Source organism: Actinopolyspora mzabensis, assembly GCF_900101095.1.
Taxonomy (GTDB): domain Bacteria; phylum Actinomycetota; class Actinomycetes; order Mycobacteriales; family Pseudonocardiaceae; genus Actinopolyspora; species Actinopolyspora mzabensis.
The window spans coordinates 115,344-346,029 of the sequence record NZ_FNFM01000005.1 but is presented as its reverse complement, the minus strand read 5'-3'; the positions used below and the strand labels follow the sequence as shown (position 1 = coordinate 346,029).

Genomic DNA, 230,686 nt, shown 5'->3' with positions numbered 1-230,686 from the left:
CCTGGATGGTCAGCCGAAGCTGCTGCTCGGTCTGGTCCATCGGCTCGTTGTACAGATCCGCGACCCGACTGTGCACTCGCAGCACGGTCTGGGCGACGCTGAGCTCGTACTCGCGAGGCTTGAGCTCGTAGTCGACGAACGTGCCGGGCAGCTCGGGTTCACCGGCGTGTCCGGAGGCCAGCGCGACCTCGGACTCACCGTCGGCGTTGTGCGCGCCCTGCGGAGCGTTCCGGACCTGCTCGAGGTGACTGCGCAGCGCATCGGAACGTTCCACCACCTCCTGGGCGGACCGGCGGGGAAGCGCCAGTACCGTGCACGGGGTCACGGCCTTGGCGGTGAACTGCCACGTGGCCTCGTCATCGGCCAGGAGCTGGCCACCGAAGTGTTCGCCACCGGCCAGCACTCCCAGCGTCGTCTGCTCCCCGTAGGGCCCGGTGCCGAGTTTGTTCACCTTGCCGTGCGCGACGAGTACGACCTCGTCGGTCGGGGTTCCCGCCTCGGCGATCACATCGCCCGGGGCGTACTCGCGCTGCTCGAACCGCTCGGCCAAGCCCTCCAGCACCGAGGTGTCGTCGAAGCCCCGCAGCGCGGGCAGCTCGCACAGCTCGCCAGGGATCACTCGCACCGTCGAACCGGTGTTGGAGAACGTCACCAGCCCGTCCCCGAGCTGGTAGGTCAGCCGCCGGTTCACCCGGTAGGAGCCACCCGTGGCCTGCACCCAGGGCAGCAGACGAAGCAACCACCGCGAGGTGATCGACTGCATCTGCGGCGGCGTCTTCGTCGTCGTGGACAGATTCCGCGCGGCCGCCGTGCCCAGGCTCAGCGGCGATTGTCCGTCCTCATTCTGCTGACCGGAGACCGGCTCCGTACCTGTCATCACACACCACCATTTCGACGCATGTCACATTCCTGTCCGCGTCGGATCAGTCAGTGCCCACGCACTGAAATCCCCCAGCGCGGTGTCGAGCGTGCCCTTGCTCAGCCGGTGGACGACCACAGCCGATCGCCCGATCAGGCGCACAACAGTCACCCGGACGAGGAAGCTAGTTGATCAAAGTGGCGCAACACAAGTCCTGTTCGGACAGCAGCTCGCACGAACGAGAACCCGACACGGTGAGCCACCTACGCCACGGTGAACAACTCGCTTCCCGCGCCCCACCGGGAAAAGATCGAAAACGTCTCAGGTGCGAGGAGAGGTGCGGATGACACCGACCGGCCGCGATCAGGTAATGGTGATCACAGCGAGCAGCAGGGCACGCGCCTGCCCGTCCGGGGGAAGGTCACGACCGGGCAAGGGAACGCTCTCCGGCGAGTCACGGCATGCCGAGCAGTGCCGCGGCGGCCGCACGGGCATGCCTGGCGGGCTCCGGGTCACCGCTGATGCCCGCCGTGACGATGGCTCCCTCGACCAGCAGGAAAACCTGTTCGGCCACCGGGGCCCCGGTGGCCCCCACCCACTCCGCGAGCTGCTCGCGGAACGCCCGCTTGTGCGACCGAACCTCGGCCAGCACCGCCTCGGACGAGGAACCGAGCTCACCGTGGGCATTGATCCAGGCGCAGCCCCGAAACCCGGGTTCGGCGAACCAGTCGGCGAGCCAGTCGAAAACCGCGAGCACACGCTCACGGGGATCCGGGACCAGCTCCACGAACGCGGCCAGGCTCTCCCGCCACCGCTGATCGCGACGCCTGAGCACCGCCACCACCAGGTCCTCCTTGCCCGGGAAGAACCGGTAGATCCGCTTCAACGGCAGCGCCGAGACCGCACGCACCTCGTCCATCCCCACCGCCTGGACACCTCGCTCGTAGAACAGCCGTTCCGCCGCGTCGAGCAGCGCAGCACGGTCCAGACGATTTCGTTCCTCGGTGAGCGGGGCCGGCATTTGTGACTCCTCGACGTCGAGAACGATCGTTACCTACTTTAAGTCATCATCATTGGAGAACGCACGTTCTCAACGCGTGAGGAGCCGAACCATGTCGGAAGACCGCCCGCCGTACCCGCCCTTCACACCGGAAACGGCCCTGCGGAAGGTTCAGGCGGCCGAAGACGCCTGGAACACCCGAGACCCCCACCGAGTGGCGACGGCCTACACACCGGACTCGATATGGCGCAACCGCGACGCCTTCCTGCGGGGCCGCGAGGAGATCATCACCTTCCTCACCCGGAAGTGGGAACGCGAACTCGACTACGCGCTACGCAAGAGCCTGTGGGGATTCCACCAGAACCGGATCGCCGTCCGCTTCCAGTACGAGTGCCACGACGCAGCGGGGCAGTGGTGGCGCAGCTACGGCAACGAAATGTGGGAATTCGACGAACACGGCCTCATGCGAAGCCGCGAGGCCAGCATCAACGACGTCACCATCACCGAAACCGAGCGACGCGTCCACGGCCCCCGCACCGAAGCCGAACGCGGAGTCGAGCTCCCCCTCCGGTGAACCCGGCATCACGCCGTCCGGCCCCGATGGGTCCCGCTGCTCCCGAGCGGCTCCGTCCCCGCGGCACGACGTTTCGAGTCGTACGCCGCGTTCACCGGGGCGGACGATCACCGTGAGCCACGAAGATCATCGCGATCGTCGACGAGAGGCAGCACGTCGGTAGCCTCGTGATCACCGGCCTCACGTTCCCTGGTGCGTTGCACCCGAAGCTGGGCCCGTGTGCTCGGCGACGGCACGGGCTCCGGTTGTCGAGAAACCCGGCGCTGCCTGCGCCACAGCACGCCGACGACGAGCGAGGCGGGTGCGACGAACACCAGGACCAGCAGACCGAGCAGGACCCAGGAAAGCATCAACCACCCCGAAAGCGGATGTCGTGGTATTCGGTCAGTACCCGGTGACCGCAGCTGTGTGAGGCGCATGAACAACCACGGCCATATTACGATCATGCCTGTCCCGACGAGCCGATGCGAGCCCCGGCGAGTGGTCATCTCGTCGCGTCGCACGAGCCGAGCACCGACCCAGCGGGTCGGCCACACCGTTTGTCACCACCACGCGCCGGGTAAACCCGATGTATGCGGGGAAAACTACGGAAATACCGGCGCAGGCGTGACTTCGGCAGCACCACCGAGCCGCACGGTGACACTCGCGGCGACGAGGGAAACTCCCGCCCCCGATTCGTCGTGCAGAAGCACGATGCCAGCACGCTGCACTACGACTTCCGCCTGGAAGCGGAGGGGGTGCTGAAGTCCTGGGCACTGCCGAAGGGACCCTCCATCGATCCGCGGGACAAGCGACTGGCCATCCGCACGGAGGACCACCCACTCGATTACGCGGACTTCGAGGGGGTCATTCCCGAAGGGGAGTACGGCGCGGGAACGGTCCTGGTGTGGGACAGCGGCTCGTACGGCCTGCGCACCGATCGGGACGAGAACGCCGCCCAGCTGCTGGATCGAGGACGGATCGACGTCTGGCTGGAGGGTCACAAGTTGCGCGGCGGCTACACCCTGTTGCGCATGAGCAAACGCACCGAGGACCAGTGGTTGTTGGTCAAGATGGCCGACGAGGGGGCCGATCGGCGGCGCAAGCCGCTCAAGAAACAACCCCGTTCCGTCCGAAGCGGTGCGGATCTGAACACGATAGCCGCACACGGAGGGCAGCAGGAGTGAACGAGCTCTTCGAGAGGTTGAGTGCCGAGTCCCGTGAAAGGCTCCGGGAACAGCCTTCCCCCGCATGGTCCGAACCCACCCTGGCGACCCTGGTGCACGAGCCGTTCAGCCATTCCGACTGGCTGTTCGAACCCAAGCTGGACGGCGAGCGCTGCCTGATCGTGCGCCACGGTGACCGGGTCGACGTCCTCTCGCGCAGTCGCAAGCCGCTGGACCGGACTTATCCGGAGATCGTGGCAGCGGTTCCCCGCCTGGTCGAACCGGATTGTGTGCTGGACGGCGAGGTGGTCGCGTTCGACGGTGAGCTGACCAGTTTCGCCCGGTTGCAGCAACGAATGCAGCTCGTCGACGAGGAGTCGACACCGTCGAACATCGCGATTCGGTGCTACCTGTTCGACGTGCTGCACCTGGCCGGTTACGACACCACCGGGCTGCCGTTGCGGGACCGCAAGAAACTGCTGAGCAGCGCGGTGGAGTTCGCGGACCCCCTGCGGTGGACCCCGTACGAGGACACCGACGGCGAGCAGTATCACCAACGGGCCTGCGCGCGGGGGTGGGAAGGAACACTGGCCAAGGACGCCACCGCCCCCTACGAGCACGGGCGCTCCCGCAGCTGGTTGAAGTTCAAGTGCGTCGCCAGCCAGGAACTGGTGATCGGCGGGTTCACCGAACCGACCGGGAGCCGTCCTGATCTCGGCGCGCTGCTGGTCGGCTACTACGAGGGTGACAACCTCGCCTACGCCGGGAAGGTGGGCACCGGATTCGACGAGGCCACCCTGGAGGACCTGCGCAAGCGACTCGACCGACTGGAGCGGGAGCACAACCCGTTCGCGGAGGAAGTGCGCGAGCACGGCGCGCACTGGGTGGCACCGGAGCTAGTCGCCCAGATCTCCTTCACCGAGTGGACCCGGGACGGCAAGCTCCGCCACCCCAGCTACCAGGGGCTGCGCCGGGACAAGCAGCCTTCCGAAGTCACCAGGGAGCATGGGAAATGAGTGAGCGAACCCTGCGCACGGCGGGACGGCCGGTAGAGGTGTCCAAGGCCGACAAGGTGCTGTTCCCCGCGGAGGGGTTCACCAAGGGCGACATCGCCGAGTACTACCGGGAGGTCGGCCACACTGTCGTGCGTTACACCAGGGAACGCCCGTTGGCGGCGGAACGCTACCCGGACGGGATAACGGGACAGCGTATTTTCCAGCAGAACGTCTCCGAGCACGCGCCCGACTGGATTCGCCGTTTCTCCGCCCCCAAGAAGGAGGGCGGTGTGACGGTGCACGTGGTGTGCGACGAGCCGGCCACTCTCGTGTATCTGAGCGATCAGGCCTGTCTGACACCGCACGTGTGGCTCTCCCGGGTGGACGCACTGGACTTCCCGGATCGGCTGATCTTCGATCTCGATCCGGAGGGCAACGACCTCGAAACCCTGCGCGAGGCCGCCCGCTCCACCCGTGACCTGCTGGACGAGCTCACCCTGCCCTCCTTCGTCATGACCACCGGCTCCCGGGGATTCCACGTGTTGGCTCCGTTGCGGCGGCACGAGAACTTCGACGAGGTTCGCGACTTCGCCGGACAAGTGGCCGCGGTCCTCGCGGAGCGCAAACCCGAGACGCTGACCGTGCAGCAGCGCAAGGAAAAGCGCGGGAACCGCGTGTTCGTGGACTACCTGCGCAACGCGTACGGACAGACCACTGTCGCACCGTACTCCGTACGTGCCAGGCCCGGCGCTCCCGTGGCGACCCCACTGGGATGGGATGAGCTTCCCGAGGTGACACCTTGGGATTTCACCGTGCGTGACATCCCGACGAGGCTGCGCGACCACGGTGATCCCTGGTCCGACCTCGGCAACCGCGCGCACTCCCTGAGTCGTGCCCGGAACCTGCTCGAGCACCTTCGCACGGCCTGACCAACGGGCTTCTTACACCCCGTTGCGTCGCCGTCGACCGGAGGCCGGTCCGGACCGGGACAACTCCGTTGGCAACCGCCCGACGACGTGCTCGCGCGAGTAAAGCTTCCCCGCTACGACGGCGTCTCACCCGCGGACCGGATCCGGGGAATCCGGGCATTACTCGTGGCGGTCCCACTCGATCGAGTAGCACCGTGACGGGTTCCGGACCGCCCTTCGACCTCCGCACGCGGGTTTGTGGTCGGATGTCGGGGTGGCAGTTTCGAAACACACCCCCACGGAACCATCGGTAGTTCCCGAAACCCCGGCTTCGAAGAACGGTCCACGGGAGCTGTTGCGCGCTCTGTTCACGCGGTATCCGCTCGCACTCGTCGCCGCTTCGATACCGCTGTTGGCCGTCTCGGTGTGGTTCGTGCTGCTGCCCGCTCTCTTTCGCGGGGAAGGCGGGGAGATTTACCTCCGAGGTGATTTCGAGGTCTACCGCTGGGCCGTGCACACCTGGTTGACAGGCGGCGACATCATCGAGGACTGGGCCCCGCTCCGAGGTGGCAATCTGCTGCCCTGGGTTTACCCCCCGTTCGCGCTGTTGCCGCTGAGCGTGTTCGCCCTACCGCCGGTCACGGTGGGAGCGATTCTGATGTGGGCCGCGAACCTGGCTGCCATCGGCATGACGCTCTACCTGATCGTGCGGCAGCAGTGGCCCGGTGTGGGGCCTCGCGGCGCGTTGGCCGTCGCGGCCCTCGTGCTCCCGTGGCCCCTGTGGCTGGAGCCGGTCTACGCGTGTTTCGCCCAGGGGCAGGTCAACATCGTGCTGATGGGACTGGTCGCGGCGGACTGCCTCGTGCGGAAGCCACGATGGCCGCGTGGTCTGTTGGTGGGCATCGCCGCCGCGGTCAAGCTCGTGCCCGCGGCCTTCCTGCTGTTCTTCCTGTTCCGCAGGGATTTCCGAGCAGCGGCTACCTGCGCGATCACCGCAGTGGTGTGCACGCTGCTCGGTTTCGCGATCGATTTCAAGGCCTCGACGGACTACTGGTTCCGCTATGGTCCGGCTTCCTCCGTCGCTGGTCATGCGGCCGATCCCAACCAGTCGATCATGGGGATGCTCGCCCGACTGCTATCGCACCAGGTGGTGGAGTACGGGATCTGGGCGGTGGTGTGCATCGCGCTGACCGTCGTGCTCGCCCGCACGATCGGGCGGGTCGACCCGCCGGTGGCGATGACGTTGACCGGGTTGTTCGCGCTGCTGGTGTCCCCCACGACCTGGTCGAGTCACTGGGTCTGGGTGATTCCCGGACTGCTGATTCTGCTCGGCTCCGCCGTGCGGACCCGTAGCATCAGCCGGTTCCTGCTCGCCGTGGCGATCGTCGTCGCGGGCAGGAAGGTGGCGTTCCACGCACTCGCGGCCGATGTCTCCCCGCTACTGTACGTGCCGCAGCAACTCGTCGGCAATGCCTACGTCGTCCTCGCGGCGGTGGCATTGCTGGTGACGGGCTGGCAGGCGAACCGCTACGGCGCGTACGAACCGGCCGCGAAGCCCTGACAGCTCCGGGCGCGCCCGTCGCTTCGAGCGCGCCCCCGTCAGGGGAGCGAACCCGACGAACAGCTCGAACAGACCAAGGCCGTCTACACCCGCACGAGCTACACCTACCTTGTACTCCGCGGTCGACAATCTCAGCCACACAGCGGGCGGGCTCCCGCCGCACACCTCCTTCGCCGGACCCGTGCCGCTCGACACGCTCCGATCCGACTGCGGGAACGAATACTCGCGGAATCGCCGCACGCCTACAATCCGCTCCCAGTTGGCGCCCCGGACGCGACCGGACACTACCTGCCGAAGTAGGCAACAGCGGACTCGCACTCCGTCGGAATTCGTCGACACCCGCGCCATGGGGGAACACGACCGAGAGGCGCGGCACGGCATCCCGCTCACCGAATGAGAACAGGTCGAAACAACTCACCAAAATAAAACGTTTTAAGCTTCTTCGGTCCCAACGGTCCTCCACACCCGACTCGGCCGCACCGGCGCACGTTCACCTGTCGCGCCTCAGCACACAACGAGTGAACCCGGAGAACCACCCCAGCCGGCCGAAAATCCTCCCCCACCGCGGAGCGCGGGAAGGAGCTCAACCGGTACCGCAGCGGGAGCAAGGCTGAAACCACCCGAAAACCGACCCAAACAAGGGAATCGACTCCGCAACGAAACGCCGTCACGGCGGTGCCTCCCCTTCGGGGAACTCTGGAAGCCGACACGGAGCCCCTCCTGCAGCCCGGCGTCACGGGCGATCCCACCACCACTCGCCACTCGCTTCGCACGTGCGTATCCGGTGCGCGACCGCGAGCCGGCTCGCGCACACGAATCTCGCGCACGGTCTTGTTCACAGCCGCGAGGGCCGCTATGGTTCGCATCACTTTGAAACGATTTACCTCTACTGCTTCCGCAGTCGAAGCGTGAGAGACCAGGTTCAACGGATGGGAGGACCAATGGGGGTCCGTTCCAGAAACAACCGCACGACGGGGTGGCGCGCGACGATCGCCGTGGCCATGTCGAACTACATCGAGGCCGGATCGATCATCGCGATCGCCACGAGCCTCAGCCTGTGGCAGGAACAATTCGGCCTGGACAACCTGGCTGTCGGCCTGCTCGCCTCACTCAGCGCCAACGCGTTCGGCGCCGCGGCGGGCGCGGCCATCGGCGGCCCGCTGTGCGACCGGTACGGCAGGAAGTTCATCTACACCTACGACCTGCTGCTGTACATGCTGGGCGTGCTGTTGGCCGTGTTCGCCACGTCCTACGGGATGCTGCTGACCGCCTTCATACTGACCGGCATCGCCGTCGGCGCCGGGGTGACCGCCTCGTGGACCTACATCGCCGAGGAAGCACCGGCGCACGAACGAGCGGCGCACGTGGGCACCGCCCAGCTGGCCTGGTCGATCGGTCCGATGATCGGCTACTTGCTGGCCGTCGTCGTGGCCCCGCTCGACCTGCTCGGCAGTCGACTGATCTTCGCGCACCTGTTCCTCGTCGCCGCCATCACCTGGTGGGTGCGACGCGGTCTGCCGGAATCCGGGATCTGGCGCGACAAGAAAAACGCCCAGAACGAGGGCCCCTCTTTCCTGGGCAGCCTGCGCGGCCTGTTCACCAAGAAGGCCAACCTCACCGCGATGCTGTTCCTGTTCGGCGTCTACGCCCTGTGGAACACCGTGGCCGGGCAGTCCGGGATCTTCCAGCCCCGCGTGTACGAGGCGGCGGGCGTTACGTCCGTGACCGAGCAGTACCTGCTGCAGGTGCTCATGTGGGGCTGCACCAGCGCGGCGACCTACCTCGGGTTCATGCGGCTCGCCGACCGGATGAGCCGCCGGTGGCTGTACTGCTCCAGCGCCCTGCTCGGCGTTCTCGCCTGGGCCGCGCTGATCTACGTCCCCCCGGGAATGTTCACCCTGCTCTTCTTCGCGATCGGTTGGGGCGTGTCCATGGGTGTCGGCGCGCAGGCCTTCTACGGCCTGTGGACCAGCGAGTTGTTCGCGACGCAGTACCGCGCCAGCGCGCAGGGCGTGCTGTTCCTGGCCGCCCGAGTGCTCGTCGGCGTGCTCAGCGTCTGGTTCCCGATGCTGCTGGCACAGATCGGGTTGCAGGGGCTCGGCCTGCTCATCCTCGGCCTGCTGGCCGCCGCCCTGCTCATCGGAACACTGTGGACACCCAACACCCAGGGCAAGGACCTGAAGCAGATCGAACGGGAGCGCTACGGAACCGCGACAGCCGAAGACCCGGTGACGACCTCATGACCCGCGTGTGCTTCCAGCTGTGGATCGACCCGAACCGCCTCGACGAGTACCGGAGCCGCCACGCGGCCGTGTGGCCCGAGATGCTGCGCGAGCTCGAGGCGTCGGGGCGACGCAACTACTCGCTGTTCCTGCGTCCGGACGGGCTGCTGATCGGCTACTACGAGACGGACTCCGTGTCCGCTTCGGACGCCCACCTCGCGGAATCGCGGGTAGCCGCGATCTGGGAGGAGTACATGGCCGATCTCTTCGTAGGCCGGAGCGGACGCGCCGACCAGACCGCGATCACCCTCGAAGAGGTCTTCCACCTCGAGGACCAGCTCGCCGATCTCGACGAGCACCACCAGCACGCGAGCACCACACCGGTACTCGACAACGCCGATCCGAACGAAGGGGAACGATGACCGTACCGCATCGCTTCGACGAGATCACCGAAACGCTCGCCCGCCAGTCCATCGAACTGCCCAGCTGGGCGTTCGGCAACTCCGGCACCCGCTTCAAGGTGTTCGGCACCCCCGGAACCCCGCGCGACACGCACGAGAAGATCGCCGACGCCGCCAAGGTTCACGAGATGACCGGGCTCGCGCCGAGCGTGGCGCTGCACATCCCGTGGGACGACGTCGAGGACTTCACCGAGCTCAAGGCCCACGCCGAGAATCTCGGGGTCGAGCTGGGCACGATCAACGCCAACACGTTCCAGGACGAGGACTACAAGTTCGGCAGCCTCACCCACTCCGACCCCGCGATTCGGCGCAAGGCCATCGATCACCACTTCCGGTGCATCGAGATCATGCACGCCACCGGATCGACCGATCTCAAGATCTGGCTGGCCGACGGGACGAACTACCCCGGTCAGGACTCGCTGCGGGCGCGTCAGGACCGGCTCGCCGCGTCGCTCGCCGAGATCTACGAGCGGCTCGACGCGCACCAACGGCTCGTGCTGGAGTACAAGTTCTTCGAACCGGCCTTCTACCACACCGATGTCCCCGACTGGGGGACCTCGTACGCGCAGGTCAGCGCGCTCGGTGACCGGGCGCTGACCTGTCTGGACACCGGCCACCACGCGCCGGGCACCAACATCGAGTTCATCGTCATGCAGCTGATGCGGCTGGGCAAGCTCGGCTCGTTCGACTTCAACTCGCGCTTCTACGCCGATGACGACCTGATCGTCGGTGCGGCCGACCCGTTCCAGCTGTTCCGCATCCTGTACGAGGTCATCGCGAACGGTGGGCTCGACGAGGATTCCCCGGTTCGCTTCATGCTCGACCAGTGCCACAACATCGAGGAGAAGATCCCCGGTCAGATCCGCTCGGTGCTCAACGTGCAGGAGATGACCGCCCGCGCGCTGCTGGTCGACCGGGCGGCCCTCGACAAGGCCCAGGCCGAGCACGACGTGCTCGGTGCGAACGAGGTGCTGATGGACGCCTTCCAGACCGACGTTCGACCGGCCCTGGCACAGTGGCGCGCCTCGCGCGGCCTGCCCGAGGAGCCGATGCGCGCCTACGCCGAGTCCGGCCACCAGCGGCACCTGGCCGAGCAACGCGTCGGCGGTGCGCAGGCAGGCTGGGGCTGAGGGGCACACCGGGCGAGCACACCCGGCAGGAGAGCGACCGCACGGACGGTCACCCCTCGGCGGGCGGGAAGGGAACCGTTCCCGCCCGCCGAGTGCTGTCGGTCGAGTCGTTGTCCCTCTTGTGGCTGGGCAACCGACCCGCGGTCTCCCCCACCGGGACGCATCACCCCTGGACGGGCGGGTCCGCTTTCTCGCCGAACCGCATCTCGAAGTCGTGCATCGCGAGGCTGAGGAAAGGCCCACGCCCCTGCAACCATCCCAGCGGACCGTGTGGCTCCGGGTGCCAGGACGCGGTGCGCACGGCAGCACGACCGCGCGCCCTCACCCGGTTCTCCACGATCGCCCCGCCCATCGACTGCGCGATCCGGTAGCCCAGCGGCCACTTCCCCGGCAGCGACACCCGGTCGGTCAGGGACGCCGACGCGATCCCGTGCGCCTCGATCCGCAACGGGTCCACCGAGTCGACCCCGAACGTTGCCCGCTCCTTGGGAATGCCCCACAACTCACGACCTCCCCGCAGGGAGGCAGCACTGTCCACCCAGATGTGGGTGATACACGCCCGGAGCCGGGCGCCACGCCGCACGAGCACGGCGGCGAGCAGCTCGTTGTACTCCAGCACGCTTCCGGTCCGGTAGAGAACCCAGGCGGTACCGACGAGGCCCGTGTCCCCCAGCAGCACCGGCGACAGTCCCTTGGGGACAGTGGGGAGCAGTCGCTTCGGCAGCCGCCAGAGCGACACGGACATCTCACCGGACAGCCACCATGGTGGTGGCGGATAGGTCATGTCCGTGCCGACTCCCGTGTTGGATTCGAATCGTGGTTCTCCGACGATCTCGTGTGCCCAGCAGCCTACCCACACCGAGCAAGCCCGAACAGCACGGAACGCGCCCCCGGTTCCGGACGCCCCGCCACGCTCTACCCGACAGCGACGTCGGGGGTGATCACACGCCCCCGGGCGAGCACGAGCCGCTGCCGGTGCAGCGCGGTCAGCTCGGCGAGCGGATCACCGTCGACCACGAGCAGGTCAGCGGTGTTACCGGGCGCGAGCAGGCCGACCCGGTCCAGGCCGAGCGCGCGGGCCGCCCCGCTGGTGGCCATGTCGATCACGCGCGCGGGGGACCAGCCGAGCGCGTCGGCGTAGTAACTCAGCGCGCCGACGTAGTTGTCGAACACCGAGGTGGGCAGGCCGGCGTCGGTGCCGGGCACGAACCGGACCCCGTGCTTGTCCATCCAGTGGAGCCGGTCGAGGGCGGCCTGCGAACGCTGTTCGCCGACCACGACCCGCTGGAAGGTCCTCCAGTCCGGCGGGTAGGCGTGGCACACGACGATCCCCCGCTCGGCGATCTCGCGGGCGACCTCGTCCCGCAGGTCCGGACCGGAGTCGTCCGCACCCTGCCACGAGCAGTGCTCGATGGTGTCCACACCGGCCTCGACCGCCGCCGCGATCGCCTCGGTGCCGTGCGCGTGCGCGGCCACGGGAAGTCCGGCCGCGTGGGCTTCCCGCACCACGAGGGCCAGCTCCTCGGCGGAGAACTGGCTCTGCCAGGTGGCCGGCGACTCGGGGGTCATCTCCCCGCCCGAGGCCATCACCTTGATGACGTCGGCACCGAGGGCGACGTTGCCCCGGATGCGATCGCGGATCTCCGCCGGACCGGAGACCTCGCCACCGAAGAACCAGCAGTGCCCCTTCGGCGGAGTCAACGGCGGCCCGGAGCCGAGCAGGCGCGGGCCCGCGAGGTCACCACGATCGATCGCGTCGCGTACCCGCAGCACCAGCCCGTCGCGGTCGCCGAGATCCCGCAGAGTCGTCACCCCCGCCCGCAACGCCTGCTGCGCACGACCGGCGATGCCGAGCAGCAGTTCCGCGTCGTCGGCCGCCAGGTAGCGTTCGAGCATGCCGAAGCCGGCATCCCACGTCAGGTGGACGTGGGCGTTGACGAGGCCGGGCAGCACGGTGCCGCCCACCGCGGTGTGCCGCCGCGCGTCGTCGGCGTGCGGTTCGACTTCGGCGCGGGGTCCGACGGCGGTGATCGTTTCCCCGTCGACGAGCACCGCGCCGTCGGCGATCCGCTGCCCGTCCGGGCCGGGCACTACCTGGTCGGCGGTGATGAGTTGTTGCATGGGCTCCACTTTCAGTCGTGCGGGTCGAGGGCTTGGGCGAGCCGGACCAACTGGCTCACCTCGGTGTCCACAGTGGCCGCGGTGGTGTCCGGAGCCGCCACCAGCAGGGGCGCCGACGAGGAGGGGGTGTGTCCGGCTGCGCGCAGCTCGAGTGCGCGGCGCACGGCGTCGGCCTGCTCGGCCGGATCCGCCTCGGGATCGCAGCCGACGTCCCGCAGCCATGGGCTGAGTTTGGAGAGGCCGTCGCGGCATTCGATCGCCCGGCGCCAGAACGCGCGGTGCACCTGTGCGGCGGAGAACCTGTCCCGCCAGAGCCGTCCCGGCGCCCGGCGGGTGTGGTCGAGTGCGTCCTCGGGGAAGGCTTGGTGCATTCGCTCCCACAGGGGCCGCAGGGCCCGGTACTGACGCCGGTGGTGCAGCCAGACCCGCAACGTGGCCCACCGAGCGGCGATCCCGACCGCGAGCAGTCCGCTGATCCACAGCACCGCGCCGACCTCGATGAGCGAGGTGGCGCCGGTGGCCAGCGCGTCCGGGGCCACCAGGCCGGCCCCGGCCAGAGCGACGTACATCCCGCGCCCGGCCGAGGCGATGCCGAACAGCACCATGCCCGCCGCTGCCAAGCGCAGCCCGAACCGCACGCGGGAACTGGACTCGCGCCCGTAGCGCACCGCCCAGACCGCGGCAGCGCTGCAGGAATACGTGAAGTAGACGAGAGCAACCGCGTAGAAGGCCACCACTTCGGGACGATCGAGGGCGGCATCCTGCAACCTGCCGCTGGCCGGGTAGGAAGCGGCCTGGAGCCGCGGCGGCGTGGCCGCCATCGACAAGGACAGCACCACGCACACCACCACAGCCGTGGCACCGTCCCACCACCCCCGCAGCGGCACTCGCGGCCGTTCCTCCGCGCGACCGGAGGCGTATCGCGTCCCGGACGCCGACAGCAGGAAGAACAGCATCACCGCGCAGAACCCGAGCACCAGCGCGCAGTTCTGGATGAGCTTGCCCATGCCCGCGGTTACCACGCCGCCAGTCAACGCCCGCAGAGCGGTGATCATGAACGCTTCACCGAGCAGCAACAACACCAGCGCCACCACGATGACCCACAACCCGCGATCGCGGGGGCTGCGGGCGAGGCGATAACCGAACCACCCGGTCATCACCAGTTCGAGCATCTCGATCGGCGTCACAGCCATTCGACCTTGTCTCCAAGCACACGCCGCAACCGGTGGTCACGGGCGTCGTTCGAGGGCAGGGTGACACCCTCCTGCGCGGCGGCACGGCCGAGCAGAACGGTCGCGATCGTCTCGGCCTCCCGCTCGACGCGGGAGTTGTACGAGGTACGGCGGAGCGTTCCCGTGCTACCACTCGGGTCGATCTCGGACAGATCGTTGACCGGCTCGAGGGGGTGACCGCCGAGAACGTGCCCGAGCTCGTGCGCCACGACGTGCTGCTGGTGCAACGGGGTCGCCACCCGCTGGTACAGGATGTAGATCGCCTCGTCCCGCGGTTCAGGTGCGTACCGGATGGTCAACCCGAACGGTCCGTGCGCGGGCAGATCGAATGGCGCTGCCACGATCGGCACCGGCCAGATCGCGCTGAGGCGCTCGCACACCTCGAGCATGTCGGTGGGCTCCGCGATGCCCGCCCGGCGCAGCGTCGAACGCAGCTGCCGCCGCAGCCGGGCCTCCTCCCGGTTCCGTCTCCAGACCTGCCGTAACGACACGTTGCTCCCTCGATCACCCGAGCCACCCTGCCGGCGCGTCCGGCCGCGGCCCCACCAATTACGGGAATCTCACTCGCCCGGACCGGTCCGCCTGCGCTTCTGGTGCAGGAACCGGATGAAGTCCGCGACTTCCGCCCGCCCGTTCTCGTCCAGCTCGCCCGCCCTGTTCAGCAGGACGGGCAGTTCGTCGTCCGCGTCGGCACGGCGTCCCGTGAACGAGTCCGTGGTCGTGCCGAACAGTTCGGCGAGCGCGCGCACCAGGTCCCAGGTGGGCACGTGCTTCTGGTTGGCCACACCGTGCAGGTGCTGCCGGGAGATGGGATGACCACGCTCCGTCAGCGCACGCGCCAGTGCCGGAATCGACCACGGACGCCCGTCGTCCCGGACCTGCTCGTTCATCAGTTCGTACAGCCGGCTCGCGAACGCCTCGCGCCCCTCGTCTGTCACGCCGAGCCTCCAATCGGTCCCCCAGCCACAGCCGAGTCAAACATCTACAACATCAATGTCGCCGATATTTGACAACTGCTGCCTCTGACCGTACGTTCCCAAGCAAGTCAAGAATATCTGACACGATGAGCTGCCCAAAGCCCACTTCGAGCGCTAGGAGGAAGGGGGACGGGCTTGGAAGCAAGGGCGTGCTGAACGAGATCCTTGACCGATCGCCCCGGCCGAGGCGTGCGGCCAAGCGCAACCGACCGCGAGAGCGCTCGTTCGAACCGGCCCACCGGCAGGACTCCCCACGGGCCCGCCGGGGCAAGCAGAGCACGCCCGGCTGTCTCCGACCCCACTCGCCCTCGCGGGAATCGCCCCCGGCGGAGCCACTGCGGCGAAGCCGCCGGGCCCACGGAGCACTCATCGTCCGAGTACGAGTCCACGAGGCCTCTTCACTGGGGGTAGAGGCCTCGTGCGCTGCTCGTCCCCGGTCGGCTGCGGTGTATCGCTCCGCCCGATGCGACCTCGGACACCCACCAGTACACGAACACCTCGGCGACACCACGAGATCACGCCCGCTGCCTGGCCGGCACGCTTCCGCAAAGCCCTGAACAGCTGCGTAGCGACGCATCACCGAGCCGACGTCATGCGCCGTTCAGGTACGACCTCACTGGGCCGCCTCACCCAACCCGCGAGGAAGAACAGCCGATTGGTTCCTCGAATGACTCATCGTAACCCTGAGGAAAGCGTTTTCCGGATCGGAGAGGGAGAAACTTTGTTGTCCCGTGCTTCTTCCCGCGCCAAGAAAGGCCTGTACTCGGCAGCGCTGAGCGCGCTGACCGTGCTGGGCATGGCTGTGGCTGCTCCCGTGGGGCACACCGAGCCCTCCCGCCCCGGAGGCACTTCCCATCCCCGAAGCACACGGCGAGCAGGCCGTCGACTCCACGATCACCGTCGAGGGCGAGTTGAACGGTGGGTTCACCCGCTACTACGGGGAGGGCGACCTGGGCGGAGGTAACCAGGACGAGGACCAACCGCCGATCTTCGAACTCGCCGACGGTGCGACGCTGAAGAACGTGATCATCGGCGCGCCCGCTTCCGACGGTATCCACTGTCTCGGCTCCTGCACCCTGCAGAACGTGTGGTGGGAGGACGTCGGTGAGGACGCCGCGACACTCGCGGCCGGAGACACGTGGGACCTGATGGTGATCAAGGGCGGTGGTGCGCAGGCCGCCAAGGACAAGGTGTTCCAGCACAACGGCCCGGGAACCATGGTGATCAGTGATTTCCGGGCCAGGGACTTCGGCACCTTCTACCTGTCCTGCGGTAACTGCACCGAGCAGTACGAACGTCACGCGTTCATCCACGACATCAGGACAACCGCCCCCAAGAACAAACTGACCGGGGTCAACGTCAATTACGGCGACACCGTCGCGCTCTCCGACATCACGGTCGCCGGTGACCCCGGAACGGACATCTGCGTCTCGTACCTGGGCAACGACGACGGAACCGAACCCGAGCGGATCGGCAGCGGCCCCAGCGAGAACTGCCTGTACGACGAATCGGACATCGACTTCGAATGACCCCTGGCTTCGTCGAGCACAGCCTCGACGCACGGGACGACGATGCGTTCCGTGGCGTCTGCCGGGGAATCGCGTCGCGGTTCGCCGAACCGCGCCCCCACCACGTGCCCCTGACGGGACCGGAGAGCGGTCGGCCTCCGGCCCCGCCAGGGGCGAAGTGGTCACAGCGTTCGGGCGAGCCTGTTGGCCAGCAGACTGGTGAACTGCGCGGGTTCGCGGAGCTCGCCGCCCTCGGCCAGCAGCGCCATGCCGTGGACGAGTTCGGCCGTCTCCTTCAACTCCTGGCTCTCGCCGTTCTTGTCGTAGGAGTCGCGCATCCCGCTCACGAGGGGATGGTCGGGATTGACCTCGAGGATGCGTTTCACCGGCGGCACCTCGTGGCCCATGGCCCGGTACATCTTCTCCAGGGTCGGCCCCATGTCGTCGTTGTCGCCGACCACGCAGGCCGGTGACGTGCTCAGGCGCGAGGAGAGCCGCACTTCCTTCACGTCCTCGGCGAGCTTGGTCGACATCCAGGACAGCACGTCGGCGAACTCCTGCTGCCGCTCGCTGTCCTTGCCGTCCTCGTCCTGCTCGTCGAGATCGACCTGGCCCTTGGCGATCGACTGGAACCGCTTGCCGTCGAACTCCGGGACCGACTCCACCCACATCTCGTCGACCGGGTCGGTCAGCAGCAGCACCTCCATGCCCTTGTCCCGGAAGGCCTCGATGTGCGGGGAGTTCTCGACCTTGGACCGCGAACTGCCGGTGATGTAGTAGATGCTGTCCTGGCCCTCCTTCATCCGCTCGATGTACTCACGCAGCGTCGTCTTGTTCTCCGCGTCGTGCGTGGACTCGAAGGAGGCGATCTCGAGGATCTGCTCGCGGTTGTCGACGTCGTTGAGCAGCCCCTCCTTGACTGCCTGACCGAACTGGTCCCAGAACTTCGCGTAGCTGTCCGGGTCCTGGCTCATCATGTCCTTGACCGTGGCCAGAACCTTCTTGACCAGACGCTTGCGCATCATCTGGATCTGGCGGTCCTGCTGCAGGATCTCCCGCGACACGTTGAGGGAGAGGTCCTGCGCGTCCACCACACCCTTGACGAAGCGCAGGTACTCCGGCAGGAGTTCCTCGCAGTCGTCCATGATGAACACGCGCTTGACGTAGAGCTGGACGCCGCGCTTGTGGTCCCGCGTGAAGAGGTCGAAGGGGGCGACCGAGGGGATGAACAGCAGCGCCTGGTACTCGATCGTGCCCTCGGCCCGCAGGTGGATCGTCTCGAGCGGATCGTTCCAGTCGTGGCTGATGTGCTTGTAGAACTCGCGGTACTCCTCCTCGGCGACCTCCTCCTTGGGGCGCGCCCAGAGGGCCTTCATCGAGTTGATCGTCTCGATCTGCCGCGTGGTCTCGCCCTCGGAGTCGGTGCGCTTGACCTCCATGCGGATGGGCCACGAGATGAAGTCGGAGTAGCGCTTGATTATGTTGGTGATCGTCGTGCTGTCGGTGTAGTCGAGCAGGCTGTCTTCCTGGTCCTCGGCCTTCAGGTGCAGCGTCACCGCAGTGCCCTGCGGGGCCTCCTCGACCGTCTCGAGGGTGTAGGTGCCCTCGCCGGTCGAGTCCCAGCGGGTGCCGGTGCTCTCACCCGCCCGACGGGTCAGCAGCGTCACCCGGTCGGCCACCATGAAGCTGGCGTAGAACCCGAGTCCGAACTGGCCGATCAGCTCCTGCGCGGCAGCGCCGTCCTGCGTGTCCTTCAGCTGCTGCAGCAGCTCCGCCGTGCCCGACTTGGCGATCGTGCCGATGAGGTCCTGGACCTCGTCCCGCGACATGCCGATGCCGTTGTCGCGCACCGTCAGCGTGCGGTGCTCCCTGTCGGCCTCGATCAGGATGTGCGGGTCGGAGGTGTCCACCTCCAGGTCCTTGTCGCGGAAGGACTCCAGCCGCACCTTGTCGAGCGCGTCCGAGGCGTTGGAAACGAGCTCGCGCAGGAACGTGTCCTTGTTCGAATATATGGCGTGAACCATCAACTGCAACAATTTGCGGGATTCCGCCTGGAATTCGAACGTTTCCGCCTGTGTACTCACTGATCCCCTTTCCCGAAATCATGACTCCCGCGCGTCGCTTCGGAGAACGACACCGGTACGGCCGAATTATAGGAGGTCGCGCGACCGCCACGGTCATCCCGCCCGGGGCCGGTTACGGCGGATTTCGACCGCGCGACGCGTTCGCGGCGACTTGGTCGGGACACTCCGGTAGCCACCCCGGAGCTACGCGGAGACCTCGCCGGTAAGGCCCCACCCGTCCACAACCACCCCACGGGACCGAGGACGAGCAGCGGCGCGACGGGACGCGCGAGAGCACGCGGTTCACGAGAACCACTCGCGACGACACTCCGTTATTTCCCGGATACGCACCGAGCAAAGAAGCCTTCGCTCCGGTATAACAATCGGCCATGGGTGACTACCAACACAGCGCCACCGTGCGCACTGACGCCGCGTCTCTGTTCGAATACCTCGCCGACGTGAACCGGTTGCCCGACTACTTCGAGGGAATGGTCTCCGTCGAGTCCACCGGGCAACACACCGTGCGCACGGTGGCTCAGGTCGAGGGGCAGCGCCGCGAGGGCGAGGCCTGGCTCGAGATCGACACCCAGGCTCGCTCGATGCGGTGGGGAACCGAGAGCGAGAATCAGTACCACGGCGAACTCGAGGTCGCCGATGCCGGAGACGGACAATCCACTGTGACGGTCTCGTTGCACACCGAACGGGCCGACGGTCCGGGTGTCCGCGCGGGTTTGGAGCAGACCCTGGCGAACATCAAACGCCAGATCGAGGGAAGAAGCACCAACCCCGCATGAGCCCGCCGGGAGAACTACCGCACGTAGGCCCCCGGCGAAGAACCCGAAAGCGCCTCGGTCTGCGCCGTCCCACGAGACACCGCCGGGCGGCAAGACCGTCGCGAGGGCACTCGGGTTGTCCGAACCGGCTCCCCGCCGCCCCCGTGTCGGGAGAACGCGCCGCAGTCCGGGGTGCGGTCTCACAGCGTGCGGCGCGGCCTGTCGGATACCGGCCACACGGCGGGAAGATCGGGCGGCACGTCGGGAAAACACTCCCCGTAGTACGCGGGATCCTTGCGCACCAGCGCCGATCGGTGGGCGCGGTGAAACACCGGATCACCGAGCCACGGTGGCAGCTCCCCCGCCTCGGCAAGCGATTCCTGCGTGCGCACGACCTCCAGGCCGAGACTGCTGGACAGGTCCGCTCGCAGCGACGAGGCGCAGGTGTCGGCTCGCCCGGTAGCGCACCAGACCCGGCAGATCTCGAGACCATAGCGGGTCAGTGCCTCCTCGTACCCGGCCCACATGTTCGCAGCGGGATGGTGGCGCCAGCCGTAGTGGGCCACGGTCAGGGCACGCAGCACCTGCAACGCCTCCACTCGCTGTTTGCCCAGCCGTCGGGAATCGAGAACTCGCGCGACCGACGCGAACTCCGACCAGGGAAGGAACGTCTGCACGGCAGTCCTTTCCGGAGAAGGATCCACGAGCGAGGTCCCACCGCACCACAAGCTTGCGCCCCCGCACGGCAGGAGAACCACGGCCGTCGCTCACGCCGCGGGGTGCGAACCTCGGCGGGGAGAGGACGGTGGAGTCATCCGCGTGAGGTCCCGGCGAGGGAGTGCGTGGTGCGAGAGGAGCGGACGACCACCCCGCGAGCGAGGCGGTCACGGAACCCACGGGGTTCCCGCTGACCTTCACGGAACGGTACGCGCTCACCGAGACGTCAGCAGAACCGGGAACCACCTGGCGTGCGGGCATGCGCCGGGCCGCAGGCCGATGCGTCCTCGACGTCTTGGGGGTTCCCCGGAACGGTGTCGAGGGTGTTCGTCCTCGAGCACGTCCAGGCCGCACCATCCCGACCCGGCCTTCTACGACCACTCCTTCGAACCCGGTGCTTACCCGCACCCACCCCACGGACCCACGTGAGTGGCACGGCCACGGACAGGATCATCAGGCATGGGCACGCACATCCGCGCAGGGGAGCTCGACATCTGGGCCGAACAGACCGGACAAGGACCGGATGTCCTGCTCATCGGTGGGCTGGGCGATACCGTCGAGTCCTGGCAGTTCCAGCTCGACGGACTCTCGGACCGCTATCACCTGATCGCCTTCGACAACCGGGGGGCGGGGAGGACAGCCATGCCCGCGGCGCCCCTCTCCGTGGAGACGATGGCCGACGACGCGGCGCACCTCCTGCGTGCGGTCGGGGTTCCTTCCGCCCACGTGGCGGGCTTCTCGGGCGGTAGCATCATCGCCCAGGAGCTGGCCCTGCGCCACCCCGAGCTCGTGCGCAGCCTGGTCCTGCAGAGCACGTGGCCGGCGATGGACCACTACCTCCGCTCGTGGGCGAGGTTCGTCCGCTGGCTGGTGGAGGTCGCTCCGAGCGAACGGGCGTTCCTCGAGGGATTCTTCCTCGACATCTACACGGCGCGAGCACACAACGACGGAACCGTCGACCAACTCATCGAGGAAGTGCTCGCCTTCCCCCACAAACAAGCGGCCGAGGACGTGCAGCGGTTTCTCGACTGCTTCATCGAGCACGACACGACCGAACACCTCCCATGGATCTCCGTACCCGCGCTCGTCCTCGCCGGTGGTCTCGACCCGACCGCGCGTCCGCGGCTGTGCCGCGCCGTGGCCGAGAAAATTCCCCACGCGCGGTTCGAAATCATGGAAAAAGAGGCCCATCAACCCTTCCAGGAAATACCGGATGAATGGAACTCCCGCGTCGATTCGTTCTGGCGGGCCGTCGAAGCGGGAAACTGAATTCGTCGAAAGCTGCCCCGAGCAGCGCCTCGGCTCGTCCTGCTCCGGAAGTTCCACGGCCGCGCACCGAGGGAACGTTTATACGCACTCCCTGAACGGTATATCGGGTGGGGAACTCGTCAACGCCGAGCGGGAGGTGCTGGGCGTGACTCACCGAGATGACCGCAACGGAGAACCAGCCGCACGCCGGCCACGCAGGCGCGGAGCCGTACTGGGCCTCGTGACGAGCCTGTCGGCGGCGGCCGCGATCACGGCTGCCGTACTCCTGCCTTCCACACCCGAAGAACCACCCCAAGCCCCCACCGGAGACACGGCAGCACCGGTGATCACGGCCGACCCAGGCACCGAGCGAGAAGAGATCATCACGGCAGCCCAAGCCGAACTCGGCACCGAAGAAACCGGCAAGAACTGCCACAAGTACTCCGACCAGTGCGTGCCCTGGTGCGCCCTGTTCGCCATGACGACCTGGGAAAGAGCGGGCGTGGACGTCGAACCCGAGGAGTTCTCCTTCACCGGCGACGTCTACACCACCGGGCAGACCGAGGGCACGGCCTACGACAGCACCCAACTGGACAGCGCCAAGCCGGGCGACGTGCTGCTGTTCGGCACCGGACCGGCGACCCCCGACTCCAGCCACCACATCGGTGTGGTCGAGAAGATCCAGGGCGAAAGGGTCACCCTGATCGAGGGCAACACCGGGGACAACCCCGACAGGGTCATGCGCAAGACGCACGAGCTCGGCGAGAACACCTTCTACGGCGGCGTGCGCCCCTGGTAACGAACCAAGTGGGCACCAGCTCAGCCGCGCTCGTGGCCCGCCCGTACTTCAGGGCCTCGTCTCGCTCAACGCCCCCGCCCGCTGTCCGAGCTCACCGCGCTGAGGAACTCCTCGGGTTGTAGCGCGCGAGCGGTGATCCGGGTGTCACCCAGCGAGCCGTGGAAGCCCTGGCCGTAGCGCCCCGCACTCTGCTTGTCCCCGAGCGCGAACGGCTCGCCGAGCGTGGTGATTCCCTTCGACCGGGCGGCGGCGTTGCGCGCGACCTTCGACCGGTCCACGTACACGGTGGTGTGCCGACCGTCGTTGACCACGGCCACGTGCACCCACTGCCCGAGGGGCAGCGCGAGGCTTCAACAGGTGGGCTCGTCGTCGCGGTTGTGCGGGTAACGCTACGTACCGCAGGAACCGCTCGTCGGACAGGGCTAGGCCACCCGGCGCGTCGTCGGTCGAGTAGCCCCCGTCCTTGCCCGCGTCCCCCGCGCGTCCCTCCCAGCCGAAGATGCCCGTCCAGGCGTGCGAACCCCGGAACGGCTCGGACAACTTGAGGAACGTCTCTATGGTGTACCCCTGGGTGAACCCTGCGCTGTTGATCGGCGCGCCCCGCTTCGCCCGCAACACCGCCCCGCTGTTGGGGCTCTGGCCACCGTCGAACCGCCAGGAGGCCACGGTGTCGTGGTGCGCCACTTCCGAGGCGGGGCGCTGCGGCGACGAAGCCGGTGGGGCGAATCCCGTGAACTGCTCCTCGAAGTCGATCTCGACACCGAACCGGTCCGCGTTCGCGGTGAGTTCCACGTTCGCGGCCTCCAACGGCGAGCACCGTGCGGCGTGCTGCTCGCGCAACCACGGCGAGAACGTCGCCACGTCGATCATGCCGCGCACCGGTTCGAACAAGTACAGCCGGATCATCCCGGCACCGCCGTAGTAGCGCTCCTGGTAGTTGGCGAGGTGCAGGTGCACGGCGTTGCCCGCGTCATTGGTCAGCGTGGCGCGGCCGCACGGCCAGTAGTGGCCACCGATCGCCAAAAATTTGGTCGTCGCCGCGGATGAGCCCGTCCCACAACCGTTGCCCGTGCTCGGCGAGGTGGGCGAGCCCTTCTTCGGCGGCCCGGATCAGCTCGTGGGTGGTCAGGATCGTCGGCAGCTCGGGGTGCTCGTTCAGGACACCCCGCGCCCACCGCACGCCGCGGTCGGAAACCCGCCAGTCCAACGCGAACAGCAACCAGCTCCGATCACCGCCCTCCTCGATCAGGTACTGCGTGTCGGGCATAACGGCCAGGGTGAAGCGGGTGTCGGTGGCGGAGTGAGCGTGCCACGAGTTCCGCGAATCGGCCGAAGCGCCGATCGGGGTGGCCGAGTCGCGGGTCAGTCCCGGAACAGGGCGCTGTAGGCGTTCAGGGCGGGTTGGCCGCCGAGGTGTGCGTAGAGCACGTTGCTGTCCGGTCCGATCTCACCGGAGGTGACGAGGTCGATGAGTCCCGCCATCGATTTGCCCTCGTAAACCGGGTCGAGGATGACGCCCTCGAGCCTGCCGGTCAGCCGGATCGCTTCCAGCGTCGACTCCACGGGGATCCCGTAGTGCTCACCCGCCCACCCCTCGAGCACGGTGATCTCCTCCTCGCGCAGTTCCCGGCCCAGCCCGATCTTCTCCGCCGTGTCTCGCGCGATCTTCGCGACCTGACCACGGGTGCTGTCGATCTTCGCGGAGGCATCGATACCGAGAACTCGGCGGGGCCGTTGCTGCTCGGCGAAACCGGCGATCATGCCGGCGTGCGTGGAACCGGTGACGCTGCAGACCACGATGGTGTCGAAGAAGACGCCGAGCTCGCGTTCCTGTTCGGCGACCTCGTGAGCCCAGTTGGCGAATCCGAGCCCGCCGAGCGGGTGGTCGGAGGCACCGGCCGGGATCGCGTACGGTGTGCCTCCTTCCGCGCGGATCTCCTCCAGCGCGTTCTGCCAGCTCTGCTTGAAGCCGATGCCGAACTCGGCATCGGTGAGCTGGACCTGTGCCCCCATGATGCGTGAGAGTTGGATGTTTCCGACCCGGTCGTTGACCGCATCGGGCCAGTCGACCCAACTTTCCTGCACCAGCCGCGCCCGCAACCCGAGCTTCGCGGCGACGGCCGCGACCTGCCGGGTGTGATTGGACTGCACACCACCGATCGACACCAGGTGGGTGGACTCGTTGGCCAGGACGTCCGGAACCAGGTACTCCAGCTTGCGGGTCTTGTTGCCACCGAAGGCGAGGCCGGAGTTGCAGTCCTCCCGCTTGGCCCACACCCGCGCCCCACCGAGATGGTCGCTCAGGCGCTGCAGCGGGTGAATCGGGCTGGGCCCGAACAGCAGGCGGTAACGTGGAAAGTCACTCAGGGCCATGCTTCTCCCGTCCGTTCGAAAGTTCGTGGGTCTCGCCTGTTCCGCCACCGGGATCCTGCGCTCTCCGTGCTGTCACGTCCACCCACGGCCGCCCGGCCAGCCGAGCACCAGCTCGCACCCAAACCGATCCCGGTAGCGCCCATGGGGGTCGTCGATCCCGCTGCCCGATAAGGGGGCGCTCTCCGCCGAGGACGTCAATTCGCCGGTGCATGCGCTGTCCCGAGCGCCGCCACGCAGCACAAGCCCAACCTCGGCTCGCACATCCGGCAGTCCCGCCGGGGGTGAGCGAGTGGGTAATGTCATGCGAAGGTCCAACACCGCGCTTCGAACGTGTAGCTTCTATTTTCGCCGCAGTGCACGGGAAGCCGGTGAGAGTCCGGCGTGGTCCTCGCCACTGTGACCGGGGAGCGTCCCGCACCACGAAGCCACTGGCCGAAACGCCGGGAAGGCAGCGCGGACGTGACGATCCGGAAGCCAGGAGACCGGCTGCGGCGCAGGTATCGCTCGACGATGGATTGAGGACCGATGCGCCACCCGGCGACACGTATCGCCGCCCGGCCCCGCGCCGGACGCGACCGACCACGACGCGCCGCCACGGTGCTGGCCGCGCTGACGCTGACCACACTGATCGCCGGATGTGGCGCCACCGGCGCGCGAACGAACGCCGGCGCCCGGGAAGAGTCCCCGGCCGGGTTCCCCGTCACGGTCACCAACTGCGGAGAGACCACGACCTACCAGCGCCCTCCGCGACGCGCGGTGACGATGAACCAGCACACCACCGAGATCATGCTCGCGCTCGGCCTGGACGACCGCATGGTCGGTACCGCCTACCTGGACGATCGGATCCTCGCGGAGTACCGCGACGAGTACCGGCGGATTCCGGTGCTGGCAGAGCGATACCCCTCCTACGAAGCGTTGTTGAAGCAGGCACCCGACTTCGTCTACGGCGGTTACGCCTCCGCCTTCGGAGAGCAGGACGGGCGCTCGCGTAAACGACTGCGCGAGGCGGGTATGAGGACTCACCTGAACATCGCCAACTGCACCGACGGACGGGTGGGCATCTCCGAGGTACACGAGGAGATCCGCACGATCGCGAAGATCTTCGACGTACCGGAACGGGCCCGGGAGCTCATCGACCGTATGAACGCGACGCTGTCGGAAACTCAGCGCGAGCTGGGCGAGGTGGAACCGGTGAGCGTGTTCGTCTACGACAGCGGCACGAAATCGGCCCTGACCGCGGGGGGTGACGGGATCGCCGACTCGATCGTCCGGATGTCCGGCGGCCGCAACGTCTTCGCCGACCAGCGGGACGGCTTCGTCGACGTCTCCTGGGAACAGGTGCTTCAGCGGCGTCCCGAACGAATCCTGATCCTGGACTACGGATCGACCACCGTCGAGCAGAAGAAACGCCTGCTGCTGAGCAAGCCGGCACTGGCGAACGTTCCGGCCATCAAGCACCGGAGGTTCGCGGTGCTGCCGCTTTCCACCGCCGTGGCGGGAGTACGCGTACCCCGCGCCGTGGCCGAGCTGAGCGAGCAACTGCATCCGGGGCGGTTCCGGTGAGCGGAGGCAACGTGCGGAGTCCCGCCCGAGCGGCGCAGGCGGAATCGAGCTCGTCAACCGAAGCGACACGCCCCGCCCCGGAGCGCGTTTCGCCCAGCGAGCGCCGGATCTCCTACCCATTGGTGCTGGTCCTGCTCGGCGCCGCTCTGGTGGTCGCCGTCGTCGTCGGTCTCGCCGTCGGGTCGGTCTCGCTACCTCCGAGTGACGTGACCGCCATCCTCGTGCACCGGGTTTTTCCGGGATGGATCGATCCCGGCTGGCCGGCCACCTACGACACGATCGTGCTGGACGTGCGGCTGCCCCGAGTGCTACTGGCCGGGATGGTCGGGGCCGGGCTCTCGGCCGTGGGGACCGCACTGCAGGCACTCGTCCGCAACCCGCTCGCCGACCCCTTCCTGCTCGGGATCTCGTCGGGAGCTTCCCTGGGCGCCGTGACGTTACTGGTCACCGGCGCCACGGTTCTCGGGACGCTCGCCACCCCGATGGTGGCCGCGTTCGCCGGTTCGACGGTCACCCTGGCGGCGGTCTACGCCCTCGCGAGCTCGGGTGGACGGATGACCACCACCCGCCTCGTCCTCGCCGGAGTGGCGTTGTCCTACGTGCTCTCCGCGCTGACCGACCTGTTGCTGAGCACCGCCTCCGATCCGCACCTGCTGTCCTCGATCCGGTTCTGGAGGTTGGGCAGCGTCGCCGGGGCGGAGTGGCAGACGCTGCCGATACCGGCGATCGTGGTGCTGGCCGGTCTGGCCGTGCTGCTGTGGCAGTCCGGGTCGCTGAACCTGCTGCTCGCGGGCGAGGAGTCAGCCGGAACCCTGGGGCTGGACGTGCACCGCTTCCGCACCGGAATGTTCGTGCTGGTGTCGCTGATGACCGGTGTGATGGTGGCGGTCAGCGGTGCCATCGGGTTCGTCGGCCTGATGGTGCCGCACGCGGTGCGCATGCTGGTCGGGGCGGACCACCGGCGCGTACTGCCGACCGCGGCCCTGCTGGGGGCGACGTTCCTGATCCTCGCCGACCTCGCCGCCCGAACCGTGGCCGCGCCGCAGGAGATCCAGCTCGGGGTGCTCACGGCGCTGTGCGGCGGCCCCTTCTTCGTGTGGCTGCTACGTCGCCAGGCGCGCCGGGAAAAGGCGGACCGATGAGTCACCACGAAGTGCGACCGGCCGAGCTGGACATCCGGGACGTCTCCTGCACCGCCGGGGGTCGCGAAGTCCTTTCGCGTGTCTCGCTGACGGCGGAGCCGGGCGAAGTGCTCGGTGTGGTCGGTCCCAACGGGGCCGGAAAATCGACGCTGCTGCGCACGGCATACCGGCAACTGCGGCCCGCCGAGGGGCGGGTGCTGCTCGACGGAGCGGACGTGTTCCGGATGCCACGCCGCTCGCTGGCACGTCGGCTGGCCGCCCTGCCGCAGGAGACCCCCGCCGAGTTCGAGTTGACCGCCCACGACGTGGCCGCGATGGGACGCGCGCCGCACCGACGGAGGATCGGTGGGGATCGCCTCGGCGACGAGCGGATCGTGACCGTGTCGCTGGAGATGGTCGAGATGGCCGAGCTGGCCCACCGGCAGTTCGCCCAGCTCTCCGGCGGGGAGAAGCAGCGGGTGCTCATCGCACGGGCACTGGTGCAGGAACCGGGGATGCTGGTGCTCGACGAGCCCACCAACCACTTGGACATGCGGCACCAGTTCGATGTGCTGGCACTCGTGCGCCGGCTGAACGTGACGACCCTCGCAGCGCTGCACGACCTGAACCTGGCCGCCCGTTTCTGCGACCGGATCTGCGTGCTGGCTGCGGGCGAAGCGGTGGCGATCGGCACCCCCGTCGAGGTGCTCACCGAATCGCTGTTGTCCGAGGTGTACGGCGTGCACACCGAGGTCGGTACTCATCCCCGTACGGGAGCTCCGACGGTCCTCTTCGGAGACTGATCCGCCCGTTGCCGTGCGGAGCGCGTTCCGCTGTCGTCCCCAGGAGAGACATGAGCACTCGAGCCAACCAACTGCTCGCCAGCACCCTCGACGGGATGAACCCCACCGAGCACGCTCGGCTGCTTCCCGACGAGAGCTGGGGGCAGCTACCCGCGTCCCTCATCGAGAATCCCGAGTGGATGGCCGAGCAGCTGCGGTTGCGCGGACGGATCTGGTACACCGACGACGCGCGCGTGCTGGCCACGCTGTGGTGGTTCTCGACGTCGAGCAAACTGATCGCGCCGTCGGTCGCCTCGTACGTCGTCACCGGTGAGGCGCTGTCGCCTCGGCTGGAGGACCTGCGGCTGCACTGGCAGCCGGACAGCAGGCTGTCCGGGGTCACCTCGGTGAACGTGCTCCCCGGCAGCGACCCGCTGGAATCACTGGCCCAAGCGCTGCGGCGGACCCTCGACCGGAGCATCGCCTCGGTGGCCGCCACCGCCGGGATACGGCAACGTCCTCTCTGGGCGATCGCGACCGACGCCATCGCCGGGTGCCTGCTCTGGGCAGGCCGTGCACGAGGTGCGCCGGGCCGGGCCACCGCGCTGGCCGAACCGCTGGTCGCGGCCATGGACGCCCCGATGCCCGCACCGCGCTACACCGAGGTCGAGTCGCGGGAGAACGCATCCCGGCTGTTCACCAAGCGGACCTCGTGCTGCCTGCTCTACCGGGCGCCCGGCGAGGACAAGTGCTCCTCCTGCCCCGGCCGCCCTCCCGAGCAACGACGCGCCCTGCTCCGCGAGAACACCCCGCACTGACAGAACTGAGCCGTACGAAGCAAGGCCCGATGATCCAACGCGACCCGGCCGAGATACTCACCATCACCAGCAAGAGCGTGATGCGTCAGAGCAACCGGGTCATCACATACGGCCGGCTGCGCCACAAGGAAGTCAACAACGAGCGGCGGGCCACCCGTATCAGCCTGACCTCGAAAGGGCAGGCCGAGCACCAACGAGCCACCTCAGCCACGCGGCAGGCGAACGAACGCCTGACGCACGATATGGGGAAGCCGAGATCACCATCTTCGCCTTCCTGCTCACTCGGGTTCTCACCAATCCCTACGGCCCCGCATCGTCGAAACCATTCCGCGAACCAGGTCGGGCGAGGCGCAGACAAACACAACATCGACGAGAACCTTCACGCACGGGCTGAGGGCAGGTTCGCAACCTGCCCTCGCCCCCTCGACTCCCTAGCTCCAACAGATCCTAGTGATCGCTTGTTTCACCTGTTCCGGGCTCGTCCAATCGAGCAGCCAAGTCCTCCCTGTGGTAATTGATGAACATCTTTCGCAATGTGGAAATCACACGAAGGTGCACCGTTTCATCAGTGGCTGCCAATAGCTTGTCGACGAGCTGACCCACGGATTCCGATCGCGTCGCAGTGCTCATGACCTCGCGGAGTTCGTGGAACTGCTGCGCGACGGCCACCACTTGCTCGGGTTTGTCCTGATTGTCGAGGAACCAGGATGCCGTGGCCCGAAGCGGGTCGAGGAGCACCGAGCACATCCGCTCCTCCTGGTTACTGCGTTGTTGGTTCTGCCACGACAACGCGACGTGCCGACGCGTCGCCTCTTCACGAGCGGCGACCGCCGCGACGAGCTCCGCGTCAGCATCGACCGAGGAGCACTGCCCGCGCACGTACACGTTCGTTCCACCCACCCGGCACCACACGACGAGGGCCGCGTTGAGCTCAACCCGCAATCGTTCGGTGGCGGTCAATGCGCATTGCCTGCTCACTTCCGCAGCTCGATGGATTAGCCCAGCCCAAGCGATGTCCGTCAGGGAGGAAGGAGCGGGTACATTCCCGCCCCAATATGCCTCCAGCGAGAGACTCACATCGAAATGCAGTGGCTCGTCCGCGCTGGGCAGTGCAAGGCCGTCAGTGCTGGAGCGGTCCGAACACGGCCCTTCGAAGGAATGCTCCCCGTTCGAGGCGGACACACCTTCCCGAGCTTCCCAGCGGTGCAACAGTAGCCGTTTCCATTGGGACACCGGCACGTTCACTCCCTCCTACCGCCAGACGGGGTCCACTTCGTCCAGACGTGTCCACAGCTGGTGCACCACCGAGGTCAACGAGTCGTCTCCGAGGGAACTCAGGTCGAGCGAGGCACGATCGATCCGGCTGGCGTGTTCCACTTGCGCGATCCTGATCGAGTCGCAGCCGGTGGCTTGGACGAGCGACTCCACCATGGAATCCCGTTGGGCTGGGGAGACTGCGGATGCCGCTCGGAGCCAGCTTTGGACGATGGTCCGGCTGTCCTCCGGAGGCATGGCGCCGAGGGCTCGCTGCCAGAAGGACGTCGCCAGCTGGGCCTCGACCTCCCCGTTCTGCTTCCTCAGCACCTCCGCGACGGCCTCCGACAGGAGGCGCAGGCGTGCCGACGAGGCCCCGTCGAACCACTCCGATAGGTACCGCAGGAACTGGGAACCACCGAGTTGGATGCCGATCTGTTGAACGGCCTCCCGCACTGATTCCCGAACCAAGTCGTTCTCCGCGTTCGCCAGGTGTTTGAGTCGGGTCAACGCCACTCGCGGGAACGAGTGCCCGATACCCGCGCACACCTCCGCTGTCATCAGCTGAAGATCGGCGCTCCCCTCCCTCGACCAGGACCAGAGCCTCTGCCGAACGCTCTTGCCCAGGGTCTGGTCCGTGGCCGTGGTGGTCAGCAGGCGCACCGCGATGGAGCGTCGAGAGCGGTCCGAGGCACTGTTGGACGTCTGGGTTCCACACGATTCCCTGCCTGCCTTGGTCGTCGACCACTCACGGGCCAACCTGAGCGGTAGCTCGGCCCCTCCCACACCGGCCAGATCAGCGACCCGGTCGACGAGCAGCTCCAGTTCGTGGCGTTCGAAATCGCGGATCTCGACGGGTAATTTCCCGATCCAGTCCAACATCGGCTTCCGGAGATCGGGGTGCTCCCACCAGAAGTGGCGGAGCACCTGAGCTCCGAATCCCGGAGGTCGGAACTCCCGACGCCCGGCGTCGAAGTTCTCGTCGTCGAGGCCGCGTAGCCTGGTGAACGGGCTCAAGCGCAGCAGCGGAACGGATTGTTCCACCTCGGCACGGTTGTACTCGAGCATCCGATCTGAGGCTGCCACGATGCGCTCGGTCGACGCGCTCTCCAGAGCGGACGCCGCGAGCAGGAGAGCGATCCACTCCGAGTTCCCCGCCACCTGCCACTGGTGAATCTTGGCCCGCAGCTCGTCAGTTCGACCGTGCAGCTCGTTGTCGAGCAGATCCCGGAAAACACGTTCCGGATCGTCGCCCTGTTTACTGCGATTCGATACGGCTTCCGCGAGTTCCGCGACCTTCGGCGGCCACAGGCTCTCCAGATCCGAATCCGATTCGGTTCGCTTGACTAGCGCACGAGGGTCCTCCCCCACCAAGTGGCATTCGAACACCTCGACGGAGGAAGGCTTACCCAGCATGTGCATGCGTTCGGGGAGCTGTTTCTCGAACCGGCTCGTGTGGTCGGGTGGTACGAGCAGGATCAGGTAACTCCGGTAGCGCTCGATCTGCTGGGTGAGCTCGACCAAATCGCGTTGGACTTCCAGGAGATCATCCTGGCTCGACCTGCGGATGTCGACGAGCACCACAGCGGGTTCCTGCTCGACAAACAACGCGTCGGCCCGCAACCGAAAATCCGGATCGCTCAGCTCCTCCCGAACGGTGAGTTCCGAATGCGTCTTCTGCAACTCGAAACCGAGACGTTGCGCAGCGGCGAACTGGCCGCAGTCGAACTTTTGAGCCCCGATCAGCAGGATCCGACGTCGACGAAGTGTCTCGAAGGCCGTTTCGCTCTCACCCTCGATCGGCACGTCGAGCAGCCCCGGCGGTGGCACGTAGGTCTCCGCCAGTCGTTGCAGAGCCTCGCGGTCCTGGAGACCACGCCCTCTGCGCTCCTGCACCCGCACCTGGGCGAACTGTTCCGCACCGTCCTTCAGCAAGATGATGGAGTCACGTATCTCGGTCTTGCCGTGGGACTGGTCGAGATCGCGACCGATGCCAACTGCTCCCCCTCCGGACGCCGAGGTACTAGTCCGGTAAGCAACCTCCTCTTTCACAACCGGCGCCCCGTCGGGACTCGGATCCGCCTGGGGGTGGGGCGAGTCGAGCACGGCGAAAGCATCGACGTCGTACTGGTCCACGGCACTCACCCTTCCCCCGACCCGTTCTCGCCGCGGCGACCACTCGCCGGCCCGAAATTCGAGTCGCCGCTCGTGTGGAACTGACCGGAGAACTCCTGCCGCTGCGTTGATTGGTCGAGATCGCGACCGATCGAGACCAAACCGTTGTCAGTGGCCGCGACACCACGGCTGACCTCGCGCACCGTAGTGTCGTGGATCCCACCGTGCACGTCGCGGGTCTGCACGGCCTTCCCCGCGTTACCGGTGAGCACGTTCGACACGTCGCCTCCGTCGACATCGGTCTCTCGTTCCTCGACGCTCGCGGAATCCAGCTCGGTGGGTTGCCCGTGCAGCAGGCCGGAGTTCAACAGCACACCGGAGGGCACCGGTGCGCGCAAGTACCCCGTTCCCGCGTAGTCCTTGGAATCGATCTCCAGCGGTGCCTCGACGAACTCGCTGTGTTGCCGCGTGGTTCGCCCAGCCCGCACGACGTGCTCCATAACGGCTTGGGAGAGTACGGAGGCGACGAGCGTGACGTTCGGATCCGAGTGATCGAGCAACGAGCGAACCGGAGCCGCGTCGACCATGCGCCCCGTGTCGACCATGACCTTGCCCGACGGGGAGTCAACCACGGAGGAATCGGCCACCAGCGCTTCGAACGACTGCGCGGGGCCGAGATGCAGACTCGTGCGCAGTCGGAGCTCGACCTCCGCCGCCCGGACCTCAGCGGCACGACGACGCAGCTCCGCCTGCAGGGAGTCGAAGAACCTGTCGACCACGGCGGCCACGAGGTCAGGTGAGAACCCGAGGAGGTAGCCGTCGCCGCGGAAGGCTCGGAACCAGTGTCCCCGCCAGAGTTCCGCGATACCGGCACGGCTCGCGGCCTGTCCGAGGACATCGGGCAACCACTGTTCCGCGATCATCTTCTGCTGGACGTCGTTGTGCCTGCTGAAGTGGCGAACGTCCACCGCGAGTATCCCGGTTTGCTCACCGATCGAGCGATTGTCGGTGGGGAGTTCTAGGTCCACCAGTGCTCCTTCTTCGCGTCTTCGCGTGCGACTGACGGAAGTGAGGCTGCCCTGTCACCTGGCGGTGTTCTGTCCAGAACTGGACACATCGACCTCGCTGAAAGCACGAAGCGACGTGATGTCGATCACGTGAAGCTTTCCCCGGGAGATCCGCACGAGCCCTGCCGCCTTCCACTCGGCGAGGACCGGCGTGACGGCCGACCGCGCCAGTCCCAGCCCTGAGGCCAGCTCTTCCTGCGACATCGCGATGGTGGCCGGACAAGGGTGATCAGGACCCGCGACATCGATGAGCGCCGCGAGGAAGTCCGCGAGCCGCGCCGAGGCGGTGCGGTGAGCCAGCTGCCAAGAATGCGCGGAGCTCTCACGCACCTTGCCCAGTATGTAAGCGTCCAACTTCGATTCCAGGCCGAATCGCTGGAGGAGCTCACCGAACCGCTCGTCGGGGAGCTTGTAGGTGATGCCGGGTTCGATGGCCTGCACCGTGGCCGACCTCGGACCTCCGTCTCGACCGGAGAACTCGCCTATCACGTCACCGGGACCGCGGACGGCGAGCGCGAGCTCGCGGCCGTCGGGTTCGGAGTACACGACCTTCAACCGGCCGGACAGGCACAGCAGTACCCACCCGCCTGCTTGCCCTTGGTGCAGCACGCGCTCCCGCGCGTGGTGCGTGCTGCGAACACCTTGCTGTACCAGTGCTGCCCAGGCATCGCTCGGTATGAGAGAGCGGAAACCACGTGGGCCGCGGAAGTCGTTGACGGCACTCACGACCAAGTATGTAGCTCCTGATCGCCGGGAGGTGGTCCGGGAAAGCCCAAGATCACTCGAACAGCCCTGCCCAGCCTGCCGCCAGCGCGGTGAAGAGCGATGCGCCGAAGGCCCAGATGGCCGGTGTGACGGCGCGGAACTTGCGTCGAGCGATCCGGCTGGTCGCCCACACCTGCTGAGTGAGCGACAGCTGCAGCTGTTCACCGTCCTCCAACAGATCCCGATATACGGACGCGAAACCATCCGATGCCGGAGAGCAACGAGCGATGTTGTCGAAGTGGAGAAGCGACCGTGAGTCCCCCGTGCTCAGCCGAGGTGTGAACACCCACAGCGCGAAGACGATGCTCAGAGACGCCAAACCGAGGCTGACGAACAGCAGAACCGCGTAGAGCCAACTGGCCGCCCAATCATTCGGCGCGGAGAGAGCTCGCACCAGTACACCGCCGAGCACACCATTCGCGGCCAGCACAGCTGCGGCCTTCGTATCCGCGACCTTGATGAGGTCGGTGGTCTGCTGGAGCGTTTTCCACACGTCTTCGGTGTTGACCATGGCTTCGAGTCTGCGCAGCATCGACCGCCGAGTGCTACCGGCATGAGGGTGAGAGGCGGCCGATCTCAACGTGTTGGAACGGCCTCACACACAGCCGTTTTCGATGTGGTGGGTACTTCGAGCATATGGCCGATAACTATCGACGACTCAGCCATTCCGGGAGCCTTCCCCGTCAGGGGAACGCAGCTCGGTCTCCCGGCAACACACCTGCCGGAGACCTCGAACCCAAGTCGAAGCAAGTTCGCCGCGTGGCGTCCCCACCACCGCACGTGTCACGAGCACACACACGAGGATTTCTTCCCGCCGCCGCAACGGCATTCCAATCGGGAGAAAACCACGTGACGTGACGCAGATCTCGCGGCAATGTTGCTTTCAACACAACGGCGTTGCAGTGATATCCATTTGTTACCCACTCACCCCTACACCAGGAAAAACCAAGGAAAACAAACCCAGCACACTGTTACGCACCGGAAAGCAACACCGTTCACCGAGCCCTACGGATGTTGACACACCCCGAGTCGCTACTTACGTTTCGTCCAATGCAACGTTGTTGTACAAAATCCAGCACGGATTCAACGGGAAACGGCCCTGCCGATACGCTGCTGCGCCGTCGGCTCGACCCGCACGGGGGTGGGTTACATGCCTTCCGTACCTGTTGATCCCACCGACTCGCCCCGACAGCCCGCGGCATCGACGATGCACAGGGTCGTGAGCGCGAGCTTCATCGGCAACCTGGTCGAGTGGTTCGACTACGCCGTCTACGGCTACCTCGCCACCACGATCGCCGGTGTCTTCTTCCCCACGAGCTCCCCCACTGCCGGGCTGCTGGCAACGTTCAGCGTTTTCGCGCTGTCGTTCGTCATCCGCCCCGTGGGTGGGCTCTTCTGGGGCCATTTCGGCGATCGGGTCGGCAGGCGCACCGCTCTGTCACTGTCCATTCTGATCATGTCCGCGGCGACCTTCGTGATCGCCCTGCTGCCCGGATACGCCTACGTCGGCATCGCAGCACCCCTGTTGCTGCTGGTCACCAGGCTCGTGCAGGGGTTCTCCGCGGCGGGCGAGTACGCGGGCGCTTCGGCGTTCCTCTACGAGTACGCTCCGAAGAAGCGCCGGGGCTTCTACACCGGTGTGGTGCCGGCGAGCACCGCCGCCGGACTCCTGCTCGGCTCGCTCGTGGTCACGTTACTGACCACAACCCTCTCGGACGAAGCGATGGCCTCCTGGGGATGGCGCGTTCCGTTCCTGCTCGCGGCACCGTTGGGGATCATCGGCCGCTACATCCGGCTGAAGCTCGAGGACACCCCCGAATACCGGGAACTGGAACACCAGCAGTCGGCCACGCAAGCCCCGCTGAAGGAGACCTTCACCCACAACAAGAGCAGGCTCCTGATCGCTTTCGGCGTGGCCAGTCTCAACGCTGTCGGGTTCTACATGCTTCTCAGCTACATGCCGACCTATCTGTCCAACGAGCTCGGCATGGGTGAGACCAGCTCGTTCGTGTCCACCAGCGTCACGCTCGTCGTCTACATCGCCGCGGTGCTCGCGATGGGTCTGCTGTCGGACCGGGCCGGCCGAGTGAGGATGCTCACCACCGCCGGAGTGCTCTTCGCCGTGCTGACGGTCCCGGTGTTCCTCCTCCTCGGGGTCAGCGGTCTGGTCGGTGTAGTACTGATCCACACGGCACTGGGACTCGTGCTCAGCACGAACGACGGCACCCTTCCCGCTTTCCTGGCCGAGCTGTTCCCGACCCGGGTCCGCTACAGCGGTTTCGCGTTCAGTTTCAACACGGCCAACGCGCTCTTCGGAGGGACGGCCCCCTTCGTGGCCACCTCCCTGATCCACGCGAGCGGAAGCCCGATCGCCCCCGCGTGGTACCTCGCGGCCGCCGGGCTCGCCGCGGCGCTGATCATGCTCGCCGCACGCCATGTTTCCCCCGGAGACGGGTCTCCGGAACCGGCTCAGGCCACCCAACACCCCGCAGCTCAGCAGGACGGATTCGCCCGATGAACACGAAACGACTCAAAACCATCCACAACGGAGAGCGCGTCGTCCCGACGTTCTCCGAGAGCGAGATGCAACGACGCGTGAGCGCGCTACGCGAGCGCATGACCGAATCCGGTGTGGACGCGGTGGTGTTCACCAGTTACCACAACGTCAACTACTACAGCGACTTCCTCTACACCGCGTTCGGGCGTAACTACGCGCTTGTGGTCACCCACGACAGCCATGTGACGGTCTCGGCCAACATCGACGCGGGCCAGCCGTGGCGACGCAGTTTCGGCGACAACATCGTCTACACCGACTGGCAACGCGACAACTACCAGCACGCCATCGCCACGGTGCTCTCCGACGCCGGAGTCACCCGCGGCCGCCTCGGTGTCGAGGACGACGACATCCCCCCGATGCTGCGCGCCCAACTCGCCACGGCTCTCCCCGGCTTCGAGCTCGTCGACGTCTCCGCGGCAACCATGGCGCAACGAATGATCAAGTCCGCCGAGGAGATCGCTCTGATCAAGCAGGGCGCGCGCATCGCCGACCTCGGCGGAACCGCCGTGGTCGATGCCATCACCGAGGGGATCCCCGAGTACGAGGTCGCGCTGGCGGGAATCCGGGCGATGGTCCGCGAGATCGCGCGCACCTTCCCCGAGGCCGAACTGCGCGACACCTGGGTGTGGTTCCAGTCCGGGGTAAACACCGACGGTGCCCACAACTGGCCCACCTCTCGGCAGGTCCGGCGCGGTGACCTCCTCAGTCTGAACTGCTTCCCCATGATCGCCGGGTACTACACCGCCCTGGAACGCACCCTCGTGTACGGCGAGCCCACCGAGGCGCAGCTGCGGCACTGGAGGGTCAACACCACCGTGCACGAGCGAGGTCTGGAACTCATCCGCCCGGGCGCGGTCTGCGCCGACATCGCCGCGGAGCTGAACGAAGTCTACGAGAGCGAGGGGCTGCTCGAGCACCGCACCTTCGGCTACGGCCACTCCTTCGGAGTGTTGTCGCACTACTACGGCCGGGAAGCGGGCTTGGAGCTGCGCGAGGACATCACCACCGTTCTCGAGCCGGGCATGGTGGTGTCGATGGAGCCGATGATCACCGTTCTGGAGGGACAGCCCGGCGCGGGCGGGTACCGCGAGCATGACATCCTCGTGGTCACCGAGAACGGTGCCGAGAACATCACAGGCTTCCCCTACGGACCCGACCACAACATCCTCCCCGCCTGACGGCGGCCCGAAGGCTGTTCCGGTCTCCGCTCCTCATCCGAGGGGTGGAGACCGGGGTCGTCGCGGCCCACGCGATGCGCGGTGGCACAGGAGCACAGCACGACCATGACCGACAACGACGAGCTCGCTCAGCAGGAACCGAGGAACGCGTCCTCGATGCTGCGCAACGGCATCCGCATTCTGCATGCCTTCTCCGTGGACGAGCCCGCCCTCGGGGTCACCGAGATCTCACGCAGGGTGGACCTGCACAAGAGCACGGTCTCCCGACTACTGCATCAGCTCGAACGGATGGACCTCGTCCTGCGAGACCAGGAAAGCGGACGCTTTCGGCTCGGTCTGGGCCTGATCGGTATCGCCGGTCCCCTGCTGGCCAATCTCGACGTGCGGCGCCAGGCCTACCCTTTCCTGGAGCGCCTCTCAGAACGCACCGGCGAGACCAGTGCCCTGCTCGTGTGGAGCGGGCACGAATCCGTCTCGGTCGAACAGGTCGCCAGCCCGAAGCAGGTCAAGCACACCAGTCCCATCGGAACCCGCTACACCACCTCGGCCAGCGCATCGGTTCAGGTGTTCCTGTCCGAACTCCCCGAAGGCCGAGTCCGAGAACTGCTGGAACGGGGACTGTTGAGCCCCGTCCACCACGACGAGTCCGACGTGAGCGCCTACCTCGAACGGCTCACGACCGTTCGCGAGTCCGGAGTGGCCGTCAACGCGGGAGAGACCCATGTGGAGGAAGTCGGTATCAGCGCACCCGTGCGCGATCACCGCGGACATCTCGCCGCCGCCCTGCTGCTCTCGGCTCCCAGCTTCCGCGTCTCCCCCGAACTACGTGTCCACTTGGCCGAGACCGTGCGTGCGACGGCCGCCGAGGTTTCCGCCCGACTCGGCGCGAACAAAGGCGGCGAGACGAACATGCCACCTCCCCTCCGACCTCATGAGCACGCCGAATGACCACTGGCCCATCGGTCGAACGCCTGTGCAGCCGGGCGGAGCCGAAAGGACAAGAGCGCACGCGCTTGGTCGCGCGGTCCGCACCGGAGTGCCATCGTGGACGTGGCCGGTGCGGCTTCGTGAGGACCTGGAGACGAGCATGGCGCGAACGCCTTCCGTAGTGGTTTTCGACGTCAACGAAACCCTGTCCGACATGACCCCGATAGCCGAACGGTTCACCGAAATCGGTGCCCCCGAACACCTGGCCAAAACGTGGTTCGCCGTGCTCGCGGACGGTGCACTGCGCACGCTGCTGAACGAGGTCCAGCTCGACCGCGACCTCGACGCCGCCGTGGAGCACGTCCTGTCCGGCTTCATGGACCTACCGGTCCACCCCGACGTACCGGACGGAGCGCGAGCACTGCGCGCGGCCGGGTTCCGCCTGGTGACGTTGAGCAACGGGTCGACGCGGGTCGCCGAGCGGTTGCTCACCCGCGCGGGCATCCGCCAGGCGTTCGAGGTGTTGTTGTCGGTCGAGGACGCCGGAAGCTGGAAACCCGCCCGGGACGCGTACGAGTACGCCGCCCGGACGTGCGGCACCGATCCGGCCGAGATGCTGCTCGTGGCCGTGCACCCATGGGACATCGACGGCGCGGCTCGTGCCGGGATGAGCACGGCGTGGCTCAACCGCGGTGGGACCCCGTACCCCGGTCACTTCACCCGTCCCGAGCACACCGCACCGACGCTGAACGAGCTTTCGGACGAGCTCGCCGGATGAGCCCGTAACTGGCTCCGGCCGTGGGGGGGCTCTTCCACTCGGCATCGAACACCCCGCTTCCCGGCCGCCGGCAGCTGTACCACTCACCCCCGAACGCATCGATGTCGTGCCGAACCGACCAGCGGCTGCTCAAGGACCGCGGAGAGCGGGTGAGGTCTCCGGCACAACGCCCGTGAGGAGGGACTTCGCGTTGCCGCACCGCGTTCGTTCCGGGAGGGTCGGCACGAGCTGGGTAGCACACGGCGACGATTCGAGGAGGACGCGATGCACGAACACACCGCCGTGGTCGAGGGCATCCCGATGCGTTGGCTCGAGCGCGGGCAGGGAACTCCCGTGGTACTCGTGCACGGCATCCCCACCTCACCGGAGCTGTGGCGACACGTCGCGCCGCTGGTCGACGGAGCACGGTGCCTGGCGTGGGAGATGCTCGGCTACGGTACGAGCATCCCGGCCGGGCACGGTCGGGACATCTCCGTAGCCCGGCAGGCCGAGTACCTCGTCAAGTGGCTGGATCACCTCGGTATCGAGCAAGCGGTGCTGGTGGGGCACGACCTCGGCGGCGGTGTGGTGCAGAACCTCGCCACGCAGCACCGCTCGCGGGTGGCCGGAGCCGTGTTCACCAACTCGATCTGCTACGACTCCTGGCCGATCCCGAGTGTGGAGGCGATGCAGCGGGGGAAAGCGTTCCTGCGCCGGATGCCCGAGACCGCCGTCTACCCGATGTTCGTGTCCCTGCTGCGACGCGGCCACGACAATGCCGTGCGCGCCGGTGAGTCGATCGGGCAGCACTGGCGGCACTACGTCACGCACGGCGCGGCAGGCGCCCTCGTCCAGCAGACCAGCGCCCTCGATGTGGTGGACACCAGGGCGATCGCCGACCGGTTGCCACAACTGAACATGCCGGCACGGGTGGTGTGGGGTGCCGCCGACCGTTTCCAGAAGCTGCACTACGGCAGGCGCCTGGCCCGCGACCTGGGCACCGAACTGCAGCGCATCGACGGCGGGCGCCACTTCACCCCCGAGGACCACCCCGAGCGAATCGCCGCCGCGATCACCGGCGTCATGCGGCAAGCCACGTGAAAAGTCCTCGTGCTCCGCGGGGACTCGCGGGGCAGGTGGCGGTACCGGCGGCGGATGGCGCACGTGCCCCTGGGGTTGTTAGCTGTTCCCGCTCCTGTGTAACTGTGTGCCAAACATCGCCACGGGAAGACCCCGCACCCACGGGTGCGGCCAAGGCCGCGTAGCAATACGACGGCTCAGAAAGCGCACGTTTCTACACACTTTCTGAACGGAATTCGTACCCCGTGGAGGCGCACGATCCGTACGTCTCTCCCGAGGAGCGCACGACAACCAGCTTCGCCTCCCCACCGAGCTCCGAAGCTCCGCCGGGCGCACGCCGCGTCGCGCGCCCGGCGGGCACACCTGCTACATCAGGCGGGCCTACATCAGCCGGGCCTGGCCGTACGGGACGAGGCGAACGGGACCGGCGAGGCCGTAACGGGAACGGTCGACCGCCCCGTACACATCCGGGCGGAAGACGCGCATCCGGTTGAGCAGTGTCGACGCCATCTCGATCTCGATCGTGTTGCGCCCCTCCCGCAGGAAACCGCCCACATCGACGACCGCGGTCTGCTGGTCGGCGGGCGGCAGCGCCTTTCCGTTCACCGAGACGCGGAACGTGTCTGAGACCTCCCCGAGATGCAGGTACGCGCCGTGTCCACCCGTCCAGGCGGGTCCGAGGTGGACCGTGGCCGAATACCGCCCCACCCCGGACACGTCCGCCAAGCCGGGCAGTTCCGTCCACGGCACCGGGGAGTCGAGTTCCCTCTCGTGGCCGCGAACGTCCGTCTCGGTGGGCGAGGCTCCGGGACGCCAGTCCTCGAGCGTCAACTTCCAGTCCGTGAGTGGGAGCTCGTCCGGCACCGAGTCGATCCGCGTCGAAACGGTCCGGGCGTTCGCCAACGTCGAGCGGTACGTCCCGCTCGACGCGGCGCGCACCACCACCCGTTCCTCGATCTCCTTCACCGCGTCCGCCTCGGTGGACCGCACGCCGCGTCCCGCCGCGACACCGTCACCGAGCCAGTTCGGTCGGGCCAGCACGATCACGGTGGCGGCTCCTGGGTCGAGACGAACCCGCAACCGGACGGCGCCGCGTTCGGCCTCGTGGACCACGGCCCGCTCGACGCCGCCGGTCCACAGATCGAGGCGATACGGGATCACCGGCCACACGGTGGTGGCGAAAGTGACGTCGTGATCGACCACCTCGTCGTCGGAGCCGTTGACGAAGTAGTAGTACTCGGCGTCGTCCTCGTGGCGTCGGGCGTGCAGCAGCGGTGACGACTCGGCGTAGCGCACGTCCGGCCGCAGGCCCAGCGCCGCCACCCCGTCCGCGATCCCCGCACGGCTGTCGACGCGGTGCACCGAGGGCTGGGCGAGCAACCGCGCCATGACCTCGGTGAGCTCCTCGTTCTCACCTGGTTCGGGAACACCCGGCACCGTGGGTGCGTCCCAACCACCGACCGCGAGGATCGGCAGGCCGTCACGGGCGAACTCGAGCAACCGCCGCGCCGTGGCCAGCGGCATCGTCTCCACCTTCCCGTTGAAGGCGTCGCCCTCGAACACGAGCATCTTGTAGCCGGGGCCGTCCGAGGCCAGCCTGCCGTCCGCCACTCGCGCCGACGGAAGTTCGAGCAGGCGCGGGCTGAGGAACTGGTGCGTCCAGCCCAGCGGGATGCCCTCGGGGGTGAACCACGCCGCGCCGAAGCCGGTGCCCGCATAGCCCTTCTGGCGGAGGAAGGCCACGTCGACCCGCGACGTCCCGGTCTGCAGCACGAACTGCGAACGTGCCATGAACCCCGCGATGTCGGGAGCGTGTCGCCAGATCGGGTGCCTCGGTCCCCACGACTCGCTGTAACCGACACCGCCGTCGTAGGGGGTGAACGCGGCGAATCCGGGCCAGCGGGCTCCCGGCGCGTTGGCGTAGGAGAACCCGTGCAGCACCGCCTGGTTGACGCCCGCGGCGTATTCGCGGGAGACCGTGCGCACGACGTGGTCCCACGTGGTGTTGTACGAGCCGCCGTACACGGCGGCGGCCTCGCTGGAGAGCCGCTCGTTGCCGCCCATGTCGCGGCCACCTGCCAGCGAGCGGAAGTCGTCGAGGTTGTTGAACCCCAGCGACTCGCCTTCGGGCGTGTCCACGACGGCGGAGCTCGCCAACGCGTCGGTCTCCAGACCGTACGGCTGGATGCGCAATCCGAGCCCGAGCCCGTGCAACCACTCCTGCAGCGGGCGCAGGTGGTGCTCGATGTAGAGCTCGGAGCGGACGTCGTTGAGATCGTCGGACACCCGACGGTCGGTCACGCCGTCGTAGGAGAACACGCCGTCCTCGTGCATCCGCAGCACGACCGGCAGGTACGGCAACAGGTCGTATCCCTTGCGCCGCCGGAACTCGTCGAACATCGCCGGTGTCCACAGCGTCGCTTCGGTTTCCAGCTCGATGGAGTCCTCGAACATCGCTCCGCCGGTGCGCCGGATCAGTTCCCGGAGCCGCGGGTTGAGGATCTCCCCTTCCCAGAAATCGATCACGGCCTGTGTGCCAGCCGCGCTGAAGTGGTCGACGACGTAGGAGGCCGGCTCGGTGTGCGGGCCGGCTTCCGGGCGCTGCCCCGAGCCGCGCAGCCAGGTGGCGATGATCAGCCAGGTACCGTCGTCCGGGGCGGTGAACCCGAGACGCCCGTCGCGCACGGAGTCCATGAGGTCGGTGACGCTCGCCGGGTCCAACCGGTACGGCTTTTCCAACGCGGCGCCGTCGGCGAGCCGGGCTGCCTGCACCGTGTGCAGCCTGCGTTCGGTGACACCGGAGGCGGGTTCGACCGCCGGGCCGGGAATCTCGCCGTCGTAGCTGCCGCCGTCGACCTTCACGAGCCCGTGCGCCAACTCGCTCACGGCTGCCGTGCTCTGCGGAGTCACGGTAGGCAGTGCCGCGGGCCACGACGGTCCGATCGTGATGTCGACGGTCACGCCGCGCTCGGCCGCCCTGCCCAGCGCCGCTTCCACCGCCGCGACCCACGGTCGGGTTCCCCAACCGTGCTCGGCCGGGTCCAACGGCTCCTCGACGCTGTGGTGCACGTCCGCGATCTCGACACCGCCGAATCCGGCGTCGGCGATCTGGTCGACCTCCCGCGCGATCTCCGTCGGGTCGACCAGGCCGTGCGGCCACCACCAGCGGAACCTGCCCTGCACTGAACGGGGCGGGATGGCGAACGCCTCGGCGAAGGAACCCGCGTGGGACCCCTGCGCCGCCGCCTTACCGCCTCCCGGAAGGCTCCACGGCAGGGCGGCCGCGACGCCCGCCCCGGCCGTCGCCGCGAGAATGGTTCTTCTGGATACCTCGTTCATCGGGGACCTCCACCCTGGTGCAGTTGTGAGCTGAAGCTGTAGTTACCCGGCCCGACCGAGTAGACGGCACAGCCGTCCGTATAGGACTCGAACTTCACTTCCTTCGAAGCGCGGACGTGACGACCGTTGAGCCACACCGCCTGCGGACGAATCGTGGGAACGTGGATCTCACCGACCGAGTTGGCCGGGATGGTGACGTCGAACTCGAAATCCCGACTACCCTGGCCTTTCAGGCGCCAGGAGCTGCTGATCCGGCCACGCGGACCGTCGTAGTAACCGTCGACGTGGGTGAGCGGATGCTCGTCGGTGCCGACGAGTCGAGGCTTGACCACCGCCTTCCCGTAGGCGACAGAGTCGGGGGCACGCTGGATACCGGCCAACCCCGTGCTGAACCACTCATCGATCTGCAGCAGGATCATGTGGTTCAGCGACGAACTGTTCTCCGGGGCGTGCCAGTGCTCCGGAACGGTGGTCATGCCGTGGGGGTTCATCTCGCTGGGCCGCAGGAAAGCCCCGTAGCTCGGCCTGGTGGTCTCGTGCAGCACGTCCCAGACGACGTCGGCGCGCCCGCCCTCGGTCAGCGCGCGGAAGGTGGGGCCGAGCGAGATCGTTCCACCGCTGAGGTGTGGCCCACCACCGGACGGGTGGTAGGCGTGGATCCGCCGCACCAGGTCGTCCAGGACGTGCTTTTCCTGCCCGTCCGGGACCAGCCCCGCGTCCAGCGCCAGCGCGTCGTCGGCCTGGGTGCCGACCGTGCCGTCGTTGCCCTCGTTGGTGTAAGCGCGGAGCTTTTCGTTGAAGAAGCGGGCGTTGAACTCGTCCCTGATGTCGGCGGCGAGGTCGCTGTAGCGCCGGGCGTCGGCGCTCCTGCCGAGCGCGTCGGCCATCCGCGCCAGCTTGTGGGTCATCCGGTAGTAGGCGTAGGTGCCGGTCAGCAGCTTCGGAGTGCGGTCGTCCGCGGCCACCCAGTCACCGAGTCCGCCACGGACCAGGTTCGTACCGCCGTCCGCACCGGCCTGCACCGTGCGGACGAAATCGTGGTAGCCGACCATGTCCGGGTAGTACTCGGCCATCGTGGCGGTGTCCCCGTGGTGCTGCCACAGCCACCACGGCAGGACGATCACCGAACTGCCCCAGTTGATGTCGTCGCGGTACCCACCGCCGAACACCGGGAATTCCGGGGCGTGTGCGGGAACCATCCCAGCGTCGGGCCCCGAGGCGAGCTGGGCTTCGCGCATCACCCGCTGCATGTGCGGCAGATAGGCCGACATCTCGAAGTTGCGGTGGATGGCCTGGATCGAGTGCAGCACGTCGGCCAGCCAGCCCAGTTTCTCCCGGTTGGGACAGTCGGTGAAGATCGACTGCGTGTTGCTGGCGATCGAGTGGGTGCTCATCCGGTGGATCCGGTTGACCATGTCGCTGGAGGTGGACACGTCGCCGGAGACGTCCATCGACGCGCGGATCGGCAGCGCGGTCAGCATCCCCTTCGTCGCCCGGTGGCCCGAGGGAAGTCCGGTGAGCTGGACGTACTGGAAGCCGTGGTACACGAACTGCGGGCGCCACCGCTCACCCCGCGCTGCACCGGCGGTGGTGTAGGTGTCGTAGATGTGCTCGTCACTGCCCATGCTGGACGCGTCGACGGTGCCGTCGCCGTGCAGCGACTCGGCGGGCTGCATCTTGAGCACGGTTCCCGCGGGCACCGAGGGGTCGACGCGGAGGTCGAACAGCGCGGAGAAGTTCTGTCCGAAGTCGAACACCCAGGTTCCGGGTTTCGGCTCGGTGACGGCCACCGGAGCGACGGTGTCGACGATCCTGACCGGATTGCCCTGCCGCCAGGCGAGGTCGGTCGCCAGGTTGGGCGGCGGGGCGATGCCCGCGTCGATCCAGCCGGTCGGTTCACCGTTCCCGCGCGTGGCCGCGGCCGACAGGTCGGCCCCCGGCCGGTCCCAACCGGGCTGTTCGCGGCGCGCGTCGTAGTCGGTGCCCGCGTACCAGTTGTCGGTGACCGACGGGCCGAGCGCGGTGCGCCACTGCCGGTCGGTGACGATCGTGTCGGTGGATCCGTCCGCGTAGCCGACTTCCAGGCGCGCCAGCAGTCGCGGGCTGATGGCGGTGCGGGCCTCGTTGGCGGTGCCGGAGTGGTTGACGGTGGCACCCTTGTCGTGCCCGTGGGCGAGGGGCTCGCTGAAGCCGATGCCGCTGCCGTCCGCACCGACGGTGCCCACCGCTGTGATGACGCGGCTTTCCAGCCGGGTGCCGCTGTCGCCGGTGTCGATGTCCACCGTGGCCCCGACGTCGAAACCGTCGACATCGGCCACCCTGATGCTCGTATCGCCAGTCCCGGTCGCCGCGGCCAGCGTCGTCGGCTGCACGATCTCACTGGTGAACTTGTCGTAGGCCTCGGTTCGCCCCACGGCCGGATTGGTGACCTCGACGGCGTTGAAGATGCCGTTGCCGAGCTGGACTCCGAGGACGTTCGGGCCGCTTTCCAGCAGCTCGGTGACGTCGTAGGTTCCCACCTCGACCGACTGCTGCGGGTTGGAGTCGCCGGGCAGGTGGACCGCGTCGGTGACTCGCCTGCCGTTCAGCGTGGCGTCATAGGCACCGAGGCCTGCCAGGTAGAGCCGTGCCCGGGTCACGGTCCTGCCGTCGTCGACCGTGAAACCACGGGCGAAGACCGGTAATGGAGCGGTGTTGTCGCGGTCGGGATGCTCGATCCACACGGCGGGCGACCAGTCGGACCGGTCCAGCAGTCCGAGCTCCCACCGCGACGGAGCGCTCCACTCCGAGACCGTGCCGTGGGCGTCGGTGACCCGCACCTGCCAGACGACCGGCTGCCGCGAGCCGAGGGGCTCACCGGCGTAGGGCACTCCGGTCGAGGTGCCGGATCGCACCCATCCGGTGTCCCACAAGTCCGGTGTGGCGAGCTTCTCCGCGCTGCTGGCAGCGCGAATCCGGTAAGCGTGCTGGGTTCCCCGCCCCAGACGCCAGCCAAGCAGCGGGGTGCGGTTGTCCACACCCAGCGGCTGGTCGAACCGTCCCGCGACCGACAAGCCGCCGAGCGTTTCCCCGCCTACGGCAGTGGCCGCCGCGGCTTCGGCCCCGAGAGCAACCGTCGTGCCGCTGCTGGCCAGGCCCGCGGCACTCGCGGCCGTGGCCTGGAGGAATTTCCTGCGGGACACACCGTCCGCCCCCGATGACATCTCAGCCATGAGCACGTTTTCCTTCTCGCTCGTCACGTCTTACCAATCGGGCCGGAAACCCGCCGCCGTCACGAATCCCGACCCGAGCAATCGAACTGAAACGTTCAAATACAACCCACATCGCCACCACCTCGAATAATCCGGAGGACCGCGGACACCGCGAAGGTCGCATGCAGAACAGCTGAGCAGGGTTTCCACGGAAAACAGAAACCAGCAGAATCACCCGAGCAGTGAGTTACCACTGAACCTCAAAGGCCGTTTCGACGGAAAGCTACGTCCTGCTCAAGCGCGCACACCCACACGACCTTCTACGCGACACAGGAATTAAAAGCAGAGCGTTCTGCCGCCGAGGGCACACCTGCGGATACGAGACCGCACACCCTTCCGTTCATCAGGTCATCGAATAATTGAAAAGACCTGAACCGATGCTTTTTCCGCATCCGTGCGGCCAACGGCGAATTGCCGAACAAGCGCCGAGCCGCTTCTCAGCACTGTCGACGCTCCGTGAAGGCGCTTCTCGGCAAACGAGCCGGGCTCGACGCGCGCCGAACCCGGGCACCACGACATCCCCTCCCGAAGCACCTGGAGACGCCACGGAGTTCGAGAGCCGCTTCGGCTACCACAGGTACTGCCATCGGTTCCTCCCTTTATGAAACGTTTCACGGACTATGGCAGCGATCACCCACCTAAGCAAGACATCAGTTCGACAAAATCTCGTAACGCCTGGCAAGCAGCCACTCTCGATCCACATCGGACCAGGATGAGCACTATCCAAGCGTTATGACGTTTCATTACTGAGCGTCCTGACGACCACGCGCACCGACAGCGGCAACGGCCGTTCGAGCAAGGTGTGATCCCCTTGACTTGAGCTCGTAACCCGTGCTCCCTGGCCACCCAGTCCTACTGCGCGCCGGTTCGGTGGAGCAGGCGATCCTTCGAGTGCTCGCCACGGAAAGTGCCGCGCCTGCTCACGCACGCGGTTCGATTACTCCCCCATCAAGTCCTCGACCAGGCATCTCGCCACAGTGACTGACCATGGTCCTCGTCGGCATGGTCGCCGGTCGGGAGGTGGAATCGGCCGGGCGTGCTCAGAACAGCCCAAACAGATGCCCGACCACGAAACCCGCGACCGACAGCACCACGACGGCGATGGCGACGAGAGTCACCACAGGCGCCCAACGAGTCGGTCCCTTTTCCTGGTGCGACAAACCCGAAAGCCCTCCCTCCGCCGGAGGTGTGTCTCCCGGAAGTACCCCGCCACCGGAGTCGAGGGCGGGAGTGGAGTCCGGGTCGGGACCGGGAGTCGAATCCGGCTCACGACCGCGATTCGGCTCGTCAGGCGTGGACGAGGTCATCGGTTCCTTCTTCCCGAGAATGCACCACCACACCACGGGCAGTTCCGCCGAACGTGATGCTCGTGCTCTTCGAGTTCCAGGATGAGGGCTCACCGAGCAGCGTGCATCCCTGGTTCGGGACAGGGTGAGCAAGAGAGAAGCAGCGACCACGTGGCCGACCTCGGACAACTCCGGAACTACCGGCTCGATCACGACGCATCGGTCCTGATCGAGCCGGTGACTCGATCTCCACGCTCGTCTCCACTGATCGCTCCTTCGGGAGCGCGGTCGGGGCTCGACCGTTTTCGCCCCTGTGCCGATGGCCGGCGAGCAGAGCGGCACTACGCGTGGTGAAGGGGCAGCAACTCGTCCCGGGGCGCGCAGGCCGACGCCCCACGACTGAAGTATAAAGATTATCATTTCCAATTACATCCAGCAGACGCCGGGAATCACCGTCGGGGTGCCTACTCCGCGACCGACCGGCCTCTCGGCCACCTTCGTTCGTAGAGCTGAGGAGGTGAACTCAGGCCTGCCCCCTTCTTCGGGCGAGGTCACGACAAGTGGTCTTCCGCATACCAGGGATTCCCGGCACCACTAAAGCGCGAACAGAGTTTCGCGTCTGCCCCCCGCATTACCTTTTGGTTGTCCCCGCAACGGGGCTCCCGGCCTGTGGGCTCGGCAGGACTTGTCCCCTGGCACGCATGGTCCGGGGGTGTCATCGGGCCCACGGACACCGCACGAGCACTGATACGGGTACGAACAGGACCAGGTCCTGTGTAACGTGGCTGCCGGGTTGAGCGGTGCCTTCGTGGTGCTGGATGTCGGCACGGGCGAACGTCTCAGCCGCGAACCTGACCCGGGCCGGCCGCCGAGGGCCTAGACGGCATCAGAACGGTAACACCGAGGTGCGGTGAGAAATCCGCAAGTCGAATCCCGTTCGTGAAATGTGGCAGAGCGCCCCCGATCCGTCGTCTTGCGGCTCGGCGTTGGCCCCGGCCTGTTGGCTCCGAGCTTTCCCGGGGCGGTACCCGCCGCCGGCACCAAGCAGCCGCGTTGCGGTACCCTCGGAACCTGCTTCGGCAGAGGGCTCTTCATCGCTCACGCCACCCGCTCATCACTGCGAAGAGCCCAAAGACCTGTCATGGGTCACGGGTGGGGTCGGTCACCGATTCGACGGAAGACGCGGATTTGACGCGAGCCAGCTCGATAGAGGTCCGCAATTCGGTACGGTCGGAAGTCTCCAGTATCGCGTATCCGAGTCGGTCGGCTGAGGATGTAGCAGCTTGGACCTGTGCACCGTCGTGCATTCTGATCCCGTTACGCACGACTCCGGGAACATCGGCCAGTTTTTCCAGGCATTCGGAGCGAAATCTGCCGGAGTGCTCAGCGACCAGGAAGAGGCTGGCGGCCTGTTTAACCGGACGGTAGGCGGTGCTGTCGGAAAAGTACGAGCATGACCGCAGGTCGGGCTCGTCGCCCAACGCGAGCTGGATGTGTGTCTTGAACAGATCGATACCGGCGGCTCGGGAGAATACCTCGGTAAGATGATCGCCCGGCATCCGAACCATGACCTCCATGATGACCAAGTCGGTCGAGGTACGCGCACGAAACTCCAGACAGCAGAGCCCTGTTCGCATCCCCAACACCGCCAGCACTTCCCGCCCCAACTGGTCGGCGGAGACCTGTAAAGCAGGGTTGACTTCCCCGTGAGCCACCTCGTGCAGCGTCTCCACGTAATACGGTGGACCCGTGGTCTCTTTTCTGGTGAGGTTGCTGAGTAACACTTCACCTTCCCGGACAAGCGCTTCCCAGCTGTATTCCGGTGCTTCGACACACTCCTCGACCAGTAGTTCCGCTTCGTTTCCCCTCCGTTGTACTGCCTCCTGCCAGCCCGTCCAATCGTCGATTCGCTCGACACCCGTACTGCCGTACATCGAAAGCGGCTTCACCACCACAGGAAGGTTGTCCGCCACCCAATCCGAAACCTCGTTCAAGGCGGTGGCATACCGGAACCGTGGTTGCCCCAGTCCTGCCCGATCGAATTCGAACCGCTGCAATGCCTTGTTCCGGGACACGACCGCCGCGTCCAGCCCGGGTCCCGGCAACCCGTTTCGGTGCTGAACCACAGCGGTGGCGAGGACGTGAGGCTCGGTGAAAGCGATCACACCGTCCGTGGCCATACGGCCGACCAGCCGATGGGTCGGCGCCATCCATGCTTCGTCCTGGGCGGCCAACACCGCGGGCACCGATTCGCCGTCAGCTACGCACGGATGTGACTCCCGTAGTACTTCCAAACGGGACTCCGTCTCCACCACACCGATCCGTAGACCGAGCTCATCGGCCGCGGCCAGATACGGCTCGGCCATCACACCGCACCCGACTACCACCATTTCCCGGGTCATTTTCCTGCCCTCCGTTTCGAGTCGACGTCGATTTCGACGTGGGCGGTCACGTATGGGGGACACTGTCACCAGGCCGACGGACGCCACGCCACCAGGCCCACGCCAACGGCGCGATCAATCCTGCGACAACGCAGGTAACCACCAGCAGAAGTCGTTGCACGTCGATTCGATCGCCGACCGCGGAAAGCACACCTCCCGAGATCGGAGTGGCCACCAAGATCGCCGCGATGAAAAACCCCAGGGTGGTGCCGACCTGTGTATCCGTGATCAGCTGCAATCGCCGAGTACGCATCCATATGGTGAAGACGGTGATCCCGGCCGACCAAATGCCGTACATGATTCCGAAACTGATCTCCGACGGCGCCCAGGCCATGCCCGGAGCGCTAAAAGCCAGTAGGGCAAAGGCAATCGCGACGATCCTGCCGATCTCCATTCGACGGGTCAGCGGATTGACGATCACCACTGTCGCCAAACTGGCTGTACTTCCGGCACCCGCCACCAGTCCTACCGCCGAGCTGTCCGTGCCGAAGTTGCCGACCATGATCATCGGAAGACCCGCCAAAGCCAACCCGCCGATCAAATTCACCAGTATGGTCAGCAGCATCAGCTGCATCAGCGGACGGTTTCGTACCGTCGCCACAGCTCCCGTCCTCAGTTGACCCAGCGGTCCGGCGGGCTGCTCGTCATCGACACGTCGATCGAGCACAATGCCTCGCGCGAGCACAGGCGTGATCGTCGCTCCGAGGACGAACACTGCCGCGACGACCACGACCCCGCCGGACAGTCCCGGTGTCGCCAGCAGAACTCCGCCGAGAGCCGGTCCGGTTGTCATCGCGAGTTGCTGGGCGCCCTGGAGTTTGCTCTGCGCATCAGAAAGAAGATCCGAGGCGACACGGTTCGCGAACACGCTCTCGGTTGTGATCTTGGCATGGCCATTGAGCAGAGTCAGCAAACCCGAGGTCGCCAACAGCACGCCGGGCTCGGGGAAAGCGGCCACTATCAGCAGAACCGCGGCACGGGTCGTGTCGGTCAGGACGAACTGGCGGAGGGCGGGAAAGCGCCCCACGAAAACCCCGAGCACCGGCATCGCGAGGACCCTTGGCAACCACTGCACAGTGAAAGCGATCCCTGACAACGTTACGTCACGGGTCAGAGTATACATCGCGACCGGTAGCATAAAGGTCGACATCTGATCGGCCAGCAGACCGAGGAACCGTGCACAGACGAGCAGCGAAATCGCGGTGCGCGTGGTAGTGGCCGCTCGCTTGCCCTGAGACGACGTCACCATCATGACTCCTGCACAATTCTTTTCGGGAGGACGGCACTGCACGGTGTCCGCAAGTCGAGCGCGAAACGTGTACAGCACGTTCCTTCTCCCGCTCGGCAACGCACTCCACCGGAGCACTCGCCACCTCTACCACGAATCGGTAACTCGTTCATTCTTCGACAGCCACCTCATCGGCCCGTGGAAATTTGAGAGGATCGACACCATTCGCAGAACGGAAATGGAGCCGGAAGACCACGCGACATGCGGGCGTCGAGCTCAGCGGCACGCCAAGACACCTTCGACCAGGAACGACGAACGGATTACTGCCCCTTTCCCGTGACATCCGAGCACAGCGACTAGAGTCTCCACGACCGGATGTCGTTCGAAAGGTCACCATGGCTGGCGCACAGCGAAATACTTTGACCGGATCCGCGGATCTGCACCTACCGGAGTTCGAGTCGCCGCCGGACTGCCCGGTCGCTCTGCTGCGATCGTGGTTGTCCACGGCTTCCGAGCAGGAGGTACGGGAACCCGCGGCGATGGTCCTGGCTACCACGGACACCGAGCGACAAGCGTGGACACGGGTGGTGCTGGCCAAGAACGTCGATGATCGAGGAATCATCTTCTCCACCTCCGGAAACAGCCGCAAAGGCGCTCATATCGCAGAGAATCCGCGTGCCGCGGCGACATTCTACTGGCGGGAGACTCTGCAACAGATCAATGTCGCCGGACGAATCGAACGGCTTACCGACGAGGACTCCGATGCACTGTTCGACGAACGCCCCGTAGCCGCTCAGGCGACCACTGCGGTATCACGACAGAGCGAAACGCTGGAGGACGCCGAGTCCCTGCGGGCGCAAGTCGCCCGACTCACCGATGCCGGCGAACCACTTGAACGTCCGAGCTGGTGGGGAGGTTTTCGGCTTGTGCCGGAAACGATCGAGTTCTGGCACGGCAGTCCGGATCGGTTGCACCGACGATTGCAGTACGAACGCGCCGGCGACGGCTGGCGGGCTCGCCGATTGCAACCCTGAGGCGCTGGAAGGCTTTCGCTGCCGCTTCCTCGTCGTACCCGACGCGAGGAAGCGGCGGGGTGGCCGGCTCGGCCCTGCCGAGCAACGGATTTACGGCGAAAGCAACTCCCGGCTTCGGCCGACGAAATCATCTCGCCCATGGCGGACAATCTTTTATCTCGCGCTCAGCACGCTCCAGATCGGCCACGGTGTCGATCTCCATCCAGTCGTCCTGTTTCACCCAGAGCGGTTCCAATCGACGCTGTTTGGCAACGGCTCGGACAGCGTGCATGTACCATCCTTCCGTTCCCTCACGGTCGATCACGTCGTCGGCGGCTCTCAGCAACGCGTGAATTCCTTCACCGGTCCAGTAGGACACCCCCACCACTTCACCACTGATCCGTTCGGGGGGTAGCTGCTTCTGCAGATGCCACACGCGACCGCCGCGGATCTCCACCGCCATGTCGATCATGGATCTATCCGTTCCCACATCCACGGCCAACGTGTCATCGACGCTGTACAGGATCCGCTCGACGAGATCGGTGGAGAGGATCAAGTCACCGTCGATGATGACGGTGGGGCCGGTGAGCAGATCGCGAACAGCGGTCAAGGACAGTATGTTGTTCGCGGAAGCATAGTCGACGTTGTACACGAAACGTACAGGTGGCCGCTCGGAAACCGCCGAGACCTTTTTTTCGAGCAGTTCGGCGTGGTACCCGGTCACGCACACGACTTCGTGCACGACGGGAAGAGCCAAACGGGCGAGCAAGCGCTCGATTATAGGTTCGCCGTCAACCGGCACCAGTGCTTTCGGCACATAATCGGTGTGCGGTCGCAATCGTGTTCCGAGCCCCGCGGAAAGCACGATGACACGAACGCTGTTCGATGCATCGACTGCGTCCCTGTTCACAGTGACTCCTCGTATATCCGACCGATCAGGTCACCGGTAACACCCGGGATCGGGTCGTTGTCGGTGTTTCCCGTCACGGACCCGACCAGAATCGGTAAATCGTCCTCGGAAACCCCTGCGGTCGTCAGCCGAGCACGGAGTCCTATTCGGTCGAGCATTTCTACGATCGCGTCGGGCCCCTCCCCGCCGCGTCCCAACAGCTCCGCGATGTTGTCCATGCGCCGCGACGCATGGGGGTAAGCGTGTCGCAACCAAGCGGGATACACCAGAGCCAGGCCACGTCCGTGGCTGACTGCCGCTTTTGGGATCGCCCCCATCGCCTGCTGCAACCTGTGGGGCAGGCAGGTGCTGGCGGTGGCGACGTTGAGTCCGCCGAACAGTGCCGCCAGCGCCATGGTCTCTCGCAGTTCAGCGTCGCGCTCTCCTCGGACCAGTCGAGGCAGACTGCCGGAGATGAGCTCCAAACAGCGTTCGGCCAGTAAGTCGCTGAGCGGATTGCTGCGACGTGCGAGATAGCTTTCGACAGCATGGGCGAAAGCATCGAAACCTGTCTCGACGAGCACCTGATGGGGAACGCTGCGCAACAGGTCCGGGTCGATCAGCGCCGCGGCGGGAAAGAGTGCCTCCCCGCGAATGCCCGTCTTCAGTCCACGGTCGGTATCGGTAATGATGGCACCTTTTGTGACCTCGGCTCCACTGCCTGCCGTGGTCGGTACGGCCACAACCGGGAGTAGGTCGTCTGTTGCAGCCACCGTGGTACCCAGCAACGCTCCCGCCGGCCCGTGCACGAAGCCCACGGCGGCCGCCTTGGCCGCATCGATCGCGCTTCCACCTCCCAGGCCGACCAGCACATCGCAACCTTCCCGATGAGCCACGGCCACGGCTTGGTCGACCTCGTCGGCACGCGGGTCGGGTGATACTTCGTCGAACACGGTGACCGCAAGACCCGCTTCACCGAGACTGGATCGGACGACGTGGAGCATTCCGTGCTGGCGTGCTGCACGACGACCGCACACGATCAGAGCTCTGCTTCCGTGCTCTCGGGTGAGTTGGCCGACTTCTCGTAGCCTGCCCGCACCGAAGACAACACGTGTGGGGGTGAAGTGATCAAGTTTCATCGGTCTGATTCCTCGTTGGGGTGGTCAGCAGTGCGTCGAACACCGCACAGGTTCCGGTAGCCAGGAATTGAAGGGCCGAACCACCACCGGTGGAGCTGGCCCGCTTCCACGGGAGGTCCTTGACGGTGTCACCACCGAGCAACATGGCCGAAACCGCTGGATCGGCGAAAGCCGTCAGTATCGTTTCGGTGGCCTCTCGGAAACCCTCCGCGTACAGGGCGGGCGGTCCTGCGATCACAGCCCGCCCTCCTGTCCGGCGTAGTTCTTCGAGTTCCTCGATCAGCCGGGGACGTGGAACGAAATCGACGATGGCGTGACCGGCAGGAACCCCGCGATCGACCGGGACAACACTCGGGGACCGCCACCCTTCTCCGTCGTGAGAGGACACAACCACGTGGGAAGGCATGTGCAGGTGCTGTGTCGACCCCGCCAAGACGCGTTGAGCGACCTCCTGTTCTTTCCAGCCTCCCACCCGGGATTCGGCCACATCGACACCGCCGGCAGCGAGTAACGTGTTGAGTACGATCCCTCCCGGAACCACGAGATCGTAGCTACCGCGGAGCTGATCGAGACCGATCGTGGTCTTCTCCTTCTTCACACCACCTACGACCGCTACCGACCTACGGTCGGACGTGGGACCGGCCCACGGTCGCAGTTCGGCGGCCTCGTCGACCAAGCCGTCCGTTGCCCACCCGGGGCGCAGACGTAACAATCCCACGTTGGAGGCGTGTGATCGGTGCGCCTTGGAAAACCCACCGACGGCGACGTAGTCCCCGAGACGGGCGAATCTTTCCGCCAGTTCGGGAGCATCGCACTGCTCACCTCCGTGAAACCTGGTGTTTCCGAATACGACGATCTCGCCATCGCTCATCTCGGCAGCTCGCCGCACAGCGCCGTCGGTGGCGTTCGTCGGAAAGTACTGCACGGGGCGCGCCAACCGATCGCCCAGGTAATCCGCCAGATGATCGAGATGCTGCGCACTGCCGTCATCGAACTCCCCCTGGTGGCTCAGGATGGCGACACGAGCTCCGGCATCCGCAAGTCTCCGCAGGTCGTCGAGCTCGCAATCGATCCGGGACGTATCGGACATCCTCTTGTCGACGTTGCACCCCGCCGAGTAGATCCAGCGTTGGCCGCGTTGCACGTTCGCATCCGCCAGTCGAGGGATCCGGTCGATGATCGCGCTCGACGTGTCGATCGTTGTCATCAAGCTCCGTAGTGCCGTAGTCCTTCGATCTCAGGCAGCTCGAACATGGTGTTCATGTTCTGGATCGCCGACCCCGCGGCGCCTTTCACCAGGTTGTCGGTAACGGCGATCACCTTCGCGATGCCGCGGGACTCGTCGTAATCAACACCGAGATGGCAGAAGTTCGAGCCACGGACCGCCGCGACGCTGGGATAGACGTCGTAATCCTTGGCATTGAGTTTGCCGCTCTTGGGAAAGTCGTTGAGCAACACGAAGTGTTCGCCGTCGTGCCCCGCGCCGTAGGCCTGTTCGTACAGATCCGACAGCACGCTCTGATCGACTTTATGCCGGGCAGAACTCAGCAACGGAACGCTCGCCTGCACATAGATACCGCGAGCGAAATCGCCGTGGGCCGTGTTGAGATCAACCGTGAGGCGACGCTCGGTCAACGCGCCGAGTACGTCTTCGAGTTCAGGTGCATGTCGATGACCCTCCATGTTGTAAGGCAGAATCGAGCCGAACACGTGTGGGTGCATCACGTCCCGCTTAGGGGTGCTGCTCGCCCCGGTGGTTCCGTTGATCGCCGAAACGTGCAACGGAGCGTCCAGACTGGCCATACCCGAGGTGAGCAACGGTGCGAGGCCGAGTACGGCCGTGATCACGTAACAACCTGGATTGGCCACGAGGCGCGCCGAACGGACTCGTTCCCTGTTCAATTCGCTGATGCCGTAAACTGCTTCGGTCAGCAGATGTGGTGCGGTGTGTTCCAGGCCGTGTGCAGCTCGGTAAGTATCCGGATCGCCGAATCGGAAGTCGGCGGAGAGGTCGATCACGCGGACCCCGTGATCGAGATACCGTTCGACGACGCTCATCGCTTCCCCGGTGGGGGTGCAGAAGAACACGACGTCGAGATCGCCCACGTCGGCCAACAACTGCTCGGGCGTTACGAACTCCAGCCCACAGCCCAGCAGATTTCGATGGTTGCGTTCGAAAGGCTGGTCCCCGCGGGAGGTGGGAAGGATCTTATCCACAGCGGGGTGAGCCAACAACAGGCGGCACAGTTCACCACCGGAATAGCCGGTCCCACCGACCACACCGACATTGAGTCCGCTCGCGTTCATGATGCGTCAATCCTCCAAACCAGCAGTGGAGTCGGGGGTTTCGAGCAGGATCTTGCCCACGTGCGGCGACGCGGTTTCCAACAGTTCGAAGGCTTCCGAAGCCGTACGCAGGGAAAAGCGATCGGTCACCATCGGAGCGGGATCGATTTGCCCGGAGGCCAGCCAAGCCAGCACCGTCCGGAAGTCCTCGGGGGTGGCCAGAGCCGAGAAGTCCAGCGTGACCTCCGCGGATACCCAGTCGTTGAGGTTCAACGCATGCGGATGGTCGAAGTAGCTGACGACGATCACCTGGCCACCCGGACGTGTAACGGCAAGGGCGTCGTCGAGTACCCCCTCGTAACCGGTGGCCACGATCGTGACATCGACTGGATGGTCGGCCAACCGTCGTTGACTCGGAGGTGGCCCCTCTCGTGTGTCGATGTAACCGTCGGATCCGAGCGCGTGCGCACGCTCGCCTTTGTCCGCACCGATGTCTGCGCACAGCACCTCGGTGGCGCCGAGTCGCCGAGCCGCTGTCAAACAGGTCAGCCCGATGTTTCCTGTTCCCAGCACCAACAGCCTCGGCATCTCGTGCCTTATCAGGCGAGCCGCGTGCAACCCGATGGCCAAGGGTTCCACCAATGCGCCGGAGGTGAATCCGATGGTGTCGTCGAGGCGAAACGTGCTGTTGGCCCGCAGCACGACATACTGCGCGAACGACCCCTGCCAACCGTCGTGTGAAAGGTTCGAACGAGCGCGACACAGGTGGACCGCTCCCCTCGCACACTCCTGACACGCCCCACAGGGCGAGTAGGCTGCCGAGCACACCCGGTCGCCGACAGCGAATCCGGTTACCTTCTCACCGACCGTTTCGACCACGCCCGACAACTCGTGACCGAGTACCACCGGGGGCCGTTTGTACGGGTGCAGGCCACGATAAGCGGCCACGTCGGAGCCACAGATTCCGGTTTCGACCACCCGGACGAGCAACTCGTCGGCGCGCGGCGCGGGGACGGCAACGGTACGAGTTCGCATGGTCTCGACCGCTGTCAAGACAGCAGCTGTCATAGATCCGGGTCCCGGTCCGCTACCGGGCGGTTGTGCTGCCTCAGTGGACACGGTTCTCCACCTGTTCACCACGCAGGTGTGCGGACACGGCGTCGGTCACCGCCTGGCCGATGCGCCGCTGCGTGTCCTCGGTCATCGCCCCGATGTGCGGGGTGAGCACGACGTTGTCGAGTTCGGCGAACCGACCGAGGCCGCTCTCGGTCGCCAGTACGTCCAGTCCGGCTCCGGCGATACGACCGTCGCGAAGCGCGGCGAACAATTCGTCATCGAGGACCACCCCGGCGCGCGAAACGTTGATCAGCACGGCAGAGCTTTTCATCGCGGCCAGCTCCGAGTAGCCGATCAAGCCGTGCGTCAGCTCGGTCAACGGCGTTTGCAAGCTCACCACGTCTGATGTTGCGAGGAGGTCGGGCAGGCTTAAGAGGTCGACACCGTGCTCGGCCCACTTCTCACGGCGTACCGGGTCGGGGCTGGACACGTTTCCGACGACCCGCATGCCGAAACCTCGTCCGATCTCGGCCAGGCGGGTGCCGATATTCCCCAGCCCCACCAGTCCCAGCGTTCTGCCGCGCAGTTCGGTGCCCTCGAAGTCGGATTTGTTCCAGACCCCCTGCCGCACCTGCCCGTCGCCACGCACGATCCCGCGCGTCACCGCCAGCAGCAGGCCGATGGCGAGTTCCGCCACGGCATTCGCCGAGGCGCCCGGAACATTGCACACGTGTACACCGGCCGAACGAGCCGCGTCCAAGTCGACGTTATCGGTGCCCACACCCGCGCGTACGATCAATTGGAGACGATTACCCGCGTCCAGCACCTCCTCGGTGATCAGCACACCGCTGCGCGCAACGAGCACGTCGATGTCCTCGATCAACGAACACAGCTCCGCGGTGGAAGGTTGCAGCCGCACCACGACCTCGTGTTCCGCGCGCAAACGGGCCAGCGCCTCGGCGTGCACCGGGTCCACGACGAGAATCCGCAGCGCACGGTCGCCCGGAGCTGTTCGTTCGCAAGGGGACGCCCGTGGAAAGGACAGCCGACCGTCAGCGGAGACGCCGTTGTCCTGTGAGTACACGTCGTTCGGACGTGATCGCTGCTCCATCTGGCTCATTGCTTTCTCGGATTGGCTATTCAAGCGGAAGGCACCATTTCGGCACTGGACGTGCTCGGACGAGCTGATTCTTTGCGAGCAACCTTCCCTATTAGGTGATCTGAGTGGACGAAAGGCTAACACGACCTTAATACGGAAAGACCATTCGAAATAGTGATATAAATCACAGTTGACCATACGACAGCTCGCGGATACTGTCGAAAAAAGCCATTTGGTGATCAACAAAAATATCGAAAATATTCGATTTCTGATATTGATGCGGCCCGCTCCAGCAAGTATGGAGCAGCACCGGTGCTTGCACTGCTTGCTTTTATTTGTTCCTGAACCACCACTATGTTCTGGAGACAGTATTGTCCATCTCCACCAGGACGGAATCTCCGGAGTCGGCACGACAGCCGGAAGCCGGCAGTGGCAGACCCGGGCGTTTCCGCCGGATGCTCGCGTCACCGGAGCTGAGCTTCGCCATGGAAGCCCATGACGGCCTGTCCGCCAGAATCGCGCAGGCCGAGGGATTCAGGGCTCTCTGGGCTTCGGGACTGTCCATTTCCACAGCCATGGGGCTACGGGACAACAACGAAGCCTCCTGGTCACAGTTCCTCCAGGTGGTCGAGCTAATGGCCGATGCCACATCTGTTCCGATCGTGGTCGACGGCGATTCCGGGCACGGAAACTTCAATTCCGCGCGCAGGTTCTTCCGCAAGGCCGAACAAGTCGGAGCAGCGGCAGTGAGCCTCGAGGACAAAATTTTTCCGAAAATGAACTCATTCGTCGGAACCGAACACGAGCTGGCTCCTGCCGAAGAGTTCTGCGCAAAAATCAGAGCCTGCAAGGACTCCCAGCAGGACCCGGAATTCTGTCTGATAGCGCGCACCGAGTCCCTGATCGCCGGAGTCGGAATGCGCGAAGCGATCGACCGGGCAGAACAATACCGACTGGCCGGAGCGGACGCAATTTTCATACATTCCAAGAAGCAGGTCTCCGACGAGATCGTAGAGTTCTCCCAAGAATGGGGAGAACGATTACCGCTGGTAATCGCCCCCACTACCTACGCGGCAACCACGCCCACCGACATCTTTCGCCGTTGTGGCATCTCCACCGTGATCTGGGCCAACCACAGCATGCGTGCTGCTTTCGCCGCGATCCGGCAGACCTGCCGCGAGATCCGCGATACCGAGTCCGTAAGCCACCTGGAGACACTCGCACCGTTGTCGAATGTCTTCGACCTACTCGACTACGACGAACTCGAACGCGCCGAATCGCGCTTCTTCACGGACCATCCGATGAACGGTTGACGACCACCCCTCCACAGTGAGGCGACAATTCCGATAGATCGCACCCGTGTGCCGACTTAACCTGCGGCCATGCAGAAAGGACGCGAACCTGTGACTGATACGGGATTACCGGAGGTCTCTTCAGTAAGAGCGATACCGAAGCCGGATCCCACCGTTTTACTCAACCCCGGTCCTGTAGTGGTTCACTCCGATGTACGCGCGGCGATGTCTTATCCCGATGTGTGCCATCGCGAGCAGGAAGCCGCCGATCTGATGAAAGCAGTGCGCGAGAAAATCGTCGCGATATGCGGTGGTGCGGTCACCGATCACGTCGGAGTGGTACTGGCAGGTTCGGGAACAGCGGCCCTGGAGGCAGTGCTCAGCTCGGTGGTGCCAGCCGACGGTAAGGTTCTGGTTCTCGACAACGGCAACTACGGCGAGCGCCTGTATCGAATCACGCTCTGCCATGGTATCGCTCACCGACGTCTGGAGTTCGGTTGGACCGAACCCATTGACATCGACTCGGTCGACGAGCTGCTCGCCGCGGACCAGGACGTCACGCACGTGGCGATGGTCCATCACGAGACCAGTACCGGAATGCTCAACCCACTGCGCCGAATCGGCGAGATCGTACACCGCCACAACAGATCACTCGTGGTCGACGCCATCAGCAGTCTCGGCTCCGAGGAACTCGACGTCAGCACCGATCACGTCGACTGGTGCGTGGGGAGCGCGAACAAGAACCTCGAAGGCCTGCCGGGTGTGAGCTTCGTGTGCGCTTCCCGAACGGGGCTGGAATCGCTCGAGGGAACGACTTCGAGAACCTTCTACCTCGACCTGTACAGCCATTATCGTTCCCAAGAGGACGACCAGGCCCCGCTGTTCACTCCCGCCGTGCAAGTTCTCTACGCCTTCGACCGCGCACTCGACCTGGCACTGTCCGAAGGCGTGCACCGACGCCGCGAGCGCTACGAGGCAAGAGCCGCCCGTATCAGAAACGGGATCACCGATCTCGGTTTGCGATTCCTGCTCCCACTTCACCATCGTGCCAACAGCGTGACGCACGTACGGGTTCCGGAGAGGACGACCTACCGGTACCTACACGATTCCCTCAAGGAGAAGGGCTTCATCGTCTACGCCTGCCAGGAGCGGCTCGGCGAGGTGTTTCGCATCGCGAACATGGGGCTGATATCCGACAGCGACATCGATCGTTTCCTCGCAGCGCTCGACGATGTACTACGAAAAGCCCGGGCGTCGACTTCGACATGACGACAGCCAACACTTGGTGCGGTGATTCCACCAGAAAGCATTGCTCGTCGGACGACCGGAGAGGAAACCGAGTATGCGCCCCCTACGACTCGCGATCGTAGGCGGTGGCCCCAGTGCGACCTATGTGCTGGAACGACTGGCCGCCACTGCCCGGAGGATGACCGAACACTCGGCGCTCGAAATTCACGTGTTCGACCGCTCCGGCCGTTTCGGAGACGGCCAGGTGCACAGTAGCGCGCAACCGGCCAGCAGTTTTCTCAACCGAATCGTGGGGCAGGTCGCCTTCGCCGCCGACGAGACCGTCGACGGGGCGGAACCGTTGTTGGAGGAACGTCTTCGGCCGACTCTGCACGAATGGTGTCGTCGCAAGTTCGCCGAGACCGGCGATCCGGTATTCGACCTGCGTCCCGAAGATTGGCCGAAACGCTATGTCCACGGCATGGCTCTCCAGGAGTGCTTCCACACCTACGTCGAGCTGCTGAACGACCATCCCACGACTACGGTACGACTGCGGCACGCCGAAGTCACCGACATCCACGAGGTGACCGAGGGCTTCACGATCGACACCGACGAAGAATCAGCGGCATTGCACGCCGACCACGTACTGTTCGTCACCGGACATTCCTCCAACGAGGCCAGAACCCAACCACGAACCAGCAGACTCGCCGAATTCGCCGATCGGACGGGTGCCACCTACGTGTCGTCCGTATACCCACTGGAGCGCCATCTCGGACCGCGGCAGGTGACCCCCGAAACCGTGGTCGGATGCGCGGGTATGGGCCTGACCGCGATCGACGTCGTGCTCTATCTCAGCGAAGGACGCGGCGGACGGTTCGAACGCCATGGAGACCACCTCGTTTATCACCCTTCGGGAAGCGAGCCGAACTCGGTAGTGGTTTTCGGTGAAGCGGGACTGTTCACGTTCGCTCGCCCCTACAACGCCAAGGAACGTGATCCGGAGAGACTGGAACACCGCGGCGTCTTCCTGGTCGAATCCGCGGTCGACGCGCTGCGCGAGAGCGTAGGAGAACCGATCGATGTGGGAAGCGCCGGTGTACGGCGCCAGCTCGATTTCGAACGGCACCTGCTACCGATCGTTCTGCTGGAAATGGGCAGCGTCTATTACCGAACACTGCTCGGGGCCGATTTCGCTCGCGAGTTGGACCGTCGGGCTCGGCCTGCTTACGAGAACTTCCTCCGCGGAGGTGATCCGCGTTCTTACGAGGGTGGAGCCGAAGTACTGCTGGAAACAGTGAACACCACGGTCCGCTACGCGGCCGACGTGATCGACTCCGTACTGACCGGCCGGAGAACACTCGCCGATGCGGCCGCCGACGCCACCTCGGACGGATGGGACCTGCGGAAGGCGTTGGAACGCTACTTGGAGGTGGTGTTCGGCCGAGAGGCCGCGTACCGGGCGTTGGAACGGCTCATGTCGGCATCGGCACCGGTCGACGTGATCACAGGGCTGCACTCTCCGTGGCGGCATGCCCGTATGCTGCGGGACAACCTGTTCGTGTGGCAAAGTACGATCCGACCGATCGATCACGACAGCTTTGGGAACGCGGCCGAGTACCGGGACGCAGTGCTCGACTTCATGGACCGTGACCACAGGTTCGCTGTCCAGGACAACACCGAGAACCCGTCTAAAGCAGCCGCCGACAACGTGTGGCGGGATCTGCGACCGGTACTGGCATACGCGGTGGACTTCGGCGGATTACGCGCCGAATCGCACCGCCGCTTTCTCGACACCTACATGCGCCACCACAATCGGCTGTGCAATGGCGCGGCCCTGGAAGTCATGGAAAAGATCGAGGCGCTGGTCCGATACGGGCTGGTGGACGTTTCGGCCGGTCCGGAGGCGAACCTGGAAGTCAACGAGCGGAGCGGACGATTCGAGGTCTCCGGCCCCCACACCGGAGCCCGTATCGACCTCGACTTGCTCGTGGATTCCCGGGTCCATCCGTTCAGTCCTGAGCACGACGTGTTGCCACTGTACTCGAACATGCTGCGGCGCGGTTTGGTTCGCAAGTGGCGCAATCCCGGGTCGGACGGACGGGACTTCGAACCGGGAGGACTCGATCTGAGCGCCGACTTCCACCCGGTCCGGGCCGACGGAAGCATCGATCATCGATTGACGTTCCTCGGTCCTCCCAGTGAGGGCGTGATGTTCTTTCAGCTCGGAGCGCTACGTCCGAATCAGAATCACCATGTCATGCAGGATGTCCTGAGATGGTTACGGGACTTCTGGGAGGACCTGGCCGAGCATCACCAGCAGCAGGAAACATCGAACGAGCAACACGTCGAACAGTTCGCACGGTGAGAGAGTCAAATGCAACAACCATCCCGCAACGACCGTGTTGTCGTGTTTGTCGAGTCACCGTTGACCGGTGCCGGTACAGACGCCGCTCGTCTGTTGGCCGCCGAAGGCGTTGAAACCGTGGTGCTGGTCGCGGCCCCTGAGCGACTGCCGGAATATCTCGTGCGGCAGTACGGGGAGGCCGGCGCGGAACTACGGCGCTGCGATACCGCCGACACGGCAGCTGTTCTGGCAGAGTGCCGTCGCATCGCGGCGACCGGAAAACTACTGGCGGTAACCTCACTTTACGAATATTACACAGTGCGAGGGGCCGAGGTGGCGGCCGAGCTGGGGCTGCCCGGCCCTGCGCCGGCTGCGGTGCGTAATTGTCGCTCGAAGTCGGCGATGCGTCACGCACTGGACGGGGTGGCGAACCTCAATCCCGCCTTCGGTATCTGTGAGACCGTCGGTGAGGCTGTCGCGACGGCTTCCGACATCGGTTTTCCTGTCGTGGTCAAACCCACCGGGTTGACCGGAAGTGTTTACGTGCGCCGTTGTGACACGCCCGAGGAAGTCCAACGGATCAGTCGAACGATTCTCGAATTGGACGAGTACCTTCGAATACCTGTCGATCCGCAGGTGGCCGTCGAGGAACACGTGGCTGGACCGGAATTCTCCGCGGAGGTCTTCGACGGCGAGGTCCTCGGGCTGACCGAGAAACGCTGCGGGCCTCCCCCCAACTTCATCGAGATGGGCCACTTGTTTCCCGCCGATGCCCCTGAACACGTTCGACGATTGGTCACCGAGACGGCAAGGCACGCCGTGAGCACCCTCGGACTCGATTGGGGCGCTGCTCATGTCGAGGTCCGCCTCACCAGTAGTGGCGACGACGCCCGAGTCATCGAAGTCAACAGCCGCCTCGCCGGGGACCGCATACCGGAACTGGTTCGGTTGGCGCGAGGGATCGACATGACCGGTCTGCAGGTCGACGCGCTGCTTGGGCGACCACGCCACGCTCGCCCGGACCGGGACCAGTACGCCGCTGTGGCCTTCCAACTCGCTCCGGAGTCGGGACGGCTCACGGCGGTGGAGGGGATCCGGCAGGTCGAGCAGTTACCCGGCGTCGTCGAGGTACACCACCGCATCGGTATCGGTCAGGTTCACCAGGCCAACGGCTCCAATCAGGACCGCGCGGCCTGGGTGATCGCAGTCGGTGACAGCGGACACCAGGCGATATCACGAGCAGAGGCCGCGGCTCGGGAACTGCGTCTCGCATGGGACCCCGCCGACACCGTAACCCAGTACGTCTGACAGGGCAGAAAAACATGCGAATCCTTGTGCTCAACCGCTTTCCCCTGAGCAGTGTCCGGTACCGGGAATGGATCGACGGACACGAGCTGTGGCTGATCACCAGCAGTTCCGCCGTCAGCGAGGAAGCCGAACGGCGCGCGGCCGAACTGGCAGGTTTCGAGGAGGTGGTGGAGATCGAAGCCTACTCCTCCTCCGCGCTGTTGGAGTCTCACGCGCATCGACTACACCGCGAGGTCGCTTTCGATTCCGTACTGGCGATGTCGGAGTTCGATCTGCTACGAGCAGCGCGGCTCAGGCAGGACTGGAATCTACCCGGCCAGCACCCCGACAGCGTCATACCGTACCGGGACAAACACGAGATGAAGCGGTGCTTGACAGAAAGGGGGATCCCGGTCGCCGAATTCGATGCTGTCGACGACGCCACCGGACTTCTGTCGTTCGTGCGGGACTCGGACCTGCCCGTGGTCGTCAAACCGCGGCGTGGAGCTTCCTCCGAGGGTGTGAACGTCCTCAGGGATTCCGACGAGCTGCACGAATTCCTCGCGGACGGTCCGCTGTACGGCGATCACCCGGCCCACCTGCTGGCGGAGAAATACATTCCCAACACGATGTACAACGTGGACGGCATCGTTGTCGACGGGGTGATCAGAGTCTGCTGGCCGTCCAGCACCACGTCCTGTCTGGGATTCGAGGACGGTGCCAATTTGGTGGCGGCTGCTCTCGAACCGGATGACCCATGGTGCTCCGAGCTGATCGGCTTGGTCGAGGCCGCCGTCGACGCATTGCCCACCCCAGCGACCAGTATCTTCCACGCCGAGGTCTTTCTGACCGAGGACGGGGAACTGATGCTGAACGAGATCGGGTGCCGTATCGGCGGCGCCAAAGTCCGCGATATCATCGAGCTGGCCTTCGGTGTGGATCTCGTCGAATGGTACGTACGGGCCCTTTTCTCATCCGGCGAGAGCCGATTCGCCCCGCCTCGTCGCCCCATGACTCAAAGCGGGTACGTACTTGTCCCACCTCGTCCGGGCACTGTCTCGGGAATACCCCCGAGCTGTCCGGTTCCGGGGGTAGCGGTTTACGAACCACGAGTCAGCAGCGGCGAACGCCTCGGCGAGCCCCGCTCCAGCATCGACTGCATGGTCGCGATCGCTGCTACCGGCAGCAGTCGACGCGAAGTACTCACGGTGCTGGAACAGGCAGCCGAATGGACCGAAAACGCTCTCGACGTTCGTTAGCGACTCGCTGCTGACCACCGGCTCGGTCCGGCAAGAAGAAAGGTGCTCCGTGACCTCGTCCACGACCACGTCTCGCCCCAGCATGCTGTCGTTTTTGCGCGATGGCGCCAATCTCTGCACATTCGCCGGACTCGCCTGCGGCATGCTCATGATGTACTTGGCCTTCTCCGGGCAGCTCGCGCTGGCAGCAGCGGCCGGCTTGTGGTCAGGTGTTTTCGACAGCTTGGACGGTGTGATCGCCCGCAGGAGCCCGCGTCGTTCCGAGGCTCTGCGGGAGTTCGGTGGCCAGCTCGACTCACTGGTGGACGCAGTATGCGGTGGCGTGGCTGTAGCGGTACTGGTGCTGGCCGCAGGCGATTTTCATCCCGCATTTCTGCCCGTGGCTTTGGTGACGATCGGGGCTCCGGTACTGCGATTGGCTTATTTCAACGTCTACGGTATGCAAGCCGACTACTTCATCGGCGCCCCCATAATCTACAACCTACTGGTCGCGGCGACCGTGACACTGTTCTCGCCGCTACTGAGTGACCAAGGGTTCGCCGTCACACTCGCCATCGCGGCCATCCTGGTGGCAACGGCCAATGTTCTCCCGTTCCGAGTCCCGAAATTCAAGGGTGCTGGTTTGCGAGCTTTGGTTTTTGTACTGGTGATCCTGTCAACGGTGCTGATCGGAATCTCCCTGAACGAATAGAACACTGGACCCGTCCCCTCTCGACGCCGCAAGGTGTTGCAACGTAATGCCCTGATCCGGATCGCTGGAGTGGACCAGCTCTTCCACGGACGGATCCATCCCCCTGTAGGCATCGATTCCCTCGGCGGGCGATTGAAGCTGCGGGGCGCGCTCGGGAACTACTTCGACCACCTCGCCACCACGGAGTTCCTGGCTTATGAAGCTTCCGTCGGGCCACGGATGCGGCCGACCCGTGCGCCGGTGGTTGTGAGACGGTTCGTCGCCGGGCCCTTCGACCTGTCCCGACGTGCGACCGAGCCGGGAGAACTCACCCTGACGATTCGCTGGCGGCGCGGTGTGCGGGCTTCTTCCCGGACCGCAGGAGCGACGAGCGGGTGGTGGCTCCGGGCATGCTCCGAGCCGTGCCCGCGGGCGGGTTCGGTCCGGCCGATGCCGACGAGCTCTCCGCCGCCGAGGACCTCGACCCGCGGCGGATGGTGTCGCGCGAGTGGGCCTAGGAGTTCCGCGGCCTCGATGCATGTTACGGGCGCGGCCTGCCGCGGCCGGAATGCCGTGGGCAGTGGCCGCACCGGGAATTGAATGCGACCCGCTCGACCGGACAGGTGCGCCGGTGGGTGCTGGGAATCGGAGTGGATCCGCTTACCTGGAAGGCGGACATCGTCACCGCGTGCGTCATCGACGAAACTGTGTTCGACGATTTTTTCGCGCGGGTCGACGTCGGGGTGTTGTTCGCCGTACGGAGGTCCGATCAAGGTTTCGGGACGGCGGGCTCCTCGCAGCGCGGAACTGCGCCTGACTGGTGGACAGGAGCACCGAGCCCCGGACAGAATCCGTTCTACTCCTCATGGGCCTTTATCGCAGGCCTGTGTCGCTGGCGAGAAGGCGAGAGGCCAGGGCGTCGGCAAGGACGAGGCCGGCGGAAGAACAGGGGAGGAATTGAACGTTTGCGAGTACCGCTGCTGGTAGCCGCTTCGAGGGCGAGCACGTGACCGGCACCTGAAGCCGGTTGAGCCGGCCGCCCGACCAGAGGAACGTCCGATTCTCCCTGTCCTTCCGCGAGACCCGTTACTGGCGGGACTGCCCGCCCTGGGACTGGTCACCACGCTGATCGGGTCCGTGCTGCCCGGGGCTTTGCTGACCCCCCTGCTCGCCCTGTGACTGCGAGCCCTGCTTGTCGACGAAGTTCCGGACCTGCTCGGTTCCCTTGCTGATCTTGTCGTGGTACTTGCCGCCGGTCTTCTGGTCGGCGAAGGTCGACGCCTTGTCGATCCCCTGCTTGACCTTGTCCGGGCTCTTACCGACGAGTCCCTTCAGCTTGTCCATCATGCTCATGTCGGCCTCTCCTTCGCCGAGTCGGTACACGGGCCGTTCCACGGCCCTCGGACGTGCCACCGCCTTACCCTGATCAAGGGGCGGTCAAACTCGCCGCCCCTCCTCGCACCTGAGCGGCCGCGCTTACGCCTCGTGGTGTCAACGATCCTCGGCGGCACGGTGTTCCCATCGGGTGGCCCGGAGGCGTAACACACTGCCAGCAGCAGAGCTACGCCACCCGCTTGGCAACCTCATCACCCGCGCACCCCCGGCCGAACGCATCCGGTCCTGGTCACGCTGGGTCCGCCGGCGATCGGCACCCGAAACGGTGCCGGTGCGGCTCAGCCGGGGTGGGTTTCCCCGCCGACGGGCGAGAGCACTTCGCCGGTGTAATAGCTGGAGAGCCGATCGGAGGCGAAGAAAACGTAGGACGGCGCGATCTCGTCGGGGTCGGCTTTTCGCCCCATCGGTGTCTGTTCCCCGAACCCCTCGACCTTCTCCGCTGGAATCGTCGCGGGGATCAAGGGCGTCCACACCGGCCCCGGAGCCACACAGTTCACTCGGATTCCGCTGCTGGTCAACGATTGGGCCAACGATTTGGTCAGGATGTGCACGGCACCCTTGCTCGCCGAGTAGTCCATGAGAGCTTTGTTGCCGCGCAGTCCGTTGACCGAGCCCGTGTTGATCACGGCCCCACCGTTCGGGAGGTGTGCGAGCGCCGCCCGGATCAGCCAGAAGGGAGCGTAGACGTTGACCTTGAAAGTCCGGTCGAACTGTGCGGTGTCGATGGTGGTGAAGTCCTCCCGATACGACTGGACCCCGGCATGGTTGACCAGCACGTCCAACCCGCCGAGATCATCCACCGTTCGCCCCGGCAACTCCGCGCAGTAGGCTTCCTCGGCGATATCGCCCTTGTACAGGACGCACCGGCGCTGTTGCGCACGCACCAGACCTGCCGTGTGCTCGGCATCGTCGTCCTCGAGATCGGCGAGGTAGGCGATCGCGACATCGGCGCCTTCCTTGGCGAATGCCACCGACACCGCACGACCGATCCCCGAATCTCCGCCGACGATCAGGGCCCGCTTACCGTCGAGCAGCCCATTACCCCGGTAATGTCGCATCTCGTCACGAGGTGTCGGGCGCATCTCATCAGTGCGTCCCGGCGGTTGCTGCTGTTGTGCGGGAACACTCTCCGGCTGCTCCACCGCTACCTCCCGGCACTGTTGAACCGTGTCGCGAACAGGTATTTCCCGCTGTCGGAACCGCGAAACCACGAGGGAAAGACGGTTTCGCCACCGCTCCACCTCGCAGCGGCCCGGACGCCGTGTTTCGGCGCGAGTGCTCGATCAGGGCCGAGTGTCCTCCCGGAAAGCGTTTCGCGAGTACGGACGAACCACATCGCGCCGCAACTGAATCCCTGCCCCGTGGCAGCCGACCGTTGGCCGTTGTGGCGATCACCGGGCACTTCGAGCGCGTGGAACCGTCGAGCGAACCGTGGGCACGACTTCGCCCGCGGGATGCCACGTGCTCTCTCCGGCGGACGTGGGAAGGCGCGGTTCACCGCCGGACCCACAGCACCCTGTGGGCCCAGGCATTGTTCATATAGCCCTTGGGGTTCCAGAGCTGGATGGGAGTTTCCGGCTGCACGGTGGCGCTGGTGTCCCAGGCACGGGCATTGATCGGTATCCGTCCGGGTGGTAGATCGAGCGTCAGATGCCAGTGGCGCCATGCCCAGTGGGCAGCCTGTTTCTCCATTGTCACCTGAGTCCAGTTTCGGCCTTCGTCTGTGGAGACGTCCACCCTGGTGATCCCGTGGGCTTCTCCCGCCAGGGCGTAGCCGCGGATCGTTTTCGGGCCCGCGCGGAGCATCTCGTCCTCGGGCGGGACGAGGACATCGGAATTGACCGCGAGCGGCCCCAGCGAAAAACCCATCTCGTGGCCGGGAATGCCCGGATCCGCTTCGGCGGGCAGTAGTCGGTAGGCGGTGGTGTGGAAGAAATTGTCCGACGGACGCGGGCTCACGGTGATGCGATCCACCCACTTGACGCTGCGGGCACCGATGTAACCAGGCACCACCACCCGAAGCGGAGCGCCGTGCACGGCGGGCAACGGCTCTCCGTTCATCTCCCAGGCCAGCAACACTTCATCCCCCTGCGCCTTGACCATCGGCACCGATCCCCCGAAACGCTGCGGTGGCGACGCGATGCGCGAAACGTCGCGGGCCTCGAACTCGACGTGTTCGGCGTGGGCCGTCGGCGCGGCGGCGGCCAGCACGTCCCGGAGTCGTACGCCCGTCCACGTGGCGGTGGAGACCGCGCCGGCTCCCCACGGGAGTTCGCCCGGGATGTCGCGCACCCGCATCAGCCCATCGCGTCGGTTACCCGCGCATTGGATGGTGGCCACCATCTCACGCACGGGAAAACGCGAACGAAGCTCGGGCAACGAGAGTTCCAGCGAGTGCTCCACCTCGCCCTGCACCCGCAAACGCCATTCCCGTGGCTCGACTTCCGGGACCGGACCGTGATTGCGCACGAAGAACGTGCCGGTGTCGGTAACGATGCTCGCCGCGAGCGCCGCACGCGGTGGTTCTACGTTGAGCGGTTCCACCGCGTGTACGATCATGTCTTCACGTTTCCCCCAGAGCATTCACGATCACCTCTTCCCGTGTGCACCGCGAGCCGCCGAGCGCGGCGCGCCGGGTGTGAGAAGCCGAGGAGCTCGTCGCCGTATTCTCCACCCCGATACCCGTCGTAGGCCTGTTTCCGCGTCCACGCTGGGATTCCGGTACAACGTGTACCGCCAACTCGGCGGAGCGACCCCCGCAGGAGGCCCCGCCCACCGGAGCGAACGTGGGCCAGGCCGGTCGAGGACGATGTCGCTCGACCGGGCGGGGCCGAGCCGACCGGGGTGAGTGCCGTGCCGCCGGGTGGGAAACGTGGTGCGTGCGGAAGGAAATCGTGCGCAGGCGCCGGGAAGAACGAGAGCGGGCCTGCCCGCACTTCGGGAACAGAAGGCACGACGGAGACGAACACGCGCACCACCGGGTGTGGCACGGGCGAGCGACTCCCCTGGTCGCCACGGCCGCGTTCCGGCTGAGTCCGCTGTTTCGCTCCGGGGAACCGTCAACGCCCGGCGGCTCGCAGGGCGGGCAGCAACTCTTCCCTGGCGAATGCGAAGAAGCCCGCCGGATCGCTGTCCACCCCGATCTGCACCAGTGCCACATCGGTGAACCCCGCCTGCCGAAAGGACGAGACCGCCTCCACGATCGGCCCCACTTCCGGGCCGCACGGGATCGCCGAGGCCACGTCCTCGGGACGGACGTACTTGGTCGCCGCGGCGAAAGAGTCCGGCACGGGCAGCTCGGAATTGACCTTCCAACCACCGGCGAACCAGCTGAACTGCTCGTGCGCGCGTTCCACCGCCGCGTCGCGGTCGGGGTCCCAGCAGATCGGCAACTGCCCGATCTTGCGGTCGCCGGTCGTGTTCGAGGCACGATCCCAGTCCTCGCACAGTCTCGACTCGGGCGTGACGGCGATCATGGCATCGGAGGCCGCGGCGAATCGTCGGATCGATTGCGCCCCCGAAACGGCCGTTCCGATGGGCACTCTCCGCTTGGGCAGGTCCCAGAGCTTCGCCGAGTCCACCCGGTAGTGCCTCCCGACGTAGTCGACGCTGCCGCCCTCGAACAGCGCGGAAATGATCTCGACGGCCTCGGAGAGCATCTCGTGCCGGACGTTCACCGGCGGCCAGCCGCGGCCGATGACGTGCTCGTTGAGATTCTCGCCCGCACCGAGTCCGAGCAGGAAGCGCTCCCGGGACAGCAGACCGAGCGTCGCCGCCTTCTGCGCCACCACGGCAGGGTGATAGCGCATGATCGGAGCCGTCACATAGGTCATCAACTCGATGTCACTGGTCACCTGGGCCACCGCACCCAGCACGCTCCACGCGTACGGGGCGTGACCTTGCGGACGTAACCAGGGGAAGTAGTGGTCGCTCATCACCGCGAAGTCGAATCCGGTACGTTCGGCCGAGGCCGCGTGCTCGACGAGGGAACGTGGTCCGGACTGCTCGGTCAGGAGCGTGTAACCGATACCCGTCATTTCGTCACCCCCGAGCCGGACGCGCGGTGCCGGGACGGAGTGCGCGTCCCGGTTTCGGAGCTCCCCGAGATCGATATCGCGCGGCGGCCCGATGCAGGGCTCCTTCACTGGCGGGTAGTGCACGGTTTTCGACAACCGTGTCGCGTTCTTCGGGAACCGACGGAGTCGGCTCGTCCAATCTCTCCCGGCCGAACGTCACGCGGTGTTCGGTTCTCGGCCCCGCCTCGGGTACCTCTGCCGCGTAACGAGGCTCTCGCCGCCACATAACCTCGGCATCCCCGCTCATCACAACCTCCGTGTGCCGAATCGATCCCCTGCGCGAAACACCGATCCGTTCCTCTCGGGAAAGCACTTCCTGCTCAGTGCGGTACCCGGAAATCGGAGAAACGACACACCGGCACACCCCCGTCCCCTCTCATCCGGAGGAACGAAACCGTTCGGAACAATCTTCGTTTCCGGCTCCGAGAACCGAGGGCCACCGCGAGCTGTCGTACCTCGCGGGGCTCGACACTCATTACGGACGATTACCGCGGGGGGAATGCTCCGTCCGCCACCGGAACGATCGTCGGACAGCTCCGAGGGACGACGGCGTTTACGTTCCTGCCGAACGGGGGATGTAAAGCGGCAACGCCATCGACCCACACGGGGGTGCCCAGTGTTGCGGATCGCGCGGCCGACCACGTCCGAGGGAACCTCGAGCGGGTGGGGCGACGTCTTCGCGGCGCTGCGCGGGGCGCTGGAGGCCGGGGAGCTGGAGATTCCGCTGCCCGGCGGCGGCGACACGGCCCGCCGCTGGGCCGCGCTGTGCCGCTACGGGCGGGCCGACCTGGCGCTGGGACGTCTGGTGGAAGGCCACACCGACGCCGTGGCGATCCTGCACGAGTCCGGTGCCAAGCCGGAGCCGGGGGCGTTGTACGGGGTTTGGGCGTCTCGCGCTTCCGGCAAGGGCGCCGTGCTGACCGACAGGCCGGACAGTGGGCCGGTGCTCACCGGCACGATCCCGTTCTGCTCCGGAGCGGGGCAGCTGGACAGGGCGCTGGTCGTGGCACGGCCGGACGGCTCCGCCGGCGCGGCGGACGACGTCGTCATCAAGATCGCGCTGCCGGATGCGCGGATTCGGCCGCTGCCGGACACCTGGCACGCAGCGGGGATGGCCGACTCGCGTTCCTGGGACGTGGAGCTGCACGAAGTTCCCGTGCGGGAGGAGGACCGCGTGGGCCCGCCCGGCTTCTACACCGGGCGACCGGGCTTCCGGCTCGGAGCGATGGGGGTGGCGGCGGTGTGGCTCGGCGGCACGGCGGGTGTCGTGGACCGGGTCGCGGAGCACCTGGCCGCACGTGCTCCCGACGAGCACCAGCTCGCGCATCTGGCGGCGATGCACGTGGCGGTGGAGGCGGTGGACAGCACGCTGGCGACCGCGGCCGAGGCCGTGGACACCTCCGGAACCGGGACGGACCGGGCGATCACCGCTGGAACATGCCGCTCGGCGGCGGAACGCGCCGCGTGCGAAGTGCTGGCACGGGCGCCCCGAGTGACCGGGCCCGGACCGTTGAGCCGCGATGCCGCATTCACCCGGCGGCTGGCCGATCTGGAGGTCTACGTGCGACAGCACCACGCCGAGCGCGAACTGGCCGATCTCGGTAGAAGCCTCCTGTTGGCACGGGCGGGTGAGCGTGCGACGTGAGTACCTACGACCCGCACCCGACGACCTCGGAATCCGAGTGGATGCGCACCGTATCGGGCCTGCCGCCCGGCGTGCCGGAGCTGGGTGGCCGAGTCGTCGTGGTGGCCGCGCACCCCGACGACGAGTGCCTCGCCCTGGGCGGAGTGCTCCAGGAGCTGCGGAGACTGCCCGGCGAGCTCCGGATCGTCGTGGCCACCGACGGCGAGGCCGCTTACCCGGAGTTGAACAAGGCCGACCGCGCGGAGCTGGCACGCACCCGGCGACGCGAACTGCACGCGGCGCTGCGCGTTCACGGGCTGCCCGCCGTGCCGGTGACCTGGCTCGGCCTGCCGGATTCGGAACTGGTCTCGCACGAAGCAGCGCTGGCTGACCGTCTCCGAGCGTTGCTCACCGGCGCCACGGCCACCGTCGCGCCGTGGCCGCGGGACCCGCACCCGGACCACCAGGTGGCGGGGCGTGCCGCGGCGAGGACGAGGCCGCCGCGGAGCCGGATGTGGTCGTATCCGATCTGGATGTGGCACTGGATGCGCCCGAACGAGGAGGTGATCCCGTGGCGACGTGCCGTGCTGCACCGGCTCTCCCCCGCACAGCAGGCCCGCAAGAACGCCGCGCTGGAAGAGTTCGTCTCCCAGCGCGTCCCGCCGCCCGGCGTCGGCGGCGCCGTGCTTCCACCGGAAGTGCTGGCCCACTTCGGACGCGGCGTCGAGGTGCTGTTTCAGGAGCATCCGTGAGCACGCCGTCCAGTCGCTTCGAACAGCTCTACCAGGGCGACCCGGACCCGTGGCGGACGGCGAGCTCCTGGTACGAGTGGCGCAAACGCGCCGTGGCGCTGGCGTGCCTGCCCAAACCGCGCTACACCTCGGCGATCGAGCCGGCCTGCGGCACGGGCGAACTCACCGCCGCGCTCGCCGGGCGCTGCGATCGGCTCGCCGCCTCCGACGCCTCGAGGACCGCCACCGCGCGCGCCCGCCACCGGGTCGCGGACCAGGACCACGTCGAGGTGCGCCGCAGGCGGCTGCCCGACCAGTTCCCGTCCGAGTGCGACTCGGCGGAACTGGTCGTGCTCAGCGAGATCCTCTACTACCTTGCCGAGGACGATGCCGCCGCCGTCCTCGCCGCCTCGGTGCGAGCGCTGCGCCCAGCCGGAGATCTCCTGGCGGTGCACTGGCGGCCACAGGCTCCCGACGCGCCGTCCAACGGCGACAGCGCTCATCAGCGGCTGCGGGAACACCCCGACCTCGACGTCCTCGTTCGTCACACCGAACCGGATTTCCTCGTCGACGTGCTGAGGCGAGCGTGACCCGGCGCATCGAGGCGGTCACCATCGTGGTTCCCGCCCACGACGAACAGGCACTGCTGCCGGAATGCCTGCACAGCCTCGCGGCTGCGCTGCGGTGTCTCAGGACGGAGGTCGGTGCCGTGCGCACCTGCGTGTGCGTGGTGGCCGACCGGTGCGGCGACGCCACCGCGCGGCTGGCGCTGTCCCTCGCGGACCGTTTCGACCGCTTCGAGGTGCTGCCCAACTCGGTACCCTGCGGGCTCGGCGAGCTGCGCAACCGAGGTACCGCGCACGCCCTCCAGTCCCTGCGATCACCGGCTCCGGAGCGGACCTGGATCCTGCACACCGACGCCGATACGGTCGTCCCGACCAGGTGGGCGGTCCAGCACGTCCGCTACGCCCGGAGCGGGGTGCACGCGGTGGCAGGCCGGGCGGTCGTGCGCTGGTGGAGCGGCCCGGTCGTACGGGCACGGCCGAGTTACGAGGCGCTGGTCGCGGAAAAGATCACGGCCGATCACCACCGCCACGTTTACGGCGCCAACCTCGGCGTGCGCGCCGACGCGTTCGTCGACGCCGACGGGTTTCCGCCCCTGTACACCGGCGAGGACCACGGGTTGTGGGCACGGTTGCTGCGGGCAGGCCGGCTCACGCGGCAACCCAACGAGTGCCCGGTGCTGACCAGCGGTCGCACCAGGGGGCGCGCACCCGGTGGCCTGGCGACACTGCTGCACGAGCTGTCGCTGCGCTCCGGCGCGACCGTCGAGTTTGGTCGCCCTTGGTACAGGTAATCCCGCGGTCATGCGCTCACTCTCAGCCATCGACCGGATCGCCGAATGGACGTGGCTGGACAAACCGGCCGGCATGCTGCGTGACGCTGTCTCGCGGACCCTCCGGGGTCGGCGGCTGAAGGACGCGTTGCACGGCGTGTGGCTCGGTCACCCGGTGCACCCCGCCGTGGCGCAAGCCCCGATGGGCGCGTTCGCGTGTGCCGGTGTCGTCGACGCGCTGCCCGGGCGAGGCGTGGGCGAACGGCGGGTGAGCCAGCTTTTGATCAAGCTCGGTCTACTGGCAGGTGTGCCCGCGGCCGTGGCCGGGGCGGCGGATTTCGCCCAGGGCCACGAGGAACAACAACGCACCGGTCTGGTGCACGCGCTCGCCAACACCGCCGCCCTGACCAGCTACCTGCTGTCGCTGCGCTGGCGGGCGACGGGGCGCGAACCCGCGGGGATCGCGGCGGGGTGGACCGGGCTGGGCCTGACCGTGGCAGGCGGCATACTCGGCGGGCACCTGTCGTTCCACCAGGCCACCGGTGTCAATCACGCCGATGCGGTCCCGCACATCGCACCTGACGAGTGGACCGATCTCGGCGAGGTCGCCGACCTGCCCGAGGGCTCTCCGACCCGGCGCATGGCCGGTGAGGTGCCGGTGTTCGTGCTGCGCGACCGCGGTGAACTGTATGTGCTCGCCGACCGCTGCGCCCACGCCTCCGGCCCCCTCAACCAGGGTTCGCTGGCGTGGCCCGACGGGTCACCGTGCGTGGAGTGTCCGTGGCACGGCAGTGTGTTCCGGGTGGCCGACGGTGAGGTCGTGCACGGCCCGGCCACGGCGCCGCAACCCACCTTCCACACCCGCGTCGTGGCCGGTCGTCTGCAGGCGCTCGTCCGCCGAATCCCCGGCGTCCCGGCAGGCGGTTGAGGTCTCAGGGCCCGACGATTCCCATCGGGAGCACACGGCCGGGCAGCTGGGCGAGTCGAACCGCCCCGGCCGGACGAGGAAAAACGAGCCGTTTCCGAAAGTGCGTACTACCGGCAGCCGGGCGAGACTGGTGGAACTGGGGCCGATGGAACTGGGGAGCAAGGGCCGGCGGACCGACAAGACCACGGCGAAACAGCCACCGAGCAACGACATCCTCGCCCTCGTCGCTCTGGTGCACCGGCTGCGAGGCCCTCACCGGACGTATACCGGTACTTCCCAACCACCCAGTCGGCTGTTGCCCAACGGAGGAGAGACTCGATGTTTCGTCATACCCAGCGGATGCAGTTCGAGGCCAAACCCGAACAACCGGACGCGCTGTACGCCAAGAAGCTGCAGGAACTCATCGGGGGAGCCTGGGGCGAGATGACAGTGACCATGCAGTACCTGTTTCAGGGCTGGAACTGCCGGGCACCGGGCAAGTACAAGGACATGATCCTCGACATCGGCACCGAGGAGATGGGCCATGTCGAGATGCTGGCCACGATGGTCGCACGACTGTTGGAAGGCGCCCCGGCCGAGACTACCGCCGGCATGGTCGACCAGGATCCGGTGCTGGCCGCGGTCGTAGGCGGCATGGACCCCGAACACGCCATCGTCGGCGGCGGGGGGCCGCTGCCCGCCGACAGCGTCGGCACACCGTGGAACGGCAAATACATCGTCTCCAGCGGCAATCTGCTGGCGGATTTCCGGGTCAACGTGGCCGCCGAGTCCCAGGGCAGGCTGCAGACCGCGCGGCTGTACAACATGACCGACGACCCCGGCATCAAAGAGATGCTGAAGTTCAACCTGGCCCGCGACACCATGCACCAGCTGCAGTGGCTGGCCGCCATCGAACAGCTCCAGGAAGACGGGCTGGCGGGCACCATCGCCCCCGAGGCTCTGCTGGACGAAGAGAATCAACAGCACAGCCAGACCCTATGGGGCCTCTCGGACGGCACCACCGCCGACCAGGGCAAGTGGGCCTCCGGCACCGCCCCGGACAACCAGCACCAATTCCACTATCTCGACCAGCCCGAACCCCTCGGCGATCTGGCCTCAGCACCACCCCCGGACCCCCAGCTCTACGCCACCAACACCGAAGACCGAGGCATCGCGGGCAAGGCCAAGGACAAGATCAAGGACACTTTCAAAGAATGAAGTCGGACCCGTTACATTGACGCGCTCCGGACCGCACGCCTCACACGGGGGGAAGAAGCACTGATCTGGTGTGCTGAGTCCCTGGCTTGTCGCATGTTCGTGTGATGGGGCGTCGAGGACCGCGCCTGCCTGATCGGGGCCCACCGATACCGCACGGCGGACGTTGAAGGGGTGTGCGTATCGGCGCTCCAGGCGCAGCTGATCGCACCGCGGGCACGGCTCGTGGCGGCCTGCGCTGATGGCGCCTCTGAATGTCTCGGAGACATTGGTGACTTCGAGGCGGGAGTCCTTGGTGCGGCCGCGCGGTGGACGGCCTCGGATGGGAAGACCTGCCGCTGATCAGCGGCTATCCCGCCCCCACCCGCGGCCGCACGAGGGCCGCGTCGGTTCCATTAGAGCAAGCTGCACCCCGACGAAGCTCCTTCGAGCGGAGGTTCCGCCGAGCGAGCACCCCACGATCCGAGCTGAGACTTCGATCAGCTCGCAGGACCGTAACGAGGGAGACGGGGCGGGCGAGGTCCTGTCGGGCGGTGGCTCGGATCAGCGGCGGCGTGCCGGGATTCGGTCCCGGCGCGCCGCCGTGCCGGCTTACTTCATCGCCTGCAGCAGTTGTTCGCAGGCCCGCTCGCAACGGCGGCAGGCCTCGGCGCACAACCGGCAGTGTTCGTGCATCTCGGCATGGCTTTCGCATTCTTTGGCGCAGGTGGCGCAGGACTCGCGGCACGCCTCCAGTTGGCCTTTCGACGTCGGCGCGTCGTAGGCGGTCTGTCGGGACAGGACACGGGTGGTCACCGCGCAGATGTCCGCGCAGTCCAGATCGAGACGCACGCACCGGCGCAGATTCTGCAGGTCGTCTTCGGACAGGCACGCGTCGGCACACGCGGTGCAGGCTTGGGTGCACTCCACGCACGCCTCGATACAGGCACTGAGGACCTCACGATCCACATGACCCGCCCAGGGGTGGGTCTCCAGCAGTTGTTTCGAGTACGGCATACCCTCCTCCTTCCGCGATCAGCCACCGATCGTGGCGATGGCCCCTGCCCGGCCCGGGGCAACTCGAGAACACCCACTCCCTGCCCACCACGAGCGGTGGTCTCGCACGCGGATCCGTGAAGGCCACGCGGGTCCGGGAAGGCGCAACCTCGAACCCCACGAGGAACCACCGAACACGGAGCCAGCCGAGGTGTGGGCGGGTGTGGCCGGAAAACGTCGCCGAGCCACCCACGTGCCGCCGCGGTCCCGGGCCCCCAGCCTCTGTTCGGCGGCGAACTCAGCATGCTCGCGGAGCGGGCGTGACGCAACCGGTGGCTGGACCGGCAGGCGGTGGCGCCGACGGCTCGGGGCCGTCTACGACAACGCACTGCGTCGGTGGCTACGGCGACGAAGAATCACCACGGATCACCCGCATCGGCATCGAACGCAGCCTGGCCCGGCTATCCGGCTATCGACGCCCGACCCGACGCTACGAACGCACAGCCAACCACTTCGCCACCTTTCTCACTCTCATCCGCCACAAGAACGCACCACGTGAGACAAGCTCTTAGTCATGGAACGGCGCTAGCCGTCACATAGCCACGACAGCGGTCTTGCCACCGTCCACGATCAGCGTTCACGCCGTTGATGTAGGACGCCTTGGGCGAGACGAGGAACCGGACTGCGTTCGCGACGTCTTCAGGGGCTCGCCACGTCCGGCAGGCAGCGAGGCGAGATAGGACCCACCCGTACATGTCACGGATGCCCTCGTTCACCGGAGTGAGGATGAAGCCGGGATCGACGGAGTTGACCCCCACCCCTCGGGGACCGTATTCCGCCGTCCACGATTTGGTCATCATGGACAACGCTGCCTTCGAGGCCTGAAAGGCGCACGTGCCCGCAACGGCCATCGAGGTGCTCAAGCTGCCCACGTTGACGATGACCCCTCGGCCCCGGTCCGCCATCGCAGGGGCGAAGGAGCCCGTCAGGATGAACGGCGCCTTCGCGTGTACGTTGCAGGCCGCGTGGTGCACCTCCTCCGGGGTGGATTCTGTCGGCGCGAAGTTGCCGCCGCCGGCGTTGTGCACCAGGACGTCGAGCGGACCCTCGATGGCCTCGTGTATCTGTGCCACCAGACCGCGCGCCGCTGCGGAATCACCGAGGTCAGCAACCAGATCGATCGCACGGCCACCCGCGGCCTCGATGGATCGACGCGTCTCGGCCGCCCGGCCTCGATCGCGTCCCGTGACCATGACCGAGTGCCCATCCTGAGCCGGTCCGAGGGCCGTCGCGTGGCCGATCCCGCTTGTCGAACCAGTCACCAGTGCCCACGAAGAATCCGGTGCGGAGGTCTCCGAGTGGCTGTACTCGCTCAGTACCGCGTCCTCTCACATTCGGGAAGATCATCCGGCGGGCGATCATGTTCGTATCGCTCTGCGCATATTCCGGGCCCCGGAGCGCTTGCGGTTCGGATGCGCAGGGGCTGACATGAGGGGATTCAGCGCAGAGCAAGATTCTTGTCCGGGGCCGTGTGTGCCTCTGCGACCTGACGCAGGGGTCTTCCACCCCGCAGACGCCCGGATTCGGCACACGGACGTGCTCGACGGACTATCGAACGGGGTCACCAACCCGCCGTCGTACACAGTCGCCTTGTTCATACCGATGTCCTGGCACAGGCCTTCGCCCATCTCCGCTCCCGCGCTGTGCAGGCGGGAGGCAGAACCCTCGAGCAAATCGTCTCGAACGGGACGGCTCGACGACACGAACACCTGCCGCTTCAGCCGTGTGATCCGTTGGTGCTTCGTGATGGACGGACGCAACCTCGACTCCCAGAAGGCGAGTCCGACCTCGATGCCGCCCAGCTTCCCCCACAACGCCCTGCCAAGCTCGGCGCCACCGCGGAGGGCGACCGTGGCTCCCCTTCCAGAGCAGAGGTTCGGACATCAAGCCGCGTCGCACAATCGGGCGAGCCTCTGCTGCTCCATCGGGGCAACTTCACCTGGTGCACCGAGTCGAGCGGAGACCGCTGCACGAAGTCCGGGGCGTAGCGGACCGCGGAGTCTTCCCCCCTCGGAGAGGGCGGTACGCAGGCGCGGGTTCGTGGATCCGGTGAGCTGCCTTTGGGTGTCTTCGCTCCGGTAGGTCAGCGGGGTGGTGGGGCCGGTCGGTGAACCCGAGGTCGATGCCCGCCTGCCTTCCTGCCCTGCGTCATCAGGCCGACGAAGTAACCACCCTTTTGGCGCTGCGGGCCCGCTCGACGATCGCCGGTGTCCAGCGGGCCTACCGCAGCCCGAGCGCCATGGACGTGTCCGCTTCCCAACCCGAGGACCAATTCGCGCTTCTGCACGATGCCGTTCCCCTGACTCCTCGAATCGGTCCGATCAGTCCGGAAGGTTCCGTCGGCGCACGAGCGATGATCCCGGCAGCTCGGCGCTCGTCCGCGTTTTCGGGACCGATCCCGCACCACTACCGCTCATCCGACTCCGCCGGCTGCGCAGCAGCGCAGCACCCGCCGGCAGAACCGTGCACGGTACTGATGACCCACCACTTCCGCGTCCTCGATGCTCCGATGAGGAGCAGAAGGACATCATTACGCCTGCAGTACTGGCTGTCAGGATGTGATCCCGTCGAACAGCTTCTCCAGCAGCGTGTCCATGGCCAGCCCCATCCGCTCGGGGGCGGGCTCTCCGAACTGCTTCAACAGTGCGGGTTCCATGGCGGCGCGGCAGAGCCCCGTCCTGTTCTTAGCTGACGAGATTGCCGGGCAACAACGTGCCGATGTGGGAATCATCGCTCCTGGCCGCTCATGTCGCGATCACAGAGCGGTAGGCTGATGTGCTCCGGTGGGTGGCCCGGGGCGTGCAGCATCTCGAGGCCAACATCGCCGATCTCGACGACCTGCCCGGTACGGAGAACCTGGTAGGAATAGCCGAACTCGCCGGCGAATTATCCCCACACCCGGGAACCGGTACGTCCGGTGAGCTCGGTCGGTCCGGAGAAGTAATCGTCGTGGCTGTGCGTATCGGTCACGTGGGAGATGCACATGCCGTGCTGCCGAGCCGCTTCGGTGCAGCCGCTCACGTCCCGGCGCGGGTCGAATACCAGTGCCTGCCGGTCTTCCCGTCACCGATCAGATACGAGGCGTGCCCCAGCGACTGCAGGTAGAACTGCTGAAACAGCACGGCTCACACCACCCTTCCCGGCTGCTCGCCATCAGGGGTGCGCACCGGCAGGCCCTGCTCGGCCCAAGCCTGGATCCCCCCGTCGAGATTGTCGGCGCGATAGCCGTGCCCACCCAGGAACTCGGCCATCTCACCGCTGCGACTGCCGCTGCGACAAACCGTGACCACCGGCTGCTGCTGATCGATCTCGTTAAGCCGATCCGGCAACTCACCCATCGGAATCCACCGCGACCCGGGAATGCGCCCGGCCTGCCACTCCTGCGGCTCCCGCACGTCAATCAACTGCAGCCGCTCCCCCTGCCCAGACACCTCCATCGGCTCCATGGCTCCGCCTCCTTCCGCAGCACTCACGAGACCGTCCGGGACGCAGGAACGCGCCGGTCCGACTCTTCCCGACTCGGCTACCCGATAGCCACTCTCCCTATGCAGAGAGGAACTGTCGCTCGAGCGGTGTTTCCGGCCCGACACGCCGGGCTTGGTTCCGGCGGGATGGGCACGACCTCTGATGCTGTGAGCACACCAGAGCAGGTCGAACCGTCGGGGCGGCAGTTGTCGCCGGAGCGGGCCGCTGCGGCGGCGATGGTGGAGCAGGCTCGGCAGCAGGCCGGTGTGTTCGACAGCCTGCCTCAGGTACTGCTGGTCGAACCAAACGCGGCCGAGGCCGTCGACTGCTCACGGACTCCTCCCCCGTCCGCACCAAAAAATGGGGCTCCGGACAAGAGCATGCCCGGTGGAGCGAGGAGAAACGGACCGAACGCCGCCTGATCACCAATGGCGCAGGCATTCCCGTTACGACGATCCTCAGCAGTGCCAACCGCAACGACATTGCCCGAATTCTGCCGCTGATCGAGACGGCCTCGTCCGTGCACGGGCTACGCGGTCATCCCCGATCGAACCCGAAGCTCTCGTGATCGACCACAACTACGATCACGACTACCGTGCCTACCTACGCCCACAGGGCATCCACTCGTTCATCGGTCGCCGCGAACCCCGCGAGAGCAACCAGGCCGCTCGCCGGTTCGTCGAGCATGCCCCGCGCTACCGCACCGGTTCCGACGGTCGGCCGAAGGCTGGGAACGCCGCGCCGACCTCCATCGCAACTTCCTCACCCTCGCCACCCTCGCCTGCTACAAAGAACTCACCAAATGAGACACTGCCTTAGGTCACCCCACGGGGTGAATCTCACTGCCCCGAATGTGCACCGTGACCTGCTCAGTCACAAGTTCGTGATTGCTCCATGCGGAGGATCCGAGTACGTACACCTGGCTGAGGTACGATCTGCTTTCGCAAGATCACACAGGATAATCCATCCAATGGAGCTGCGAGGAGCGGCGGACATGGTCGGTGGCACCGGGTGTGGATACGTGGAACAGGCTGAGCTGGAGATGCCCCGTTCGTCGATTCAAGTATGAGGCCATGCCACCCGTCCGTTGTACATCGCCGCGTTGAGGACCTTGATGTCTGCACTATTAACCACTACTGGCTGTCTTGAGGACGATGGTCCCGAGGGCTCTTCGGATCAAGCTGCCACGGAGCTGCGGGACCGCATCCTGTGGCTTGCTCTACTGCCGGTGGTGCCCTTACTCGTCGTGCTGGGTGCTGTCACGGCTATGCTCGTGGCCGTCGATCGTTCGCTCCTTGGAGTAGCGCTCGTCCTCTGTGCTTCGGCGATCGCGTCGGCCCTGTTGATCGGTTTCCTCGCCGTCAGGCGGACCAGGAACGGTGTCCGACAACTCCGGCGAAAGCACGAGACGGTCGGAACCGACATGGCCGTCACCTCTGCTGACACGGCCTCTGCTGCCACAATCTCTGCCGCCACGGCCTCTGCTGCCGATGGCCCCTCCTCACCCTCCCACGGCAACGACGCGCTCCAGGCCGCGTTCGCCAAGTTGGCGCGGGGGCTGGAGGCCATGGCCGACCGCGCGATCACCGAAATCGACGAAGCCGAACACCAGGTGGAAGACCCCGATCTTCTCGCGCGCCTGTTCCGCGTGGACCACCTCGTCAACCTGTCTCGCCGCCAGGCGGAAAGTCTGGCCATACTCGGCGGTAAAGCGCCGCAGCGGCAAACACAGGACGACGTGAGCCTCCAGACGGTGTTGCGCTCCGCCGTGGCTGAGATCGAGCACTACTCCCGAGTGAAGATGACCGCGGTGGACGGAATGCTGAAAGGCCCCGCCACCGCCGAGGTGATTCACATGTTGGCGGAGCTGCTGGAAAACGCCACCCAATTCTCCAGCAACAACACTCCCGTGGTGGTGCGGACCGAAACCGTCACTGCCGGCGTGGCCATCGAGATCCAGGACCGTGGTCTTGGTATGACCAGCGATGAGATCCACCGGTACAACCGCCTGCTCGAGGAAGCCGACCGAGTCGAGCTCGACGAGCTTCTCGCGGACGGACGTATCGGGCTGTCGGTGGTCCGAGTCCTCGCGCAGCGCTACAACATCAGGGTCCGCCTGCAGAGCAGCATCTACGGAGGTATGGAAGCGGTCGTCCTGCTGCCGGAGAGCTTGCTCACCACCACGCCCCCGGAACCCGCCCAGCCCGGGCCCGCTGCCCAAGAGCTGACCCCCACGCCGCCACCTGCCAGCGGACCGCCCCCGCAGGTTTCCCGCGCCCCCTCTCCCAGCCGGATGCAATGGACCGGCGAGGTAGCAGATCCGGCTGCCGCCCCCTTGCCCCAAAGACGCGTACCGGCACCACCCGCTCATGAACCGGCGGCGACGCCACCCCCTGCGCGGATCGCTCCCCCTTCGGCGGAGCCGACGAGCTCACCCGAGGGCGGTCAGCGCCATCGGGGTGACGCGTCACAGCTTCCGCAACGCAGGCCCGGCACGGACAACCTTCCGGAGCAGTTGCGGACACGGCGGGAGAACGTCACCCCGATTCCCGGCCACAACACGGGGTTGTTGAGCGCCTTCAGCCACTCCGAGACCGATCAGTCAGCTTCGTCAGAAGATCGGCGAGACCCCTCGACATCCACCTGAAACGCCCCAAGGAGTCGACCGTGACCCAGCCACAGGATCTGACCTGGCTACTCGCGAACCTGGTCAACCAGGTTCCGCACACCAGAAGCGCCCTCTTGCTGTCCACCGACGCGATCCCGCGGTTCTACTACGGTCTGGAGCGCGATGACGCGGACCGGCTGGCTTCCCTGGCCAGTCCGTTGTGCTCGCTGGTTCAGGAAGTGGGCAAATGCTTCGGGGGTGGAGACGGGATGCGCCAAGCCAATGCCGAACTCGGTGACGGCAGTATCCTGGCGATCACGGCCGCCAGCTCAGGCAGCATTCTCGCGGTCCTGGCCGACAGCACGGTCAACGCCGGGGTTCTCAGCTACGAGATGCAGCAGCTCGGCAGGAAGGTGCCCAGCAGTCTGGCCACACCGTCACGCCGCTCCGCTGCGGAGGAGAGTCGGCCGGTATGAACGCGTTCGACGGTCAATCGCCCCGGGAACAGGGGATACGTCCCTACCTGGTCACCAACGGGCGCACCCACCCCAGCGCGGCACTGGACCTGCTGTCCATGGTGCGCAGCACGGGGCAGGTGCCGCACGACGTGCTGGGACCCGAGCACTCCCAGACGTTGCGGCTGTGCCGTTCCCCGACCACGGTCGCCGAGGTAGCAGGACACTTGCGGCAACCCGCGGTGGTCGTCAAAATTCTGCTTTCCGATCTCATCGGCACCGGTGCGGTAACCACTCACGATCCCACCGCGACCGCTGACGTCACCCCGGACCTGATCGAGAAGGTACTCCATGGGCTTAGAAGCCGACTCTGACGCATTCCCCTGGCAGCTCAAAATTCTCATCGCGGGCGGATTCGGTGCCGGGAAAACCACCTTCGTCGGCGCGTCCAGCGAGATCGAGCCGTTGAACACCGAGGAAACCCTCACCACGGCCAGTCTCGCCACGGACAGCGTGGCCGGTGTGGAACGCAAGTCCACCACCACGGTGGCCATGGATTTCGGCCGCATCACCTTCCCCGACGACAACGTCGTGCTGTATCTGTTCGGCACTCCGGGCCAGGATCGCTTCTGGTTCATGTGGGACGAGCTGTCCCGCGGCACAGTCGGTGCGATAGTGCTCGCCGACACGCGTCGACTGCAGGACTGTTTCGGAGCGATCGAGTTTTTCGAGCAACGAGGGATCTACTTCCTCGTTGCCGTCAACGAATTCGACAACGCGATGTACTACACCCCCGACGAGGTGCGGAACGCTCTCGCGCTGCCGCTGAGCGTTCCGCTGGTGATGTGCGATGCCCGCGACTCCCACGCCGCGACGCGAACGCTCATCACGCTGCTCGAACACGTATCGACGACGTCGTCACCGCACCCCATCGGCTGATCTCAGGGAGGACATGATGTCCGACAGCAATATGCGCCTCGTAGGCACACCACCGGATCCGAACGTTCAGCACCGGATGGAACGGTTGCGGGAACTCGGCATCCGGGAAGAACCCGACCCGCAGTTCGATGCCCTGGCGCGCCGGCTCGCCGACACCGCGGGCGCCCCCTACGCGATGGTGAACATCATCAGCGGCCAGCGGCAGTACTTCACCGGGCTGTACACGCGAGCCGAGTCCCAGACCAGTGCCGCGATGGAAGCGGCACAAACGGCCGTGTCACCGGGAAGGGAGATGCCGAAAGACCACGGGTTCTGCCCGCACGTAGTGGCCCGCGGCCTGCCACTCGTCCTCGGCGACGTCTGCTCCTACCCACGGTTCACCAGCAATCCCGTGGTGGATCAGATCGGGATCCGGTCCTACATGGGGGCGCCGCTGATCGACCACACCGGCCTCACACTGGGCACGGTCTGCACCGTCGCACCGGAGACCCAATCATGGGGTCGTCGCGAACTGGAGACGATCAAAGGCTTCGCGACCGAGGTGATGGAGCTGATACACGGCCGCGAACGCCAGTGACGGCCGAGGAGCGCTTCACGTAGCGCTCGTGCGGGAGGGGAAGATCCCGCTCCGGCAGACCCCGGTCGACACCTCGCCCGTCGCGGGCCCGTGTCCGGCGCGGTAGGCGCATACTCGCGGGCACGGGCCCCGACACCGCGGCGGGATCAGCTCGAACGTGGAAAGACACCGAGCTGGGAGGCCAGTCGCTCCGACCACGGGGTACGCGAGTCCCCCAGGGCCGTTTCGGCCAGCCGCAACCGTTGGATGTCGGAGGTGCCGGCGGGAGCGAAGATGTGGTGCGCGTCGCGGAGGTAACGCTCCACCGGGCTGTCGGTACCGAGCCCGTACGCGGCGTGCACCTCCATCGCGGTCCGTGCCGAGTCGAGCGCGTACTCCACGTTGACGAGTTTGGCGTTGATTAACTCCGCGTCACACGGCATGGCGTTGTCCAGCGAGTGCGCGGCGTGATAGGCCGCCAGCCGGGCCGTCATCAGCTGGGACTGCATCTGCCCCAGTTTCTGCTGCACCGTCGGCAGCTGGGACAACGGTTGTCCGTAGCGGTGATGCCGAGCCGCGAAGTCGACGGTCTCCTCCACCAGGGCCCGGTGGATCCCCAGCGCGACAGCGGTCAGGTTGGGCCGCCCGTAGAGGATGCTGGAGCTGTAGGCCACCGCGAGGCCCTGCCCTTCGTCGCCGAGTCGGTTCTCGGCCGGGACGCGGCACTCGTCGAAGACGAGTTCGCCGTAGCTGAATCCGTGCAGCCCCATCGAGGCCTGGTGCTCCCCGAGGGAGAAACCGGGTCGGTCCGATTCCACCAGAAACGCCGACAACCCCCGGGATCCCTCCCCGGTGCGAACCACCACACCGTGCACGTCGCCCACGTGGCTGTTGCCGACGAAGACCTTGCGCCCGTTGAGCACGTAGTCATCACCGTCGCGGCGTGCGCTCGCCGTCATGCCGAGTACGTGGCCGCCGGAGTCGGGCTCGGTGACGGCGATGGTGGGTAAGCAGCGTCCCGCGCTGATCTCCGGAAGCCACCGGTGCTGCTGCTCCGCGTTTCCGAAGTGCAGGAGCTTCGCCACGCCGAGCTGGGATGCCTGCACCATGGCGCCCATCGCTCCGCTGACCCGCGAGAGCTCCTCGATGATGATGGACTTCGCCAGGTGCCCCAGGCCCATGCCACCGTGCTCGGGCCCGATAGTCACTCCGATCCAGCCCTGTTCGGCGATCAGACGGGAGAGCTTGTACTGGACCGACCGAGACTGCTCCATGTCAGGAATCTGCGGACGCACTTCGGTCTCGGCGAAGTGACGCACCTCGTCACGAAGGCGATCGTGGCTCGCAGTGGTGAACAGGCCGTCCATCGAGACTGCAACGCTCATACTTCTCCAATACCCGATCCGGTCTCCGTCGCTGCCCGCCATCCGGGGTGCACGGATGATCAACAGGCTCGCACGGGTGCTCCAGATGAAGTACCACCTTCATGGGGATTGACCCGAGAACTGGCACCACGCGAGGTGTGATATACGCGACTCCCTCCCTCCGGTTTGGACCGACGTGTGACCTCGTCAAGGGGCTGGCCGGGGAGGATGTGATCGCGGTGGGGAGGGTCGGTGGTCCTCGGTGGAGACGATGCGGGCTTCGGAGATGGTGGCGAACGCGTTCGAAGTGGGGCTTCCGAGGGACGTCCACGTGCGACGTCCGCTACCCCGATCGGGGGCAATGACCGGATCGCCGAGTGCGGGCACTTCGACGCGGCTCGTTCGGTGGGGCAGGGCCCTCGTGCTCTGCCCTCGTACTTGTCGTGGCCGAGGTGCTCGCTTCTCTCGGCCTCGTGGCCGGCTTCCATGATCTGCTTGCGCAACCGCTGCAACAGGCCATCAGGTCCGGCCAGATCGACACCATCATCGACGTCTCGCGGGCCAGCCGGTTACTGATGGCCGCGAGCAGGTGGGAGATGAGAAGGTCCCGGCGCACCTGGGCGCGGGCCACGCCGAACTGCTCGGCGACGGCGGCTTCCTCCTGCGGATCGAGCATGGTCAGAGGGCTACACAAAGACGAGCGAGGCTGGCTTGGCGGCGCTGTCCGACTGCCAGTTCATCCAGCAGTCGAGGCCCGCAACGGTCCAACAGATCGTGGGCAGCGGCGCGGGCCTAGTAGGACAGACCACCCAGCTCGGTCCGGGCCGCGAGACCGAGCACCGTCTGTTCGACCGTGGTGACCCCCTGGCCGAGCTCACTGGTGTGGCGTTGCACGTCCAGGGCGGCTACGCGGCGACGAACGAAGAGCACACTGGCCTCACGGTCGGCTACCCGCGACGTCGGCCGGTGCCGAGCGGCAGCCACGACCGCGACCGCCAGCGCGCGGAAACCGCGCATCAGACGCGAACCATCTCGCGGCGGTACAGAATCAGGGTGTTGAGCCGTTTTGCGACCAACCCGTGGTGTGTTTCTCCACTCCGTGCCTAGCGGAACACGCAGGGACTGACGCGATGGTCACTTCAGCAGACATCCCCGACTCCAGGGTGATCATGGTTCACTCTTCGATCACTGCTTACCTTCGGCCGACGCCGATACGGGGGCACGCTCGACACCGGGGCGCGTTGAATGGTCGGGCACGACTCGGTCGATGAGCCAGATCCCCAGCGCGGCGCCGGCGAAGCAGGCACCGGCAACCGAAGCAGCCGTCCACCCCATGCTCTCGTAGAGACTCGACGCTGTGACGGCACCCAGGGCTGATCCCAGTGAGTAGCAGATCATGTAGGCGCCGATGATCCTGCTGCTCGAGTCCGGATCCCGGGCGACGATGAGGTTCTGATTGGTGACGTGCACGGCTTGGACGGCGAAGTCGAGCAGCACCGCGCCGAGAACCACGAGCCACAACGACCATTCGGCCTGTCCGGTGAACCACCAGGAAGCGATCAACACGATCAACGACACCACTGTGACCACACCTGAATACCCGCGATCGGCCCACCGACCGGCCCGTGCCGCACCGAGAGTCCCGGCCAGCCCGGCGAATCCGAACAGACCGATCTGGGCCGGGGAAAGGTGCCAGGGAGCGTTGGCCAGGGGCAGAGCCAGCCCGCTCCAGAGCACACCGAAGGAGGCGAACAGGAAGAACGTGATGAGCGAGCGAGTCCGGAACACCCGGTCGGTCGCTCCGAGAACGAGGATCGAGGCCACCGCGGCCCCGTACGAGCGTGGTGCCCGACTTGATTGATCGTCGGGCAGAACCGTCCAGATCAAGATGGCCATGATCACGGCCATGACGGCCGCGGCCGCGTAGACGGCGCGCCAATTGGCGACGTCGGCGATGAACCCGGCGACGGTGCGGGCCAGGATGATCCCGACCACCACTCCGGAGGTGACGATCCCGATATTCCGGCCACGATGCTCGGGAGGGACTTCGCCGCGGTGTAGGCGACCGCGGTCTGCACGACCACGGCGAAGAGACCGGCGATCGCCACTCCGGCATAGAGGACCGCCGCAGTCGTCGAGAGCGCCGCCACCGTGGTTCCCACCGCGATCAGCAGCAGATGCGCCGGAATGAGCATCCGGCGGTTCAGCCAGTCCCCCAACGGGACGAGCGCGGCGAGGCCGACCAGGTAACCGGCCTGTCCGAGGGCCACCACCCAGCCCACCCGTCCGGTCGAGATCGACAGGTCGGAACCCATGCGCTCAAGCAGGGGCTGTGCGTAGTAGACGTTGGCCACCGACACCCCGCACAACACGGCCAGCAACAGCAGGCGTGGCCGGGTAAGGAGCACAGTGGACGCGGTAGGAGCCGAGGACGGCACCCTCACTCCAATCGGTAGTATTATGAAACCAATCGAAATGTAGCCATAAAGGTAGCAATATGCAACCGAACTACTTGAGGGGTACGTCGTGACCACACCACCCGCTGGGTCAGGACAACCAGCCACGCCCTCCGATGGGTGGTCCGACCCTCCCTGCGCTCTCGCGCGCGCCGTGGACCTCGTCGGAGACAGGTGGAGCCTGCTGATCCTCCGCGACGCCTTCGACGGGACCCGGGCGTTCACCGACTTCCAACGCAACCTCGGCGTCGCCAAGAACATCCTGAGCGACAGGCTCCGCCGGCTCGTCGCCCACGGCGTCCTCGACCGACAGACCGCCGCATCGGGCAAACGACAGGAATACGTCCTCACCCACTCCGGTGAACAACTGTTCACCGCCATGGTGGCCCTACGGCAATGGGGCGAGGCACACGCTTTCGACACCGGCGAGCCTCACTCGGTACTGGTCGACGACGACACCGACACACCGGTACCGACACTGCACCTGCAACGCCCGGACGGCACCACCCTCACCGCCGGGAACACACACGTCCAAAAGCTCAGCTGACGACCGATCTCCCATCGCAGGAGCGTTCAGGTGAAGCCACCTAAGAAATCAGGGCCAAGCTGCCCGTGCCACCGGGACTCACTGGCTGGACGCCGCACCAAGCCCTATCTCGACGGAGAGGATGGTGATCTCCGAGACCGACCACAGCACGATCGAGACAAGTCCGAACACCACGACGACACCCCACCGGCCACCGGGCTCCGGGCGGACTCACCACGCCCCACACCGGGCACCACCGCGGACACGACCGACTCAGCCACGCCGACCACCACCCCGGCGGCCACAGCACGGCCCACGCACAGCCAACGCGTCACGACATGAGAAAAAGCGGCACCCACGGTGCCGCGACAACAGACCTTCGAACCTCGCACATCGGGGAAATTTCCCCTGACAGTGTGGCGAAGGGGCAAGATACACACTATCCACCCGCGCCCGATTGCCGCAAGCTGGACGACAACTTGCTGCACGCTCTCGATCGACCCCTCCCGGTGTCTCGAGGCAGCCGGCATCCCAACATGAGCACTATTGACAACACCGCAGCTCAGGGACTGAACAATAATCGAACACCCCAACGAGCATGACCCCGTACTCGCCCTCGGCGGCACTACTCCTGGTCACGGCGAGATCTTGGGTTTGGCGAGTGTCCGTTGCTCCTCAGGCACCTCGAGCGGGCTGTATTCCTCAACGTCTTCCACGGGAAGATGCGGCCCGCGTAAAGGGCCACGATGGTGGCAAAAGCGCCCGCACCTTGCTCTCGCACAGCATGACCGTCTCACCGCGGTACGATCACCTGTCGTTCATCATCCCGCCTGCGGTGGAGAACGCACTCGACCGCCTCATGGCACCTCGCGCCTCCTGCCACTTCGGCATGCCCGGACTGCGGATGGTCGCTGGCCCACCCAGTACAACCAGCCCTCACCGATGGGGAGGTAGGTGAAGTCACCTGCCCGAGGTTGCTCCAGCCCGCCGGGAGCGGAAACCCTGCTGACCAGGTCAGGTGCTGGTTCGGCAAGCGTCCCGGAAAGTCGTGGTGCGTAACCACCCGCGCGGAACCCGGTCGAGCGCCCGTGCCCCGCATCGACCGTTCCACCCGCTCACGGATGATCACCCGGTCCCGACGTCCTCGGGCTTCTGGCCGGGGCGGGTTGGTAATCCCCGAGGAGGTGCGAGCGTGCTGCGAGGTGATGACTCGCAGCACGCTCGCACATTGTTTCGGCGTGGTGCCCGTGTTGTGCGGGGGCCTGTCCGTCAGGGGTAGGAGATGACGGTGGAGGGCACGGTGTCCGAGCCGGAGGTGGCGGCCCCGGTGTCGTTGATGACGTGGTCGTATTGCCCCTTGCCGCCGAGCGAGACGACGAGCAGGTCGTGGAAGACCACGCCCGGCGTGTTCGGTGCGGTGAAACCGCGCCCCTGGCGGATGGTCGGATCCGTGGTGTAGTTGCAGTAGCTGCCCATGCCCCAACCCTCGTGGGTCGTCACGGAGTCGCCGACCTTGTAGGCGGCGTAGCCGCGGATCCCGTCGTGGTTGATCGCTGCCTGGTCGGGGGCGTCGTAGGCCTTCTCGTTCTGGAAGAACACTGTCCGGCCGTGCTCTCCGTACCACTGCACGTCGTACTTGTTGAAGTGCTCGGCGAACAGGCCGGTGGCCAGCACGTTGTCACCGTTGACGACCAGGCCGTAGTCGGCGCGGTTGGTTTCCCAGCCGACGCCGCTGCCGTGGTCGGCGCGCCAGAGCCAGGTGTGGTCGATGAGCGTGTCGTGGGCGTTGACCACCACGCTGGTGGTGGCCTTACCGGCCCCTGCCCCGCCGATGCGGACGAACAGGTCCTGCAGCGAGATCGGATTGGCCGCGTGGTCCGCGGCGGATCCTTCCGGACCGACCTCCACCAGGGTCTCCGAGTTGACGGTTCCGGCGTCGACGAGGAGCCCGGCGATCCGCACCCCGTCCACGTCGGCTATCTGCAGGGCCGTGACCCCGTTGTCCGGGATGAGCGTGGCATAGCCGAGCCCGAGGACCACGGTGTTGGCCCGGTTGACCCGGATCGGCTGGTCGAGGTGGTAGATGCCGGGAGTGACCAGCAGGTGCTTGCCCTGATCGAGGGCTGCGTTGATCGTGGCCGCGGTTTCCCCGGGCCTGACGATGTGGAACCGCGACAGCGACAGCGACTCCCCCGCGGGCGCACCGCCCTCCCACGTGGTGCCGCTGGCTCCGGTGCGCAGCGCGGGCAGGAAGACCCTGAACTCGCTGCCGTCGAGGTACATGAACGGCTTCTCCCGCGAGATCGGGGTGGTCGCCAGCGTCGTGTACGGCGGTTCGGGGAAGCTCTGCGCCGGAGCACCCGCGACACCGGAGAAGACCATGTTCCACACGCCGTTGCTCCAACCGCCCACAGCACTGTCGCGGGTGTACCACTGCTGCTGCGAGTACGGAGACACCGTGCCGTCGATACGGCTGTCGGCGATGTAGCCACCGCTGGCCCAGCCGTACCCGCTCGGTGCCAGATTGAGCCCGCCCTTGACGTGCATCCGCCGGAACGGCGCGGCCTGGGCGACCGCCCAACGATCCGTTCCACTCACCGGCCGCAGCGCGAGATTCTCCGCGGAACGCCAGAAGTTCTGCGTCGCGTTGCCGTCGAACCAACCGGCGTCGACGGTGACATCGCCGTTGATCGTCGTGTCGTCGGGAGACAGCCCCAGACCCGCGATCGTGGTGTAGAAGCCCAACTGGGCGTTGAGCCCATTGTACGTGCCGGGCTTGAAGAACAGCTGGTAGCGGCCCGTGCCGAACTGGGACGACTCCTGCTCGGCGAAGATCTGGTCCAGTCGCGCCTGGATGTCGGGAGTGCTGGGGTCGAAAACCAGCACGTTCGGTCCGAGATCGACGTCGGCACTCGATGAGGAGGTCGTCGTGGCGGCCCGCGCGGAGCGCTGCGACGAACCGGCCAGCACGGCCGGAGTCGCCACGGCGGCGGCCATCGCTCCGAGGGCGCTTCGGCGGGAGAACGCGGTTCCGCCGGATTCCTGATTCTCGGATGAAGAGGTGGACACGAAAATTCCTCCAAACAGGAAGGTGATCGGTCACAGTGTTCGGGAGTTCCCATTCGCGAAAAACGGAAAAACCGCGAAAACACGATTTATCTCGCCGCTCTCGGGGTTCGAGCGGGACGAGACGATCCCCGAAAAAGCGGGGTTCATCAGGGTTCGACGTTCCTCAGGGGTCGACGCGACCCCGGTCGACCAGGTAGCCGGCATCGCCCGACTTCCCTCGCGCGCTCGCGCCTTCGGGGAGTTCGAGCCGAACCGAGTAGGTGCCGTGGGTGAGCTCCGCCTTCCCCTGGCTCTGCGACCGCCCGGAGACGAAACCGCAGGTGTTGCGGCCCGGGGGTTGAAAACCCGGTCTGTAACGCGGATGAATGGCCAGGACGCCGTTCCGGGAACCAGCGGCGTCCTGGTCGATGTAGCACGTCTCCGGAGAATCGACCCAATCCTGCTGCTCGGAGTTGACCGGCCCGAAGTTCTCCCCGGTGACCACGACCATCCACTTCGATCGATCGATCGTCGAACCGGAGAACTCGTCGAAGGAACTCTGCTGCTCGGCCACGGCTATCGGAGCTGCCGACGACGGCGGCAGGGCTGTCGCCACCACGATCGCGACACGGTTTCGCGCGGACATGGAACTCCTCATTCCTGGAGGGGCGGACCGCTCCGGCCCACCGGGCTCCCGAAGGAGAGCGCTCTCAATGCATAAAGAGGGAAACGTCTAGACCACCAGCCGGTAAAGGGCCCATGTTTTCTGAATCGATCCATTGGCTCGCAGATTGGCTCCCACGGAGTCGCGTTCGTACTCCCCCCGACGGAACCGCTTGGTCCTCGTCACCGCGATCGACCACCGAAGCGGGAAGGAATCGCGGTGCGAAGCCGCTAACGAGGACTGCGCCCCAGCCCCCTGCTCGCACGCCAGCATGGAACTCCTCGCCGACATCGGCTCCGTCATCACGTGGCGCAGCCCCCTCGGGGTCAAGGTACGGAAGAAAGCTACGCCGCCGAAGAAGAGGACCTCGTCGGCCAGCCGGTCACTGATGGCCGCGAGCAGGTGGGAGATGAGATGGTCCCGGCGCACCTGGGCGCGGGCCACGCCGAACTGCTCGGCGACGGCGGCTTCCTCCTGCGGATCGAGCATGGTCAGGCGGCTTCGAGTAGACGGGCGAGGCTGGCTTGGCGGCGCTGTCCGACTGCCAGTTCATCCAGCAGTCGACGATCACAACGGTCCAACAGATCGTGGGCGGCGGCACGGGCCTGCTCGGGCAGACCCCCCAGTTCGGGGAGGGTGACCAGATCGAGCACCGTCTGTTCGACCGTGGTGACCCACCCCTGGCCCAGCTCACTGGTGTGACGTTGCACGTCCGGTGTCGGTTCGCTGTTGGGTAGCCATTTGTCCAGCACCTTCTTGCCGTTCGGGGTGATAGAGCGGACGTGATGCTCGTCCTTGCCGACATCCAGCCCCACGAAGGCGCCGATCTCGTCTGGCTCGGCCACGCTACTCCTGTCCGTTACAGGTCCTCCCGGCCTGCCAGGCGGCACCGCTCCATCCGGCATCCACATGACACAGAACCTATTCGCTCTGATCAGAGCAGTGTTCGTACCTCTATCAGCGGTCATGCGGTGCCTGAGAACTCGGTGACACCACCCCCGGATCATGAACAACAGGGGGTACAAGTCCTGCCAAGCTCACAGGCCGAGATCCCCGTTCCGGGGACAACCAAAAAGTAATGGGGGGGGAGCACGAAGACCCCGAAACCGCCGCAGACCGGATCGAGCGGCTGGCCAACGAGCGAAAGCGGAGCACGCGTTCTTGAGTTGCGCCAGAAAAACCTGGAACAAGTGCCGGTTCCAGATCCGTGCTCGATCCCCACCAACAACGGTTCGGCTCCGAGATCGACTTCGACTGCCCATCTCGGGGGCCTTCCTTGGTCAGCTCGGCACAGGTGATGCCGGCCTCGTCGCTCAGGTAGCGCATGACATGATGCACCGCTTCGCGGTCCGCGACGCACACCGCGATGCACCCCCTGGGGTCCTGCTCGACGCCGTGCTCGCTGGTCGCCAGCTCTGCGAGCCAGGTTCGCAGCGTGGCGGCCAGAGCAGCGATTTCCTCGTTCCACGAGTCATAATCGGTCACCGTGGGGGCAGGCCCGTGCAGCACGGAACGGTATCCGGCCAGGGTGTCGCTGCCGTCGTCGAGATCATCGAAGTGCTCGCCGGAGACGACGGACAAGGCGCGGGAGAGGATCTCCCGAGTTGTGCGGTAGCTCAACGGCTCCGACCGGTCCGGGCGGCAACGAACCGTGAACAACGCTCATGGGATGTTCGTTCCACACCAGTGGAAACACCCGCTCTGATCACCGCGTCACGTGCTCCAGGAACTCCTGAGTCTCGGGGTCAGGGGAATACACGCAAACTCCGCTCATTCCGCGGGTGAGAAGCACCTTGTAGGTGTTGCGGATAAGCCCGGCGAAGTGGGTTTCGTCAGCTTTGCGTACGGCGGGGTCGAAGGAGTGGTCGCTGCGCGCGACCCATTGTCCGTCGCGACGAACGAGGTCGGGGCCGATGATAACCCCGGCCCAGTCGTATTCGAACCCCTGCGCGGTGTAGATGCATCCGACCTGTCCGAATCCACGTTCGTCGGAGGCCCAGAAGTAGGATTCGGGCGCGTCGGGAACGCGTTTCTCGGGTTTCGCGTTCCAGGGTCGTTTCCAGTCACCGATGACGACGTCGTCGACGAGACGTTTGCCGTGTTCTGTATTTGTCGGGTCGCTCCACGGCCAGCAGTAGCCGGCTGCGATGCGCGCGGTACCGCCGTGTTCGGACTGCCGGGTCCGCAGCCATGATTCCATCTCCTGCGGGGAGGAGACGCTGGCAACGACGAAGTCGTCGTCGACTGAGGAGGCGAGCTGACTCCACGTCGTCGGAGCGGCCCGTTCGAGCCCGAGAAGCCGCGAGACCCACGTGTCGAACACGGCAGAGCCGCCGCAGCGGAACTGGCCTTCCAGGGACACGACTTTAACGTCGCAGCCCTGAGCTTTCGCTGCTGTGGTGATCTCCTCCAGCGATCCCATTTCTCCCGGACGAACGGTCTGATCCTCGTCGAGGAGAAACACGGGGACTGAGGCGACGTCGATCAGTTCGTTGATCTGACGTCCGGCATGTGCGCGCATGGCAAGAACTAAACGAAATGACATTGGTTGACAAGTGAGATGCTATACTTATCGAGTGACTGTGCTTGTCGAGCTTCGTGAATGGGAAATCCTGCAGAACTGGAAGCGGGATGCGGGTTCGTTCGTGGTGGTTCGGTTGAAGGCTGAAGCGATCATGCTCGCTTCCGAGGACGTCCCGATCGCGGTGATCGGTCGTTTCGTAGATCGTTCCGTGTCGACGGTGCTGAGCTGGTTTCGTGATTGGCACAATTCTCGTCTCGCGTCGGTGGTCACTGGCCACGCGGGTAGTGAGAATGCCGCGAAACTGACCTCCGCACAGAAAGAGGAAGCGCGGGAAGCGCTGGCGTGCCCGCCGTCCGAGTCGGGTGTCCCCGCGGAGTTCTGGGATGTTCCGACGCTGGAAAAGCTGGTGTCGTTGCGGTTCGACGTGGAATACGAGTCGGATTCGTCGTTGCATCTGCTGATGAAGTTCTGCGGGATGTCGTTCAAGTACCCGGACGCGTTCGACGGACGCCGAGACGAGCAGAACATCGCCACGCGTATGGCGGAGGTTCGTGACCAGGTCACCGGGCTCATGGAGGCCGGATACGAGGTCTTCGCCGCCGACGAGGTCCGCCTCGACCACGAGGCCGAGACGCGCCGGACGTGGTTGCCGATCGGGGTGCGTACGAACATGCACGTGGACCGGGAGAAAGCGGCGCAGTCCTATTTCGGCGCTCTGAACCTGGCCAGCGGAAACGTTCATCTGGAACGGATCGAGGGCAGGCAAAACGCCGAACAGATGACGCACGTGCTCGCCCGTTTCCAACGTGCACACCCGAATTCCAAGATCGCGATCGTGTGGGACAACGCGTCCTGGCACCACGCGAAAGAACTCAAGAGACTGTTCGAACCAGGGCAGATATTCGACACCATCACCCTCATCCCACTGCCGCCCTACGCGCCTGACCACAACCCGATCGAGCACGTCTGGAATCACAGCAAAGCCGCCATCGCCAACATCCAACACGAAACACCATCACACACCTTCAGCGCCTTCGAGAACTACATCCGAGGCCGCAACTTCCACTACAGCTTCGAAAACCTCCCCGTCACCGAACACTCATCCGATCTTGTTCAATTCCCGCCATACTCCGTCCTCAAAGGTCCAGCCACCGCCAATCAGCGCTCCCTGGACATGCTGCCCCAAGCACAGCTCACCAACCTTCGGGAAAGAAAATTTGGGATTACGCCTACCCGGGTATGTGGCACGCGGAGATCCCACAGCGAGACCCCGGCCGGGGTTCCCACTATCCCCACTACGCGGACCATTCTGCAACGAATTTTCAACCCGATCGAATTTTAATCCCGCGGATCCCGCGGACCGCCGATGAGTCGAATCCGTTCCAGGAGCGCCGCGACTTCCTGGGTGAGCTCATCATCCTGCCCCTGCAGCAGGAATAGATCATCGTACAGGGTCTGCAGCGTTCGACGCGCGTCTGTCACGTTGTTTTCCGCGAGATGAAGCTTGCCGATATCGAGGCGTACCTGCCGCGCCATCTCGGACGCGTCGCCCTCTGTCGCGCGGATCCGGTCGAGCACTCCGTGGAACTGCTGCAGCGCCTGGGGTGCCTGGCCGAGCTCCGCTCGGCAGTAGGCGCCCTGAAGCAGACACTGAACCGCGTTATCGCTCGTCGGCCCGGCAGTGCGGGAAAAAGCCGCTTCGAGAGCGTCGAACTCGGGCAATGCCTCGCGATAGCTACCACCGATCACCATGGCCGCCGCGCGGCGCAACCGAAGTTCCAATACGTTCGGGTTCTCCGCACCGAGCACCTCCCCGGCCGGGTGGATCGCAGCCTCCAGGACATCGGCGGCCTGGGCATAGCGCTCCTCCTCCAGCAACGCCGTGGACCGCTCGAATGCTTCGCGGATCGCCTCTCGCAGACCGGTGCTTGGCGCACGCACGGCCGCGACCGACGATTCCTCCGCGGCGGAGCGCTCCAGGGTCGGTCGGGATTCCGGAGGACGCCGCGGTGCGTTGGGACGTCGAAACACGAGCGTGGGATCGGGCATCGCGTCGGTGACCGCACCCGCGGTCTCCGGCTGTTCTCCCGGCGACGGCAGGAACGGCAGCAACCCTTCGTAGACCTCGTAGGCATCGGTGGGCCGCTGATCGGATGCCTTGGCCAGCAGATCGAGAACCAGTCGTTCGAGCTCGACCGGGACCTCGGGCTGTACTTCCCGGAGCGGGGTCGGCTCCGTGCTGACGTGATGATACATCCGCGCGAAGTCGTTGTCCCCGCCGAACACGGGATGCCCGATTACGAGCTCATAAAGGATGCACCCGAGCGCGTAGAGGTCGCTGTGCGGCGTGATGCGCGCACCCTGCACCTGTTCCGGCGACATGTATCGACTGGTGCCCATGGGCATGCCGGTCGCGGTCAGCCGGGTGACGTCGGACCGCAGGACGGCGGCGATGCCGAAGTCGAGTACCTTGACCGCACCGTCGTCGGTGACCAGCACGTTGGCCGGTTTCAGGTCCCGGTGCACGACCGGCAAGGCGTGCGCGTGGGACAGCACGGTGCAGATCTGCGCGGCGAACGCCGCCGCCCAGCTCATGGGCAGCGACTCGTCCGGGTCGATGAACGCGTGCAGCGGCGTGCCGCGCACCAGTTCCATCACCAGGTACAGTTCGTCGGCCGCGCGGTCCAGCCCCGCGTCGTAGACCTGGGGCACACCGTGGTGTTGGATGCGCGCGGTGACGCGCGCTTCGCGTTGGAACCGATCGGCGAGCACGTCGCTCGCGGTGCCGGAGGCGATCGACGCGGGACTGATCCGCTTGACGGCGACTTCTCGGTCGAGCACGACGTCGAAGGCCCGCCAGACGGTTCCCATCCCGCCGGAGCCGATTTCGTCCCGGAGTTCATAGCGATCGCCGACCGCCTCCGTCCGCACGCGTCCTCCTCGCCCATACCGTCACAGCCGGTGTTTCATGATCCAGTCGTGTGATCAGTGCGTCCACCGCTTGATCCGAGAGCGATTCACTCGTGATCATGGCTTTATCTCACGTCGTCGGTGATGCCCTCCTGCTTGCGGATCAATCGCCACGCCGCGCTGCGGGCGCTGCGGTTGAGTGAGTCCTTGAAGGACTTCTCGGGGCCGAAGTACTGCCGTCCGAGATCGGCGATGGAATCAATGTGATCCATCATCTTGTCTTCGAAGACGTCGTCGAAGACGATGCCGAAGTTGTTCTCGTCGTTGTTGGCCACCGCGGCCATCCGGACCTTGGGGTCGTCGACGGTCTCCTGGAACGGCTGGGCCACGTCGGCTTCGGTGAACTCGGTACCGTGCTTGTCGTTGAACCTTTCGATGAGCTCGGACAGCAGTGACTTGTCCTGCTCCTTACCTGTCCCCGAGCCGTCGCCGAAGCCCTGCATCATCGCGGACCCTTCGGGTTTCAGGCTGAGGTTGTACTCCCCGGTCTGCTCGACGCGCAGGTGGCTCAGGTCCACTTCACCGATGTCGACGCCGCCGTCGCCGAGGCTCGGCAGCCGGTTGAGCAGGTGCCGTCCGAACAGGTACAGCTGCTCCAGCTCGTCGTCGGAGTACGGCACGATCTGTGCCATGAAGCTATACTTGCGGGTGAAGTCGCCCAGATCGGTGCGGAACTGCTCGGCCACCTCACGCTCCTCGGGATCTTCGAGTAGCGTGGTGAACCGTTCCACGGCCGGTTCGGTGTGGCGGTAGAGCTCGGCGTGCAGCCGCGCCCACTTCGCGGGACTGTCGGCTGCTTCTTCCTCGGCTGCCAACAGCGCTTCGGCGAAAGTGCGCATCTCGGCTTCGACAAGGACAGGTGGTGCCATCACCTTGCTCTGGGCAGTGTAGAGCAGGTTCGGGTCCGACGGTAAAGTCACGGCCTGCTCGAAGTACGGCCGGAACGCTTCCTGGATCTCGTCGGCATCGTTGACGAAGTCCAGCACCGCCAGGTCGTTCTGGGTCTTGCGGTCCGAGGTCCGGTTGAGCCGGGACAGCGTCTGCACCGCGCCGATGCCGCCGAGCTTCTTGTTGATGTACATCGTGGTCAGCAACGGCTGGTCGAACCCGGTCTGGTACTTCTCGGCCACCACCAGGATCCGGTATTCGTCCTGCCCGGCCCCGCCGTGCTTGGTGGACTTGTCGTCGGCGCGGGTGTAGGCGAATGCCTTCGGCAGTGCGCTTTCCGGGATACCGTTCTCCCCGGCCTCGGTGACCTCCTTGCTCTCGTATTTCACGGTTCCGGAGAAGGCCACCAGCACGCCGGGATCCTCCCGGAGCCGTCCTTCCTCCCGCAGGCGCGCGATGCATTCCTTGATGCCTCGCGCCATCTGCACCGCGCTGAGCCGGGAGGCGGTGACCACCATCGCCTTGGCCCGTCCACCGAGTCGTCCGAGGGTGTGGGTGCGGAAGTGCTCGACGATGACCTGCGCGTGCTGCGACACCGTCGAGGGATGGGTGACCGCGGCCCGCGCCAGTTCCGGATTGGCCTTGGCCGGGTCGACCTCCCGCTCGTCGGGGTTGTTGTTGACCAGTTTCCAGTAGGTGGCGTAAGTGACGTAGTTGCGCAGCGGGTCGAGGATGAAGCCTTCCTCGATGGCCTGCCGCATCGAGTAGGTGTGGAACGGGACGTGGGTCGGTTTGCCCTCGTGCTCGACGAGCGTGCCGAAGGTTTCCAGGGTCTTGGCTTTCGGGGTGGCGGTGAACGCGAAGTAGGACAGGTTCGGGCTCTGGCCCCGGTCGGCGGCCTTCTGCTTCAGCTTCGCCTCGGTCGAGGCCGCGCCTTTCTCGCCGGTGTCGTCGTCGGCGTCGAGCCCGAGGTCGCGCAGTACCTTGCGCACGTCGCTGGAGGCGTCTCCGGACTGCGAGGAGTGGGCCTCGTCGACGACGATCGCGAACCGGGAGCCCTTGATCTCGGTCGGGTTCTGCTTGAGGTAGTCCAGCAGGGCCGGGAAGGTGTGCAGGGTGACGGTGACGATCTTGCCGGTTTCCTGCGACAACGCCCGCGCGAGCTGCGCGGACTTGGCCCCGTGCTTCTCGTCGATCTTGAATACCAGTCCCGCGGTCTGCTCGAAGCTGCCGACGGTGTCGCGCAGCTGGGCGTCGAGGTTTCGACGATCGGTGATGATGACGATCTTGTCGAAGACAGCCGTGCCGGGCTTGAGTCCGTTGGCCGCCGCGTTCTGGTCGAGCTCGTCCGGGTCGCTCGGTGTGTGCAGGGAGGAGAGTCGGTGAGAGAGCCAGGCGATGGTGTTGGACTTGCCGGAGCCGGCCGAGGCCATCACGAGGTAGTTTTGCCCGGTGCCGTGCCGGGCGGCGTGGGCGGAGAGCTTCCTGACCGCGTCCCACTGGTGGAAGCGCGGGAAGATGATCTTCTTCCTCGCCCTCCCGCTGGCGTCCTTCTCCTTGTGCAGATGCACGAACCGTTCCAGCAGGTCCAGCCAGTTGTCAGGCTGCCATACCTGTTCCCACAGGTACGAGGTGGCGTACTTGCCGAACTCGACTGCGGGCGGGTTGCCCGCTCCGCCCGGCTTGCCGGGACCTTCGGAGCCGGTGTTGAACGGCAGGAACCGGGTCTTCGCACCGCGCAGCTCGGTGGCCACGAACACCAGGTCCGGGTCGACCGCGAAGTTGGCCACCACCCGGCGCGTGAAGATCAGCTCGGTGGGGTCTCGTTCGAGGCGGTACTGCTCCTTGGCGTGCTCTACACCCTGACCTGTCAGCGGGTTCTTCAGCTCCGCGGTCGCCACCGGAATGCCGTTGACGAACAGCACGAGGTCGAGCTGGTTGTCCTTGTCGGCCTGCTTGGTGGCGTACTTAAGTTCGCGCACGACGGTGAGCCGGTTGGCCCGGTAATCGTCGAGCACCGCGTCGTCCAGCACCAGCGACGGCTTGAAGTAGGCCAGCTGGAACCGCACGCTCCGGTCCTTCACGCCCTTGCGCAGGACTTCGAGCACACCTTCGTCGTCAATGGCCTTTGCCACGCGCTTGGCGAACCCGCGCTGGGCCGCGTCCGCGTCACCGCCGTAATAACCGAGCAGCTCGTCCCACTTGCGGGACTGCGTGGCGCCGATGAAGGTGAAGAGCTGACCGGTGTCCAGCCCCAGCTCGGGAACATACTCGTCGGAAGTGCCGAGTTCCCAGCCGTTCTCCCGCATCGCGTCGATGATCGCGGTGCCGAACACGTTCTCGTGATGAACCGGGCTCATAGCTGACTACTCCTCGATCCCTCGGCCACTCGCGGTGGAAACGTCGATCTGACCGGTGACGGCAGCGGTGATCAGGGCTTGGCGGCGTTCCTTCATCAACTCGACCTGACGTCGAACCTTGTCGACCATCGAGTCGATCTGACGGTTCTGTCGCCTAATCCGATCGACCAATTTCTGTTGCTCCTCCACCGATGGCAGCGGAATCCGCAGCATCTGCAAGTCAGGGACGTAAATCGTCAGATGCGTCGAACCCGTCGCGAGACGTCCCAGCAAGTCTGGCCGCATCGCGCGCAGACACCACAAGAGGTAGTACGGGTTCAGACGAGGACCACAGGTCCAAGTCACAAAGTCCTGACTTGTGGCCATGTCCGTGCCCATTACACCCGAGTATCCAGCGGAAGCCGTACGACATAGAAATACGGTGCCTTTGGGGTGCAGCTCGGCTGCCGAGTTCGCCATCCCCAACTCACTGATCTTCTCGCGCGTGTCGACAAGGTCTTCGAGACGATCCTCGCGAAGCTGACGGACCTCCCCCGTCGTCACCCACGGGATCGTGCAGTCCACCCACCACTCCGGTTTACTACGGCTTGGAGTGTGTCCACTGCCCATGTGCGCCACAAGCCCGAGTCGAGGCTCCTCCCAATGCGTAGGTATGGTTGTCACCCACGGCAATGTCGACCGGCGACGTTCGGACGCATCTCCGTTGACGACGTGATAAGCAACGCCCGTGCTGCGACGCTCCACCAGGAGACCTAGCTTCCGGTCCAACGCCGAAACCAGATTGTCGATGCGGGTGGTCTCGGCGTCGAGGAAGTCGGCGATACGAAGCTGCTCCTGCAGAGTCGGCACCGAAATGTCGAGCATACGAACACGCTCTGCACTGATATGGTATATGTTCGCTCCAGTGGCAATCGCAGCGAACAGGCCGGATTCAAAAGCCGAACGAGTCCACCAGCCCAAAAACCTTCCGTCGATATCAGCACGTGGACGCACGCGCAACAAAGTGTTCTGGAAGCAAACAGTTCCCTCGAGCTCAGATCGATAGACAGCGGACGCCCCAACGGAACCGAGGGAACCGCTCCCCTCAGTAACCAGCACATCTCCGTACCGCAACGAGTAAAGCGGCTGTTCCTTTGGGCTGAAGTTCATCGACAGTACATCGTTGAGCTTTAAGGACCCGTCCATAACGTTGGCAGCCCGCAGGTATGGCACCATATTTGGACCGTTTGCGTGCTCGGGGGATCTTTGTCGGCCGAGGTCGATCTCGGCGACGTTGCGGAGCGTGGTATGCTGCCAGCTCACTCCGTTACCTCCCCCAGCAGATCCTGGATCTCGGACAGCGGCCTCGGTGGTTCGTAGACGTAGAAGTACCGGGTGAACGGGATCTCGTAGCCGGTCTTGGTGTAGTCGATCCACGCGTCGGGCACGTGCGGGAGGACCTCGCGGGCGAGGTGCTCGTTGAGGGGCACGTTCCCGTAATCCCGGGGTTCCGTATCTGCTTCGGGTGCACCCTTGACGGTCTGCACATCGCCGTCCGGGTCACGCACGCCGACCACCTCGCACACGGCCTCGTGATCTGCTCGGCTCATGGCTGACTACTCCTCGATCCCTCGTCCACTCGCGGTGGAGACGTCGATCTCGCCGGTCACGGCAGCGGTGATTAGGGCTTGGCGGCGTTCGGTGAGAAGCAGGCGCTGCCGCTCAAGCTTGCGTTCCAATGCGTCCAATTCCGTCACGTCTTGTTGGAGTTTACGAACCCGCTCGGCGCTGTCGGTTCCGTCTGTCATAGGGATCGGAACCCCACGCAATCGGTCGGCTTTGATGCCGAGAGCTGTAGAGCCGGTTGCTCGCAGTGCGAGCTCAAACTGCCCACGCGGAGATCGCAGCCACCAGTAGATCCATTCTGGAGAACAGTATCGACGATCGGCACGCAAAAGGATGACCCGTTGCGCAAGAGCCACTTTGGTGTCCTCCACCAGAGCGACTTCTCCCAAAGGGGCTTCTGTCGTCAAGAGAACGTCGCCGTGCGACAGCAAGCCTCGTCGCATCCAAACATTGTAGTCTTCTTCAGCGACGTATTCACGACTCGCGTCGAGATCTATGGATCCACTCTTAATGTTCTTCGCCGTCACCAAAGGTATACCACTCACAGTCTTCTCCGGAGTGGCGCCGCGATAATCAATCCACCGTTCCACAACCCGCCTCAACGGAAGCGTGTCTAGAAATTCTCCGATCCCGGCCTGGAAACACATGTCCATGAACGCAGCTTTCCGCGCTGCAAGCAGATAGCTAATCCGGATGGATCGCATGCTAATCTGATCTAGCTTGGCAGTTTCTGAGTCTAGGAAGTCGGCGATGTGGCGCTGCTCCTTCAGCGGAGGCCATGCCCATTCGTTATCGAAAAAAGCACGTGTATCAAGGTTTTGAATGCCGGTGGCCTGCTTAATCGAACTTTCTGTCAGTCCCATTTTATACGTCGACGTGAATACATAATTCAAGAAACGAGAGTCAATGTTACACGCAGGCGTAATACGAGCACAGAAGTTGGAACATATGGCGCGCTCTCCGCCTTCGAATAGCACCGCCATGCCGACCGGTTGCTTGTCCCCTCCACCTGACTTTTCCAGTACAAGGTCACCCGGTGCGAGTTCGTATCGCCGAAGCGATGAAGCTTCCACTTGTCGAAGCGGAGCGGTGTCAAGTCGCGCTCGTCGATGCTCTCGATCGAAGTCGGCGGCACGTATGCAACGGACGTCGTCTTGGTCGCCGGAAGGATCCGTACCCCATGTCCCGTTTGCATTTCGCGCGACCATATCCTTCAAACGGCCGCGCCTCCATGTCGGATGGATAGAAGAGGTCCAAGCTGTCGGTGAAAAACTCATTCCGTCACCTCCCCGAGCAGCTCCTGGATCTCGGACTCCAGCTGTTTCAGCTCGCTGTCGATCTCCGACAGTGGCCGTGGCGGTTCGTACACGTAAAAGTGCCGGGTGAACGGGATTTCATAGCCGACCTTGGTCTTGGTGTGGTCGATCCACGCATCGGGGACGTGCGGGAGTACCTCGCGGGCGAGGTACTCGTCGACGTCCTCGTCGAGGGGGACGTTCTCGTAGTCGCGGAGTTCCGTGTCGGGTTCGGGCGCGCCCTTCACGGTCTGCACCTCACCTTCCGGATCGCGCACGCCGACGGCCTCGCGCAGGGCCTTGGCGAACGGGGCGCCGGTCGGCCAGGTCCCGCCGGAGTCGACCACCGCGTCCTTGATCGCCAGCACGGCTTCGTCCTTGGTCCACCACGTCTTGCCGATCAGCGGGCGCAGCGCGGCCACGAACCCCTCAGGATCGTCGAGCTTGCGCACCGGCTTGGCCTGACCGAGCGCCGCGAGGGCCTCCTCGGTGAGCTCGAAGCGCAGCTTCAGCGGCCGCTCCACGGTGATGCGGTGGTAGCCGAAGTCGTGGTTGTCGAAGATCTTGACCTTGCCGTGCAACGGGTGGTTCTCGTCCTCGGTGACCTCCAACGCCTCGCTCCACAGCCGCGTGATCTCGGCGATCTGATCGGGGCGGCCTTCTCTGCCATCACCGATGGACTTCCGCTTGTCGCCCAGCGACTTGCGCATCTTGTGCCAGTAGTCGCGGGCGTCGAGCAGCACCACCTTGCCCTGGTGCTCTGGCCGTTTGCGGTTGCTCAGGATCCAGAAGTAGGTGGAGATGCCGGTGTTGTAGAACAGCTGGTCCGGCAGTGCGGCGATGCCCTCCAGCCAGTCGTTCTCCAGGATGTGCTGCCGGATCTGTGACTCGCCCGAGCCTGCCGCGCCGGTGAACAGCGGCGAGCCGTTGAACACGATCGCGACTCGACTGCCGCCCTTGTCGGCCGGTTTCATCTTCGAGATCATGTGCTGCAGGAACAGCAGCGAGCCGTCGTTGATGCGCGGCAGCGCGGGCCAGAACCGGCTGTTCTCTCCCAGCTGCTCCAGCTCGCCCTCGACCTCGTCCTTGACCTTCTTCCATTCCACGCCGAACGGCGGGTTGGCCAGCAGGTAGTCGAAGGTCTGGCGGTAGTGTCCGTCGTCGCTGAAGGAGTTTCCGAACGCGATTTTCTCCGGATCCTGCCCCTTGATCATCAGGTCGGACCGGCAGATCGCCCACGACTCCGGGTTCATCTCCTGGCCGTAGACCTCGACGCTGGCGTCCGGATTCATCGCGGTGATGTGTTCGTGAGCGGCGCTGAGCATCCCGCCCGTGCCGCACGCCGGGTCCAACACCTTGCGCCCAACGCCGGGTACGCTCAACGCGTCGTCGTCCGGGCCGATGAGCAGGTTAACCATCAGCTCGATGACCTCGCGCGGGGTGAAGTGCTCACCCGCGGTCTCGTTGGACTGCTCGGAGAACCGCCGGATCAGCTCCTCGAAGATGTAGCCCATCTGGTGGTTCGACACCACCTCCGGCCGCACGTCCAGGTCGGCGAACTTGCCCACGACCTGATAAAGCAGGTCCGAACTGTCCAGCCGCTCGATCTGTCTCACGAACTCGAAGTGCTCGAAGACCTTGGCAGCGTTCGGGGAGAACCCCCCGATGTACTGCTTGAGGTTGCGCTGAGCGTGCTTGGAGTCGTTCGCGATCGACCGAAGGGTGTAGGCCGTGGTGTTGTAGAAGCTGTGCCCTGAGGCTCGGCGCAGGAACTTCTCCGGGTCCATGTCCTGGTCCCGGAACTTCCGCGCCGTTTCCAGTACCTCGTCGCGGGTTGGTTCCAGTACGCATTCGAGTCTGCGCAGCACCGTGAACGGCAGGATCACCTTGCCGTAGTCGGACTGTTTGTAGTCACCACGCAGCAGGTCGGCGACCGACCACGCGTGGTTGGCCAGCTCCGTGTGTTTGTCGGTGTTCAACGCTTTCCTTTGGTTCTTGGTTGTCGAAAGAGAAAATGATGGGTATGGACCGGGACATCGAGCCGTCGCCGGAAGCGCGACGGTCAGCTGTCCGCTTCGGGCGGCAACAGCGCCCCACTGGTCAACCCGGTCGCCCACTGTCTCGCGGTCTCCTCGGCGAGCGTGCTTGCGAGTGCGGCCGACTGCCGGAGCCGGAACAAGTGCTGAAAGGCCCTCCCGTAATCCCGCTGGCTCCGCGGTGGCACGAGCGGTACCCGCAGCCGTTTGACGTCCAGCCGCACGATCGACGTGCCCGTTGTCGCTCGGTGCGTGTTCTCCTCGGCCGACAGGAATCCGGCCAGAAACCACGGGTCCAGCCGCTCGGGATCAGGCCGAAGCAGGAACAGGTGCGGGCCCAGCAACTTGCCGGAGTCCTCCGCATCGGCCACGCGGGCAGGAACGATGCGGAGGCCGTGCAGTGTCTCGGGCATGATGACGTCCCCGTCTTCGATCCGGACGTGCTCGGCAGGCTTGTCCCGCGGCGAACCCGAGGTGGGGGTTTCTCCGCGAAGATCGCTCAAGGTCAACACTGGCATATCGTCGATGGCCGCGTCCGTGTTTCGCGAAGACGCGCCCCGACGAACCGAGGTCGCTCGGTGCAGGGTGAGCGCCCCACCGCGCAACAGGTCGGCCACGGTCGCCGTCCGCCACGTCTCCGGCTCCGCATCCGCCACGGCCCACGCGTGCGAGCTCGCGTCGAACGTGTCACCGCCGATGCGTGCCGCATCCGTCAACTCGGCCAGGTTTGCGCAGGCACGAGCCAGCTGTTCACGCAGGTGCTCGGCGCGCTCGGCCTGCTCGGTCGGCGTGGCCACCACCCCGGCGTGAACGCGGCGAGCCGGCGTGACATCGACCGTGGCGTCGAGCAGATCGACGATCGACGCCCGCTGCGCCACCCCCTCCACCGGTTCGAAGCGCTCCTCGGCCTCGTCGAAGTCCCGCCACAACTCCACGATCCGCTCGTGGGAGAGGTTCTCGGTCGCCGCATCGATGAACAGCACCGATTCGCCCGTGTCCAGAGTTTCGTCCGGTTGGGTCAGAACCCACAGGTGCAGGCCGAGGTGCAGCGGTGGCGCGGCTCCCGGCGGGAGCGCGATGACAGCGCGCAACGCACCACGGCGGATCAGCTCGGCGCGGACCCTGCGGCCCGAGGCCCGTTCGGCCGCGCCCGGGGGCATCAGCACCACCACGCCACCACCCGGTTCCACGTGCGCCAGGCAGTGCTGCACCCACGCCAGTTCGGATTCCGCCCTCGGAGGGAGCCCGTAAACCCAGCGCGGATCGTAGGCGAGATCGTCATGACCCCAGTCGCGGATCCCGAACGGCGGATTGCACAACGCCGTGTCGGCCTGCAGGTCCGGAAACGCGTCCTGCCGGAGGCTGTCGGCGGCGACCGTTTCGACGAGCTCCGCCTTCGGGGCCTCGACACGAAGCCGAACCTCGGACAACACGGCCTGGGTCGGTGCGATGTCTTGCCCGAACAACTGAGTGGCGCCCTGTCGCGCCGCCGCTGACAGCAGACCACCTCCCCCGCACGCCGGATCGAATACGGTCCCCGGCTCCAGCAGGAGGCCGACCATCAGGTCCACGACCGGTTTCGGAGTCGTGTGCACCGAGTCCGCACCCAGCACATCCTGGAACACCACGAGCGCGACCTCGGCGCCCTCCTCAGACACGCAGCGCAGCAGCGCACGCACCGTCTCCGGAGCGGCCTCCGTCGGAGGAGACACGTCCAGGCACCGAGAAGTCTCCGCCACGAGCTCCTCGTCATGCAGCTCACGCAACCAGTCAAACCGGCTGGTCTCCAACCATACGAGCGGCGGGATGAACGGCAGCAGCGCAGCCGCCTCCCTCGGAGCCTGAAGCAGCGTCGTGCGCAGCTCCTCCAACGGGGACAACTCCGGCAGTTGACCACGCGCCGCCAACCAGTCCCGCACCTCCACCAGATCGTAAGCCGGGCTGGTGTCAGTGCCGCCGGTCGGATCCGGGAAGTCCGGATGTCTCCGTCGCCAGTTGCTCACCGTGGCCCGGGTGACCCCGGCCATCCGCGAGATGTCGGCTGAAGTGACCTCGACTCGCGTCACGGTGCACACTCCACGGTTCGTCGCATGCCTGAACCATACACCACCAATTCAAGCTGTATACATATTTGACACCGCTTTCATCGGTATGCTCATCTATGATTGCTTTCAATGACGGCACTGCATCGCCACACCGAGAGCGACCGGCGCCCCGGTCCGCCCGGATGCATCGCATCCCGGACCGCCCATCACCTCTCGATCACCTACCCGACATCAGGAGTTCTCCGATGAATCAGCCCTACAGCCCGTATCCCGGTCAGCAGCCGCCGCGGCAGCCCACCAAGCGCAAGAAGTGGCCGTGGGTCCTCGGCGGATTCGTGGCGCTGGTCGTGCTGGGCAGCGCGATCGGCACCGCGGGCGGAGGCGGTGGAAACCAGCCTTCCGCCGGCGGCAGCAGCACCGAGTCAACCCAGCAGGCTCCCGACAAGCCTGCCCAGGTCGTCTACGAAGTGACCGGCAGCGGCACGGCCGGCAACATCAGCTACGGCGCCAGCGGCGGAGTCTCGCAGAAGACCGGAGCCACCCTGCCGTGGAAGCACACCGGGCCCTATGACGGCGGGTACGACTTCTTCACGCTCAGCGCGCAGAACGGCAACAACGGCGGTGAGATCACCTGCCGCATCACCGTCGACGGCGAGGTCATCAAGGAGAACACCAGCTCCGAGCCGTACGCGGTCGTGTCCTGCTCCGGCAACACCGGATTCTGAGGAGGGATGTCGTGAACCAGCCGATGCCCCAGCCCGACCGCCACCCCCTGCGCGGCCAACCCGCTCCGGTCCCGCCGGTGCTACCCGCACAACGCCGCACCAACCACGTGCTGCACCTGCTGCTCACGCTGGTCACCTTCGGCTTCTGGATCTTCGTGTGGCCCTGCGTGGCCGCGTGGAACCACTACCAAGGCCGGCACGAGCAGAAGCAGTACCAGCGCGACCTCGCGCTCTACCACCAGGTCCGCAACGACTGGGAACGAGCGAACAGATGAAACGACTGGCAACGATCGGCGCGCTCGTCCTCGCGGTGGCGGGCTGCTCCGGCGGCCCCGCGCCCAACGGTCCCGACCACGGCGGCACCAGCACCCCGATGGTCACGCCGTCACCGACCACCACCGAGCAGGCGCTGAAACCGCTCCCTGCGGCCGACGACCTGAAGCTGTCGATGCGAGTGCTGAGCAAGAAGTGCTACGGCTCCGCCGGGGGTCTCGTCGAGTACCAGGTCGACGTCGCCTACACCGACGTGACACCGATCTCCGAGCTGCGACCGGCCACAGTGACCTACCGGGCCACCGGCGGTGAGGCGGAACAGATCGACTCGACGCGTCTGCGCGACGGCAAGTACGGCGTCAACCGCTCATCCGTACAGACCCCGTCGTCCAGCACCACTCTGAAGATCGAGGTCGTCGACGTGTTCTGACCTCGACGCCGACTCCGGCGCGGGTCCGGCTCCCGCCTCTCGCCACGATCACCACTCCACGCCCCCCGGAAGCCAGGAGGAACTCCTCATGATGGATAGCGACCGCAACACCGAACTCACCAACACCGTGCTGGACCGTGCCGAGCAAGACCCCACGCTGAACGACCAGGCGAAGATGCTCGTCCTCGCCGCGCTGGACAGCGACGAAGCCCTCGCCGAGGCCGCGGGAAACGCCGAAACGCCACCGCGTCCGCCGAGCGAGCGCATCCCGTCCGGATCTCCTTCCGAGCCGGTCGGAGCCTTCCTCGAGGCGATCGAGGTCTCCGGTTTCCGCGGCATCGGCGCGACCACGACGCTCGACCTGACCCCGACTCCGGGGCTGACCGTCGTCGCAGGACGCAACGGGTGCGGCAAGTCCAGCTTCACCGAGGCGCTGGAGCTCGCGCTCATCGGGGACAGCTACCGGTGGAAGAAGAACTCGACGATGTGGCAGGAGCACTGGCGCAACGTCCACGACGGAACGCGACCCGCCATCCGGGTCCGGCTGGCCGAAGAGGGCGTCGGCACGACAACGGTCGGCGTGGACTGGGCGAACGACGCCGCTCTGACCAACCGCGCGGAGTGGGCCCAGCGTACCGGGAAACGGCAGGAAAGTGTCGCTACGCTGGGCTGGAAGGAACCGTTGGCGCTGTACCGGCCGATCCTGTCCTACGACGAACTCGGAGGCCTGCTCGAAGCCGGTCCCAGCGAACTGCACGACGCGTTGGCCAAGCTGCTCGGCCTGGAGCAACTCGCCGACGCGACTCGACGGCTGCGGGCACTGGTCACGCGCTTGGAGGAGCCCGAGAAGACGGCCAAGGCCATGCGCAGCACCCTTAAGGCCGAGCTCGACAACAGCACCGACGAACGCGCCGCTCACGTACTCGAGGCGCTTCGCAGGCGTTCGCCCGATCTCGACCTCATCCAGAGCTACGCGACCGACGTCCGCCAACCTGATGCGCAGCTTTCCCAACTCCGGACGTTGAGCAACGTCGATTTCCCGTCGGAACAAGCCGTCAACGACGCCGTAACCGCCCTCCGCACAGCGCTGGACGACGCCGGCACTGCGCTCGACGATTCGTTGCTCGGCGTGGACCACCGCACCGCCCTGCTGCGGCAGGCCCTGCACTTCCACCACCAGCACGGCGACAGGGCATGCCCAGTATGCGGTGTGGGCACCCTCGACGCGGAGTGGAGCACTCGCGTCACCGCACAACTCGCCGAAGACGATCAGCGGCAGGCCGCGGCGCAGCAAGCACGCGCGAACATGCGCGACCGCGCCGCCGCCCTGCGGCGTTTGGTCACCACCACACCCCCGTTGGTCGAGCCCGACGGCGTCGAACTCGCCGCGTTCGATCGAGCGCGAGCTGCCATCGATCGCTGGACCAACATGCCCGAAACCGACGCGGCCCTGGCCGACCACGTGACACGGACGTACCCCGAACTCGCCGAGGCAATGTCCGAACTGACAGCTGAGGCACGAGACCTGATCACCGAGCGGGAGGACGCCTGGGCCCCGCTGGCCGCACGCATCATCGAATGGGTCCGTCGTGCTCGCGAAGCACGCGCCCAATCCGAAGCCCTCACCGACGGCAAGAACGCCAGCACGTGGCTCAAGGACAACACCCACCTGTTGCGCAACGAGCGTCTCCAACCGCTCGCCATCGAAGCTCGCACGATCTGGTCCGAACTGCGTCAGGAGAGCAACGTCGACCTGGAGTCAATCTCGCTGACCGGCAACGGCAACCGTCGCAGGGTCGCCCTGAACGCCGAGGTCGACGGCGAGAACGCGGGCGCGCTGGGAGTGATGAGCCAAGGTGAACTGCACGCTCTGGCGCTGGCCCTGTTCCTGCCCCGGGCCACCATGCCCGAAAGCCCGTTCCGGTTCATCGTGCTCGACGACCCGATCCAGGCCATGGACCCGGCCAAGGTCGACGGCTTCGTCCAGGTTCTGGCACGCCTGGCCCAGGACCGACAGGTCGTTGTGCTCTCCCACGACGACCGCCTCCCCGAATCGGCACGACGCACCGGTGTCGACGCCCGCATCCTGCACGTCACACGGGGATCCGGCTCCACGGTCGACATCACCGAGTCCCACCACCCCGCCCAGCGCCACGTCGCCGACGCGCGGACGATCGCCCACGACGAACAGCTCGACAACGACGTGAAAGCCGACGTTCTCCCCGGCCTGTGCCGCATGGCCGTAGAAGCAGCCGCACGTGACATCTTCCTGGCACGACGCTTCTCGCGAGGAGCGGACAGGGCAACCACCGAGGACGAGTGGAACCGCACCCACAAGACCCGGCAATGCGTGGCCCTGGCCCTGTACGACGCTCGGGAAGCCGACCTCACCAGCTGGCAATACAGCAAGTCCTGGCGCAACAGAACCCTCACGATCTGCGGCGCCGGCACCCACGAAGGACTGCGCAAGGATCCGAAGCTGGCAGTCCAGGACCTCTCCGACACCGTGAACGACCTGCTCCGGGAGTCATGATGACCGCGAACACGTCAGATGCGGACCGCTTGATCACCAGCGCTCACGCCGTCCTCGATCGCACCATCGCGGTGCCGCCGCACCAGGTATCCCGAGTGGCCGCCTTCCTCGCACGCCGCGCTCTCGAAGCCATCACGCGCGATCTGTGCGAACGGGTCGGCGTCCGCTCGGACATCGCAACCATGCGAGCACGACTCGTCGTCCTGCGACACCACACGAACGCAACGACCGCCGAGCTTCTCGCAAGATCCTGGCTCGGGCTCAGCCGCGCATGCCACCACCACGCTTTCGAATTCGCGCCGAACGAGAACGAGGTCCGCAGGCTACTCGAGCATGTGAAGTCGACACGTCCTCGAGACGAGCACCTCTAACAGCTCTGTGGCATGTCCCGCGTGCGTAAGACACACACGGTTCGGTTCCGAGAGGAAAAGTGTCTCGCCCAGATCGAACAAGCCCGTGGTCAAGCACAGCGTGGTGTCGCCGAAAGGGATCATCATTTGGTGTCGGTGCTCGGGGTTACCGTGCGAACGAACCGCGTCGACGCCCGCAGCCGACTGTCCACACACCGATGCAACTATCCGTCCAGATCGACTCGCGTACCAGGAGAGAGCGCTGACATGACCGTCAAGACCACCGAGCAGTGGTGGCACGAATTCCGTGCCAGCTCCGCCGCCGACGTGACCATGTCGTTGCTGCGCTCCCGGGACGCCCTGTTCCATCTGGCTGTCATGGCCGCCCATCTCGGCGACGGACAGATCGTCGATGGACAGACACTCGCCGCTGAGATGAACGCTGATCTGCCCGAGCTGTTGCACAGCTCCCCGCACGCCGACACCGATGACGCCGCAACACCGGCTGTCACCGACGCGGACGATCTCCTCACGCACTGGACCAAGAAGGGCTGGGTACATCGCAGCGTCGACCCCACCAGCCGCACCGAGCAGTATCAGCTCACCTCGGGTGCGACCCAGGCGGTACGGCAGATGCGCAACCTGCAACGGCACACCTCGATCGCCACCGAATCCACCCTCGTCATCGTGATGTCCGAACTGCGACAGATCGCTGCCGAAGCCAATCCCGATCCGAGCGCCCGTCGGGCATCGATCAACGAGCAGATCGCGACTCTTATCGCTCAGCGAGACGCACTCGATAACGGCGAGACGCCGCGGGTCAACCACACCGAACTCGTCGACAAGATCAACACGCTGACCCAGCTCATCGAACGCATCCCGAGTGACATCGCACGATACGGCGAACGCATGCACGCCAACACCGCAACACTGCTCCGACAGGGACTCAGCGGGGACCCGAACGAGTTCGCCGAGTCACTGCAGCGCATGTTCGACGGCCACGACGTCATCGCCGACAGTCCAGAAGGGCAGGCATTCCGATCGTTCTCCACGATGATCGGAAACCCCTCACATCGTGCTCAGCTGGAAACCGACATTGCCGAGATCACCGAGCACCTCCCCGACCTGCCCACACATCTGGCCGATAGCTTGAACGGGTTCATCGATGTCATGTGGAACCGCGTTCAGGAAGTCGAAAAGACACGAGGAGCCGCGTTTCGCAGGATCAGCAATTTCGTCCGTGGCGGTGACTTCTCACACTACCGCAGCATGCGCATCCGGATCAACGAGGTCCAAGCCTCGGCGGCCGAAGCCTTTGCGCGCACTCACGGCGGCCGCGACATCGGGTTTGTCGTCCCCATGAGCGGAGTCGATGCCCGCTCCGTAGGACGGTTGCGCCTCGACGAGGGAATCACGACGCTGCCCGAACCCCTCAACGCGTCCGACAACGACTTCGACATCGATCCTGCGGCACTGACTGGTCAGGAAGCCATCGATTGGCAAGCTCTGCAGGTCGCCGTGCACTCCGCCATGGACGCCCGAAACGGCTTCGCCACGCTGCCCGAGGTGCTCGAGCAGCTCCCCGAGCCACGCACCGGCGATGTCATCGGCCTGTGGTCGCTGGCCACTCGTCACGGCGACGTCGACGACACCTCCGGCATCACGGTCCAGACGCACACGAGCCGCGGCTCGCGCGAGATCACCGTTCCATACCTGGTGTTCGATCAACAACTTCCCGACCCCCAGCTCGGACTCGACAACCGCACTCCCCTACGGGTGCGAACGTCTGTCACGGAAGGCATCCTCGATGGTTAACTCCCTCGAACCGAACTTCGCGAACGTGTTCGACGGCCTGTTCCCGGAAGAAGCCTACGAGGACGCCGATCCCGTTCCCTTGGACCCCGAACAGGTGTTTTCCGGTGCGGCGGAACCGGTGCGAACCCACCTTGGCCAGGACACCATACAACCGCGGTTCGACGGCGACACCAGTCAACTGCCCCACGACGTGTGCTGGACCCTCCAGGAGCTAGTGGCGGCCCCGCACGTCAGCGAAAAGGCACGCAAGTACTGGGCGGTCGTGGTCGAGCACGAGGATGTTCTGCGCAGTCGCCTGTCGGAGCTCGGGTTGCTACTCGAAGTCAACCACGAGTACCGCTACGCTTTCACGCGCCAGGCCGACGATCCCAGCCCGCACAGTCGCGCGATCCTGCGCACGAAGACACTCAGCCTCGCGGCGAGCACGCTGGCTCTGCACCTGTATCACCAGTACCTGCTGTCTCCGGACAATCCGGTCGTGGAAACAGCCGACATGATCGACCACATGATGGCCTACAAACCGGCCACCGACACCGACGACGCCGCATACCAGAAAAAGATCAGAACTGCCATTCGTGCGCTCGACGACGCCGCCATCATCAAGCCGATCAAGGGCACGGATCGTTACGTCATCTACGGAGTCATCACGTCGATCCTCACGACGGACCAGGTCGATGTACTCGGCCAGCGATACAAGGCGATCGCGTCCGGCGAAACGGCCCGTTCCAGCGACAGCGACAGCGACAGCGACAGCGACAGCGACAGCGGAGAGAACGATGACTGAAGACATGCTCGACCGCAGTCACCAAGACCAGTTCCGCCTTACCCGTCTGCAGGTCGTAAACTGGGGAACCTTTTGCGGCTACAAGGACTTCGCCATCGACAAGCGCGGAGTGCTGTTCACCGGGCCGTCCGGCTCAGGTAAGTCGTCACTGATGGACGCGCACTCCATGGTGCTGCTTCCCACCAACGATCAACGCTTCAACGCCTCGGCGGATCTGACGGCGCGTGGGTCCAAGCAAAGCACCCGCAGCGTCGTCGACTACGTACGCGGTGCCTGGTCGGAGACCAACGACGAACACGAGCAGTCCCAGACCCAATACTTGCGAAGCGGCAGACCAACCTGGTCGGCAATCGCGGCTACTTACGACAACGGACACGGTGTGATCACTACCGCAGTCGTTGTCAAGTGGTTCACCGGGGTGGACAACGATCCCAAGTCCATGAAGACGCTGCGCCAACTGCACGACGGCAGCTTCGAACTGACCGCTCTGGAGGAGTGGGCCGACCGGGGGTTCGACACGACATGGCTGAAACACGCGGTTCCCGCCTTCTACCCGCCCTCTCAAGAAAGCTACATGCGCGAACTGGCCCAGCGCATCGGTCTGGGTACTTCCAAGACCGCGCTATCCCTGCTCGGCAAGGCCAAGGCGATGAAGAACGTCGGAGCGCTGGACCTGTTCATCCGGGAGAACATGCTCGACAGACCGGAAACGTTCGCTGCCTGCACCAAGATGCTGGAGGCGTTCACCCCTCTCAACGAGGCCTACCAGATCGCACAGCGAGCTCATAACCAGGAGCTGATCCTGCGCGATGTACCGTCGTCCTGGATCACGTACTGCGAGTCCGGCCGAACGCACAACCTCGCCGAAGCCCTCCTGGGAACACCGATGGAACGCTACCTGCGGGGTGTTCATCTGCGGAGCATCGATCAGGAACGCAACAGCCTCGACGAAGCCATCGACGCGTTGGACACGAAGCTGGCCGAGGAACAGCAACACGAAGAACGGGCGAGGGACGCCTACCTGTCCCTTGAACAGCAGCTTCGCAGCGAAAATGAACCACTCCGCCACCTACAGGTGGAGCTGGACGCGGCCAACACCGAAGTCCGTAGCCGACAGCACGCCTACCAGCTCTACAGCGGGCAGGTCGCTCGACTGAGCGTGACGTGCCCCCAGGACGAACAGGCCTTCACCGCCCTGCGCGATCAACTGCCCGCGATAGGCCAGCAAGCCCATGACGAGCAGGCCGCCCTGCAGGCACAGCGTCACTCGGTCTACGCAGCGCTGGCACAAGCCGAAGAACGATACGACGAGCGTTCCGCCGAACTGGAGGCACTGCGGTCAGCCGCGAGTCTCATCCCCCAGCGGGCCGTTCGCCGCCGCGAGTTCATCGCACAACACACCGGCGTCCCCCTCGCACAACTCCCGTACGCCGCCGAGCTCATCGACGTCGCCGACGACCAGGAACGGTGGCGGCCTGCCGCGGAGCGGGTCCTGCGCACCTTCGGGCTGCGGTTGCTCGTTCCCGAGCAGCACAAGGACACCATCAGCCAGTTCATCGACACCAACAACATGCGCGGTCTGATCGAGTACAGCATTGTTACCGCCACGTCAGCTCACCAGCCCCGCCCCGACCGAGGATTCCTGGCCGGCAAGCTCATCGTGGACACCGATCACCCGTGCGGGCCATGGCTACTCGGACAGCTCGTCAAAAAGTTCGATCACGTATGCGTCGACAACCCACGCGAGCTCGACCACCATACAATCGCGGTGACGATCAACGGTACGGTGAAGAGTCCTGGTAATCACTACCGCAAGGACGACCGCAGCGAAGCAGCCGACCCATCGTCCTACATCCTCGGTGCCAACACGCGTACCAAGCGCGCGGCGCTGGAAGCCGCCGTCGCCGAACTCGACGAATCCCGGCAGAAGGCGAAAGCAGACGCCGACGAGATCGACTCAACATTCCAGAACCTGAGCACCACCCTGAGCGCCGTTGAACAGCTCCGCACCTACAGCAGCTGGTCTCAGCTGAATTTCTGGAATTCCCAAGGCCACGTTCGCCAGCTCGAAGAGCGCATCGAGCAAATCAGGGCCGACAACGTGAACCTGAACCAACTGGAAAAAGCTCGCGACGAAGCAAAACGAAAGTGGAATTCCGCCACCGAAACGCGCACCAACACCAAGAACAAGATTGCCGAACACAGTGCGCGGCAAACCCACCTAACCGAGCGGTACGAACAGGAACAACGCAAGCCACACTCCGTCGACGACGAGGAACACCGAACCTACCTCGACGAGGTGTACGCCGAACTCGACGTACCTGTCACCACCGACTCCATGCCTCAGGTCCAGTCCGCCTTCCGGAAAGAGCTCGAAAAGCACAAGAGCTCAGCCGAGTCACAGCGCAAGCTGGCCCACACGACACTCAAGAACGCGCTCGACCACTTCATCTCCCGGTGGCCGGACACGGCACCGGATACCAGCGGGGACGTCGACCACAGCGGCGGCGACTTCGCCGCGTTGCACGAGGAGATCACGCAACGACGTCTCCCTGGGGCCATGAACCGGTTCCAACGAATGATCAGTGAGGACATGGTTCCCTCGGTCAGTGTCCTGCAGCGCACCATCGAAAAGGCGACCAGCGAGATCAAGCAGCGGATCGACATGGTCAACGCCGGACTGCGGCAAGTGGAGTTCAACGCGGGAACACACCTGCAGATCGCCTACAAGGCAAACCCGTCCGACGATGTCAAAGAGTTCCGTCGCCGCGTCGACCTGCTGCTGCGCAACGTCACGGCCGCCCAGAAGGACCCTCATGAGTCGGTGGCACAGTTCCAGCGCGTGCGCGAGCTGATGGGATGGTTCACCAGCGAGGATTCCGTCTCTCAACGGTGGTCCACCAATGTCCTGGACGTTCGTGAAAGTTACACCTTCTACGGACTCGAACAGGACAGTGACGGCCGTACGGTTCACACGTATCGTAACACCGCCTCGAACTCCGGCGGCGAGCAGGAGAAGCTTGTCGCTTTCTGTCTCGCGGCCGCGCTCAGCTACAATCTCGCCCGCTCCGACTGCGACGGCACACCTCACTTCGCACCACTGATGCTCGACGAAGCATTCAGCAAGTCCGACGAGAATTTTTCCGCCCAGGCACTGGCGGCGTTCGAGCAGTTCGGTTTCCAGTTGCTCATAGCCGCACCGATCCGCATGTCCGGCATTCTCGAACCGTTCATCGGACAGGCTATTCTGGTTGAAAAGCGGACAATCGACAACGAGGCCCGTTCCGATGCTGCGTCCGCGACGTTCGGGGAACTCACCAACCGCCGTATCGCCGAGTCCGACGGAGTTGTCCATGCGCCTGCCTGAGCAGGTTGCTGAGTACCTGCGTCGCAGGTTCGACAGTGACTACCCGAAATGGGCTCGCAATGAAGGCACCTGGCCCATGCGCGTCCCACTGCGTCCACCGAGCCCCGCACAACGCTCGGAAGACCCGGTCGCATGCCACGCCTGGGCCGAACAGTGGAACGGTTTCACTGGCCCCGGGAGGGTGGACTACTCGGACACACGGTTTCCGACCGGAACCCACGCCATGCCCAAGACGCTCGTGTTGCAAAGTCCCCATGACGTGGCCGACGTCCATCCTGACACCCGCGAGACATGGCGTCGTTGCGGCCACCGCCTGACGACCCTGCAACGCGAATTCCCCGATGCGACGTTCACGGGCATCATTCGCCGCATCACCGAGCTGGACGAACACACCTACCAGCGCCTACGGACAGCAGTCACCTGGCTGCGCGCCAACCCCACCTCCGGGATGCTGTTGCGTCAACTCCCGATCGAAGGTATCGACACGAAGTGGCTGTCACAGCACGCGCGCCTCGTACTGGCCCTACTCGGCAAGCCAGACGCTCCGGACACGAACACCGCCGAGACACGCTCCCAACGTCGTCACCTGCACGAACGACTCGGACTTCGGCGGCCACCGGATCTTGTCCAGGTAACCGTACTGGATCCCGGCATAAGATCCCAATTCGCCGGGATGCGCCACTTCGCGGCCAGTGTCGACGATCTCAACCAATGGCCGCAGGAGCCGGACACGGTCGTCATCCTCGAGAACAAGGAGACTGGTTACGCGATCCCCGACGACCATGCAGATGTGGTTGTGCTCCATGGACACGGGTTCCATGTCTCACACCTCGCCCGCATCAACTGGGTGCGTCATTCCCGGAAGATCGTCTATTGGGGTGATATCGATGCTCCTGGTCTTCAGTTCGTCAACGACCTACGCATCCACGGGTTGTCCGTTAACACGGTCTTGATGGATATCACCACCCTCGAGCGGTTTCGACACCTCTCAGTGAACGGCTCCCTCCCCCAACGCACCACCCTCCCCCAGCTGACCGTGATCGAGAGGAAACTGCACGAACATCTTGCGGAACACGCTGCCAGGCACGGAACCGGGTTGCTCCTCGAACAGGAGCGCATCCCATGGGACTACGCGTACCCCGAACTCCTCGCATCGGTGTCTCTGCAGCGTCCTTGACGGTTTATCGAGACCGGGCGGCCTGACTTGGCCCTGTCCGTTGGTTTCATGGCCGTTCTCGGCGTTGGCGGGCCAATCGGACGATCCGGTCGGCCGCGACTTCAACGGTTTCGTGTTCCCACACCCGGATGACCATCCAACCGGCTGCCGAGAGTTCCGCGTCAGAGTCCCGATCGCGCCGCAGTGCTCCGTCAAACTTGCGACGCCACCACTGCCGATTGCTCTTCGGCAAGTGCGCGTGCCCCGGGCAGCAGTGCCAGAAGCAGCCGTCGACGAAGACAGCGATGTGCGCACCACGCAGCAGCACGTCGGCACGACGTCGGCAGTTGGTGCCGGGCGGGATCGCGTCGGTGAGGAAGCGTAGGCTGCGGCGGTGCAATGCCCGTCGCAGAGCAAGTTCGGCAATGGTGTCGCGGCGCCCGGTTCTGCGCATGACCTTCGCCGCTACCGGTGAGCTCGCTGGAGGCGTCGGCCCGGGATTGAGGTACTGGCACGTGGTGGCCTCCTGTGATTGCCGGTGGGCGCAGTTGGATGCTGCGAGCCCCGAGCCGATCTTGCCCACCTCAACATGAACCACCCACAGTTTCGAACGTGTCCGCAATGCGCTCCGCGTTCCGCGGATACGCGGCGACTCGCCTCTCCGAATTGAACTTCCAGCGGGATGCCGTGCGCCGTTGTTGCTGTCCACAAGCGGGCCAACAGTGCAATGTGATTATGGCACCGGCTGATCGTGCTGAGCTGTTGTCCTGCGAAGCAGGCCTCTGGGGGCACCTTGCGACATTGGAGCAGGAGTGCATCCGGTACAGATGGTGTGCTCCAAGCGGCGTCTACTGCGCGCAACGATCGCGAACCAACGTGACCTATCCTGCGGATTCTTCATTTTCGCAGGTCAATGCTCTGCCAGAATTGGACTGGGGTCAGGAATTGGCGGGTTCAAATCCGGCCATCCCGACCAGCGGCAGAGCCCGCTGACCGACTGCGAAAAGCGCAGGTTATCGGGCTTTTCGTACTCGGGTGTGGATCTTGACCGGGGCACTGACGCGTGCTCAACAGGGTGGCCTGGAGCGAATCAGGAGCATCGGGCTCCAGTCTTTGATTCAAGCCCGGGATGGGGTCATGTTGATCTTCGCTCCAGGACGGGCATGGCTGAACGTGGTTGGACGGCCCGTCAACGGACACCAACAACATCGCACCACGAAGCGTTTGAGGCCGATTGCGCCGTGGTGATGACTGTTGGCGCCGGTCGAGCTACACCGAGGAGTGTTGACCTCGTTGACATCATTGGTTGAATCTCCGGACTTCTCACATTATCTTTGTTTCTTAGATCACTGAGTGAATCGAGCTCGGATATACACGATCTAGATGATCGGCTCGCAACAGTGGTGTGGAACGAGCGGGCGAAGACCATCGAGGGGCGGAGACTTCTGCATCCGCTGCCGTTGCCGGTTCGGAGTCTGCGACCCAGCACAGCTAGAGGAGGGGACACAGCATCTGTATACACCGTGTACAGAGGTTTGGGCTCGGCCCTGCCGGATCCGGAAAAAGCGCGGCAGTGATTCTTCTTCGGGATGCGCTACGCTTTCGCGATCAAACCTCTGTGGAGACTTGGGAACGAGTACTTGTTCCGGTGATGTTCACGTTACACAGCTGGGATCCCACGATCGCTGCCACTGACTGGCTGCCCGACAAACTCGTCGAAAGCTACCCTATATTCCACAACTGCGAGCATGCCACTGAGATGTTGCCCGCTGGCCGGGTGACCGTGTTTCTCGACGGGCTCGACAAAATTCCAGAACACAAGTTCCAGCGCACTCACGGCCTCGGCCGGCGTCCCGTTTCGATTGGTCATTACCAGTCGTATTGACGAAGCACTGCCACCGCCGAAACAACGATCCTTGCCGGATCAACACCAAAAGATTCAACCTAGACACCCCTCGTGCACCTACTGCACTGGCTCCACGAAGCCCGCAACCACGATATTCGACAACAGCGCAACGACCACATCGTTACAGCTGTTCAACTGGGATGACTGAGCGAACCCTCCCGTCTGACTGGCAGCTGCCCACCCTATACGTATCCACAGGGAATCGCCAGTTCCGTGTAGTGCTCTGCCGCCCTCGTGACTATGTGAACGCTCTTTCCATGTTCTATTCGAGATCACTCGCAAAATGATGACTATCTGCGATTGTCGATGGCTGTGTGGTCAATCGCTCTTGCAGATCGCGATGGCGAAATTGGACGGCGATACCAGCAAGACGGACCAGTCCAGCGCTGTGCGCCCAATCGAGGAACTGTGCCGGACGAACAGGCAAGCGACCAGCACGAGAAAGACCGAATAGGGCACGTGCATAATGTGGCCATGGAGTGTTCCTAAACCCGATCACGAGTCCGCCCATAAAACCGGAAACCACTCCAAAATAGAATTCTCCCGTAATTCCACTCAAAAATCCACATGCAAACATGGCCGCAAACGTAATCACAATAACTTGAGCGAGGTCACGAGCCAGTGCTTGACGTACAGATGCACTCGGGCAGGATACTGCCTGCTGGGTATCGCTAAAACTGTCTATAAAACCAAAGGCAAGACCCAGCGGAAAAAGAGATACGCTGAATATTATTCCGGAACCGAGGCCAACTATGTGACCATGCTGCATACCAACCAAAAAACCAAGCATGACGCCAGACACTAGAGCAAAAGCGACACCGAACCCGAATTTCCCTACAGCTCTACGACGTCCAACTGAATCACGAAGTGCATATAGATTCAACCGTTTTACTGAGTGCGAAGGTGAAGGATGAGACCAGACGATGGACATCCCGCGATATACCAGTGAAGTAAAAAATCCGCGCCAGCCAGAGAGCTGCCTGAGATCGCTGGTGGTGCGCCAGATTTCGTGTAAGTGCAGGTCGATACCGGAATGTTTTTGCTGACGCATATAAGCGAGGTGGTCGGCCAAGATGTGTAGCCATCGTGCGACATCGTCGGGATCATAGTGGCTGCCGTCGCCCCGAGCGTGATGTGCGGTAATGGCAGGAATGAGTTGAGAGAACAGATAGTTGTCGAGATCGTCCCTGCCCAGTCCAGTGAGTTCCTGGGGGCTAGTGTGGGGGCCTTGGTAGTCAGTAACAGCAAGATAGAGCCGCAAAGGCAAAGCTAGACAGGCCGCGAGAGGGCCTGCGGGGTCTGCGCGGAGGGCATCAACCACCGGTTGCCATCGTTGTTGGATACCGTCAGGTCCACCGGGGGCAGGAAAACGATGGGCGAGCCAGGCGATGACCTGATCAACGTTGAGCGGCTGCATGGTCACCACAGTGGCGTCCTGCAATGAACCGCCTGCACCGATGCCGTTGGCAAGCTGTTGGTAACGACTGCTGCGGCAGGTCAGCACAGCCCCCCATCGATCTGGCCCGGCGGGCAGATTGAGCGCAGCGATCACTGCTTGCCCGCGTACCGGGTCGGCATCGTCAGTGTCCATTTCGTCGAGCCCGTCCAGTATGGGCCACACCCACCCGCTGGTAACCAACGCGCGGGCGACAGCCGCCTCCAAACCATAGATAGTGGTCAGCTGCTCAGCGATCCACACATCGAGCCGCTCGCGTACCACTGCAGTGGTGGTATCGATGGAGGTGGTAAATGCAGACAGACTCAGCCGTACTGGTACCCGAACACGAAGCATAGAATCAGCGCCCGGTACGGTCATCGTCTCGTGCGCATTGCTAGCAAGATCCAGTAGTAACCGGGTCACCAGTACGGTCTTACCGGCCCCAGCCTCCCCCAAAACCACCAGCCGACCCCGATCCAACTGCTGATAGAACGAGGCAATCGAGTCCAACGAACCGTGCCGGTCGCCGCCATCAGTCCGCCAGTGCAGCAACTCGGGTTGAGTGAACCCAACATCGGCCGGGCTCGGTTGACCGGTATCGCCCAGCAATCGCTGGAGCGTACGTTCCTCGTGGGTGATTACCTGAGTCAGCAGGGTACGTGCTCTGTCGGCCAACACAGCTGGATCATCGGCCTGAGGACGTACTCGCAGCCCATACATTGAGATCACTGTGCCCAGCACCGTTGCGGGTAACGCTAGCACGTTGGCGATCCCCGCTCCATCGCTACTGCCGGTCTTGCCCAACAGCCACACGGTGAGCCACGCCAGCCCGACCATCAGCAGGACCAGACCTATGCCCGTCGACAGCCGCGAGCGCGGCGACCACACTCGAGACTCCATCCGGACATCCTCCCGCAGCGATCAACTCGTTTGAGAGGTGATTTTAGAGATGATCTCCAGGATGGTGGTCCGGAACCAGTCGATCGGTGCAACGTAGGCCAGCACAGCACTGGATAGATGCCTCCGTGGACACCCACCACCGCCGCTTCCATAGGACGAAACCTCTACGGGGAAACCCATAGAGACAAGAGACAGACACAGCCCAGGAAACGCCAGAAGTGGAATAGGTAGAACCCTCTCGCTCGACCCGCGCTGTCTCGGATCTTACGCTCACGCCTCTTGGCCAGCTGATTCTTGCGAGCATCAGCACAGACGCTCTCAGACTCTGGTGATCTCGGACTCACGCCGCGTGCCCTCCGATCCGGCACGAGCACCATCAACACCCCCCAGTGCTCCCACACAAGCGGGAACACTTCAGGTGCTCCGGACTCAAGCCAGCTTCGCCAGAAACAACCTGGCGAAGCTGGCCCTGCTCGGCGTCATCCTTGCTACGACCGGACGAAGGCTAGGGAGCCAGTGGGTGTTCTTCTCCGGTCAGGGCGCTCAACGCCGCGGCGATTTCGGGTAGCCCGGCGCGGACGTAGGTGGCAGTGACTCCGCTCTCGCCCGCGCTGTCGGTGTGGCCGGCGTAGGCCCGGGCCACCGCGTAGCCGAAGTGGCGCTCCACCCACGTCAGGGTGGTGTACCGCAGCCAGTGCGTGCTGACCTGCTGCGTGGCCACCCACGACACGTGCCGCCCCAACCGGTGCCACAAATGGTCATACCGGCGATGCGTCAACGGGTTACCACCGCGGTAGCGCAGCACCCTCCCGTCACCGGACACGTGCGCGCCCCGCTGGTCGGCGTGCTCCCGCAGGTGCCGCATGAGTGTGGGTGAGACCGGCTGCCACCGCACCGTGTCGTTCTTCTCCCGCAACAAGATCAGACACTGCTGCGGATCCAGATCCCCGACTGTCAACGCCAGGGCACCCCCGCGGCGGCAGGCCGTCTCGGTGTGCACCCGCAACAGCAGCGTGTCCAACGCGGGATCGTTACCCGTGGCCGCGGCCACCCGGTTCAACTCCGCCACCGGCTGCTCACCCAACCCCCGCCGCGTACTCGGCAACCGACGCGGCATCACCACCCGCCGGGCCGGATCCTGCGACTCCGACACAATCCCGTCAGCCACCGCGTGCCGATACACACACCGCAACGCCGCGATACAGTGCTCCACCGCGCTGCGCCCACCCCGCGCGTTGCGCCGCACCACCCGCTGCGACCGCACCCGCTCAGCCAACTGCTTGATCTCCGACGCGGTGGGCTCGTCCAACCGCCGAGAACCCCACAACTCCAGCACCCGCTTCCAGTACGAGCCATACACCCGCCTAGTGCCCACCGACACCGCCTGCTCCACCACCGGCACATACTCAGCAAACGTCGGCACCACACACGACTCCGCCGCAGACCCCACCAGATCCTCCGGCGCCACCCCCATCCGCGCCAACACCAACCGAGCCGCCTCTAGCTCCGACGGAGCGGGACCGGTACTGCCTGACTGCTCCCTGGGATCATTCATCGGGGCTCACCCCCAGCACGGCCGCGTGCCGCTCGGCCAGCGCCGCTTCCACCACCACCGGCGGGTGCACCAGCAGCACCCCCTGCCGCGGCGATCCCGCCAGCAGCACACGATCACCCGGGCTGATCCCGCAGCGCGAACGCGCCCGCGCCGGAACCACCACATACCCGGGCCCGGAGGGCCCGTAGAGCCCGTCCGGATGGGCCCGCAGCAGCACCGAACCCGCGACCACACCGAGCTCGCAGCGCTGATCACGACTCCAGCCCAGCGCGGCCACCACCGCACGATCACCGACCCGGCCCGAAGCATCCACCCGGCCCATGCCGAACACCCACGACGACACCCCGGCGGACTCCGGCACCTCGGCCAGCGGAAACGCACGCGGCGACACCCCACCAGCCACCGGACTCCGGGCGGACTCACCACACCCGGCACCGGGAACCACCGCCGACACGACCGACTCAGCCATGCCGACCACCACCCCGGCGACCACAGCACGGCCCACGCACAGCCAGCGCGTCACGACATGAGAAAAGGCGGCACCCACGGTGCCGCAACAACAGACCTTCGAACCTCGCGAATCGGGGAAATTTCCCCTGACAGTGTGTCGGAGGGGGGACTTGAACCCCCACGACCATTAATAGGTCACTAGCACCTCAAGCTAGCGCGTCTACCGTTTCCGCCACTCCGACGCGGCAACATCGACTCGGTTTCTTCCGAGCCCCTCATTGCGTTGTGATACTACGATAACCGATCGACACAGCGGCCCGCCAACCACCCCCCTCCTTTGATCCGGAAGTGGTAGAAAGGCCAGGTGAGCGCACATGTTGATCCCGAGAACGACGACCGGTCGAGCACGGATCCGGGACTACGCCGGGCAGAGGACGAGGTCGTCACGCTGGCGAGCGAACTGATCCGGTTCGACACCACCAACACCGGTGATCCGGCGACCCTGAACCCGGAGCGCCCGGCGGCCGAGTACGTCGCGGAGAAACTCGGCGAGGTCGGCTTCGAGACCACCTACGTGGAATCCGGAGACACCCCCGGACGTGGCAACGTGATCGCCCGGATGCCCGGCGCCGACCGGCAGCGCGGCGGGCTGCTGGTGCACGGCCACCTGGACGTGGTCCCCGCCGATCCGACCGAGTGGTCGGTGCACCCGTTCTCCGGGGCGGTGCAGGACGACTACCTGTGGGGCCGCGGCGCGGTCGACATGAAGGACATGGTCGGCATGACCCTGGCCACGGCCCGCCGACTCGGTCGTGACGGCATCACGCCCCCACGCGACATCGTGTTCGCCTTCCTCGCCGACGAGGAGGCGGGCGGCCTGCAGGGCGCACAGTGGCTGGTGGACCACCGCCCGGAGCTGTTCGAGGGCTGCACCGAGGCCATCAGCGAGGTCGGCGGCTACTCGGTGACCTTCGACGACGGCGTCCGGGCCTACCTGATCCAGACGGCCGAGAAGGGGATCCGCTGGCTCAAGCTGCGGGTCCGCGCCCGCGCGGGCCACGGTTCGATGGTGCACGAGGACAACGCGGTCACCCAGCTCGCAGAGGCCGTCGCGAGGCTCGGGCAACACCGCTTCCCGATCGTGCTCAACGACAGCGTGCGGGAGTTCCTCGACGGGGTCAGCGAACTCACCGGCTGGAGTTTCCCGGAGGAGGACCTGGACGGCGCCATCGCCAAACTGGGCAACCTCTCCCGCATCATCGGAGCCACCGTCCGCGACATCGCCAACCCGACGATGTTGAACGCGGGCTACAAGGCCAACGTGATCCCCTCGGTGGCCGAGGCATCGGTCGACTGCCGCATTCTTCCCGGCCGCGAGGAGGAGTTCGACCGGGAGCTGGCCGAGGTGCTCGGCCCGCACGTCGAACGCGAGTGGGTCGGCCTGCCCCCGGTGGAGACCCGGTTCGAGGGCGAGATCGTCGAGTCCATGAGCCGCTCCCTGCTCACCGAGGACCCGGCGGCCCGCACCCTGCCGTACATGATGTCGGGCGGCACCGACGCGAAGTCGTTCAGCAGGCTGGGCATGAACTGCTTCGGCTTCGCCCCGCTGCGCCTGCCAGCGGAGCTGGACTTCTCCGCACTGTTCCACGGGGTGGACGAACGTGTCCCGGTGGACTCGCTGCGGTTCGGCACCCGGGTGCTGGACCACTTCCTGCGCACCTCCTGATCCCCTCCGGCCACACGGTGACCGGCCCGGAACGGTGCCGGTCACCGTGGAGATCCGCACGGAACGCGCCGAAAGCCGCGCGTTCTCGTATGATCGTCTTCGGAGGAAGACGCCGGATAGGTCCGGCAGTCAGCCACGGCGGGAGGTGTCACGGTGCCGACGGGTACGCAGGACGCGCCTGGCCCGCGCCCCCTCTCCGAGTGGATCGAGGCCTACCTGGAACACCTGCAGGCGCGGAAGCTGGCCGAGAACTCACTGCGCGCCTACCGGCGTGATCTCGAGTCGATCGCCGCGGAGCTGGCCGAGACCACGGGAACGGGCTGCGAGGGGCCGCCGGTGGAGTCCGTGACGGCCCAAACGCTGCGCTCGGCGTTCGCCCGGCACGCCGCCAGTCGGTCGGCTTCGTCGGTCACCCGCGCCTGGTCGAGCTGGAACGGGTTCTTCCGGTTCCTGGTCGTGGAGGGTGCGGCCGCGGGGAATCCGATGTCAGTGGTGCCCAAGCCACGGCTGGCCGCGGCCACCCCGAAACCGCTCAACGGTGAGGAGACTCCGGAGCGGTTGCTGCGGTTGATCGCCCAGGGCGCTCGCCAGGCAAGGAATCCCTGGCCGGAGCGGGATCTGGCGATACTGTCCACTCTGCTGTGCACGGGACTGCGCTCGGCGGAACTGCTGGATCTGACCGTATCGGCGCTGGCGGGCCGCAGTGGCGAACGTCGGCTGCACGTACGCGGTAAAGGCGGTGCCAACCGGTCGATCCCGATCGACGAGTCCTTGGAGAGGGTGCTGGAGGAGTACCTGGAAAGCCGCAGGCTGCGGTTCGGGCGACGACTTCCCGGTGGGGAGCCGCTGTTCGTCAATCACCGGGGTGAGCCGCTGCGGCGCGGCGGGTTGCAGTACCTGGTCCGGCAGTCGTTGCGTGCCGCGGGGGTTTCCGACCGGGTGCAGCGCGGCGCCATGGTGCACGCGCTGCGGCACACGTTCGCGACCCGGCTCGCCGAGGACGGCGCGAACGCCACCGAGATCGCGAAACTGCTGGGGCACGCCTCGATCAATTCGAGCCAGGCCTACATAGACGTGACGGCCCGCGAGCAGCGGCTGTCCGTGCGGGCGAACCGAACGCATCGGGTGCTGGGCGAACTGTCCGGGGGCTCCGACTCCGAGTGACTCTCGCCGCCCGCGGCGAACGGTTCAGCCGCCCCAGCCTCCCGGCTCCCCCACCAGCGCGGAGACGACACCGGCGGAGTCGGCGATCACGACGGAGTCCCCCAGCACGTCGTGCGGGGCGCGTTCCAGCACCGATCCGCCGAGTTCCGTGACGCGTTCGGCCGCCTCGTCCAGCGCGCCCACGACGAAGTAGCACAACCAACCGGTGCTCTCGGCCGCACCACGCGGACCGGTCCGAGCCGCCACCGCGCGTTCCCCCACCGTGTAGTTCGTCCTCGGCGGGTCCGTCCGCACTGCCCAGATCAGCGACTCGCTCCAGAAGCTGTCGGCGGACTCCGCCTGGGCGGTGCACAGTTCGACCCAGCACGGCTCGCCCCTGCGGGGCGGCGGCGCCCACGGGCCGTGCTGTGCGCGGCCTCTGACCATGCTCGCGCAGGTGTCCTCCGGGCCGGAGAGGTCTCCGTCCGTGGGAGCGCCGGCGAACACGAGTTGCCACTGCGGGGTTCGGCGGGAACGGTTCGTGCGGAGCGTGGCGCACTTGCGCTCACCGACCCAGCACTCGAAACCTTCCTCGGATCGCAGCACCGTCCAGTCCAGCAGTTTCCGGTAGAAGCCTGCGGTGGCGGCGGGATCGGCAGTACGCAGCTCGGCGCGGCGCAGGCCGCAAACCGCTGAGTTTGGGGGCAACGTTGTAGCTTCCTAGCCGGTACCGGAGCGACCGGGCTCCGACGAGCGCGGTGTCGTCGCGGCGATCACTCGCTTGGGGCAGCATTCGGCGTATCATCTTGGCCAACCAGACCGGCGTTGACAATGCTCCGTTCGGAGCAACCAAGAGGACCGTTCATCGGGTCAGCGGATACGTTCCAAGTCACGCGCGCTGTCCAGCAGTTGCTGGGCCAGTCCTCGTACCTCGGCCTGTGCGGCACCTTCCCCCGCCGCCGTGGCCACGTCCTCGGCGGCGCACCGCAGCTGGAAGAGTCGGTCCTGCAGATCGTCGAGTTCCGCTCCGGAAAGCACCACCGCGTCCTCCGGCAGGCCACCGCGCTGCACCGCCGCGCGCCGCTCGTAGGCCCGCTGTCTGCAGGACTGTGCGCAGTACATGCGTGGGCGGCCGACACTGCCTGCGCCCGGTATCCGACGACCGCACCACGAGCAGTGCCGCGGTGTTCCGGTGCGTGGTTCGAGCGATTCGATATCGGGTGTTGTCTCCACGGTTGACCACGCTAGTCCGAATCAGCCTCATTTGCGGGCAGGCACGCCGAAAAATCCTTCCGCACCGGCCGATGGAGGGAACCATCCCGGCGGCCACCGGAGACCCCTCGGAGGCCCGCGGCGGGGCTCGTTGCACAGTGGTGCGATGCACGGCTCGTTCCCGGCTGCTTCCCGGCAGCATCCGTTCCTGAGTCCTGAGCTTCGTCCGCGCGCGTTCGCGCACCGGGGTTGGCACCTCGGCGAGCTGGCGGGCATGGAGAACTCGCTCAGTGCCTTCCGGCGCGCGGTTCGGGAGGGGTTTCACTACCTGGAGACGGACGTGCACGCCACTTCGGACGGTGTCGCGGTGGTGCACCACGACGCCGACCTGTGCCGGACCACCGACAGCGACGGCGAGATCCGTCGTCAGCGCTGGTCGAGCGTTTCCGGCGCGCGCATCGGAGGACGTGAACCGGTGTGTTCGCTGGACCAGTTGTTGGAGGAGCTGCCCGGGGCGCTGCTCAACATCGACGTCAAGGCGGATTCGGCGGTGGTGGCGACGCTGCGAACGATCCGGCGCCACAACGCCTGGCACCGGGTGTGTCTGGCGGGCTTCTCCGACCGGAGGCTGGGGATGCTGCGGGCCCACGGGGACGCCCGGCTGCTGACGTCCATGGGGCCGATGGAGGTCGGTGGGTTGTGGCTGGGTTCCCGCGCAGGTGCGGTCCCGCTGGTGCGGGCGGTGCGTCGCGGCGCGTTGCCACGTGGTGTCGCCGCGCAGGTGCCCCGTCGTCACAGCGCTCTGCGCGTGGTGGACCGGCGGTTCGTGGCACGGGCGCACGCACGAAGCGCCGAGGTGCACGTGTGGACGGTGGACGATCCGGTGGAAATGGCCGAGCTGTTCGAGCTCGGGGTGGACGGGGTGTTGACCGATCGCCCTGATCTGTTGCGTGAGCTCCTGCGCGGGCGGGGTCAGTGGCCCGCTGCCCGGTAGGGCCGTGCTTCGGCGGGACCGGGGCGTCGCTTCCGTACTAGGTCTCGTGATCGGTCTCGAGGCGTTCTCACCGCGCTCGGCGAGCTCTCGGACGGTCCTTCCGGACGGTTGCAATGAGTGGAACTACGCATTGCCCCGACGGGTACGGACAAGAAAAGTCCCGGAAGAGCCGACGCGGTCACCCACTTCGAGGACGGAGAGACATGAGCGCCACGCACGCGGAGTTCACGCCGGAGGCCGCTCGGCGGCGCGAGCACAGCGGTTGGTGCTGGTACGACTGGGCCAACTCGGTGTTTCCCACCTCGATCACGACGGTGTTCCTGTCGCTGTATCTGACCACGGTGGCGACCCGGGCCGCGGAGTCCGACACGGCGCGCAACGGTACGGCAGCCTGCCCGGGCGGTGACGCGCTGCAGCGCTGTGACATCGCCGTGCTGGGCTGGTCGTTTCCGGCCGGTTCGCTGTGGGGTTATCTGCTCGCGTTGGCGGCGGTGGTTCAGGTGCTGGTCCTGCCGCTCGCGGGAGCTGTCGCCGACCGGAGTCACGACAAGCGGAAAATGCTGGGGATCTTCGCCTGCTGCGGGGCGGGAACCACCGCGTTGCTGGCTCTGGTGGGCGGGCAGGACTGGCTGTTGGGTGCCGGGCTCTTCCTGTTGGCGAACCTGTGTTTCGGGGCGGCCGTGGTGGTCTACTACTCGCTGCTGCCGGAGATCGCGCGCGCCGACGAACGCGACGGTCTGTCGGCGCGTGGCTGGGCGTTCGGCTACCTCGGTGGCGGGGTGGCTCTCGCGCTGCACCTGATGCTCTACGTCGGACACGACGCGCTCGGGATCGGTGAGGACACGGCGGTGCGCCTGGTCTTCGTCTCCGCCGGGATCTGGTGGGCCGCGTTCACCGTGCTGCCGCTGCGGAGACTGCCGGGGAGACGGCCGGGCGCGAGTTCCGAGGGACCGGTGCTGCGCGCGGGTTTCCGGCAGCTGGGCACCACGCTGCGGCAGGCACGACGCCTCCCGTTGACGCTGGCCTTTCTCGGCGCCTACATGGTCTTCACCGATGGCATCAGCACGGTGTTCAAGGTGTCGGCGCAGTACGGCGAGCTGGAACTCGGTCTCGACCGGCAGGTGCTGATCACGACGATCCTGATCGTGCAGTTCATAGCGTTTCTCGGTGGGATGTTGCACGGCTGGGTGGCCCGCAGGCTGGGAGCCAAGCGCACGATCATGATCAGCCTGGTGGTTTGGATCGCCGTGTTGCTCGGGGCTTTTTTCACCCAGCAGGGGGAACCGTTGCAGTTCTACGGGGTGGCCGCCGGGATCGGCCTGGTGCTGGGCGGAACGAACGCGCTGTCGCGTTCGCTGTTCAGCCAGATGATCCCGAGGGGCAGCGAGGCCGAGTACTTCTCGCTGTACCAGATCGGCGAGCGCTCCACTTCGTGGGTGGGTCCGCTGCTGTTCGCCGCGGTGGGGCAGGCGACCGGCTCGTTCCGACTGGCGATCCTGTCGTTGCTCGGTTTCTTCGTTCTCGGGCTGCTGCTGGTTTCGATGGTTCCGGTCCGAAAAGCGATCCGGCAGGCGGGCAACTCCGCGCCTCGGGTGCTCTGAAGGGGTCCACCACTCGAGGGAGTCCGGAAGTTCGCGTCGGCCCGCGCGAGGGTCCAGTGGCTCGGCTGCCCGGCACGGGCCGTCGGCTCGCCCGGAAAGGTACTCGTGCGAGCGCACGGCACGTCGCTACGGGAAACACTGCTCCGAATCGGTGACACTATCCCCCCGCTCATCCGCGTGTTGGCATATTCCAGTACCTTGCGTCACTATCGGATCGAGGGCAGCATTAATCACTGAGAGTAACGATACACTTGCCCAACAACACGAAAGAGGAAGTGAGATCGGTCGCATTCCGCAACACGTCCGGGTTGGTATTTGGTCCGAGTAACGGGTGTTCTGGCACTATCACCCGTTCAGACGCACCTGTGGGTTACGAGAGGGAAAACGCGTCACGAACGCCGCAACCGTGCATCTCACGGGTAGTCGACCTAGTTGACGAGTGAATGTCGTCACCGACGGCAACCAGGAACCTCATACCGGGAACAGACGACGAGGCCCACGTCGTTGCACTCGGTGAGCACAGCCGCCCGGCCCCCGGGCCCCGAAGCGAAAGGAACCGTCATGGCCGACCGCGTTCTGCGTGGCAGCCGGCTCGGAGCGGTTAGCTACGAGACGGACCGTAACCACGACCTCGCACCGCGCCGGACGGTGCGCTACGCCTGCTCCAAGGACCACGAGTTCGAGGTGCCTTTCTCCGACGACGCCGAGATCCCGTCGACCTGGGAATGTCGCCTGCACGGCACCGAGTCGAAGATCATCGACGGCAGCCAGCCGGAGCAGAAGAAGGCCAAGCCGCCGCGCACCCACTGGGACATGCTGCTGGAGCGCCGCAGCGTTCCCGAGCTCGAGGAACTGCTCAACGAGCGGCTGGAGGAGTTGCGCGCACGCCGTAACCGGCCCACCGAGAGCACGAGCTGACCGTGCGACCGCACACGGGCGTCCGTTCCACCGGGTGAACGGGCGCCCGTTCGGTTTCGGCCCCCCGAGGTCTCCCCGACCGCCCGATCCGACTCCCCGCGCCGAATGTCACCGATCGCGCCGCGGCGACGGTCCTCCGCGGCTCAGCGAGGCAAGCAGCCGACGTCCCCTGCGACGCAGTCCCCACTTGGTCACCCGGAGCAGCGCCTCCCGGACGATCGAGCCGGTCATCTTCGACTCGCCGCTCTCCCGCTCCGCGAAGGTGATGGGCACCTCCACCACGGTGCTGCCCGTCTCCACGACGCGCATCGCCAGATCCACCTGGAAGCAGTAACCCTGCGAAGCCACGGTGTGCAGATCCAGCTCGCGCAGCACCTCGCCCCGGTAGACCCGGAAACCACCGGTGAGATCGTTGATCGCCACCCCGAGTGCCCACTTCGAGTAGACGTTGCCACCCCGCGACAGCAGGGAGCGGTACCAGGGCCAGTTCAGCACGGCCCCGCCCGGGACGTATCGCGACCCCAGCACCATGCCCGCCCGGGGCAACACCTCGAGCATGGTGCTCAGCTGTTCCGGCGCGTGCGAACCGTCGGCGTCCATCTCCACGATCGCCTCGTAACCGCGCCGGAGTGCCCAGTCGAAGCCCGCGACGTAAGCGGCCCCGAGGCCGGCCTTGGCGGCGCGGTGCAGCACGTGGATCCGCTCGTCGGCCGCGGCGATCTCGTCGGCGAGCGCCCCGGTCCCGTCCGGGCTGTTGTCGTCGACGATCAGGACGTGCGTGGTGGGCACGGCCGTGGTCAGCCGTCGCACGATGGTTCGCAGATTCTCCCGTTCGTTGAAGGTCGGAATCACCACGAGCACCGAGGACGCGGTGGAGTTCGCAGCCTGCCGCGGATTCGTCATCGCTTTCCCCTCGCATACTCACGGCCGTCGACGTCCGACCACCCGACGACACGTCCTCCGGCCGGAATGGTCGAACGGCCCGCAACGGTAGGTCGTATCACCGCGCCCGCCTCGACGGACGGTCGCGATAGCGTCGCAGTGAGGTCGACAGCACCGCGCCCGCGCCGAGTGCGGTCACCAACCACGTGACGTAGCGGCCCAGGAAGGTGGCCACGGTGTTCGACGAACGCAGCGGCACGTCGGCCACGACCGTCTCGGCGGTGAACTGCTCCGTACTCCGCCGCACGCTTCCGTCCGGCCGCACCACCGCGCTGACCCCGGAAGTGGCTGCCACGACCGTCGCGCGGTCGTGTTCGACGGCGCGCAGGCGAGCCATGGCCAGCTGCTGATAGCTCATCTCCGAACGGCCGTACCACGCGTTGTTGGTGGGCAACGCGAACAGCTCGGCCCCGGCACGCGCCGCTTCCCGGAACACGTCGTCGTAGGCGACGTCGTAACAGATCCCCACTCCCAGCCGGGCCGGTCCGGCAGCCAGTACACCCGGTTCGTCGCCGGCGGTCATGTCCTGCTGAAACCGCTGAACGAAGGGACTCACCGCGCCTGCCACCGAACGCAGCGGGATCTTCTCCGCGAACGGCACGAGATGCTGCTTGACGTATTCCCCGGTGGCCCCGTTGTCCGCTCCCCAACGCACGATGCGATTGCTGAGCTCGCCGTTCGGCCCGTACGCGAGACCACCGGCGATGACCGGCGCGTCGATCCGCTGGGCGATGCGCCGCAACGCCGGATCCCGCCGTTGTGGTCCCCAGGAGCCGACCTGTTCGGGCAGCAGCACGAAGTCGGGGCGTCGAACCCGTCCGGCGGTCACGTCCGCGGCCAACCGGCGAGCGGCCCGAATGTGGTTCGCCTGCAGCTGCTCGTCCCGATACAACAGATCCAGGCCGACGTTGGGGGCGTTGCCCTGCACCACGGCCACCGTCGCGGTTCCGGATCGAGCTCCCGCCCCGACGGTGGGAAGCACCGCGAGCCCCGCCATGAGGGGCACCAGCACCGCGCAGAGCGGCACGGCGAACAGCCGAACCATGCCACGAGTCCCCTTGGGTCCACGCTCGACGCCAACCCCCGGCCACGGCGACCGACTCACCGACTCGGCCAGTCCCGCGCCGATCAGTGCCACGGCGAACCCCACCAGGGCGGTTCCCCCGATCGATGCGAGCGGCAGCAGCACACCATCGGTCTGGGTGAACGCCAGCCGCCCCCACGGGAAACCGCCGAAGGGCAGCGCGGAACGCAGCACCTCGGCCGCCAGGAAGACCGCCGCCTGCCAGACGGGAGCGGCGGGTAGCCGGGTGACCCGGGCCGCACCCGCCCCGGCGAGGCCGAAGAACAGCGCTTGGACCAAGCACACCCCGAGCCACGGCCACGGACCGAACTGCGCACCGAGGAAGTCCAGCAGCCAGCCGAGCAGCGGGAGGGTGTAGGCCAGCCCGAACAGCAGCCCGTACCAGAAGCCGACTCGGGCGCGTCGTCCGCGCACTGCGAGCACGAAACCGGCCACCGCGACCGGGGAGAGCCACCACAGTTCCCGCGGCGGGCCCGACCAGTACAGCAAAAGCCCGGCGAGCACTGCCGTCACCAGCCGCGCCGGGATCGAGAAGCGAGCACGTTTCGAACGTGTTCCGGCCCGGAGGCCGGAGCGCTGTTCGCCTCCCGAACTCACCCTGGGGACAACCAACCGATCAACCTTCGCCGCCAACGAGCAACTCGGCCACCACCACCGGCGGCACACGGGGGCGAATCTACTCCGCCGGTACGCGCCCCCGAACACGCATGGTGGTGGCGACGCTCACGGCCACGGGACGGCGGGCTCCGCGGGGCCGTTCCTGCCCGGTCGGCGAACCTGCCCGATCACTGGTCCTCGTCCCCGGGGTCGCGCTGGTGAATGGTTTCACCGCGCAGCACGGTGCGCAGACAACGTGGCAGTCTCGCCTCGGGGGACACGTCCGGCAGATCGGGGACGCCGGAACGGGAATCGGTCGACCAGCGGCGTACGCGCGAGTCCTGCACCGGCGAGACGAACTCGTCGACGTTCCACACCGCGTAGGTGGCCGTGGCTCCCGGAACGAGGGTTCCGGTGACGCCGTCGTCCACCCCCGCGGCTCGCCAACCACCCCTGGTGTGCGCGTTGAAAGCGGCCCGCGGGGAGATACCGAATCCCTCGGTCCGGTGGTGCACGGCGGCTCGGATCGCCTCCCACGGCCCGAGCGGAGTGACCGGGGCGTCGGAGCCGAACGCGAGCACCAGGCCACTGGAGGCCAGCTCGGAGAACGGATTCAACCTCGCGCCCCGCCGCGGGCCGAGCCTGCTGGCGTACATCCGCGAGGTACCACCCCACGAGGAGTCGAAGCAGGGCTGCACCGAGGCCACCACCCCGTAGCCCGCCAGTTCCCCGGCCAGCTCCCCGTCGATCATCTCGAGATGTTCCAACCGGTGCCTGCTGCTCGCCAGGGCGGGTGTGCCGACCACCTGAGCGGCGCGTCGGAACCCCTCCCCCACTTCGGCGACCCCTGCGTCGCCGATGACGTGGAAGCCGGCCTGCACACCGTTGCGGGTGCAGTCCACGAGGTGCTCGGCGATGGCATCGGCGTCGAGGTAGAGCACGCCCGAAGTGGTGGGAGAGTCGGTGTAGGGCTCCCGCAGCGCCGCGGTGCGCGAACCCAACGCACCGTCCACGAACAGATCGCCGCCCAGCCCCTTGGCCCCGAGTGCACGCCCGGTCTCCAGCGCCCCCAGCTCCCCCCAGTAGCCGACGACCTCGGGAACTCCGCCCTGCCTGGAGAGCATCATCAGATCCGCGAGATCGTCGGCACCCGAGATGTCCGGTCCCGCGCATTCGTGCACACTCGCTATGCCTCGCGAGGCCGCGTGACGCAGGAAGGCGGCCTGGGCCTCCCTGCGCTGCAGTGGGCTGAGTGATTCCCGAGCGGCACTGCGGGCGTGGTGGTGCGCGACGCGGGTGAGTGGCCCCTGCTCGTCCCACCCCTCGGCCCCCTTCGCCAGCGGTGCGCGGTCGAGCAACGCGCTGGAGACGAGTGCCGAGTGCACGTCGATGCGGGACAGGTAGACCGGCGCCCCGTGGGCGGCCTCGTCCACCTCGGCCCTGGTGGGAGGACGCTGCTCGGGCCACCAGCTCTCGTCCCAGCCGTGCCCCCAGACGAGCCTGCCGGGGTGTTCGGCGACGTAGTCCCGCAGCGCGTGCAAGAACTCGGTCAGCGAGGCGCACCCGGTGAGGTCGAGTCCGTTGAGCAGCAGACCGCTCGAGGTCGCGTGCACGTGCGAATCCACGAAGGCGGGCGCCACGAATGCGCCGTCCAGCTCGACGATGTCGGCATCCGGATGCAACGCACGGCCAACCGTGTCGGTGCCGACCCAGGCGATGGTGCCGTCCTTGACGGCCATCGCGGTGGCATCCGGACTGCCCGGCGAATGGATTCGCCCGCCGAGCAAGAGCGTGGTGTCGGACATGTATCGGACCTGGCCCCTGTAGTTCACCCTCGCGTGTGCAACCTGCGCGAACCGCCCGACCGTCACTCGGCGTGTTCCGAGCCGCGTGTTCGGTCGTGCCGCTGTGCGGCACGACCGGCCCGGCTCGTCGCCGTCGGTCGCGGTCGCCCCCGAGCAGCTTAACCCGCTGCTTGTACTTGCCCGACCACAGCCGACCCACTCAGGACTGTCGCCGGTCCTGCCCTTCTTCCTCGTCCGTTCCACCCCTGCGGAGCGGGTTGGAACCGTGATCGTACCGCTCGTGATCGTCGTCCTCCGAGACGGATACGACCTCACCGTCGATCACGTCCTCGTCGCCGCTGCCGCTCGACTGCCCCCGACCGGGACCGAAGCCGGGTGCGGTGAACGCGTCCGGGCCGAATGACGCGGCGCCGAAACCGGCAGGACCGAAACCGGCCATGCGCTCCCGCATCAACCGCTGCCTTCGTTCGGCGCTGCGCCGCATCCGGGTTCGTAGTACCGCCCGGACCGGGGGCAGCAGCAACAGCAGACCGAACAGATCACTGATCAGCCCCGGGATCATGATCAGGAATCCGCTGCCACTCACGAGCACGCCGTCCGAGATCTCCCGCTCGGGGGGTCGGCGCGAGCGCGCCGCTTCGGAGAACTCGCGCAGTGTCCTGCGCCCCTCGCGGCGCAGCAGCCAGGATCCGATCAGCGCACCGGCGAGCAGTAACCCGATAGTGGGAAAAACCCCGATGAGCTGACCGACCAGAACAAGTACGCTGACCTCGACGGCGAACCCGACGAGCAGCAGGATCAGTATCGGCACGTCGCGCTGGCACCTCCGCTAACAGAACCTTCTGCAGACAACAACGCGCGAGCGAACCGAATTACTCCCGGAGCTCGGTTCATCCCCCGCCGACCCACCCCCGGAACCGGCCGGCGACGAGTCGGGGCGGTGGTGTCCGAAACGTTACCCGAACTCGGGGCGGGCACCGTGCCACCCACCACCCACGGGGCCATAGACTCCCGGGTGATGCGAACACGCACAGCCAAAATGATCACCCTGTTCCTGGTCGGGAGCGTGTTCGCACTGGTGCTGCTCGTCAGCGACAGACCGGTGCGGGTGCCACAACCCCCGGATCCGGAACTGCCCCGCGCGGTGGTCACCATGGGCGACAGCACGATCTCCGGCGAAGGTGCGGGCGACTACGTCCCCGGCACCGACGGACGCGACGGCAACTGGTGCCACCGCTCCACCGAAGCCATGGTGCACCAACTGCGACTGCCCGCCGACGTGAAACGCTTCAACCTGGCCTGCTCCGGCGCGAAGGCGGCTACGGTCGGGCTCGACTCCGCCTCGGACGCGGGTAGGCCTTCGCAGGCGGGTGAACTCGCCCGGATCGCCGAGCGCTACCGCGTCACCGACATCGTGGTGGCTGTCGGTGCGAACAACGACCCCGATTTCGTGGGTGTGCTGAATTCCTGCGTCCGCGCGTGGTTCACCAAGAACTCGGGGGGTTGCTCGCAGCGGCTGCGGGACGAGTGGCCCGATCGCGTGGCGGAGATGCAGCCGAAGGTCGCCGACGCGCTGGGCGACATCAAAAACGTCATGCGCCGTGCCGGCTACTCGCGGGAGAGCTACTCACTGGTGCTGCAGTCCTACGCTTCCCCGGTCTCGCCGGGTATTCGACCCGACCTGCGGGGGCTGTCCGGCTGTCCGTTACGCACCGTCGACGTGCGTTGGGTCCGCGACACTGCCGTCCCCCAACTGTCCGAGGGACTGCGCGAGGTGGCCGAACAACAGGACGTGCGGTTCCTCGACCTCGCGCGCGCCGGCTACGGGCACGAGGCGTGTACCGCCCCGAGCGAATCGGCCGATACGGAATGGTTCCGCCGCCTCGCCGTCGACTGGCGGGATCTGGAACACGACGCACGCGCCCCGCACGCGATGCAGGAGTCGTTTCACCCCAACGCGGCCGGATACGAGCGCATAGCGGGCTGCCTCGAGGACTTCCTGCCGTCCGGGAGGCAACAGGCCGGGTGCGTCACCACCGGTGACGGATCCCTGCGCTTGGCTCCGCTCGGTGGAAACACCGCCGAACCAGCTCCGGGGGAGAGCTCGGCGCCCCTCAGCCCACGGTGAAGGCCTTGACGAACAGGAACACGGGTTTACTGCTCAGTTCCACGTAGGCGTCGGGGGAGAGCTCGTTGAGCTCGGGCAGCGGACGCGGTTCACCGATGGTGTCGACCACGAAGCCGCAGCGGTGCAGTTGGTGGAACACCGCCGAGAGGGGTCTGCGGTAGAAGGACACCGAAATGTCCTGCCCGGCCACCGGCCACGTCTCGGTGACCAGTTCGGTACGCAGGTAGTCCGGACGTCCGAACCACTGCCAGTCGGCGGCAGGATGATGCACCGAGAACACCAGTTCACCGCCTGCCACCAGGCACCGGTTGAGTTCGGTCAACAACGGTTCCCAGTCCGCCAGGTAGTGCAGCACCAGCGAGGCCACCACCAGATCGGTGCCGGAGTCGCTGACGAGATCGAGCGGTTGGGACAGATCCGCCACGTCGAACTCGGCGCGACCGTCGAGTCTGCGACGGGCGAGTTCGACCATCCTGGGTTCGCGGTCCACTCCGAACACCGCGGCACCACGCTCGACGAGCTGCTCGGAGAGCACACCGGCGGCACACCCGAGTTCGAGTACTCGCTTGCCCGCGACGTCACCGGCGAGGTCCAAAACGGCGGGACGGTCGTAGTAGGCGTTGGCCGGGCTGTGTTCGGAGTGCAGGGCGTAGGCTTCCGCGAACTGATGGTAGATCGTATTGCGCGCCACTCGATTACGGTAGTGGAATTTCCGGCGATCTTCATCAGATGCGACGGGTTCTCCCACACCGACACGCCGAGCACCGGCGTGTCCCGCTTGTACTCACCCGAACGGGTAGCCCGTTCCCGCTTCGACATCCCCAGCCCCGAGTCCCTACGCCCGCAGGCCGAACCCCCACCACCCTCGCGGTCGGCACCGCCGCGGGTTCTCCCGTGCGGCTCTCGCGAGGAAGGCCCGACGTGGTGTAGGTCGCTACCCGAGGTCGGGCCTCCCGGAGCGAGAGCCGTGCGAGAGGTTCCGCCAAGCCCCCCGCCGAAAGCCGAGAAGAATTTCGATCAAAGTTCGGGGGCGCGGTTCTCGAAGGGGGTGGACAGCACCACGGTGGTCCGGGTGGAAACCTTCGCCGACTCGCGGATCTGCCGCAGCAGATCCTCCAGCGCCAGTGGTGAGGCCACCCGAACCTGCAGGATGTAGGACTCGTCACCGGCCACCGAGAAGCAGGACTCGATCTCCGGCAGATGCTCCAACCGTTGTGGATAGTCGTCCGGAGCCGCCGGGTCGATCGGGGTGAGCGAGATGAACGCCGTCAGCGGCAGCCCGATCTGCTCGCCGTCGACCCTGGCCGTGTAGCCGCGCAGCGCTCCGCGCTGTTCCAGCCTCCGGACCCGTTGGTGCACCGCCGAGACGCTGAGCCCGACCCGTTCACCGAGGTCGGTGAAACTGCACCGTCCGTCCCGGAGCAGTTCACGGAGAATGGCCCGATCGGTCGCCTCGAGCTCGGAGCCCTGCGCGGCATTCCGGTCTGTCACGTCGGCAGCACCACCAACTCGTGCGGCTGGTTGTTCACGCTCTCAACGCCGTGCTCGGTGACCACGACGATGTCCTCGATCCTGGCACCCCAGTGGCCCTGTTGGTAGATCCCCGGCTCGATGCTGAACGTCATTCCCGGTTCCAGCGCGATCTCGTTACCCTCCATGATGTAGGGCTCCTCGTGCACGTCCAGACCGATACCGTGCCCGGTGCGGTGCACGAAGTAGTCACCGAAGCCGGCCGCCGCGATCGGCTCCCTGGCGGCGGCGTCGACCTGGGCGGGCGTGGCTCCGGGGCGGACCGCCTCAACCGCGGACCGTTGGGCGGCGTGCAGCACCTCGTAGGTGCCCCGCACGTCGGAGTCCCGCGGCTCGCCCAGCGAGTAGGTGCGGGTGCAGTCCGAGTTGTAGCCGCCGGGCATGGGGCCGCCGATGTCCACCACGACCACGTCTCCCTCCCGGATCACCCGGTCGGAGAGCGCGTGGTGCGGGCTGGCCCCGTTCGGGCCGGAACCGACGATCACGAACTCGGCCTCGGCGTGGCCCTCCTCGAGGATCGCCCTGCTGATGTCGGCGCCCACCTCGGCCTCGGTGCGACCGACTCGGAGGAACTCACCCATTCGGGCGTGCACCCGGTCGATGGCGGCACCGGCCTCGCGCAGGGCGTCGATCTCGGCGGGATCCTTGCGCATCCGCAGGGCGCGCAGCACCGGGTTGGCCAGTACCTGCTCGGTCTCCGGCAGGGCGGTACGCAGCGGCAGGGTGTGCAGGGCGGGCATCACGTCCGCCACCCCCACCCGGGAGGGTGTGGCACCGTCACGACGCAGCAGTTCCGCGACGATGCCGTGCGGATCCTGCCCGTCCACCCAGGTGACGATCTCCAGCCCGAGTTCCCGCGCGGGTACCTCGGAGTAACCGAGTTCCTCGAGTTTGGGGAGGAGCAGCACGGGCGAAGCCGTGCTGCCCACGGCGGGCAGCACCAGGCAGCTGAGGCGTTCGAAGGACTCACCGTCCACCCCGATGAGGTAGCCGAGGTCGGAGCCGGGCGAGATCAGCAGCGCGTCGATGTCCGCGCCTGCAGCCTTCTCGGCCGCGTGCTGTAGCCGCGCCGAGAGCACTGTGGGATCCTGCTTCGTTGCAACGGTGGACATGGGCCCAACTCTAGGCGCCCCGGCTACGAGGAGGTCAGTTGGCCGGGGGCCGACGGAGCAACACCAGCGCGGAAGCCGCGAAAGTAATTCCCGGCGACAACTCCCGGAACCCCAGTCTCACGGGTCGCCACGACTCCGACGCAGCGAGAGCGATGTGACGGTCCCGGAACGCACAACGGGAGGGAGAAAGCGCCCCGGAACCGACACGATCAGCATCCCGGGTTCTCGGCCTGCCGACCACAACCCGGAGATGACGAGTCGGCCAACTCCTGCCCGCCGTGCGGTGTACTTCCCGCGAGCACGTCCTCGACCGTTGGCCGAGTTCGAGGACGGTTCATCTCCCGCCAGCCACCGCCGAAGACCGGTATCGCCAACGCGAGCAGATAGAGCAGGGCAGTGCAGGTCAACGTGGTACGCAGCCCGATCCCCTCCACCGCCAGGCCACCGAACAGCACGCCGAGCGGCGTACCGCCCTGCGCCACGAGAGTCGTCAGGCTCAGCACGCGTCCGCGCAGTTCGGCCGGGATACGCTCGTAGGTCACGGCGGCCAGGATCGGATTGATCATTCCGGCGGCCAGCCCGCACGTGGCCACCACGACGAACAGCACCGCGAACCCGGAGCCCGCTGCCATCGCGAGGTGGGGCGGGATCGGCCCCAGCGCGAACGCGAGCGTGAACAGCATCCTGCGACGTCGCACCCGTGCGCCGAGCCAGGTGAACAGCAGGTTCCCCGTGAGCGCGGCACCGCCCAGCGCGCCGACCAGCACCCCGAGTGCCAGCGAGTCGTGCAGTATCCGTGCCGAGTAGGTGGGGAGCAGCACACCCGTCAACGCCAGGTCGAGGGTGTTCGTCAACAACAGCAGCACCACGATCCAGCTGATCAGCCGATCGCGACGGAGATAGCCGAGCCCGGCGGCGAATCGGCGCCCGAACCCCTCGGAGGTGTCCGAGACCTCGGAGTCCGATGTGGTCAATCCCCGCGAGGCGTAGGCGACCAGCAGCGCCGACAGCCCCATCACGGCGGTGGCGAGCCACAGCACACCCGGCGGCTCGAACAGCGCGAGCGCTCCGCCCGCCAGCGGCGCCCCCGAGAGGTGCCCCGCCCGCAGTGCGGCGTCCATCCCGCCCGCACCGCGTTCCATGGCCACCCCGGCGTTGGTGACCAGTTCCGGGACGGCGACCCGGCGAGCGGTCTGGCCGGGTTCGCGGAACGCTCCGAACGCACCCGCTAGTGACATCAACGACCAGAGCGTGAGCCCGGTGGTGGCTTCTGCCAACGGAATCGCGCCGACGCACAGCGCGGCCGCCAGATCAGCCAGCGGCGCGGTCCGCGCAGGTCCGACACGGTCGATCAGCGGGCCGCTGAGCGCGGTGGCGAGCAGCATTCCCACGAGCTCGGCCGCGGTGACCATACCCACGTTCGCGGCGCTCCCCGTGGTAGTCAGCACGAACCACGGGATCGCCACGAATCCTGCCGCGCTGGCGGCACTGACGGTGCCGGTCGACACCCACAGCACCAGCAACCGTGAGCGGTTCATTCCCGCCGCTCCCCTCGCGGGAAGGCGCGCAGCTGCACCATTACCGGTTCGTCACCCGCCGCGGGGTCGCGGCGGTAGCGTTCCACGAGTCGACCGGCTTCGGCGGTGAACTCGGCCAGTTCGTCCCGCGAGAGGGAGAGCTGCCAGTCCGACAGTTCCGAGGCCTCGATCCACGCTCCGGACCATTCGGACAGTCTCGCCAGGAACCCGGTGAGTTCGCGGTGGTGGTTGGCGGCTATCTCGTGCAGCAGGGCGCTCAGGGCGGGACCGAGTTCGGCGTCGGCGCTGAACCTCTCGGGGTGCAACGCGGTTTCGGCGTGCGTGGCCCGCCACCAGCGTTCCCTGCGGTTACCGCGTTCGGTGTCCTGTTCGACGAAGCCGTGTTCGGCGAGTTGCCGCAGGTGCCAACTGGTGGTTCCGGAGCGCTGCTCGAAACGCTCGGCGAGCTGGGTGGCCGTCGCGGGGCCCTCGGCACGCAGCTCGCCGAGGATCCGGATCCGCAGCGGATGAGCCAGCGCTCGCAGTCCGGCCGCGTCGAGCTCGTAGCTGTGGTCCTCGGTCACCCGGCACACCATAAATCACCAAGAAAACTCTGCCAAGTTTTCTTGGTGATTTGGAGGTGTCCAGGATGCACCAACGGCACGTCCCCGCCGTAGGCGCGAAATCCGCTCAGCAATGAGCAGGGCTCCGCCCACCGTCACGGCACCCCGCACAGCGCGACAATCTCGTGAGGACCGAGTTCGAGACCACCGGTGAACGCGATCCGAGTCCCAACGGGCCGGATCACGTGCCGGACGGCGTGCCGTACCGGAGGCGTGCCAAGCTGGACCTCGTGAAGTCATCGGTGATGTTGCTCGACTCGGCCGGAATCTGGTTCCGCTCCTACTACGCGCTACCGGAATCACTGACCGCTCCGGACGGAACTCCGGTGAACGCGGTACGCGGATTCTGCGACATGCTCGCGAAACTGCTCACCGAACGTGCGCCGCGCCGGGTGGTGGCGTGTCTGGACAACGACTGGCGCCCCGACTTCCGGGTGCGCGCACTGCCCTCGTACAAGGCACACCGGGTGGCCGAACCCGCTCCGGATTCCGGAACGGCGGCGGACGGGACGGCGGGGACGGACACTTCGGAGGAAGCGGTTCCCGACACGCTGGAGCCGCAGGTTCCGGTGATCCTGGAGCTGCTCGCCGCGCTGGGCATCGACACCGCCGAGGCCGATGGGTACGAGGCCGACGATGTCATCGCGACGCTGGTGGCGCGGGAGCACACCGATCCGATCGAGGTGATCACGGGCGACCGCGATCTGTTCCAACTCGTGCGGGAGTCGCCCACCCCCTGTCGGGTCGTCTACATCGGGGGCGGCCTGGCCAAGGCGCAGGACTACGGTCCGGTCGAGCTGGCGGAACGGTACGAACTGCCCATCGAGAACGCGGGCCGGGCCTACGCCGAGATGGCGACGCTGCGCGGGGATCCCTCGGACGGACTGCCCGGTGTGGCCGGGATCGGGGAGAAGACGGCGGCCAAACTGATCACGCGGTTCGGCTCGCTGACCGAACTGCGCGCGGCGGCCGAGGCCGGCGACCAGGGGTTGACGAAACGCAACCGGGAGAAGCTCTCGGAGGCCGCGGACTACCTCGACGCCGCACCGACGGTGGTCAACACGGTTCCCGACGCCCCGGTGACCCACAGGCTGTCCTCCGACGTGCTGCCCCGCGATACGGGCACCTCCGACACGGGACTCGCTACCGCCGTGGACACCGATCGGGTTCGCGGGCTGCAACGGGAGTGGGGACTCGGCAGTAGCGTGGACCGACTGCTGGACGCGTTGCCCGGATGACTCCTGCGCCGCGGGGCCGGGCGACCCGGCAATCCCACCGACCGACCTCGCTCAGAAGTGCGTGCCGCACCAGGCGCGCTCCCGGGTGGCGAACAGCGCGTCGGCCACCGGCAGCGCGGCGGGGTCGTGCACGGTGAGCAGGTTCGCGTCCGCGAGGGTGGTTGGCTCGACCTCGCCGAACAACAGCGGCGCCAGCTGGGCCACGTCGAGACTCAGCTGTGTTTCACGGGCAACGCGTTCGACCCCTTCGGGACCGACCAGGTACCGGCCCTCGTTGTGCGGCAGGGTGGCGTCGCGCACCTCGAGCACCACGGCACCGGATCCGGCGTAGTCACGCGCCCGCAGGGCGGCGTCCACGTCCACCGGACGAACCCACAGATCGTCGTAGACGTCCCGTACCCGACACTGCCTACCGTCGGTCAACCACCACTCCAACGGCTCGTCGAGCGGTCGTTCGATCGCCACCACCTCGTCGGCCAAATCGATGCCGAGCAGGAACCGCCACAACTCACAGGCAGCGGCCGAGTTCGCCGCTCGCATGTCCATCACCCGCAGGGTGGTGCGTCCGTCACCGAACCTGTAGTCGTTGCTGTGCGCCATCCAGCGAACGAACCCGTCGTCGTTGCCCGCAGCGTCGCGGTGCACGGCAGTCGAGGTGTGCTCCTCACTCGTACCGTCCCGCCGCAGCTGGGTCTGCCACCAGACCCATGGCCGAGCGATCACACCCGCCCCGGCGGGCAGGTTCCGGTAGATCTCGGGAAGCAGTCGACCGGCCGTTTCGGGGTCGACCAGTCGCACGTCTCCACCACCGGGAGCACTGTCGCGCAGCTTCGCGGCTGCCCTCTCCAAGTGAACCGTGCGCGCCCTGGTGGCGATCCCGTAACCGAAACGCCCGTAGATGGCCGTCTCCGAAGCGTGCAACATCGCGAAGGACTCACCGAGTTGCCACGCCTCGTGCAGCTGGGCACGCATCAGCTGGGTCAGCACACCCCTGCGGGTCCGGTCCGCCCGCACACCGACGGCGCTCACGGCCGCTGCGGACAACTCGGCCCCACCCGGCAACACCACCGAAGCGGGAAACGCCATCGCGGTTCCGGCCAGCTCACCGTCGAGGTGATCTCCCCAAACCCGGCCGATCTCGTACGGAGGCGCCATCCGCCGCCAGGCGGCATCGGTCGCGGCGGGCATGTGCAGGGCACCCCGGAAGAGGTCGTGCGCGGCGCGATACTCGGAGTCCGCCAACAATCTGACATCGTGCTCGATCACGCCTTCATGATGCCGCCGATGCTCTGCACGGTCGAATGATTTGAGAAGGCTCACGGAGTACCGCATGCCCGTTCGAGGAGCACGCATCGAAAAGCGGGGACGTGCGGGAGCAATCAGTCGGGTCTGCCGACCGCGTAGGTCCCCTTCGCGTCCCGGATAACGACCCGAACCTTCTTGCTGACGCCGCCGACCCGCATCTCGCAGGTGAAACTGTGTCCGGCGCGCACCGGCTCCTCAGCCGGGCAGGTGACCGACTCGATACCGGCCACGCCGTAGGAATCCCGCGCGATCTGGCGCACCCCCTGCTGCACCGAATCGGCCTCCAGCACGGTGCGGTAGAACCAGCCGGGGGTGACGAATCCCAGCACGGTCACCACCAGCACGGCCATCAGACTCACGGAGCCGAGTAACCAGGGCCACACGCGGCGTCGGCGCCGCCGCGCGGAAGCACCGGCTTCGAGTCCAACGCTCGGGGGGCGTCCCCCGGGGGAACCCCGCAGGTCCCCGCCGAAGGTGTTCGTTGGGGAGGCAGCCCGCTGCTCGGAACCGACGTCGGGTGAGCCGGACATTTCGTAGCGATGCTGTTGGTCCGGCTGCCTGGGCGGCGACGAGCCGTAGGGGTTGCTCATGTGCGCCTTTCGACGGGAATCAGCTCGCATCGGCTCGGCCGACGTCGGAAGCCGATCCAACCACAACCGAAGAAGCACGACCGGGGGTGGGCTTCTCCCGGAGCGGCCCGTCCCGCTCCGGGAGAGCGCGGTTCACCACCCGCACGAGCACCCGGTGGTGGATCCCCACCGAAGGTCACACGGAGCCCGCGGCCACCACGCCTCGCCGAATCCCGTTGATCGCCTTGCTCGCTGCCGAACCGACCGGATCCTCCCGACCGAGAACCTCCCGGATCTGATCCAGCAGATCGATCACCTGCCTGCACCAACGCACGAAATCCCCCGCGGAGAGCTCGTGCCCCGCCGAGGCGGAAGCGGTCAGCACCTTCTCCAGCGAGTCCCCTCTGGCCCAGCGATACACCGGCCAGGCGAAGCCCGCGTCGGGCTCCCGGGTGCGGTCCAGCTTGTGCCTGCGCTCGTCGTCCTCCAACTCCGCCCAGAGTTCCCAGGTCGCCGAAAGGGCTTCGGAGACCGCCCCCGGCGGCACTTCCGGAACCATGGGCGCGTCACCTCTGGACTCGTAGACCAACGACGAGACCACCGCGGCGAGCTGTGCCGGTTGCAGGGCGCGCCACTTGCCCACGCGCAGGGACTCGGCCAGCAACAGGTCCGACTCGCTGTAGAGCCGCGCCAGCCGCTTGCCGTGGCCGGTGACCGGGTCGTCCGAACTGTGCGGATCCAGGTAGTGGCGCTCCCCGAGCAACGCGGTGATCCGGTCGAAGGAACGCACCAACGAGTTCGTCGTGGCGGCCACCTTGTTCCGGATCTGTTCGGTCTCACGGCGCAGCCGCTCGTGGCGCTCCGCCCACCTGGCGTGGTTCTCGCGTTCGTCGCAACCGTGGCAGGGATGCGACCGCATCGCCCGACGCAGACTGGCGAGCTCCTGGTCGTCCCCGGCCGAGGACCCCTTACCGCCCCGGCGCTTGCCCACCGGAGTGACCCCGCTCTCCCGGAGCGTGTTCGCGAGCTGGCGACGCGACTTGGGCGAGCGGACGTCGACGTACTTGGGCAGCTTGATCCTGTCCTGTGGTTCGACGGGATTGGTGAAGTCGGCCACCGAGACCCTTCCGGCCCAACGGTCCTCCGTCACCACCAGCGGTCGTGCCTCGCCCATCGGGTCCAGACCCGGGTCCACCACCACGGCCAACCCGGAGCGCTTGCCGGACGGAATCGTGATCACGTCGCCCTTGCGCAGCTTCTCGAGCGACTTGGCCGCCTCGGCGCGCTTGGCGGCCTTGTTCTGCTTCGCGAGTTCCTTCTCCCGGTCGGAGATACGCCGCCGCAGATCGAAGTACTCGGCGAAATCACCCTGGTCGCAGTGCATGGCTTCGGCATAGCCCTCGAGCGCGGCCGCGTTGCGTTCCACCCGTCTGGACTGGCCCACCACGGAACGATCCGCCTGGAACTGGGCGAACGACTGCTCCAGCAGTTCCCGCGCCGAGTCGGTTCCGAGGCGCCCGACCAGGTTGACGGCCATGTTGTAGCCGGGCCGGAACGAGGAACGCAGCGGATAGGTACGCGTGGAGGCCAGCCCAGCGACCTGCTTGGGATCCATACCCGACTGCCAGATCACCACGGCGTGCCCGTCCACGTCGATACCCCGACGCCCGGCACGCCCGGTGAGCTGGGTGTACTCGCCGGGAGTCAGATCAACGTGCGACTCCCCGTTGAACTTCACCAGGCGTTCCAGCACCACGGTGCGGGCGGGCATGTTGATGCCCAGCGCCAGCGTCTCGGTGGCGAACACCGCCTTGACCAGCCCGCGGACGAACAGCTCCTCGACGGTTTCCTTGAACGCGGGAAGCAGTCCCGCGTGGTGGGCGGCGACACCCCGTTCTAGGGCCTCCCGCCACTCCCAGTAGCCGAGCACCTCCAGGTCGCCCTCGGGCAGGGTGCTGGTGTACTCGTCGATCACCGAGCGGATCTCGTCCAGTTCCTCCTCGGTGGTCAACCGCAGACCGGAACGCACGCACTGGCCGACGGCCGCGTCACACCCCGCGCGGCTGAAGATGAACACGATGGCGGGCAACAGCTCGGCGTCGTCGAGCTGGTTGAGCACGTCCACCCGCGAGGGCTGGAAGAATTTTCCGCCCCGGTTCTGCACGCGCCGCTTACCGTCCCGACCACGACGCACCTTGCCGGGGGGTTCCCTGGTTCGCCCCAGTTCCCGGGTGTGCCGCAGCAGGTTGGGGTTGATCTTGAGTTCGCGGTTCTCGTCCTCACCGCCGAACAGGTCGAACATGCGGTTGCCCACCAGCATGTGCTGCCACAACGGCACAGGTCGGTGCTCGTCGACGACCACCGTGGTGTCGCCGCGCACCTCCACCAGCCACTCGCCGAACTCCTCGGCATTGCTCACCGTGGCCGAGAGGCTGGCGACCTGCACCTGCTGCGGCAGGTGCAGAATCACCTCCTCCCAGACCGCCCCCCGGAAACGGTCCGCGAGGTAGTGCACCTCGTCCATGACGACGTAGCCGAGGGCGTCCAGACTGCTGGAACCCGCGTAGAGCATGTTGCGCAGCACCTCGGTGGTCATCACGACCACCTGGGCGTTGCCGTTGATCGAGGTGTCGCCCGTCAGCAACCCGACCGCACCCGTGCCGTAACGCTCGCACAGGTCGGTGTACTTCTGGTTGGAAAGCGCCTTGATCGGCGTGGTGTAGAAGCATTTGCGCCCACCGGCGAGGGCGAGGTTGACGGCGAACTCGCCGACAACGGTCTTGCCCGCGCCGGTGGGCGCACAGACGAGCACCCCGTGCCCGTCCTCGAGTGCCTGGCAGGCGGTCCGCTGGAACGGATCCAACTCGAAGGACAGGTCGACCGTGAAGGCCCGCAGTCTCGGATGCGCACTGCGCGCCTGATGCGCGGCGTACGCCGCCGCAGGCTCGACGGGCCCGCTCGTCTCCGTGGTTTCGATACGGCTGTCAGCCACTCTCCCAGACTTTCATATCTCGGCCGTGAACGTGTCCACCATGCTGACACCGAGGCCGCCCGGGGAAGCGGTCAGGTCACGTCGTCCTCCTCGACAGCGGATCCGGCCCGACTACCCACGTCGACCTCGGAGGGACGGGTATCCAGCTCGGAGGGCTGATCGGGGTCGGCCTGCTGTGCCGAGGCCTCCTTGCGCGCCTTGGAGTTGTCGTGGGCCCGACAGATCACCAGGGCCACTCCGTACAGCGCACACAGCGCGGCGGCCAGCACCAGCATGGACAGCGGATCCTGCCCCGGCGTGGCGATGGCGGCGAAGACGAACAGCGCGAACACGCTGCCACGCCACCAGCTGCGCAGCTTGGCGTAGCTCACGACGCCGGCCCGGTTCAGCATCACCATGACCAGGGGAAGTTCGAAGCTGATACCGAAGAACAACAGCATCAGCAGCACGAAGTTGATGTACTCCCCGCCGGTCAGCGCGGTGAAGAACGCACCGCCGCCGAAACCCGACATGAAGGCGAGCCCCTTCGGGGCGACGAAGTAGGCCAGCGCGGCACCCGCCACGAAAAGCAGGCTGCCGATACCCACGAAAACCCTGGCGAACTTGCGTTCCCTGGCATGCAGTCCGGGCGCGATGAACGCCCAGAACTGGTACAACCAGACCGGGCTCAGCAACACCGCACCCAGCGACAGACCGACCTTGAGCTGGATCATGAAGACCTCGAAGGGACGGGTCTGCATGAGCTGGCACTTGTCGTTCGGACTCAGCCGCATGTCGGAGGGCAATGAGCAGTACGGCCCGGTCACGAAGTCACCGAGACTCGGCAGACCGAACAGTTGGTGGGAGAACCACCAGAAGCCGAAGATCCCGCCGCTGATCACCGCCAGCAGGGCCACCCCGAACCGGTAGCGCAGTTCGTAGAGGTGATCGACCAGTGTCATGGTGCCGTCGGGGTTCCGGCGGCGACTGTACTTGGTGCGATCACGCCCGAACGGGTTGAGGCGGCGAAGCCTACTGCCTTCCACCGTCACAGCCCCCGCGTCAGTTCGTGGCGTCGTTACGGTGCTTGTCCTCGGCCGGCCGTTCGCCGTTCAACCGCTCTGCGCTGGTCGCCGTGAACCCGGTCGAGTGCTGCTCACCCGTGGTGAGCTGTTGCGGCTCGCTCTGTTCGGACTCGCCCTGCGAGGAGGCGGCCTGCTCGTCCTGCTTCATGCCACGCGTCTCGGCCTTGAAGACCCGCGCGGACTGACCGAGCGACCTGGCCAGCTGCGGCAGTTTGGCGGCTCCGAAGAGCAACACCAACACACCGACGATGAGGACCAGCTCCCAACCACCGGGGAAACTCATGCTTCTACACCTCTTCTCGAGCCTGCTGCAACGGGGATATTACGCCGCACGTGGCCGGTTTCGACAGGTTCGATCGGATCAATGACGCTTCAGGGCGATTCCGATTCCGGCACCGCGTGCCCGCAGCAGCCCCATGCGGTCGGACAGCTCCCCGAACACCCGGTCGTATGCGGACCGCGTGCGGCGAACCGAGCGGAGCGTGGTCAGCACCACGGGGATCAGGGCGATCAGGGCCACCAGCACAAGTCCCACCATCAACGCGTACGGCACGGTGCCACCGTATCGCCCTCAGGTGGACAGCGAGTGAAGCGACCGTTCCAACGCTTCGTCCGCGCGCTGTCGAACCTCGGTCGCCAGTTCCACGGGCGCGAGGACCCTTCCTCTCCCACCCAGCCCGAGCACCAGCCGCACCAACCACGCGCGATCGGAGTAACGCAGCACCACCCTGGTGAATCCGTCCGGCAGATCGGTGACCTCGTCGACGGCGTAGTACTCGGCCACCCAGCGGGCCTCGGGGCACAGTTCGAGTTCGACGCTCGGCTGCGGCTCGGTGGGGCGGAACGGTCCTCCCGAGAGGTCGGTGCCGGTGGCCTCTGCGGGGGGACGCGTGGGCTCGTCGAGAACCTCGGCGTCGTCCATCCGGTCCAGCCGGAACAGCCTTACCCCACCCGCGCGGCGACACCAGGCCTCCAGGTAACTGTGCCCCTGCACGAGCACCAGCCGCATCGGGTCGACCGTACGTTCGGTGATCTCGTCCCTGGAGGCGGTGTAGTACCTGATGTGCAGCGCGTTGCCGAGTCTGGTGCCTTCCTCGACGGTCGAGCCGACCTCGGTGGCCACCGGCCGGGACTCGTCGGCCAACCCGACCACGACACCCTGGCGCCGCGCGGCGCCCACGGCGTTCTCGACCTTCGCCAGCGCCCTGCGCACCGCGTCGGTGTCGGCGATTCCCGGTGTCTCGGACAGCGCACGCAACGCCACCTGCAGCGAGGTGGCCTCCTGACCTGTCAGGCGCAACGGTTTGCGCATCCCGGCGTCGTAGACCACCGTGACGGTGTCCCCGCTGAACGACAGATCGATCAGGTCCCCGGGGCCGTATCCCGGCAGGCCGCACATCCAGAGCAGTTCGAGATCCCGACGAATCTGCTGCGCGTTGACCCCGAAATCGGCCGCGACCTCGGTCACCTCGATTCCCGGCCTGTTGACCAGGTACGGAATCATCGCGAGCAACCGGGGAAGCCGCTCACTCGTACTGCTCACCGATCTCCCTCCCGAAGGGTCCGCAACGTCGCCAGGTGTGCCTCGCGGACGGACTTCCGCAGCGTTTCGGGCTCCAGGACCACCACATCGGGGCCGTAGCCCGCGAGCCATCCCGTCGCCGATTCGGGATAGCTCAGTTCGAGACGCAGCTCCTCACCGGCGAGGCCGTCCAGCTCGCGCTCGGCGACGAGTTCAGCGTCCCGGCGCACTCCCTGGGCACGTCCCCGCGCCACCCAGAGGCGCACCGGAGTTCGCGGTGGTGGAGTCGACTCGAAACCGGTGACCAGGCTCATCAGGTTCACGTCCTCGGGGCGGTTCACCTGTCCCCGCTTACCGAAGGCGCGCACCTCCCCGGTGATGCGGGAGAGTCGGAAGCAACGCGCGGCCTGCCGGTCCCTGTCGTGGCCGACCACGTACCAGCGGCCGCACCAGGACACCACTCCCCACGGTTCCACGGTTCGCGGTTGCGCTGAACTGCTGGCGGGCCTGCGGTAGTCGAAGGTCACCGGTCGCCCCTCGCGTACGGCGGTCAGCAGCGGGGAGAAGGCCGGTTCGTCCGCCCGCACCTTGGGTTCGATGGGGCCGGCTGCGCTGTCGTCGACATCGATCCCGGCGGCGCGCAGCTTGTGCAGCGCGCCGCGCGCGGCGGTGCCGAATTCGGGTGCTTCCCAGAGCCGGGACGCCAACGCCACGGCGGCGGCTTCGTCGGACTCGAGGGCGATGTCGCCGATCTCGTAGTCACGGCGCGCTATCCGGTAGCCGTCGATGCCGTCGAAGGCCGAGTTGCGCCCGGTCTCGAGCGGAATCCCCAGGTCGCGGAGTTCGGCCTTGTCACGTTCGAATGTTCGGTAGAACGCTTCGTCACTGGCAGCGTCGGAATAACCGGGAACGATCCCCCTGATTCGCCCCGCGGTGAGGTACTGGCGAGTCGACAGCAGACACAGCACCAGGTTGACCAGGCGTTCTGCGCGCGGAATGCCCACTGTGCCGAGTCTAGCGACGGTAACGGCGGTCACGTTCGCGGGCCGACGTCGTGACCTGATGAAACGACGCGGCCACCTACCGCCGGGAAATCTGGAAAAGATCCAGATTACCCGGCGGAGGCGCTCTGCGCCGACACGGGAGGAACGTACGGCCCGCCGGTCACAGCGGTGGTTCGCGCCGCGCCCAGGGTCGCGCACGCTCCAGCTGGGCAGCGAGCCGGAACAGCATCCCCTCGCCCGCCAGCGGCCCCACGAACTGCACACCGAGCGGCAGTCCCTCGGGATCCCAGTACAGCGGAACGGACATGGCCGGCCTGCCGGTGATGTTGGCCAGCTGGGTGTAGGGCACGTGGCGCAGGTTCTCCCTGGCCACCCGGTCCACCATGCCGCTGGCGCGCAGCATTCTCCCCAGTCCCAGCCCGAGCACCGCTCTGCCCGCCGCGCGCAGCGGCTCGCCGGTCGCGAGCTCACCCACGCGTACCGGTGGGCCGGCGAGTCCGGGGGTCAACAACAGGTCGTAGTCGCGGTGGAACTCGGCCAGCCTGCGCGTGTAGTCGTGCCACCGGTCGAGCAGCGCACTGTACTCGGGGCCGCTGATGGCGCGCCCCACCGCGGCGAGCAGCCTGCTGTCCAGCTCGAACGAGGTTTCCGACGCTCCGGTGGCAGCCACCGCGTCGTCGATCGAGGCGGCCAGTTTCACCGACCAGGCGCGCAGGAAGTCCACGGCCAGCGAATCGAGATCCACCGGGGAGCTCACCGGTTCCACGTGGTGCCCCAGGGACTCCAACAGTCGGGCCGCATCGCTCAACGCCTCGATCGCGTGGGGATGCGGCCGTCCCAACGCCGACTGCGAGGTGAAACCGACACGCAGCCGAGGGGGTTCGGAGGCGATCTCGGTGGTGAAGTCCCTGGGGGGCGCGGCGGGTGAGTACGGACCGGCCGGATCGGTTCCCACGATCGCGTCCAGCGCGGCGGCGCTGTCCCGAACCGTACGCGAGAGCACCCCGTCCGAGGCGGCCCCGTGAAAGTTCTCGGCACGCGCGGGCCCGGCGGGCACCAGGCCACGACCGGGTTTGAGCCCGAAGACGCCGCAGCACGCGGCCGGGATCCGGATGGAACCGCCTCCGTCACTGGCCCCGGCCACCGGCACGATTCCGGCGGCGACCGCTGCCGCCGAGCCGCCCGAGGAACCACCCGGGGTGCGGTCCGGCGACCACGGGTTTCGGGCGGGCCCGAAGGCTTCGGGCTCGGTGACCGGTTTGGCGCCGAACTCGGGAGTGTTGGTGCGTCCGAACGGCAGCAGCCCCGCGTTCAGCCAGCGGCGCACCACCTCGGCGGTCTCCGGTGCCGCCACCCGCGCCAGCGCGGCTGTTCCCGCACTGGAAGGATGCCCCGCCACCTCCTGGTTCAGGTCCTTGAGCAGGAACGGAACTCCCGCCAGCGGACCACCGGCGGGCAGCCCACCCGCAAATTCCGCCGCGGTCTCCCGGTCGGCACGGACCACCGCGTTGATGCGGTCGTTGACCTTCTCGTAGCGATCGAAGGCGGCATCGAGCAGTTCGGTCGCGGGGACCTCACCGCTGGAGACCAGCTCGGCCAGCCCCACCCCGTCGTGTTCGCGGTACTCCGAATAGTCCATGCCCACCCTTCCGTCGCGGCAGCCTCGACGCGTCCGGCCACGCGGATCGGACACGAACGAATCACAACGAGCTGATCAGACGTTCCACCCTCTCGTCCACCGCGCGGAACGGATCCTTGCACAGCACTGTCCGCTGCGCCTGGTCGTTGAGCTTGAGGTGCACCCAGTCGACGGTGAAGTCCCTGCCCGCGGTCTGCGCGGCCGCGATGAAGTCGCCACGGAGCTTTGCCCTGGTGCTCTGCGGTGGAGTGTCCTTGGCCGCCTCGATCTCACCGTCGTTGGTGGCACGGTCCACCAGATCCTTGCGCTGCAACATCTCGAACAGGCCCCGGTTGCGTCGCAGATCGTGGTAGGCCAGGTCGAGTTGCGCGATGCGCGGGCTGGACAGCTCCAGACCGTGCTTGTCGCGGTAACGCTCCAGCAGGCGGTGCTTGATGGCCCAGTCGACCTCCCGGTCGATCAGCGAGTAGTCCTGGTATTCCACAGCATCCAGCGCCCTGCCCCACAGGTCCATGATGCGGTCCGTCATCGGGTCGGAACCACGACGAGCCACGTACTCGACCGCACGGCCGTAGTACTCCCGCTGGATGTCGAGCGCGGACGCCTCACGGCCACCGGCCAGCCGTACGGGGCGCCTTCCGGTGAGATCGTGGCTGATCTCCCGGATAGCACGGATCGGGTTGTCCAGACTGAAGTCGTGGAACTGCACGCCCTGCTCGATCATCTCCAGCACCAGGTTGACGGTGCCCACCTTCAGCAGGGTGGTGACCTCGGACATGTTCGAGTCGCCCACGATCACGTGCAGCCTGCGGTAGCGCTCCGCGTCGGCGTGCGGCTCGTCCCTGGTGTTGATGATCGGGCGGGAACGGGTGGTGGCGCTGGAGACTCCCTCCCAGATGTGCTCCGCCCGCTGGGACAGGCAGTAGACCGCACCGCGTGGAGTTTGCAGCACCTTGCCCGCACCGCAGATCAACTGTCGGGTGACCAGGAAGGGCAACAGCACGTCGGCGATGCGGGAGAACTCCCCCGAACGCCCCACGAGGTAGTTCTCGTGACAACCGTAGGAGTTGCCCGCCGAGTCGGTGTTGTTCTTGAACAGGAAGATGTCCCCGCCGATACCCTCGTCGGCCAGCCTCCGCTCGGCATCGGTGAGCAGGTCCTCCAGGATGCGCTCACCCGCCTTGTCATGGGTGACGAGCTGGACGAGATCGTCGCACTCGGCCGTGGCGTACTCGGGGTGCGAACCAACGTCCAGATAGAGTCTCGCGCCGTTGCGCAGGAAAACGTTCGAGGAACGGCCCCACGAAACGACCTTCCGGAACAGGTATCTGGCAACCTCGTCCGGGGAGAGCCTGCGTTGCCCGTGAAAGGTACAGGTCACCCCGAACTCGGTCTCGATGCCAAAGATCCTCCGCTGCATGCCTCCACAGTAGGCGTCTTCGTCGAACTCGGCGGTCCGCCGTTCGGGGTCGGACGCGAAAAAATTCGGCCGATAACACCACACAACGTGGCCGCACGCGAGCCGGAAGCGGGGTCACGACGCTCGGAGACCGAACACCGAAACCACCGGTTCCGCTCGTCACAACGAGGCCGTGTCCCGGCGCGAACTGCCCGGGACCGGCCCGTCACTCCGGTGAGCCGCCGTTTTCCGACCGCTCCGACCCGGTGTCCTCCGTTTCCGAGCCGGACTGCTCGGACTCGTCGGGAAGCAACTGGCGCAGTGCCGCACCGGTGATGCGACGGAACGTGCGGTGCGGCCTGGACCGTTCCAGTACCGCCACCTCGAGCTGCCCGACTCCCAACTGGCGGGAGCCCTCGCCACCGGCCATCAGGGCGCGCACCGCCTCCCGCACGGCGGGTTCGAGTTCCATGCCGTCGCTGAAGGAGTCCTTCAGCGCGGACGTGACGGTCTCGGCCTGACCGCCCATCGCCACGTACTGCGGTTCGTCGACGATGGAACCGTCGTAGGTCAACCGGTACAGCTGGTCCGCCTCCGGTGTGCTGCCCACCTCGGCGACGCAGATCTCCACCTCGAAGGGCTTGACCTGTTCGGTGAAGATGGCCCCCAACGTCTGCGCGTAGGAGTTGGCCAGCGCCCGACCGGTGACGTCCCGCCGGTCGTAGGAGTACCCCTTGACGTCGGCCATCCTGATACCGGCCATACGCAGGTTCTCGAACTCGCTGTACCGCCCCACCGCGGCGAAGCCGATGCGGTCGTAGATCTCGGAAATCTTGTGCAGGGTGGTCGAGGGGTTCTCGGCCACGAACAGCACCCCGCCCGCGTACTTGAGCACCACCACGCTACGGCCCCGAGCGATACCCTTGCGGGCGAGCTCGGAGCGTTCGCGCATCAGCTGCTCTGGCGAGGTGTAGAAGGGCATCGTCACGGTTGTGCACTCCTGGCTCGAATCGTGCTGTACCGACTTGGCACATGGCGCTTGCTTCGCACGCGGCGACGGCCCCGGGACGGCCGGACACACCGTGCCCCCGCTCGTGGCGATCCGACCCCGCGTGGGCTCCCGGCCTCAGCCTCCGGGATTCTGCTGCCTGCCCGCGACGACCTCCTCGGCGACTGCGGCGGTTCGTTCCTCGGACATGCGGACGGCCCCCTCCGCACCGGTGATCGTGACCACCGTGGGATAGATCTTCCTGGCCACGTCCGGCCCACCCGTCGCGCTGTCGTCGTCGGCCGCGTCGTAGAGCGCCTCGATCGCGTTGCGCACGGCCGAGTCGACATCGGCCTCCGGATCGTGGCGTTTCTTCAACGCCGACTTGGCGAACAGCGAGCCCGACCCCACGGCGTTGTACCCCGCGCTCTCGTCGTAGCGCCCGCCGGTGATGTCGTAGGTGACGATGCGTCCCGCCCGGTCGGGATCCTCGGCAGCTGTGTCGAAACCGGCGAACAGCGGCACCACCGCGAGCCCGGCCATCGCTCCCTGCAGGTTGCTGCGCAACATGGTCGCGAGCTTGTTGGCCTTACCGTCCAGCGAGAGCGGAACACCCTCGATCTTCTCGTAGTGCTCGAGTTCGACGGCGTACAGCCGCACCATCTCGAGCGCGATACCGGCGGTACCCGCGATCCCCACGGCGGAGTAGTCGTCGGTCACGTAGAGCTTGTCCATGTCCCGCTGGGCGATGATGTTGCCCATCGTGGAACGACGGTCCCCCGCGAGCAGCACACCTCCGCGGAAGGTCAGCGCGACGATGGTCGTCCCGTGCGGCACGTCCACGGATCCATCGCTACTCTCCTTGGCCTGCGGCAGCATCTCGGGCGCCGCGGCTCGGAGGAAATCCGTGAACGAAGAGGATCCGGGAGTGAAGTACTCGGGGGGCAGCGCCTGACCCGGATGGCTCCGAGTCGAGCTGGATTCCATGGGCGACATCGTCTCCTGCTCGAAGTAACTGGGCGTCACGTGATCGGTTGTGCACACTCTAGGTCGTGCACGGTCGCGCTGGTCGGACCGGTGCCGCCCGCGCCGACCGTGAAACGGGAGCCTCCACGGGACGGTTCGGACGTCTCGTCCCGGCCTCCGCCAGGAGCGGGCGGTTGAACCGCCCCGTGGGCTCCGTTACTGGCCCTTCCGGGTTACTGGCCACCCTTCTGGACGTAGGCTCGGACGAAGTCCTCGGCGTTCTCCTCCAGGACGTCGTCGATCTCGTCCAGAATAGTGTCCACGTCCTCGCCGAGCTTCTCCCGACGATCCTGACCAGCGGATTCGGCACCGTTCTGCTCGTCGTCGCCTTCGTCTCCGCCGCCGTGCCGCTCAACCTTTTCCTGGGACATCTCGCCTCCCGGTGGTCTCATCGAGGATGCCTGCCCGTAACCGGCACCGCGGCTTCCGCCGGGCGGGCCCGACACCCTCTCGGGCCGGACGGGCAACAAAACATCCTGGTGTGAACACTACCTAGTCAATCGGCCACACGCCCAGATCCAAAAGTGGTTGTTTTGGATCTGGCGCGCCGCGAAGGTCCCGCGGCCGGGTGGATCACGGGCGGGTGGATCACGGGCGGGTACCCTTCTGCATCACCCACCGGTGAGGGAATCCACCAGTTCCTCGGCGCTGGTGGCCGCCTCGAGCAGCTCGCCCACGTGTGCCTTCGTCCCCCGCAACGGCTCCAGGGTCGGGATACGCACCAGCGACTCGCGCCCCAGGTCGAAGATCACCGAGTCCCAGGAGGCGGCGGCGACCTCGTTCGGGTAACGCTCCAGGCAGCGACCGCGGAAGTAGGCCCTGGTGTCCTCCGGCGGTGTCGTAACGGCCTCGCGGACCTCCTCCTCGGCGAGGATGCGGCGCATCGAACCACGGCTGACCAGCCGGTTGTACAGTCCCTTGTCCATGCGCACGTCGGCGTACTGCAGGTCGATCATGTGCAACCGGGGCGACCCCCAGGCGAGGTTGTCCCGGCTGCGGTAGTTCTCCATCAGCTTCAACTTGGCGGGCCAGTCGAGTCGGTCGGCGCACTCCATCGGATCGCGCGCGAGCAGGTCGAGCACCTCTCCCCAGGTTCGCACCACCTCGCCCGAGGTGTGGCTGCCGTGCGCCTCGACGTACTCCACGGCCCGCTCGTGGTAGGCCCGCTGCAGGTCGAGACCGGTGAAATGCCGTCCGTCGGCGAGTTCGACCTTCTGGTTGAGGCTCGGGTCGTGGCTGATCTGGTGCACCGCCTTGACCGGATCGGCCAACCGGAGATCGTCGAAACGGCGTCCGGACTCGATCATGTCCAGGACCAGGGCGGTCGCGCCGAGCTTGAGGTAGGTGGCCGTCTCGGCGAGGTTGGCGTCGCCGAGGATCACGTGCAGCCTGCGGTACTTGTCGGCATCGGCATGGGGTTCGTCCCTGGTGTTTATGATGCCGCGTTTGAGGGTGGTCTCCAACCCCACCTCGACCTCGACGTAATCGGCGCGCTGCGAGAGCTGGAAGCCGGGTTTCTCGCCAACCTGGCCGATACCCACCCGACCGGAACCGCAGATGATCTGCCTGGAGACGAAGAAGGGCGTGAGTCCGGCGATGACGGCCGTGAACGGGGTGTCGCGGGCACACAGGTAGTTCTCGTGGGTGCCGTAGCTGGCGCCCTTGCCGTCGATGTTGTTCTTGTACAGCTGAATGGGAGTGGTCCCCGGCACGCTGGCGGCGCGCAGCGCGGCCTCCTCCATCACCCGTTCCCCGGCCTTGTCCCAGAGCACGGCGTCACGCGGATTGGTCACCTCGGGAGCGGAGTACTCCGGATGGGCGTGATCGACGTAGAGCCGCGCCCCGTTGGTGAGAATGACGTTGGCCGCACCGAGATCGTCACCCTCCGAGCCGTTCGACGGTGACGTCGAGGCACTCATGTCGAAGCCGCGGGCGTCGCGCAGCGGCGATTCCACCTCGTAGTCCCACCGGGCGCGCCGCGCTCGGGGGATGTCGGCCGCCGCCGCGTAGGCCAGCACGATGTGGGTGGAGGTCAGCACCGGGTTCGCGGTCGCGTCTCCCGGCACGGTGATCCCGTACTCCACCTCGGTTCCCATGATCCGACGCATGGTGTTCAGCCTACGGGTTCAACGCGGTCTACGACTCCCTGTGACGGTCACATTCCGGTGCCGTGTGCGGGCAACGACGGCGCACCCGCGCCCACTCCGCCCGTACCGGTTCGCTCACTGCCGCTACCGGATCGATGCGGCACCGCGAGAGAGTGTCCACCCGGCGCCGACAGCGGAACTGAGATCATCGGGTGGTGTGACCGTGGGAGAAGAACGAGTCGCCGTCTACGACCGGGACGGGTCGGTGGTCGGTTCGGCCCCGCGAGCGCGGATGCGTTCCGAGGGGCTGTGGCACGCGGCCACCTCGGTGCTGGTGCGCTCCACTGATCTGACGAAGGTCTACGTGCACCGCCGCACCGCGGACAAGGACGTCTACCCGGCCATGTACGACTGCTGGGCTGGCGGCGTCGTGGCGGCCGGTGAGGCTCCGGACGAGGCAGCCCGGCGGGAGTTGGCCGAGGAGCTGGGAATCCGCGCGGAGCCACGCTTCCTGTTCCGGACCAGCCACGAACGAGGCTCGGTGCGATTTCACGCTTTCGTGTACGAGATCCACTGGGACGGGCCGGTGATCCACCAGCCGGAGGAAATAGCCGCTGGTCGGTGGATGCCGCTGGCCGAACTGCGGAACCACGCGCGGGATCCCGCCTGGCCGTTCGTGCCGGACGGCAGGCAGTTCCTCACCGAGTGGTTCGACTTCCGGGAAGACTGATCGAGGTTTTCCGGCCAGGTGGCCGTGTGGCCGGGTGGCCGTGTGGCCGGGTGGCCGGGTGGCCGGGTGGCCGTGTGGCCGGGTGGCCGGGTGGCCGGGTGGCCGGGTGGCCGTGTGGCCGGGTGGCCGGGTGGCCGGGTGGCCGTGTGGCCGGGTGGCCGGGTGGCCGGGTGGCCGTGTGGCCGGGTGGCCGTGTGGCCGGGTGGCCGGGTGGCCGTGTGGCCGTGTGGCCGGGATGCTCGCTCGGTGGAACACCCCGCCCTCTCGCTCCGGGAAACCCGACCTCGGGTAGCGATCTTCGAGAGCCCACGTCAGACGGCGGACCACCCGTTGTCCACCGGCAGGACGACCCCGCTGACGTTGCTGGCGGCGTCGGAGGCGAGGAACACGATGGCGGAAGCCTGCTCGTCGGCGTCGGCGACACGACCGATGTTCTTGCCGTAGCTGCCGAGAACGTTGGGGCCGAGCGCCTCGGGATCGGCGTCGACGGTGATGCCGGTGGCGGTGCCACCGGGAGCGATCGCGTTGGCTCGGATACCGCTGTCGCGGTACATCACGGCCAGCGACCTCGTGAGTCCGACTACGCCGTGCTTGGCGGAGGTGTAGGCGGCCCCCGCCGCGCTGCCCCGCAGGGACGCCTCCGATGCCGTGTTGACCACGACACCACTGCCCTTGGCAAGCATGTGCGGCAGCGCCGCGCGGGTGAGCAGGAAGGGAGCGCTCAGGTTGACCCGCAGCACGCGTTCCCACTCGGCCTCGGTCAGATCGGCCACCGCGGCGAAGCTGTCCATGATGCCCGCGTTGTTGACCAGCACGTCCGGACCGCCGAACCGTTCCACCGCGGTGGAGACGATCTCGTCGACCACGCTCTGATCGCCCAGATCGCCGATCACGGTGGTCGCCGTGCCGTCCTGCTCCGTGATCAGCCGTTCGGTGGTGGAGGCGCCTTCGGCATCGAGGTCCGCGATGAGTACCCGCGCTCCCTCGGAGGCGAACCGCAGCGCGGCGGCGCGCCCGATACCCGCTCCGGCGCCGGTGACCACCACGCAGCGTCCTTCCAGGCCGGTTCCACTCATCCCGAACTCCTTTCCACCCTGGTCCGGATTCCGCCGAACGATCGGCGTGGCCCGAACCGTTCCATACTTATAGGCACATAATGCCAGGTTTACATTATGCGCCGAAAAATGAACGACCTAGAATCGGGAGACCGCCGCCACTAGGAGGAACCGCAGGATGTCGAGCGAGCAGGAGACGTCCAACAGGCGCACCGGACGCCCGCCGCTGACCGAGCGCCGCAAGGCGGCGACGCGTATGGACATCGCGCGCGAGGCGGTACGACTGTTCACGAGCAAAGGGGTGGCCGAGACCTCGGCCGAGGAGCTAGCGGAAGCGGCCGGGGTGTCGATTCGGACGCTGTGGCGCTACTGCCCCGGGCCGGGCAAGGAAAGCTTCGTACGGCCCCTGCTGACCCACGGGATCGAGGACGTCGCCCGAGCGTTGGCCGACTGGGCACCCGGCGAGGCACTGCCCGACCAACTGCGTGGGCAGGCCGGGGGCGAGGAGCACGCGGACATGGCCACCATGCTGGCGCTGGTCCGACTGACCAAGGACGAACCGGAGATCAGGGCGGTGTGGCTGCAGGCCCATCGGGACGCGGAGCCCGCCTTCGCCACGGGGATCGCCCACCGCACCGGTCGCCGGGCCGACGAGCTGACCGTGAAGACGGAGGCCGCGATGGTCAACACGGCCCTGCGGGTGGCCGTGGAGCACACCGCCGACCACGCCCCCGCCCCGGAGAAGGCCGGCACCGTGCTGCGTGCGGCGTTGCGCGAGGTCCTCCCGACGATCAGCCGGGAAGCTCCCGCTGCGGCCGCGGGCCACGCTCTTCCCGGCGCGCCCGCTTGACACTGCTCGGTCACGAAGGGTCGCCCCAGGGTTCACAGCCCGCTTTCGATTCACGGGGCTTTCCGATTCACGGGCTCTCCCGGGTCACAAGCCGTTCCGGTGCTCGCCCAGCACCACTTCACAGCCACGGGCCTCGGACTCGGCGGTGAACGGCTCCCGGGCGGCGGCGACCGCACGGGCGGTCTCCTCCTCGACCAGGTCGGCGTTGATGCGTGCCGCCGCGTTGGCTCCCGCCGCGGCGGCGGGGCCGACCTGGGCCGACGGATCGGTGACATTGCCAGCCACCCACACTCCGTCGACGTCGGTGGCGCCGGTCGCGTCGGACGGGACGTACTCGCCGACCCCGGCCGGGTGCTCCACGGCACGCAGCCCGAGCTCGGCCAGGAACCCGGCACGTGCGGTCATCCGTGGTGCGATCGCGAGCACTTCGCGCCCGACCACGGTGCCGCCGACGAGCCGCACCCCGCTGATTCCGCGCTCACCGACCTCCAGCGAGTCGACCGGGCCGTCGATCACCTCGATGCCGCGTGCCGCGAGCCGTTCCACGTCCTCGTCGGTGGGCGCGGGCAGGGTGTGGGAGAAGAACTTGACATCAAAGCTCCACTGGCGGAACAGCAACGCCTGGTGCACCGACATCGGGCCGGTGGCCAGCACGCCGATGGCACGGTCCCGAACCTCCCAGCCGTGGCAGTACGGGCAGTGCACCACGTCCCTGCCCCAACGTTCCCGCAGCCCGATCACCTCGGGCAGCTCGTCGACCAAGCCAGTAGTCACCAGCACCCGGCCAGCACTGATCCGGCGACCGTCGAGCAGCGTCACGTCGAATCCGGCGCTGTCCCGAGCCACTGAGCCGACCTCGCCCGCGATCAGGTGACCACCGTGATCGCGAACCTCCTCCCGCCCGCGCTCCATGAGCTCCACCGGAGGAACCCCCTCGCGCCCGAGCAGGCCGTGCACTCCGCCTGCCGGGGCGTTGCGCGGCTCGCCCGAGTCGATCACCACCACCGAGCGCCGCGCCCGCGACAGCAGCAGCGCCCCGTTCAAACCGGCGGCCCCACCACCGATCACCACCACCTCGTAGTGCTTAGCCGATTCGTCGGTCATTACCACCACCTCCACGACCACCATGCGAATCCACGGGCAAAATCCGCAACTTTAGTTGCTGCTATGGCAAAATAGTGACATGGACGACGACCTCGACCGGACGCTCGACACGGTCGGCCCCCGGCTACGAGCGCTCCGCAGGCAGCGCGAGACCACGCTCCACGAGCTGTCGGAGACTACCGGCATATCGGTGAGCACGCTCTCCCGCCTGGAATCGGGGGAGCGCAGACCCGCCCTCGAACTGTTGCTCCCGCTGGCGAGGGCGCACGGCGTGACGCTCGACGAACTCGTGGACGCCCCGCCCACCGGGGACCCGCGCGTGCACCTGCGGCCGGTCAACCGGCACGGTATGACCATGCTGCCGCTGACCCGCCGAGCGGGCGGCATCCAGGCGTACAAGCTCGTGATCCCGACGAGTGACCGGCCCGCCGTCCCCGATCCGCAGACCCACGAGGGCTACGAATGGCTCTACGTGCTCAACGGGCGGCTACGGCTCTTGCTCGGCGAACACGATCTGGAGCTCTCCCCCGGCGAGGCCGCCGAGTTCGACGCCCGAACACCGCACTGGTTCGGCCGCGCAGTCTCGGAGCCCGTGGAACTCCTCAGCCTGTTCGGCAAGCAGGGCGAGCGCGCCCATCTACGCGCCCGGCCCCGCGAGAACTCCTCCGAACCGACCGGCCAGTAGGCTCAGTCATCTCGGCCCGCGAGCGGCGCCGGTGGCGGAACCTCCAGGGACGCCGAAGCAGCCCGGCGATTTCGCGACAAATTGACGCGCCTTCGGCGCGACAGCGCTGAAACGACCACGCACGCAGCCCGACCACCAGCGGGTTCTCCCGTGCGGCTCTCGTGAGGACGGCCCCGACGTTGTGTAGGCCGCTACCCGAGGTCGGGGCACCCGCAACGAGAGCCGTGCGAGAGGTTCCGCCAAGCAACCGCTCGAGCCACCCGATCCCGTGTAAGTTCCTAATGCCAGGGGAGGGCGGCGCGCTCACCCCAGTAGGTCGCCGGATCCCCGGCGACGGCCGCCAGCTCGTCGAGATCACGTCTGCTCAGCGAGACCGAACCGGCGGCCAGGTTGCTGCGCAACTGCCCCACGCTCGCCGCGCCGAGCAGCACCGTGTCCGCCCACGGCTGTGCCAGTACGTGTGCGAGGGCGATCGCGTCGGCACCGGCACCGTGCCTGCCCGCCACGGCGGCCAGCGGCTCCGGCGGCCGCGAGGCCAACCTGCCGTTGGCCAGGGTCTCCTTGACCAGCACCCGCCAACCACCCTCGTGGGCGTGCGACAGCGCCCTGCCGACCGAGGGCTCCAAGGAGTTCCAAGTGGCCTGCACGGCACCGAACAGCTGTTCACCGCCCACCCGCAGCTCCCAGGCCGCCTCGATCGCGGCGGCCTGGGCCGCTCCGGTCGTGGAGATTCCCAGCAGCACTCCGCTGTCCCGCAGCCGGGCGAGTTCCCGCTGCAACTCGGTGTCCTCGAACAATGGGCTGTCGGTGGTCAACGAATGCACCTGGTACAGCTTCAGGTACTCCCCCAGCGCTTCCCGGCTGGCGGGCCACTGCTGTCGGAAGCGTTCCAGCGAGTGTTCCTTGATCTCGTGGACCTCGGTCTCGACCCGCCATTCGGCGACGTAGGCGTAGCCCCACTTGCTGGACACGATCACGTCCTCGTGCCCGCGGTCGCGCAGCCATTCGGCCAGGAACTGCTCGGCACTGCCGTAGGAACGGGCCGTGTCCACCCGGCGGATCCCCGCGTCATATGCCTCGTCCAGCACCTGTCTGGTGCGGGTGCGCATGGCGTCGACGGTGCGGTCCTCCGGCAGCACGTCGACACGCCCCACGTTGATGTAGGCGGGCCTGCCCAACGCGGCCAGTCCGACACCGAAGCGGTCCACCGGACCGGTCGAGGCATCCGTCATGCGCCGTAACCTATCGGCCCGACGTCGATGACGACACCGGTGCTGCCGCTCGCGCCGTGACACAGCTACGGGGCGCCACTCGAACGAGTGACGCCCCGGTTGGTCGGCGGCCCGGTTGAGCAATGGCCAGGTGCCGAAGACCGGCTCTCCGACACGGTGATGCGGCTGACCGACGACCGCTGGTACTGCTGCGTACGGGATTCGGACGCCCGGGGAAACCGGGACGACTACAGGTACTGGCCGGTGTTGGTGGCGGTGTCGATCGCCCTGCCCGACTCCTGGTTCTTACCGCTGACCAGGGTCCGTATGTAGACGATGCGCTCGCCCTTCTTCCCCGAGATACGTGCCCAGTCGTCCGGGTTGGTGGTGTTGGGCAGATCCTCGTTCTCGGCGAACTCGTCGACGATGGCGTCCTGCAGGTTCTGCACCCGCAGTCCGGGCTGCCCCGTGTCGATGGCGGACTTGATCGCCGCCTTCTTGGCACGGTCCACGATGTTCTGAATCATGGCGCCGGAGTTGAAGTCCTTGAAGTACAGGATCTCCTTGTCGCCGTTGGCGTAGGTGACCTCCAGGAAGCGGTTCTCGTCGGTCTCGGCGTACATCCGCTCCACTGTGGTCTGGATCATCGCGTCCACACACGACGGATGATCCCCACCGAACTCCCGCAGGTCCTCCTCGTGGATCGGCAGGTCGCTGGTGAGGTACTTGGAGAAGATGTCCTTGGCCGACTCGGCGTCCGGCCGCTCAATCTTGATCTTGACGTCGAGCCTGCCGGGACGCAGGATCGCCGGATCGATCATGTCCTCCCGGTTGGAAGCACCGATGACGATGACGTTCTCCAGCCCCTCCACACCGTCGATCTCGCTGAGCAGCTGGGGAACGATGGTGGTCTCCACATCGGAGGAGACACCACTACCCCTGGTGCGGAAGATCGAGTCCATCTCGTCGAAGAACACGATCACCGGTGTGCCCTCGGACGCCTTCTCCCGGGCGCGCTGGAAGATCAGCCGGATGTGGCGTTCGGTTTCGCCCACGAACTTGTTCAGCAGTTCGGGACCCTTGATGTTGAGGAAGTACGACTTGGCCTGGCCGTCGTCGTCCCCCCGGGAGGCGGCGACCTTCTTGGCCAACGAGTTGGCCACCGCCTTGGCGATCAGGGTCTTGCCGCAACCGGGTGGTCCGTACAGCAGCACACCCTTGGGGGGTGCCAGCTTGTACTGGATGTAGAGCTCCGAATGCAGGAACGGCAGCTCGACCGCGTCCCGGATCTCCTCGATCTGGCCGCCGAGGCCACCGATGTCCTGGTAACCGACATCGGGCACCTCCTCCAGCGTGAGATCCTCGACATCGGCCTTGGGAACCGTGTCGTAGGCGTAGCCGACCTTGCTGTCCACCAGCACCGAGTCACCGGACTTCAGGCCGGACTCGACCATGGGCGGCGTCAACCACACCACGCGCTCCTCGTCGCTGTGGCCGGTCACCAGTGCCCGGCGAGGCTGATCCGTCTCGGCCGTCGGAAGCATCTCACGGAAGGTGCACACCTCGCCGGTACGTTCGAATGTTCCTTCCTCGACCACCGTCAACGCCTCGTTGAGGCGCACCGACTGGCCGAGTTGCAACTCCTCCACATTCACGTTGGGTGACACGGCCACACGCATCTTCCTGCCGGAAGTGAACACGTCGACCGTGCCGTCCTCGTAACGGCTGAGGAAAACGCCGTACCCACTCGGTGGCTGAGCGAGTCGGTCAACTTCCTCGCGCAGCGCGGTCAGCTGGCTCCGCGCTTCCTTGAGGGTCTCGGTGAGTTTGGCGTTCCGTTCGGTGAGTTGACTCACTCTCTCGGATGCCTCGGCAAGCCGCTGCTCCAACAACCGCACCTGTTGCGGGGACTCGTTGAGCCTGTCTCGAAGCGAGGCGACCTCGTCCTCCAGCTCGCGGATCTGCTTGCTCGTTTCCGCACTGCCGCGGGCTCCCTGGCCAACGCCCTCTTCAGGCCGGTTGTCGGGACGGTCGTGCTGCATATCGGCACCCTCCTCCCGTGTTCGTACCACCACGGTACCGGCGATCAACGACAACGCGAGGTCGTCGAATCCCGCTAGACGACCCAGCGTGCCACACGAATCGGCGGCATCACATGAACTGAGCCACTCCGGCATTGTTCCGATTCGTTACGCGGTTCGCCGGATGACCACGGTGCGTTTCGTCCCGTTGGTCCGTTCGGGAGAGAGTTTCCCGGTCGACTCCGATCGCGTGGCCTGTTTGCACACCTGCTGTCGCGATCGCCGCACCGCAGGGAGCGCGCACGGGCATCCGTGTGGTAACCGATTCGTGACCCCGACACGATCGTGCGGCCCATCGCGGGACTCCCACTGCTCGGGAAGAACGTGTCACGTACAGCTACCGACCACTACCCGATTCCGATACGGGCTGCTCTGATCTACTTGAGTACCGCTGCTGCTCGAGTACCGCCGCAGGAGCCTGTTTCGGAACCGCACGGAAGGGCACGTGCCTCGGGAGGCCCCGATGACCCACCCGCCACGAAGATCCGGACCCGGCGGACGGGCCCGGCCCCCGGAGAACGGAACCGGAGATCACCGGGCCGATCCGTCCACCTCGTGGCAACGAGCCGCCCCGAGCCAACAGCCCGTCGGGCAACCGCTGCCCCCGGGCCATCGGGGCCCACCACCCTCGGAACGACACGTGCCCGGCACTCCGCCCCCACCACCGGACTGGGGTGACCCCGCCTTCAACCGCGGGCTGCCCGAGAACGCCCCCCGGGAACCGTTCGAACCCGCTCCGCCCGCCGCACGCCGCTCACGACGACGGTGGGTGCTTCCGGCGCTGCTCGGTGCACTGCTCGCCGGGGTCGCGACGGGCGGCTATTTCCTGTTCCTCGCCGGCCCGGACGACCCCCGCCCCGCCGCCACGAACCTGTTGGACAGAATCAACGACGGCCGATTCGACTCGCTCGAACAGGAACTGTGTTCGGCGAACCGCGCGAAGCTGCTTCAGCAGCTCGAACAGCTCAGCGCGGGCGAGTTCGACCTGAATCTGGGGGAGATCAGTGCACGAGGCGACAGCGCCACCGTCCGGGTCACCGGAACCTACTCGGCGGGCAGTGCGTCCTATCGAGTCGATCAATCGCTCGGCCTGCGATGGGAGGACGGCCGATGGCGACTCTGCGACCTGGCCCGCTGACGTGGCACGAGGAGTGCGTCGGCAGTGGCGAGATGTCGCCGACGAAAGCGGGGCCGGTTTCCGGCGATGCGTTCCCGTCGGCGACGACTACGGGCCCACGACCTGTCCGTGGCCCGGAACGGTTTTCCCGGCGCAACGAACGGAAACGGTTCGGCGTTCACGGAGAGGTGAACGGTGACCGTGCTGCTCGACGACGAGTAACGCTATTTCGAAAGGCGAGGAGAAAATGACCCACCCACCGCAGCACCCCGACCCGAACGACCCCTGGCAGCAGAACCAGGGGCAACTGGGGGGCTACTACCCCGAGTCCGGACAGCAACCGGCCTGGGGACAGCAACCGGGCGGGCAGTACCCCCAGAGCGGTGGGCAGTACCCGCACGGCGGCGGGCAGCAGGCCTGGGGCCAGCAGTACGGCCAGGATCCCTACGGTCAACAATCGGGCGGGCAGTACCCGCAGAGCGGCGGGCAGTATCCCCAGCCCGGCGGGCAGCCCGTGTGGGGGCAACAGCCCGGCGGGCAGTATCCGCAGAGCGGCCCGCAGCAGGCCTGGGGGCAACAACAAGCCTGGGGCCAGCCGCAGCAGGGCTTCCCCGGCGATCCCAACGTCTACCCGCCCTACGCGCACCCGGGAGGTCCCCATCCGCCGCGGCAACGGAAGTCCAAGCTCCCTTGGATTCTCGGCGGCGGAATCGGCGGTGTTCTCGTGCTGGGAGGCGTCATCACGCTGCTGTGGGTGACCCTGATGGGCGGCAGCGCTCCCGAGGACGTGGTAGCTCGATACGAGAAGGCATCCCAGCAGCTGATCTCCAACCCGCTGAATCCGCCACCGTTGTCGGAGTACGACGAGCTGCTCTGCGAAGGGCAGCGGCAGGCCATGAAGGAAACACTTCGCGGCCAAACGGAGCGGGGCTCACAGCTCAGCGAGCAGGAGCTGTCCAAACTGCGCCGGACGACAGTGACGACGCGGAATGTCGAGCACGACGACAAGAGCGGGACGTTCACGCTGCGGATAAGCTCGCCCGGAGAGGAACCGATCACCAATGAGCTCAATCTGGTCAAGGAGAACGGTGACTGGAAGATCTGCTACCCCTCCTGAAGCCGGAGATCACCAGGGTGTAACCGAGGTTTTCGAAAACGGGAAACGACGCATTTCCAAACAGAGAACACGTAGGAAGACCCGAGCTTCGACGTCGACCTGATGAGCGTGCACAAAGTCCCGATTCCGTCGCGGTGGAAAATTCAAGCAACCATCACGGCAGACGCCGGAATCCTCGAGGTCCCGAATATACGAGCAGTTCCGAAGACGATCTCGACGTGATCGTCGAGAATGGCCCTCGGAAGGTGTGCGAAGGTGGCCACTCGTCCACCGGCTGAAACCGCGAGTCCGCTCCGACTTCCCCACCGAAGAGCCCGGCCCGGGAAGTCGGAGCTGGCCGTCCCTGTGACCAGGCGAGGGTCACGCGGCCACCGGTCAGCCCTTACTCGGCCTGCGGTGCACCCGCAGCGGCGTCACGCCGTCCGCCAGCCTGCGCGTCACCAGCAGAAACGCGGTGTGGGCGACCATGCGGTGCTCGGGGCGCACCGCCATGCCCACCGCGTGCCACGGTCGCAGCAGCGTCTCCCAGGACTGCGGTTCGGTCCAGCCCTGCTGCTCGCGCAGCGCCTCGGTGACCGTGGAAAGCTGGGTCGTGGTCGCCACGTAGATCACGAGCACCCCACCGGGCACTAGAGCGCGGTGCACCGTTTCCAGGGCCTCCCACGGCGAGACCATGTCGAGCACCACTCGGTCCACCTCACCACCGTCGTACTCGGTGACGTCGCCGACCCGCAGTGTCCAGTTGTCCGGCCGCTCGCCGAAGAACCGCTCCACGTTGCGCTCCGCGTGGTCGGCGTGGTCCTGGCGCACCTCCCAGGAGTCCACCGAGCCGCCGTCACCAACCGCGCGCAGCAGCGAGCACGTCAGCGCTCCCGACCCCGCACCGGCCTCCAGCACCCGCGCGCCGGGCCGAATGTCGCCCCACATCAGGATCTGCGCGGCGTCCTTGGGGTAGATCACCTGCGCCCCGCGCGGCATGGACAGCACGTAGTCGGACAACAACGGGCGGACCGCCAGATACGAGGTGCCGCCGTTGGAGCTGACGACTGATCCCTCGTCGCGACCGATGATCTCGTCGTGCGGCAGCACACCGTGCTGGGTGTGGTACTCGCCGCCGGACTGCAGCACGATCGTCTTACGGCGACCCTTGGGATCGGTCAACTGGACGCGGTCTCCCGCCTCGAACGGACCGCTGACACTGCTCACCTGTGCGAACCTCCCGCGAATGCGTCCACTGGACCGATGCGGACACGGCGGCTCATCCTGCCAGACGCGCCGTGCACCCCTACAGCTGAGCCCCCGCCGCCGTCTCCCCGCTCTCGTGTCCCCGCTCTCGTGTCCCCGCCATCGTGTCCCCGCCATCGTGTCCCCGCCGTCGTGTCCCTGAGGGCGGCACGGCGACGAGCAGCACCGCGCCGTGGATCAGGACTCCGGCCCGTACCGCCGTGCCGCGTCCCGTACGGCGGTACGACGCAACACACCGCAGGGTCTGCCCTCGGAGTCGACCACCAGGAACTGCTCCGCCGAGACGGTGCGCAGTCGGTGCAGCACCTGTTCGGGAGGCTCGTCGCGCAGCAGCACGGTCTCGGGCAGCACCTGTTCGGACGCCCGCTCGGCGGGCTCTCCGGGTGAGGTCGCGGCCAGCTCGGCGGCGCGTGACTGCTCCAGTAGCCCGACCGCCACCCCGTCGGCGCGCACCAGCACCACGCCGCGGCCCGCGGCGGCCGCCAACGCGTCCCCCACGGGGCTCTCCGCGGGCAGTTGCAGCACGGGCCGCAACAAGTCCACCAACCCCGTCCCGCTGGGCCAGCGCTCTCCCCGCCCCGCGGTGTACTCCGAGTACGCCCCGGCGAGCACGAACCAGGCCATCAGCACCCCCACCGCCAGCCGCAACCACCGCCCGGGAGCGTCGCCCATGGCACCACCGAACGCCCACCCGAGCAGGCCGAGCGCGACGAACACCGCCCCCAGCGCCCCCGCGACGGTTCCGCGGTGCCGATCGGCGGTCAACCGCCACGTGACCGCACGCAGCATCCTGCCGCCGTCCAGCGGCAGTCCGGGGAGCAGGTTGAACACCCCGACCGCGAGGTTGGCGACGCAGGTCTGCGCCACCAGCAACCACACCGCACCGTACGGCTGCAACGCGAACCAACCGATCCCGGTGAAACCGGCGAGCACCAGCGAGACCACGGGGCCCGCCGCCGCGATCAGCCCCTCCCGGAACGCGGTGGGAGGGCTGCGGGCGATCTCGGATATCCCACCGAGCAGGAACAGCCGTACCCGCCGCACCGGCAGGCCCAGGCGCAGCGCCACGAGACAGTGGCCGAGCTCGTGCAGCAACACCGAACCGGCCAGGAACACGGTGAACGCCGCCGCGACGAACGCGCTCGCCCATATCCCCGCGTTCGGCAGCAGGCCGCGCACCAGCGGGGTGTAGAGCAGCACGATGAGGACGGCACCCACCCACCAGGACGGGGACAGCAGTACCGGAACTCCGACAACCCGGCAGAGCCGCAGCCCCGCCCCGCCGGAACCCGCTCGCCTCTCCTCGGTGGTGGCCATACGAGCAGCCTAGAATGCCACGGCGACGACGAGCGGATCACGGTGGCGGGAACGCGGCGTGTCGTGGCTCTCGGCTTCCTCCCACGCCCGTCTCGATTCGAACCTCCCGGTACGGACCCTGCCCGCGACGCGAGCCCGTGGGGTTTCCCACGGGAGCACCTCGGCGAACCGGAAGCACCAATCCCTACTAGGGTTGCCGGTCATGGCAAAATCTGCCCGGACCGAAACAGGCGGCCAGCTCGCGAGTTCCGCACGTGGGGGATCCGGTGGGCGCCGTCCGGCGCTCTCACCGTCCCGTGCGAGCGACTTCAAGCAGTGCCCGCTGCTGTACCGGTTCCGCGCGGTGGACCGGCTTCCGGAAACCCCCACGAAGGCGCAGGCACGCGGCACCGTGGTGCATTCGGTGCTGGAACGGCTGTTCCAGCTGCCCGCCGCGCGGCGGGACCGTGCCACGGCCGCCGAACTCCTCACACCCGCCTGGCGGGAACTGCGTGCCGAGCAGCCCGAGTTGGCCGAGCTGTTCGCCGACGAGCACGAGCTGACCGAGTGGTTGGACTCCACCGGTGACCTTCTCGAATCGTACTTCGAGCTGGAGGACCCGCGGCGGCTCGACCCCGAGGCGTGCGAGCTGCGGGTGGAAACCGAACTGGACAGCGGTGTACTGCTGCGGGGATTCGTCGACCGAATCGATGTCGCCCCCACCGGCGAGGTTCGGCTGGTCGACTACAAGACCGGCTCCGCGCCCCGGCAGGTCGGTGAGAACAAGGCGCTGTTCCAGATGAAGTTCTACGCCCTGGTGCTGTGGCGAACCCGAGGGGAACTGCCCCGGCAGCTGCTGCTGATGTATCTGAAGGACCGCCAGTCGCTGGCCTACACGCCCGACGAGGCGGAGCTGCGCGGATTCGAACGGACGCTGCAGGCCATCTGGCAGGCCATCCTGCGCGCGGGACGCAGCGGCGACTTCCGCCCCACTCCGTCCCGGTTGTGCGACTTCTGCGACTTCAAACCACTGTGCCCCGCCCACGGGGGTACGCCTCCGCCCTATCCCGGTTGGCCGGAAGCGGAACAGCGAACCACCCCCGCCGAACACGGCGCCTGAACTCCTATAACGGTCCACGCGAGGACGACGGCCGTGCGGCGGGGACAACACGGCGGCACGGATCACCCGGCGGAATGACGAGACGGCGGAGGGAACCGCATTGGCGACGACGGAGGAAGTGTTCTACGAACAGCTCGATCAGGGTGTTTTCCGCGCCACGGAGCACACCGTCGGGCCGTGGTCGGACAAGGCCCAGCACCTGGGGCCGGTGGCGGCACTGCTGGTGCGCGGCATCGAGTGCTGTGAACCCGACGAACGCCGCTCCGTCCGCAGGGTGAGTGTGGACGTGCTCGGGCCGGTGCCGGTGGACGAGGTGACGGTACGGGCGGAGGTCGCGCGCCCGGGGCGCTCCGTGGAGCTGGTAACCGCCGAGATCGCGGCCTCGGGGCGAGTCGCGGCCACCGCACGGGCCTGGCGGATGCTGCGCTCCGACACCGCCGACGTGGCCCGCGACGACGCGCGGCGGCTCACGGATCCGGCCGAGTGCCCCGTGATGCCGTTACCGGCAGGCTGGGCGGGCGGTTACGCCAACGCACTGGAGTGGCGTACGGCGAGCACCGCGACACCGGAACCGGGCCACGCGGAGGTGTGGGCGAGGCAGCGCATGCCGCTGGTGGCGGGCGAGGAACCGAGCCCGTTGCAGCGACTGTTCGCCGTGGCCGACTGCGCCAGCGGCGTATCGAGCAGTCTCCCGTTCGAGCAGTGGGCGTTCGCCAACACCGATCTCACCGTGCACCTGGCCCGGGAACCGCACGGTGAGTGGGTGGGTCTCGACGCGCGCATGACGCTCGGTCCGGACGGCGCGGGACTGACCCGGACCACGCTGCACGATGCAGCGGGCCCCGTCGGGCAGAGCGCGCAGGCGCTGCTTCCCACCAGACTCTGAGCTTCCCACCAGACTCTGAGCTTCCCAGCGGACTCCGACGAAGCTCGCGAATACCGCGCCTCCGCATCCGGGTGGGTTTCCGCGCGGCGGGCCCGGCGTCGTGCGTGGCGCTCGGCGTCGGGCGTGGCGCTCGGCGTCGGGCCCACCGCGGCGAGAACCGTTCGGCGGCCGGAGCGGACAAACCCGCTCAGTCCTCGTAGGGATCGTAGTTGCCGGGAATCCCGTGGCCGCGTGACGCTTCCGAAGCGTCCACCAGCGCGAACCTCGCCCCGGTGGGATCACGCAACACGGCCATTCTGCCCAGGGACGAGTCGTACGGGTTGGCCCGCACCCTGCCGTGCGCGGCGATGGCCCGCCGGACCGTCTCGTCGGTGCCGAGGTTCGAGTCGACACCGAGATAGATCAACCAGTGCGGCTCGGTCTCGCCGTTGATGTGATCGCGGAGCATGCTGACGCGAGCCATCACCGACTCCTCGCCCAGGTACCAGACCGAGTAGTCGAGTTGGTTCTCGGTGCCGAACTGCGTGGCGGTGTAACCGAACAGCTCCTGGAAGAACAGATCGGCCGTCTGCGCCTTGATGGTGAGCAGTTCAGCCCACATGAGGGTGGCGGGCAACCCCACGTCGAACTGCCAGGCGGCCTCCGGTTCGAGCAGTCCGAACTCGACGTCGGAGGGATCGGTGAGCACGGCCTTGGTGCCGATACCGCTGAGATGGCCGGGCGGCACGGTCACGCTGGCACCGTTGCTCTCGGCCTGCTCGCAGGCTGTTCGACAGTCCCCCGTGGCCAGGAACAATCGCCATCCGGCCACGTCCTCCCCCGCCGCCTGCAGGCTCGCGACGGGAAAACCGTCGTGCGTGGCGATCAGGTGCTCACTGCCGTCCGATGCCTGGCGCTGTTCGTACCGCCAGCCGAACAGTGCCGTGTAGAACTCGCATGCCCGCTCGAGATCCGGGGTTACCAACTCGATCCAGCAGGGCATCCCCGCGTACAGCTGCCATTTCGGCGGCGCGGAGTCCACCGGGACCACACCCATGGGTCCTCCCGCTAGTACTTGGCGTCTTCCGGACACCATTATCCGCCGCGGGGCGCGCTCTATGTGCCGTTCGAATCACGATCCGGTCACCTCGCCGGAACGCGGAACCGCCCGAGCCGGGCCCTTGTCGAATCGAACCGAGAATCCGGACAATCCCGCGAGGCACCTTCGTCCCAGCGCACCGGATGTGTGACAACGTGCTCAACCGAGCCGACAAGCAATTTTCGGCGCGGCAGCGCCGAACGGCCACCTTCGCAACTCGCACCGCCGCGGGTTCTCTCGTGGTGCTCTCGCGAGGAAGGCCCGACGTGACGTAGTACCTACTCGATGTCGGGCCTCCCCGCAGCGAGAGCCCGCGAGAGGTTCCGCCACGCACCCACCCCGGCACGACGAGCGAGGAATCTGAATCACAGATAGCGGTAGACATCTTCGGGGGAGAGCCCTCGCGCGAGCAGGATCACCTGCAGCCGGTAGAGCAGCTGGGAAGCCTCCTCGGCGAGCTGCTCGTCGGACTCGTGTTCGGCGGCCAACCAGACTTCTCCCGCCTCCTCCAGGACTTTCTTGCCCTGGGAATGGATCCCCGCGTCGAGGGCGGCGACCGTGGCGGAGCCCTCGGGCCGGCTGTGCGCACGCTGCTGAAGCTGATTGAACAGCTCGTCGAAGGTCTTCACGGTCGGTGATCCTTGCATCCCGCCGCGCCGAACCGAACACCGCCCGGCCTCGGACGCGGCGGGCTCAGCCGCGACGCAGCAACGTAGCGAGCTCAACGGTGTCGAGCCCTTCCAGGGAGTCCCGGATGGTGCACCCCAGCTCGGGCTCCAGGGGGACCTCGCAGCTCACTCCGAGCACCGCGCACCCCGCCGACACGGCAGAGCTCACACCTGTGGGGGAATCCTCGATGGCGACGCAGTGTGCCGGGTCGACGCCCAGCTTGCGACAAGCGCGCAGGTAGGGCTCCGGATCGGGCTTGTTGTAACCGTCCACCTCGTCGCCGCAGACGGTCGCGTCGAACATCTCGGCACCGATGGTTCGCAGCGCGATGTCGGTCAGCGAACGGATGGTGGAAGTCACCAGCGCGACCGGAACACCATCGGTACTGACCCGACGCAGTGCCTGTTCGGCGCCGGGACGCCAGGTGAGATCGTTGTCGAGCATCTCCGCCATCCGCTCGATCACCTGTTGCCCCGCCGCCTCGATGTCGGCCGGGCCGGTGGGCATGCCGATGTCGGTGAGCAGCAACCGCATGCTGCGGGACATGTTCGAACCGACCATGCGTGCCCGCGCGGCGTCGCTGATCTCGGCGCCGTTGGTCGCCGCGTAGTCGTCCATGGCGACCGTCCAGAGCTTCTCGGAGTCGACCAGGGTGCCGTCCATGTCGAAGAGCACGGCGGCGGGGAACTCCGGAGCGGGGGGCCGAGGGGACGCGGCGGCGCGAGGATCGGTTTCGGTCATCGAAGCGGACCTCCCGCCCGCTCCCGGGACCAGGCTCCGGGACGGCCCGGGCAGGACGACCGTCGAAGATCGTTGCACATGCGCCCAGCTTACTGCCTCGTTCACGGTGCGCAGTACGCGATGTGAGCACAGCCACGAGGGCGGCTACCGAGCGGCTACGGCCCTCGGCATCAATCATCTCCGACAGCGCACGAGGTGGGTAGTACCCTCGCCGTGTGTCCGTACCTGCCCCACCTGCCGGTTTCACCCTCGAGGACAGCATCATAATCTGTGCTTTCGAGGGGTGGAACGACGGCGGCGACGCCGCCAGTACAGCCGTGGAACACCTCCAGCTCACCTGGGACGCTACCAGCTGGACGGAGATCGATCCGGATCCCTACTACGACTTTCAGGTGTCCCGGCCCACCGTCAAACTGGTCGACGGGGTGACCCGAGAAGTCTCCTGGCCGACCACGCGGCTCTCCGTGTGCCGGCCACCCGGTTGCAGCAGAGACGTGGTGTTGATACACGGCATCGAACCGAACATGCGTTGGAACGCGTTCTGTTCCGAACTGCTGTCCCACATCGAGCAGGCGGGCGCCAGCACCGTGGTCAGCCTCGGGGCGCTGCTGGCCGACGCCCCGCACACCCGGCCGATCCCGGTGACCGGCAGCGCCTACGACGCCGAGTCCGCGAGCCGGTTCGGCCTGGAGCGTTCCCGCTACGAGGGCCCCACCGGCATCCTCGGCATCTTCCAGGACGCCTGCGTACAGGCCGGTATCCCGGCTATCTCGTTCTGGGCCGCGGTTCCGCACTACGTTTCGCAACCACCCTCGCCGAAGGCCACCCTGGCGCTACTGCACCGCGTGGAGGAGGCGCTGGATCTGGAGGTCCCGCTCAACAATCTCCCGGAGCAGGCGGAGGAGTGGGAGAACACCGTCAGCGAGATGGCCGAGGAGGACGAGGACGTCCGCAACTACGTGCGGGCGCTGGAGGAACGCGGGGACGCCGAGAACACGCTGAGTGAGACCAGCGGTGAGACGATCGCGGCGGAGTTCGAGCGTTACCTGCGCCGCAGGGGCCCCGGTGGCCCCGGGGAAGGCGGAGGACGCGGTAAGGGCCCCGCCGGGCCCGGCAAGAATCCTTGACGGGATCCGGGCCGCGTGCTCGGCCGGGTGGTGGCCCGGCCGAGCCGTCGCATCGGGCGGGGAGACCGCTCAGCCGTCGACCTCGCGCAGGTACTGCTCCGCCAGTTCCGGATCGAGGAACCAGTTGCCGAAATCGGCCGGATTGTCGAAGGCGTTGACGAAACGCCTGCGGATGGTCGCGTTGTGCTCGGCGCGGGAGAAGATGTCGAGCACGTGCGCGGGCGGCGGCTGCAACATCGCGTTGGTCCAGGTCGTGACGGGCTCGACCTGGGCCCAGTAACGTTCGAAGGTTCGCCTCATCCAGTCGCTGTCGAACGGTTCGTCGCCCCGTTCCAGGATGCTCTCGAGGTAGGAGGCGGCGCACTTGCTCGCGTTGTTGGAGCCCTGACCGGTGATGGGGTCGTTGGCCACCACGACGTCGGCCATACCGAGCACGACGCCTCCCGACGGCAGCTCGCCCACCGGGTGCCGCACCACCGGCGCGTAACCACCGGAAAGCGTGGCCTGCGAGTCGGTGAGTTCGGCGTGCTTGAAGCGCTCGTACTCCCAGGGGATGTACTGCCGCATCAGCTCCAGCATGCGCTTCCAGTGCTCGCCCGGAGCGGGCCTGTCCGACCAGCAGTCCAGCGGACCACCCGGTATGCCCTCGAAGAACGGAATCTCGCACGGCCCGCTCAGCGTAAGGCCGGGGATGACGAACAGCTCGCCGACGCCGGGGACCACGTTGAACCGCACCGCGTCCATGTCCGGGTGCTCCGGTCTGCGGTCGGCGCCGTGGACATAGCTCACCGACAGCATCCGCTGCGGGGTGTTGTAGGGCGAGCGATCGGGATTGCGTCCGAACAACTGGACGAGTTCACCCTTGCCCGCCGCGACGAGCACCAGTTCGTAGTGCCTGGTCAGCGAGTCCAGATCCGAGGTGGTCACCCCGTGGAAGATGACCTTGCCCCCGTTGTCCTCGAACAGCTCCAACCAGCCTGCCATCTTGATGCGCTGGTCGACCGACTGGCCGTAGTTGTCCAGCATGCCGACCCAGTCCAGCGCCCTGGTTCCGTCCTCGGCCGCGATGGAGACACCCAGCCCCTGGATCTGCGGTGCGCGTCCCTCCCACAGGTTGAGCTTGTAGTCCCGTTCGTGCTGTAACGCGGTGTGGAACATGGCCTGTGTCGACATGACACGGCCACCACGGATCTCCTCCGGCGTTCGCGCGGACATGACCGTGACGTCATAGCCGTGTTCCAGCAGGCACAGGCCGGTCTGCAAACCGGCCTGGCCGGCTCCGACTATGAGGATCTTGCGCATCGCACCCTTCCTTTCACCCGACGAGACCCTTCCACGACGACACCGGTCCCCCGTGGGACACGGCGACGGATCACGCGGCGCCGTGCGTCACGTTCAACCGCATCGTGTGGGTAACCAACGTCCGTAAAGCATCTACAGTGGACAATGAATCACGTGCGTCGCAGGTGATCAATGGAACGTCCGGAGCGATCGCGAGTGCTTCGCGGATCTCCTCCAGCTCGTGGGTCAACGCTCCCTCGAAGAGGTTGACTGCCACTACGAACGGGATGTCCGAGTCGTGCTCGAAGTAGTTGATCGCGGCGAACGACTCCGCTATTCGTCTGGTGTCGACCAGCACGACCGCGCCCAGCGCACCTCGGGCCAGGTCGTCCCAGAGGAACCAGAAACGGGACTGACCGGGAGTTCCGAACAGGTAGAGCATCAGGTCCGGGTGCAACTGAATACGCCCGAAATCCATCGCCACGGTGGTGGTCGTCTTCTCCCCGGCGGGATCGAGATCGTCCACGCCTTCGCTGGCCTCGGTCATCCACGCCTCGGTATTCAAGGGAGTGACCTCGGACACCGAGGACACGAACGTGGTCTTGCCGACTCCGAATCCACCCGCGACCACGATCTTCGCCGAGAGCATCAGCTCGGACTGGTCACGCGGAGAGCTTGTTGAGGCCATCGAGAATCCTCTCGAGGATATTGTGATCGTAACTGTAAGCCTGTCCGGTGGGATGAATGACGATCGCCCCTTCCGTGGCCAGGTCGCTGACCAGCACTCGAATCACCCCGAGCGGGATGTTCAGCGAGGCGGACAGTTCGGCCAGCGATATCGGCCGTCGGGCGTGCTCGTAAACCGACCGGGATTCCGGAAGCAGCTTTTCGGCGAGCTCGGGGTCGTAGTCGGACACCGAAATCATCGTTTCCACGAGAAGCTGGTGCCGGGTACGGGTTCGTCCGTGCGTGAGCGCGTAGGGCCGCACCCGGCTACTGCGGCTTTCCCGCTGGTTCTGTGAGTGTGTGACCATGGGTCTTCCTTTAACCGATCAGTCACGCGGCCTTCGCGCGGTTACGACGCGCCTTAAGTCGGCACGGACCTCCGGGGTCAACGCGTGCCCGGTGTTTTCCACGAACTGGGTCATCTCGTAGGCGACTACGCGCATCTGCGCCTCGGCCGAGGTCAGCACGGCGAGTCCCGCGCCGGAACCGATCCCCATGAACAGAAAGTATCCGTGCCGCAGCCGGAGAATGATCTGTTCGCATTCACCCTTGTCGAACAACGAGGAACCGTGGTGCGCCAGGCTGAGCATGCCGCTGGAGATCGCCGCGAGCTGCTCGGACTCATCGGAGGTGACCGAGGAGGAAGCAGCCAGTGGCAAGCCATCCGCCGACAGGATCAACGCGTGGGTGGCACCGTGCACCCGGTGCACGAAATCGTCGACCAGCCAGTCGAAATTCGCGGACTGGGCATTGTTCTCTGCAGCCGTCACTGCTGTGACCTCTCGGCATCGTCGGTTTCGTTGTGCTGCCTGGCTTCCAACTCGCCCTCGGCGAAATCTCCCAGGTCGGAGAGCAGCTGCTGATGGCTCTCGCGGATGTCGCGTTCCGTGTCGTCGGAGTGGGGTTCCCGAGCGGGCGCGGCGGGCCGGTTCCCGCCACCGGCGGATCCCTTCAGGCTCTGCGAAACCCTGCGTGGCAATCCGTTGGCCGTGGTGGCGGGCTGCGACTGGTCCTGCTGCGCCGCCGCCTGCTCCTCGGAGGGCCAAACGGGCTCGGTCGCCACCTCGGGAGTTTCCACACCGGCCTCCGTGGATTCGGACGGGGTTTCGGCCACCGCGTTGGCCCGTGGTTCCGTGGTCCCCCGCGGTTCCGTGGTCCCCCGCGAGTCCGCGTTCGCTCCCGCGGAACGCATGCTCGGGATCGCCGGTTCCTCGGACACCCGAGGCTGCCTCGACCCGCCGGTGGCGGAAGCCGCGTTCTCGTGCACCAGGGAGGGCGGCAGCAACACCGAGGCAGTCGTCCCGTGTGGCGCACGACGCGCCAACCAGACCCGAATACCGTGTTTGCCCGAGATTCTGCGCACCACGGCCAACCCCATGTGGCGCACCGCGTTGCGATCGAGCACCGGGGCACTCGCCAATCGTTCGTTGAGCGCGGAGAGCCTCGCCGCGGGGAGGCCGATACCGGCGTCCTCGACACGCACCATCATGCTGCCCTGCTCGGTCAGGTGCGCGCTGATGGTCACGGACGAATTCGGCGGGGAATGCGCCGTGGCGTTGTCCAGCAGTTCCGCGAGCAGCCTGCTGACGTCGTCCGCGGCGAACCCGACCACACCGAGCTCGGTCACCCTGCCGAGTTCCACCCGGTTGTAGTGCTCGATGGACGACATACCCGCACGGATCACGTCGACCAGTGAAGCCGTCTCGGGCTTCGCACCACCGGCGTCCCGCCCGGCCAGCACCCGGAGGTTCTCACCGTTGCGCCGCAGCCGGGTGGCCAGGTGGTCGAGCCGATAGAGGCGATCCAACGACTCCGGATCGTCCTCTTCGGACTCCATCTGTTCCAGTTGTTCGAGCAGCGAGTCCACAAGGTTCAGATCACGCAAGGCGACACTGGAGCAGACCCCTGCCAGCACATCCTGCGAACTCGGCTCACGCGACGGCGCAGGGCCGATAATCTGCGCCACGGTGTCCCGTGAACGCTGCAGCAGTTGTCTGGTCGAGCCTTCCAACCGCTGTCTCGCCGCACCGTCCCGTAACGATCTGCGCGAGCGTTCGAGCATCTCCCATACCCGACTCACCATCCCACCTCGCAACCAAAGCACCTATTACCGATCCGGGCTTCGTGCGGACTCGTGTCACGAGATCCAATCAGATCGGTTGGCGGAAGTCTACGTGGTGTTCCTATTGGCCCGTGGGGTGGCCTGTGGTTGTCGCATATTACCGAAAATTCGACGAACAAGAGCATTTTCCCAGCTCACCGGAACAAAAACCCGAGCCGAATGTTGCGATCACCATCTTTTCACCCGCCCCCGTCTGCCGGCAGGAAGATCGGGAGGAGCGGTGAAAGCAGCGCACGGCCGCACCACGCCGCGCGGTATCGCCGCAGTACGGGGCAACCGGGGTGAGACCGGGGAAACTCTCGGAAACGCGTCACACACACCGAAGTCGACAACCACGGAATGCCGTGAAAAACGCCGGAAGCGGGCGGCACGGGTTCCTATTGCCACCGAAAACGGAGAATACCGTCCTGACGACGAAATTCCGCCGGTCGGGATGCTCGGGCCGACCACCGCGACCGACGGGATTTCCGAACCGGAATCGGAAGTGGCGCCCCTGCGGCGGAGGCGCCGAACGTACTTCCGTTCCCGGTTTCGGGGGAGGGCGAGGTTACAGGGCCACGCCCAGCAGGGCGTCCACCGCACGGCGGATCGTCGCGGGGGCTGTCGTGTCCTCACCCCCGTCGTACAGCGCCTCGTCGACCCAGGCGTCCACGGCGCGCAGCGCCCCTTCGGTGTCGAGGTCGTCGCTGAGCCGCTCACGCAACCGGTCGAGAGTCGAGTCGGCGGCGGGACCCGCCGAGAGCTCCGCAGCCTGCCGCCAGCGGGAGAGCCTGGCAGCACCGGTGGTGAGCAGATCGGCGTTCCACGAACGATCGGCCCGGTAGTGACCGCTCAGCAACGCCAACCGAATGGCCATCGGATCCACCCGATCGCCACGCAACCGGGAGACGAACACTAGGTTGCCCTTGGACTTGGACATCTTCTGGCCGTCCAGTCCCACCATCCCGGCGTGCGAGTAGTGGCCCGCGAAGGGATGTTGCCCGGTCAGCGCTTCCGCGTGCGCGGCACTGAACTCGTGGTGCGGAAAAGCCAGATCCGAGCCGCCGCCCTGCAGGTCGAATCCGATCCCGAGCCTGTTCAGGGCGATCACCGAGCACTCCAGATGCCAGCCGGGACGCCCCGCTCCCAGCTCGGAGTCCCAGGAGGGTTCGTCCGGACGAGCCATGCGCCACAACAGGGCGTCGAGGGGATGCTCCTTGCCCGGCCGGTCCGGGTCGCCACCTCGGTCCGGGAACACCTCCGTCATCTCGGCTCTGGTGTAACGGGACTCGTAACCGAGCCTGCCGGTGGCGTCGTGCCGGAAGTAGATATCCGGAAACTCGGCGTCGAGCCGGTAGGCCGCGCCGGAGGAAAGCAGTTTGGTCACGGCCTGCTCGATCTCCGGGATCGACTCCACCGCTCCGATGAAGTCCCGCGGTGGCAGTACGCGCAGCGCGGCCATGTCCTCGCGGAACAGCGCGGTCTCGCGCATCCCGAGCACGACCCAGTCCTCGTTGTCGTGCGTGGCACGCTCCAGCAGCGGGTCGTCGATGTCTGTGACGTTCTGCACGTAGTGCACATCACTGCCGTTGTCCAACCAGATGCGGTGCACCAGGTCGTAGGCGATGTATGTGGCGGCGTGACCGAGATGGGTCGCATCGTAGGGGGTGATGCCGCAGACGTACATCCGCACCCCGGAACCGGTACCGACCGGTTTTACTTCGCCGGTGGCGGTATCGAACAGTCGCAGTGGATGCGCAGTACCGGGCAGGCTGGGCACGGAAACCGATGACCAGGGTTGCATGAGTCCGACCCTAGCCGCCACGGTTGAGTGACCCGTGACGGGCCGGAGCTTTCCCGCCCCGGGGCCTCCGGTGTCGATTTCTCTCGAAATCGCCGCGCCGCTTCGGCGGAGGCTGAACTCCCACCATCCACGCAACCCGCACCGCCGCGGGTTCTCCGGGGCGGCTCTCGCGAGGACGGCCCCGACGTTGTGTAGGTCGCTACCCGATGTCGGGGCACCCACAGCGAGAGCCGTGCCAGAGGTTCCGCCACCCGAGTGTCCCGGACAACCGAGCGGAAAAGGTTCACGTCAGAAGGGGGGCCAGGGTATGGCGGGCCACTCCCCGGAGGGCGCCGGGAACACCCCACCCCGCAACAACCGGTCGACCCGGCCCCGCAGGGCCTGAACCTCTTTCGGTGTGATGTGCTCGACCAACCCGGCGGCGAACTCGCCGTCCAGCTCAGCTCGCAGCCGTTCGAGGGAGCGGACCTCCGTTTCGTGGAGTGCTTGGCCGAGCCAGCCCCACAACACGGTGCGCAGCTTGTCGTCGGCGTTGAGACTCACGCCGTGATCGATACCGAGCACGCGCCCCCGCGAGGTGCACAGCACGTGACCGCCCTTCCGGTCCGCGTTGTTGAGCACCACGTCGAACAGGGTCAGCTTACGCAGCTCGTCGTGGTCGGAGTGGGCGAGCACGACCGGATCGCCCTGATCGTCCTGCGCGTGCAGCACGGTCAGCCAGTTCGGGGGCACGTCCTCGGGAGCGCGGATGTCGACCAGTTCGGAATCCTGCTCGGTGTCCACCCACAGTTGCACCATGCCCGGCCCGTGGGGGCCCTCCCGTAACAGTGTCGGCGGCACCAGATGCCATCCGAGCGCCTCGGAAAGCAGATAGGCGGCGACCTCACGACCGGCCAGTGTGCCGTCCGGAAAGTCCCACAGCGGCCGTTCACCACGCATCGGCTTGTAGACGCAGTCTGCCCGCAACCCGTCGTTCTCCACCGTGCACAGCAGGGTGGCGTTGGAGGCCTCGACAAGACGTCCCCGGACCTCCAGACTCCCCTCGCGCAGCAGCTCGAGAGCGACGTCGTCGGCGAGCACGACCCGCTACTCCTCTTCCGAACGGCGGTAACCGTTCTGCCGTGGGCAGATGTGGCCCTCCGGATCGAGTGGCTCCGAGCACAGCGGGCACGGTTTCCGGCCCGCCTCGATCACTCGCTGCGCACGCTCCGCGAAGGCACGTGCGTGCGCAGCGCTGAGGAACACCCGAACCGCGTCCGGCCCTTCGTCGGTGTCGTCGAGTACGACGGACTCGTCGACCTCCTCCTCGGTGACCGCGAGCAGTTCCACGACGACCGCCTCGGTCTCGGCATCCCAACCGAGCCCCATCGTGCCGACCCGGAACTCCTCCTCTACGGGCACCTCCAGCGGGCCGGAGTCGACCAGTTCGTCCGGCGGTTCGGAGGGCAGTTCGGTGTCGAACCGGCGCTGCACCTCTTCCAGCAGGGCGTCGATGCGTTCTGTCAGCACCGAGACCTGCTGTTTTTCCAGTTGCACGCTCACAGTCCGCAAGTCCTCGGTGGCCTGCAGATAGAAGGTGCGTTCGCCGGGCTCACCGACCGTTCCCACGATGAAACGGTCGGGCTGACGGAATACGTGGATGACACGAGCCATGACACCCTCGACACTAAGTCACAGCGGTGCTGATCATGCAGCCCCTTCCACTCGCGCGCGAAGGGAATCGTTCCTGGCAGCGTGGATATCGATCTCGCCCACCGGGTAGCACGAGCCTCTACCACCCCAGCTGGACGATGTTCGCCGCCCGCGAACAGCGGTCGTCCTTTCGCGTCGCCACAACCCGAACGGGGTTCGGTTATTCCGCGGCAGGACGACTATCACCAAACGTAGCAAAATCGAAACCGAAAGTGATCGCAGCCGTGCGCACTTCGCCACCCCTCGAACGGTGCACCATGAGGCCATGCCGACGATCACAGCAGCACGCACCGTTCCGCCCCCACCTCGCACCGGGGACACGGTTGCGGTGGTCGCACCCGCGGGCCCCGTGCCGGAGGAACAACTGCGGGCCGGTGTCGAGCTGCTCGAATCGTGGGGCCTGCGAGTCAGGGTCGGCGAGCACGTGACGGACCGGCATCCCCGGCTGGCCTACCTGGCCGGTTCGGACGCCGATCGGGCTGCGGACCTGGAAAGAGCATGGTGCGATCCCGAGATCAGCGCGGTGTTGTGCGCACGCGGCGGCTACGGCAGTGTCCGGCTCCTGTCCCGGCTCGACTGGCGAGCCATGGAACGGGCCCCGGGCAAACTCCTGGTGGGCTCCAGCGACACCACGGCACTCCACGAAGTGCTCGGCCTGCGGCTGGGACTGGCGGGCCTGTTCGGACCGATGATCGCCACGAAAGCCTTCACCGAGGACCCCACCGCCCGGGAACACCTGCGGCGCGCCCTGTTCGAGCCGACGAGGGCGCAGCTGAGCAGCCCGCACTCGGCCGCGCTCCGGAGTGGGCGCGCGACGGGCGTCACGCACGGCGGCAACCTGAGTGTACTGGCCGGGCTGCTCGGCTCCGGAGAACTGCCCGAACCACCGAACCCCGGGATCGCCCTGCTGGAGGACGTGACCGAGCAGCCCTACCAACTGGACCGGTACCTCACCCAGCTGAGGCGGGCGGGGTGGTTCGAGGCCGCCGCCGGGGTGGTGTTGGGCTCCTGGCAGGACTGCGGACCGAGCGAGGGCGTGCGCGCGACACTGCTCGACGTCCTGGGCGATCTCGGAGTGCCGATGTTGTGGGAACTGGGATTCGGGCACTGTGACGGTCAGCTCACGGTGCCGCTCGGGGTGAGCGCCGAGCTCGACGCCGAGGCGGGCACCCTCACGATCGGCGGAACCGGACCGGGCTGAAACCTTGGCCCGCCACGGCGGGCCACCTCACGAGAAGCGGTGGCACGAGGAATGCGGGTACGCTCCACCAGCCGGGAGCTGTTGGCGGTCGAGTTGAGCGAGCTGCTGCACGACGGCACCGGCCAACCGTGGTGCAGGGTGGCACTCGACGGCCATCCACTCACCGGAACGGGCGAGCTGGCTGATTCGCTCGCCGAACAACTGCGGCTGCGGGGACGGCACGTACTGCGGGTACGGCTGTGGGACTACGTCCGTCCGGCCTCACTTCGACTGGAGCGGGGCCGCGGGGACCCGGAAGCCTTCCGGTTCGACTGGTTCGACTTCGGTGCCCTGACCAGGGAGGTCCTCGCACCGCTGCGGCCGGGAGGCAGCGGTCTCGTGCTCCCGGCGCTGTGGGATGCGGAACTGGACCGTTCGCCGCGCATGGACCGCGTGCGCCTCACCGAGGGCGGGGTGGTGATCGTCGACGGCCCGTTCCTGCTCGGCGGCGGTCTCGAAACGGATTTCACGGTACACCTGTGGATGTCCGAGAAAGTACTGTTGCGACGGGTCGCCGCGGCAGACGAGTGGCAGCTGCCCGCCTTCGACGACTACCAGCGGGAGATCCGGCCCGATCTGCTGGCGGACCGTCTGGTCCGGATGGACCGCCCGGAACGTCCCGCGATAGTGGACTCGTTGGGTTGAGATTCCCAGCTGCCCCCGGGACGACCACTCCGGGCGCTCGCCGCAACCAGCTGGAAACTCGGAAACGAACGTTCAGGAAACACTTCGCTCGAACGAGGGGACCGCGGCGAGCAGCTCCGTGGTGTACTCGTGCTCGGGCTCGAGCAGCACCCGCTCGACCGGCCCCGACTCCACGATCCCGCCTGCCCGCATCACCGCCACCCGGTCGGCTATGTTCCAGGCCAGCCCGAGATCGTGCGTGATGACCAGGCTGGACACACCACGCTCGCGTCGCAGCCGCAGCAGCAGCGCCAGGATTTCGCCGCGCACCGTGGCATCCAACGAGGCGACCGGCTCGTCCGCGACCAGCACACGCGGACGCAGCACCAGCGCACCCGCGATGACGACACGTTGCCGCTGGCCACCGGAGAGCTCGTGCGGGAACCGCCCGGTGAACTCCTCGGCCGGCCGCAACTCGGCCGCCTCCAACGCCTCGCGAACACGGGTCGCTTCGTCGGCGGCTCCGCCGTGCACCCGCAGTCCCTCCGCCACCGCCTCGTAAACGGTGTGGCGGGGATTCAGCGCGCCCGTGGGATCCTGCAGCACCAACTGCACGTTGCCGCGAAAATCCCGCAGTCGCCGCCCCGAGGTGGGAAGTGGTCTCCCGTCGTAGTAAACCACCCCGGCGTCCGGTCGGCGCAGTCCGAGCAGCGTGCGGGCCAGCGTGGTTTTCCCGGAGCCGGACTGGCCGACCAGGGCGAGTATCTCGTCACCGGTCACCTCCAGATCGACTCCACGCACGGCGGGCACCCGGTTGCGGTAGCGGTCCTCGAACACCACGCTCACGCCCTCGGCCGAGAGCAGCGCTCGCCGGGCGGAGCCGGTCTCCCCGGCGGGCTCACCCGCCCCCGGATAGCGGGAACCGGTATCACCGATCGTGGGAAACGCCGTGGCCAGCGCTCGGGTGTGCTCGTGCTCCGGAGAGCTCGCGAGCCTGCGGGCCGGACCTTCCTCCACCAGCCGCCCCCGATACATCACCGCCAGCCGCCGACAGCTCGCTGCCAGCACCGAGAGGTCGTGGCTGATCATCAACAGTGCGATACCGCGCTCGGCGACCAGCTGCCGCAGCAGGGACAGCACCTGCGCCTGGACTACCACGTCCAACGCGGTAGTGGGCTCGTCGGCGATGATCAGGCGCGGCTCGCAGGCGAGGGCCATCGCGATCATCACACGTTGCCGCTGCCCACCGGACAGCTCGTGCGGATAGGCGTCGCGACGTCGACCGGGAATCTCCACCTGTTCCAGCAGCTCGACCACCCTGGCACGCAGCACCGCCGCCGAGAGACGTTCGGAGGAGTGCAATCGGATCGGTTCGGCTATCTGGTCGGCGATGGTGCGAACCGGATTGAGCGCGTGCATGGCCCCCTGGAAGACCACCGAGGCGCTCGCCCACCTTACGGCGCGCAACCCGCCCCAGGTGAGCCGCTCGATGTCCCGACCGTCGAGCAGAATCGTGCCGTCGACCTCGGCCGAACGCGGCAACAGCCGCAGCACCGCCAGGGCGAGGCTCGTCTTGCCGCAACCGGACTCGCCCGCCAGTCCCAGTGTCGCACCGGCTTCCAACGTCAGGTTCGCGTCGGTCACGGCCTGACGCGGCCGTGCCGAACCGCGATAGGTGACCGAAACCCCGTCCATACGCAGTATCGGATTCATCGGCGTGTTCCCCGCAGTTTCGGATTCAGCACGGTTTCCAGCGCGCGGCCGCACAACGTGAAGCTCAGCACCACGATCGCGATGCCCAGACCGGGCGGCAGCAGATACCACCACGCACCCGCCGTGACCGCTCCGGTGTCCATGGCGGACTTGAGCATCGAGCCCCACGAGATCATGGACGGATCCCCCAGCCCCAGGAAGGAGAGCGTCGACTCGGCGATGATCGCGCTGGCCACGGTGAGCGTGGTGGTGGCGAACACCAGCGGCAGCACGGCGGGCAGCACGTGCTTTCCGAGCAGGTGCCGATGTCCCCCGCCGAGTGCTCTGGCCCGTTCGATGTAGGGACGCGTCTCCACCGTGAGCGTCTGTGCCCGTACCAGCCGGGCGGTCTGCGGCCAGGACGTCACCCCGATGGCGAGCACAATGGTGAACACACCTCTCGACAACACGGTGGACAGGGCTATCGCCAGCACCAGCGCGGGCAGCACGAGGAAGAAGTCGGTCACCCGCAGCAGCAGGGTGGCGACCCAACCACCGAAGTGGGCGGCCAGCAAGCCGACCACGGTCCCGATCACCATCGACAGCACTGCCGCGGACAACCCCACCAGCAGCGACATCCGAGCTCCCCACCAGGTCAGCAGCAGCACCGAACGCCCCGACTCGTCGGTTCCCAACCAGTTCGTCGCGCTCGGCGGTTGCAACGGCGCCCCCTGCACCCGGGTGACGTCGAGCTCGCCGGATCGGGTGAGCACCGGTGCCAGCAGAGCCAGCGCCACTACCACCAGCAGCACGGCCAGCCCGAACGCTCCGCCCCGATCGGCGCGGTAGACACGCCATCCCTCGGTCAGGGCGGCGAGCCGCCGCCCCGTCACTCCGGTGGCGTTCGGCGGGGCGCTCACGACTCACGCACCCTCGGGTCCAGGAATCGGTAGATCAGCTCGGCCAGCACGTTCATCACGATCACGCTCCCTGCCAGCACAATGAACGTTCCCTGCAACAACGGCAGATCGGGCACCCGCAGCGCCTCGTAGGTCAGCAACCCGAGTCCGGGCCAGGAGAAGACGGTCTCCACCGTGATCGCCCCGGCAACCACCAAACCGAGGTGCAGAAAGATCAGCGTCACGGTGGGAAGCAGGGCGTTCGGCACGGCGTGCCTGCGCCGCACCAGATCCTCGCGCAGCCCCTTGGCACGGGCGGTGGTCAGGTACTCGGCCCCCATCTCCTCGAGCAGCGAGGTGCGCATGACCATCATGAACTGCGCGTAGATCACCGCCACGAGCGTCAGGCACGGCAGCACCAGGTGATGCGCCACGTCCAATACTCGGGCAACCACGCCCGCGGGCACGTCGGGGGAGGACATGCCGGCCACGGGAAACAACCCAGGAAGCGGACCGACACCGACCCCGAAGGCCATCAGCAGCAGCAGGCCGAGCCAGAAGGTGGGTACCGACCACAACGTCAGCCCCACCGAGGTGAACCACCGGTCCACCGGCCCGCCCTGCCGCCAGGCGGCGCGGGTGCCCATCCAGAGCCCGACCAGCACCGCCGCCACTGTGGCGGTGCCCCCCAGCAGCACGGTGGGCCCGATCCGTTCGAGGATCAGTTCCGCGACCGGACGGTTGTAGATGTAGGAGGTACCCAGATCGCCGTGCAGCAGGTTCAGCAGGAAGTCGCGGAACTGCAGGTACAACGGCTGGTCCAGACCGAAACGGTGCCGCAGCGCCGCCAGCTGTTCGGCGCTGACCGGGGTGGACCTGGTCATGGTGCGAGCCGGATCTCCCGGCAGTACCCGGAACAGGAAGAAACCGAGCACCGCCACCAGGAACAGGCTCACCACACCACCGCCGATCTTCGCGGCCACGAACCGCAGCAGGGGTGGCGGCCCGTTCGTGGGGCCGCGGGTCTCGAGTTCCTCACGAGTGTCCGTCATGGCCTATTCCCGGTGTTCCGCTGTACGTCGACGACGCGCCGCCGTGGACGCGACCACGACCGCACCGAGCAGTAGCGCTCCGACGACGACGAACGCCGCCGAGCGGTACCCGGCGCCGCCCGAGGCCGTTCGCGCCTGTTCGGTGGGACGGGCTTCGTAGTAACCCCAATAGCCCTGCTGTGCGGTGATGACGCCGCCGTCGGAGGGCTGCGACTCGAATCCCTCGAAACGGTCGGATCGGTATGCCTCCAGCGCGTTGGGGTAGAACAGGATCAGCCCGGTGGCCATCCGGTGGAACCGGCGCTGCGCCTTGCGGATCAGTTCGACCCGCTGGGTGTGGTCGAACTCGGCGAGCTGGCGGGCGTAGAGCTCGTCGTAGCGCCGATCGCACAGGAAGCTGTCGGGCAGCCCGCCCCCACCCGGTTTGGGCCTGGCACCACAGGTCTGCAGCCGCAGCACGTAGTCCGGGTCGGGATTGACCGACCACCCGCTGACCACCATGTCGAAGTCACCGGCCGTGGTGCGCTGGTTGACCTGGTTGTCCGAAACCGGTTGCAGCCGAACCCGGATTCCCAACCGGGACAGCCACTCCTTGACGAACTTCCCGACCAGCGCGTCGGTGGGCGAGTCACCGTGCAGCACGAACTCGAAGTCCAGGACCCTGCCGGAGGGGCCGCGGCGAACTCCCTCGGGCCCGCGGGGATAGCCCGCCTCGTTCAGTGCCCGGTTGACCGCCTCGATCGAGAACGGGCGTCTCGCCTCCGGCGGAGGTGTCCAGTAGAAGTCCTCGAATATCGGGGGGAGGTACCCCGCGCCGACGGTTCCGTAACCACTGAGCACCCGCTGGACGAGGCGCTCCCGGTCGATGGCCCGATCGATGGCCCTGCGCACCCGGGCGTCTTGCAACGCCGGGTGCCCCGTCCCGATGGGATCGCCCGCGCTGTTGGCGGCCCCCGGGTTGAGCACGATCTCGAAGAATCGCCGCCCTTTGCCGCGTACCCGGCGGATGTCCTCGGTGCCTCGCAGTGCGTCGAACTGGGTGGGCGTGAGATCCCGGACCACGTCGATCTCGCCCTTGCGCAGCGCCTGCACGGCGGCGTCGCTGTTCTCGAAGTTGACGAACCGCAACCGGTCGACCGTGGGAGCACCCCGCCAGAAGTCCTCGTTGGCGCGCAACGTCAGATGCTGCTGGGGACGGTACTCGGTGGCCACGAACGGCCCACTTCCCACGATGGGCATCCGCTGGTTGGCGAACTCGGCCACGTTGTCGATTCTCGACCAGACGTGCCGGGGAACTATCGGCGCGGCGATGGAGCGCATGGTGGCCTGTGGACTCTCGGTGCGGATCACCACGGTGCGATCGTCGGGAGCGGTCACCGAATCGAAGTTGTCCACGTAGTTGCCGTTGGCCGTGGCCGCGGCGGGATCGTCCATCATCCGCTTGAAGGTGTAGGCCACGTCGTGGGCGGTCACGGGCCTGCCGTCGGACCAGTTCACTCCCTGCCTGATGTGGAACGTCCAGGTGAGCTTGTCCGCGGAGGACTCCCAGTCGGTGGCGAGTTCCGGTACCACCGAGAAGTCCTCGGCGCTGTAGGTGGTCAGGGTGGGGTAGATCAGCCGGAACACGTCGGTCGAGGCGAGGCTGAACCCGAGGAACGGGTTGAGCGAGTCGAATTCCTGCTGAATACCCACCCGAAGGGTGACCTCTCCCCCGTTCGTGGAGTCAGCGGCGGTGGCAGGCGTGTGCTTTCCGAAGGCGGGCACCGACGCCGCGAGAAGCAGGGTGAGGATCAGCAGCAGGGCGCGTGGGGCCGCTCTGCGAGCCCGCGAAGCTCTCACACCCACCGTGATCACCCTTTCGCTCTTCGTGACGAACGAACCACTCGAAACGGTTCCCGGTCAATGATTCACCGGTTGGGCGTGGCGAGCACGCCGAAACGCTATGCGCGGTTCGGAGCTACCCGGGACGGCACCTGGCGTCTAGGGTGGACGACCGTGCGGATTCTGATCTCTGCGGACATGGAAGGCGCCACCGGTGTCACCGGTACGGACGACGTGGTGGCGGGCACGGAAGCCTGGCAACGGTTCCGAGAACTGTTCACCGGCGACGTCAACGCCTGCGTGGCCGGGCTCGCGGCCGGAGGCGCGAACGCGACGCTGGTCAACGAGGCGCACTCGATCCAACGGCACCTGCTGCTGGAGCGACTCGACACGCGGGCGCGGATGCTGACCGGACGCCACAAACCACTGTCGATGATGGAGGGGATCGACTCGGGAGTGGACGGGGTGGTGTTCCTCGGATACCACACCGGTGCCGGCGCCGACGGCGTGCTGTCACACACCTACATGGAGAACGGGCTGCTCGGGGTTTGGCTGGACGGCGCACACGCGAGCGAGGGCAGGCTCAACGCGGCGCTGGCCGCCGAGTACGGGGTACCGGTACTGCTGGTCACCGGCGACGATCTGACCTGCATGGACGCGCGGGACTACACTCCGGGCAGCCACACCGTCGCGGTCAAGGAGTGCGTGAGCAGGTACGCAGCGGTCTGCTCGCCACCGGAACGCACCGCGTCCGAGATCAGCTCCACCGCCGAACTGGCCATGCGACGGGCGGGACGCGGCACCGCGAAAACCTCGGCCCACCGGGTCGAACTCGAGTTCACCGGTACGCACCTCGCCGATGCCGTCGAACTGATACCCACCGTGGAGCGAACCGGAGCTCGTACGGTGGACTTCGAGGCAGCCGACATGACCACGGCGATGAAAACGTTCAAGGTGATCACGACCGTGGCCTCCCGAGCCGTGCAGGAACTCTACGGCTGATCGAAGTTTCCCGCTCGGACTCTCGAGGCCTGCTACCGGCCCCAGCGAGCCTGTTGCCAGTGGACCGACCGGGGGCAGGCGCCGGTGTCGACGAACTCGTCCAGCGCCGCGCGGAGCTCGGCGAACCCCAGTACCGAGTCGGCGGGAAAGGCCAGCGGACTCCCCAGGTCGAAACGCAGCACGGGGGCCTGTGGATCGGGATCACTGTTGCGGGTCTGCCAGGAGGAGAGTTGCCCCTCCTCGTCCTCCTCGGTGTAGTTGAGCACCCCCATCTCGTCGTCGGCCGAGGTCACGACCCGAATCCCGCTGTAGGGGCCGGGCTCCTCCTCGTTCTCGTACGGGCGGTCCCAGACGTAGAGCTGGCAGGCCCGCCCCTGTCGCGGCGGCCGCAGCAACTTTTCCACCAGCTCACGCTTTCGCTCGTCGCGCTCGGCGTACTCCCGTTCCTCCCCGATCACACCGGTGGCGACCGTGATCCCGAGTTCGGTGTTGCGCGCTCCGACGGCTTCGGCGCGGAAGGCGTCGAGCTCGGCCCGGGCCTCTCGCAATGCCCGCAGCGCGGCACCCTGGTGAAACACCAGGTCCGCCCAGTACGGATGTTCCATCACCCTGTTGAGGTCCGCGTAGGCGGACTCGGTGGTGTCGAGCAGCTTGTCCACATGGTCCAACGGCACATCCGTCAAGCGGGCGAAGATCTCCGAGAAGTTCCCCGGCGCGGTCGGCTCGTCGTGTGACGGCGGATTCGACATGCCTTCCGTGTTCCAATCCGTGTACCCGTTTCCCTGGTGGCACCCGCTGGAACCCACCAAGCTGTTGCGATCATGCTGCCAGCCTCGCACGGCGATCGAACGGGCCGGTGACCGAAAGCGGCGTCGGTGGAGTCCGGGACCACTCGAGAGGCTACCGTGAGTACACGAATCGATCCGATACGGCACCGGCGGAAAGCACCGGACGGTGGACACCCCGGACAGTGGACAACCCGGACGGTGGACAACGCTGCCCCCGTATCGAGCCCCGGTTCCCGGCGACCGGTTCCGCGCCCGCGGTACACCTTCCGACAGATCCAGCCAGGAGTGATCTGTCACACATGGCACAGCGTCGGGGATCGCACTGCGAGTATCGGCTCACGACACCAGCATCCAAGCCGAGAGGACGGTATGACGGACGGTTCGCACGCACGCAAGCACGCCGAACGGAGCCTGCACGACCTGGATCGAGCGGCCGAGCACAACAGGGCCGCCCTGGGTGAGGCGGCGAAAACGCTGATCGACTGCGTCGAGGCGGACGGCCTCGTGTTCACCGCCGGCGCGGGGCATTCCCTTGCCGGTGTACTGGAAAGCTTCTACCGAGCGGGCGGACTGGCCGCGGTTCGCCCGCTGTACCACCAGGACCTGCTCCCGCTGCACGGCGCGGCGACCAGCACGGCCACCGAACGACGCGAGGGTCTCGCCGGGGAGGTGCTCCGGGAAGCGGGACTGCGCGGTGGTACCGATGTGCTCGTGGTGTTCTCCAACTCGGGGATCAATCCCTATCCGGTGGAACTGGCGGCCACGGCACGCTGCGAAGGGTCCCCGGTCATCGCGGTGACCTCACCCGCGGCAGCGGCGGGGGCCCCGCGCCGCTCGGAGGCGGGCACGCTGGCGGATCAGGCCACGATCGTGCTGGACACCATGGTTCCCGCGGGCGACATCACACACCCCGAACCGCGACCGGCGACGGCACCGGGGTCGTCACTGGCCAACGTGTTCCTGTGGAATCTGCTCATGGTCGAGACCTATGAACGTGCCGGTGAGACCGGCGTCTCGCTGCCGTGGTGGCGCAGTTCCAACGTTCCCGGCGGTGACGAGGCCAACGCCGACCAGCTGAAGCACTACGGCGAGCGCGTACCGCGGCTGCGCTGAACCAGCGGGGCTGAACCAGCGGGGCTGAACCGGCGGGCACGCCGGGAGTGGTTCGAGTCCTCCCCCGCCGCTGTCGCGACTGGTCTAGACCGAAATGGGTCCGGGCCGTCGCGACCCGGGCGAGCCGGTGGAACCGGCTGACCCGGTGGTCCCGGTCGTTCCGAGGCGTTGGCCCGGTGCGGCCCGTGCCCGACTCCGTTCCACGGCCCGCACCGCCCGAGCGGGCGATTCCGCAGGAGCTCTACTCGCTGCCGGAACCACCCATCAGCTCCCGCAGCCTGCGCAGCTGGGCCGCTCGTTCCGCGGCGAACTGCTGCTCGGGATCCTCGGCCTCCTCCGCCTGGGACAACAGCGCGAGAGTCTCGCGGACCGCCCCGGTGGGCGACCGGCTGATCGCCTCGACGAGCCGGTCGGTGGCGTCCTCCAGCTGCTCCGGTTCGACCACCGAGTTGGCCAACCCGACCCGGGAGGCCTCATCGGCGTCCACTTCCCGCCCGGTCAGGCACATCTCCACGGCCCTGGAGTAACCGACGGCCCGAACCAGCGGCAACGTCCCTCCGAGGTCGGGAACCAGACCGAGACTGGTCTCGGCCATGCGCAGCTTGGCGTCGGTGGCCAGCACACGCATGTCGCAGGCCAGCGCCAGTTGGAAACCCGCGCCGATGGCGTGTCCCCGGACCGCCGCGATCGTCACCCGCTCGGGATCGCGCAACCAACTGAATCCCTGTTGGAACGCGGCTATCTCGGCGTCCCCCTGCTCGACCGGGCTGGAGGCCAGCGACAGCAGCCCGGGCGCACCGTCGACCTGTTCGGACTCGAACAGTCGCCGATCCAACCCGGCGGAGAACGCCCTCCCCTCCCCCCGGACAACGACGACGCGCACCTCGGGTGCGAGATTCTGTCCGATTTCGCGTAACGCCTTCCAGGTGTCCGGCGTCTGTGCGTTGAGTTGATCCGGTCGATCGAGAACGATCGTCGCGCGGGAACCGCGCACCGTCAGTCGAACGTGCCCACGATCCAGCACACCGGGATCAATTACCGATTCCGTCAAACGGGTCCTCCGTCGCTACACACCAGCGGTCGGGATGGCAACCACCCTAGAAGACCGATCATGGAGCCGCGATCGGAGGCCGCGTGGTACGGAGCGTTCGGACACGGCGTGCCCGGTGTCGACAGCGTGCCGGGCACGCCGCAGCCGTGGATACCTATTTCTTCTTGGAGCGGGTCGCACCACCGCGCCCCCGCAATTGAACTCCGGACTCGACCAGTACGCGGTGCACGAAACCGTAGGAACGACCGGTCGCCTCCGCCAGGGAACGAATGCTCGCCCCCTTCTCGTACTTCTTCTTGAGGTCACTGGCCAGTTTGTCTCGTGCGCTTCCGGTGATTCGCGCACCCTTCTTCAGATCAACCACTGTGTCCCCGCCTTCCCCGTAAACAGGTCGGGCCGCTCGCGACCCCTGTCAGGCCAATGATCGAACAGGAAAGCCGGAAACGCCAGACGACCTTGCCAACAGATCCCGCCCAACGGGCGGATATATTCCTATTGATCATGAAAATCAGGTATTGCGGGAGGCAAAACAAGATCAACATTTCGTTTCCGGCACGCGAGTATCCGTTCCGTGAGAGCGCGGCCCCGAGAATGAACCGCTCCGTGTCCGGCATTCCTCGAACCGAATCGGTAAAGCCCGAATGACTGATCGTGACGGCCTCGAGCGGAGCCCGGCTCGCGCCGGACGAGCTCCGCCCAGGCGCGAACGTGGGTGTGCGCCCAGGCGGAGAACCTCGATCAGGCGAGCTGCACGAAGTCCATGTACTCCTCGGACCAGTGGTCCTCACTGCCGTCGGGAAGCAGGATCACCCGCTCCGGCTCCAGCGCCTGCACAGCTCCCGGATCGTGGGTGACCAGCACTACCGAACCGGTGAAACTACGCAGCGCGTCGAGCACCTGCTCCCGACTGGCCGGATCGAGGTTGTTGGTCGGCTCGTCCAACAACAGCACGTTGGCGGCGCTGGAGACCAGCCCGGCGAGCGCGAGCCGCGTCTTCTCCCCGCCGGACAGGGTGCCGGCCGGTTGCTGCAACTGCTCGCCCGCGAACAGGAACGCGCCGAGCAGGGTGCGCAGCTCCTGCTCGGAGGTCTCGGGCGCGACCGTGCGGATGTTCTCCCAGACCGTCGCGTTCGTGTCCAGCGTCTCGTGCTCCTGCGCGTAGTAGCCGACGCGCAGGCCGTAGCCCGGTTGCACCTCGCCCGCGTCCGGCGTCTCCATCCCCGCCAGCAGCCGCAGCAGCGTGGTCTTGCCCGCACCGTTGAAACCGAGCACCACCACCTTGGACCCGCGGTCCACCGCGAGGTCGACCCCGCTGAAGATCTCCAACGAGCCGTACGACTTGGACAGCCCCCGCGCCGTCATCGGTGTACTGCCGCAGGGCGCGGGCGAGGGAAATCTGATCTTGGCGGTCCGCTCGGTGGGCTGGTCCTCGTCCAGCTCGGCGATCATCTGATCGGCACGCCGCGCCATGTTCTTCGCGGCCACGGCCTTGGTCGCCTTGGCACCCAGTTTGTCCGCCTGCGCCTTGAGGGTGGCAGCCTTCTTCTCGGCATTCGCCCGCTCCCGGCGCCTACGCTTCTCGTCGTCGGCGCGGGCCTCCTGGTAGCGCTGCCAGTTCATGTTGTAGACATCGGCGACGCCGCGCGCCGCGTCCAGGTACCAGACCTTGTTGACCACGGCGTCGATCAGCTCGACGTCGTGGCTGATGACCACCAGACCACCGTCGTGGACCTTGAGGAAGTCCCGCAGCCAGTTGATCGAGTCCGCGTCGAGGTGGTTGGTGGGTTCGTCGAGCAGCAGCGTGGTGTTGGACGCGCCACCGGGACCGGTCTCCGAAGCGGCGAACAGGATTCTGGCCAGCTCGACACGCCTGCGCTGCCCACCGGACAACGTGCTCAACGGCTGTTGCAGCACCCCGTCGGGCAGGCCGAGATTGCTGCAGATGCGCCCGGCCTCGCCCTCCGCGGCGTAACCCCCGCGGGCGGCGAACCGCTCCTCCAGCTTGCCGTACTTGCGGATGGCCTTGTCCCGCGCGGAGTCGTCGACGAACTCGGCCATCTCGGACTGCGTCTTCTCCATGTCGCGCAGGATGCGGTCCAGCCCGCGCGCGGAGAGCACCCGATCCTTGGCCGTGATCGACAGATCCCCCTCCCGGGGGTCCTGCGGCAGATAACCGATCTCGCCGTGGCTGGTGATCTCGCCGCCGTAGGGCTCGCCCTCACCGGCCAGCACGCGCAACGTGGTGGTCTTGCCCGCCCCGTTCCGTCCGACCAGACCGACTCGATCACCGGGCTGAACACGCAGTGAGGTGTCCGCGAGGAGGATACGGGAACCGGCCCTGAGTTCGAGGCCACTGGCAGAGATCAACGCAAACTCCGGATCGAGACATATCGGCGAACGTGCTTGTCAGTGGGCAGCGTCGTCCGGCGGTCACGCGACCGTGAACCGCGTCGACCGCGTCCGCACGGGACGACTCCCCCACGACAGCGGAAAACTTCACGGCGCGAACGGCACGCGGCAGCGCCCACCTACTGTGGGGCGCACCACGGGCAAGCCACGGCCCACGGGACCGTAACCATCCGGTCACGCGGCGGGAACTCCCCATCGACCTCGGCACGCCGGGCGCGACGACCGACGTCCGTCCACCACACGCGCCGCGACGGAAAGCGATCACAAACCACCGCAATCATACCGGTCGGGCGCCGGGTTTTCGACAGCTGCTCGGGTTGTTCACCCGGGCTGCCGAGCAGCACCCCGGGGAAAACGGCGAAAACCCACTACTCCGGTTCCCGAACCTCCACCTCGACCGAGACCGCACGCTCCGCCGCCTCCCGCAACACCGTCAACCTCGGCTCGGGGGTGTCCAGCACGCGCGGCTCGGCCGCGGCCAGCATCCCCGCCAGGCGGGAATCCGCCGCCAACTCGTCCAGCGCCGCCCGGTCGCCACCGAGCACGACGCCGTCCAGCTCCCGGCGTACCGGAAGCAGCAGTTCCGCCGCGGCGTCGGCGGCCGAGCTCACCGCCTTGCGCGACTGCCCGGCCCGCCTGCGGGCGTAGCGCTTCTGCGACCAGCCACCGGCCTTGGTTCGCCCCTGCACGTAGTGGCGGTCGGTGGTGGAGGAAACGACCTCGCCGTCCTGCACCACCCCGACGCTGTGGGCGCCGTGCCGTACCAGGATCAGGCCGAGTCGTCGTGACCGCGCGACGTGTTCGAGCAGCCCGGATATCGCCAGCCCCTCGGCCTCACCCCCAGGCGCGGCCAGTCCGCCGAACGGAACCCGCACCACGGCTTCCGCACCGTCGGCGGCACTCACTCGTACGACGTCAGCCGTCTCGGAGGTCCGGGCCACCCCCTCGTGGCGCCGCCCGAACCGCTCGAACCAACCGGCCAGCCGATTCGGTTCCACCTCCACCGCTCTACCGCCGCCGGGTAGTTGCCGCACCCTGCTGCCCACGATTCGGGGATCATACTGTCCGATCGGGCCTTGCCGGAACCGAGGACTTCCGAGGGCGTGTCCGTCAGAGCACGAAGGTGTCGGACCACAGCTGCGTGGTGCGACCGGACAGCGATTCCAGCAGGGCAGCTGCCTGCTCGTCGGTGAGCGAGGCGACGAAGTCGATGACGGCCCGCCCCCGGGCCATCCGTTCGAGCTGCTCCCCGTCCGGAGCCCGGGCCGAAGACCGCTCGGCGTGCGGAAGCAGCGAGGCGGGGTCGTCACGACGGACCGCGTCGAGTTCGACCGCGGCGTGCTCGAACAGGTCGCGCAACCGGTGCGGCAGCCTGGCGGACTCGCTGCGGTCGATCAGCCACTCGTCCAGCGCCTGCACCAGTTTGCTCAACAACCGGTCCTGACCGCGCTGGTGCAGTGCGAGATCGGGGCGCTGCAGCACGAACCGCCGGTGCACGAACTTGAGTATCTGCACCTCGTGCCACTGCTCGCGGTCCAGCACGACGTGACCGGAACGGGTGGTGGGATCGAGCTCCACCCGCACGCCACGCACCAGTCGACGCGTCCAGGTCCCGGAGAAGGCCGCGACGGCACGCTCGGCCTGCTTGGAACGGTCGAACGGCTGTTCCAGCAGTTTGGTGACCAGGTCGGACTGCACCTTCTTGACCGCCCCGACGAAGGCGTCGTCGGCGGCGATCCAGGCGTCCTTGAGATGCAGGCGCCGGCGCAGGCTCTCCAGTGAGTACCCCGGAGCCTCGGCCCGGCGCCGCAGCTCGGCGTCGTCGAACCTCGCCAGTTCCGCCGCCCTGCCGAGCCATTCGGTCAGTTCGGTGGACACCGTCGCGTGCTGCAGGATCCCCACCCGGTGGAAGTCCTCCAGGTCGTGGATGGCGTAGGCGATGTCGTCGGCGGTGTCCATGACCGATGCCTCGACGGTCTGCTGCCAGCCCGCCAGCGCCGCGGCGAACGGAGCCCGGCAGTCCCGCATGTCGTCGAGCTCGGTGATGTAGGCGGAGAACTTGGCGGCCCCGGTTCCGGGCGCGTCCTCCGGTTCGGACGCGCCGCGGGGCAGCACCGGCAGCGAACGCGAATCGGGAGCCGCGAGCCGGGTCCAGGGGTACTTCAGCAGCGCCGCCCGCACCGCTGCCGTCAGGTCGAGACCGTCCCCGCCGCCACCGCGTACGTCGATGCTGCTGACGATTCGGAAGGTCTGCGCGTTGCCCTCGAAACCGTCGACGAGGCCGAAGCGCTGGCGCGCGAGGCGATCCAGCACCCGCTCACCGAGATGACCGAACGGCGGGTGCCCCAGATCGTGCGCCAGGCCCGCGCCCTCCACCACGTCGAGATCGCACCCGCCGAGCCGCGTCACCGCGACCCGACTCCCGGGATCGCCCAGCAGGCTCTCGCCGACCGCCCTGGCCACCTGGGCGACCTTGAGGCTGTGCGTCAACCTGTTGTGCAGCAGCAGCCCCGATCCACTCGGGCTGACGACCTGGGTCACGCCGCCGAGGCGGGCGAAGAACGCCGAGCCGGAGATGCGGTCCCGATCGGCCCGGAACGGGCTCGTCGCGAGATCGTACGGCTGGGGGACGTGAGCGGGCTCCGCCGCGGTGTGAACGAGGTGGCCGCGACGCGCGGTTCGCCCGGACGGCGGCTGGGGCTCCATACCGCAACGCTAGCGCGCCCACCACCGGCTGCCCCGCCGCGAATCGCCGTGATCTGATGGACGCATGGTGGACGTGCTGGTGGTTGGAGGCGGCCCGGCGGGCAGAGCGATGGCCGCGGCCTGTGCCGACACCGGACTGCGGGTCACGCTCGTCGACCCCGCGCCGCGACGCCCGTGGCCGAACACCTATGCCTGCTGGCGGGACGAACTGCCCCACGCCGTGGCGGAAACCGCGGTAGCGGGCGCCACCAGCAGGACGACCGCGGTGGGAACGCGACCGCACCTGCTGCACGGCGAGTACTGCGTGCTGGACAACCCGGCGCTGCGGCGGCTGCTGCAACGCGACGGGATCCGCGAGGTCACCGGCACGGTCCGCGACGCGGAACACGACACCTCGGGGCGCACGGTGCGGCTGCGGGACGGGCGCGAACTGCGCGCGGCGGTACTGGTGGATGCCTCGGGCAGCAACCGAGTCCTCTCGGGTGGGCGCGTCGAACGAGCGGCCAGTGAACAGACCGCCGTGGGCACGGTGCTTCCCGGCGAGCACGCCGAGCGACTGGTCGGAGCGGGCCGGGGCGTGTTCATGGACTGGCGACAGCCACCCTCGAACGACGATCCGTGGCCGAGTTTCCTCTACGCCGTCCCGCTGCCGGGGGACCGAATCCTGCTGGAGGAGACCGCCCTGGCACGGCGTCCGGGGCTTCCGTTGCCGACGCTGCGTCGACGGCTGTGGTCCCGACTGCGAGCGGCGGGGGTGACCGCTCCGGAGCGGACCCCCGAGGAACGGGTGCGGTTCCGGCTGGACGATCCGGTGCCCGAACGGCAGCGCACCGTCCCGTTCGCGACGGTGCCGTTCGGCGCCGCTGCCGGCCTGATACACCCCACCACGGGTTTCAGCGTCGCCGGTGTGCTGCAGCTGGCGCCGCTCGTGGCCGCCGCCCTGAGTGACGGTCTGGAGCGGGATCCGGTCACGGCGGCTCGGAAGGCCCGCTCGGTGTTGTGGCCACTTCCGGCACTGGCCACGCGACAGCTGCGGCTGCGCGCGGCCGAGGGGCTGTTGGCGATGCCGCCGCGAATGGTTCCGGCCTTCTTCGACGTGTTCTTCGACATGCCGCCCCGGCAGCAGCGGGCGTTCCTGGCACCGCTGGCCTCACCCCGGGAGTGCCGCGGGGCCATGATCGAGCTGTTCAACCGATCCCCCTGGTGGCTGCGAGCACGACTGGTCGTGGGTGGGCTGGCGGGCCCGGCTTCCTGACGGTCCCACCGGCCCGGAACGGTGTTCGGCGGGAACCGGCGGTCACGAAACCAGGCGATCGTGCCCCCGGTGCTCGCGGAGCCACGACTGCGTCGGTGGTTTCGCCTCGCGAACGGTCCCACCACGACCACCCCGTCTTCGACCGAAGCCCCACCCTCGACCGAAGCCCCACCCTCGACCGAAGCCCCGCTCTCGACCGATCGCGGAGCCACACCCGGTGGCCACGTTCCGCCGGCCGAACGGAGCAGCCCGCTACGCCACGTGCCCAGCCGTGGTCATCGTGTGGTACCGGTTACCACATTCTCAGCTCGCGATTGCTGTCACGGGACCAGCGAGCGCGCTATGTTGTCGAAGAACAACGGACAGGAGCGCTTACATGTCATTGAACAGCTGGTGAACGGGCTCGCTGAGACGACATGAATCCCGGCAACATCGATCACGTGCTAGGACCGGCCAACGATGTGCGGTTCGCCTTCCAGCCGCTGATCAACATCCGTACGGGGGCGGTGGTCGCCGTGGAGGCGCTCGCCCGCCCCGCCGACGGACACATCACGGACTTCTTCCGGGAAGCCGCCCGGCAGAAACGGGTCGGGGAACTGGACGTGGACCTGGCGGTGTCCGCCGTGGACCGTGCGCACGAGCAGCAGTCACTGCTGCCGCTGCACCTGAACCTCTTCGGCGGAACCGTGACCCACGAGTCGCACCGGCTGCGCGCGCTGCACGACAAACTGGCCGAGGTGGGACGGCGCGCCACGGAGATCACACTTGAGCTCGCTCCACCGTTCTCCCGACTCGACACGCGGAAACTGCGTTCGGAGGTGGCGAACCTGCGTTCGCACGGCTACCGGATAGCGGTGGACGGGGTCGGCGACGGTGACATACCGCTGACGCTGCTGGCCGAGCTGGCACCGGACGCCATCAAACTCGACAGGGCGGTCATCGAGGGACTTCCCGCCAACGCGGGTCAGGCCGCGTTGCTGGAATCGCTGCAGGGACTGTGCAACGCCACCGGCGCGATTCTGATCGCCGAGGGGCCGGAACGGGAGGAGCAGCTGACAGCGCTGCGCGCCGCCGGCGTGCGAGTGGTGCAGGGCAACCTGCTGGCGTCGGCGGCACGACGTCCACCGACCTCACTGCAGATCCCCGAGGCCGTCGCCGAGAGCGGCGACTCGTACGGCGGCTCGAAACCCACCCCCGCGGGCCCCCGGGTGACCGAGTTCCTGTCCCCGGCGACGATGCTCTCCCGGGACGCCACAGCGGACTCGGTACGCGGCGTACTGGCGGATCATCCCGAGATCAGCGGGGTGGTGCTGGTGGACGAGCACAACCGCCCCGAGTACTCGATCGACCGCAACCGGTTCCTGCTGGCGGTCACCGGTCCCTACGGCCACGCGCTGCACGCACAACGCCCGGCGGCACGTCTGGCCGACGAACCGAGGCTGGTGAACACGGCCACCACGGCGATGGAAGCACTGACCCTGGTCAGCGGGGCCGACCACACTCGGGTGCACGACGACGCGATCGTGGTGGACGAGGCGGGCAGATGCCTCGGAACCGTGCGTGCGGTGCATCTGATCCGTGGTATGGCGGAGTTCAAGGCGGAGCAGGCCGCGGCGCTGAACCCGCTCACGCGGCTGCCGGGCAGCGACGCGATCCAGCGCGATGTGGATGCCCGCATCGCCGCCGGCGAGGTGTTCGCACTGAGCTGGCTGGACATCGACGGATTCAAGACGGTCAACGACACCGCCGGCTTCTCCGCTGGTGACGAGCTGATCCGCTCGGTCGGTAGAACACTCACCGACGCGGCGACCTCACTGGGCTCGGTGCGGGTGGGACACGTCGGCGGGGACGACTTCCTGCTGGTCGCCGATCTGGACGACCTGGTGAACCTGGCGCGGATGGTGCTGGATCCACCCAGACGCGCCGGAGGCATCGACGTCACCCTCTCGCTTTCCACACTGGTGTGCACGCAGAGCGGAACCACCTCCTACCAGGAGGCCTCGCGACTGCTGGTGCCGCTGAAAAAGCACGCGAAGTCGCTGACCGGTTCCAGCTGGGTGATGTCGCGGATCGGTTCGGACCGGATCGACGTGTTGCGCGGATCCCACGAGGACATTCCCGAGCAGGGCGAACCGGGATTTCCCACCCGCGATCCGGACCCGGCCCCACCACGTCCGGATGCCCCCGGTCCCCGGCACCGGGACGGCCGCTGATCAACTCCGCGGGGTCGGAGAACTACTTGCCTGCCGCTTTCGGCTGATCGAGCGCCACAACCGCAGCGGCAACAGCCCGATCAACGGAGCGCGTTCCCCGAGGGCGGCACGATCCTCCCGATCCAGCGCGGCGGCATAGCGCTCCGCCCGTTCGGCAGTGTCGTAGCTCTTGCTGCCGCCCGCTCCGCAGCCGCGCTCGCAGTGCCACCGCAACTCCCGGTCCACGGCGCGGAAACGGTAGCGATGCCCCAGCACTCGACATCCGATCATGTGGGAGGCATACCCCACGAGCCAGGTGGGTATGCCCCATGGCGATGGCGATCGAACTGGGGACGATCCGAACCCGAATCCCGGCACGGCTGGACCGCCTGCCCTGGTCCCGATTCCACTGGCGAGTGGTTATCGGGCTGGGAACCGTGTGGATCCTCGACGGTCTCGAGGTCACCATGGTCGGATCCGTGGCCTCCCGACTGACCGAGTCCGACAGCGGTATCTCCATCAATTCCGGACAGATCGGCATCGCCGCCGCGATCTACGTCCTCGGGGCCTGTCTGGGTGCGCTGTTCTTCGGCCAGCTCACCGACCGGTTCGGCCGCAAGAAGCTGTTCCTGCTGACCCTGCTGATATATCTGCTCGCCACGGTGGCCACCGCGTTCGCCTTCGCCCCCTGGTACTTCTACCTGGCCCGATTCGTCACCGGGGCGGGGATAGGCGGCGAGTACGCCGCGATCAACTCCGCCATCGACGAACTCATCCCGGCACGGGTACGCGGCCGGGTCGATCTGATCATCAACGGATCGTACTGGCTCGGCGCGGCGGGCGGTGCGGCAACAGCGGTCTTCTTCCTCAACCGTGCCGTGTTCGACGCCGCCGTCGGCTGGCGGGTGGCGTTCGGCGTGGGTGCGGTGCTCGGGCTGGGCATTCTGCTGGTACGCAGAAACGTGCCGGAGAGCCCGCGCTGGCTGTTCATCCACGGCTATCAGGAACAGGCGGAGCGGATCGTGGACCGCATCGAGCGGGACGTGGCCGAACGGAGCGGCACCCGGCTGGAGGAGCCCGGCGAGTCGATCACGGTTCGGCAGCGGCGATCCATCCCGTTCCGCACGATCGCCGAGACCGCCTACCGGCGCTACCCCCGGCGTTCGGTGCTGGGAATCGCGTTGTTCGTCGGCCAGGCGTTTCTGTACAACGGTCTCACCTTCAACCTCGGGACCCTGTTGAGCACCTTCTTCGGCGTCTCCTCGACGCTCGTGCCGGTGTTCATCGTCATCTACGCGCTGAGCAACTTCACCGGCCCGGTGGTGCTGTCCCGAATGTTCGACACGGTGGGCCGAATCCCCATGATCGCGGGTGCCTACATCGGTTCGGCGCTGTTGACGGTGCCGCTGGCGATGCTGCTGCTGTACGGGATGTTGAACAGATGGACGTTCCTGGCGCTGCTGGTGGGGATCTTCTTTCTCGCCTCGTCGGGCGCCAGCGCCGCCTATCTCACCGTCAGCGAGGTGTTTCCGATGGAGACCCGCGCCCTGGCGATCGCGTTCTTCTACGCGGTCGGCACCGCCGTCGGCGGAATCACCGGCCCGCTGCTGTTCGGGCAGCTCATCGAAACCGAGCAGGTGGGGAACGTGGCCCTGGCGTTTCTGATCGGGGCCGCCGTGATGTTGCTGGGCGGGATCGCCGAGCTGACACTCGGCGTACGCGCCGAACGCGCCAGCCTGGAGAACCTGGCCAAGCCCCTGACGGCCCACGAGGCGGAAAACAACGGCTCATCCACCCAGTAGGACCACGGCACGCCGGTTCCGCACGGCCGACGAACCCTCGTTCGACTCCCGCCGCAAGCCCCGCTGACCGAAGGAGAGAAGGACGCCGGTTCAACGGGATCCGACCCGTGAACCGCCGCCCTGGATGTGCCTCCGTGGACCGAGCGCTCCGGACTCGCCCGGAGCGCTCGGTCCACGGACGCGGTCGAGGCGGGTAGCCCGCCAACCCGCCCGGAAAACTTCGATCAGAGCGTGAAGCCCAGTGCCCTGAGCTGCTCGCGCCCCTCCTCGGTGATCTTTTCCGGACCCCACGGCGGGATCCACACCCAGTTGATCCGGAAATCGTTGACGAGACCACCGTTGGGACCGCCGGTCAGCACCGAACGCGTCTGCTCCTCGATGACATCGGTGAGCGGGCACGCGGGCGAGGTCAACGTCATGTCGATCGAAGCCGAGTTGTCCTGCTCGACCTGGACACCGTAGACCAGGCCGAGGTCGACCACGTTGATCCCCAACTCGGGGTCCACCACGTCCCGCATGGCCTCTTCGACGTCCTCGACAGCCGCCAGCTCGGCCGTGGCGGCCGGGGGCTCCGGCATGCCCTCGACTCCGCGCACCACTTCGGTGCCGTCCTCGGGGTCGGCGGTGCCCCGCTGTTCCTGCGTCTGGTTCTCGGTACTGGTCATGAAGCTCCCACCTCATCGACAACACGCGATACGGCGTCCCGGAATGCCATCCACCCCAGCAGCGCGCACTTGACCCGCATCGGATACTTGGCGACCCCCGCGAAGGCGACTCCGTCCTCCAGGACGTCCTCGTCGGGTTCGACCTGGCCGCGGCCTTCCATCAGTTCGGTGAAGGCCGCCTGCTTGTCCAGTGCCTCTTGTAGCGGACGGCCCACCACCAGGTCGGTCAGCACCGAGGTGGCAGCCTGACTGATCGAGCAGCCCTGTCCGGCGTAGGAGACGTCGGCCACCGTCGCCTCCGTGCCACTGCCGACCAACCGCACCCGCAACGTCACCTCGTCACCACAGGTCGGGTTGACCTGGAACGACTCGGCGTCGAACGGTTCCCGCAGGCCGTGCCGGTGCGGATTCCGGTAGTGGTCCAGGATGATCTCCTGGTACATCTGTTCGAGCTGCATCACCACATCCTCAGCCTGCCGTCGGTGTCACCGCGAAGAAACGCTGGGCCTCGCGGACAGCATCCACCAGAGCGGTGACCTCGTCCAACTCGTTGTAGAGGTAGAAACTGGCCCTGATCGTGGCAGGCACACCCATCCTGCGGTGCAGCGGCCAGGCACAGTGATGGCCCACTCGTATCTCGACGCCCTGATCGTCCATCACCTGACTGGCATCGTGCGGATGCACCCCGTCGATCACGAAGGACACGGCACCACCGCGGTTCTCGGTGTCCACGGGGCCGATGATGCGCACCCCCTCCACGGCGGACAGCTCGCGCAGCGCCCGCTCGACCAGCCGGTGCTCATGCGCGGACACCCGCTGCATCCCCACCACGGACAGATAGTCCACGGCAGCACCGAGGCCGACCACCTGCGAGGTCATCGGAACGCCCGCCTCGAAACGCTGCGGCGGTTCGGCGAAGGTCGAGCGGTCGATGTGCACGAGTTCGATCATGGATCCGCCGGTGAGGAACGGCGGCATGGCCCGAAGCAGCTCGTGCCTGCCGTAGAGCACCCCGATGCCCGACGGGCCGAGCATCTTGTGCCCGGAGAACACCGCGAAGTCGACCCCGGACGCTGCGAAGTCGACCGGCCCGTGCGGGACGGACTGACACGCGTCGAGCACCACGAACGCGCCGACGCGGTGCGCCCGATCCACGATGGCCTCGAGGGGGTTGACCGTGCCGAGCACGTTCGACTGGTGGGTCACCGCCACCACCCTGGTGCGCTCGTTGATCAGGGTGTCCAGCTCCGACAGGTCCAGCCGGCCCTCGTCGGTGACCCCGAACCAGCGCAGCGTGGCTCCGGTCCGTTGGCACAGCTGCTGCCACGGCACGAGATTGGCGTGGTGCTCCATCTCGCTGACCACGACCTCGTCACCGGGGCCGATCCGGAACCGTTCGGCCTCCGGACCGGCGGTCGCCGCGTTGCTCATGGCGTAGGCGACGAGGTTGACGCCCTCCGTGGCGTTCTTGGTGAACACGATCTCGTTCGTCGCCACACCGACGAACCTGGCGATCTTGGCACGCGCACCCTCGTAGGCGTCCGTGGCCTCCTCGGCCAGTTGGTGAGCACCACGATGCACCGCCGCGTTGGAGGTCTCCACGAAGGAGCGCTCCGCGTCGAGCACCTGGGTGGGGCGTTGCGACGTCGCCCCGGAGTCCAGGTAAACCAGGGGACGCTCGTCACGCACCGTACGCCGCAGGATCGGGAAGTCGGCACGTAGTGCCGCCACGTCCAGCGGTGCCGGTGCGGTGCCCGCACCTGTCTGCGTGGTGTCCGACCCCCGGACACCGGGAGGCTCAACGGTCATGACTGCGCGGCTGCCTCCTTCTTCTCCGTGAAGCGGACGTAGCCGGACTCCTCGAGCTCGTCGGCCAGCTCGGGACCACCGGACTCGGCGACCTGGCCCTTGACGAACACGTGCACGTAGTCGGGCTTGATGTGCTTGAGGATGCGCGTGTAGTGGGTGATGAGCAAGACACCTTTGTCACCGCTCTCGGTGTAGCGGTTGATGCCGTCGGAAACCACGCGCAGCGCATCCACGTCCAGACCGGAGTCGGTCTCGTCGAGGATCGCGAACTTCGGCTTGAGCAAGTCGAGCTGCAGGATCTCGTGGCGCTTCTTCTCGCCGCCGGAGAAGCCCTCGTTGACGCTGCGCTCCGAGAACGACTCGTCGATCTCGAGGTCGCTCATCGCCTGCTTGACCTCCTTGACCCAATGCCGAACCTGCGGGGCCTCGCCCCGGGTGGCGGTGGCGGCACTGCGCAGGAAGTTCGACATGGAAACGCCCGGCACCTCGACCGGGTACTGCATGGCGAGGAACAGGCCCGCGCGAGCGCGCTCGTCGACGCTCATCTCCAGGACCTCCTCACCGTCGAGCAGCACCGAGCCCGAGGTGACGTTGTACTTGGGGTGTCCGGCGATCGCGTAGGCCAGGGTGGACTTGCCGGAACCGTTCGGTCCCATGAAGGCGTGGATCTCGCCCGAGCGCACGGTGAGGTTCACGCCGGTGAGGATCTCCTTCGAGCCCTCCTCCGTCTCGACCTCGGCGTGCAGGTCCTTGATCTCCAGGGTGGCCATCGTGTTCGTCTTCTCCAGATGGTTGCGCGAAAAGCTGTGTCGTGGTGCCGCGTCAGCGGCGGTGGGCGGGCGGCCGAAACGACGGGCGTTCCGGCCGTGGCCGGCTCATGCTCCGACCGCCGCCAGTTCCTTGTCGATCGCGGCTTCCAGCCGCTCGCGGACCTCGTCGACCGTGATCTTCTGCAGCAGCTCGCCGAAGAAACCGCGTACCACCAGCCTGCGTGCCTGGTCGTACGGAATCCCCCTGGCCTGCAGGTAGAACAGCTGGTCGTCGTCGAAGCGCCCGATCGCGCTGGCGTGGCCCGCCCCGGCGATCTCGCCGGTCTCGATCTCCAGGTTGGGCACCGAGTCGGCGCGCGCCCCTTCGGTGAGCACCAGGTTGCGGTTCAGCTCGAACGTCTCGGTGCCCTCGGCCGCCGCCTGGATGAGCACGTCGCCGATCCAGACCGAGCGGGCCGAATTGCCCTGCAGCGCCCCCTTGTAGGTGACGTTGCTGCGGCAGTTCGGCTGCGCGTGGTCCATCAACAGCCGGTGCTCCAGGTGCTGGCCACTGTCGGCGAAGTACACCCCCAGCACGTCGGCGTCGCCGCCGCGGTCACCGAAGGTCACCTTGGTGTTGACCCGCACGAGGTCGCCGCCCAGCGAGGCGGCGAAGTGGCGGAACACCGCGTCCTTGCCGAGGTAGGCGTGCTCGGAGGAAACCTGGGTGGCGTCGTCGGCGAAGTCGTGGATGGTCACCACCGACAGCCGTGCCGAGTCCTCGGCGACCATCTCGATGTTGTCGCCGATGATGCCGGAACCGCGGTAGTCCAACACGACCACGGCCTCGGACAGCGGTTCGGCCCGCACCTGCAGGTGCCCGTAGGCTGTCCGGTCCTGGCCCGGCCCGTGCACCGTGACGGTGACCGGGTCGGTGGCCTGCGTGTCCTTCGGGATCGTGACCACGGTGGCCTCGGTGAACGAGCTCCACGCCTGCGCGGCGATCCGGTCGGCGGGAGCTCCGGCAGTGCCCAGCCGCTCGTCGGAACGGTCCACGGTCTCCACCTTCACGGCGGAGTCCCCACTGACCTCCACGTCGAGCGAACCGGTGGCCTCGGCCGAGCCGTCGTGCAGCCCGCGCAGCCGCTTCATGGGTGTGAAGCGCCAGTCCTCCTCACGGCCACCGGGCACCTCGAAGGCACGCACGTCGTAGGACGTGAAGCGGTGCCCGCGGGAACTCCGCGGCGGCACCGCGGAGTTCTGCGGATCGCGCTCGTCGAGGCCGTTCCGGCCGGACGTTTCGAGAGTCGACTCCGTCATCAGCCGACGGCCCCTTCCATTTGCAGCTCGATCAGACGGTTCAGTTCCAGGGCGTACTCCATGGGGAGTTCGCGGGCGATCGGTTCGACGAACCCGCGCACCACCATGGCCATCGCCTCGTCCTCGGTCAGGCCCCGCTGCATCAGGTAGAACAGCTGGTCGTCACTGACCTTGGACACGGTGGCCTCGTGGCCCATCGTCACGTCGTCGACCCGGACGTCCACGTACGGGTATGTGTCCGACTGACTGATGTTGTCCACCAGCAGGGCGTCGCACTTGACGTTGGACGCGGAGTGGTTGGCGCGCTTGGCCACCTTGACCAGCCCGCGGTAGGAGGTGCGCCCACCGCCGCGCGCGATCGACTTGGAGACGATCGAGGAGGAGGTGTGCGGCGCCATGTGCTCCATCTTCGCGCCCGCGTCCTGGTGCTGGTTCTCCCCGGCGAAGGCCACCGAGAGCACCTCGCCCTTGGCGTGCTCGCCCATCAGGAACACCGACGGGTACTTCATGGTCACCTTGGAGCCCAGGTTGCCGTCGACCCACTCCATGGTGGCGCCCTCTTCGGCCTTGGCCCGCTTGGTGACCAGGTTGTAGACGTTGTTGGACCAGTTCTGGATGGTCGTGTAGCGGCAGCGGGCGTTGCGCTTGACGACGATCTCCACCACGGCCGAGTGCAGCGAGTCGGTGGAGTAGATCGGCGCGGTGCAGCCCTCGACGTAGTGCACGTAGGCACCCTCGTCGACCACGATCAGGGTGCGCTCGAACTGGCCCATGTTCTCGGTGTTGATCCGGAAGTAGGCCTGCAGCGGAATGTCGACGTGCACGCCCTTGGGCACGTAGATGAACGAGCCACCGGACCACACCGCCGTGTTGAGCGCGGAGAACTTGTTGTCACCGGCCGGGATGACCGAGCCGAAGTACTCCTCGAAGATCTCGGGGTGCTCCCGCAGCGCGGTGTCGGTGTCGAGGAACTTGACACCCTTCTCCTCGAGGTCCTCGCGGATCTTGTGGTAGACCACCTCGGACTCGTACTGCGCGGCGACACCGGCGACCAGACGCTGCTTCTCCGCCTCGGGGATACCCAGCCTGTCGTAGGTGTTCTTGATGTCCTCGGGCAGATCGTCCCAGGTCTGGGCCTGCTCCTCGGTGGAACGCACGAAGTACTTGATGTTGTCGAAGTCGATCTCCGAGAGATCGGCGCCCCAGGCAGGCGTGGGCTTGCGCTCGAACAGACCGAGCGCCTTCAGCCGCGCCTGCAGCATCCAGTCGGGCTCGCCCTTCCGCTCCGAGATCTCCCGGACGACGTCCTCGTTGAGGCCGCGCTGCGCGTTCGCGCCCGCGACGTCCGGGTCGGACCAGCCGTACTCGTAGTTGCCGAGCGTGGCGATGGTCTCTTCCTGCGACATTGGTTCGGAACTGGGCACCGTGGTGGGTGTGCGCTGCTCCGCAGCGGCAGTCATACGGGCTCCCCTCCATGAGGACTCGGGGCAGTGTCCTGTCGATCCGGGCTCCGCGAGACGGCCCCCGAAGCGACAGCGTTGGGATCGGTTTCCGCACGGCTCGCCGTACGGTCCTCCGATCGTGCGTGCGGAACGTGCGTGGTGCAGGCCGCGTCGCCGTTGGCGATCGTGGCCAGCCGCTGCACGTGGGTGCCGAGAACTTCGGCGAACGCCTCAGTCTCGGCCTCACACAACTGCGGAAAATCCGCAGCGACATGCGCCACCGGGCAGTGGTGCTGGCAAAGCTGCTCCCCCGACCCGACGGTTCGCGCGGAAGCGGCATAGCCCTCCCGCGTGAGCGCGTCGGCCAACACCTGGGCGCGTTCGGCGACGCTCCCACTTGCCGCCAACGCGTCGCGGTGGTGCTCGACCAGAGCGGCCATCCGCCGTTCGGCGAACGAGCGGATCGCCTGCTCGCCGGACTGTTCGGCCAGAAACCGCAAGGCCGAGACGGCGAGATCGTCGTAGGCATGGCCGAACCGTGCCCGCCCGCTCTCGGTCAACAGGAACAGCTTAGCCGGACGTCCCCTCCCCCTGCGGCCACGCGACGAGGACTCCCTGATCCACGCCTCGCCATCGGCGACGAGAGCATCGAGATGTCTGCGCACCGCCGCCGGGCTCAGGCCTAGCCGCTCGGCGATCCCGGCCGCCGTGACCGGGCCCTGTTCGAGCACTGTCCGGGCGACCAGCTGCCGGGTCCGCCCGTCACCGGCGCTCGGAGCCGCACCCTGCCGCGCAGGGCCCGGCTCGTCGGCGGCCCACTCGACCGCCGCGCCCGCTGGGGAGGTTCCGACGTTTTTCACAACACTGATGTTACCTAATTTGGAAAGGCAAGACAGCGGCAGGCCCTGGCACATGAGTTGTCTCACAACCCGATCGCACGAACGAACCACGCGCCCTTGACACGTACCCATCGGTCGAGTGGCTAGGCTCGGTCAACATGGCGGCAGGCGAAACGACCGAGACGGGCGACTCCGACAGGCGGGACCGAACACGGGAGGCCGCCGGAACCACCACGATCTCGCCCCCGACGAGCGAGACCCCCGGGCCACTCGACCGGAACGAACGCCGCCAGCTGGCACTCGTACGCCGATTCGGCACCACCGGCGCCCTACTGCTCGCGTTCGCCGCACTCGGAGCGGGAGCGGCACCGGTGGACAACCCGATCTCCGGCATCCGCGTGCTCAGCCTGCTCGCCCGCATGCCCACCGTGGCGATGGCCTGCGCCTGGCTGGGCATGCTGATGGTCGTGATCGGCTGGCTGTGGCTGGGCAGACTCGCACTGCCGGGACGGAGCCGCCTCGTCTCACACACCCAGCTCGGCCGCACCATAGTCATGTGGGGTTTTCCGCTGGCGATCGCCCCACCACTGTTCAGCCGCGACATGTACGCCTACCTCGCGCAGAGCGCGGTGGCAGCCAGCGGAGCCGACCCCTACGAGTTCGGCCCCTCCGAAGCCCTGGGCGTGGACAACCCGCTGACCGGCAACGTCCCCAACATCTGGCGGGACACCCCAGCCCCCTACGGACCGCTGTTCCTGATGTTCGGCAGAGGCATCGCGGCGATCGTCGGAGAGAACATCGTGTTCGGCGTGCTGCTGTGGCGCGTGGTGATGCTGCTGTCGCTGGCGCTGGCCGTCTGGGCCATACCCCACCTGGCCAGGCGTTGCGGCGTACCACCCGTGTGCGCGCTGTGGCTGTGCGCCGCCAATCCGATCGTGCTGTTCCACGTGGTCAGCGGTATGCACAACGAGGCCCTGCTGATGGGCCTGATGCTGGCGGGCATCGAACTGGGACTCCGGCTGCCACGTCCGGTGGGGCTCGTCGTCGGCTCGGTGGTGATAGTCGTGGCGGGCGCCGTGAAACCCCCTGCCTTCATCGCCCTCGGCTTCCTGGGGATGTATCTGGCGCGCCGCCGCGGTGGCCGACTCACCGACCTGCTGCTCGTGGCCGCCGCGATGCTCGCCGTGTTCCTCACGACCATGACGGTCATCACACTGGCCAGCGGCTGGGGCCTGGGCTGGCTGGAAACGTTCGACGTGCCGAACCGCATCAAGACGTGGCTGGCTCCGATGACCGCGGTCGGCATGTTCGGCGGCGGTGGCGTGAGCATGCTGCTGCGGCTCGGCAATCACACCGACGCGATGCTGAGCATCACCAAGATCGTCGGATACGGGATCAGCGCACTGGTGTGCCTACGACTGCTGTGGACCTCCTTCCGCGGCCGGATCGAACCCCTGACCGGGCTGGGGATAACCCTCGGGGCGGTGGCCCTGCTCGGCCCCGTGCTGCACCCCTGGTACCTGCTGTGGGCACTCGCCCCGCTGGCGGTCTCCACGAACGACTCGCGGTTCCGAGTGGTCACCATCGCCATCAGCGCATCGGTGGCGCTGCTGGTGCCCCCGACGGGCGCCGGGTACGTACTGCGCTACTACATGATCCCGTTCGCCGTGATCGCCGCCCTGATCGCGTTCGCCGTGATCCTGCTGCTCACCCGCGGCAGAGTGCCCCGGCTGCTGCCCACCCTCCGACGACCGGCCACGCCGGACTCCCACTAGAACCCGGACGCATCGGGGAAGACCCCCCTTCGGCGCCGCGGGCGCCGAAACGGCCGCTCTCTCCACTCGCACCGCTGCGGGTTCTCCCGTGCGGCTCTCGTGAGGAAGGCCCGACGTTGGGTAGCGACCCACCCGATGTCGGGCCTACCCGCAGCGAGAGCCGTGCGAGAGGTTCCGCCGAACGAGCACCTACGAAAACCGTGCCGGAAGAACGGTACTAGGCTGGCGGAGCGTGAACCCAGACGCCGACTCCGCCGCTGTGCGGGCCCGGGGGCTGACCAAAAGATTCGGCGGCGACACCGCCGTGTCCGAGATCGACCTGCACCTGGCACGCGGTGAGATGCTGGCCCTGCTCGGTCCGAACGGCGCGGGCAAGACCACCACCGTGGAAATCTGCGAGGGCTTCCTGCGCCCCGACGCCGGGCAGGTCCGGGTGCTCGGACTCGATCCGGTCGACCAGGGCGCCCGACTCCGCCCCCGCATCGGGGTGATGCCCCAGGGCGGCGGTGCCTACCCCGGCGTACGCACCGAGGAGATGCTGCGCCTGGTGGCGGCCTGCTGCGCCGAGCCGCTCGACCCGGCCTGGCTGTTGGACGTTCTCGGGCTCCACGGAGCGCGCACGATCCCATACAAACGGTTGTCCGGCGGGCAACAACAACGCCTGTCACTGGCGTGCGCGCTGGTCGGCAGGCCCGAACTGGTCTTCCTCGATGAACCGACCGCGGGAATGGACGCCCACGCACGCAACCTGGTCTGGGAACTGATGTCGGCCCTCCGCGCCGACGGGGTGGGTGTGCTGCTGACCACCCACCTGATGGACGAGGCCGAGACCCTCGCCGACCGGGTGATGATCGTCGATCACGGCCGCGTGCTGGCCCGGGGCACCCCCGAGGAACTCACCTCCGGCAACGAACAACACCGCGAACTGCACTTCCGAGCCCGCCCCAAGCTGAACCTCGAACCGCTGCTGACCGCACTGCCGGAGGGATGCTCCGCCCGGGAAGTCCGCCCGGGCCAGTACCTGGTGCGGGGCCACATCGACCCACAGACCGTCTCCACCGTGACGGCGTGGTGCGCCCAACACGGAGTGATGGCCGACGAACTGCGGATCGGCAGACGCAGCCTGGAGGACGTCTTCCTCGAACTGACCGGACGGGGGTTGCGCGCTTGACACGCCAGGAAAGCTCCGACAGCGCGTACGAACGGATCGACGACGAGTCGGACCACACCACCCGAGCTCCCGTGTTCCCACCGGGGACCTTCCGACCGGCGCCCGGACGGGCCAACCCGATGCGGATGCTGGCCACCCAGACGCGGGCGGAAGCGCTGCTGACCCTGCGGCACCCGGAACAGGCACTGCTGACGCTGCTGATCCCGCTCGTACTGCTGATCGGCATGAGCACCCTCGACCTCGGGCTGGTGGAACAACCCCGCGTCGACTCGGTCACCCCGCGGATACTCGCACTGGCGGTGATGTCCACCGGATTCACCGGACAGGCCATCGCGCTGGGATTCGACCGCCGCTACGGCGTGATCAAACGCCTCAGCGCCACCGCCCTGCCCCGCTGGGTGCTGATCGCGGGCCGCGTGCTCGCCGCCCTGGTGGTCGTGGCACTGCAAACCGTGGTCCTCGGCGGCACCGCCCTCGCGCTCGGCTGGCACCCATCCGGAGCAGGCGTGGCGGCGGCGATCCCGGTGCTGATCCTCGGAACCCTCGTCTTCGGGGCGAGCGGAGTGCTCGTGGGGGGCGCGCTGCGGGCCGAAACGGTGCTCGCCGTTGCCAACACGGTCTGGTTCGCGCTGCTGCTGGCGGGCGGACTGGCGATCCCCACCCGGCACCTGCCCGGCGTCATGAGCTCACTCGCCGAGTACCTCCCCTCCGGCGCCCTGGCCGAGGCCCTCGGCGCCTGCCTCACCGAGGGAACGGCACCCACCGCGAGAGCACTACTGGTGCTGCTGTGCTGGGGAGTGGTCACCGGAGCCCTGGCGGTGCGCACCACCCGACTCAGTTGAATCCCGATCCGAGCCGCGCCGCGGATCACTAGAGTGCGGACCATGGAAACCCAACACGCACGCCGGGCCAAAAAGGCTCTCGACCTACCGCACGCCATGATCTACTTCGCCCCCGAGCTGGAGCGGGAAATGTCCCAGCTCGGACTCGACTCCTGGAGCAGGGCCTACTTCGCGAGCCGTGCCGCCCCACTGGGCGCCGTCGGGGCGAACCTGGTGGCCGCCACCTTCTACAACTTCAACCCCGAACTGGTGCGGCAGCACATCCCCACCGCCTGGTCGATCGCCGGTCCGGACGACATCATCGCCGCACGGTTCCGCGCGGTCTCCGGGGCCCTGGAACGAATGCTGGGACAGGAAGCAGCCCGTTCGGAGGCGATCGACGAAGCCGGACGACTCGCGGCCAAGGCCGCCGAGAGGTGCTCACCCGCGGGCAAACCACTGTTCGCCGGACACGCGGAGATCGAGTATCCGGACGAACCGCACCTGCGCCTGTGGCACGCACTGACGCTGTTACGGGAGTTCCGGGGCGACGCGCACATCGCCGTGCTGCAACAGGCGGGGCTCGGCCCGCTGCAGGCCCCCGTGCTGCAGAGCGCGGCCGGACGCGGGATGAACGCCGCGACGTTGAAACAGACCCGGGCCTGGTCCGAGGAGCAGTGGACCGACGCGCAACTGGAACTGGCCGACCGGGGCCTGCTGGACTCGTCCGGAGCGGTGACAACGGCCGGTGAACGACTGCTCGACGAGATCGAGGACGCCACCGACGCGGCTTCGCTGGAACCGTGGCGCGGGCTCGACACCTCGGAATTCGCCACACTGCTCGAACACGGCGGCGCACTGAGCAAACAGCTCCACGAGGCCGGCGCGGTACCGAAACAAATCTTCGAGCACTGATCGGGCCGAGCTCCGCACTCTCACGGTGGTGGTCCCCGCCCCACGGGAATCACCATCGTGGCGTGCGACACCGCCACACGATCCCTCTCTCCGGGCCACACCTCGGTGTGCCTACCATCGTCACGTGCCGACCCTGTCGTTGCCAGAACGAATAACCCGACCCTCGGCCCGGTTGGTTCGCGCCTCGGCCGTCGCGGTGCTGGTCACCCAGATGATGATCGCGGTAACCGGCGCGGTCGTGCGCGTCACCGGCTCGGGGCTGGGCTGTCCGACGTGGCCGCAGTGCTTTCCCGGCAGCATGGTGCCGGTCTCACACGCCGACATCGCGCCGCTGCACCAAGCAGTCGAGTTCGGCAACCGACTGCTGACCTGGGTCGTCGCGGCCACGGCACTGATCTGCCTGCTACTGGCGTGGCGAGTGCGCCCGGCCCGCCCGAGGCTGCGGCTGCTGGCCGGACTGGTGCTGATCGGTGTTCCGGTGCAGGCCGTGATCGGCGGTATGACGGTGTTGCTGGATCTGCGCTGGTGGAGCGTCTCGCTGCACTTCATGGCATCGGCGGTACTGATCTGGATCTCCGGGCTGCTGGTCAAGGCAGCGGGCGAGGGCGACGAGAAGCCTTATCCGGTCGTCACCGGCAGGATGCGCGGGGTTCTGGTGGCGCTGACGGCGGTCGCCGCCGCGATGGTGTTCGCGGGCACGCTGGTCACAGCGGCGGGTCCGCACGCCGGTGACCCGAGTACCCCGCGGCTGCCGGTCTCCATTCCGCTACTGACCCAGCTGCACGGACTGCTGGTGATGGCCTACCTCTGTCTGCTGGCGGTGTTCGGGTTCTGGCTGCGCGGAACCTCGCCGACGCGGGGGCTGCTGCGTGCCTACGCCACCGCCTGCCTGGTGGTGCTCGCACAGGGGGTGCTCGGCTCGGTGCAGTACGTCACCGGCGTCCCCGAGGCTCTGGTGGTGCTACACGTGCTCGGAGCCACGGTCGTGATCGCCACGGTGTCCCTGCTGTGGGCGGAGTCCCGCCACCGGGGGCCGGCTCCCAACCGGCGACAGTCGCGCTCGGTCCACCTCGCGAGCGAACCGGTGAGTGGCTGAACGAGCCCGCTGTTCGCGGATCGACGGTCGCGGGGCCCGCGTGTCGCGGTTCGGCAGTGGAGCGGCGGAGTCCGGCGGATCAGCTCCGCCTGCGGGAGTCCCGTTCCCAGCGGCGCCACAATTCCGGGATCTCCTCGGACAGCCACTGGTAGAACTCGTGGACCGTCCGCAGTCTGCGGGCACGTTCCCCTTGGCCGCTGAACATGCGCAGCCCGGAGTCGATCAGGCTCTCCAGCTCGACCATGCGGTGCATCCGGGCGCTGACCAGCTCCGGCCACCGATGCTCCTCCACCCGGTACAGCGCGGCCTCTCGACCCTGCCGGGTGGTTTTGGAGACGATCCCCAGCCGCACCAGGAAGCGAACGTTGGTGCTGATCGAGCCGGTACTGGCACTGAGCGCGTGCGAGAGTTCCGCGGCGGTGCGCTCCGGCGGATCACAGATCAGCAGGAAGGCCAGGACTCGCCCGGCGATCAGCGGCATCCCTTCGGTGGACTCGAAGTAGGCCGCCATCTGCTCGATCCACTCCGACATGGCCGGACGGTCCGTGCGCTGGGTGTACTCGACCACTGGTGTGCTCGCTTCCGGATCCGGACCACGGAAGCACCGTGATCGGTTTCGTTCGACACTGAAACCATAAGTGGAACCGACACGGGAGGCAAGACAGCTCCCCAGCACGGTGGTTCACAACTACCCAGCTCGGCGGTTTCGCGCGAAATTCACGCGCCTCGGTGGCGGGCCCCCGACCGCTCCGGTGACACACCGGACGGAGAGCTCCGGACAGGCGGCACGACGGGAGTGTCAGGCGGCACGGCGCGCGAGCTCGGCGCGCACGGCCGAGGCGAAGCGCAGCGGAGCCGCCCGGTCGGCGAGCAGGAAATTGAGCCGCGGTTCGATCAGCTCCAGCTCCAGCAGCATGGGTGCGCCGTCCTCGCCACGCACCAGGTCCACGCGCGCGTAGAGCAATTCGGACCGCGCCACGCCCAACAGCTCTCCGGTCGCGTCGAGCACGTCCTCGGCGACCCGCCGCAGCGCGGGAGCGGGCTCGGTGGCGAACGGACCCTTGCCGAGCCCCACCGCACCGCTCGTGTCGTCGGCCGGGTCGAGCAGCGGCCCCTTGACGAAACCGTGCGAGTACACCCCGCCGAAGAAGACCAGCGCTGTCTCACCCTCCCGGTCGACCACGGGCTGGTAGGGCTGCACCAACGCCGAGCTGCCCTCGTCGTGCAACGAGCGCAGCTGCCGCAGGGCCTGTTCGCGCTGCTCGGGCAGGAACCGCGCCGCGCCGCGCGATCCGGCACCGACGGTGGGTTTGACGACGAACTCCCGCTCCGGCAGCTCGGGCTCCTCGTCGCCCGGTGCGCGATCACCGGGATCCACGACCCGGGTGGGAGTGACCGACACCCCGGCCTCGGCGAGCTCCGCCAGGTACCGCTTGTCGCTGTTCCAGCGCACCACCCGCGCCGGGTTCGCCAACGCCGGGACGGACTCGCACCACTCCACGAACTCCTTCAACCGCGAGGTGTAGTCCCAGGTGGTGCGCAGCACCACCAGATCGGCGGAGTCGAACGAGTCCGGCGAGGAGTCCCACACCGCCCAGCGGCTGTCGATCCCCAGTTCGCCGAGGGCGGCGGGCAACGCCCGCTCGTCCTCGTGGGAGTCGGGCATCTCGGCGTAGGTCGCCAGCAGCACACGAGGACGGCCGGCGCGATGCGGATCCGTGGTCACCTCGCGCGTGCCCCCGCCATCTTCCTGCGGTGGGCGGGTCCGATGGTCAACGCCGCCGCGGTCTCGGCGTCCCAGTCACCGCTGTCGAGGCCTTCCACGGCCTCGACGACCGCCTCCCCCGATGTCGGGTCGGGAACCAGCACGTCACCGAGCGCGCCGTCCGGGCCGATGAGAACTATCCGTGCCCCGCCCTTGCCGAGGTTCTCCACCACGGCACGGGCCGAACCACCGTGACGGGAGACGAACTCGGCGGCAGTGGCCACGGCACGTTTCGGGGGCCGCGTCGGCGCGGTCTCACCAGTCTGCTGCGTAGTCACGAGGCAGATCGTAACGGTAGCCCGACCGGTGACGGAGCGGCGCGTGAGCCACGCCACCAGGCGAGTGCTCGGGCATGCCCCGGGAGTCACCTTGAGCGGTATCGCACGGAGTTCTCGTGGCATGATCGAACACCACGGAACTGCCAGGCGAAACCACGGATCAGGAGGCCGGCACATGCGCGCTGTCCAGGTCACCGAGCACGGCGGCCCAGAAGTGCTGCACACCGTCGACGTGGCGGATCCCGAACCCGGCCCGGAGGAGCTGCTGGTCGGGATCGCCGCGAGCGGTGTGAACTTCATCGACACCTATCAGCGCGGTGGGATCTACCAGGTCTCGTTGCCGTTCACACCGGGTTCCGAGGGCGCCGGGACGGTGCTGTCCGTGGGTTCCGGTGTGCACGGATTCGAGATCGGCGACCGGGTGGCGTGGGCCATGGTTCCGGGCAGCTATGCCGAGCGCGCCGTGGTGCCCGCGAGCAAAGCGGTGGCACTGCCCACCACGCTCGGAGAGCGCACCGCCGCGGCCGCGATGCTGCAGGGACTGACCGCGCACTACCTCACCGCCTCCACGCACGCCGTCAAGCCGGGCACGGTCGCGCTGGTACACGCCGCGGCCGGTGGGATGGGCCTGCTGCTGACGCAGCTGATCACACTGCGCGGCGGCCACGTGATCGCCACGGTCTCCACGCCGGAGAAGGAACGGCTGGCGCGCGAGGCGGGAGCCGAGGACGTCATTCGCTACACCGAGCAGGACGTGACCTCGCGGGTACGGGAACTGACCGGCGGAGTCGGGGTGCACGTCGCCTACGACGGGGTGGGCAGGGACACCTTCGACGCGAGCCTGGCCTCGCTGCGTCCGCGCGGGACGCTGGCACTGTTCGGCGCCGCCAGTGGCCCGGTACCGCCCGTGGATCCGCAGCGACTCAACTCGGCGGGCTCGGTTTTTCTCACCAGGCCGACGTTGGCGCATCACATGCTGGACCGCGCGGAGCTCGACTGGCGGGTGGGTGAGCTGTTCGACCTGATCACACGCAACGAACTGCGGATCCGCATCGGGGGCAGTTATCCGCTGGCCGATGCGGCGGACGCCCACGAGGCGCTGGAAGGGCGCCGGACCACCGGGAAGGTCCTGTTGGAACCGTGATCGCGTTGCCGCCGGGGCGGGGCGGACCCGTCCCGGCGAACGCCGTCTCACTCGCGGGCAACGGTCCACCCGACGGAACCGGACGGAGCTCTCACGCGGTCACCGCGGGAACGGTGATCACGTCCCTGGCCAACGGCGCGAGCGCGAACAGGGTTCCGGTGAGCAGCGGCTCCGGCACGGAACTCTCCCGCAGCGCATCCGCGAGATACCCGATCACCAGGTCGTACTCCTCGTGATGGATCCCCTCCTCCGAGACCGTGCCCGACTCGGCGACCGCGCCGGAACCGCCGAGCGCGGCGGTGAACAACCGCACCTGGTGTTCCCGCAGCAGACTCAGATTCACCCGGTGGAAGTACCCGGCCAGCCGGGAATCGGCCAGCGCCTTCTCGTAGAACCGGAAGACGACTTCGCGTATGAGGGGCTCGCCGCCGAGCTGCTCGTGAATAGTGTTCATCACTGCCTCCGGAACTGGGAAATCGCGTCTCCCCTGAGTGAATCCTGCTCGCTTTTCCGGGACGTAATTGCCGCGTAAACACCGGGGGTAACTTCACGGCCCTGCCGACGAACACCGGCCGGCCCGACGCTCCACGCCACGCGCCTGGTGTCTTCGAGCCGAACGCGTCGGGAAAAACACGCCGGAAACCCGCTCGGAGTCGCCGCGCAACAGAAGCGCACCAGAATCCTCGCCGCGCCCGGATCGCTCCCCGGGAAAACGAAGCGTTGAGAGGAGCCGGATTGCCGCGACAGAGCAGCGACGCGAGCACGAGCACCCGAGCGGCCGACGAAACGCTGGAGGACTACACCCTGCGGTTCGCCCCGCGCGGGTATCGGCGATGGAGTCCTCCCGTGGTCGCGACCACGGCGCTCGGCGGCATCGCCTATCTCGCCGACTTCTCCATCGGAGCCGGTATCGGGCTCACGCACGGCACGAGCAACGCGCTACTGGCCATAACGGTGGCCGCACTGATCATATTCACCACCGGAGTGCCCATCTCCTACTACTGCGCGCGCTACAACATCGACCTCGACCTGGTCACTCGCGGATCGGGGTTCGGCTACTACGGCTCGGTGCTGACCAGCGTCATCTTCGGCAGTTTCACCTTCATCTTCTTCGCCACCGAGGGAGCGATCATGGCGCAGGGCCTGCGGGTGGGACTCGGGATCCCGCTGTGGCTGGGCTATCTGATCACCACGTTGCTAGTGGTCCCGCTGGTGGTTTACGGCATGTCGGCCCTGAGCAAGCTGCAGGTCTGGACGACGCCGGTGTGGTTGCTGCTGATGGTCGCGCCGATGGCCTATCTGGTGCTCAGCGATCCCGAATCCCTTGGTGAATGGCTGGCCTTCGCGGGGCGGGACGGATCGGGCGGGGTGAGCGTGGCCGCGGTGCTGCTCGGCGCCGGGGTGGCGCTGTCGCTGATGGCCCAGATCGGCGAGCAGGTGGACTACCTTCGCTTCATGCCGCCCAAAACCCGGGAGAACTCGCGGCGTTGGTGGATCTCGGTGATCGCGGCCGGACCGGGCTGGGTGGTGCTCGGCGCGCTCAAACAGGCAACCGGTGCTTTTCTGGCGTTCTTCGTCTTGGGGATGGCGGGCTCCGCCGCGACCGAACCGGTGGAGCAGTTCCTAGGGGTCTACGGCCTTTTCCTGCCCGGCTGGTTGGCAGTGGCCCTGGCCGTGGTGCTGGTCGTGGTCAGTCAAATCAAGATCAACGTCACCAACGCCTACTCCGGGTCGCTGACCTGGACCAACTCGATGGCCAGACTCACGCGCCGCTATCCGGGACGCAACGTGTTCGTGTTCGGCAACCTCGCCGTGGCGCTGGTGCTGAGGGAGGCGAACATGTTCGCGTTCCTGAACTCGGTGCTGAGCTTCTACGCCAACACCGCGATCGCCTGGGTGGTCACGGTCGCCTCGGACATCGTGCTGAACAAGTACCTGCTGCGTCTCTCACCGCGGGTGCCGGAATACCGCAGGGGAATGCTGCACCCGATCAACCCCGTCGGGGTTGTCTCGTTCTCGGCGGCCAGTGTGATCTCGATCGCGATGTACTTCGGAGCGTTGGGTCCCGTGCTGCAGCCCTACTCCCCGATCGCGGCCGTGCTGCTCGCGCTGGCACTGCCCCCGCTGGTCGCCAGCGTCACCAAGGGGAGGTTCTATCTGCGACGCACCGACGACGGGATCTCCGAACCCAGGTTCGACAGCACGGGCA

The 230,686-nt window shown here is 66.7% G+C and carries 200 protein-coding genes, 1 tRNA gene, 2 pseudogenes and 1 riboswitch (2 of these 204 only partly in view); of the genes and pseudogenes, 81 read left to right on the top strand and 122 right to left on the bottom strand.

Features of this window, described 5'->3' with window-relative positions:
- Together BLR41_RS10595 and BLR41_RS10590 are read right to left on the bottom strand one after the other, a co-directional pair.
- Positions 1 to 877, bottom strand: the 5' portion of a protein-coding gene (locus BLR41_RS10595; protein ID WP_092627838.1) for a family 2B encapsulin nanocompartment shell protein. 542 nt of this gene lie to the left of the window's left edge; only the first 877 of its 1,419 coding nucleotides appear in the window; it begins with the start codon at positions 875 to 877; its stop codon lies off the left edge, out of view.
- A 436-nt stretch (positions 878 to 1,313) separates the two neighbouring features.
- Entirely contained in the window at positions 1,314 to 1,880 is a 567-nt protein-coding gene (locus BLR41_RS10590; protein ID WP_092627837.1) for a TetR/AcrR family transcriptional regulator, read from the bottom strand.
- A 91-nt stretch (positions 1,881 to 1,971) separates the two neighbouring features.
- Here BLR41_RS10590 and BLR41_RS10585 point away from each other — a divergent pair, with 91 nt between their 5' ends.
- Positions 1,972 to 2,433: a nuclear transport factor 2 family protein gene (locus tag BLR41_RS10585; protein ID WP_092627836.1), complete on the top strand. Its 462-nt coding sequence runs from the start codon at positions 1,972 to 1,974 to the stop codon at positions 2,431 to 2,433.
- A gap of 107 nt (positions 2,434 to 2,540) precedes the next feature.
- On the opposite strand, the gene BLR41_RS10580 is transcribed toward BLR41_RS10585, so the two are convergent.
- Positions 2,541 to 2,783, bottom strand: coding sequence for a hypothetical protein (locus BLR41_RS10580; protein WP_092627835.1), 243 nt, complete (start codon positions 2,781 to 2,783; stop codon positions 2,541 to 2,543).
- Between the two features lie 222 nt (positions 2,784 to 3,005).
- Here BLR41_RS10580 and BLR41_RS10575 point away from each other — a divergent pair, with 222 nt between their 5' ends.
- The 7 genes from BLR41_RS10575 (at position 3,006) to rhaI (ending at position 10,855) form a co-directional block, all read left to right on the top strand.
- Positions 3,006 to 3,599 (top strand): DNA polymerase ligase N-terminal domain-containing protein, encoded by a 594-nt coding sequence (locus BLR41_RS10575; RefSeq protein WP_092627834.1) that lies wholly within the window; start codon positions 3,006 to 3,008, stop codon positions 3,597 to 3,599.
- Positions 3,596 to 4,594, top strand: coding sequence for a non-homologous end-joining DNA ligase (ligD, locus tag BLR41_RS10570; RefSeq protein ID WP_092627833.1), 999 nt, complete (start codon positions 3,596 to 3,598; stop codon positions 4,592 to 4,594). Before BLR41_RS10575 ends, ligD (BLR41_RS10570) begins: the two co-directional genes overlap by 4 nt.
- Positions 4,591 to 5,502 (top strand): non-homologous end-joining DNA ligase, encoded by a 912-nt coding sequence (ligD, locus tag BLR41_RS10565; RefSeq protein ID WP_092627832.1) that lies wholly within the window; start codon positions 4,591 to 4,593, stop codon positions 5,500 to 5,502. Before ligD (BLR41_RS10570) ends, ligD (BLR41_RS10565) begins: the two co-directional genes overlap by 4 nt.
- Before the next feature lie 334 nt (positions 5,503 to 5,836).
- The gene (locus BLR41_RS10560; protein ID WP_245694049.1) at positions 5,837 to 7,042 is read left to right on the top strand and encodes a glycosyltransferase family 87 protein; all 1,206 of its coding nucleotides are present in this window, start codon (positions 5,837 to 5,839) and stop codon (positions 7,040 to 7,042) included.
- Between the two features lie 941 nt (positions 7,043 to 7,983).
- Positions 7,984 to 9,285: an MFS transporter gene (locus BLR41_RS10555; protein WP_176797944.1), complete on the top strand. Its 1,302-nt coding sequence runs from the start codon at positions 7,984 to 7,986 to the stop codon at positions 9,283 to 9,285.
- A complete protein-coding gene (locus BLR41_RS10550; protein ID WP_092627831.1) occupies positions 9,282 to 9,686 on the top strand; it encodes an L-rhamnose mutarotase in 405 nt (134 codons plus the stop codon). The genes BLR41_RS10555 and BLR41_RS10550 overlap by 4 nt, the downstream gene beginning before the upstream one ends.
- Entirely contained in the window at positions 9,683 to 10,855 is a 1,173-nt protein-coding gene (gene rhaI, locus BLR41_RS10545; RefSeq protein WP_092627830.1) for an L-rhamnose isomerase, read from the top strand. Before BLR41_RS10550 ends, rhaI begins: the two co-directional genes overlap by 4 nt.
- Positions 10,856 to 11,018: 163 nt before the next feature.
- Here the strand turns inward: rhaI and BLR41_RS10540 are convergent, their stop codons facing one another.
- From BLR41_RS10540 to BLR41_RS10520, 5 genes are all read right to left on the bottom strand, one after another.
- Complete coding sequence (locus BLR41_RS10540) at positions 11,019 to 11,639, bottom strand: acetoacetate decarboxylase family protein (RefSeq protein WP_143013044.1); 621 nt, start codon at positions 11,637 to 11,639, stop codon at positions 11,019 to 11,021.
- Positions 11,640 to 11,770: 131 nt separating this feature from the next.
- Positions 11,771 to 12,976 carry a metal-dependent hydrolase family protein gene (locus BLR41_RS10535; RefSeq protein ID WP_092627828.1) on the bottom strand — a complete coding sequence of 402 codons (1,206 nt, stop codon included), beginning with the start codon at positions 12,974 to 12,976 and terminating at the stop codon, positions 11,771 to 11,773.
- Positions 12,977 to 12,987: 11 nt separating this feature from the next.
- Complete coding sequence (locus BLR41_RS10530) at positions 12,988 to 14,169, bottom strand: MAB_1171c family putative transporter (protein ID WP_143013043.1); 1,182 nt, start codon at positions 14,167 to 14,169, stop codon at positions 12,988 to 12,990.
- Entirely contained in the window at positions 14,160 to 14,699 is a 540-nt protein-coding gene (locus BLR41_RS10525; protein WP_092627826.1) for a hypothetical protein, read from the bottom strand. The genes BLR41_RS10530 and BLR41_RS10525 overlap by 10 nt, the downstream gene beginning before the upstream one ends.
- Positions 14,700 to 14,768: 69 nt before the next feature.
- Entirely contained in the window at positions 14,769 to 15,146 is a 378-nt protein-coding gene (locus tag BLR41_RS10520; protein ID WP_092627825.1) for a hypothetical protein, read from the bottom strand.
- A gap of 950 nt (positions 15,147 to 16,096) precedes the next feature.
- Between BLR41_RS10520 and BLR41_RS10515 the strand changes: the two genes are divergently transcribed.
- The gene (locus tag BLR41_RS10515; RefSeq protein WP_245694047.1) at positions 16,097 to 16,714 is read left to right on the top strand and encodes a pectate lyase; all 618 of its coding nucleotides are present in this window, start codon (positions 16,097 to 16,099) and stop codon (positions 16,712 to 16,714) included.
- A gap of 161 nt (positions 16,715 to 16,875) precedes the next feature.
- Here BLR41_RS10515 and htpG read toward each other — a convergent pair whose 3' ends face one another.
- Positions 16,876 to 18,777 carry a molecular chaperone HtpG gene (htpG, locus tag BLR41_RS10510; RefSeq protein ID WP_092627823.1) on the bottom strand — a complete coding sequence of 634 codons (1,902 nt, stop codon included), beginning with the start codon at positions 18,775 to 18,777 and terminating at the stop codon, positions 16,876 to 16,878.
- A 368-nt stretch (positions 18,778 to 19,145) separates the two neighbouring features.
- On the opposite strand from htpG, the gene BLR41_RS10505 reads away from it, so the two are divergent.
- Entirely contained in the window at positions 19,146 to 19,550 is a 405-nt protein-coding gene (locus tag BLR41_RS10505) for an SRPBCC family protein (RefSeq protein ID WP_092627822.1), read from the top strand.
- A 179-nt stretch (positions 19,551 to 19,729) separates the two neighbouring features.
- On the opposite strand, the gene BLR41_RS10500 is transcribed toward BLR41_RS10505, so the two are convergent.
- Positions 19,730 to 20,206 (bottom strand): MSMEG_6728 family protein, encoded by a 477-nt coding sequence (locus BLR41_RS10500; RefSeq protein ID WP_092627821.1) that lies wholly within the window; start codon positions 20,204 to 20,206, stop codon positions 19,730 to 19,732.
- Positions 20,207 to 20,705: 499 nt separating this feature from the next.
- Here BLR41_RS10500 and BLR41_RS10495 point away from each other — a divergent pair, with 499 nt between their 5' ends.
- Together BLR41_RS10495 and BLR41_RS10490 are read left to right on the top strand one after the other, a co-directional pair.
- Positions 20,706 to 21,515, top strand: a complete 810-nt coding sequence (locus tag BLR41_RS10495) for an alpha/beta fold hydrolase (protein ID WP_092627820.1) — start codon at positions 20,706 to 20,708, stop codon at positions 21,513 to 21,515.
- Between the two features lie 145 nt (positions 21,516 to 21,660).
- Positions 21,661 to 22,293, top strand: coding sequence for a CHAP domain-containing protein (locus BLR41_RS10490; RefSeq protein ID WP_092627931.1), 633 nt, complete (start codon positions 21,661 to 21,663; stop codon positions 22,291 to 22,293).
- A gap of 65 nt (positions 22,294 to 22,358) precedes the next feature.
- Here BLR41_RS10490 and BLR41_RS23850 read toward each other — a convergent pair whose 3' ends face one another.
- A complete protein-coding gene (locus tag BLR41_RS23850) occupies positions 22,359 to 22,577 on the bottom strand; it encodes a hypothetical protein (protein WP_342745359.1) in 219 nt (72 codons plus the stop codon).
- Positions 22,578 to 22,864: 287 nt separating this feature from the next.
- Between BLR41_RS23850 and BLR41_RS23845 the strand changes: the two genes are divergently transcribed.
- Positions 22,865 to 23,215 (top strand): hypothetical protein, encoded by a 351-nt coding sequence (locus BLR41_RS23845; protein WP_218120062.1) that lies wholly within the window; start codon positions 22,865 to 22,867, stop codon positions 23,213 to 23,215.
- Positions 23,216 to 23,263: 48 nt separating this feature from the next.
- Here the strand turns inward: BLR41_RS23845 and BLR41_RS23110 are convergent, their stop codons facing one another.
- Positions 23,264 to 23,560, bottom strand: coding sequence for a metallophosphoesterase family protein (locus BLR41_RS23110; protein ID WP_218120061.1), 297 nt, complete (start codon positions 23,558 to 23,560; stop codon positions 23,264 to 23,266).
- 95 nt (positions 23,561 to 23,655) lie between these two features.
- Positions 23,656 to 24,666 carry a 1-aminocyclopropane-1-carboxylate deaminase gene (locus BLR41_RS10480; protein ID WP_092627819.1) on the bottom strand — a complete coding sequence of 337 codons (1,011 nt, stop codon included), beginning with the start codon at positions 24,664 to 24,666 and terminating at the stop codon, positions 23,656 to 23,658.
- A 334-nt stretch (positions 24,667 to 25,000) separates the two neighbouring features.
- Positions 25,001 to 25,171: riboswitch (cobalamin riboswitch) on the top strand.
- Between the two features lie 20 nt (positions 25,172 to 25,191).
- Between BLR41_RS10480 and BLR41_RS10475 the strand changes: the two genes are divergently transcribed.
- From BLR41_RS10475 to BLR41_RS10460, 4 genes are read left to right on the top strand one after another with little or no spacing between them, the layout of a single operon-like run.
- A complete protein-coding gene (locus BLR41_RS10475; protein ID WP_176797934.1) occupies positions 25,192 to 26,229 on the top strand; it encodes an ABC transporter substrate-binding protein in 1,038 nt (345 codons plus the stop codon).
- An 11-nt stretch (positions 26,230 to 26,240) separates the two neighbouring features.
- Positions 26,241 to 27,371, top strand: a complete 1,131-nt coding sequence (locus tag BLR41_RS10470) for a FecCD family ABC transporter permease (protein WP_245694045.1) — start codon at positions 26,241 to 26,243, stop codon at positions 27,369 to 27,371.
- Positions 27,368 to 28,153, top strand: coding sequence for an ABC transporter ATP-binding protein (locus tag BLR41_RS10465; RefSeq protein ID WP_092627818.1), 786 nt, complete (start codon positions 27,368 to 27,370; stop codon positions 28,151 to 28,153). The genes BLR41_RS10470 and BLR41_RS10465 overlap by 4 nt, the downstream gene beginning before the upstream one ends.
- A 50-nt stretch (positions 28,154 to 28,203) precedes the next feature.
- On the top strand, positions 28,204 to 28,950 hold the full coding sequence (locus tag BLR41_RS10460; protein WP_092627817.1) for a (2Fe-2S)-binding protein: 747 nt from the start codon (positions 28,204 to 28,206) through the stop codon (positions 28,948 to 28,950).
- Between the two features lie 447 nt (positions 28,951 to 29,397).
- Here the strand turns inward: BLR41_RS10460 and BLR41_RS10455 are convergent, their stop codons facing one another.
- Genes BLR41_RS10455 through BLR41_RS23490 form a run of 5 tightly spaced genes read right to left on the bottom strand, consistent with a single transcriptional unit; the run spans position 29,398 to position 34,683 of the window.
- A complete protein-coding gene (locus tag BLR41_RS10455) occupies positions 29,398 to 30,189 on the bottom strand; it encodes a hypothetical protein (RefSeq protein WP_245694044.1) in 792 nt (263 codons plus the stop codon).
- 12 nt (positions 30,190 to 30,201) lie between these two features.
- Positions 30,202 to 32,340, bottom strand: a complete 2,139-nt coding sequence (locus tag BLR41_RS10450) for a hypothetical protein (RefSeq protein ID WP_092627927.1) — start codon at positions 32,338 to 32,340, stop codon at positions 30,202 to 30,204.
- Positions 32,341 to 32,345: 5 nt separating this feature from the next.
- Positions 32,346 to 33,347: a hypothetical protein gene (locus tag BLR41_RS10445; RefSeq protein WP_092627816.1), complete on the bottom strand. Its 1,002-nt coding sequence runs from the start codon at positions 33,345 to 33,347 to the stop codon at positions 32,346 to 32,348.
- Positions 33,348 to 33,401: 54 nt separating this feature from the next.
- On the bottom strand, positions 33,402 to 34,112 hold the full coding sequence (locus tag BLR41_RS10440; RefSeq protein ID WP_092627815.1) for a Crp/Fnr family transcriptional regulator: 711 nt from the start codon (positions 34,110 to 34,112) through the stop codon (positions 33,402 to 33,404).
- Between the two features lie 52 nt (positions 34,113 to 34,164).
- Positions 34,165 to 34,683 carry a Pycsar system effector family protein gene (locus BLR41_RS23490; RefSeq protein ID WP_245694043.1) on the bottom strand — a complete coding sequence of 173 codons (519 nt, stop codon included), beginning with the start codon at positions 34,681 to 34,683 and terminating at the stop codon, positions 34,165 to 34,167.
- Between the two features lie 618 nt (positions 34,684 to 35,301).
- Here BLR41_RS23490 and BLR41_RS10430 point away from each other — a divergent pair.
- From BLR41_RS10430 to BLR41_RS10410, 5 genes are all read left to right on the top strand, one after another.
- The gene (locus tag BLR41_RS10430; protein WP_092627925.1) at positions 35,302 to 36,669 is read left to right on the top strand and encodes an MFS transporter; all 1,368 of its coding nucleotides are present in this window, start codon (positions 35,302 to 35,304) and stop codon (positions 36,667 to 36,669) included.
- Entirely contained in the window at positions 36,666 to 37,886 is a 1,221-nt protein-coding gene (locus BLR41_RS10425; RefSeq protein ID WP_092627814.1) for an aminopeptidase P family protein, read from the top strand. The genes BLR41_RS10430 and BLR41_RS10425 overlap by 4 nt, the downstream gene beginning before the upstream one ends.
- A gap of 105 nt (positions 37,887 to 37,991) precedes the next feature.
- Positions 37,992 to 38,834 (top strand): IclR family transcriptional regulator, encoded by an 843-nt coding sequence (locus tag BLR41_RS10420; protein WP_092627924.1) that lies wholly within the window; start codon positions 37,992 to 37,994, stop codon positions 38,832 to 38,834.
- A 139-nt stretch (positions 38,835 to 38,973) separates the two neighbouring features.
- Positions 38,974 to 39,591 (top strand): haloacid dehalogenase type II, encoded by a 618-nt coding sequence (locus tag BLR41_RS10415; protein ID WP_092627923.1) that lies wholly within the window; start codon positions 38,974 to 38,976, stop codon positions 39,589 to 39,591.
- A gap of 264 nt (positions 39,592 to 39,855) precedes the next feature.
- Positions 39,856 to 40,671, top strand: coding sequence for an alpha/beta fold hydrolase (locus BLR41_RS10410; RefSeq protein ID WP_092627813.1), 816 nt, complete (start codon positions 39,856 to 39,858; stop codon positions 40,669 to 40,671).
- 360 nt (positions 40,672 to 41,031) lie between these two features.
- Here the strand turns inward: BLR41_RS10410 and BLR41_RS10405 are convergent, their stop codons facing one another.
- From BLR41_RS10405 to BLR41_RS10385, 5 genes are all read right to left on the bottom strand, one after another.
- Positions 41,032 to 43,989 (bottom strand): glycosyl hydrolase, encoded by a 2,958-nt coding sequence (locus BLR41_RS10405; RefSeq protein WP_092627812.1) that lies wholly within the window; start codon positions 43,987 to 43,989, stop codon positions 41,032 to 41,034.
- The gene (locus BLR41_RS10400) at positions 43,986 to 47,201 is read right to left on the bottom strand and encodes an alpha-L-rhamnosidase (protein WP_092627811.1); all 3,216 of its coding nucleotides are present in this window, start codon (positions 47,199 to 47,201) and stop codon (positions 43,986 to 43,988) included. The genes BLR41_RS10405 and BLR41_RS10400 overlap by 4 nt, the downstream gene beginning before the upstream one ends.
- 1,079 nt (positions 47,202 to 48,280) lie before the next feature.
- Entirely contained in the window at positions 48,281 to 48,547 is a 267-nt protein-coding gene (locus BLR41_RS10395) for a DUF6480 family protein (protein ID WP_092627922.1), read from the bottom strand.
- A 1,118-nt stretch (positions 48,548 to 49,665) separates the two neighbouring features.
- On the bottom strand, positions 49,666 to 50,928 hold the full coding sequence (locus BLR41_RS10390; protein ID WP_092627810.1) for an ATP-grasp domain-containing protein: 1,263 nt from the start codon (positions 50,926 to 50,928) through the stop codon (positions 49,666 to 49,668).
- A gap of 46 nt (positions 50,929 to 50,974) precedes the next feature.
- The gene (locus tag BLR41_RS10385) at positions 50,975 to 52,219 is read right to left on the bottom strand and encodes an MFS transporter (RefSeq protein WP_092627809.1); all 1,245 of its coding nucleotides are present in this window, start codon (positions 52,217 to 52,219) and stop codon (positions 50,975 to 50,977) included.
- A gap of 395 nt (positions 52,220 to 52,614) precedes the next feature.
- On the opposite strand from BLR41_RS10385, the gene phzG reads away from it, so the two are divergent.
- Complete coding sequence (gene phzG / locus BLR41_RS10380) at positions 52,615 to 53,229, top strand: phenazine biosynthesis FMN-dependent oxidase PhzG (protein ID WP_218120059.1); 615 nt, start codon at positions 52,615 to 52,617, stop codon at positions 53,227 to 53,229.
- A gap of 127 nt (positions 53,230 to 53,356) precedes the next feature.
- Here the strand turns inward: phzG and BLR41_RS10375 are convergent, their stop codons facing one another.
- Genes BLR41_RS10375 through BLR41_RS10350 form a run of 6 tightly spaced genes read right to left on the bottom strand, consistent with a single transcriptional unit; the run spans position 53,357 to position 59,698 of the window.
- Positions 53,357 to 54,118, bottom strand: coding sequence for a phosphocholine cytidylyltransferase family protein (locus BLR41_RS10375; RefSeq protein ID WP_176797933.1), 762 nt, complete (start codon positions 54,116 to 54,118; stop codon positions 53,357 to 53,359).
- A complete protein-coding gene (locus BLR41_RS10370) occupies positions 54,115 to 55,236 on the bottom strand; it encodes an iron-containing alcohol dehydrogenase (RefSeq protein ID WP_092627806.1) in 1,122 nt (373 codons plus the stop codon). Before BLR41_RS10370 ends, BLR41_RS10375 begins: the two co-directional genes overlap by 4 nt.
- The gene (gene pgk / locus BLR41_RS10365; protein ID WP_092627805.1) at positions 55,226 to 56,443 is read right to left on the bottom strand and encodes a phosphoglycerate kinase; all 1,218 of its coding nucleotides are present in this window, start codon (positions 56,441 to 56,443) and stop codon (positions 55,226 to 55,228) included. Before pgk ends, BLR41_RS10370 begins: the two co-directional genes overlap by 11 nt.
- Positions 56,443 to 57,543 carry an N-acetyl-gamma-glutamyl-phosphate reductase gene (argC, locus tag BLR41_RS10360; RefSeq protein ID WP_092627804.1) on the bottom strand — a complete coding sequence of 367 codons (1,101 nt, stop codon included), beginning with the start codon at positions 57,541 to 57,543 and terminating at the stop codon, positions 56,443 to 56,445. Before argC ends, pgk begins: the two co-directional genes overlap by 1 nt.
- A 6-nt stretch (positions 57,544 to 57,549) precedes the next feature.
- A complete protein-coding gene (locus BLR41_RS10355) occupies positions 57,550 to 58,590 on the bottom strand; it encodes a zinc-dependent alcohol dehydrogenase (protein WP_092627803.1) in 1,041 nt (346 codons plus the stop codon).
- A 40-nt stretch (positions 58,591 to 58,630) separates the two neighbouring features.
- Entirely contained in the window at positions 58,631 to 59,698 is a 1,068-nt protein-coding gene (locus tag BLR41_RS10350; protein WP_218120058.1) for a hydroxyacid dehydrogenase, read from the bottom strand.
- 314 nt (positions 59,699 to 60,012) lie between these two features.
- Between BLR41_RS10350 and aepX the strand changes: the two genes are divergently transcribed.
- The 6 genes from aepX to BLR41_RS10320 all read left to right on the top strand — a co-directional run bounded on the left by aepX (position 60,013) and on the right by BLR41_RS10320 (position 67,777).
- Entirely contained in the window at positions 60,013 to 60,990 is a 978-nt protein-coding gene (gene aepX, locus BLR41_RS10345; protein WP_342745354.1) for a phosphoenolpyruvate mutase, read from the top strand.
- A 69-nt stretch (positions 60,991 to 61,059) separates the two neighbouring features.
- On the top strand, positions 61,060 to 62,238 hold the full coding sequence (locus tag BLR41_RS10340) for a 2-aminoethylphosphonate aminotransferase (RefSeq protein ID WP_092627801.1): 1,179 nt from the start codon (positions 61,060 to 61,062) through the stop codon (positions 62,236 to 62,238).
- A gap of 73 nt (positions 62,239 to 62,311) precedes the next feature.
- On the top strand, positions 62,312 to 64,561 hold the full coding sequence (locus BLR41_RS10335) for an FAD/NAD(P)-binding protein (RefSeq protein WP_092627800.1): 2,250 nt from the start codon (positions 62,312 to 62,314) through the stop codon (positions 64,559 to 64,561).
- A 9-nt stretch (positions 64,562 to 64,570) separates the two neighbouring features.
- Positions 64,571 to 65,848 carry an ATP-grasp domain-containing protein gene (locus tag BLR41_RS10330; RefSeq protein ID WP_092627799.1) on the top strand — a complete coding sequence of 426 codons (1,278 nt, stop codon included), beginning with the start codon at positions 64,571 to 64,573 and terminating at the stop codon, positions 65,846 to 65,848.
- Positions 65,849 to 65,862: 14 nt separating this feature from the next.
- Positions 65,863 to 67,086, top strand: coding sequence for an ATP-grasp domain-containing protein (locus BLR41_RS10325; RefSeq protein ID WP_176797932.1), 1,224 nt, complete (start codon positions 65,863 to 65,865; stop codon positions 67,084 to 67,086).
- Between the two features lie 49 nt (positions 67,087 to 67,135).
- The gene (locus BLR41_RS10320) at positions 67,136 to 67,777 is read left to right on the top strand and encodes a CDP-alcohol phosphatidyltransferase family protein (protein WP_143013042.1); all 642 of its coding nucleotides are present in this window, start codon (positions 67,136 to 67,138) and stop codon (positions 67,775 to 67,777) included.
- Positions 67,778 to 68,842: 1,065 nt separating this feature from the next.
- Here the strand turns inward: BLR41_RS10320 and BLR41_RS10315 are convergent.
- The 4 genes from BLR41_RS10315 to BLR41_RS10300 all read right to left on the bottom strand — a co-directional run bounded on the left by BLR41_RS10315 (position 68,843) and on the right by BLR41_RS10300 (position 73,188).
- Positions 68,843 to 69,109 carry an antitoxin gene (locus BLR41_RS10315; protein ID WP_092627920.1) on the bottom strand — a complete coding sequence of 89 codons (267 nt, stop codon included), beginning with the start codon at positions 69,107 to 69,109 and terminating at the stop codon, positions 68,843 to 68,845.
- Positions 69,110 to 69,429: 320 nt separating this feature from the next.
- Positions 69,430 to 70,233, bottom strand: coding sequence for an SDR family oxidoreductase (locus BLR41_RS10310; RefSeq protein ID WP_176797943.1), 804 nt, complete (start codon positions 70,231 to 70,233; stop codon positions 69,430 to 69,432).
- A gap of 412 nt (positions 70,234 to 70,645) precedes the next feature.
- A complete protein-coding gene (locus BLR41_RS10305; protein WP_092627796.1) occupies positions 70,646 to 71,710 on the bottom strand; it encodes a sulfite oxidase in 1,065 nt (354 codons plus the stop codon).
- A 500-nt stretch (positions 71,711 to 72,210) separates the two neighbouring features.
- Positions 72,211 to 73,188, bottom strand: coding sequence for a TIGR03557 family F420-dependent LLM class oxidoreductase (locus BLR41_RS10300; protein WP_092627918.1), 978 nt, complete (start codon positions 73,186 to 73,188; stop codon positions 72,211 to 72,213).
- 658 nt (positions 73,189 to 73,846) lie between these two features.
- Here BLR41_RS10300 and BLR41_RS10295 point away from each other — a divergent pair.
- The 6 genes from BLR41_RS10295 (at position 73,847) to BLR41_RS10270 (ending at position 79,043) form a co-directional block, all read left to right on the top strand.
- Positions 73,847 to 74,872 carry an acyl-CoA dehydrogenase family protein gene (locus tag BLR41_RS10295; RefSeq protein ID WP_218120055.1) on the top strand — a complete coding sequence of 342 codons (1,026 nt, stop codon included), beginning with the start codon at positions 73,847 to 73,849 and terminating at the stop codon, positions 74,870 to 74,872.
- Positions 74,869 to 75,603: a PIG-L deacetylase family protein gene (locus BLR41_RS10290; protein ID WP_092627795.1), complete on the top strand. Its 735-nt coding sequence runs from the start codon at positions 74,869 to 74,871 to the stop codon at positions 75,601 to 75,603. Before BLR41_RS10295 ends, BLR41_RS10290 begins: the two co-directional genes overlap by 4 nt.
- A complete protein-coding gene (locus BLR41_RS22850) occupies positions 75,600 to 76,172 on the top strand; it encodes a class I SAM-dependent methyltransferase (protein ID WP_176797931.1) in 573 nt (190 codons plus the stop codon). Before BLR41_RS10290 ends, BLR41_RS22850 begins: the two co-directional genes overlap by 4 nt.
- A complete protein-coding gene (locus BLR41_RS10280; RefSeq protein WP_092627793.1) occupies positions 76,169 to 76,939 on the top strand; it encodes a glycosyltransferase family 2 protein in 771 nt (256 codons plus the stop codon). The genes BLR41_RS22850 and BLR41_RS10280 overlap by 4 nt, the downstream gene beginning before the upstream one ends.
- Positions 76,940 to 76,949: 10 nt before the next feature.
- Entirely contained in the window at positions 76,950 to 77,846 is an 897-nt protein-coding gene (locus BLR41_RS10275; protein ID WP_092627792.1) for a Rieske (2Fe-2S) protein, read from the top strand.
- Between the two features lie 318 nt (positions 77,847 to 78,164).
- Complete coding sequence (locus BLR41_RS10270; protein WP_092627791.1) at positions 78,165 to 79,043, top strand: manganese catalase; 879 nt, start codon at positions 78,165 to 78,167, stop codon at positions 79,041 to 79,043.
- 588 nt (positions 79,044 to 79,631) lie between these two features.
- Here BLR41_RS10270 and BLR41_RS10265 read toward each other — a convergent pair.
- From BLR41_RS10265 to BLR41_RS10255, 3 genes are all read right to left on the bottom strand, one after another.
- Positions 79,632 to 80,036, bottom strand: a complete 405-nt coding sequence (locus tag BLR41_RS10265) for a four-helix bundle copper-binding protein (protein WP_092627790.1) — start codon at positions 80,034 to 80,036, stop codon at positions 79,632 to 79,634.
- A 551-nt stretch (positions 80,037 to 80,587) separates the two neighbouring features.
- Positions 80,588 to 81,337 carry an SDR family NAD(P)-dependent oxidoreductase gene (locus BLR41_RS10260; RefSeq protein ID WP_218120054.1) on the bottom strand — a complete coding sequence of 250 codons (750 nt, stop codon included), beginning with the start codon at positions 81,335 to 81,337 and terminating at the stop codon, positions 80,588 to 80,590.
- 1,863 nt (positions 81,338 to 83,200) lie between these two features.
- Complete coding sequence (locus BLR41_RS10255) at positions 83,201 to 83,521, bottom strand: rhodanese-like domain-containing protein (protein ID WP_092627789.1); 321 nt, start codon at positions 83,519 to 83,521, stop codon at positions 83,201 to 83,203.
- Positions 83,522 to 83,707: 186 nt separating this feature from the next.
- Here BLR41_RS10255 and BLR41_RS22465 point away from each other — a divergent pair, with 186 nt between their 5' ends.
- The 6 genes from BLR41_RS22465 to BLR41_RS10230 all read left to right on the top strand — a co-directional run bounded on the left by BLR41_RS22465 (position 83,708) and on the right by BLR41_RS10230 (position 88,119).
- A complete protein-coding gene (locus BLR41_RS22465; RefSeq protein ID WP_143013039.1) occupies positions 83,708 to 83,962 on the top strand; it encodes a hypothetical protein in 255 nt (84 codons plus the stop codon).
- Between the two features lie 1,001 nt (positions 83,963 to 84,963).
- Entirely contained in the window at positions 84,964 to 86,187 is a 1,224-nt protein-coding gene (locus tag BLR41_RS10250) for a sensor histidine kinase (protein WP_176797930.1), read from the top strand.
- 20 nt (positions 86,188 to 86,207) lie between these two features.
- Complete coding sequence (locus tag BLR41_RS10245) at positions 86,208 to 86,624, top strand: roadblock/LC7 domain-containing protein (RefSeq protein WP_092627787.1); 417 nt, start codon at positions 86,208 to 86,210, stop codon at positions 86,622 to 86,624.
- On the top strand, positions 86,621 to 86,977 hold the full coding sequence (locus tag BLR41_RS10240; protein WP_092627786.1) for a DUF742 domain-containing protein: 357 nt from the start codon (positions 86,621 to 86,623) through the stop codon (positions 86,975 to 86,977). Before BLR41_RS10245 ends, BLR41_RS10240 begins: the two co-directional genes overlap by 4 nt.
- A complete protein-coding gene (locus tag BLR41_RS10235; RefSeq protein ID WP_092627785.1) occupies positions 86,955 to 87,542 on the top strand; it encodes a GTP-binding protein in 588 nt (195 codons plus the stop codon). The genes BLR41_RS10240 and BLR41_RS10235 overlap by 23 nt, the downstream gene beginning before the upstream one ends.
- A gap of 16 nt (positions 87,543 to 87,558) precedes the next feature.
- Positions 87,559 to 88,119: a GAF domain-containing protein gene (locus BLR41_RS10230; protein ID WP_092627784.1), complete on the top strand. Its 561-nt coding sequence runs from the start codon at positions 87,559 to 87,561 to the stop codon at positions 88,117 to 88,119.
- 146 nt (positions 88,120 to 88,265) lie between these two features.
- Here the strand turns inward: BLR41_RS10230 and BLR41_RS10225 are convergent, their stop codons facing one another.
- The 4 genes from BLR41_RS10225 to BLR41_RS23105 form a co-directional block, all read right to left on the bottom strand.
- Positions 88,266 to 89,465, bottom strand: coding sequence for an acyl-CoA dehydrogenase family protein (locus BLR41_RS10225; protein ID WP_092627783.1), 1,200 nt, complete (start codon positions 89,463 to 89,465; stop codon positions 88,266 to 88,268).
- A 789-nt stretch (positions 89,466 to 90,254) separates the two neighbouring features.
- Entirely contained in the window at positions 90,255 to 90,479 is a 225-nt protein-coding gene (locus tag BLR41_RS10215; RefSeq protein WP_176797929.1) for a hypothetical protein, read from the bottom strand.
- Between the two features lie 168 nt (positions 90,480 to 90,647).
- Positions 90,648 to 91,457 carry an MFS transporter gene (locus BLR41_RS10210; RefSeq protein ID WP_218120052.1) on the bottom strand — a complete coding sequence of 270 codons (810 nt, stop codon included), beginning with the start codon at positions 91,455 to 91,457 and terminating at the stop codon, positions 90,648 to 90,650.
- Positions 91,361 to 91,816 (bottom strand): MFS transporter, encoded by a 456-nt coding sequence (locus BLR41_RS23105; protein WP_218120051.1) that lies wholly within the window; start codon positions 91,814 to 91,816, stop codon positions 91,361 to 91,363. The genes BLR41_RS10210 and BLR41_RS23105 overlap by 97 nt, the downstream gene beginning before the upstream one ends.
- Before the next feature lie 256 nt (positions 91,817 to 92,072).
- On the opposite strand from BLR41_RS23105, the gene BLR41_RS10205 reads away from it, so the two are divergent.
- Entirely contained in the window at positions 92,073 to 92,465 is a 393-nt protein-coding gene (locus BLR41_RS10205; protein WP_218120050.1) for a winged helix-turn-helix transcriptional regulator, read from the top strand.
- A 1,248-nt stretch (positions 92,466 to 93,713) separates the two neighbouring features.
- Here the strand turns inward: BLR41_RS10205 and BLR41_RS10200 are convergent.
- From BLR41_RS10200 to BLR41_RS10180, 6 genes and pseudogenes are all read right to left on the bottom strand, one after another.
- Positions 93,714 to 95,441, bottom strand: coding sequence for a coagulation factor 5/8 type domain-containing protein (locus BLR41_RS10200; protein WP_342745358.1), 1,728 nt, complete (start codon positions 95,439 to 95,441; stop codon positions 93,714 to 93,716).
- 235 nt (positions 95,442 to 95,676) lie between these two features.
- Positions 95,677 to 96,138: a glycoside hydrolase family 16 protein gene (locus BLR41_RS10195; protein WP_092627779.1), complete on the bottom strand. Its 462-nt coding sequence runs from the start codon at positions 96,136 to 96,138 to the stop codon at positions 95,677 to 95,679.
- An 87-nt stretch (positions 96,139 to 96,225) separates the two neighbouring features.
- Positions 96,226 to 96,645, bottom strand: coding sequence for a hypothetical protein (locus tag BLR41_RS10190; RefSeq protein ID WP_092627778.1), 420 nt, complete (start codon positions 96,643 to 96,645; stop codon positions 96,226 to 96,228).
- 230 nt (positions 96,646 to 96,875) lie between these two features.
- Positions 96,876 to 97,001: pseudogene (locus tag BLR41_RS23485) on the bottom strand (IS110 family transposase); the annotation flags it as partial.
- A 112-nt stretch (positions 97,002 to 97,113) separates the two neighbouring features.
- Entirely contained in the window at positions 97,114 to 97,776 is a 663-nt protein-coding gene (locus tag BLR41_RS22455) for a hypothetical protein (protein ID WP_143013038.1), read from the bottom strand.
- Between the two features lie 85 nt (positions 97,777 to 97,861).
- Complete coding sequence (locus tag BLR41_RS10180; RefSeq protein WP_218120049.1) at positions 97,862 to 98,677, bottom strand: DNA/RNA helicase domain-containing protein; 816 nt, start codon at positions 98,675 to 98,677, stop codon at positions 97,862 to 97,864.
- Between the two features lie 154 nt (positions 98,678 to 98,831).
- On the opposite strand from BLR41_RS10180, the gene BLR41_RS10175 reads away from it, so the two are divergent.
- A complete protein-coding gene (locus tag BLR41_RS10175; protein WP_245694059.1) occupies positions 98,832 to 100,022 on the top strand; it encodes an IS630 family transposase in 1,191 nt (396 codons plus the stop codon).
- On the opposite strand, the gene BLR41_RS10170 is transcribed toward BLR41_RS10175, so the two are convergent.
- The 7 genes and pseudogenes from BLR41_RS10170 to BLR41_RS10140 form a co-directional block, all read right to left on the bottom strand.
- Positions 100,019 to 101,611: a serine/threonine-protein kinase gene (locus BLR41_RS10170; RefSeq protein ID WP_092627775.1), complete on the bottom strand. Its 1,593-nt coding sequence runs from the start codon at positions 101,609 to 101,611 to the stop codon at positions 100,019 to 100,021. The genes BLR41_RS10175 and BLR41_RS10170 overlap by 4 nt on opposite strands.
- A gap of 104 nt (positions 101,612 to 101,715) precedes the next feature.
- Positions 101,716 to 104,898, bottom strand: a complete 3,183-nt coding sequence (locus BLR41_RS10165; protein WP_092627774.1) for a type I restriction endonuclease subunit R — start codon at positions 104,896 to 104,898, stop codon at positions 101,716 to 101,718.
- Positions 104,899 to 104,904: 6 nt separating this feature from the next.
- Positions 104,905 to 106,200 carry a restriction endonuclease subunit S gene (locus tag BLR41_RS10160; RefSeq protein WP_218120048.1) on the bottom strand — a complete coding sequence of 432 codons (1,296 nt, stop codon included), beginning with the start codon at positions 106,198 to 106,200 and terminating at the stop codon, positions 104,905 to 104,907.
- Positions 106,197 to 106,469 (bottom strand): annotated as a pseudogene (locus BLR41_RS10155) (SAM-dependent DNA methyltransferase); the annotation flags it as partial. The gene BLR41_RS10160 and the pseudogene BLR41_RS10155, both read right to left, overlap by 4 nt.
- Positions 106,470 to 106,493: 24 nt before the next feature.
- A complete protein-coding gene (locus tag BLR41_RS22450; RefSeq protein WP_176797927.1) occupies positions 106,494 to 107,576 on the bottom strand; it encodes a restriction endonuclease subunit S in 1,083 nt (360 codons plus the stop codon).
- 200 nt (positions 107,577 to 107,776) lie between these two features.
- Entirely contained in the window at positions 107,777 to 109,777 is a 2,001-nt protein-coding gene (locus tag BLR41_RS10145) for a type I restriction-modification system subunit M (protein WP_092627772.1), read from the bottom strand.
- Positions 109,778 to 109,860: 83 nt separating this feature from the next.
- A complete protein-coding gene (locus BLR41_RS10140; RefSeq protein WP_218120046.1) occupies positions 109,861 to 111,900 on the bottom strand; it encodes an N-6 DNA methylase in 2,040 nt (679 codons plus the stop codon).
- 224 nt (positions 111,901 to 112,124) lie between these two features.
- Between BLR41_RS10140 and BLR41_RS10135 the strand changes: the two genes are divergently transcribed.
- The 8 genes from BLR41_RS10135 to BLR41_RS10095 all read left to right on the top strand — a co-directional run bounded on the left by BLR41_RS10135 (position 112,125) and on the right by BLR41_RS10095 (position 123,333).
- A complete protein-coding gene (locus BLR41_RS10135; protein WP_176797926.1) occupies positions 112,125 to 112,604 on the top strand; it encodes an MmpS family transport accessory protein in 480 nt (159 codons plus the stop codon).
- A gap of 11 nt (positions 112,605 to 112,615) precedes the next feature.
- Positions 112,616 to 112,879 (top strand): hypothetical protein, encoded by a 264-nt coding sequence (locus BLR41_RS10130; protein WP_092627770.1) that lies wholly within the window; start codon positions 112,616 to 112,618, stop codon positions 112,877 to 112,879.
- Positions 112,876 to 113,307, top strand: a complete 432-nt coding sequence (locus BLR41_RS10125) for a hypothetical protein (protein WP_092627769.1) — start codon at positions 112,876 to 112,878, stop codon at positions 113,305 to 113,307. Before BLR41_RS10130 ends, BLR41_RS10125 begins: the two co-directional genes overlap by 4 nt.
- Before the next feature lie 88 nt (positions 113,308 to 113,395).
- The gene (locus BLR41_RS10120) at positions 113,396 to 115,840 is read left to right on the top strand and encodes an AAA family ATPase (protein WP_092627768.1); all 2,445 of its coding nucleotides are present in this window, start codon (positions 113,396 to 113,398) and stop codon (positions 115,838 to 115,840) included.
- Positions 115,841 to 116,457: 617 nt separating this feature from the next.
- Positions 116,458 to 118,005: a DUF3375 domain-containing protein gene (locus tag BLR41_RS10110; RefSeq protein WP_176797925.1), complete on the top strand. Its 1,548-nt coding sequence runs from the start codon at positions 116,458 to 116,460 to the stop codon at positions 118,003 to 118,005.
- Positions 118,006 to 118,030: 25 nt separating this feature from the next.
- The gene (locus BLR41_RS10105) at positions 118,031 to 118,789 is read left to right on the top strand and encodes a DUF4194 domain-containing protein (RefSeq protein ID WP_176797924.1); all 759 of its coding nucleotides are present in this window, start codon (positions 118,031 to 118,033) and stop codon (positions 118,787 to 118,789) included.
- A complete protein-coding gene (locus BLR41_RS10100) occupies positions 118,782 to 122,156 on the top strand; it encodes an ATP-binding protein (RefSeq protein WP_176797923.1) in 3,375 nt (1,124 codons plus the stop codon). Before BLR41_RS10105 ends, BLR41_RS10100 begins: the two co-directional genes overlap by 8 nt.
- Positions 122,143 to 123,333 carry a Wadjet anti-phage system protein JetD domain-containing protein gene (locus BLR41_RS10095; RefSeq protein ID WP_176797922.1) on the top strand — a complete coding sequence of 397 codons (1,191 nt, stop codon included), beginning with the start codon at positions 122,143 to 122,145 and terminating at the stop codon, positions 123,331 to 123,333. Before BLR41_RS10100 ends, BLR41_RS10095 begins: the two co-directional genes overlap by 14 nt.
- A gap of 46 nt (positions 123,334 to 123,379) precedes the next feature.
- On the opposite strand, the gene BLR41_RS10090 is transcribed toward BLR41_RS10095, so the two are convergent.
- A complete protein-coding gene (locus BLR41_RS10090) occupies positions 123,380 to 123,766 on the bottom strand; it encodes a PDDEXK family nuclease (RefSeq protein WP_092627762.1) in 387 nt (128 codons plus the stop codon).
- A gap of 1,194 nt (positions 123,767 to 124,960) precedes the next feature.
- Here BLR41_RS10090 and BLR41_RS10085 point away from each other — a divergent pair.
- Positions 124,961 to 125,197, top strand: a complete 237-nt coding sequence (locus BLR41_RS10085) for a hypothetical protein (RefSeq protein ID WP_092627761.1) — start codon at positions 124,961 to 124,963, stop codon at positions 125,195 to 125,197.
- 283 nt (positions 125,198 to 125,480) lie between these two features.
- On the opposite strand, the gene BLR41_RS10080 is transcribed toward BLR41_RS10085, so the two are convergent.
- The 4 genes from BLR41_RS10080 to BLR41_RS10065 form a co-directional block, all read right to left on the bottom strand.
- Positions 125,481 to 127,556, bottom strand: a complete 2,076-nt coding sequence (locus tag BLR41_RS10080; protein ID WP_092627760.1) for an NACHT domain-containing protein — start codon at positions 127,554 to 127,556, stop codon at positions 125,481 to 125,483.
- Positions 127,557 to 128,061: 505 nt separating this feature from the next.
- The gene (locus BLR41_RS10075) at positions 128,062 to 129,111 is read right to left on the bottom strand and encodes a tyrosine-type recombinase/integrase (RefSeq protein ID WP_092627759.1); all 1,050 of its coding nucleotides are present in this window, start codon (positions 129,109 to 129,111) and stop codon (positions 128,062 to 128,064) included.
- On the bottom strand, positions 129,104 to 129,580 hold the full coding sequence (locus tag BLR41_RS22840; protein WP_176797921.1) for a hypothetical protein: 477 nt from the start codon (positions 129,578 to 129,580) through the stop codon (positions 129,104 to 129,106). The genes BLR41_RS10075 and BLR41_RS22840 overlap by 8 nt, the downstream gene beginning before the upstream one ends.
- Positions 129,581 to 129,716: 136 nt before the next feature.
- Positions 129,717 to 129,803 (bottom strand) — tRNA-Leu (locus BLR41_RS10065).
- Between the two features lie 122 nt (positions 129,804 to 129,925).
- On the opposite strand from BLR41_RS10065, the gene BLR41_RS10060 reads away from it, so the two are divergent.
- Both BLR41_RS10060 and BLR41_RS10055 read left to right on the top strand, forming a co-directional pair.
- Positions 129,926 to 131,287, top strand: a complete 1,362-nt coding sequence (locus BLR41_RS10060; RefSeq protein ID WP_092627757.1) for a M20/M25/M40 family metallo-hydrolase — start codon at positions 129,926 to 129,928, stop codon at positions 131,285 to 131,287.
- 153 nt (positions 131,288 to 131,440) lie between these two features.
- Positions 131,441 to 132,451: a tyrosine-type recombinase/integrase gene (locus tag BLR41_RS10055; protein WP_092627756.1), complete on the top strand. Its 1,011-nt coding sequence runs from the start codon at positions 131,441 to 131,443 to the stop codon at positions 132,449 to 132,451.
- A 24-nt stretch (positions 132,452 to 132,475) separates the two neighbouring features.
- On the opposite strand, the gene BLR41_RS10050 is transcribed toward BLR41_RS10055, so the two are convergent.
- Both BLR41_RS10050 and BLR41_RS10045 read right to left on the bottom strand, forming a co-directional pair.
- The gene (locus BLR41_RS10050; protein WP_092627755.1) at positions 132,476 to 133,138 is read right to left on the bottom strand and encodes a VOC family protein; all 663 of its coding nucleotides are present in this window, start codon (positions 133,136 to 133,138) and stop codon (positions 132,476 to 132,478) included.
- Positions 133,139 to 133,300: 162 nt separating this feature from the next.
- Positions 133,301 to 133,663, bottom strand: coding sequence for a hypothetical protein (locus tag BLR41_RS10045; protein WP_176797920.1), 363 nt, complete (start codon positions 133,661 to 133,663; stop codon positions 133,301 to 133,303).
- A gap of 145 nt (positions 133,664 to 133,808) precedes the next feature.
- Between BLR41_RS10045 and BLR41_RS10040 the strand changes: the two genes are divergently transcribed.
- The 3 genes from BLR41_RS10040 to BLR41_RS10030 all read left to right on the top strand — a co-directional run bounded on the left by BLR41_RS10040 (position 133,809) and on the right by BLR41_RS10030 (position 137,155).
- Complete coding sequence (locus tag BLR41_RS10040) at positions 133,809 to 134,636, top strand: glycerophosphodiester phosphodiesterase family protein (protein ID WP_092627915.1); 828 nt, start codon at positions 133,809 to 133,811, stop codon at positions 134,634 to 134,636.
- A 203-nt stretch (positions 134,637 to 134,839) separates the two neighbouring features.
- The gene (locus BLR41_RS10035) at positions 134,840 to 136,237 is read left to right on the top strand and encodes an MFS transporter (protein WP_092627754.1); all 1,398 of its coding nucleotides are present in this window, start codon (positions 134,840 to 134,842) and stop codon (positions 136,235 to 136,237) included.
- Between the two features lie 561 nt (positions 136,238 to 136,798).
- Positions 136,799 to 137,155 (top strand): RNA polymerase-binding protein RbpA, encoded by a 357-nt coding sequence (locus tag BLR41_RS10030; RefSeq protein ID WP_092627753.1) that lies wholly within the window; start codon positions 136,799 to 136,801, stop codon positions 137,153 to 137,155.
- A gap of 108 nt (positions 137,156 to 137,263) precedes the next feature.
- Here BLR41_RS10030 and BLR41_RS10025 read toward each other — a convergent pair whose 3' ends face one another.
- The 4 genes from BLR41_RS10025 to BLR41_RS10010 all read right to left on the bottom strand — a co-directional run bounded on the left by BLR41_RS10025 (position 137,264) and on the right by BLR41_RS10010 (position 142,394).
- Positions 137,264 to 138,058 (bottom strand): polyprenol monophosphomannose synthase, encoded by a 795-nt coding sequence (locus BLR41_RS10025; RefSeq protein ID WP_092627752.1) that lies wholly within the window; start codon positions 138,056 to 138,058, stop codon positions 137,264 to 137,266.
- Positions 138,059 to 138,155: 97 nt separating this feature from the next.
- Positions 138,156 to 139,793 carry an apolipoprotein N-acyltransferase gene (gene lnt, locus BLR41_RS10020; RefSeq protein WP_245694039.1) on the bottom strand — a complete coding sequence of 546 codons (1,638 nt, stop codon included), beginning with the start codon at positions 139,791 to 139,793 and terminating at the stop codon, positions 138,156 to 138,158.
- A 173-nt stretch (positions 139,794 to 139,966) separates the two neighbouring features.
- Positions 139,967 to 141,583: an amidohydrolase gene (locus tag BLR41_RS10015; protein WP_092627913.1), complete on the bottom strand. Its 1,617-nt coding sequence runs from the start codon at positions 141,581 to 141,583 to the stop codon at positions 139,967 to 139,969.
- A 199-nt stretch (positions 141,584 to 141,782) separates the two neighbouring features.
- A complete protein-coding gene (locus BLR41_RS10010; RefSeq protein WP_092627751.1) occupies positions 141,783 to 142,394 on the bottom strand; it encodes an FxsA family protein in 612 nt (203 codons plus the stop codon).
- Between the two features lie 132 nt (positions 142,395 to 142,526).
- Here BLR41_RS10010 and BLR41_RS10005 point away from each other — a divergent pair, with 132 nt between their 5' ends.
- Positions 142,527 to 143,711 (top strand): GDSL-type esterase/lipase family protein, encoded by a 1,185-nt coding sequence (locus BLR41_RS10005; protein WP_245694038.1) that lies wholly within the window; start codon positions 142,527 to 142,529, stop codon positions 143,709 to 143,711.
- On the opposite strand, the gene BLR41_RS10000 is transcribed toward BLR41_RS10005, so the two are convergent.
- The 5 genes from BLR41_RS10000 to BLR41_RS09980 form a co-directional block, all read right to left on the bottom strand.
- Positions 143,698 to 144,402 (bottom strand): class I SAM-dependent DNA methyltransferase, encoded by a 705-nt coding sequence (locus tag BLR41_RS10000; protein WP_176797919.1) that lies wholly within the window; start codon positions 144,400 to 144,402, stop codon positions 143,698 to 143,700. The two genes, BLR41_RS10005 and BLR41_RS10000, sit on opposite strands and share 14 nt — an antisense overlap.
- 326 nt (positions 144,403 to 144,728) lie before the next feature.
- A complete protein-coding gene (locus BLR41_RS09995; RefSeq protein ID WP_092627750.1) occupies positions 144,729 to 145,202 on the bottom strand; it encodes an Lrp/AsnC family transcriptional regulator in 474 nt (157 codons plus the stop codon).
- Complete coding sequence (locus tag BLR41_RS09990; protein WP_092627749.1) at positions 145,199 to 146,353, bottom strand: M24 family metallopeptidase; 1,155 nt, start codon at positions 146,351 to 146,353, stop codon at positions 145,199 to 145,201. Before BLR41_RS09990 ends, BLR41_RS09995 begins: the two co-directional genes overlap by 4 nt.
- Positions 146,354 to 146,562: 209 nt before the next feature.
- Positions 146,563 to 147,891 carry an MFS transporter gene (locus tag BLR41_RS09985; protein WP_092627748.1) on the bottom strand — a complete coding sequence of 443 codons (1,329 nt, stop codon included), beginning with the start codon at positions 147,889 to 147,891 and terminating at the stop codon, positions 146,563 to 146,565.
- Entirely contained in the window at positions 147,888 to 148,454 is a 567-nt protein-coding gene (locus BLR41_RS09980) for an ArsR/SmtB family transcription factor (protein WP_092627910.1), read from the bottom strand. Before BLR41_RS09980 ends, BLR41_RS09985 begins: the two co-directional genes overlap by 4 nt.
- 284 nt (positions 148,455 to 148,738) lie before the next feature.
- On the opposite strand from BLR41_RS09980, the gene BLR41_RS09975 reads away from it, so the two are divergent.
- Positions 148,739 to 149,731: a 5'-3' exonuclease H3TH domain-containing protein gene (locus BLR41_RS09975; protein WP_092627909.1), complete on the top strand. Its 993-nt coding sequence runs from the start codon at positions 148,739 to 148,741 to the stop codon at positions 149,729 to 149,731.
- Between the two features lie 51 nt (positions 149,732 to 149,782).
- Here the strand turns inward: BLR41_RS09975 and BLR41_RS09970 are convergent, their stop codons facing one another.
- The 14 genes from BLR41_RS09970 to dop form a co-directional block, all read right to left on the bottom strand.
- Positions 149,783 to 150,997, bottom strand: a complete 1,215-nt coding sequence (locus BLR41_RS09970; protein ID WP_092627747.1) for a GNAT family N-acetyltransferase — start codon at positions 150,995 to 150,997, stop codon at positions 149,783 to 149,785.
- A 113-nt stretch (positions 150,998 to 151,110) separates the two neighbouring features.
- A complete protein-coding gene (locus BLR41_RS09965; protein WP_176797918.1) occupies positions 151,111 to 151,626 on the bottom strand; it encodes a DUF4333 domain-containing protein in 516 nt (171 codons plus the stop codon).
- Between the two features lie 175 nt (positions 151,627 to 151,801).
- A complete protein-coding gene (locus BLR41_RS09960; protein ID WP_176797917.1) occupies positions 151,802 to 154,597 on the bottom strand; it encodes a DEAD/DEAH box helicase in 2,796 nt (931 codons plus the stop codon).
- A 71-nt stretch (positions 154,598 to 154,668) separates the two neighbouring features.
- The gene (gene tatC / locus BLR41_RS09955) at positions 154,669 to 155,538 is read right to left on the bottom strand and encodes a twin-arginine translocase subunit TatC (protein WP_092627907.1); all 870 of its coding nucleotides are present in this window, start codon (positions 155,536 to 155,538) and stop codon (positions 154,669 to 154,671) included.
- Between the two features lie 100 nt (positions 155,539 to 155,638).
- Positions 155,639 to 155,944, bottom strand: coding sequence for a Sec-independent protein translocase subunit TatA (tatA, locus tag BLR41_RS09950; RefSeq protein WP_092627745.1), 306 nt, complete (start codon positions 155,942 to 155,944; stop codon positions 155,639 to 155,641).
- Between the two features lie 78 nt (positions 155,945 to 156,022).
- Positions 156,023 to 156,214: a bacteriophage holin gene (locus BLR41_RS09945; RefSeq protein ID WP_092627744.1), complete on the bottom strand. Its 192-nt coding sequence runs from the start codon at positions 156,212 to 156,214 to the stop codon at positions 156,023 to 156,025.
- An 18-nt stretch (positions 156,215 to 156,232) separates the two neighbouring features.
- On the bottom strand, positions 156,233 to 157,204 hold the full coding sequence (locus BLR41_RS09940; protein WP_092627743.1) for a helix-turn-helix transcriptional regulator: 972 nt from the start codon (positions 157,202 to 157,204) through the stop codon (positions 156,233 to 156,235).
- Entirely contained in the window at positions 157,201 to 158,187 is a 987-nt protein-coding gene (locus tag BLR41_RS09935) for a helix-turn-helix transcriptional regulator (protein WP_092627742.1), read from the bottom strand. Before BLR41_RS09935 ends, BLR41_RS09940 begins: the two co-directional genes overlap by 4 nt.
- A 160-nt stretch (positions 158,188 to 158,347) precedes the next feature.
- Positions 158,348 to 159,826: an amidase gene (locus BLR41_RS09930; protein ID WP_092627741.1), complete on the bottom strand. Its 1,479-nt coding sequence runs from the start codon at positions 159,824 to 159,826 to the stop codon at positions 158,348 to 158,350.
- A 61-nt stretch (positions 159,827 to 159,887) separates the two neighbouring features.
- Positions 159,888 to 161,246, bottom strand: coding sequence for a Pup--protein ligase (pafA, locus tag BLR41_RS09925; RefSeq protein WP_092627906.1), 1,359 nt, complete (start codon positions 161,244 to 161,246; stop codon positions 159,888 to 159,890).
- 205 nt (positions 161,247 to 161,451) lie between these two features.
- Positions 161,452 to 162,213, bottom strand: a complete 762-nt coding sequence (gene prcA / locus BLR41_RS09920) for a proteasome subunit alpha (protein ID WP_092627740.1) — start codon at positions 162,211 to 162,213, stop codon at positions 161,452 to 161,454.
- Positions 162,214 to 162,351: 138 nt separating this feature from the next.
- Positions 162,352 to 163,200, bottom strand: a complete 849-nt coding sequence (gene prcB / locus BLR41_RS09915) for a proteasome subunit beta (protein WP_092627905.1) — start codon at positions 163,198 to 163,200, stop codon at positions 162,352 to 162,354.
- 212 nt (positions 163,201 to 163,412) lie between these two features.
- The gene (locus tag BLR41_RS09910) at positions 163,413 to 163,610 is read right to left on the bottom strand and encodes a ubiquitin-like protein Pup (protein ID WP_092627739.1); all 198 of its coding nucleotides are present in this window, start codon (positions 163,608 to 163,610) and stop codon (positions 163,413 to 163,415) included.
- Positions 163,611 to 163,850: 240 nt separating this feature from the next.
- Positions 163,851 to 165,347 carry a depupylase/deamidase Dop gene (gene dop / locus BLR41_RS09905; RefSeq protein WP_092627738.1) on the bottom strand — a complete coding sequence of 499 codons (1,497 nt, stop codon included), beginning with the start codon at positions 165,345 to 165,347 and terminating at the stop codon, positions 163,851 to 163,853.
- 196 nt (positions 165,348 to 165,543) lie between these two features.
- On the opposite strand from dop, the gene BLR41_RS09900 reads away from it, so the two are divergent.
- Positions 165,544 to 166,056: an NUDIX hydrolase gene (locus tag BLR41_RS09900; RefSeq protein WP_342745352.1), complete on the top strand. Its 513-nt coding sequence runs from the start codon at positions 165,544 to 165,546 to the stop codon at positions 166,054 to 166,056.
- A 311-nt stretch (positions 166,057 to 166,367) separates the two neighbouring features.
- Here the strand turns inward: BLR41_RS09900 and BLR41_RS09890 are convergent, their stop codons facing one another.
- Complete coding sequence (locus BLR41_RS09890; protein WP_092627736.1) at positions 166,368 to 167,132, bottom strand: SDR family NAD(P)-dependent oxidoreductase; 765 nt, start codon at positions 167,130 to 167,132, stop codon at positions 166,368 to 166,370.
- A 157-nt stretch (positions 167,133 to 167,289) separates the two neighbouring features.
- Between BLR41_RS09890 and BLR41_RS09885 the strand changes: the two genes are divergently transcribed.
- Entirely contained in the window at positions 167,290 to 167,961 is a 672-nt protein-coding gene (locus tag BLR41_RS09885; protein WP_092627735.1) for a TetR/AcrR family transcriptional regulator, read from the top strand.
- Positions 167,962 to 168,045: 84 nt separating this feature from the next.
- On the opposite strand, the gene BLR41_RS09880 is transcribed toward BLR41_RS09885, so the two are convergent.
- The gene (locus BLR41_RS09880; RefSeq protein ID WP_218120044.1) at positions 168,046 to 169,065 is read right to left on the bottom strand and encodes an NAD(P)/FAD-dependent oxidoreductase; all 1,020 of its coding nucleotides are present in this window, start codon (positions 169,063 to 169,065) and stop codon (positions 168,046 to 168,048) included.
- A 79-nt stretch (positions 169,066 to 169,144) separates the two neighbouring features.
- Here BLR41_RS09880 and BLR41_RS09875 point away from each other — a divergent pair, with 79 nt between their 5' ends.
- Positions 169,145 to 169,750 (top strand): helix-turn-helix domain-containing protein, encoded by a 606-nt coding sequence (locus BLR41_RS09875; protein WP_092627734.1) that lies wholly within the window; start codon positions 169,145 to 169,147, stop codon positions 169,748 to 169,750.
- 278 nt (positions 169,751 to 170,028) lie between these two features.
- Here BLR41_RS09875 and BLR41_RS09870 read toward each other — a convergent pair whose 3' ends face one another.
- Together BLR41_RS09870 and arc are read right to left on the bottom strand one after the other, a co-directional pair.
- Entirely contained in the window at positions 170,029 to 170,982 is a 954-nt protein-coding gene (locus BLR41_RS09870; protein ID WP_092627733.1) for an aldo/keto reductase, read from the bottom strand.
- A 227-nt stretch (positions 170,983 to 171,209) separates the two neighbouring features.
- The gene (arc, locus tag BLR41_RS09865) at positions 171,210 to 173,003 is read right to left on the bottom strand and encodes a proteasome ATPase (protein ID WP_092627902.1); all 1,794 of its coding nucleotides are present in this window, start codon (positions 173,001 to 173,003) and stop codon (positions 171,210 to 171,212) included.
- 679 nt (positions 173,004 to 173,682) lie between these two features.
- Here arc and BLR41_RS09860 point away from each other — a divergent pair.
- Together BLR41_RS09860 and BLR41_RS22835 are read left to right on the top strand one after the other, a co-directional pair.
- On the top strand, positions 173,683 to 174,180 hold the full coding sequence (locus tag BLR41_RS09860; protein ID WP_092627732.1) for an Rv0361 family membrane protein: 498 nt from the start codon (positions 173,683 to 173,685) through the stop codon (positions 174,178 to 174,180).
- Positions 174,181 to 174,406: 226 nt separating this feature from the next.
- Complete coding sequence (locus BLR41_RS22835) at positions 174,407 to 175,276, top strand: Rv0361 family membrane protein (RefSeq protein WP_176797915.1); 870 nt, start codon at positions 174,407 to 174,409, stop codon at positions 175,274 to 175,276.
- A gap of 375 nt (positions 175,277 to 175,651) precedes the next feature.
- Here BLR41_RS22835 and BLR41_RS09850 read toward each other — a convergent pair whose 3' ends face one another.
- Both BLR41_RS09850 and BLR41_RS09845 read right to left on the bottom strand, forming a co-directional pair.
- Positions 175,652 to 176,482 (bottom strand): tRNA (adenine-N1)-methyltransferase, encoded by an 831-nt coding sequence (locus tag BLR41_RS09850; RefSeq protein ID WP_092627731.1) that lies wholly within the window; start codon positions 176,480 to 176,482, stop codon positions 175,652 to 175,654.
- Positions 176,483 to 176,698: 216 nt separating this feature from the next.
- On the bottom strand, positions 176,699 to 177,838 hold the full coding sequence (locus BLR41_RS09845) for a site-2 protease family protein (protein WP_092627730.1): 1,140 nt from the start codon (positions 177,836 to 177,838) through the stop codon (positions 176,699 to 176,701).
- Between the two features lie 202 nt (positions 177,839 to 178,040).
- Here BLR41_RS09845 and BLR41_RS09840 point away from each other — a divergent pair, with 202 nt between their 5' ends.
- Both BLR41_RS09840 and BLR41_RS09835 read left to right on the top strand, forming a co-directional pair.
- Positions 178,041 to 178,937 carry a RecB family exonuclease gene (locus BLR41_RS09840; RefSeq protein ID WP_092627729.1) on the top strand — a complete coding sequence of 299 codons (897 nt, stop codon included), beginning with the start codon at positions 178,041 to 178,043 and terminating at the stop codon, positions 178,935 to 178,937.
- A gap of 100 nt (positions 178,938 to 179,037) precedes the next feature.
- Positions 179,038 to 179,823 carry a thioesterase family protein gene (locus tag BLR41_RS09835; RefSeq protein WP_092627728.1) on the top strand — a complete coding sequence of 262 codons (786 nt, stop codon included), beginning with the start codon at positions 179,038 to 179,040 and terminating at the stop codon, positions 179,821 to 179,823.
- Positions 179,824 to 180,010: 187 nt separating this feature from the next.
- Here BLR41_RS09835 and BLR41_RS09830 read toward each other — a convergent pair whose 3' ends face one another.
- From BLR41_RS09830 to BLR41_RS09820, 3 genes are all read right to left on the bottom strand, one after another.
- Positions 180,011 to 180,859: a VOC family protein gene (locus BLR41_RS09830; RefSeq protein ID WP_092627727.1), complete on the bottom strand. Its 849-nt coding sequence runs from the start codon at positions 180,857 to 180,859 to the stop codon at positions 180,011 to 180,013.
- Between the two features lie 407 nt (positions 180,860 to 181,266).
- Entirely contained in the window at positions 181,267 to 181,530 is a 264-nt protein-coding gene (locus tag BLR41_RS09825) for a phosphoribosyl-ATP diphosphatase (protein WP_092627726.1), read from the bottom strand.
- Between the two features lie 64 nt (positions 181,531 to 181,594).
- Positions 181,595 to 182,311, bottom strand: a complete 717-nt coding sequence (locus tag BLR41_RS09820) for an HAD family hydrolase (RefSeq protein WP_245694034.1) — start codon at positions 182,309 to 182,311, stop codon at positions 181,595 to 181,597.
- Between the two features lie 215 nt (positions 182,312 to 182,526).
- Between BLR41_RS09820 and BLR41_RS09815 the strand changes: the two genes are divergently transcribed.
- Positions 182,527 to 183,438: a PAC2 family protein gene (locus tag BLR41_RS09815; protein WP_092627725.1), complete on the top strand. Its 912-nt coding sequence runs from the start codon at positions 182,527 to 182,529 to the stop codon at positions 183,436 to 183,438.
- A gap of 69 nt (positions 183,439 to 183,507) precedes the next feature.
- On the opposite strand, the gene BLR41_RS09810 is transcribed toward BLR41_RS09815, so the two are convergent.
- The 8 genes from BLR41_RS09810 to BLR41_RS09775 all read right to left on the bottom strand — a co-directional run bounded on the left by BLR41_RS09810 (position 183,508) and on the right by BLR41_RS09775 (position 191,003).
- Positions 183,508 to 184,740 carry a styrene monooxygenase/indole monooxygenase family protein gene (locus BLR41_RS09810; protein ID WP_092627724.1) on the bottom strand — a complete coding sequence of 411 codons (1,233 nt, stop codon included), beginning with the start codon at positions 184,738 to 184,740 and terminating at the stop codon, positions 183,508 to 183,510.
- Between the two features lie 70 nt (positions 184,741 to 184,810).
- On the bottom strand, positions 184,811 to 185,368 hold the full coding sequence (locus BLR41_RS09805; RefSeq protein WP_092627723.1) for a GTP-binding protein: 558 nt from the start codon (positions 185,366 to 185,368) through the stop codon (positions 184,811 to 184,813).
- A 13-nt stretch (positions 185,369 to 185,381) separates the two neighbouring features.
- A complete protein-coding gene (locus tag BLR41_RS09800) occupies positions 185,382 to 185,753 on the bottom strand; it encodes a DUF742 domain-containing protein (RefSeq protein WP_092627722.1) in 372 nt (123 codons plus the stop codon).
- Positions 185,754 to 185,771: 18 nt separating this feature from the next.
- Complete coding sequence (locus BLR41_RS09795) at positions 185,772 to 186,215, bottom strand: roadblock/LC7 domain-containing protein (protein ID WP_092627721.1); 444 nt, start codon at positions 186,213 to 186,215, stop codon at positions 185,772 to 185,774.
- Positions 186,212 to 187,528 carry a sensor histidine kinase gene (locus BLR41_RS09790; RefSeq protein WP_092627720.1) on the bottom strand — a complete coding sequence of 439 codons (1,317 nt, stop codon included), beginning with the start codon at positions 187,526 to 187,528 and terminating at the stop codon, positions 186,212 to 186,214. The genes BLR41_RS09795 and BLR41_RS09790 overlap by 4 nt, the downstream gene beginning before the upstream one ends.
- Positions 187,529 to 188,114: 586 nt before the next feature.
- Positions 188,115 to 189,350, bottom strand: a complete 1,236-nt coding sequence (gene mshC, locus BLR41_RS09785) for a cysteine--1-D-myo-inosityl 2-amino-2-deoxy-alpha-D-glucopyranoside ligase (protein ID WP_092627719.1) — start codon at positions 189,348 to 189,350, stop codon at positions 188,115 to 188,117.
- A gap of 288 nt (positions 189,351 to 189,638) precedes the next feature.
- A complete protein-coding gene (locus BLR41_RS09780) occupies positions 189,639 to 190,430 on the bottom strand; it encodes an SCO1664 family protein (RefSeq protein ID WP_092627718.1) in 792 nt (263 codons plus the stop codon).
- Positions 190,431 to 190,436: 6 nt separating this feature from the next.
- Positions 190,437 to 191,003 (bottom strand): DUF3090 domain-containing protein, encoded by a 567-nt coding sequence (locus BLR41_RS09775; RefSeq protein WP_092627717.1) that lies wholly within the window; start codon positions 191,001 to 191,003, stop codon positions 190,437 to 190,439.
- Between the two features lie 304 nt (positions 191,004 to 191,307).
- Here BLR41_RS09775 and BLR41_RS09770 point away from each other — a divergent pair, with 304 nt between their 5' ends.
- Together BLR41_RS09770 and BLR41_RS09765 are read left to right on the top strand one after the other, a co-directional pair.
- A complete protein-coding gene (locus BLR41_RS09770) occupies positions 191,308 to 192,243 on the top strand; it encodes a S66 peptidase family protein (RefSeq protein ID WP_092627716.1) in 936 nt (311 codons plus the stop codon).
- 51 nt (positions 192,244 to 192,294) lie between these two features.
- Positions 192,295 to 192,927 carry a nucleoside/nucleotide kinase family protein gene (locus tag BLR41_RS09765; RefSeq protein ID WP_092627715.1) on the top strand — a complete coding sequence of 211 codons (633 nt, stop codon included), beginning with the start codon at positions 192,295 to 192,297 and terminating at the stop codon, positions 192,925 to 192,927.
- Positions 192,928 to 192,999: 72 nt separating this feature from the next.
- On the opposite strand, the gene nikE is transcribed toward BLR41_RS09765, so the two are convergent.
- The 4 genes from nikE to BLR41_RS09745 are packed head-to-tail and all read right to left on the bottom strand — an operon-like array spanning position 193,000 to position 198,388.
- The gene (gene nikE, locus BLR41_RS09760) at positions 193,000 to 194,619 is read right to left on the bottom strand and encodes a nickel ABC transporter ATP-binding protein NikE (protein ID WP_092627714.1); all 1,620 of its coding nucleotides are present in this window, start codon (positions 194,617 to 194,619) and stop codon (positions 193,000 to 193,002) included.
- Positions 194,616 to 195,518: an ABC transporter permease gene (locus BLR41_RS09755; RefSeq protein WP_218120042.1), complete on the bottom strand. Its 903-nt coding sequence runs from the start codon at positions 195,516 to 195,518 to the stop codon at positions 194,616 to 194,618. The genes nikE and BLR41_RS09755 overlap by 4 nt, the downstream gene beginning before the upstream one ends.
- Positions 195,515 to 196,549, bottom strand: coding sequence for an ABC transporter permease (locus BLR41_RS09750; protein ID WP_092627713.1), 1,035 nt, complete (start codon positions 196,547 to 196,549; stop codon positions 195,515 to 195,517). The genes BLR41_RS09755 and BLR41_RS09750 overlap by 4 nt, the downstream gene beginning before the upstream one ends.
- Positions 196,550 to 196,552: 3 nt before the next feature.
- The gene (locus BLR41_RS09745; RefSeq protein WP_245694032.1) at positions 196,553 to 198,388 is read right to left on the bottom strand and encodes an ABC transporter substrate-binding protein; all 1,836 of its coding nucleotides are present in this window, start codon (positions 198,386 to 198,388) and stop codon (positions 196,553 to 196,555) included.
- Positions 198,389 to 198,544: 156 nt separating this feature from the next.
- Between BLR41_RS09745 and BLR41_RS09740 the strand changes: the two genes are divergently transcribed.
- Entirely contained in the window at positions 198,545 to 199,372 is an 828-nt protein-coding gene (locus tag BLR41_RS09740; protein ID WP_176797914.1) for a M55 family metallopeptidase, read from the top strand.
- Between the two features lie 32 nt (positions 199,373 to 199,404).
- Here BLR41_RS09740 and BLR41_RS09735 read toward each other — a convergent pair whose 3' ends face one another.
- Entirely contained in the window at positions 199,405 to 200,121 is a 717-nt protein-coding gene (locus tag BLR41_RS09735; protein ID WP_092627711.1) for an Imm1 family immunity protein, read from the bottom strand.
- A 408-nt stretch (positions 200,122 to 200,529) separates the two neighbouring features.
- On the opposite strand from BLR41_RS09735, the gene BLR41_RS09730 reads away from it, so the two are divergent.
- A complete protein-coding gene (locus BLR41_RS09730; RefSeq protein WP_092627710.1) occupies positions 200,530 to 201,273 on the top strand; it encodes a sugar isomerase domain-containing protein in 744 nt (247 codons plus the stop codon).
- 241 nt (positions 201,274 to 201,514) lie between these two features.
- On the opposite strand, the gene BLR41_RS09725 is transcribed toward BLR41_RS09730, so the two are convergent.
- From BLR41_RS09725 to BLR41_RS09705, 5 genes are all read right to left on the bottom strand, one after another.
- Positions 201,515 to 202,324, bottom strand: coding sequence for an enoyl-CoA hydratase/isomerase family protein (locus BLR41_RS09725; RefSeq protein WP_092627709.1), 810 nt, complete (start codon positions 202,322 to 202,324; stop codon positions 201,515 to 201,517).
- A 154-nt stretch (positions 202,325 to 202,478) separates the two neighbouring features.
- Positions 202,479 to 202,688 (bottom strand): helix-turn-helix domain-containing protein, encoded by a 210-nt coding sequence (locus tag BLR41_RS09720; RefSeq protein WP_017975887.1) that lies wholly within the window; start codon positions 202,686 to 202,688, stop codon positions 202,479 to 202,481.
- A 374-nt stretch (positions 202,689 to 203,062) separates the two neighbouring features.
- The gene (locus tag BLR41_RS09715; protein WP_092627708.1) at positions 203,063 to 204,691 is read right to left on the bottom strand and encodes an ABC-F family ATP-binding cassette domain-containing protein; all 1,629 of its coding nucleotides are present in this window, start codon (positions 204,689 to 204,691) and stop codon (positions 203,063 to 203,065) included.
- 410 nt (positions 204,692 to 205,101) lie between these two features.
- Positions 205,102 to 205,779 (bottom strand): acVLRF1 family peptidyl-tRNA hydrolase, encoded by a 678-nt coding sequence (locus BLR41_RS09710; RefSeq protein ID WP_092627707.1) that lies wholly within the window; start codon positions 205,777 to 205,779, stop codon positions 205,102 to 205,104.
- Positions 205,780 to 205,843: 64 nt separating this feature from the next.
- Positions 205,844 to 207,439, bottom strand: coding sequence for a deoxyguanosinetriphosphate triphosphohydrolase family protein (locus tag BLR41_RS09705; RefSeq protein WP_092627706.1), 1,596 nt, complete (start codon positions 207,437 to 207,439; stop codon positions 205,844 to 205,846).
- Between the two features lie 64 nt (positions 207,440 to 207,503).
- On the opposite strand from BLR41_RS09705, the gene BLR41_RS09700 reads away from it, so the two are divergent.
- Both BLR41_RS09700 and BLR41_RS09695 read left to right on the top strand, forming a co-directional pair.
- Complete coding sequence (locus BLR41_RS09700; RefSeq protein WP_092627705.1) at positions 207,504 to 208,694, top strand: lycopene cyclase family protein; 1,191 nt, start codon at positions 207,504 to 207,506, stop codon at positions 208,692 to 208,694.
- 416 nt (positions 208,695 to 209,110) lie between these two features.
- Positions 209,111 to 210,907: a GGDEF domain-containing protein gene (locus BLR41_RS09695; RefSeq protein WP_092627704.1), complete on the top strand. Its 1,797-nt coding sequence runs from the start codon at positions 209,111 to 209,113 to the stop codon at positions 210,905 to 210,907.
- Here BLR41_RS09695 and BLR41_RS09690 read toward each other — a convergent pair whose 3' ends face one another.
- A complete protein-coding gene (locus tag BLR41_RS09690; RefSeq protein WP_092627703.1) occupies positions 210,908 to 211,177 on the bottom strand; it encodes a hypothetical protein in 270 nt (89 codons plus the stop codon). It abuts the gene before it with no gap.
- Between the two features lie 38 nt (positions 211,178 to 211,215).
- On the opposite strand from BLR41_RS09690, the gene BLR41_RS09685 reads away from it, so the two are divergent.
- Complete coding sequence (locus BLR41_RS09685) at positions 211,216 to 212,688, top strand: MFS transporter (RefSeq protein ID WP_092627702.1); 1,473 nt, start codon at positions 211,216 to 211,218, stop codon at positions 212,686 to 212,688.
- Between the two features lie 224 nt (positions 212,689 to 212,912).
- Here the strand turns inward: BLR41_RS09685 and BLR41_RS09680 are convergent, their stop codons facing one another.
- From BLR41_RS09680 to BLR41_RS09650, 7 genes are all read right to left on the bottom strand, one after another.
- Positions 212,913 to 213,266 (bottom strand): metal-sulfur cluster assembly factor, encoded by a 354-nt coding sequence (locus BLR41_RS09680; RefSeq protein ID WP_245694057.1) that lies wholly within the window; start codon positions 213,264 to 213,266, stop codon positions 212,913 to 212,915.
- A gap of 83 nt (positions 213,267 to 213,349) precedes the next feature.
- Positions 213,350 to 213,811, bottom strand: coding sequence for a Fe-S cluster assembly sulfur transfer protein SufU (gene sufU / locus BLR41_RS09675; protein ID WP_092627700.1), 462 nt, complete (start codon positions 213,809 to 213,811; stop codon positions 213,350 to 213,352).
- Positions 213,812 to 213,821: 10 nt separating this feature from the next.
- Positions 213,822 to 215,162: a cysteine desulfurase gene (locus tag BLR41_RS09670; RefSeq protein ID WP_176797913.1), complete on the bottom strand. Its 1,341-nt coding sequence runs from the start codon at positions 215,160 to 215,162 to the stop codon at positions 213,822 to 213,824.
- Positions 215,159 to 215,932, bottom strand: coding sequence for a Fe-S cluster assembly ATPase SufC (sufC, locus tag BLR41_RS09665; protein ID WP_092627699.1), 774 nt, complete (start codon positions 215,930 to 215,932; stop codon positions 215,159 to 215,161). The genes BLR41_RS09670 and sufC overlap by 4 nt, the downstream gene beginning before the upstream one ends.
- Positions 215,933 to 216,037: 105 nt before the next feature.
- Entirely contained in the window at positions 216,038 to 217,231 is a 1,194-nt protein-coding gene (gene sufD / locus BLR41_RS09660; protein WP_092627698.1) for a Fe-S cluster assembly protein SufD, read from the bottom strand.
- A complete protein-coding gene (gene sufB / locus BLR41_RS09655; RefSeq protein ID WP_176797940.1) occupies positions 217,231 to 218,637 on the bottom strand; it encodes a Fe-S cluster assembly protein SufB in 1,407 nt (468 codons plus the stop codon). The genes sufD and sufB overlap by 1 nt, the downstream gene beginning before the upstream one ends.
- A gap of 50 nt (positions 218,638 to 218,687) precedes the next feature.
- Entirely contained in the window at positions 218,688 to 219,533 is an 846-nt protein-coding gene (locus BLR41_RS09650) for a helix-turn-helix transcriptional regulator (protein ID WP_092627696.1), read from the bottom strand.
- A 137-nt stretch (positions 219,534 to 219,670) separates the two neighbouring features.
- On the opposite strand from BLR41_RS09650, the gene mptB reads away from it, so the two are divergent.
- The 5 genes from mptB (at position 219,671) to BLR41_RS09625 (ending at position 225,290) form a co-directional block, all read left to right on the top strand.
- Positions 219,671 to 221,287, top strand: a complete 1,617-nt coding sequence (mptB, locus tag BLR41_RS09645) for a polyprenol phosphomannose-dependent alpha 1,6 mannosyltransferase MptB (protein WP_092627695.1) — start codon at positions 219,671 to 219,673, stop codon at positions 221,285 to 221,287.
- A 232-nt stretch (positions 221,288 to 221,519) separates the two neighbouring features.
- Positions 221,520 to 222,458, top strand: coding sequence for an ABC transporter ATP-binding protein (locus BLR41_RS09640; protein ID WP_092627694.1), 939 nt, complete (start codon positions 221,520 to 221,522; stop codon positions 222,456 to 222,458).
- A gap of 125 nt (positions 222,459 to 222,583) precedes the next feature.
- A complete protein-coding gene (locus BLR41_RS09635) occupies positions 222,584 to 223,300 on the top strand; it encodes an ABC transporter permease (protein ID WP_092627897.1) in 717 nt (238 codons plus the stop codon).
- Between the two features lie 42 nt (positions 223,301 to 223,342).
- Entirely contained in the window at positions 223,343 to 224,194 is an 852-nt protein-coding gene (locus tag BLR41_RS09630) for an SCO6745 family protein (RefSeq protein WP_092627693.1), read from the top strand.
- A 139-nt stretch (positions 224,195 to 224,333) separates the two neighbouring features.
- Positions 224,334 to 225,290 carry a COX15/CtaA family protein gene (locus BLR41_RS09625; RefSeq protein ID WP_218120041.1) on the top strand — a complete coding sequence of 319 codons (957 nt, stop codon included), beginning with the start codon at positions 224,334 to 224,336 and terminating at the stop codon, positions 225,288 to 225,290.
- Positions 225,291 to 225,369: 79 nt separating this feature from the next.
- On the opposite strand, the gene BLR41_RS09620 is transcribed toward BLR41_RS09625, so the two are convergent.
- The 3 genes from BLR41_RS09620 to BLR41_RS09610 form a co-directional block, all read right to left on the bottom strand.
- Positions 225,370 to 225,858 (bottom strand): GbsR/MarR family transcriptional regulator, encoded by a 489-nt coding sequence (locus BLR41_RS09620; RefSeq protein WP_092627691.1) that lies wholly within the window; start codon positions 225,856 to 225,858, stop codon positions 225,370 to 225,372.
- A 231-nt stretch (positions 225,859 to 226,089) separates the two neighbouring features.
- Positions 226,090 to 227,016, bottom strand: a complete 927-nt coding sequence (locus BLR41_RS09615; RefSeq protein ID WP_245694030.1) for an ATP-grasp domain-containing protein — start codon at positions 227,014 to 227,016, stop codon at positions 226,090 to 226,092.
- Positions 227,013 to 227,333 carry a hypothetical protein gene (locus BLR41_RS09610; protein ID WP_092627895.1) on the bottom strand — a complete coding sequence of 107 codons (321 nt, stop codon included), beginning with the start codon at positions 227,331 to 227,333 and terminating at the stop codon, positions 227,013 to 227,015. Before BLR41_RS09610 ends, BLR41_RS09615 begins: the two co-directional genes overlap by 4 nt.
- A gap of 175 nt (positions 227,334 to 227,508) precedes the next feature.
- On the opposite strand from BLR41_RS09610, the gene BLR41_RS09605 reads away from it, so the two are divergent.
- Positions 227,509 to 228,477 (top strand): quinone oxidoreductase family protein, encoded by a 969-nt coding sequence (locus BLR41_RS09605; RefSeq protein WP_092627690.1) that lies wholly within the window; start codon positions 227,509 to 227,511, stop codon positions 228,475 to 228,477.
- Positions 228,478 to 228,568: 91 nt separating this feature from the next.
- On the opposite strand, the gene BLR41_RS09600 is transcribed toward BLR41_RS09605, so the two are convergent.
- Positions 228,569 to 228,931 (bottom strand): group I truncated hemoglobin, encoded by a 363-nt coding sequence (locus BLR41_RS09600; protein WP_092627689.1) that lies wholly within the window; start codon positions 228,929 to 228,931, stop codon positions 228,569 to 228,571.
- A gap of 281 nt (positions 228,932 to 229,212) precedes the next feature.
- Between BLR41_RS09600 and BLR41_RS09595 the strand changes: the two genes are divergently transcribed.
- Positions 229,213 to 230,686, top strand: partial view of a purine-cytosine permease family protein gene (locus BLR41_RS09595; protein ID WP_092627688.1) — the 5' portion only. The gene runs 194 nt beyond the window's last position; only the first 1,474 of its 1,668 coding nucleotides appear in the window; it begins with the start codon at positions 229,213 to 229,215; its stop codon lies beyond the right edge, outside the window.

Coding starts and splice junctions, on each gene's coding strand:
- BLR41_RS10400 (WP_092627811.1), bottom strand. CDS start 47,201: ATGGCTGAGATGTCATCGGGGGCGGACGGTGTGTCCCGCAGGAAATTC.
- BLR41_RS10425 (WP_092627814.1), top strand. CDS start 36,666: ATGAACACGAAACGACTCAAAACCATCCACAACGGAGAGCGCGTCGTC.
- BLR41_RS23110 (WP_218120061.1), bottom strand. CDS start 23,560: ATGCCCGACACGCAGTACCTGATCGAGGAGGGCGGTGATCGGAGCTGG.
- BLR41_RS10540 (WP_143013044.1), bottom strand. CDS start 11,639: ATGACCTATCCGCCACCACCATGGTGGCTGTCCGGTGAGATGTCCGTG.
- BLR41_RS09600 (WP_092627689.1), bottom strand. CDS start 228,931: ATGAACACTATTCACGAGCAGCTCGGCGGCGAGCCCCTCATACGCGAA.
- BLR41_RS10370 (WP_092627806.1), bottom strand. CDS start 55,236: ATGAAACTTGATCACTTCACCCCCACACGTGTTGTCTTCGGTGCGGGC.
- BLR41_RS10235 (WP_092627785.1), top strand. CDS start 86,955: ATGGGCTTAGAAGCCGACTCTGACGCATTCCCCTGGCAGCTCAAAATT.
- BLR41_RS10040 (WP_092627915.1), top strand. CDS start 133,809: ATGCACGGCTCGTTCCCGGCTGCTTCCCGGCAGCATCCGTTCCTGAGT.
- BLR41_RS09750 (WP_092627713.1), bottom strand. CDS start 196,549: ATGACGGACACTCGTGAGGAACTCGAGACCCGCGGCCCCACGAACGGG.
- BLR41_RS09965 (WP_176797918.1), bottom strand. CDS start 151,626: ATGAGCAACCCCTACGGCTCGTCGCCGCCCAGGCAGCCGGACCAACAG.
- BLR41_RS10315 (WP_092627920.1), bottom strand. CDS start 69,109: ATGAGCATGATGGACAAGCTGAAGGGACTCGTCGGTAAGAGCCCGGAC.
- BLR41_RS10580 (WP_092627835.1), bottom strand. CDS start 2,783: ATGCTTTCCTGGGTCCTGCTCGGTCTGCTGGTCCTGGTGTTCGTCGCA.
- BLR41_RS09820 (WP_245694034.1), bottom strand. CDS start 182,311: ATGACCGAAACCGATCCTCGCGCCGCCGCGTCCCCTCGGCCCCCCGCT.
- BLR41_RS10025 (WP_092627752.1), bottom strand. CDS start 138,058: ATGACGAATCCGCGGCAGGCTGCGAACTCCACCGCGTCCTCGGTGCTC.
- BLR41_RS22840 (WP_176797921.1), bottom strand. CDS start 129,580: ATGGCTGAGTCGGTCGTGTCGGCGGTGGTTCCCGGTGCCGGGTGTGGT.
- BLR41_RS10250 (WP_176797930.1), top strand. CDS start 84,964: ATGGCCGTCACCTCTGCTGACACGGCCTCTGCTGCCACAATCTCTGCC.
- BLR41_RS09605 (WP_092627690.1), top strand. CDS start 227,509: ATGCGCGCTGTCCAGGTCACCGAGCACGGCGGCCCAGAAGTGCTGCAC.
- BLR41_RS10100 (WP_176797923.1), top strand. CDS start 118,782: ATGACTGAAGACATGCTCGACCGCAGTCACCAAGACCAGTTCCGCCTT.
- BLR41_RS10125 (WP_092627769.1), top strand. CDS start 112,876: ATGAAACGACTGGCAACGATCGGCGCGCTCGTCCTCGCGGTGGCGGGC.
- BLR41_RS10325 (WP_176797932.1), top strand. CDS start 65,863: ATGCGAATCCTTGTGCTCAACCGCTTTCCCCTGAGCAGTGTCCGGTAC.
- BLR41_RS10335 (WP_092627800.1), top strand. CDS start 62,312: ATGCGCCCCCTACGACTCGCGATCGTAGGCGGTGGCCCCAGTGCGACC.
- BLR41_RS09630 (WP_092627693.1), top strand. CDS start 223,343: ATGGAAACCCAACACGCACGCCGGGCCAAAAAGGCTCTCGACCTACCG.
- BLR41_RS09800 (WP_092627722.1), bottom strand. CDS start 185,753: ATGGTCACACACTCACAGAACCAGCGGGAAAGCCGCAGTAGCCGGGTG.
- BLR41_RS09735 (WP_092627711.1), bottom strand. CDS start 200,121: ATGTCGAATCCGCCGTCACACGACGAGCCGACCGCGCCGGGGAACTTC.
- nikE (WP_092627714.1), bottom strand. CDS start 194,619: ATGAATCCGATACTGCGTATGGACGGGGTTTCGGTCACCTATCGCGGT.
- prcB (WP_092627905.1), bottom strand. CDS start 163,200: ATGGAATCCAGCTCGACTCGGAGCCATCCGGGTCAGGCGCTGCCCCCC.
- BLR41_RS10555 (WP_176797944.1), top strand. CDS start 7,984: ATGGGGGTCCGTTCCAGAAACAACCGCACGACGGGGTGGCGCGCGACG.
- BLR41_RS10175 (WP_245694059.1), top strand. CDS start 98,832: ATGCTCGCTTCCGAGGACGTCCCGATCGCGGTGATCGGTCGTTTCGTA.
- BLR41_RS09680 (WP_245694057.1), bottom strand. CDS start 213,266: ATGCCGGAGCCCCCGGCCGCCACGGCCGAGCTGGCGGCTGTCGAGGAC.
- BLR41_RS10015 (WP_092627913.1), bottom strand. CDS start 141,583: ATGTCCGACACCACGCTCTTGCTCGGCGGGCGAATCCATTCGCCGGGC.
- BLR41_RS09985 (WP_092627748.1), bottom strand. CDS start 147,891: ATGAACCGCTCACGGTTGCTGGTGCTGTGGGTGTCGACCGGCACCGTC.
- BLR41_RS09770 (WP_092627716.1), top strand. CDS start 191,308: ATGCCGACGATCACAGCAGCACGCACCGTTCCGCCCCCACCTCGCACC.
- BLR41_RS10200 (WP_342745358.1), bottom strand. CDS start 95,441: ATGGCCGCCGCCGTGGCGACTCCGGCCGTGCTGGCCGGTTCGTCGCAG.
- BLR41_RS10390 (WP_092627810.1), bottom strand. CDS start 50,928: ATGACCCGGGAAATGGTGGTAGTCGGGTGCGGTGTGATGGCCGAGCCG.
- BLR41_RS09635 (WP_092627897.1), top strand. CDS start 222,584: ATGCTGGCCACCCAGACGCGGGCGGAAGCGCTGCTGACCCTGCGGCAC.
- BLR41_RS10420 (WP_092627924.1), top strand. CDS start 37,992: ATGACCGACAACGACGAGCTCGCTCAGCAGGAACCGAGGAACGCGTCC.
- BLR41_RS09890 (WP_092627736.1), bottom strand. CDS start 167,132: ATGAGTGGAACCGGCCTGGAAGGACGCTGCGTGGTGGTCACCGGCGCC.
- BLR41_RS10270 (WP_092627791.1), top strand. CDS start 78,165: ATGTTTCGTCATACCCAGCGGATGCAGTTCGAGGCCAAACCCGAACAA.
- BLR41_RS10230 (WP_092627784.1), top strand. CDS start 87,559: ATGTCCGACAGCAATATGCGCCTCGTAGGCACACCACCGGATCCGAAC.
- BLR41_RS10300 (WP_092627918.1), bottom strand. CDS start 73,188: ATGACGGGTATCGGTTACACGCTCCTGACCGAGCAGTCCGGACCACGT.
- BLR41_RS10475 (WP_176797934.1), top strand. CDS start 25,192: ATGCGCCACCCGGCGACACGTATCGCCGCCCGGCCCCGCGCCGGACGC.
- BLR41_RS10030 (WP_092627753.1), top strand. CDS start 136,799: ATGGCCGACCGCGTTCTGCGTGGCAGCCGGCTCGGAGCGGTTAGCTAC.
- BLR41_RS10465 (WP_092627818.1), top strand. CDS start 27,368: ATGAGTCACCACGAAGTGCGACCGGCCGAGCTGGACATCCGGGACGTC.
- BLR41_RS09830 (WP_092627727.1), bottom strand. CDS start 180,859: ATGGGTGTGGTCCCGGTGGACTCCGCGCCGCCGAAATGGCAGCTGTAC.
- tatC (WP_092627907.1), bottom strand. CDS start 155,538: ATGACACTGGTCGATCACCTCTACGAACTGCGCTACCGGTTCGGGGTG.
- mshC (WP_092627719.1), bottom strand. CDS start 189,350: ATGCAACCCTGGTCATCGGTTTCCGTGCCCAGCCTGCCCGGTACTGCG.
- rhaI (WP_092627830.1), top strand. CDS start 9,683: ATGACCGTACCGCATCGCTTCGACGAGATCACCGAAACGCTCGCCCGC.
- BLR41_RS10255 (WP_092627789.1), bottom strand. CDS start 83,521: ATGGAGCCGATGGAGGTGTCTGGGCAGGGGGAGCGGCTGCAGTTGATT.
- BLR41_RS10095 (WP_176797922.1), top strand. CDS start 122,143: ATGCGCCTGCCTGAGCAGGTTGCTGAGTACCTGCGTCGCAGGTTCGAC.
- BLR41_RS09910 (WP_092627739.1), bottom strand. CDS start 163,610: ATGTCCCAGGAAAAGGTTGAGCGGCACGGCGGCGGAGACGAAGGCGAC.
- tatA (WP_092627745.1), bottom strand. CDS start 155,944: ATGAGTTTCCCCGGTGGTTGGGAGCTGGTCCTCATCGTCGGTGTGTTG.
- BLR41_RS10165 (WP_092627774.1), bottom strand. CDS start 104,898: ATGAGCCCGGTTCATCACGAGAACGTGTTCGGCACCGCGATCATCGAC.
- BLR41_RS10415 (WP_092627923.1), top strand. CDS start 38,974: ATGGCGCGAACGCCTTCCGTAGTGGTTTTCGACGTCAACGAAACCCTG.
- arc (WP_092627902.1), bottom strand. CDS start 173,003: ATGCAGCACGACCGTCCCGACAACCGGCCTGAAGAGGGCGTTGGCCAG.
- BLR41_RS09765 (WP_092627715.1), top strand. CDS start 192,295: ATGCGGGTACGCTCCACCAGCCGGGAGCTGTTGGCGGTCGAGTTGAGC.
- BLR41_RS09810 (WP_092627724.1), bottom strand. CDS start 184,740: ATGCGCAAGATCCTCATAGTCGGAGCCGGCCAGGCCGGTTTGCAGACC.
- BLR41_RS09930 (WP_092627741.1), bottom strand. CDS start 159,826: ATGGACTATTCGGAGTACCGCGAACACGACGGGGTGGGGCTGGCCGAG.
- ligD (WP_092627832.1), top strand. CDS start 4,591: ATGAGTGAGCGAACCCTGCGCACGGCGGGACGGCCGGTAGAGGTGTCC.
- BLR41_RS10330 (WP_092627799.1), top strand. CDS start 64,571: ATGCAACAACCATCCCGCAACGACCGTGTTGTCGTGTTTGTCGAGTCA.
- pgk (WP_092627805.1), bottom strand. CDS start 56,443: ATGACAACGATCGACACGTCGAGCGCGATCATCGACCGGATCCCTCGA.
- BLR41_RS10535 (WP_092627828.1), bottom strand. CDS start 12,976: ATGCAACAACTCATCACCGCCGACCAGGTAGTGCCCGGCCCGGACGGG.
- BLR41_RS10410 (WP_092627813.1), top strand. CDS start 39,856: ATGCACGAACACACCGCCGTGGTCGAGGGCATCCCGATGCGTTGGCTC.
- BLR41_RS09730 (WP_092627710.1), top strand. CDS start 200,530: ATGACGGACGGTTCGCACGCACGCAAGCACGCCGAACGGAGCCTGCAC.
- BLR41_RS10275 (WP_092627792.1), top strand. CDS start 76,950: ATGCGCTCACTCTCAGCCATCGACCGGATCGCCGAATGGACGTGGCTG.
- BLR41_RS09840 (WP_092627729.1), top strand. CDS start 178,041: ATGGCAAAATCTGCCCGGACCGAAACAGGCGGCCAGCTCGCGAGTTCC.
- BLR41_RS10035 (WP_092627754.1), top strand. CDS start 134,840: ATGAGCGCCACGCACGCGGAGTTCACGCCGGAGGCCGCTCGGCGGCGC.
- BLR41_RS09870 (WP_092627733.1), bottom strand. CDS start 170,982: ATGACGGATGCCTCGACCGGTCCGGTGGACCGCTTCGGTGTCGGACTG.
- BLR41_RS10495 (WP_092627820.1), top strand. CDS start 20,706: ATGGGCACGCACATCCGCGCAGGGGAGCTCGACATCTGGGCCGAACAG.
- BLR41_RS10090 (WP_092627762.1), bottom strand. CDS start 123,766: ATGCGCAGAACCGGGCGCCGCGACACCATTGCCGAACTTGCTCTGCGA.
- BLR41_RS10505 (WP_092627822.1), top strand. CDS start 19,146: ATGGGTGACTACCAACACAGCGCCACCGTGCGCACTGACGCCGCGTCT.
- BLR41_RS09880 (WP_218120044.1), bottom strand. CDS start 169,065: ATGACCGACGAATCGGCTAAGCACTACGAGGTGGTGGTGATCGGTGGT.
- BLR41_RS10305 (WP_092627796.1), bottom strand. CDS start 71,710: ATGATCGTACACGCGGTGGAACCGCTCAACGTAGAACCACCGCGTGCG.
- BLR41_RS09975 (WP_092627909.1), top strand. CDS start 148,739: ATGTTGCTCGACTCGGCCGGAATCTGGTTCCGCTCCTACTACGCGCTA.
- BLR41_RS10385 (WP_092627809.1), bottom strand. CDS start 52,219: ATGATGGTGACGTCGTCTCAGGGCAAGCGAGCGGCCACTACCACGCGC.
- BLR41_RS09705 (WP_092627706.1), bottom strand. CDS start 207,439: ATGGAGCCCCAGCCGCCGTCCGGGCGAACCGCGCGTCGCGGCCACCTC.
- BLR41_RS10180 (WP_218120049.1), bottom strand. CDS start 98,677: ATGCGCGCACATGCCGGACGTCAGATCAACGAACTGATCGACGTCGCC.
- BLR41_RS10355 (WP_092627803.1), bottom strand. CDS start 58,590: ATGACAGCTGCTGTCTTGACAGCGGTCGAGACCATGCGAACTCGTACC.
- BLR41_RS10215 (WP_176797929.1), bottom strand. CDS start 90,479: ATGCGCGGTTTCCGCGCGCTGGCGGTCGCGGTCGTGGCTGCCGCTCGG.
- BLR41_RS09875 (WP_092627734.1), top strand. CDS start 169,145: ATGGACGACGACCTCGACCGGACGCTCGACACGGTCGGCCCCCGGCTA.
- BLR41_RS10120 (WP_092627768.1), top strand. CDS start 113,396: ATGATGGATAGCGACCGCAACACCGAACTCACCAACACCGTGCTGGAC.
- BLR41_RS23490 (WP_245694043.1), bottom strand. CDS start 34,683: ATGCTGCGCAGACTCGAAGCCATGGTCAACACCGAAGACGTGTGGAAA.
- BLR41_RS09775 (WP_092627717.1), bottom strand. CDS start 191,003: ATGGCTCGTGTCATCCACGTATTCCGTCAGCCCGACCGTTTCATCGTG.
- BLR41_RS10575 (WP_092627834.1), top strand. CDS start 3,006: ATGCGGGGAAAACTACGGAAATACCGGCGCAGGCGTGACTTCGGCAGC.
- sufC (WP_092627699.1), bottom strand. CDS start 215,932: ATGGCCACCCTGGAGATCAAGGACCTGCACGCCGAGGTCGAGACGGAG.
- mptB (WP_092627695.1), top strand. CDS start 219,671: ATGGCGGCAGGCGAAACGACCGAGACGGGCGACTCCGACAGGCGGGAC.
- dop (WP_092627738.1), bottom strand. CDS start 165,347: ATGCGTCGGATCATGGGAACCGAGGTGGAGTACGGGATCACCGTGCCG.
- BLR41_RS10195 (WP_092627779.1), bottom strand. CDS start 96,138: ATGTCCGCGCGAAACCGTGTCGCGATCGTGGTGGCGACAGCCCTGCCG.
- BLR41_RS10240 (WP_092627786.1), top strand. CDS start 86,621: ATGAACGCGTTCGACGGTCAATCGCCCCGGGAACAGGGGATACGTCCC.
- BLR41_RS09990 (WP_092627749.1), bottom strand. CDS start 146,353: ATGTCCACCGTTGCAACGAAGCAGGATCCCACAGTGCTCTCGGCGCGG.
- BLR41_RS10340 (WP_092627801.1), top strand. CDS start 61,060: ATGCAGAAAGGACGCGAACCTGTGACTGATACGGGATTACCGGAGGTC.
- BLR41_RS09700 (WP_092627705.1), top strand. CDS start 207,504: ATGGTGGACGTGCTGGTGGTTGGAGGCGGCCCGGCGGGCAGAGCGATG.
- BLR41_RS10590 (WP_092627837.1), bottom strand. CDS start 1,880: ATGCCGGCCCCGCTCACCGAGGAACGAAATCGTCTGGACCGTGCTGCG.
- BLR41_RS10530 (WP_143013043.1), bottom strand. CDS start 14,169: ATGGCTGTGACGCCGATCGAGATGCTCGAACTGGTGATGACCGGGTGG.
- pafA (WP_092627906.1), bottom strand. CDS start 161,246: ATGCAGCGGAGGATCTTTGGCATCGAGACCGAGTTCGGGGTGACCTGT.
- BLR41_RS10430 (WP_092627925.1), top strand. CDS start 35,302: ATGCCTTCCGTACCTGTTGATCCCACCGACTCGCCCCGACAGCCCGCG.
- BLR41_RS10395 (WP_092627922.1), bottom strand. CDS start 48,547: ATGACCTCGTCCACGCCTGACGAGCCGAATCGCGGTCGTGAGCCGGAT.
- BLR41_RS09685 (WP_092627702.1), top strand. CDS start 211,216: ATGGCGATGGCGATCGAACTGGGGACGATCCGAACCCGAATCCCGGCA.
- BLR41_RS10480 (WP_092627819.1), bottom strand. CDS start 24,666: ATGGCCCTGAGTGACTTTCCACGTTACCGCCTGCTGTTCGGGCCCAGC.
- BLR41_RS10310 (WP_176797943.1), bottom strand. CDS start 70,233: ATGCGCCCGACACCTCGTGACGAGATGCGACATTACCGGGGTAATGGG.
- BLR41_RS09790 (WP_092627720.1), bottom strand. CDS start 187,528: ATGGTGAGTCGGGTATGGGAGATGCTCGAACGCTCGCGCAGATCGTTA.
- BLR41_RS10585 (WP_092627836.1), top strand. CDS start 1,972: ATGTCGGAAGACCGCCCGCCGTACCCGCCCTTCACACCGGAAACGGCC.
- BLR41_RS09695 (WP_092627704.1), top strand. CDS start 209,111: ATGAATCCCGGCAACATCGATCACGTGCTAGGACCGGCCAACGATGTG.
- sufU (WP_092627700.1), bottom strand. CDS start 213,811: ATGCAGCTCGAACAGATGTACCAGGAGATCATCCTGGACCACTACCGG.
- BLR41_RS10110 (WP_176797925.1), top strand. CDS start 116,458: ATGACCGTCAAGACCACCGAGCAGTGGTGGCACGAATTCCGTGCCAGC.
- BLR41_RS10080 (WP_092627760.1), bottom strand. CDS start 127,556: ATGGAGTCTCGAGTGTGGTCGCCGCGCTCGCGGCTGTCGACGGGCATA.
- sufD (WP_092627698.1), bottom strand. CDS start 217,231: ATGACGGAGTCGACTCTCGAAACGTCCGGCCGGAACGGCCTCGACGAG.
- argC (WP_092627804.1), bottom strand. CDS start 57,543: ATGAACGCGAGCGGACTCAATGTCGGTGTGGTCGGTGGGACCGGCTAT.
- BLR41_RS10550 (WP_092627831.1), top strand. CDS start 9,282: ATGACCCGCGTGTGCTTCCAGCTGTGGATCGACCCGAACCGCCTCGAC.
- BLR41_RS10460 (WP_092627817.1), top strand. CDS start 28,204: ATGAGCACTCGAGCCAACCAACTGCTCGCCAGCACCCTCGACGGGATG.
- BLR41_RS09690 (WP_092627703.1), bottom strand. CDS start 211,177: ATGATCGGATGTCGAGTGCTGGGGCATCGCTACCGTTTCCGCGCCGTG.
- BLR41_RS22835 (WP_176797915.1), top strand. CDS start 174,407: ATGACCCACCCACCGCAGCACCCCGACCCGAACGACCCCTGGCAGCAG.
- BLR41_RS09845 (WP_092627730.1), bottom strand. CDS start 177,838: ATGGCCACCACCGAGGAGAGGCGAGCGGGTTCCGGCGGGGCGGGGCTG.
- BLR41_RS10225 (WP_092627783.1), bottom strand. CDS start 89,465: ATGGACGGCCTGTTCACCACTGCGAGCCACGATCGCCTTCGTGACGAG.
- BLR41_RS09805 (WP_092627723.1), bottom strand. CDS start 185,368: ATGCTCTCGGCGAAGATCGTGGTCGCGGGTGGATTCGGAGTCGGCAAG.
- BLR41_RS10190 (WP_092627778.1), bottom strand. CDS start 96,645: ATGCTCGATCCGCAGGAGGAAGCCGCCGTCGCCGAGCAGTTCGGCGTG.
- BLR41_RS10405 (WP_092627812.1), bottom strand. CDS start 43,989: ATGAACGAGGTATCCAGAAGAACCATTCTCGCGGCGACGGCCGGGGCG.
- BLR41_RS09670 (WP_176797913.1), bottom strand. CDS start 215,162: ATGACCGTTGAGCCTCCCGGTGTCCGGGGGTCGGACACCACGCAGACA.
- BLR41_RS10135 (WP_176797926.1), top strand. CDS start 112,125: ATGAATCAGCCCTACAGCCCGTATCCCGGTCAGCAGCCGCCGCGGCAG.
- BLR41_RS10350 (WP_218120058.1), bottom strand. CDS start 59,698: ATGAGCCAGATGGAGCAGCGATCACGTCCGAACGACGTGTACTCACAG.
- BLR41_RS10265 (WP_092627790.1), bottom strand. CDS start 80,036: ATGCCGTACTCGAAACAACTGCTGGAGACCCACCCCTGGGCGGGTCAT.
- BLR41_RS10075 (WP_092627759.1), bottom strand. CDS start 129,111: ATGAATGATCCCAGGGAGCAGTCAGGCAGTACCGGTCCCGCTCCGTCG.
- sufB (WP_176797940.1), bottom strand. CDS start 218,637: ATGTCGCAGGAAGAGACCATCGCCACGCTCGGCAACTACGAGTACGGC.
- BLR41_RS09885 (WP_092627735.1), top strand. CDS start 167,290: ATGTCGAGCGAGCAGGAGACGTCCAACAGGCGCACCGGACGCCCGCCG.